Raw genomic sequence first — 225,148 nt, 5'->3', positions numbered from 1 at the left:
CACTCCATGGGATCATCGAGCGCGAGAATGCCGCGTCACCAGGGCTAACGTCGCTCGTGATGATCAGCGACGAGGTCGGGGCCCGGCACGGTGCCCACGAGGACCGAGCCGGAACCAGCGTGTCGTGGCGCCGCGGCGTCGACGTGCTCGACGACTACGCCGGTGGTGGCGTCCTGTCCGAGGAACTGGCCGACGATCTCGTCAACGACCTCGTCGGGCTCGTCGGCGGCGCGCGGCCCCGTCGCTCGCGCCGGGGACCGCACACCGGGTCGCGGCCCGGCCCCCAGCCCAGCCGCCCGGCGGTCACGCCGCCCGCGCACCGCCCCCGGCTCACGCTGGTGCGCGGCAGCGCCTGAGCGCTACTCCTTGACGGCCACCAGCACGAGGTAGTGCAGCTCGGCGCCGGCCATCGACAGGCGGTGCCGGAAGGTGCGCCGGACGACGGTGCGCGAGGGGTGCTCGGAGCCCTCGGTCGCGGCGAGCATGGCCTCGACGTCCGTCGCGTCCTGGCCGGCGTCGCCGCCGGCGAGGGTCAGGGCGAGGAACGAGCCGGGCGGGAACGCGTCCCACAGCTGGGCGAGGGCGTCGACCGGGACGTGACCCTCGCCGACGGCGCCCGCGGCGACCAGCGCGGTCAGCCCCTCGTCGCGCACCAGCTGCCTGACCTCGTCGACGTCGAGCCGCTCGCCCACGAGGTAGTGCGCGTAGAGGCCGGGACGGTCGCGGTGCGCGGCGTCGCGGGCCTCCGACACACCGTCCGCGCCGGCCACCACGGTGACGCCGCGGGCGCGGAGCTCCTCGCCGACCACGCCGTTGCCGGCGCCGAGGTCGAAGGCGCGCAGGTCGTCGACCGACGCCCCCGACGCGGCGACGGCCTCGGCGAGCGCGGTCGCGACGGTGGCGGGCGACGCGCACTGCAGCCGGTGCTGGACGACCTCCTCGTAGAGGCCGGGCACCGAGTACACCCGCGCATAGTCGTGCAGGACGAGGCGCTCGTCCGTGCCGTCGGCGTGGTGGAGGACGAACTCCTCCTGGGCCTGGCGGCGTCCCGGGGTCGTGTCGAGCTCGACGGTCCAACCGGCCGCCGGCTCCTTCGCTGTGGCCATGGCGGTCATCATGCCCGGCCGCCGCGGCCCGGACCGGGGCCTCGCCTGTGGCGAACGTCCCGGTCCGCGCGCTGTGGCCCGGATCCCGCTCTGTTCCCTCCGGCGTCACCGGTCGGTCACGCTCGGTGCGTCAGGCACGCGTCGACGTCGTCGCGGCTCGCCCACCCGCCCCGGGTCCGTCCGGTCGACGGTCCGGCAGGGAGGTCGTCATGAGTGCTGTGCCCGCCCACTCTCCCGTCGCCGCGCTGCTGCGCCCGGGGACGCACCCGCGTGCGGTCGCGGTGGACGCCGCCGACCGGGAGCACGCCGTCACGGTCGTCGCGCACCTCCTCCACGCCGAGTGCGAGCAGTGGAGCTGGACGACGCATCACCCCGACACCCACCGCCCCGAGGCGCTGCGCATCGTCGGTGCCCTGACCCGAGAGGGGTGGGCACCCCGCTCGGCCGCGTGAGCGGACGCGAGTGGGCGCGTGCGACTCCCCGATCGGCCGGTAGATTGCTGCTCCGATCGGCTCAACGGAGCCTGGAGGGGTGGGCATGGCCATCGAGGTGGACGGCGTCTCCGTCAAGGAGACGTCCCGGGGTTCGGGGGCCGCGTGGCGGTGGAGCTCGGTGGGACCGAGCCCGATCGACTACGAGATCCAGTGGGTCGAGAACAAGGACACGTTCCTGTACTCGACGCGTGTGCGCCCGGGCGGCTGGAACGTCTCCCAGCTCGACCCGAACACGTGGGTCGGCGACGGGACGATCGAGGGCGCCCGGGAGATGGTCGAGCGGGGCCTGCCGACGCTGCCGCACTGAGGCACGCGTAGGCCGTCAGCAGAAGCGAACGGCACTTTCGCTCCGTCGGACGGAGCGAAAGTGCCGTTCGTTCTCGTCGCGGGGCCTCAGCTGCCGCCGAGCACCCCGGCGTCACCGAGCTTCGCCATGACGGCGTTGGGGCCGTCGAACTGGTCCTTGTCGAGACCCTTGAGGGTGTCGACGAGCTGCTGGTCGGCCCCGTTCGAGGAGGCGTGGTCGGCCAGCTCCTGCGGCCCGCCCGGGTACTGGAACCCGGCGAGCGTCTTCTGCACCTGCGTGACGTCGTAACCCATGCCGGCGGTTAGCCGACCGCCCGTCGCTCGAACCGTCCCTCAACGCCCGAACCGTCCGGTGCGCGACACTCCCGGCCGTGGCGCCCCCGTTCCCGGCCGTGGTGTTCGATCTCGACGGCACCCTCACCGTGCCCGGGACGACGCGCCCGGCCCCCGGGGTGATCGCGCTCGTCGAGGCCCTGCACGCGCGGGACGTGCCGCTCGCCGTCGCGACGTCGGCGTCGGTGGCGCTCGCCCGCCGGGTGCTCGCCGGGCTCGGGGTCCTCGCGTGCTTCACCGAGGTCGCGGGACGCGGGGCCGACGGTGTGTACGCGGGCAAGGACGCCGTGGTCGGCGAGGCGCTGCTCGGGCTCGGGATCACGGCGGCCGAGCCGGGCACGCCGATGCTGGGCGACAGCCCCGCCGACCTCGACGCCGCCGTCGCGCACGACCTGGTGCCCGTCGGCGTGGCCTGGGGCGGGTCGCGGGCCGACACGCTGCACGCCGCCGGGGCGCGCGCCGTGCTCGGGCACCCGGACGAGCTGTGGTCGTTGCGGGCATCCTGAGACCGTGCCCCGCTGGGTCCTGCACCTCGACCTCGACTCGTTCTTCGCGTCGGCCGAGCAGCTGACCCGTCCGACGCTGCGCGGGCGCCCGGTGCTCGTCGGCGGTCTGGGCCCGCGCGGGATCGTGGCCGGCGCGAGCGGCGAGGCCAAGGAGTGCGGGGCGCGCTCGGCGATGCCGATGGGCCAGGCCCGGCGGCTGTGCCCGCACGCCGTGGCGCTGCCCCCGCGCACCGCGCTCTACCGGGTGCTCTCCGAGCGCTTCTTCGGTGTCGTGCGGGCCTGGGCGCCGGTGCTCGAGCAGATCGCCTACGACGAGACCTTCGCCGAGCCCGAGGCCCTCGCCGACGCGGGTGCCGACGACGTGCGCGCGTTCGCCGAACGGCTGCGCGCCGAGGTCCGCGCCGTCACCGGGCTCGCGGTCTCGGTGGGCGCCGGGTCGGGCAAGCAGGTCGCGAAGATCGGGTCGGGCCTCGCCAAGCCGGACGGGGTGCACGTGGTGGCCCAGGGTGGCGAGCGGGCGCTGCTGGACCCGCTGCCGGTCCGCGCGCTCTGGGGCATCGGCCCGGTCGCGGAGACGACGCTGCACCGCTCCGGCGTCGACACGGTGGCCAAGCTCGCCGCGCTCGACCTCGCCGACGTCACCTCGCTGCTCGGGACGGCCGTCGGGACGGGCCTGCACCGCCTCGCGCGCGGCATCGACGACCGGCCGCTGGTCGAGCGCGGCGAGGCCAAGCAGGTGAGCGCGGAGACGACGTTCGACGCCGATCTCTCCGACCTCGGCGCCGTGCGCACCGCGGTCGCCGAGCTGGCCGAGGGCGCCCACCGCCGCCTGCTCGCCTCGCACCGCGCGGCGCGCACCGTCAGCGTCAAGATCCGGAGCTCGTCGTTCGGGACGACGAGCCGCGCCGAGACCCACGCAGTCGCAACGACCGACCTGGGCACGCTCACCGACACCGCCCAGCGCCTCGCGGTCGCCGCCCTGCCCGACGCCGGCGTGCGCCTCGTCGGCGTCTCGTTCTCCGGGCTCACCACGGCCGTGCAGGAGGCGCTGTTCCCGGAGACCCCGACGACACCCGCCCCCGTGCCGGAGGTGGCGCCCCTGCCGGAGCCCGAGCCGGAGCCCCGTCGCGAGTGGCGCACCGGCGACGACGTCACCCATCCCGAGCACGGGCACGGATGGGTGCAGGGCGCAGGCCACGGCCGCGTCACCCTGCGCTTCGAGACCGCGTCCTCGGGCCCGGGGCGGGCGATCACCTACGCCGCCGACGACCCGGCCCTGACCCGCGCGGATCCGGCGGCGAGCCTGGGCTGACGCTCACGCCTCCCGCGCCACCGCGGCCGCCACCAGCTGCCGCGCGATCGCCGAGCCCGCCCGGAGGGCCGCCGGCTCCGCCGCCACCGCGTGCGTCACCAGCGTGCCCTCGTGCACGACGAGCAGCTGCAGGGCCAGGCCGTCGGGGTCGGCGACCCCCGCCCGCCCGAGCTCGCGGACGAACAGCTCCCGCAGCCAGCGCTTCTCGTCGTCGATCACGGGGCGCCCGGGGTGGTCGGGCCGGTCGAGCTCGGCGAAGGCGTTGACGAACGCGCACCCCCGGCTCGCGTCGTCGACCCAGCCCTCGAGCACGGCGAACGGGGCCAGCGCCCGCCGCACGGGATCGGTCTCCGCCTCGACCGCCGCCACGACGCGCGCGCGCCACCGCTCGTCCCGGGCCCGCAGGTACGTGGCCACCAGCTCGTCCTTCGAGCCGAAGCGGTCGTAGAGGGTGCGCTTGGTGACGCCCGACTCGGCCGCGATCGTGTCGACGCCGATCGCGTGGATGCCGTGGCGGTAGAAGAGCGCCGAGGCCACCTCGAGGATGCGCCGCGCCCCGGGTGTCAGGCGCGGCCCCTCGCCCGTCGTCGTCATGCTCCGCCTCCTGCCGTTGTGTTCACCGAGCTGTGAACCTACTCTGCGTCGGAGTGGTTCACAGACCTGTGTAGGAGGATCGGTGGAGGACACCATGCTGGCCGCGGTGCTGACGGGCTTCGGCGGACCCGAGGTGCTGGAGCTGCGCACGGTCCCGGTGCCCCAGCCGGGCGCGGGGGAGGTGCTCGTGCGGGTGACGGCGGCGGCGCTCAACAACACCGACCTCTGGACCCGGCGCGGCGCCTACGGGCTCCCCGGCGACCCGGACGCCCTCGCGGGCTGGCGCGGCCCGGTGGACTTCCCGCGCATCCAGGGCGGCGACATCGCCGGCGAGATCGCGGCCGTGGGCGACGGCGTCGACCCCGGACGGGTCGGCCGGCGCGTCGTCGTCGACCCCGCGTTCTACGACGGCCCCGGCCCGGAGGCCGGCCCGATCGGCCTGCTCGGCAGCGAGGCCGACGGCGGGTTCGCGGGCTACGTCCTCGCGGCGGACGGGCGTGCCCACGACGTGACGGACTCGCCGCTGTCGGACGAGCAGCTCGCAGCGCTGCCGGTCGCCTACGGGACGGCGGCGGGGATGCTCGCGCGCGGCCGGATCGTCACGGGCGAGACGGTGTTCGTCACCGGGTCCTCGGGCGGGGTCGGCCTCGCGGCGGTCCAGCTCGCGTCGGCACGGGGCGCGCGCGTCGTGGCGCTCACCGCGGCCGGGAAGGAGGACGCCGTGCGCGAGGCGGGTGCCGCGGCCGTCGTGGTCCGCGGGCCGGACCCGCACGCCGTCGCCGAGGCCGTGCACGACGCCGCGGGCGGGGCGCTGGACGCCGTCGTCGACGTCGTCGGCGGTCCCCTGCTGCCGGCCCTGCTCGAGTACGTCCGCGACGGCGGGCGGTGGGTGGTGGCGGGCGCGCTGGGCGGTGCGTCAGTGAACCTGGACCTGCGCAGGCTCTACCTGCACAACGTGTCGCTCGTCGGCTCGTCGATGCACACGCCGACGCACTTCGCCGCGCTCGTCGACGACGCCGTCGCCGGGCGCGTCCGGCCCCGGATCGCGGCGTCGTACCCGCTGGCGTCGATCCACGCCGCGCAGGAGGAGTTCCGCCGCGGCGAGTACGTGGGGAAGATCGTCGTCACGCCGTGATCAACGGGGACTTCGTGCGCGTAGAAGCAGCGAACAGCGCGTTCGGTGCTCAGTGAGGTGCCAGCGCGAAGGCCGCCCGCAACTCGTCGACGAAGTCGCCGGGGACCTCGAGCGAGGCGAAGTGCCCGCCGGTGGGCAGCACGTTCCAGTGCCGGAGGTCGACGTAGCGGGCCTCCACCCAGGGGCGCGGATTCTTCACCATCTCGGCCGGGAACATCGAGACCGCGCTGGGCACAGTGACGGGCCTCGAGGTGTCGATGCCGCCGAAGCTCTCCCAGTACAGGCGCGCCGACGAGGCCCCGGACGCGGTGAGCCAGTAGATCGAGGCGTTGTCGAGCACGCGGTCGCGGGGTACGCCGCCGAAGCCGTCGCCGTCGGTCCAGGCCACGAACTTCTCGGCGATCCAGGCGAGCTGGCCCGCCGGCGAGTCGACGAGGCCGTAGCCGAGGGTCTGCGGCCGCGTGCGCTGCTGGCCCGAGTAGCCCGAGCCGACGCGGCGGAACTCGGCGGACTCGGCCAGCCAGCGCTGCTCGGTCTCCGAGAGGGTCGCGTCGTCGAACCCGTCCGGACGCGGGGCGAGCGGCATCGTCGTGTGCATCATGGCGACGCGGTCGGGGTGGCGGACGGCCAGCGCGGTGGTGACCATCGCGCCCCAGTCGCCGCCCTGGGCGAGGAAGCGCTCGTAGCCGAGGCGGGTCATGAGCTCGGCCCAGGCGTCGGCGATGCGGTCGACGCCCCAGCCGGGGCCGGTCGGCTTGTCGCTGAACCCGAAGCCGGGCAGCGACGGCGCGATCAGGTGGAAGGCGGGCAGCGAGTCGTCGCCGGGGTCGGTCAGGGCGTCGAGGACGTCCAGGACCTCGACCACCGAGCCGGGCCACCCGTGTGTGACGAGCAGTGGCTGTGCGTCACTTCTAGGTGACCGTACGTGGAGGAAATGGATTCCGAGACCATCGATCGCGGTGCGGAACTGACCCCGCCGGTTCAGCTCGTCCTCGACGCGACGCCACTCGTGCTCCTCGAGCCAGGCGCGGCACAGCTCGGCGACCGCGTCGAGGCCCAGCCCCTGGCCCGCGTCGGTCGCGGGCTCGGGCAGGCGCACGCGGCGGAGGCGTTCCTGCAGGTCAGTGAGCTGCTCGGGCGGCACGTCGAGCACGAACGGCACGATCTCGACGGAGGGATCCCCGGCGGGCACGGGTGCGTGGGTGGCCACGGGTCGGCACCGTAACCACACGACGCCCCCCTCGCTGGACGGCCGCGTAGGGCACCTCCGAACGCGTGGTGCGACGACACGCCGAAGGCTGGAGTTCGTGACCCGAACGAGCCAACTTCGCCCCGAGGTGTCACACCGGGCCTCATGGTGGCGATGCACGAGGTGGAGGTGATCAGCGTGATGAACGATCGGTCGGCGGCCCTGCTCGCCGCAGCAGTGGATCTGGACGAGTGTGACGGCTACGTGGTGCTGGTGTTCGATCCCGAGACGGGGGAGCTCGACGCCCACGGACCCTACGAAGGGGTCGAGGCCACCCTGCGCGCCGAGGAGATGCGGCGCGAGTTCGACAACGACGGCCTGCGCGACGTCGTCATCCGTCTCTCGCGCCTCCACCGGCCGCGCTGAGGGCCGTCCCGGTGCCGTGTCCCCCCACCGACACCGGGATGGTCCTCAGATCGAGGGGTACTCCTGCCGCCGGCGACGGAGAACGGCGATCATCGCCGTGATCGGCCACGACCGGCGGGAGGACGCATGGTGCAGGGACCCACGGTCCGGGAGGCCTCGCTGGAGGTGCTCCGGGCGCACGGGATGACCACGATCTTCGGCAACCCCGGGTCCACCGAGCTCCCCATGCTCTCCGAGCTCCCCGACGACTTCCGGTACGTCCTCGGGCTGCAGGAGGCGGCGGTCGTCGGCATGGCCGACGGCTACGCCCAGGCGCGCGGGCGTCCGACCCTGGTCAACCTGCACACCGCGCCCGGCGTCGGCAACGCGATGGGCGCCCTGGTCAACGCCTCCGCCAACGGGGCGCCGCTGGTGGTCACGGCCGGACAGCAGGTGCGGCCGATGATGAACCTCGAGGCCCTGCTGACGAACCCGGACGCGACGATGCTGCCGCGGCCCACGGTCAAGCTCTCCCTCGAGCCGGCCCGCCCGGCCGACGTCCCCGCCGTGCTCGCCCGCGCGATCCACGTCGCGACCAGCCCGCCGTGGGGCCCGGTGTTCGTGTCGATCCCGATGGACGACTGGGACGCCGTGCTCGACCCGGCCACCGAGGCGGCCGACCTCGTCGCCGGCCGCCGGGTCCACCAGCGCGCGGCCCCGGACCCGGCGGGGCTCGACGTCCTCGTCGAGGCCCTCGACGCCGCCCGCGCCCCGGCGCTCGTGGTCGGCGGCGACGTCGACGCCACCGGCGGCTTCCACGACGCCGTGGCGCTCGCCGAGCGGGTCGGCGCCGCGGTGTTCGCGCCGCCCGTCGAGGGGCGCGTCGGCTTCCCCACCGACCACCCCCAGTTCCGGGGCCCGCTGCCGATGGCGATCGCGCCCGTGGCCGAGGCCCTCGAGCCCTTCGACGTCGTGCTCGTCGTCGGCGCGCCGGTGTTCCGCTACTACCCCTACGTGGCCGGCACGTTCCTGCCCGAGGGCACTCGCCTGCTGCACGTCACCGCCGACCACGACCAGGCCGCGCGGGCCCCGATGGGCGACGCGGTCGTCGCCGATCCCGCCCTCACGGTGCGCGCGCTGCTCGAGCGCGTGGGGCCGGGCCCGGCCGATCGGGCGGCGCCGCCGACCCGCCGGGCGCTCGAGGCGCCGCGCCCCGGCGGCGAGGGCCGGGTCTCGGCCGAGGAGCTCTTCACCGCCCTCGCCGAGGAGTGGCCGGACGGCGGTGTCCTGGTCAACGAGGCCCCCTCGCACCGGGCGACCCAGCAGGCGCGGCTGCCGATCACGCAGCCGGGCAGCTCGTACTTCACCACCTCGGGCGGGCTCGGCTTCGGTCTGCCGGCCGCGGTGGGCGTGGCGATCGCCGACCCCTCGCGTCCCGTGGTGGCCGTGCTCGGCGACGGCTCGCTGCAGTACGCGATCCAGTCGCTCGCCACCGCGGCGGCCCAGCAGGTGCCCGTGACGATCATCGTCCTGGACAACCGCGAGTACGCGATCCTCAAGTGGTTCGCCCAGCGCGAGCAGACCCCGAAGGTGCCGGGGCTCGACCTGCCCGCGATCGACCACCTCGCCCTGGCGCAGGGCTACGGGGTGCCGGCCGAGACGGTCGGGACGGTCGAGGAGTTCCGCGCCGCGGTGCGCCGGGGTGTCGCCGGTCCGGGGCCGCGCCTCGTCCACGTCCCGGTGCCGCCCGCGGCGGGCTGAGCCCGTCCGCTTGACCTCGACCGTCGTCGAGGTCGCACGGTGACGAGTCATGAGCATCACCGAGCACCGAGATCGACACGAGGTCCGTCGTACCCCGGGCGTAGCGTCGCGCGGGCGCCCTCCGAACGGTCCGGGGCGCGGGGGAGGACCACGCGTGAGCACGGAGACCACGACGCGGCCGTCGGCCGACGAGCAGACACCGGACGCCGCGCCCGCGGTCGAGGTGCGCGATCTCGTCAAGCGCTACGGCCGCAGCACCACGCCCGCGGTCCATGGGCTGAGCTTCGCGGTGCGCCGGGGGGAGGTGTTCGGGCTGCTCGGCCCGAACGGCGCCGGCAAGACCACGACGGTCGGCGTCCTGACGACGCGGGTCACCAAGACCTCGGGTCTCGCCACCGTCGCCGGCATCGACGTCGCGGCCAACCCCGTCGGGGCGCGCGCCGTGCTCGGCGTCGTGCCGCAGCGCCCGAACCTCGACCGCTCGCTCGACGCCCGGGGCAACCTCGTCTGGCACGCCGCCTACCACGGTGTCCCGCGGGCGCAGCGCGGTCGGCTGGCCGACGAGCTGCTCGAACGGATGGGGCTCGCGGAGAAGGCGAAGACCAACCCGGACGAGCTCTCCGGCGGCCAGGCCCAGCGCCTGATCATCGCGCGCGGTCTGATGCACGACCCGCAGGTGCTCTTCCTCGACGAGCCGTCGACGGGGCTCGACCCGCAGGCCCGCCTCTTCGTGCACGACCGCGTCACCGAGCTCGCGGCGTCCGGCGTCACGGTGGTGCTCACGACGCACGACATGGACGAGGCGGCCAAGCTCGCCGACCGCGTCGGCATCGTCGACCACGGCAAGCTGCTCGCGCTGGACACGCCGTCTGCGCTCGTGGCGGCCCTGCCCGGCGAGGCCACCATCGATCTCACGATCACCGGTGCCGACGTGGACGTGCTGATGGGGCGGCTGGGTGAGCTGCGCGGTGTGTCGAGCGTCGAGGACCTGTCCGGCGAGGCCGCGTCCGCCACGCACCTGCGGGTGGGGTGCGACGGCGAGGCCGGGGCCGCGCTCCCGTCGGTGCTCGCCGCGGTGGCCGACGCCGGCGCCGTGGTCTCGCAGGTGGAGCTCGGCGAGCCGACGCTCGAGGACGTCTTCATCGACCTGACGGGGAGGGGGCTGCGGTGAGCGCCCCGGTGAAGGTCGGGCCCGGGCAGGGCCGCGCGTTCCTCGGTGTCCTGGGCCGCGACCTCGCGGTCACGGGCAAGGAGTTCGGCAGCTTCATCAGCCAGGTGCTGATGCAGCCGTTCTTCCTGCTGTTCGTGTTCGGCGTGGTGCTGGGCCAGCTCGGCTACGTCACGCCGGGCTACGCGCAGCTGCTGCTGCCCGGGCTGCTGGCCCTCAACGCGTTCTTCGTGGCCGTGCAGGCCACGGCGATCCCGCTGGTGATCGACTTCTCGTACACCAAGGAGATCGAGGACCGCCTGCTCGCGCCGCTGTCCACGCGCCTCGTCGCGGTCGAGAAGATCGTGTTCGGGGCCTCGCGCGGCCTGTTCGGCTCGCTCGTGATGATCCCCGTCGGCTACATCGTGCTCGACGAGGTCAACTGGGTGCTCTCGGGCCTGCCGTTCGCGGCGGTGCTGCTGGTGCTCGGCTCGCTGGCCGGTGGGGCCGCGGGGCTGGTCCTGGGTACGCTGGTGTCGCCCAGGAAGATCAACGTGGTGTTCGCCCTGGTGATCACGCCGCTGCTGTTCACCGGGTCGACGCAGTTCCCGTTCCTGCAGCTGGAGAACCTGCGCTGGTTCCAGGTGATCTGCGCGCTCAACCCGATCACCTACGTCTCCGAGGGCCTGCGCGGCGCGCTGACGCCCGCGGTGCCGCACCTGCCGGGCTGGCTCTGCCTGCTGGCGCTCGTGGCCTCGTGCCTGCTCTTCGGGGCGGTCGGCATCCAGGGGTTCGTGCGCCGCGCGCTCGACTGATGGCGGGCGGGCTCGACGCCCTGCGGGGTCGGCTCGCGGCGGCGATGACCGCCCGGGGGTTCGCGGCGCAGGCGGCGGCTCTCGAGCGGCCCGTGGTGGGGACCGAGGGCCCGGACAGTGCGCTCCCGGTGCTCGCCCACCTCGACGACGCCGTGGCGCGGGCCGGCGAGGAGGTCGACGCCGACCTCGCCGGGCTCCTCGGTCCGCTCGCGGCGGCGGCGCGGTGGCAGCAGACCGCGGCGTACGTCGCGAGCCCGCCCGACGCGTCGTTCCTCGATCTCTACGCGCACGCCACGCTGGCGGCCGCCGAGGACGTCGCGCTGGGCCTGGTCCTGCTGGGCCCGGGCGTGCGGTACCCGCCGCACCACCACCCGGCCGAGGAGTTCTACCTGCCCGCGGGCGTGATCCGGTGGGTGCACGCGGCCGCCGCCGAGCCCGCGCCCGAGCCCGCCGGCGTCCTGGTCCACCACGAGTCCTGGCAGCCCCACGGGATGTGGACCGGCGACCGCCCCGTCCTGCTCGCCTACGTCTGGATCGGTGAGGTGGGGACGTCCGCGGCGTTCTGCTGAGGTCGTCGATTGTGGGGCCCCGCGCTCCGGGTAGGCCCGGGTCCATGCGACACCAGGAGTTCCTCGCCGGCGTCGCCACCCGAGGTGGCTTCGCCGAGACCGACGACGCGCGCCGGGCCGCCGACGCCGTGCTGGCCACACTGGCCGAGCACCTGCCCGGGGACGACCGCACCGCGCTCGTGGAGGCGTTGCCCAACCTGCTCGAGATCGAGTCCGGCGTCGACCGGGTGAACGGTGGCGGGGGCACGCCGACGGAGGCCGGCCTCGTCGACGAGGTCGCGCGCCGCAGCGGGTGGGCCCCCGAGCGCGCCCGCTACGCGTTGACCGCGGTGATCGGCCAGCTGGGCGCCGAGGACGCCGACCTGGGCGAGCGGATCGGCCGCGTCGTGCCCGCGGACCTGCGCGGCACCGGACCGACGCTCCCGCCCGACGCCGCGTCCGAGGCCGCCCAGGGCCGCCCCCAGCCGGTGGACGCCGACGAGCTCGCCCGGGAGCTGCAGCGCCTGCCCGAGTGGTCGGGCGACGTGAGCGGCATCGAACGGACCGTCGAGCTGCCGCCCGAGCGCCTCGACCTCGTCCTCGAACGCCTGCGGCGCGTCGAGAGCGAGCTCGGCGCCCGGCTGCGGATCCTCGACCGCACGCCCACCTCGGTGACCGTGCGCGCCCGCACCGAGAGCATGCAGGTGGTCGCCGAGATCGACCTCGACCTCGCCGCCCGTTTCGACGAGATCGTCGGCGCGATCGGCGCGGGGGGCTGATGCTTCGCACGTGAGTGATGTGGGTCGCCGTGGCGACCCAAATCACTCACATGGGCCGGAGGCCCCTCAGACCACCGAGAACCCTGGCGGGAGCGAGCCGCGACCGGTGAGGGCGTGCAGGAGCATCGGGCCGTGGCCGAGGCGCACGCCGGTGCGGGCGAGCACCGTGATCACCTGGGTCGTCGTGTGGGCACTGAACGCCACGTCGAGCCCGGTCGCGGTCGCGATGTCGTACCCGTGGACGACGAGCTCGATCGTGCGCGTCGGCACGTAGGACGCGACGCGCAGGCCACCGGCGATCGTCGTGATGAGCGCGTCCGGGTCGGCGGCGCGGGTCGCCGCGACGGCACGTTCGGCGAGCGTCGCGAACGCCGCGGCCGGGTCGTCGCCCAGCGCCACGCCCGCGTCGCGCCCGCGCTGCGCGACGGCAGCCTGGTCGATCCCCTCGCCGGTCATCGACGGCATCAGGGCGTAGTAGCCCTCGGGCGAGTCGATGTCCTCGGTGTCGGCGGGCCGCTCCAGGTAGGTCAGCACGGTGACGAACGCGCGGCTGGTGTGCCCCACCAGCGAGCGCAGGTCCCACTCACCCAGCGCCGGCGCGTCCCAAGCGTCCGGCGGCACCCGCCCGACCAGCTCGGTGACCACCTGCGCCGCCTCGGCGTACCCCTCCAGCATGTGAGCGATTTTCACGGCTATCGCCGTGGAAATCACTCACGGGTGCTCAGGCGATCAGCTTGCCGGCGATCTCCGCGAGGCGGGTTCCCTGGATCCGCGCGGCCTGGAGGGCGGCGTCGTCGGGGGCGGCCGACTTCCGCGACACCCAGGACGCGCCGTACGGGTTGCCCGACGACATCAGCGACGCGTCGGCGGCATAGCCGAGCGGCATGACCAGCGCGCCCCAGTGGTAGAGCACGTTGTTCATCGACAGGATCGTCGCCTCGAGCCCGCCGTGGCCCGTCGAGGCGCTGGTGAACGACGTGCCGACCAGACCGGCGAGCTTCCCCTGCGCCCACAGCCCGCCCGTGGTGTCGAGGAACGCCTTGAGCTGCTCGGCGCTGTTGCCGAAGCGGGTCGGGCTGCCCATCGCGAGGCCGTCGGCCCACTCCAGGTCGTCCAGCGAGGCGACGGTGTCGTAGGGGTTGTCCTCGACCCAGGCCTTCCACCGCCGGTTCGCCTCGATGGCCTCGGCCGGGGCGCGCTCCGCGACGGGCCGGACGCGGGTCTCGGCGCCGGCGTCCCGGGCGCCCTGCGCGAGCGACTCGGCGAGCGCGGCGACGTTGCCGGTCGCGGAGTAGAAGACGACGACGATGCGCGGCGCCCTGGTGGTCGAGGCGGTCACGGAGCCTCCCGGGTCGGTGGTCGGACCCCGATCATCACCCGGACGTCCGCACCCGGTGGGCCGGGGGTCACCCGCTCGGCTCCCACGAGCGTCGGAGACAGAGCAGGATGGGCCGGGTGACGACGCGGGAGGCCGGCCAGATCCGGACCGGTGCGCCGACGCGCGGCCGGGACGGCGCCGGGCCCCGCGGGCTCGTCGCGCTCTACCGCCGCCTGTCCGGGCTCGTCGCCGCCCCGTCCGCCGACGCCCAGGCCGTCGCCGCGGTGATGGCGGGCGAGCTCGGGGTGCTCGCCGCCGTCGTCGGCCCGCAGCGCGAGGTGCTCGCCGCGGCCGCGCCCGGCATGGGCGTCGCGGAGGCCTCGGCCCTCGTGCGCGCCGACGCCCGCACGGCGGCGTGGCCGCGCACCCTCGAGGTGGCCGCCGCGGCCGGGCGGGCCCTGCGCGTGCCCGGACCCTGGCTGCGCGGCCAGGTCGTCGCCCCGGTGCTGCTCGGTCGCGAGGTGCCGGCGTTCGTGTTCGCCGAGGAGGACACCGCCAGCCGCGACCGCCCCGAGGCGCTGGCCGGCGACGACGTCCTGCTGCTGGTCGCCGAGCACGCCGCCACGGTCGTCGGGGTGCTCCACGGACGCGACCGCGTGCTGGCCACCGCGGCCGGCCAGGTGCGGGGCGACCTGGTGTCCGGGCTGCTGCTCGACCGCGCCCGCGACGCCGACCAGGCCGCCCAGTGGGCCGAGCACGTCGGCTACGACCACGGCGTCGCCCACCGCGTCGTCGTCGTGTCCCCGGACGACGAGGACGCCTACGGCGCCGGGCCCGCGAGCCTGCTGGGCGAGGCCGAGGAGCACCTGCTCGCCGCCGCCCCCGCCGCGCTGACGGTCGTGCGCGACACCGAGACCGTCGCCGTCGTCCCCGAGACCGCCGACCCCGTGACCGTCGGCGCCACGTGCGCCCGCCGGCTGGCCCGCGGTCGCGTGCCCGACCCCGACGCCCGCTGGCCGGTGACCGTCGCCGTCGGGGGACCCGTCTCCGAGCCCGCCGACATCGCCGCCTCCTACGACCAGGCGCGCCGGACCCTGCTGGCCTCCCGCCGGCTCGGTCGCGCGGGGCGGGTGCTGCGCTTCGACGAGCTCGGGGTGCACCGGCTCCTGCTGCAGATCCCGGACCCCGACGCCGCGCGCGCCTTCGCCCGCGAGGTACTGGGGCGGCTCGCGACCGACCGGTCGGAGCGCACCGTCGAACTGCTGCGCACGCTGGCCCGCTACTTCCGCGAGGACGGCAGCCCGCAGCGGGTGGCGCGGGCGCTGAACGTCCACCCCAACACCGTCGGTTACCGGCTGCGGCGCGCCGAGGAGCTCAGCGGCCTGGACCTCGACTCCTACCGCGACCGCCTCGCCGCCCAGGTGGCACTGGAGATCCTGGGGGAGATGGAGGCGTGAGCGAGTCCTTCGCCACCGAGTCCTTCACCGCAGCGCTCGCCCGCCGCGTCCTGCTCTGCGACGGCGCGATGGGCACGCTCGCCCGGGCCAGCGGCGTGCGGGTGGAGGGGCCCGGCGCCGAGCTGTGCGTCGTGGCCCCCGAGCTGGTCACGGCGCTGCACGAGCGCTACCTCGCCGCCGGCGCGGACGTCCTCCAGACCCACACCTTCGGCGCCTCGCGGCCGCGCCTGGAACGCCACGGGCTCGCCCGGCGCACCCGTGAGGTCAACCTCGCCGGCGCGCGCCTGGCCGCCGCCGCGCGCGACGGTGCCGGCCGCCCCGCCTGGGTGGCCGGCTCGGTCTCGCCGGTGACCCAGCCGGGCCGGGGCAGCGCCGTCGACGCGCCGGCGGCCGCCGCGGCGATCCGCGAGCAGGTCGAGGCGCTCGTCGAGGGCGGGGTCGACCTCGTCGTGCTCGAGACCTTCAGCCGCGCCGACGAACTGCTCGCCGCGGTGCGCGCCGTCCGCGAGGTGACCGACCTGCCCGTCGTCGCGGAGGCGACGTTCGTCGACGAGGACGGCAGCCCGCTGACCACCGCCGGCGAGTCACCCGCCGACGTCGTCGCCCGCCTCGCCGACGCGGGCACGGTGGCGATCGGCAGCAACTGCACGCTCGGTCCGCAGGGCCTGCTCGACGTGGTGCGACGGATGGGGCCGACGGACGGGCTCGCGCTCGCCGCGCAGCCCAACGCGGGCCTGCCGCACGTCGTCGCCGACCGCAGCGTGCGCTTCGCGGGCGACGCGGAGCACTTCGCGCGCTACGTGCTGCGCTACGTCGAGGCCGGCGCCCGCTTCGTCGGCGGGTGCTGCGGCACGACCCCGGAGCACACCGCGGCGGCCGCGACGGCGCTGACGACGCACGACGCGTGGGCGCCGTCGTCCGCGCCCGTCGCGGACCCGGCCCCCGGGAGCGGGCCGATCCGCATCGTCGAGGGCCGCCGCGCGGCTCCCGAGCCCGAGCCCGACGACCCCGGTCCCGGCAGCGGGCCCGACGCCCGCGGGGCCGTCGACCGCTGGCTGCGACACCGCGGGGCGGGCGAGTTCCTCGTCGCCGCGGAGGTCGCCGGGGCGGGCGGGCCCGCCGAGCACCTCGCCCGGGCCCGGCGCGCGGTGGCCGGCGGCGCCTCGGTGCTGTGGGTCAGCAGGCCCCGCGCCCGGCGCGCGACCACCAGCAGCGCCGCGCTCGCCGTGCACCTCCACGACCGCGTCGACGTCGACACCGCCCTGACGGTGACGAGCTGGCAGACGGGCCTGCTCGCCCTGCAGGCCGACCTGCTCGGGCTGCACGCCCTGGGTCTGCGCACGCTGGTCTGCGAGACGGGCAACCCGCCGGTGCACGCCGAGCAGGCGGTCCGCGACGGGGTGTGGGAGGTCGACGGGGCCGAGCTGCTGCGCACGGCGGCCGGCCTCAACCGCGGCGTCGACATCGACGGGGTGCAGCTGGGCACGGCGACGGCGTTCCGTCTCGGCGCGCGCTTCACGCCGGGCTCGGACGACCTCGAGCACGAGGCCGCGCGGGCGATGGCCAAGGTCGAGGCGGGGGCGGAGTTCCTCGTCTCGCGGCCGGTGTTCGACCTCGACGGGCTCCGGCGGATCGTCGACGCGCTCGCGGAGGCGGGCTGCCGTGTGCCGGTGCTCGCGTCGGTGGGGGCCCTGACCGGCTACACGCAGGCCGAGCACTTGCGCCACGAGGTGCCCGACGTCGTCGTCCCGGACGCCGTCATGGACACGATGCGCCGCGCCGGCGACGGCCCGGAGGCGGCGCGGACGGGGCTGTCGCTGGCTGCGGACCTCGTGGGTGCGGCCGCCAACGTGGTCGAGGGGGTCGTCGTCCGCTGGTCCGGGCCGGCCTGGCCCGGGCTGGATCCGGCGACGGCGGTGGCGCGGCTGCACGCCGCCGCCGGCGCCTAGCCGTCAGACCGCGACTCGTCAGACCGCGACGGGGGCCCGCCGCACGGCCGGCGTCGGCTGCGGGGTGCCGCGCAGGTGGGCGATGGTCGCGCGCAGGTAGGCGACCTCGCGCGTCAGCGAGGCGACGGTCTCGCCGTCGTAGTCGTACGACATCTCGCGTGGCATGACCACGACTCCGCAGCAGGGGCACGTCGTCGGGGCGTTCATCCTCGTCACCTCGGTGCTCACGTTCCGGTGGGTCACGGGTCCTGTCGGCCCGGCACCCTCCAGTCTTCGCGTCCGCCGACGGCCGGGCACTGTGTCCGCCCACAGAGATCACGGCGGTGGCGTTGTGTCCCGGCACAGCGTGCGCCGGACGCTGCGCCGGATGCCGCGTCAGGCTCCCTCGACCAGTCGAGCGCGCCACGCGTCGAGGTCCGCGTCGGAGACGCCGGCCGCCCGGAACGGCGCGCGGGGGTCGTCGTCGAGCTGGTCCAGCACGGGCTCGAGGTGCGCGAGGTCGACGCCGACGCGCTCCGGGTCGGCACCCGGTGCGGCCGAGCCCTGGAGGACCAGGCGGTCGCGCAGGGCGACCCGGTGGTCGTTGGTGGCGGCGAAGTCCGCGGCCACGACGTCGCGCGGGACGCCGGCGGCGCGCAGCAGCAGTGCCACCGCGACGCCGGTGCGGTCCTTGCCCGCCGCGCAGTGCACGAGCAGCGGACCCGGCCCGTGCGCGGCCACGCGGACCAGCGCGGGCAGCCATGCCTCGCCGATGCCCAGAAGGAGCATGTACAGCTCGTCGAGACCGCGGCGCTGGCGGCTCTCCGGCGGCGCGTCTCGCATGAGCACCTCGGGGGCGAGGGCCTGGATCAGCGGCAGCGGCGTCAGCTCGCTGCGGAGGGCGACCAGCGGGTGCGGCCGCCCGTCGAGCTCCTCGGGGTTGCGCAGATCGATCACGCTGCCGGGCGGCCAGGCGAGCCCGCCGGGGCCGTGCGTCGTGGCGTCGTCGGCGAGCGGGGCGTCGGAGCGCCACAGCACCCCGGGCCGCGTGCGCAGGCCGTCGACGGTCGGCATCCCGCCGACGTCGCGGAGGTTGGCGAGGTGGCGGACGTCCGGGAGGTCTCCGGTGTCGGGGACGTTCAGGTCCGTGCGCGTCGCGGGCACCGGTGTTCTCCTTCGTCGGGACCTCCATGGTCCCGCGCCCGACCGCCGTGCCCGGCCCGTGGTGCGCGACCTCACCTCCCGGGTGCCAGGGTGATCCCGTGGAGGGTGACGACACGCTCGTGCTGCGGGCGCCCCGCCCGTCCGACGAACCGGTGGCCCGCGAGGCCCAGGCCGCCCTCGCCGCGGACGGGTTCGACTTCGGTCTGCGCCCGGACACCGAGCCCTGGCTGGCCTACCTGGACCGGCTCCAGCGCGAGCACCGCGGCGCGGACCTGCCGCCGGGCCGGGTGGCGTCGACGTACCTCTACGGCGAGGTCGACGGACGGGTCGTCGGCCGCACGTCGATCCGGCACACGCTCACCGACACGCTGCGCGCCGAGGGCGGGCACATCGGGTACGCGGTGCTGCCCGCCGAACGCCGCCGCGGGTACGCGACGGCGATCCTGCGCCGCAGCCTCGAGGTCGCCCGCGACCTCGGGATCGGCCGGGTCCTCGTCACCTGTCGCGAGGACAACGCCGGCTCGCTGGCCGTGATCGCGCGCTGCGGCGGCTGGCCCGATCCCGAGTGGCCGGTCAACCCCCACGGCCCGGGCGGCGTGCCCCTGCGGCGGTTCTGGATCGACTGAGCGGCGGGAGCTCTCCACTTCGATCTCTCGGGAGTGTCGTGAGAGTGGGACGGCCTGGGGAGTGACCCGGCAACTCTGACGGCACTGTCGAGAGATCGATCTGGCGAGCTCGGAGACGGTCGGAGCAGCGGCGCCGTGCCGCTGTGCGAGCAACGCCCTCTACGCGCGGCTCGGGTTCGTCCGGGTGGTCGACGTCGTGGACGCGGCCCTCGTCCCGGTGGCGCGGAAGAACGTGTAGCTGAAGGTCCCGCCGGGCCCGGTGGTGCGCAGGAGGTCGCGCACGCCGGCGTCGAAACGCTCGGGCGTGATCAGTCCGGCGGCCAGGGCCGGTTCGCGCACCCCGGCGACCATCGGGGTGAAGGTCCGGCGCACGAGGCTGTCGGCCAGGTCGGGACGCCCGGCGTGGGCGTGGGCGGTGCGGGGCACCACGGTGACGTCGTCGAACCCGGCCGCCGCGAGCAGCGGGTGGAGGCGCCGGCCGATCCCGGCGTCGCCCCCGGCCTGGCGCTGGAGCACCTCCTGACATGCGATGACGGCGCGGGCGTCGTCCGAGTCGGGGTGGAACGAGGTGGCGCCGTGGTCGCCCTCGACCACGGTGATCGTCCCGCCGGGCCGCAGCACGTGGCGCAGCGCGGCGAGGGCCTCCTCCGGGCGGGGAAGGTGCTCGAGCAGGAAGAACACGACGACGTGGTCGACGGTCCCGGGCGGCACCGGCGGGTCGTGGACGTCGCCGGCGCGCACGTCGACCCGCCCCGCGAGGCCGGCCGCCTCGACGCGGGCGCGGGCGGCGGCCACCTGCGTCTCGGTGAGGTCGATCGAGGTGAAGCGGGCGCCGGGGCTGCGCGCGGCGAGCACGACCGTCTGCGCGCCGACCCCGCAGCCGGGCTCGAGGACGTGGGCACCGTCGGGGAACGTGACGCCGTCGTGCAGGAGGTCGGCGAGGGTGGCGGCCTGGTCGCGCAGCCGCGTCGCCTCGGACTCGTGGTAGCCGTGGACGTAGGACCCGATCATGGTCATCTCCCGGAGCACGGTGGACAGGACGTCGTCGCCGGTGTCCGCGAGGACCTCGGCGAGGCGGTCGCGCACCGTCCGGCGCCGGCGCAGGTCGGCGTCCACCCCCGCGAGGTGGGCGCGCAGCGTCGCCGCCGGGTCGGGGTCGGTGCCGTCGAGCAGCGCGGCGACCCGGTCGAGCCGCAGGCCCAGCGCGCGCAGGGTGATCGCGCGGTGCAGGCGCACGACGTCGTCGGCGTCGTACAGGCGGTGGCCCGCCGGGGTGCGCGACGGCGAGACGACGCCCCGCTCGTCCCAGTGGCGCAGCACCCGCACCGACAGCCCGGTGGCCTCGGCGAGCTCGCCGACCGTCCGCCCGCGCGTCATGGGAGGAACGCTAGGACCTCACACCGTGAGAGGAGCAAACGTCCACTCAAGGTTGACGATCAACGGTTCGTCAACCTACAGTGGACGCATGCCGCCGACCAACGTCCGCCTCGACGACCTCATCAACGCCATCACCTCGGTCCACTCCGACGCCCTCGAGCAGCTCCAGGACGCGGTGCTCGCCGCCGAGCACCTCGACGAGGTCGCCGACCACCTCATCGGCCACTTCGTCGACCGCGCCCGGCGTTCCGGGGCGTCGTGGACCGACATCGGCAAGCGCATGGGCGTCACGAAGCAGGCCGCCCAGAAGCGGTTCGTGCCGAAGGGGTCCGGCGAGATCGACCCCGAGGAGGGCTTCAGCCGCTTCACCCCGCGCGCCCGCAACGTCGTGGTGAAGGCCCAGGAGGAGGCCCGGTCGGCGGAGAACGCCGAGATCACGCCGGCGCACCTCGCGCTCGGGCTGCTCCACGAGCCCGAGTCGCTGGCGGTGGTGACGATGACGGCGCTCGGCGTCGCCCCGGCGACGGTCCGGCGCACGCTGCTCGGCACCCTGCCGGCCCGGTCCGACGAGATCGGCGCGCTCATCCCCTTCGACGGCGCGGCCAAGAAGGTGCTGGAACTGACGTTCCGCCAGGCGCTGCGGCTCGGGCACAACTACGTCGGCACCGAGCACATCCTGCTCGCGCTGCTCGAGCACGAGGACGGGGCGGGCACGCTCACCGGCCTCGGCCTGGACCGCGAGGCCGTCGAGGGCCACGTCGTGCGGATGCTGTCGAGCCTGTCGGGTGCATCGGAGGACCCCGGGACGCCTCAAACCCCGTAGATCCGCGTCGGCGTCACGAGGACCGCCGCCCGCCGCTCGCGCGCCATCGTCGCGTCGTACTCGATCCAATCGTCGTGCGTCCCGCCGGCGGCCGTGAAGACCTCGCGCAGCAGGGCGGGGACATCGTCGACCCCGGTGAGGGCGTCGTCCGGCCCGGCGATCTCGGTGGCGCCCTCGACGGTCGTCCAGCGCCACCCGGCGCGCACCGTCACCGTCATCCGCGGTCGGGCGCGGAGGTTGGCGAGCTTCACCGATCCGCCCGCGGCCACGAGCGCCACGATCGGCGTCCCGTGCACCGGGTGGTCCATCACGCCGGCGTTGACGACGGACGACTGGATCGAGCCGTCGGCCCGCGCGGTCGACACCACGACCAGGAAGTGCTCACCGGCGGCTCGCTCGCGGAAGTCGTCGAGGTCCATGGCGTGAGCCTGGCACGCGGTCAGTCGAGAGCGAAGCCGAACGGCAGTTCCAGCCGGTGGGCGCGCAGGAAGTCGGCGTCGGCGAGCAGGTCGCGGGTGGGGGCGTCCGCGACGACGACCCCGCCGTCGATCACCACCGAGCGCGGGCAGAGCTGCAGCGCGTACGGCAGGTCGTGGGTGACCATGAGCATCGTCCGGTCGAGACCCAGCAGGACCTCCGCGAGCTCGCGGCGCGCGACGGGGTCGAGGTGGGTCGAGGGCTCGTCCAGCACGAGGATCTCGGGATCGCACGCGAGGACCGTGGCCAGGGCGGCACGCCGGCGCTGCCCGCCCGAGAGGTGCATCGGTGAGCGGTCGGCGAGCTCGGCCACGCCGACGGCCTCGAGCGCCTCCTTGACCCGCAGCGCCAGCTCCGGCTCGGTGACCCCGAAGTTCGCAGGCCCGAACGCCACGTCGTCGGCGACGGTCGGCATGAACAGCTGGTCGTCGGGGTCCTGGAAGACGATGCCGACGCGCCGGCGGATCTCCTGCACGTGCTCGCGGGTGACCTCCATCCCCCCGACGCGCACGGTGCCCGCGCCCGCCCGGTGCACGCCGTTGAGGTGCAGCACCAACGTCGTCTTGCCCGCCCCGTTCGGCCCGAGGAGGGCGACCCGCTCGCCGCGCTCGATGCGCAGGTCCACGCCGAACAGGGCCTGGTGGCCGTCGGGGTACGCGAACGCCAGCCCCGAGACCTCGAGGGAAGGGACCGTCACCAGGCCCAGTATCCGGACATCGCGAGCAGCGCCGCGGCGACGGCCGGCACCAGGGCCACCGACCAGGTCGCCGTCGACGCGGACGCCGTGGTGAACGCCGGCATCGTCCCGGTGTAGCCGCGGGAGAGCATCGCGAGGTGCACGCGCTCGCCGCGCTCGTAGGAGCGCAGGAACAGCGCCCCGACCGACCGCACCGTCGCCCCGAGCTGCCAGACGAAGCGCGGGTCGTGGCCGCGGGAGACGCGGGCGAGGCGCATCCGCCGGGCCTCGGCGGCGATGACCTCGAGGTAGCGCAGCATCAGCGTCGCGATCACGCACACCATCGACGGCACGCGCAGCCGCGAGAGCCCGGAGACGAGGTCGCGCAGCGGGGTGGTGGCGGCGAGCGTGACCGAGACGAGCACGCCGAGCGTGCCCTTGACCAGGATGTTCCAGCCGGCGAGCAGGCCGTCGACGGCCAGCGACATCCCCATCCACTCGACCCGCGGGCCCGTCGCGAAGAACGGCAGCAGCACGGCGAGCACCACGAACGGCGCCTCGATGAGCGCCCGCGCCGCGAGCCACCCGGGCGGGATGCGGGCGACCGTCCACACCCCGACGAGCAGCAGGAACTGCAGCCCGAACACCGCGAACGCCTCGCGCGGCGTGGCCACCACCGCCAGGACGAAGACGAAGGCCACCACGATCTTCACGTGGGCGGGCAGACGGTGGACCACCGAGTCGCCGGCCCGGTAGAGCGGGTGGGCGTGACCGGCACCCACCGCTACTCGACCCGGCTGGGCGTCTCGTCCTTCGACGACCGCCGTCGCAGGACCCAGAACAGGCCCCCGGCCACGATGAGGGTGACGAGCACGCCGATCACGCCCGCGATCCCGGTCGTGCCCTCGGAGCCACCGACCGTGTAGTCGGCGAGCGGGCTGCCGGCCGTGGCGTGCTCGCCGGCGTTCTGCGCGATGCACGTGCCGCCGACGGGCTCGCCGGCCTCGTCGAGCTCACAGCCGGTCTGCGTCACGGCGTCGAGGCCGTCGGGGCTGCTGCTCGCGGCGTAGGAGACGACGCCGGCCAGCAGCAGGGCGACGACGAGGAAGCCGGCGTAGAACGCCACGGGGAGCTTCTTCACGACCGCACTCCCTGGTTCTTGATCGTCAGCGACGGCACGGCACCCCGCGTCAGGTTGACGAGGTCCGGGCGCACGGCCGCGACGGCGCCGACGGTGAGCGCGGTGATGATCCCCTCGCCGATGCCGATGAGGGCGTGGAACCCGGTCATCAGCCCGAACACCGTGCCGAGCGCCAGGCCCTGCCCTCCGATCGCGTACTCGAGCACGAAGCCCAGCGACGCGACGACCGTGTTGACCCAGGCGGCGACGAACGCGACGACCACGAGGCCGCCCCGGCTGCGGGTGGCGACGCGGCGCAGTGCCACGGCGACGCCGTAGCCGACGAAGGTGCCGATCAGCGCCATGTTCGTGATGTTCATGCCGAGCGCGGAGAGACCGCCGTCGGCGAAGAGCAGCGCCTGGAGCAGCAGCACGATCGACACGCAGATCGCCCCGACGTAGGGGCCCACGAGGATCGCGCACAGCGCGCCGCCGAGCAGGTGACCGCTGACGCCCGGGAGGATCGGGAAGTTCAGCATCTGGACCGCGAACACGAACGCGGCGACCAGGCCGGCCATCGGCGCGGTGCGGTCGTCCAGGTCACCGCGGGCCCGGGCGACGCAGACGGCCAGGCCGAGCACGGCCACCAGCCCGAAGATCACCGAGGTCGGTGCGTTCACGATCCCGTCGCTCATGTGCATGGCGACGAGGTCGGTGTGCGGTTCCACGACTCACCCCCGCGTCCGGCGTGGCGCCACCCGGACGGGCGACGCCGGTCAGTGTGTCGCAGGAGGGTCGTTGTCGCACTACTCCTGCGACAACCGTGTACTGGCCGAACGGAGGGTGTGCGAGGACCGTCGTTCTGTTCGCCCGGTTCGGGCATGCTGGCCGGGCGCCGAGAGAGGGAGGGTCCCCATGGCACAGCAGCGGACCACGTGCGCGGTCGTCGGCGGCGGGCCCGCCGGGATCGTCCTGGGACTGGTGCTCGCGCGGGCCGGGGTCGAGGTCACCGTGCTGGAGAAGCACGGCGACTTCCTGCGGGACTTCCGCGGTGACACCGTCCACGTCTCGACGATGACGCTGATCGACGAGCTGGGCCTCTGGGACCGCTTCGCCGAGCTGCCGTGGAAGCCGATCGAGCAGGCGCGGGTCGTCCTCGACGCGGGCCCGGCGACGGTCGCCGACCTGTCCCGGCTCCCGGTCCGGCACCCGTTCATCGCGATGGTCCCGCAGTGGCACCTGCTCGACATGCTCGCCGCGGCCGCCGAGGAGGAGCCGACGTTCACCCTGCTGCGCCACGCCGAGGTGACGGACCTGCGCCGGCGCGGCGGCCGGGTCACCGGGGTGCGGTGGCGCGACCGCACCGGGGACACCGGGGACACCGAGCACGACCTGGCCGCCGACCTCGTCGTCGCCTGCGACGGGCGCAGCTCCCGCGTGCGCGACCTGACGGGCCTCCCGCTGCGTGACCACCCCGTCCCGATGGACGTGTGGTGGTTCCGGCTGCCGCGCGGGGAGGGCGCCGACCCGGCGGGCGGTCTGGGGCGCGTCACGGAGGGCCGCTTCGTGATCATGCTCGACCGCGGCGACTACTACCAGGTCGCCTACCTCATCCCGCGCGGCGCGGACGCCGAGCACCGGCGGCAGCCGATCCAGACCCTGCGCGACGACCTGCGGGAGCTGCACCCCTGGCTCGGCGACCGCGTCGACGGCGTGGCGTCCTGGGACGACGTGAAGCTGCTGCGCGTCACCCTCGACCGGCTGCGGCGCTGGTCGGCGCCCGGCGTGCTCTGCCTCGGCGACGCCGCGCACGCGATGTCCCCGGTCGGCGGCGTGGGAATCAACCTCGCCGTGCAGGACGCCGTGGCCGCCGCGCGGCTGCTCGCGCCGGTGCTCGCGGCCGCACCCGCCGACCCGGCCGCGGTCGACCGCGCCGCGGCCCGCGTGCAGCGCCGGCGCTGGTGGCCGACCTGGGCGACCCAGACCGGCCAGCGCATCGCCCACCGCGGCGTCATCGCCGCGGTGCTCGGCGAGAGCGAGCAGGCGCCCGGCCGCGAGCGGTTGCCGCTGCCGCTGCGCCTGCTGCAGCGCGTGCCGGCGCTCCAGGCGATCCCGGCGTACCTGGTCGGGGTCGGCGTGCTGCCCGAGCACGCGCCGTCCTGGGCGCGCCGGGACGCTCAGCCGGCGAGCGCGAAGAACTCCAGCGCGTTGCCGTCGGGGTCGACGAACGACAGCGCCCAGCCGTAGTCGGCCTCGACGACGCCGCTGTGCACGACCCCGATCTGGTCGAGGTGGGCCTGCCACGCGGAGACGGCGGCGCGGTCGGCGCAGGAGAACCCGACGTGGTCGAGGCCGGGCGCGACGACGTCGAACGTGTCGCCGGAGCGGGCGCCGTCGTGCGCGGTGAGCCCGAACAGCTGCCCGCCGGCGAGCGCGAAGACCTTCCGCTCGAACGGGCCGTCGGACAGCGTCATCGCCGGCTCCACGCCGAAGAGGCGCTCGTACCAGGGCTGGCTCGTGGCCAGGTCGGTCACCGAGAGCGCGACGTGGGAGATGGAGGGGAGTTCGGGCACGGCGCCAAACCTAGTCCGCGCGGACCGGGAAGTGGATCGGCCCGCGCAGCACCGTCGCGACGCGGGGCTCGATCTTCCCGGCGGGCCGTAGGCGCGGCATCCGCTCGGCGAGCATCTCCAGCGCGACCTCGCCCTCCATGCGGGCCAGGGCGGCGCCGAGGCAGTAGTGCGCGCCGCCGGAGAACGCCAGGTGCGTGGTGGTCTGCTCGCGGCGGGGGTCGAAGCGGTCGGGGTCGGGGTGCGCGGCCGGGTCGCGGCCCGCACTGGCGAGCAGGACGAGCACGCCGGAGTCACGACGCAGCCTCCGGCTGCCGATCTCCACGTCCTCGTGCGCGAACCGCGCGGTGAGCTGGACGGGCGGGTCGAAGCGCAGCGTCTCCTCGACGGCACCGGCCGCGAGCCCGGGGTCGGCGGCCAGGTCGTCCCAGGTGCCCGTGGCCTGGAGCGCGCGCACGGCGTTGCCGACGAGGTTCGTCGTCGTCTCGAAGCCGGCGACGAGCAGCAGCTGGGCGAGCGAGACGAGCTCGTCGAGGGTCAGCGTGTCCTCGTCGAGGGCCGCGACGAGCTGGGAGATCACGTCGTCGCCGGGGTCGGCGCGGCGGCGCTCGACGAGGTCGGCGAACAGCGCCCGCAGGTCGGCCGTGGCCCGGGACAGCGCGTGCGCGTGGCGCACGGAGCGGACTCCGTCGAGCGCCGCGCCCAGCGCCCGGCCCCAGCGGGCGAAGCGCGGGGTGTCGACGTCGGGGATCGCGAGCAGCTCGGCGATGACGCTGATCGGCAGCGGCGCGGCGAGGTCGGTGGTGAGGTCGAACGTCCCCCGGGCTGACCGTTCAGTGGCGTCGTCGAGCAGGCGGCCGGTGACGGCCCGCGCCGTCTCGCGGTACTGCGCGAGGCGCTTCGGGGCGAACGTCGGCTGGGCGAGGCGACGCAGCCGCGTGTGGTCGGGGGCGTCGAGGGCGAGCAGCGAGAGGTCGATCGGCTCGATCAGCGCGGTGCCCGGGTCGGTCGGGTCGGCGTTGCTCGCCGAGCCGGCGTCGTCGGTGGGGTCGAACGGCATCCGCCCGTCCGCGAGCCGCACCCCGAAGCGGCGGTCGCGCAGGACGGCCGTGCAGGCCTCGTGCGTGGCGACGGCGTTGATGCCGGTGCGGCTGCGGGCCACGCCGCCCGTCTCCGCCGCCGCGGCGCGCAGCCGGGCGTAGGTCGGGTACGGGTCGAGGCGCCAGGGCTTGTGCATGAGCCGGGCGACGGGGTCGCCGCGCAGCGCCAGGGCGAGGCCGCCGGCGCGCATCACGGCGATGCGCGTGCCCAGGCGGAGGTCGGCGCGCCACCGCGGCATCGCCCGCCGTGTCACAGGTGGGGGTGCCTGATCCGTCGTCACTGTGTCGTCGCCTCCTCGGACGGGCGGCGGGTACCCGCCGTACCGTGGCGCACCGGTCCCGACCACCGGTGCGGAGCGTCACGTCCGGTCCGCTGGACCGGGCAGGACCCGGCGCGGAGGGTGAGAACGGACGGCCCCACGATGCCACCGGGCCGCCGACGGGACCGACACGACAGGAGGCGGGACGTGACGAGCACCAGCGCGGCTCGACGCCCGTCCACCGAGGGCGCCACCGATCCGGTCCGCCTGCTCCGGTCCTGGGCGCCCGGCGAGGGCTCGTGGTTCTCGGGTCCGCGCGGCGCGATGCTCACCCGCGGCGTCCGCGCCCGCCCGCCGTCGGCCGACCCGGACGCCGTCCTGGCCTGCCTGCGCGAGGTCGGCACACGATCGGGATCGCCCGCGGTCGCGGTCGGCGCGCTGCCCTACGACGCCACCGCGAGCGCCCACCTCGTCGTCCCCGAGCACGTCGAGCGCGCGGGCGCGCTCGGCGCCGTGCTGACCGCCGAGCAGGCCCACGCCCCGGTCACGGGCGTCGCCCGGCCGGTGCCCGAGCCCGCGCGCTACGAGGCGATGGTCGCCGAGGCCCTGGCGCGCATGGAGGCCGGTCCGCTGGAGAAGGTCGTGCTGGCCCGGACGCTCGAGGTCCTCGCCGACCGGCCCGTCGACACCGTCCCCATGCTGCGCGCCCTGGCCCGTCGCGACCCGCGCCTCTACCTGTTCGCCGTCGACCTGCCCCCCGCGCGGACGGGCACCCCGCGCACGCTGCTCGGCGCGAGCCCCGAGCTGCTGCTCGCCCGCGACGGACACCACGTGAGGGTCAATCCGCTGGCCGGCTCCGCCGCCCGGTCGACCGATCCCGCCGAGGACCGCCGCCGCGGCGAGGCCCTGCTCGCCTCGGCGAAGGACCGCCACGAGCACGCACTGGTCGTCGACGACATCGTCGAGCGCCTGCGCCCCCTCGTCGACGACCTCGAGGTGCCCGACGGCCCGTCGCTGGTCGCCACCGCGACGCTGTGGCACCTGTCGACGACGGTGCGGGCGCGCGTGGCCGACACCGAGGTCTCCGCCCTGCACCTCGCGCAGGCCCTGCACCCGACCCCGGCGGTGTGCGGCGTCCCGCGCGCCGACGCCGCGGGCGCCATCGACGAGATCGAGCCGTTCGACCGCGGCTTCTACACCGGCACGGTCGGCTGGACCGACGCTCGCGGCGACGGCGAGTGGGTCATGGCGCTGCGCTGCGGCGAGGTGGAGGGCGACCGGGTCCGGCTCTGGGCGGGCGCGGGCATCGTGCCCGCCTCGTCCCCGCCCGACGAGCTCGCCGAGACCACCGTGAAGCTGCGGACCCTGCTCGACGCGCTGGGCCTCGACGAGGGCTGAGTGGGGGCGGGGCTGAGCGGGGTGAAGACCTGGGACGAGCTCCGCGACGGCCGCGAGCTCCTGCGCGACGACGACCTGCTTGTGCTCGACAAGCCCGCGGGCTGGTCGGTGATGGGCGAGCGCCACGACACCGACGTCGTCCGCCTGGCGCGCGACGCGGGCGAGACGCTGTGGCCCGCGCACCGGATCGACAAGGTCACCTCGGGGCTGGTGCTCTTCGCCCGCCGGCTGGAGGCGCACGGCGACCTGACCCGCCAGTTCAACGACCGCACCGTCGCGAAGACCTACCTCGCCGTCGCCACCGGCACCGGTCTGCCCGAGCGCGGGACCATCGATCTGCCGCTGTCGGTGGGCCGCAAGAACCGCGTGCGCATCGCGGCGCCGCGCGAGGCGATCACCCGCGACGGCGACGCCTGGACCGTCCCCGACGACGCCGTCCTGCCCGGCGACCACTACCCGTCGGCGACGGCCTTCGAGCGTCTGTGGGTCGGCGACGAGCGGACCCTGCTCGCGGTCACGCCGACGACGGGGCGCCGCCACCAGATCCGCGTGCACCTCGCCTGGATCGGCCACGCCCTCGTCGGCGACCCGCTGTTCGCGAAGAACCCGCCGACCCGCACCGGCCTGCACGCCTGGCGCCTGGCCTTCACCGGCCCGGACGGCACGCGCCACGAGCTCGAGGCGTCCCCGGGCGAGGACTTCCGCGAGCTCGCGCCGGCGTACGACTTCTCGTAGGGACGCTTCGATCTCCGAAGCACCTCGACGAGGCGGCCGTCGGTCAGGTCGGCGCCTCGGTCAGGCCAGCGCCTCGGCCATGTTCTCGATCGTCGCCCGCATCTCGTCGGGCGTGACCTCGCGGATCCGGTCGAGCAACGCCGGGTCGGTGACGTCCGCCCAGTCGTGGAAGTGGGTCACGGCGGTGCGATCGTCGCCCTCGGACGCGAGCTCCCAACCCCAGACGTGGCCCGACGGCCGCTCTCCGGGCTTCGCCGGCATCCAGGCCAGGGCACGGTCGGGCTCGTAGCGGACCACGTGGTTCTCGACCCGGTAGTGACCGCGCGTCGGGTTCTCCATCTCCATGACGAACACGTCGCCCTCCTCGGTGATCGCGAGGTGGGTGTGGGAGGCCCGCACCGTCCCGCTCCCGTCGATGTCGGGGTGACGGTCGGGGTCGGCGAGCAGGGCGAAGACCCGCTCGACGGGGGCGTCCACGGTCGCGGTGACCGAGATCTGGGTGTCGCTCACGCCGTCGATCGTGTCAGGTCCCCCCGCGGGGTACTCGGGGCGCATGGGCACCCCGGAGAGCACCCCGGAGATCACACTCCACCGCGGCGACATCACCGCGGCCGAGGTGGACGCCGTCGTCAACGCGGCGAACTCCGGCTTGATGGGGGGCGGGGGCGTCGACGGGGCCATCCACCGGGCCGGCGGCCCGGCGATCCTCGAGGCGTGCCGCGAGCTGCGGCGCACCACGCTGCCCGACGGCCTGCCGACCGGTCGGGCGGTCGCGACCACCGCGGGGGACCTGCCGGCGCGGTGGGTGATCCACACCGTCGGCCCGGTCTACGCGAAGTCCCAGGACCGCTCGCACCTGCTCGCCTCGGCCTACCGCGAGTCGCTGCGGGTGGCCGACGAGATCGGCGCCGCGACCGTCGCGTTCCCTGCGGTATCCGCGGGCGTCTACGGGTGGCCGCTCGACGACGCCGCCCGGATCGCCCTGACGGCCGTGCGGGAGGCGAAGACTGCCGTGCGCGAGGCGCGGTTCGTCCTCTTCAGCGACGAGGTCTACGCGGCGTTCGCCCGAGCAGCCCAATCGAATGGGTGAATCGTCCCGGTGTGTCCGCAGCGTCTGCGCGGACGACGTGCCAGACCCACAGCGGTTGCGCCACGAACCGGTGTAGGTGACGTGCGACGGACCACCTGAACAGTCCGTGACCCCGCCGTCACCGAGTCGTTGTGCCCCACAGATCGCCGGTGACAACCGCGGTCCTCCCGTCCGGGCAGCGGACGGGGGTGTGCGGCGAGCGAGGGGCAGGACGCATGTCGGGTAGGCATCGCAGGGGGGCGCAGCGCGGGGTGCCGACCGGACGGGTCGCGGTCTCGGTGGCCGCCGTCGGTCTGGGCGTGCTGCAGCTGGGTGGGATCGCCTCGGCCGCACCGACTGCGGGGGGCGGCGGGATCGACGGGACGTCGTGCACCGACGCCCGCATCAAGGCCTGCGTCGACCTCTCCGAGAACCGCGCCTGGCTGCTCGACGGCCGGGGCGACGTCGTCCACGGGCCCGTGGTCAACAGCCACGGCTCCGAGGGACACGAGACCCCGACCGGCGATTTCGTGATCCAGCGCAAGGAGCGCCACCACGTCAGTCAGGAGTACGAGGGCGCGCCGATGCCGTACGCCGTGTTCTTCGACAACAGCGGCCGGGCGTTCCACGGGGGCAGCACCGAGCGTCAGTCGGCCGGGTGCGTGCGCCTCGGCATGGAGGACGCGAAGCAGTTCTTCGAGCACCTGAACCCGAACGACCGGGTCCAGATCGTCGAGTGAGGCCGTCCGGGCGCCCTCGATCCTGATCGGTGCGGCCGGGCGCGACGGGACGAGGGGCACCCGAGGGGGGTGCCCCTCGTCCCGCCGTGTGTCAGGCCCGGTGTGTCAGGCCCGGCGGCGCAGCACGAGTGCCGCGGCGCCACCGACCACGACGATCGCGATCACGACGAAGACCCACGCGGGCACCCCGCCGCTCCCGGTGTCGGGGCCCGCGGAGGCCGCCGGCGAGGGAGGCGCGGAGCCGTCGGAATGACCCGAGTGGTCGGCCGGCGCCGCCTGGGCGGGAGCGCCGGTCGTCGCGGCGGCTGCGGGCGCGGACGGAGTCGTGAGGTCGAACGTCACCGAGCCGCTCACCGGGTGGCCGTCGCTGGAGACGATCCGGTAGCCGATCTCGTACTGCCCGGCCTGCGGCAGCGCGCCGACGGGCACCGACACGACCTTGTCCCGCACGGTGGCCGCGCCCTGCTCGTGGCGGGCGCCGTCGGGGCCGACGACGGTCAGGGCCGCGCCCTCGGGCTGCGGGGTCTCGTCGAAGGTCACCGAGACCTGGGTGGGCGCGGTCGGGACGGTCGAGCCGTCGGCCGGGTCGCTTCCGGTGATCACGTCGTGTGCACTGGCCGTGCCCGCGGTGAGCAGGAGGACGGTCAGGGCGAGGAGGCCGGTCACCAGGACGGCGAGCGGACCTCGACGGTGGGTGCGGGCGGACGGGGTCCGCGGTGTGGGCATGAGGGGGTCCTTCCGGGTCGGGGTGGCGTCGCGGCGCGGACCGGGCGGAACCCGGTCCGGTGCGGCGACGGCGGACCCCGACGCGGGTGGTGCCCCACGGCCGCGCGGCGGACCCGGGCGGCGCGCGCCGGTCGGGCGGCCACGGGCGTCGCCGCGGCCGGAGCGGGCGGCGGCCCGTCGAGCAGGCGGGCCCAGACGGCGACGCGTCGCAGGTGACGGCGGGCGGCGCGGGCGAGGGCGCGGTCGGCGTGGACGATCCCGCCGGCGACCAGCACCGCGACGGCCAGGTGCGCGACGACCATGCCGGGCCCGGCGCCGGACCCGGCCGCGTGGTGGTCGTGGCCCGCGGCGTCGCCCGGCAGCGCCAGGTGGAGGGCGAGCTGCCCGCCGGCGAGGACGGCGGCGAGGCGGGCCACGGAGTGCGGGCGGGCGCCCAGCAGGGCGGTGCCCAGCGCGACGGCGCCGACGACGGCGATCGCGGGCGGGCCCGCGAGGACGGGTCCGCCGGCCTCCCCGTGCGCGGCGACCCCGAGGACGGCCGCGACGAGACCGAGCAGCACGGCGCGCGCCGGGGTCGCTCGGTCGGGGGTCACGGCACCCCACGGTAGCCCGCGGCGCACGGTGCGCAGCCCCGGACGCCCTGTGCGCGGACGTCGTGCCCACAGCCACGACATCCGCTCACATGGCGCGGAGGAAGGCGGCGATCTCGGCGACGGCCTGCAGCGAGGTCCGGGGCGTCAGGGTCGCGGTCGCGACGTAGCCGTGCGCGGCGCCCAGGTAGCGGGTGTGGCGCACCGGCACCCCGGCCGCGTCGAGGGCCTCGACGTAGCGCTCGCCGTGGTCGCGCAGGGGGTCGTGCTCGGCGGTCTGCACCAGCGCGGGCGGGAGGCCGGCGAGCTCGGCACGCAGCGGCGACGCGTACGGGTGCGTGCCGTCGGCGCCCGCGAGGTAGAGCTGGTGGAAGCCGCGGATGTCGGCGGCGGAGAGGATCGGGGCGACGGGGATCGCCCGCTCGGAGGGCAGCACGTCGACCATCTCGGTGCCCGGGTAGACGAGGACCTGCGCGGCGATCGCCGGCGCGTCGCGGCCGTCGAGATGGCCGTCGAGACGCCGGTCGCGGGCCATCAGGCACACGACCGTCGCGAGGTTGCCGCCCGCGCTGTCGCCCATGACCGCGACGCGCGTGGGGTCGAGGCCCCAGGCGCGGGCGTCGGCGACGAGCGCGGCCACGGCGTCGTAGCAGTCCTGCGCGGGCACCGGGAACGTGTGCTCCGGCGCGAGGCGGTAGTCGACGGAGACCACCACGACCGAGCCCTCGCGGGCCACGTGCGCGCAGAACCACTCGGACTGGTCGAGGTCGCCCTGCACGAAACCGCCGCCGTGGAAGTTGACCACTACGGGCGCGGGGGACGCGCTGCCCGCGGGCCGGTAGACGCGCACCGGCAGCCCCTCGGGCACGGCCGCAGTGGGCAGGTGGGCGTCGATGATCGTCACGTCGCGGGCCGCCGGACCGATGACCACCCGGCCGAGCGGGCCGTGCTGCAGGCGCAGCACGGCCTCCCGGGCGGCGGGGACGGCGGCGGGGGCGAGGTGGGCCACCGAACCGCCGAGGTGGCGGCGCAGGGCGCCGAGGAGACGGAGGCCGAGAGGGAGGCGCACGCCGGGGAGCCTTGCCCACCGGGCGAGCGCCCGTCACGTCAGGCCGCAGGTGTCACACCTGGGCGGTCACCTGGACGTCGATGTTGCCCTGCGTCGCCTTCGAGTACGGGCACAGCTCGTGGGCGCGGGCGGCGAGGCGGTCGGCGGTCTCCTGGTCGGCGCCGGGCAGGTTGACGGTGAGCCACACCTGGAGCCCGAAGCTCGTGGCGTCCGGGCCGATCCCGACCTGAGCGTCGACGCTGGAGGAGTCGACGTCGACCTTCTCCTGGCCGGCGGCCAGCTTCAGGGCCTGGTGGAAGCAGGCCGCGTAGCCCGCGGCGAAGAGCTGCTCGGGGTTGGTCGCCCCGCCCGGCCCGCCCATCTCCTTGGGCATCGCCATGTCCTGGTCGATGATGCCGTCCGACGAGCGGACGTGGCCGTTGCGGGCGTCGCCGGACGACGTGGCCTCGGCGGTGTACTTGATGTCCATACGACCCGGCGTACCCGCCATGGCGTCGCCACGTGAGTGAGATGGGTCGCCCTGACGACGCGGATCGCTCACGTGGCCGTCGGCCATCGCGGCGGACGCTTCTCCAGGAACGCCCCGATGCCCTCGCGGCCCTCCGGGGAGAGCCCGCGCTCGCCGATGCTCGCGGCCTCGGCGTCGAGGTGGGCGTCGGTGAGCACGCCGCCGGCCCGGCGCACCAGCCGCTTCGTCGCGGCGAGCGCCTCGGACGGGCCGGCCGCGATCCCCCCGGCGATGCCGTCGGCCGCGAGGCGCAGGTCCTCGTCGGCGACGACGCGCGACGCCAGGCCGCAGGCCAGCGCCTCGGCGGCGCCCATCGGCGCGTTGGTGAGGAACATGTCCATCGCCCGCGCCCGCCCGACCGCCGCGGGCAGCAGCGCGGTCATGCCGCCGTCGGGGGTCAGCCCGATCGCCGTGTACGCCGGCCGCAGCCGGGCGCCCGCGCCGAGCACGATGAGGTCACCGGAGAGCGCCAGCGACAGCCCGATGCCCGCCGCCCAGCCGTTGACGGCGACGACCACGGGCGCGGCGAGGTCGAGCAGGGCCCGCTGACCGGCGTGGACGGCGTCGGCCAGCTCGGAGAGGCTGCGGTCGGGCTCCGCGGCGAAGCCGGAGATGTCGCCGCCGACGCAGAAGTTCGCGCCCTCGGCGACGATCTCGACGCAGCGGGCGTCCCGGGCCGGGCCCGACAGGGCCGCGAGGAACTTCCGGCCGAACGCGTGGTCGACGGCGTTGTGACGCTCGGGGCTCGCCAGCACCAGCCGGCACACGCCGTCGGACTGCTCGACCCGGATCCGTTCGGGGTCACTCACGGGCACTCCCCTCGTTGCGCACGGGCCCGGCGATGCTGCCACGCTCGACCCCACCAGCACCGGCCGAGATGATCGAGGGACGACAGACGTGCCCGACCTGCACATCCCCGCCTCCGCGGGCAGTCACCAGGCTGCGTTCCTCGCCGTGCCCCCGGTCGGCGACGGCCCGTTCCCCGGCGTCGTCGTCCTGCAGGACGCGTTCGGCCTGCGAGGAACGCTGCGCGAGCACACCGAGCGCCTCGCCGCCGCGGGCTACCTCTCGGTGGCGCCCGCCCTCTACACCGCCCGCGGCGGAGGACCCCGCTGCATCGCGGCGACGATGAGGTCGATGACCACGAACACCGGTCCGGTGTTCGACGACATCGAGGCGGCGCGCCGCTGGCTCGCCGGCCGCGAGGACTGCACGGGCCGCGTCGGCGTCATCGGGTTCTGCCAGGGCGGCGGCTTCGCGCTCATCTCGGCGGCGCGCCACGACTTCGCCGCGGCCGCCCCGAACTACGGCCGGGTGCCCGATGACGCCGAGCGCGAGCTCGAGGGCATCTGCCCCGTCGTCGCGAGCTTCGGCGGCAAGGACCCGTCCCTGAAGGGCCACCCCGAGCGTCTCGAGTCGGCGCTCACCGCCCTCGGCGTCGAGCACGACGTGCGCACCTACCCCGACGCCAACCACAGCTTCCTCGAGCCGATGCCGCCGCCGCTGGCGGTCTTCGGGCTGGGCCTGCACCGCCCGTCGGCCGAGGACGCCTGGGGCCGCATCCTGCGGTTCTTCGACACGCACCTGCGCCGGGAGACCGCATGACCGAGGACCTCGAGAGCTACCTCATCGACATGGACGGGGTGCTCGTCCACGAGGAGAACGCCCTGCCGGGTGCCGACGACTTCATCCGCCGCCTCGGCGAGGCCGGCAAGCAGTTCCTCGTGCTGACCAACAACTCGATCTACACCCCGCGCGACCTGCAGGCGCGCCTGCACGCGAGCGGCATCGACATCCCCGCGTCGTCGCTGTGGACGAGCGCGCTCGCGACCGCGCAGTTCCTGAACGACCAGCGTCCGGGTGGCAGCGCGTTCGTCGTCGGCGAGGCCGGGCTGACCACGGCCCTGCACGACATCGGCTACATCCTCACCGACCGCGATCCCGACTACGTCGTCATCGGCGAGACCCGGACCTACTCGTTCGAGGCCATCACCCGCGCGATCCGGCTGATCCAGGGCGGGGCCCGCTACATCGTCACCAACCCCGACGCGACGGGCCCGTCGCCCGAGGGCACGCTGCCCGCCGCCGGCTCCGTGGCCGCGCTGATCACCCACGCGACCCGCAAGGACCCGTACTTCGTCGGCAAGCCCAACCCGCTGATGATCCGCGCGGGACTCAACACCATCGGTGCGCACTCCGAGACCACCGCGATGATCGGCGACCGGATGGACACGGACATGGTGGCCGGGATGGAGGCCGGGCTGCACACGATCCTGGTGCTGTCCGGGGTCACCGACCCGGCCGAGATGGACCGCTATCCCTACCGCCCGAACCAGGTGGTGCAGAGCGTCGCCCACCTGGAGGTGGGCGTGCGGGGCTGACCGGGTACTTCGCGGACATGCCGGAGGACTACGAGGACCTGCCGTCCACGCTGCAGCGCTCGCCCGAGAGTGCGCGCAAGACCTACGCCGAGGCCAAGGAATCCGCCGAGGGAACCTATGGCGCCGGCGAGCGCGCGAGTCGCACAGCGTACGCGGCGCTCAAGCACACCCACGAGAAGGTCGGCGACCACTGGGAGCCCAAGGAGGAGAAGGGCCCCTCGGACTCGCGTGCCGAGAGCGGCGGGGCGAACCCCAGCGGCGAGCCCGGCGGCGGCGTCGACGCCAACGCCAGCAAGGAGCACCTCTACGAGCGCGCCCAGCAGCTCGGCGTCGAGGGCCGCTCGACGATGGACAAGGACGAGCTGGTCGACGCCATCCAGAAGGCGAACGACAGGGAGACGCGCAAGGCCCGGGGTGACTGAACCGGCCGTTCCCGCCGCCGACCCTGCCGACCCCCCGCCCACCACCCGCCCGTCGCTGGGCTGGCTCGAACTCGGCGTCGCGACCCTGTCCTACCTGGTCGTCCAGCTGGCCCTGGCCGTCGTGGCCGGCCTGCTCTCCGAGGGCGTCCCGCCCGCCCCGGTGCTCGTGGCGATCGCGGGCGTCTCGGCGCTCGCGGCGGTCGCGATCGCGCTCTCGCTGCGGGTGCGCTCGCTCGCCGCCGTCGGGCTGGTCCGCGTCCCCGTGCGCACGGTGCTCGCCGGCGTCGGACTCGGCGTGGTCGTGTGGCTGGTCTCGCGCGCCCTGATCCTCGCCTACGTCGCGATCACCGGGGACACGTCGGACCCGCAGGCCGCGCTCACCCTCTTCAGCGGCCCGGTGGCCGCGACCCTGGTCGTCCTCATCGGGGGGCTCGTCGTCCCGCTCGGTGAGGAGCTGCTCTTCCGGGGCGTGGGCTACGGCGTCCTGCGCCGCCTCGGGCAGGTCGTCGCCGTCGTGCTCTCGGCCGGGGTGTTCGCGCTGGCCCACGGCCTCAACGTCGTGTTCGCCGCCGCGCTGCTGCTCGGCGTCGTCAACGCCGTGCTCTACGAGCGCACCGGCTCGATCTGGCCGCCGGTCGCCGCTCACGCGACGTTCAACCTCATCTCGTTCGCGCTGGTGCTGGCGGTCGGCGGCCAGACCTAGACCGGACTCAGTTCGTCTGCTCGGTCGGCCGGACGAGCACCTCGTTGACGGCGGCCCGCGCCGGGCGCGTGATCATCCACACGACGGCGTCGGCGATGTCGTCCGCGTGCAGCAGACCCAGCTCGGAGGCCTGCGAGGCGTCCGGCTTGTTCTCGTCGCCGGTGTTGGTGAGCTCGGTGTCGACCAGCCCGGGCTCGACCAGCCCGACCCGGACGTGCTGGTCGGCGAGCTCCTGGCGCAGCGCCTCGGAGAACGCCCCGACGGCGTGCTTGGTGGCCGCGTAGACGTTGCTGCCGGGCCCGGTCACCGAACGCCCGGCGACCGAGCTGACCGTCACGACGTCGGCGATCCCGCGCGAGCCCCTGGACGCGGCCTGCGCCAGGTGCCCGAGGGCGGCGTGGGTCGTCGAGAGGACGCCGTGCAGGTTGACGTCGACCATCTTCTGCCACTCGGCGAGGTCGGCGTCGCGGGCGAGGTCCATCGAGCCGTAGCCGGCGTTGTTCACCAGCACGTCGACGCCCCCGTGCTCGGCAGCGGCCTCGTCCACGGCGGCGCGCACCGCGTCGGCGTCGGCGACGTCGACCTCGTGCACGCTCGCGCTGCTCCCGAGCTCGCCCGCGAGGTCCTCGAGCTTGTCCCGCCGCCGGGCGAACAGCGCCACGGCGGCGCCCTCGGCCGCCAGCGCGCGGGCGGTGGCGTTGCCGATGCCGCTCGAGGCACCGGTCACGATCGCGGTGGTCCCGTCCAGTCGTCCTGTCATGCGACCGGGCGTACCCGGTGGCGTGCCGGCTAACGGGTCTGTCCGGTCGGCCGGACGAGCATCTCGTTGACCGCGGCGCGGCGCGGGCGCGTGACCATGTACACCACGGCGTCCGCGATGTCCTCGGCCTCCATGAGGCCCAGCTCCATCGAGGACTCCGCGTCCTGGGCGGCGCCGTTGTCCTCGGTGAGCTCGCTGCGCACCAGCCCCGGCTCGACGAGCCCGACGCGCACGTGGCGCCCGGCGAGCTCCTGGCGCAGGGCCTCGGAGAAGGCGCCGACGGCGTGCTTCGTCGCGGCGTAGACGTTGGCCGCCGGGAAGGCGACCTTCCGCCCGGCGACCGACGAGATCGTGACCACGTCGGCGATACCCCGCGCGCCCTCGGCGGCCTTCACGAGGTGCGGGAGCGCGGCGTGCGTCGTGCCCAGCACGCCGCCCACGTTGACGTCGACCATGCGCCGCCACTCGGCGAGATCGGCCTCGGCGGCGGGCGTCATCGACCCGTAGCCCGCGTTGTTCACCAGCACGTCGACGCCGCCCAGGTCCCGCACGACCTCCTCGACGGTGTTCGCGACGGCCTCGTCGTCGGTGACGTCCACCTCGTAGGCCACGGCCCGGTCGCCGAGCTCGCCGGCCAGCGATTCGAGCCGGTCGCGGCGCCGTGCGAGCAGTGCCACCCGCGCTCCCGCCGAGGCCAGCGCCCTCGCGGTCGCCTCGCCGATCCCGCTGGACGCGCCCGTCACCACGGCCGTCGTGCCCTCGAGCGGTGTGCTCACGCGGTCCTCCCCACATCGATGCCGGTCACCGAGGAGGCGTACCCGGGGCCCCGAGGTGGAACCCGACCCCGTGAGCACTCCCACCGACACCGCCATCGAGATCCACGACCCCGCGACCGGGGAGTTCGTGGGCAGCGTCCGCCCCGCGGGCCCCGACGAGGTCGACGCCGCCGTGGGCCGGGCGCGCACCGCCCGCGACGCCTGGGCCCGCACGGCGCCCGGCGACCGCGCCGGCCTGGTGCGCGACGCCGCCGGGGCGCTGCGGGGCGTCGCCGAGGAGTTCGCGCGCCTCAACGAGACCGAGACCGGGCGGCCCTACGACGACGCCCTGGGCGGGGTGCTGGCCGCGGCCGGGACGCTCGAGCAGTGCGCCGAGCTGGGCCCGTTGCACCGCGGGCGCTCGCTGCAGGGCTCGTGGGACGCGACCGACCTCATGGTCCCCGAGCCCCGCGGGGTCGCCGCGGTGATCACACCGTGGAACGACCCGGTGGCCGTGGCCGGCGGCCTGATCGGCGCGGCGCTCGTCACCGGCAACACCGTCGTGCACAAGCCCAGCGAGCGCTGCCCGCACCTCGGGCGGCGCTTCGCCGAGCTCGTCGCGTCCTTCCTGCCCGAGGGCGTCCTCGAGATCGTCGACGGGGCGGGCCCGACGGGCGCCGCGCTGTCCGGGCACCCGTCGATCGACCTCGTCGCCCACGTCGGCTCGATCAACGCCGGGCGCGCCATCCGCCAGGCCGCCGCAGGCACCGGCGCGCACGTCCTGCTGGAGAACGGCGGCAACGACCCGTTCGTGGTCGACGCCGACGTCGACCCGCGCTGGGCCGCCGAGCAGGCGGCGCTGGGCTCCTACGCCAACGGCGGCCAGGTGTGCGTCTCCGTCGAGCGCATCTACTGCGCCGCGGCGATTGCCGAGCCGTTCCTCGACGCGCTGGCCGAGGAGGCCGCGCGTTGGGTCTACCGGCCCTCGGCGGCGGGCGAGAAGGCCCTCGGCCCCGTGGTGGACCGCCGGCACCGCGAGCACGTCCACTCCCACGTCGCCGCCGCGATCGAGGACGGTGCGCGGGTGCACGCGGGCGGGTTCGTGCCCGAGGGCGAGGGCGCCTTCTACCCGGCGACCGTGCTCTCGGGGCTCACGCCGGCGATGACGATCCTGCGCGAGGAGACCTTCGGGCCGGTGGCGCCGGTCCGGGTGGTCGAGGACTTCGCCCACGGGCTCGCCGAGGCGATCGACGACCCGCACGGACTCGCCGCGACCGTGCTCACCGGCAGCATCGCCCACGCCCAGCAGGCCTGGCGCGAGCTCCCCGTCGGCACCGTGAAGATCAATTCGGTGTTCGGCGGCGCGCCGGGCGGGGCGGCCGAGCCGCGCGGGGTGTCGGGGTCGGGTTTCGGCTACGGGCCGGAGCTCCTCGACGAGATGACCACCACCAAGGTGGTCCACTGGTCGCCACTTCCGTGAGCTGTTGACCCTGAGTACGTGTTGATCGACCTGTGACCCCCGGACGAATGCTCTCATTAGCCCGACGTGACCAATGACGACGACGCCGTCACGGCCGCCGCACCGACGACCGCACTCGTCCGGCCGGGTCGTCCGCGCCCGGCGCCGCGGTGGCCGCTGGTGCTGAGCCGGTCGGTGCCGGGCGTCGCGGCCACCGTCACGGGCGTGCTCGGGGTCGGCGTCGCGACCGGGGCGACGCCGATGCTCTCGACGGTCGCGGGGCCCCAGGCCTCGCTCGCGGTCCCGCCCCCGCCCGTCGTGCCGGTACTCGGCCCGCCGCCGTCGGTCGGGGCGACGACGACCGACACCAGCGAGACGACGACGCGCACGACCACGCGCTCACCACGCCGGACCGTCGACGACGAGACCACCACCGCCCGCCGGACGACCCGCCCGATCCCGGTCGTGCCCGTGGTCCCGGAGCCCGAGCCCGTGGCCCCGGCGCCGGTCGACCCGCCGGCCGGCGGGGGTGGCGGCCAGAACGGTGGCGGCCAGGGCGGTGGCGGTGGCGGCGCTCAGCAGCCGCGCCTCACCACGGGCGCCGGCTGACGGGTCCCGCGACGAACCTCGGTGGCGAAACCCGCGCTCAGCGCGGGTTCCGCCACCGGAATCGAGGTCGCTCGCCTCAGCGCACGAGGGCGACGAGGTCGCCCGGGAGCTGCTCGAGGGTCCGGTCGACCTGGTCCTCGGGCAGCCACTCGCGCAGCAGGTGCAGCACCTGCTCCACCTGGTGCTCGACCTTCTCGGCGTCCACGGACGTCACGCGCCCGGAGACCGCGTCGACGAAGGCCTCCTTCGTGACGGAGCGGGCCTGGTCGTCCTTCGGGCGCTGGGCACGCAGCTCCGCGGAGAGCTCCGGGGGCAGGCTGACCGTGAGGTCCTGCGCGAGGCCGGAGCTCACCGCCTTGCCCAGCTCGTTCAGCGTGGCGCGGACCAGCACCTCGGCCTCGGACTGCGTCTCCAGCCCGATCCGGCGCTGGACCTGCCCGGTGAACGCCGCGAGCGTCGCGCTGGAGCGCGCCGGGTTCGGGTCGTCGGGGTTCTCGTCGGACTGCACCGGCGGGGTGGTCATGTCTTCTCGTGCCTCCAGCTCGTGACTGCTTCTTCTCCGGACACGGGCACCCACTCAGGAGGCAGGCGCAAACCCCTCGTCGCCCGCGCGTCGCACTCCGTCGGTCCAGCGGTCGCGGCGCTGGGCCTCGGTCTGCTCCCACCACTCCGGGCCCCGCTCGCCGAGCGCGGTCTTCGCCGCGTGCACCCGCGCCCGCGCGGACGCCTCCGCGTCGGCGTCGTCCGCGCGCTTCGCGGTGCCCACGTCCCGGCGCGCCGCCATGAGCCAGCGGCGCAGGACCGAGGCGTCGCCCTCGGGGATCAGCGGGTCGGTCGCCCGCCAGCGCCGTCCGTCGATCACGACGTAGTGGCCGTCCTCGGTGTGCTCGACCATCACGCCACCCCGACGCGACGCAGGCGCCGGGACGCCGCGAGCACCTCGTCGGGGCCGATCGCCAGGCACTCCTGGTCGAACGGGCACACGAGCTGGCGGCACGGGCTGCAGGACACGGGACGCGTGAGCACCTCGGCGCGGGTGGAGCGCGGCCGGTACTGGTCGACGGTCTCGGTGCCGGCGAACAGCTCGACCACCGGGGCGCCGACGGCGTCGGCGAGGTGCACGCCGCCGGAGTTGTTGGCCACGACGACCTCGGCGTCGGCGAGCACCGCCGCCAGGTCGCCGAGCTCCAGGCCCGTGACCGGGAGCCCCACGTCGCCGGCGACCGCCGCGACGAGCTCCGCCTCGCGCTCGGTGCCCGTCACCGCGACCGTCAGCCCGTCGTCGGCGAGTCCCCGGACGACGGCGGCGAACCGCTCGGCGGGCCAGCGTCGCGACGGGCAGCTCGCGCCGGGCGCGACGACGGCGTAGCGGGCGAGGTCGAGCGCGGCGGGGACGTGGGCGTCGAGGGGGACTCGGGCGTGCAGCGTGTGCCCCTGCGGCGGCACGCCCACGGCGGCGAGCAGGCCGAGCATGCGGTCGACCTGGTGCACCTCGTCGGGCGGCGCCGGCACCCAGTGGGTCAGCAGGGCGCCGCCGAACTCCTTCGACGTGCCCACCCGGACGCCGACGCCGGCGCGGCGCGCGAGCTCGGCGGCCGGCCACGGCGACTGCGAGAACGACGTGAGCACGATCGCGGCGTCGTGGTCGCGGGCGGTGAGCTCGGCGACGAGATCGGCGTCGGGGTCGGCGCCCGGGACGAGGTCGAGCTGCTGCCAGGACACGGAGGCGGTGACGACGTCGTCGACCTCGGGGAGCAGGGCGGCGGCCGCCGCGCCGCCGGGGGAGGCGAGGAGGTCGAGCGACGCGTGCGGCGCCGCGGCGCGCAGCGCCCGGAACACGGGCCCGGTCATGAGCACGTCGCCGACGTTGTCGGGACGCACGACGAGGATGCGGCGCATCGCGGACCAGTCGGGGTCGCCGTACCCGGGGCGGTGCGCGGCGGGGTGCCGGAGGTCGGCGGGGAGGTCGGGCACGGCGACGAGTACCCGAAGGTGCTGGCAGGCTCACCCCGTGAGCTGGTCACCCTGGTTCCACACCCGGCCCGTCGCCCGCGACGTCTGGCTGGTCGCCGAGCCGGGGCACGTCAACTCGTGGCTCGTCGCCGGGCGCGACCGCGCGGTGCTCGTCGACTCCGGGCTCGGGATCGCCCCGATCCGCCCGGTGGTCGAGGCGCTCACCGACCGGCCCGTCGACGTCGTGCACACCCACGCCCACCTCGACCACGTCGGCGGCGACGCCGCGTTCTCCCGCGTCGCGATCCACCCGGCCGGGGTCGCCGAGCTGACGGCGGGCGCGAGCGCGGCCGAGCGGCGCCGCTACCTCGCCCACACCCGCCGGATGCTCGCCGCCGCCGACGCCTACCGGGCGCTCGACCGCGACTTCTTCCACCTGCTCTCCGCCGACTCCGATCCGCGCCCGCTGCCGCCCGGCGTCGACGAGACCACCTGGGTGCCCGGGCCGGCGCCCACGCCCGACCTCCTCGCGGAGGGGGACGTCGTCGACCTCGGCGGCCGGGAGCTGCGCGTGCTCCACACGCCGGGCCACAGCCCGGACTCGGTCTGCTTCCTCGACGAGCGCGCCGGCCTGCTCCTCGCCGGCGACACGGTCAACACCGGCCCGACCTACGCGCAGGCCCCGGAGGCCGACCTCCCCGCCTTCGCCGCGTCCACCGCCCGGCTGGCGGAGCTCGACGTCCACCTCGTCCTGATGGCGCACTTCGGCCGCGCGGTCGCCGAGGGCGCCTACCTGCGCGAGGTGGCCGACGCCTTCGCGCGCCTGCTCGCCGGCGGTGTCGACGGGGCGGTCCTGCGCCCGGCGCGCGACTGCGACGCCGACCCCGTCCGCGAGGCCGTGTTCGACGCCTGCTCGATCTACGTGCCCGCCGATGACTGAGCCCGATGACCCCACCGATGGGGTGCGCGTGGGCGTCTGGTGAGCGAACGGGCGGGATCGGGTACCGACGGCGGGTGGCAGACCTCCGCGTCGCGCTCGTCCACGGGCGCGCCGATCCCGCGCACGACGGCGTCGCCGACTACACCGTCCACCTCGCGCGGGCCCTCGACCGCCAGGGCGTGGATGTCGTCGACGTGCCCGTGGACCCGGGGGCCCGCGGGCTGCTGCGCGCGGCGCGGTCGCTGCGCGCGAGCGGGGCGGACGTGGCGCACGTGCAGTTCGCGCCCTCGGCGTTCGGGTTCTCCGGCGCCCCGGGGCTGCTCGGCGACCTCGCGGGGATGCCGCTGGTGACGACGCTGCACGAGTACGGCTGGTGGTCGTGGGCGCCCCGGGTGCCGGACGGCGTGTGGTCGTTCCTCGAGCGCCGCCGCCTCGCCGACCGGGAGACCGGGCGCCTCGTCCCGCGCAGCGCGGCGGTGCTCACGACCAACGGCGAGCACGCCGCGACGTTGCGGGACCGTCTCGGCGTCGAGGCCGGCCGCGCCCCGCTGCTGCCGAACGTCGAGGTGGACCCGGACGCTCCCGACCGGGCCACCACCCGGCGCGCCCTCGGCGTGCCCGCGGACGCCGAGCTCGTCGTCTTCTTCGGCTTCGTGCACCCGGTGAAGGGCCTGCGCTACCTCGTTGACGCCGTCGCGCGCCTGGCCGCCGAGCGTCCGCGGCTGCACCTGCTGGTGCTCGGCGGGTTCACCTCGCTCGCCCTGCCCGAGGACGAGGCCGCGGCGTTCCGCGACGAGCTGACCGCGCACATCGCGGGGGCCGGCGCGATCGACCGCGTGACGATCACCGGGCACCGCCCCGCCGGCGAGGTCTCGGCCGCGCTGCAGGCCGCGGACGTCGCGGCGTTCCCGTTCACCGCGGGGGCGACGCTCAAGAGCGGCGCGCTGCTGGCCGCGCTGGACCACGGGCTCCCGACGCTGGTCACCCGCCGCCCCGACGCCCCCGCGGACCCCGACCTCGCCGACGGCGAGACCGTGGTGATCGCCCCGCAGGTGCGCGACGCCGACGTCCTGCACGACGGGCTGCGCCGCCTGTTCGGCGACGACGACCTGCGCGCGCGGGTCGCGGCCGGCGGGCACCGCCTCGTCCGCGGCCGCGACTGGGACCGGCTCGCGGCGTCGCACGTGGCCACCTACCGGGCGGTGCTCCCGTAGTGCGCCGCGTCCTCGTGGTCGACCTGCTCGGCGGGCTCGGCGACCTGATCATGGTGCTGCCGAGCGTGCACGCGCTGGCCGAGGCGCACCCGGACGCCGAGCTCACCGTCCTGACCCACGCCCCCGGGGCCCCGCTGCTGGCGCGCGACCCGGCCGTGGCCGCCGTCCGCACCGCCGAGAAGCACGACGAGCGCGCCGCGGTCGAGGCGGCGCTCGCCGACCTCGCGCCCGACCTCACCGTCACGACCACCCGTTTCGACGGCATCGGTGACCTCGTCGACGCGGACGCCACCGCCCGCGGGACCCGGGCGGTGAGCAACCTCTGGCGGCGCCCGCCCCCCGACGAGCTGGTGGGTGAGCGCTACCAGCGCATCCTCGCCGCCGAGGGCGTCATCGCCGACACGGTCCGCCCGCCCCGCGTCGTCCTCGACCCCGCCGAGCTCGCCGCCGGACGGCACACGCTCGTGCAAGCCCTGCGTCCACGCTGGCACTCAACGTCAGGAAATCCGCATCCTCGCGGTGAAGGAACCGCGCCCACCGTCCTCGTCCCCGACGCCGGCATGGCGGTCAAGCGCTGGCCCGCCCGCCGCTGGGCGGAGCTGACGGCCTCCCTCCCCGGCCCGGTCCTCTCGATCGGCGCCGTCGACGGCGCCGGGCAGCTCCCCCCGACCGACCTCCGCGGCCTCGCCGCGCAGTTCGCCGCCGTCGCGGAGGCCGGCGGGGTCGTCGTCGGCCCCGACACCGGCCCGGTGCGCCTGGCTGCAGCGGTCGGCGCCCGCACGGTCGCGCTCTTCGGCCCGACGGCCGCGGCGCGCTACGGCCTGGAGGAGGGCACGAACCTCCAGGGCCTCCCGGAGTGCCCGCACCGCATGCCGACGGCCATCACCGAGCAGGTCTGCTGGTGGGAGGCTGCCTGCCCGCTCGCGCCCGAGCCCGCCTGTCTGCTCGATCTCACCGTCGACCGTGTGCGCGGGGCCGTGGTCGCCGGCGGGTAGAACGGGGAGATGCGCTACCTCGATCTCCCCACGGCGAAGAAGTGGTCGGCCATCGGGCTGGGCACCTGGCAGTTCGGTTCCCGCGAGTGGGGGTACGGGCAGGACTACGCCGCCGGCCCCGACAGCGAGGCGGCGAAGATCGTGGCCCGCGCCCTCGAGCTCGGCGTCACCGTGTTCGACACCGCCGAGGTCTACGGCCTCGGGCGCAGCGAGCGCATCCTCGGCGACGCCCTGGACCGCGCCGACGCCGACCCGCAGACCACGGTCGTCGCGTCGAAGATCTTCCCGGTGCTCCCCGTCGACCAGGTCGTCGTCCAGCGCGGCACCTCCAGCGCCGCCCGGCTGCGCCGCAAGCTCGACCTCTACCAGGTCCACCAGCCGAACCCGGTGGTCGGCGACGGCACGACCATGGCCGGCATGCGGACCCTGCAGGCCGCGGGCGTCGTCGACGAGGTCGGCGTCAGCAACTACTCGCTGGATCGCTGGCAGGGCGCCGAGACCGCGCTGGGCAGCCAGGTGATCTCCAACCAGGTGCAGTACAGCCTCGTCTCCCGCGGGCCGGACAAGGAGCTGCTGCCCTACGCCCGCACCGCCGGGCGGGCGATCCTCGCCTACAGCCCGCTCGCCCAGGGCCTGCTGTCCGGCAAGTTCGACGCGGACCACCGGCCCGCGAACCGCGTGCGCTCGCTCAACCCGGTCTTCCTGCCCGAGAGCCTGCGCCGCGTCACGCCGCTGATCGAGACGCTGCGCGCCGTCGCCGACGCGCACGACGCGACGCCCTCGCAGGTCGCGCTGGCCTGGACCATCCACCACCCGGTGGTCGTCGCCATCCCCGGCGCGTCCAGCGTCGCCCAGCTCGAGAGCAACTGCGCGGCCGCGGAGATCACGCTGACCGACGACGAGTACGTCGCGCTCACCGTCGCCGCCGAGTCGTTCCGGCCGGTCGGGGGCTTCTCAGCGCTCACCGGGATCGCCCGCGCGCAGCTCGGCGTCGGCTGATCCCGGAGCGAACGGGGACTTCGCGCGCGTAGAAGCAGCGAACGTCCAGCTGAGCACGCCGATAGGACGTTCGCTGCGAAACCCCGGACGCTCAGCCCAACCGCGCCAGCATCGTCCGGTTGTGCGTGCCGGTCTTGCGCAGCAGGGACCCGACGTGCTTCTCGACGGTCTTGGCCGAGATGGCCAGGGTGCGGGCGATCTGGCGGTCGGTGAGGCCGCGGGCGACGAGGCGGCGCACCTCGGTCTCGCGGGGCGTGATGCCGGTGGCCGGGCGGGGCGGGGCGGCGAGACGGCCGAGCTGGTCGTCGGCCAGCAGGCTCTCGCCGCGCCCGGCGGCCGTCACGACGGCGACGAGGCGCTCGGCGCCCGCGTCCGGGTCGACGCAGCCCTTGACGCCGGCGGCGACGGCGGCGCGCAGCCGGTCGTCGGGGCAGTGGTCGGCGAGCAGGACGACGGCGGGGGGATCGGGCAGGGCGGCGAGGGCGTCGAGCTGGGCGACGAGATCGTCGCCGAGCAGGTCGTGCTCGACGACCAGCACGTCGGGGCCGAGCAGGCGGCAGGCGCCGGCGAGGTCGTGGGCGGTGCCGGTGGGCGAGACCTCGGAGACCATGCCGAGCCCGGGCGCGCCGAGCTGCAGCAGGCGGACGACGCCCGCCCGGACGACGGGACGCCGCGCGGCGACCACGACGCCGGTGCGCGTGCGGCCGGGGGCGGGTACCGGGCCCGCGGTGCAGGGCACGGTGAGCCGCAGGCGGGCGCCGCGGCCCGGCGCGCTGTCGATCTCGAGCTCGCCGTCGAGCCGACGCGCCCGCGCGGCCATGGCCCGCAGCCCGAGCTGCGCCCCGGCGGCCGCGACGCGCCGGCGTGACTGGGCGCCCGCGTCGAACCCGCGGCCGTCGTCCTCGACGAGGACGGTGAGCGTCCCGGGGCCGTGCAGCAGCCCGACCCGCACGCACGCGGCGTCGGCGTGGACCGCGACGTTGAGCAGGGCCTCCTGCACCATGCGGAAGACCTCGTCGGCCACGTCGTCGGCGACGGTCCCGGCGCCGACGGTCATGAGGTCGGCGCGCGTCGTGCCCCGGGCCTCGACCCACGCGAGCTCCTCGCGCACGGCCTGCTCGAGGGTGCGCCCGGCGAGCACGCCTCCGTCGGCGAGCGCGAGGGCGGCGTAGTCGGCGAACAGCTCGGCGAGGTGCAGGTCGGCGGGGGAGAAGCCGCCGCGCCCGGCGGTGACGACGCAGGCGCCGACGACCCGCGGACCGCGGCGGACGGGGACGGCGAGCACGCCCGGCCCGCCGGGAGCGTCGACCAGCACCGGGTCGCAGGTCGCGACGAGCTCCTCGACGACGCTCCCGGGCACGGCGACACCCTCGGCGTCCGGCCCGGCCAGCACGGTCCAGGTGCCGGTGGCCTCGTCGACCCGCACGACCCAGCCGTCACCCCCGGTGAGGGTGCCCAGGTGGTCGGCGATGCGTCGCAGCAGCGGGTCCGGCGCGGCGGGCGCCGAGGGGGAGGCGGTGACGACGCTGGACAGTGCCGGTACGACCACCGGTGGCCCTCCCTGAGTCCTCGGCGACGGTCCTCACGACACCGCTCCCGATCGTCAGCTCCGACCGGTCACCGCATGCATACAAGATGCATCGATGCAGTGAGAGTAGGGTCACCGCGACTCCGAGGGCAAGGGCGGTGCGGTGACGGGGACCGGCGGGATGTCGGCGAAGGAGCGGGCGTACCGCGACACGAAGGCCCGCATCCTCGACGGGTCGCTCCCGGGTGGTGATCTCATCACCGAGGGTCAGGTCGCCGATGCGCTCGCGATGAGCCGTACCCCGGTGCGGGAGGCGTTCCTGCGTCTGGAGGCCGAGAGGCTGCTGCGGCTGTTCCCGAAGCGCGGCGCGCTGGTGGTGGCGGTGTCCCCCAGCGAGGTCGAGGCGGTGCTCGAGGCCCGGGAGCTCGTCGAGGGCCACGCGCTGACCAAGCTCTGCGGGTCGCCGGCGGCCGACCGCTCCGTGGTGGCCGACGCCCTGCACGAGGTGCTCGACATCCAGCGCGCGGCGCTGGCCGCGGCGGACGAGCCGGCCTTCGCCGAGGCCGACCGGCGCTTCCACATCACGCTGGTCGAGAGCGCCCGCAACATGATCCTGCTCGAGCTCTACGCCTCGCTGCGCGACCGGCAGCTGCGCATGAACCTCGGCTCGCTGGACCGCGGCCCCCACCGGCCGCACGAGATCCTCGCCCAGCACGAGGCGATCGTCGACGCGCTCGGCCGGGGCGTCGCCGACGAGGCCGTGCTGCGTCTGCGCGAGCACCTCGACGCCACGCGCGGCGCGGTGGCCGGTCGTACGGCCGGCGCCGGCGGCGCGAGCGCACTGGGCCGGTAGCGGCCCGCCCGCTCGTCCGGGCGGGCTGGGGGAAATCCCCCAGGGGACCCGGTGGGAATGTCCCCGTGGTCCGGGACGCCTCCGCGCTCCTAGCGTCGCCTCGCCGGGCGGTGCCCGGCCGCCCTCCCCGACCGGCCCGTCCCCGGGCCGGTCCGGTGCAGGGCGCCCACTCACTGCGCGGAGGTGACCCGGATGCCGGGACTGACCCTGGCGGAGGCCCGTCGGATGCTCGACGCCGGCCTGGCGGAGGCGGACAGGATCGGCCAGCCGATGAACGTCGCGATCCTCGACGCCGGCGGCCACCTGCTGGCGTTCGCCCGTCAGGACGGCGCCATCCGGGCCAGCATCGACATCTCCCAGCGCAAGGCGTCGACCGCGCTGCTCATGGAGGCGCCGACGGCCGCGCTCATGCCCCTCGTGCAGCCGGGCGCGGAGCTCTACGGCCTCGAGCAGACCGCCGGCGGGATGGTCGTCTTCGGCGGCGGGATCCCCGTGCAGCGCGACGGCGAGCTGGTGGGCGCCGTCGGCGTCAGCGCCGGGTCCGCCGAGCAGGACGTCCAGGTCGCCGAGGCCGCGGTCGCGGCCGTCAAGGCCTGATCACACCCCGCCACCGACCACCGCCGCCGACGTCGTGGTGCCCACCGCGACCACCTCGGTCAAGGAGAAGACCCCATGACGACGAACCCAGATCTGGCGCCCGAACTGACCGCTGCGGACTACCCGCTCTCGGTCCACCGCCCCGAGCTGCTGCACACGCCCACCGGCAAGACCCTCGACGACCTGACGATGGCCGCGGTCGTCGCCGGGGACATCACGTCCGAGGACCTGCGCATCAGCCCGGAGACCCTGGCCCTGCAGGGCCAGCTCGCCGCGGCCGCCGGCCGCCGCCAGCTCGCCGAGAACTTCCAGCGCGCCTCGGAGATGACCACCATCCCGGACGCCGAGGTCCTGGAGATGTACAACTCGCTGCGGCCCAACGCCTCCACGGCGGCCCAGCTCGAGGAGATCGCCTCGAAGCTCGAGAACACCTACTCCGCCACCACGTGCGCCGCCCTCGTCCGCGAGGCGGCCCAGGTCTACGCAGCCCGCAACCTGCTCGCCGAGGAGGCCTGAGATGACTGCCGTCGCACCCCGCGCCGAGGGAACGGGCGCGTCCCTGACGACGTCCAAGCGCACCGAGGTCCTGGAGGACCGACCCGTCAACCTGGACGGCTTCGTCGAGGAGTGGCCCGAGAAGGGCCTCGTCGCGATGGAGTCGGACTTCGACCCGCAGCCGTCCGTGCGCGTCGAGGACGGCCGGATCGTCGAGCTCGACGGCCGCACCCGCGACCAGTTCGACTTCATGGACACGTTCATCGCCGACCACGCGATCGACGTCGACACCTGCGAGGCCGCCATGGCGACCGAGTCGGTGGAGATCGCGCGGATGCTCGTCGACCCGCGGACCTCGCGCGCCGACGTCGTCGCCGTCGGCCGGGGCCTGACCCCGGCGAAGATCCTCGACGTCGTCAAGCTGATGAACGTCGTCGAGATCATGATGGGCATCCAGAAGACCCGCTCGCGGCGCACGCCCGCCAACCAGGCGCACTCGACGAGCGCCAAGGACAACCCGATCCAGGTGGCGGCCGACGCCGCCGAGGGCGCGGTCCGCGGGTTCGCCGAGCTGGAGACCACCCTCGGCGTCGTGCGCTACGCCCCGCTCGTGGCGATCGGGCTGCAGGTCGGCGGCCAGGTCGGGCGCGGCGGCGTGCTCACCCAGTGCGCGCTCGAGGAGGCGACCGAGCTCGACCTCGGCATGCGCGGCATCACCGCCTACGCCGAGACGATCTCGATCTACGGCACCGAGTCGGTGTTCGTCGACGGCGACGACACCCCGTGGTCGAAGGCGTTCCTGGCCTCGGCGTACGCCAGCCGCGGCATCAAGATGCGCTTCACGTCGGGCACCGGGTCGGAGGTGCAGATGGGCAACGCCGAGGGCCGCTCGATGCTGTACCTGGAGATCCGCTGCATCCTCATGGCCAAGGGCGCCGGGGTGCAGGGCCTGCAGAACGGCTCGATCTCGTGCATCGGCGTGCCCGGCGCGGTGCCGGGCGGCATCCGTGCGGTGGCGGCGGAGAACCTCGTCGCCAGCTGGATGGACCTGGAGTGCGCCTCCGGCAACGACCAGTCGTTCTCCCACTCGGCGATGCGCCGCACCAGCCGGCTGCTGCCGCAGATGCTGCCGGGCACCGACTTCGTGTGCTCCGGGTACTCCGCGGTGCCGAACAAGGACAACATGTTCGCCGGGTCGAACCTCGACACCGACGACTACGACGACTGGAACGTCATCCAGCGCGACATGCAGGTCGACGGCGGCCTGCGCCACGTCCGCGAGGACGTGATCCTGCAGGTCCGCAACAAGGCCGCGCGCGCCATGCAGGCGCTGTTCGCCGAGCTCGACCTCCCGCCGATCACCGACGAGGAGATCGAGGCGGCGACCTACGCCAACTCGAGCGACGACTACCCCGACCGCGACGTGCTCGCCGACCTCGAGGGCGCCCGCAGCGTCATGGAGCGGGGCATCACCGGCATCGACCTGGTCCGGTTCCTCGAGCGCGCGGGGTTCGGCGACGTCGCCGAGAACTACCTGCAGGTCCTGCGCCAGCGCGTCTCGGGCGACCTCCTGCAGACCGCCGCCGTCCTCACCGGCGACTTCACCCCGCTGGCGGCGATCAACGACGCCAACGACTACGCCGGACCCGGCACCGGTTACCGCCTGACCGGCGAGCGGTGGGAAGAGCTCAAGAAGCTCCGCCACGTCACCTCCGCCGAGAACCCCGAGGAGGAGGTCGTATGACCGCCGCGCCCGTCGACTCCGTCCGCACGCTCGCACTCAACGAGGTCGGGCCCGCCGAGCGCGGCACCCGGCCCGAGGAGGTCGTCATCGCGCTGTCCCCGGCCTTCGGGGACCCGTTCACGAAGACGATCGTGGACGTGCCGCACGCCGAGGTGATCCGCCAGCTGCTGGCGGGCATCGAGGAGCGCGGCGGCGTGGCGCGGGTGATCAAGGTCTACAAGACCGCGGACCTCGCGGCGATCGCACACCACGGGGCCAAGCTGTCGGGTTCGGGGATCGCGGTGGGCGTGCTGTCGCGGGGCACCACGGTGCTCCACCAGCGCGACCTGGCGCGGCTGTCGAACCTGGAGCTCTTCCCCCAGGCCCCGTTGCTCGACGCCGAGGTCTTCCGCATGATCGGGGCGAACGCCGCGCAGTACGCGCAGGGTCAGTCGCCCAAGCCGGTGCCGACGCGCAACGACCAGATGGCCCGCCCGCGCTGGCAGGCCAAGGCGGCGCTGCTGCACCTCAAGGAGTTCGAGTGCATCGACCACTCCCGCGAGGCGGTGGAGGTCGAACCGGTCATCACGAAGGTGGACTGAACGCGTGTCCCTCGTCATCGGCGTCGACATCGGCAACTCCACGACCGAGGCGTGCATCGCCGACGTCGAGGACGGGGAGGTCGGGCGACTGGCGTCCTCGCTGACCCGGACGACGGGGGTCAAAGGCACCCCGGACAACACCACCGGTGCCGTCACGGCCGTCCGGCGGGCCCTCGAGGCCACCGGGCGGCCGGCCGGTGAGCTCGCCACCGTCCTGCTCAACGAGGCCACGCCGGTGATCAGCGGCCTGGCGATGGAGACGATCACCGAGACGATCATCACCGAGTCGACGATGATCGGGCACAACCCCGACACGCCGGGCGGGGACGGTCTCGGGGTCGGGATGACGGTGTCCCTCGACGACCTCGCAACCGTCGAGGAGGAGGTCCCGGTCGTCGTCGTGGTCGGGGCCGGCGCGGACTTCGACGACGTCGCGCACCTGCTCAACACGGCCGGCGAGCGCGGCGTCGAGGTCGTCGCGGCCGTGCTGCACGGCGACGACGCGGTGCTCGTCGTCAACCGGCTGACGCGGCGGATCCCGGTGGTCGACGAGGTGTCCGCGGTCGACCGGGTGCCGCTGGGGATGCTCGCGGCGGTCGAGGTGGCCGCACCCGGGCGCACCATCCGCACCCTGTCGGACTCCTACGGGCTCGCCTCGACGTTCGACCTGGACGCCGAGCAGACCCGCCAGGTGTCCCCGGTGGCGCGGGCGCTGTCGGGCAACCGGTCCGCGGTCGTCGTCCGCACCCCGGCCGGCGACGTCACCGACCGGCGCATCCCCGTCGGCACCCTGACCCTCTCCGGCGCCGGGCGCTCGCTCGACGTCGGCGTCGACGAGGGCGCCGACGCGATCATGGAGGCGATCGGACGGGTCGCGCCGCTCGACGACGTGCACGGCGAGGCCGGGACGCACGTCGGCGGCATGCTCGCGAAGGTCCGCGACACGATGACCGACGTGACCGGGCAGCCGGCCTCGGAGATCCGGATCCGCGACGTCCTCGCCGTCGACACCCTCGTGCCGGCCGTGGTGCGCGGCGGGCTCGCGGGTGAGGTCTCGCGGGAGAACGCCGTCGCGCTCGCCGCGATGGTGCGCACCAGCCGCAGCCGCATGCAGGCGGTGGCCGAGGCGCTCTCCGACGAGCTGGGCTGCGAGACGATCATCGGCGGGGTCGAGGGCGAGGTCGCCGTGCGCGGCGCGCTGACCACACCGGGCACCTCGGTGCCGATCGCGATCATCGACATGGGCGGCGGCTCCACCGACGCCGCGCTGCTCGACCGGGACGGTGCCGTGTCGGCGGTGCACGTCGCCGGGGCCGGGGAGCTGGTCACCAAGCTCATCGACTCGGAGCTGGGTCTCGAGGACCGGGACGCCGCGGAGTCGGTGAAGCGCCACCCGCTGGCGAAGGTCGAGAGCTTCTTCCACGTCCGCCACGAGGACGGCACGGTGCAGTTCTTCTCCGAGCCGCTGCCGCCGCACGTCTTCGCGAAGGTCGTCACCGTGACCCCCGAGGGGCTCGCGGCCGTGCCCGTGCGCGGCCCGCTCGAGGAGGTCCGGCGGGTGCGCCGCGAGGCCAAGCGCCGGGTGTTCGTCGTCAACGCGCTGCGGGCGCTCGCGCAGGTCGCCCCGCAGGGCTCGCTGCGTCTGCTCGGCTCAGTGGTGCTGCTGGGCGGGTCGGCGCTGGACTTCGAGATCCCCGGCATGGTGGCCGACGCGCTCGCCCCCTACGGGGTCGTGTGCGGCATCGGCAACGTCCACGGCACCGAGGGCCCGCGCAACGCGGTGGCCGCGGGCCTGGTGGACGCGCACGCCGGGACCGCCGCCGGCCCGGCGCCCGAGAAGCTGCAGCGTCGGGCGGCTGCCTCATGAGCGGGGTGACCAGTCCCCTCTCGGGGGTGTCGGTCCTCGGCGGGCCCGGCTGCCACGGTCGCATCGACCGGGCCGATGACCCCGCGCTCCCGCCCGCGGTGCTGGTCACGGTGCACGACGACGCCCCGCCCGCCGTGGTGCGCGAGGTGTGCGCGGGCGCCGAGGAGCAGGGCATCCCCACGGCGATCCTGGCGCCGGTCGGGAGCGGGGGCGACGCCCTCGCCCGGCACGCGGCGGCGGAGTCGCGGCTCGAGGTCGGCGTGGGCATCGGGCCCGACGGCGCGGTGGTCGTCCGGCACGCCCTGGTCGCGGAGCCCGTGCTCCGGCTGGCCGGCGACGCCCCGGCGGGCCGGGTGCGGCAGGCGGGGGCCGACGCGGCGCGGATCGTCGCGGGGCTGCCGCTGCGGACCGCCGCTCAGGCGGAGGAGCGCTCCGCGTCCTGAATGTCCCGTCCGTCGCCGTCGAGCTCGAGGGCGCCGCGCAGGGCGTCCTGCCCGGTCTCGATGCCCTTGCGCAGCACGTCCGGGTCGGTCTCGAGCGGGTTGATCGTGTCCGCGCCCGACGGCGGGCGGACCTCGAACAGGTAGGGCGGCTCGTCGGTGGGCGACGCCGTCGCGTGGGCGAGGCGGGAGTCGTCGGCGCGGCGGTTCTCCAGCCGGTTCCCCATCACGTGCACGAGCCCCGGCACGTTGACGGCGCCGAGGCGGGAGACCAGCGCCTTCTCCAGGCGGGTCACGTCGACGGCGGTCTGGTCGGCCCGGCGGGTGCGCAGGACGAGCACGTGCGTGGCGCCCTGGGCGAGCGCGGTGCGGAACGGGATCGGCTCGGCGACGGCGGCGTCGACGTACCGGCGTCCCCGGATCTCGACGGGCAGCCCCGCGAGCAGCGGCACCGCGGCGCTCGCGCGCAGGGCGAGCTGCAGGGAGGTCTTGTCGACGATCGTGTCGGCGAGGTCGACGGCCTCGCCGGTCTCGACGTCGGTCGCCACCGGGTGCAGCGGGACCTCGGCGTCGAGCACGGCCTGCCAGTCGACCGGGATGACCTTCTCGCCGACGGTGTGCACGAGGTACTCGACGTCGACGACGGGCTTGCCGCGCAGGCCGCGTCCGGGGTTGGTGACCCGCTCCATCAGCCCCGGGCGGTACCAGCCGGCGCAGCAGACGGCGGCCTGCGCGCCCACGAGCCAGCTGCCGGCCAGCGCGCCCGCGGAGGCGCCGTAGACGGCGTCGAAGCAGGTCGCGAGGCCGAGCTCCTCGAGCGCGAGCACCATCCCGCTCGAGTAGGTCGCCCGGCTGCCGCCGCCCTCGACGGCGAGCGCGACGTGGTGGCCGTCGGTCCTGTTGTTCGGGCAGGAACCCTCGGCGCGCCGGGCGGCCAGGACGTCGAGGACCGGATGGGGACGCACGTCGGCATTCTGCCCGCTCCACCGGCGGCTCCACCGAACGGGCTACGTGAGCGAAGTTCCCGGCTATAGCCGGGAACTTCGCTCACGTGCGGCGGGCCAGGGTCACACGGTCGATCTCGGTGCCGGTGTCCGTGGTCGCGCGGACGGTCAGGGTCGTCTCCCCGCCGCCGGCCGGCGCCGGGACGACGTCGACGGTGACGTAGGCGTAGTCCAGGTAGCGCGCCTGCGACCAGTCGACCTCGTCGGGCTGCTCGGCGTCCTCCCCGAGCGCCAGGTAGCCGGCCACGGTGACGCCGCTGTCGGGCCCCGGGTTGCCGCGGTAGCGGTCGGTCACGCCGTCGACCCAGCTGTAGCGGGGGCGCCCGCCGGAGCCGACGCACACGTAGGTCGTGCCGTCGGTCTCCGGGCGCACGGTGGCGCCGTCGGGGGCCTGCACGACCGAGCGCCCGCGCCGGATCGGGTTCGTGCGCTCGTACTGGTGGTTGTGGCCCTGCAGGACGAGGTCGACCGAGAACTCGTCGAACAGCGGCGCCACGGCGGCGCGCACCCCGGCGTCGGAGGCGTGCGCCTTCGACGTCGCGAACGCGCAGTGGTGGAAGAACGCGACGATCCAGTCGACTCCCGCGTCGGCGCGCAGCGCGGTCAGCGTCTGCCGCAGCCATGCCGTCTGCGCGCCGCCCGAGTAGCCCGCGTTGGTGGGGATCTCGGTCGAGAGGTCGTTGGCGTCCAGGCTGATCACGCCGACGGTGCCGTGCCGGAACGTGTAGACCGACGGGCACGCGGACGGCCCGGTGCGGGGCAGGTCGAGGCGCGCCGCGTGCCCGCCGTAGCCGTGGCTCGCGCCCCCGGCCCGGTTGTCGTCGTAGAGCGCCTCCATGTCGTGGTTGCCGGTGGCGAACATCCACGGGGTGGACGCGGCGCTGCGCTCGATGAGCCCGAAGTACGTCGTCCACACCGTCGGGTCGAAGCTGTCGAAACCGCTGCCGCCTGCGCGGCGCTCCGGGAGCCCTTCACCCGAGGGGTCGGCGTAGCAGATGTCGCCCGCGAGCAGGTGGAACGCCGGGCCCTGCCGCGCGATGCGGTCGACCATCGACGTCGACGGCGTCGTCGTCCGCCGGGTGTCGTCCGACGCGTAGTCGTTGGTGAACCCCTCCTCCCCGCTCGGCGGCACGGTGTCGACGCCCTGGTCGGCGAACGCGGTGAAGCTCCACGGCTCCGTCGCGCCCGGCCCGGGCGCGGTGACGAAGTCGGCCTCCGGGGTCGTCGTGCCGTCGGGGAGGCGGAACCGGTAGCGGTAGCGCTCGCCCGGCGCGAGGCCGTCGGCCAGGGCGTGCACGAAGAACTGCTCGCTCCCGCGGATCGCGCCGCCGCCCTGCGGCACCTGTGAGACCAGCCGGCGCACGTCCACCGGCAGCGTCGTGCCGAACGAACCGTCGCGCCCCAGGTCGACCACGACGGGGCCGGGCGGCGGCGCGGTCAGCTCGCCCGCGAACGCCATCTGGCGCTGCGGGTCGGCGCCGTAGGCCAGGTGCCGGCCGACCACGGCGACCGGCGCCTGCGCCGCGGTGGCGCACGCGGTGAGCGTCCAGGGCGCCGCGGCGAGGCCGGTCGCCGCGAGGACGCCGGTCCCGCCGCGCAGCGCGCTGCGACGGCTCACCGGATGGCGGCGCAGGAAGGAGGTCAGCCAGTCGTGCTGCTCCGCGACGGTCATGCGGTCGGCCAGCACGGTGGGGACACCGACGTCCGGTGCCTGGCCGCGGGGAGTCCGGGTCACGACAGGCAGAGTCGCCCCCGCCGGCGCGCAGGACCACACGGGGTGGTGGACGCGGAGCGGACGACTGCTGACGCTCCACGAGGAATCGGGCGAGTCGGCGCCGCCCGGCGGCATCCGGACGTGATCGGCGAGACTGCCGGTGTGAGCCTCGCGACCGCCGTCCTGCGCCGGGCCATGCGCCTGCCCGCGCCCCGCACCTCCCGGGTCACGGTGGACCGCGACGTCGCGGTCCCGATGACCGACGGCGCCGTCCTGCGCCACGACCACCACCGCCCGGCCGGTGTCTCCCGCGGACCCGTGGTGCTCGTGCGCAGCCCCTACGGCCGGGCCGGGTGGATCGGCGTCGTCTTCGGGCGCCTCGTCGCCGAGCGCGGCCTGCAGGTGGTGGCGCAGTCGGTGCGCGGCACCGCGGACTCCGACGGCGTGCTCTCGCCGTTCGACGAGTCCTCCGACGGCGGCGAGACGGTCCGCTGGGTGCTCGACCAGCCGTGGTGCGACGGGCGGCTGGCCACCCTCGGCCCGAGCTACCTCGGGCTCACCCAGTGGGCCCTCGCGCCCGCCGCCGGGCGGTCCCTGCGCGCGATGGGCACCCTGGTCACCGCGTCGTCGTTCCGGGACCAGACCTACGCCGGCGGGTCGTTCTCCCTGGACAACGCGCTGTCCTGGAGCGCGATGATGCGGTCGATGGCGGCCGGGCCGTTCGCACGGTCCACCCGGCTGCTGCGCGGGCGGAAGACCCTCGTCGACGCCCTCGACGTGCTGCCGCTGCGCGAGGCCGACCGGCGCGCCACCGGCGACCAGGTCGACTTCTTCCAGGACTGGCTGCGGGAGTCCGACCCCGGCTCGGCGTACTGGGCCCGCCGCGGCTACACCGCCGGCGTCGCCGAGGTGGCCCGCGCCGACGTCGACGTCACGATGACCGGCGGCTTCCAGGACATCTTCCTGCCCTGGCAGCTCGCCGACCACGCCGCGCTGCGCGCCGCGGGCGCCCGCCCGCGCCTGGTCCTCGGTCCCTGGGTGCACACCTCCGGACCCGGCATCGCCGCCGGCCTGCGCGAGTCCCTGGCCGCGTTCGAGCGGGTCTTCGACGGCACGCACGGCAGCGGCGGGGTCGTCGCGGCCACCACCGCGGACGCCCCGGTGTCGGTGACGCTCTCCGGCGACGGGGGCGTCCGGCGTCTCGCCGACTGGCCGCCGCCCGACGCGGTGCACCGGACCTGGTTCCTGCGCGCCGACCACTCGCTGTCGGTGCAGCCGCCGCCCGACCGCACCGCGGGCGCCGTGCACTGGCCCGGCACCCGCATCGACTACGACCCGGCCGACCCCACGCCCGCCGTCGGCGGCCCGATCCTCACCGGGCGGTCGGGACCCCGCGACCAGACCGCACTCGAGGCCCGCACCGACGTCGCCGTGTTCAGCTCCGACCCGCTCGCCGAGGACGTCGTCGCCCTCGGGCCGGTGTCGGCGACGGTGTTCCTGCGCGCCGAGGTCGAGCACCTCGACGTGTTCGTCCGGGTGTGCGACGTCGACCCCCGCGGCCGCTCGGTGAACATCACCGACGGCCTCGTCCGCCTCGCCCCCGGCGACCCGGCGACCGCCGCCGACGGCAGCCGTGAGGTGGCCGTGGAGCTGTGGGACACCGGCCACCGCTTCGCCGCCGGGCACCGCCTGCGCGTGCAGATCTCGGGCGGAGCCCACCCCCGGTTCTCCCGCCACCCCGGGACGGGGGACCCGCTCGGCGAGGCCACGACGCTCGTGCGCCAGCCCCGTGAGGTGCTGCACGACGCGGCCCACCCGACGGCCGTGACGCTGGCGGTCGAGCCCCGGCACTAGTCGGCCGGCGGCACCGTCCCTGCTCCGAGGGGTGAGACGCGACCGGTGCTGCCGACCGCGTCACACCGCCCGTCGGTCCCCGGCTGCTGCTGGTCGACGCCACCGCTCCCGGGCGTGCGGGCCCCGGTCCCGCTGCCGATCCTGAGGGCATGGCCGTCCTGCCCTCCGAGCGGGCCGGCGCGGTGGCCGTCGACCCCGGGGGAGGGGTCACGGAGATCGCCCCGGCCCGGACGGAACCGCCCCCCTCCTCCACGACCGAGCTCCCCACCACCCGTCCGCCGCGCCCCGTCCACGGCGTGCGCGCCACCGACGGGGTTCCCCTGCACGTGGAGATCCACGGCCACCACGGCCCGGTCGTGGTGCTCAGCCACGGCTTCACCGTCGACTCCGACGAGTGGTCGCCCCAGCTCGAGGCCCTGACCCATCGCGCGCGGGTCGTGACCTGGGACCAGCGCGGCCACGGCCGCTCCGGGTGGGGCGACCCGGCGAACGCGACCATCGACCAGCTGGGTCGCGACCTCGCCACCGTCGTGGATGCCGTCGCCCCGTGCGGGCGGGTGGTGCTCGGCGGGCACTCGATGGGCGGCATGAGCGTGCTCGCGCTGGCCCGCCAGCACCCGGAGTGGTTCGGCACCCGCGTCGCCGGGGTCTTCCTCGTCGCGACCTCCGCCGGCGACCTCATCTCCGACGGGCCGCTCGGCGCCCTGCACGCGGTCGCGCGCCGCGCCGGGGTGCTGCCCGCGGTGCTCGAGGGGGCCCGGCTGGCCGCGCCGGTCGCCGACCAGCTGCCGTGGCGCGACTCCGCCCTCGGCCGCTGGCTGGTGCGCCGCATGGCGTTCACCGCCGACGCCTCCGACGACGACGTGCGCCGGCTGCAGGCGGCCACCGAGAGCCTGCCGCTGACGGTGACCTCGGCGTTCTCCTCGTCGCTGCTCTCCCACGACGAGACCGGCTCGCTGCCCGTGCTGGCGTCGGTGCCGACGACGGTGGTGACCGCTGCCGACGACCGTCTCACCCCGGCGACCCACGGCCGGCGCATCGCCGAGGCCCTCGGTCCCCGGGCCCGCCTGGTGCTGGTCGACGGCGCGGGGCACGCTGTGAACTGGACGCACCACGACGTGGTCGACGCCGCACTGCTCGATCTGGTGGACCGGCTGCGTCACGCCTGAACGCCCGATGTGTGACCTCGGGGCGTACGGGGCACTGACACCTCACGAAGGCATTCACCGGTTCAGACAGACAGCCGGGTCAGCTCACGTGCAACGAGCGCCCCGTCTGACTGGTCTCCCGATCGGCCTGCCGGGGCCCCATCAGGGGTGACACCGCATGGCTGGACGGACGACTGACTACGACGAGTACGTTCCGCTGCTCGCCGAGTACGCGGACCTGTCCGAGGACGACCCGCGCCGCGAACGCGTGCGCGAGAGGTTGGTCCACGGGTTCCTGCCGGTGGCGCGCAACATCGCCCGGCGGTTCGCCCGGCGCGGCGAGCCCACCGACGACCTCGAGCAGGTGGCCTCGCTGGGCCTCCTGCACGCCATCGAGCGCTTCGACCCGGGCCGCGAGCGGGACTTCCTCTCCTACGCCGTCCCGACGATCATGGGCGAGGTCCGGCGGCACTTCCGCGACTCGGCCTGGTCGGTGCGCACGCCGCGCAGCGTCAAGGACCGCTACGTGGCCGTGGGTTCGGCGACCGCATCGATGTCGCAGCGTCTCGGACGGGCCCCGACGGCCGCCGAGCTCGCCGAGCACCTCAACATGACCCGGGACGAGGTCGCCGAGGCGATCTCCGCGCACGGCTCCTACCAGCCGGCGTCGCTGGACGAGTCCCTCGGCTCCGGTGACGACTCGGCCCTCGTCGACATCCTCGGGGTCGTCGACGGCGAGCTCGACCGGGTCGAGATCCGCTCGCTGGTCGGGTCCCTCGTCCGCGACCTGCCCGAGCGCGAGCGCACGATGCTCGCGCTGCGCTTCGTGCACGAGAAGACGCAGGCCGAGATCGCCGCGGTGCTGTGCATCTCGCAGATGCACGTCTCCCGACTGCTCTCCCGCACCCTCGCCGCCCTGCGCGACCAGATCGAGCGCGAGACCACCGCGGAGCAGCTGGTCGCCGTCTGATCCGGTGGTGCTCTCCCGGTCCACACCGCTCGCCCGGACCCGCACCGCCCTCGCGGGGTGACCCGGGCGCGCCGGCAACCGGATCGCCGTGGCGGCCGAGGCGCACGGCGCCCGGTTCCCCGACCACCTGGTGCGCGGGGTCGACGAGCTCGCCGCCGCGGTGCGCGCCCTGGCCGCGGACCCCGCCGCACCCGACCCGCACGCCGACGACCCGGACGGCCCCCGCCCGGCCCACGAGATCGCCGACGAGCTCGCGGCGACCCGCGCCGGCGGGCTCGACGACCGCGACGCCCAGCTCGCCGCCCAGCGGCACCTGCTCGCCGTCGACGTGGCGGCGCTGCTCGACCCGTCCCGGGTCCGGTCGGCGGCGTGATCGAGCGCGCCGTTTGACGCCCCGGGCGGCCGGACACCTCCGTCCCATGGCCACCACGCCCCTGCCCGCCCGCGAGCTCTCCGCGTGGCACGACCCGGAGCACGCCGAGGAGCCCGACACCTTCCCGGCCCTGCGCGGCGACCGCCGGGTCGACGTCGCGGTCGTGGGCGCCGGGATCACGGGCCTGACGACGGCGGTCCTGCTCGCGCGGGAGGGGCTGCAGGTCGCGGTGCTGGAGGCCCGCCGGATCGGTGCGGTCGCGTCCGGCAACACCACCGCCAAGATCTCGCTCCTGCAGGGCACGCGCGCCGCGACGCTCGACCACCGGCACTCCCAGGAGACCGTCGACGCCTACCTGGCGGCGCACCGGGCTGGGTTCGACTGGCTGCTCGACCGCGCGCGGCGCGCGGACTGCGATCTCGAGCGGCGCGCCTCCGTGACCTTCGCGACCGACGGGCGCTCGTCCGCCGCCGCGGAGACGATCCGGCGCGAGGCCGCGGTGCTGCGCCGCGCCGGGTTCCCCGCGCAGCTCGGCACCGAGGTCGGTCTGCCCTTCGAGGTCTCGGAGGCCGTGACGCTCGCGGACCAGGCGCAGTTCGACCCCATGCCCTACCTCGCCGACCTCGCCCAGGAGCTGCACGAGAGCGGCCACCTCGTGTACGAGCACACGCGGGTGCGCAGCGTCTCGCTCCTCGGCGCCCCGCGGCTGCGCACCGAGCACGGCGAGGTCCGGGCCGAGCGCGTCGTCCTCGCCACCGGCGTCCCGATCCTCGACCGCGGCCTCTACTTCGCCCGCGTCGAGCCCAGTCGGTCCTACGCCCAGGCCGTGCGCGTCGACGGCCCGCTGCCCCCGGCGATGTACCTGTCGGCCGACCAGCCGGGGGTGTCGCTGCGCACCGCGGTGATCGAGGGGGAGGAGCGGTTGCTCACCGGCGGCTTCGGCCACCGGGTGGGCGCCAGCACGCCGACGTCGTCGCACGAGCAGGACCTTGCCGACTGGACGACGCAGCGGTTCCCGGTCCGAGAGATCACCCACCGCTGGTCCGCCCAGGACTACCTGCCCGAGGACGGCCTGCCGTTCGTGGGGCCGATGCCGTGGCAGTCACGGGTCCTGGTCGCGACGGGGTTCGCGAAGTGGGGCATGACCGGCGGCACCGCGGCCGGCCTGGCGCTGCGCGACCACGTCGTGGGCCGCGCCAACCCGTGGTCCGGGGCGCTGCGGGCCGACCGCGCGCCGGTCGCCTCCGCCCTGCCCGCGCTGGCGAAGGCGAACGGGCAGGTCGGGCGCTACCTGGCCACCGGGTGGGCCCGCCCGCACCTGCCTTCGGAGACCCCGCTCGCCGAGGGGGAGGGCCGGATCGAGACGACGCCCCGCGGCAAGGTCGCCCGCTGCCGCGTCGAGGGGGTCGAGCACGAGCTCGGCGCCGTGTGCCCCCACCTCGGCGGCATCGTGGCGTGGAACGACGCCGCGCAGAGCTGGGACTGCCCGCTGCACGGCTCCCGCTTCGCCCCCGACGGCAGCATCCTCGAGGGCCCCGTCACCGCCCCCATGGCCGACGCGCCCGGCCTCGCCCGCGTCGTGACGCCCCGCTCTCCCTGACCGCACCGCGTGCAAGCCCTGCGTCCACGCTTGCACCCAGTGCGTGGAAATCCGCGTCGATCATGAACCTCGGTCGGGGCGTGGCGGCCGGCGCAGGCGCTGCTCGCGGGGCAGGTGCGTCTCGGGGGCCTGGCGGCGCCGGACCGGCGGGCGGACGTCGTCGACGGGCACGTCGGCCGGTTCCTCGGGCGCCACGGGCTCACCGCCGACGTCGGCGGGCAGCTCCTCGGCGGCCGCGCCCCCGGCCCACCGGTGTCGTGTCAGCCAGCGACGCACGTCCGCACCTCCCGGTCGGTGTCCACTGTGGCCGTGGATCGCGTCGGACGCTACGGAGAAACGGGTGCGGGGGGAGTGGGGCCAGGTCCCCGTTCGCCTGGGGCATTCCCGACCGTCGGCGGGGTACGGCACCGTGTGCCCCATGGCCCCGGGTGCTGAGACCACCGACGAGACGGACGAGGAGCTGCCCACCTCGCTCGAGGACGCCGCCGACCTGCTCTACGGGGTGGGGCGCGAGGAGTTCATCGGGGTGCGCGACGCGCTGGTCAAGCAGGTCCGCGCCGCGGGCGACCGCGAGCTGGCGACCGAGATCGGCGGGCTGCGCAAGCCCTCGGTGGCGGCGTGGGTGGCCAACCGGCTGGCGCGCGAGTACCCCGACGAGGTCGAGGGCCTCGAGGAGCTGGGCGGATCGCTGCGCGACGCCCAGGAGAAGCTCGAGGGCGACGCGTTGCGCCAGCTCTCCCGCCAGCGCCACGAGCTGATCAACGCGCTGGTCGAGCGCGGCCGGCGCATCGCACGCGAGGAGGCCGTGCGTCTCGGGGACCCGGCCGTGCGCGAGCTCGAGAAGACCATCGGGGCCGCGCTCGCCGACCCCGCCGCCGCGCGGGCCCTGGCGGGCGGGCAGCTCGCCGGCGGGATGGAGGCCGGGCCGGGCCTCGGCGACGGCGGGATCAGCGCCGCGCTCGGCGGCCCCGCCTCGGGCGCCCGCTCCGCCCGCACGGCGCGGCCGTCGCGGCCCTCGCAGCGCCGCCCCGATCGCCGGCCCCCGCGCGCGCCCCGCACCGGGGACACCACCACGCCCGAGCCCGAGGAGCAGGTCGACCGGGAGGGGGAGGACCAGGAGCGCGCCGAGCAGGAGCAGCGCGAGCGGGAGGAGCGCGAACGCCGGGAGCGCGAGGAGCGCGAGCGCGCGGAGCAGGCCGCCCGCGAGTCCCGCGAGCGCGCCGACGAGGCCGCCGAGCTCGCCCGTCGCGCCGCCGAGGACGCCGACACGGCGACGGGCGAGGCCGAGGACGCCGACGCCGTCGTGAGCGACCTGCGCGCCCGTCTCGAGGCCGCCGAGGAGACCCGCCGCACGGCCTGGGACGCCGCCGACGCCGCCGCCCGCGAGCGTGACGCCCGTCGCCGGGAGGCCGACCGCGCCCGGGAGGACGCGGAGACCGCCGAACGTCACGCTCGCACGCTCGGGGTACGGATCTGACTCCGGGAGCCCCGACGCGGCAGGCTGTCACCATGAGCAGACCACTGCCACCGCCCGCGGACGGCGAGATCGAGAGGCCTCCGCTGATCTTCTCGATCGGCCACGAAGAGCTGATCGTCCGCCGGCGCTACGAGGTGGCGTCGATCGTCAACGACATCCTCATCGCGCTGTGGTTCCTCATCGGCAGCATCCTGTTCTTCTCGGAGGCCACCACCTACGCGGGCACCTGGTTCTTCGTCGTGGGCAGCATCGAGCTGCTGCTCCGCCCGGGGATCCGCCTGGCCCGTCGGGTGCATCTCCAGCGCATCCCCGGCTCCGAGGGCGTCCCGACCGGGAGCAGCCCCGACTTCTGAACGTTTCGCCGCCGCGCCGGCGGGGTGACTCGGTGGAGATGACCACGGAGCACACGGCCGGCGAGGCCGTCGAGGACGTTGCCGAGGAGGCGGTGGACCGCACCCTGCACGGCGGCGGCGACGCCCCGAGCCGCCTCGTGGAGCTCCTCGGGCGCGCGGGCCTGATCGCGTACGGCGCGGTCCACCTGCTCGTCGCCGGGCTGGGCCTGCGTCTCGCGTTCGGCGCCCGTGCTGCCGAGGTCGACCAGCAGGCCGCGGTCGCCGCCGTGGCCTCGGTGGGCACAGCCGGGACGGTGCTGCTGGTCGTGTTCGTCGCCGGGCTGGTGGCGTTCGCCGTCTGGCAGATCGCCGCGACCGTCGCCGGGTTCCGCTGGGTGTCGGGCGGCGAGCGCTTCCGCAAGCGGGTCGGCGCGGCGTCGAAGGCGATCGCGGTGCTCGCCGTCGCGCTCGCGGCCGCCCGCAGCGTGCTGGGTGACCAGCAGAGCGGCCGCGCGGGACCGCAGAAGCTCGTGACGTGGCTCCTGGCGCTGCCGGCCGGCAACCTGCTGGTGGCCGCGGTCGCGATCACGGTCATGGTGATCGCGGGCACAATGATCTACACCGGCGTCGCCCGGACCTTCATGGGCGACCTCGTCGACGACATGCCGGCCGGGGCGCGGCGTGCCGCGGTGGTGCTCGGCGCGGTCGGCAACGTCGCCCGGGCCGCCGCGTTCGCTGCCGTCGGCGTGCTCTTCGCCGTCGCGGCGCTGCGCGGCGACCCCGCGCGGGTCGGCGGGCTGGACGCCGCCCTGCGCGAGCTCGTCAGCCGGTGGCAGGGCGTGAGCCCGCTCGTGCTGATCTCGCTGGGGCTCGCGGCGTTCGGCCTCTACTGCGTCCTCGACGCCCGCTACCGGAGGGCGTACTAGGCGCGGGCGGCGAGCCGGTCGAGACGCCGGGGCGTCGGCCACTTGACGTGGCTGACCCAGCCGAACTTCTCGAAGATCCAGATCAGGCGCGCCGAGATGTCGATCTGGCCGCGACCGACGCCGTGGCGCGCCGAGGTGGGGTCGGCGTGGTGCAGGTTGTGCCAGGACTCGCCCATGCTCGGGATCGAGAGCAGCCAGACGTTCGTCGAGCGGTCGCGGGCCCGCCAGGGGCGCTCGCCGACGAGGTGGCAGATCGAGTTCGTGGACCACGCCACGTGGTGGGTGAGGCCGATGCGCACGAGGCTCGCCCAGAAGAACGCGGTGAGCGCGCCCCACCACGACCACGTGATGAGCCCGCCGAGCAGCGGCGGCGCGAGCAGGCTGATCACCGTGAGCGGCGTAAACCAGCGGTTGACCGCGCGCATGTCCGGGTCGGCGAGGAGGTCCGGGGTGAAGCGCTGCTGGTTGGTCAGCGAGCGGTCGAAGATCCAGCCCATGTGCGCGTGCCAGAAGCCGCGCACGAGCGCCACCGGCGAGGTGCCGAACGCCCAGGGCGAGTGCGGGTCGCCCTCCTTGTCGGCGAACAGGTGGTGGCGGCGGTGGTCGGCGACCCAGTGCCGGATCGGCCCCTGCACCGCCATGCTCCCGGCCACGCCGAGGGCGATCCGCAGGGCGCGCTTGGCGCGGAACGCGCCGTGGGTGAAGTACCGGTGGAACCCGACCGTGACACCGAGCATGGTCAGCACGTAGAAGAGGGCGGTCAGCCCGACGTCCACCCACGTCAGCCCCCAGCCCCAGGCCAACGGAACGGCGGCGATCAGGGCGATGAACGGCACGAAGGCGAACAGGTAGACCATCACGTGCGGCGCGATGTGGCGCAGGTGGTCGGACAGGTCCCCCTGGGGGGACGCGGGAGTCGGTGTGGCGGGCGGGTCGGCGGCAGGCGAGGCCGGACCGGACGTCATGCGGAGGTGCTCCCGGGGGGTGCGGCGGGTCGTGGGCGACGGGCTCGTCGACCAGGTGGTGGATGCCGGATTTCTACCCTGACACGGGCCCGGCGGTCCCCGCGCTGCGGGAGCGCGGGGACGCGCGACCGCTGGACGGGATTCGCCCGGTGGCCACTCGACGCTCACCCGGACGCACCGGTCCGGTGCACCCGATCGCTCAGCTCGCGGGCACGCCTCCGTACCCGGTGATCGCGAGCTCGAGACGACCGTCACGCACCCTGGTGCGGAACGTCGGCTGCGGGGCGGTGGCCGGGCCGTGCACCACGGAGCCGGTGTCGAGCCGGAAGACGCTGCCGTGCCAGGGGCACACGACGCACTCGGGGCCGTCGCCGTTCGTGATCCGGCCTTCGTGCAGCGGCGCCGAGGCGTGGGCGCAGCGGTCGGCGAGGGCGTGGATCCGCTCGCCGCGACGCACGACCAGCACGCCGACGTCCCCGACGATCCGCCGCGTCGGCTCGCCCTCGGGCAGCTCGTCGACCGTGCCGACGTCGGTCCAGTCGCCCGGCGCGATGTGGGGGTAGCCCTCCGCGTGGTTGGCGCCCATCGCCTGGTGATAGGCCATGTGCCCGCCGAGGGTGGCGCCGGCCGTGCCGACGGCCAGCGCGGCCCAGCCGAGCATCGCGCCCCGGAACCCGCGTCCGCGGGCCCGCGCGGCCAGGGAGGCGGCGTAGCCCGTGAGCATCACGATGTTGGCGGCGGCGTGCACTACACCGACGCGCTGCTGCTCCTCGTGCCCGTCGGCGTAGTCCGCCCAGCCGGCCGCCGCGGTCGGCACCGCGGAGACCAGCCCGAGCGCGATGAGGACGGTCGCCGGTCGGCGGGTGCGGGGCGCGACGTCGAGCACGCCCGCCGAGACGAAGCTACCGAGCGAGAGCTGCGCAAGCACCGGGTGCAGCGGGTGCCCCATCCACACCCCGTGCAGGGCGTCCTTGACGTCCTGGCGGCGCAGGAGCTTGTGGACGAGGTCGCGCGCCGGGGCGGCGACCTTGTCGAGTGCCTGGGCGTTCGCGAGACGGTCGATGTCGTCGAACGGGCGCATGGGGGTCCTCCCGGGCGGTGGTGGTGCCCGGGTTTCACCGATCTCCACGGTCGGGCAAACCCGTGGGCTCCAGGAACACGGGCGACGAACGGAGCGAGGCCGTGACCGGAAAGCCTCGGCGCACCCGCGAGGACTACGAGCGCGGGCTGCCCGACTACCACGACCCGACGGCCGGCTTCGGCGGTGCGGCGCCGACCTACAGCGCGCTGACGCTGCGGGCGGTGCTCGCGGTCTTCGGGTTGCTGACCTCCCTCGCCGGCGTCGTGATCTTCCTCGTCGTGCTCTGGCTCCCCTGGGCGGCGACCGCGTTCGGGGTCGTCGCGGCGGTCTGCGTCGTCGACCTCGCGTGGGTCCTCCACCGCAAGAGGCGCGGCGAACCGGGTTAGTCCTGCCCGGCGAGCACGTCGTCGGAGAGCTCCGGCTCCGCGAGCACGTCCGGATGGAGCGCGACCTGGCCGGTCACGCGCCGCGTTCAGCCGTGCGGGGGGCGTCCGCACCCACGCTCGGCAGCGGGGTGACCACCCCGGACGGACGGCGCCGCGCCGACGGCGAGCCCAGCGCCCGGGAGATCCCGCGGGCGGTGGCCCGGACGGCCGGGACGATGGTGCGCGGGTCGCTGCCCGCGCTCGGCACGACCACCGACATCGCCGCGACGACCCGGTCGTCCTCCCCGCGCACCGGAGCCGCGACCGAGAGCGAGAGCAGGTCGACCATCCCGTCGCAGACGGCCACGCCCTCGCGCCGCACGCCGGCCAGGGTGCGGCGCAGCGCGTGCGGGTCGGTGACCGTGCGCGGGGTCAGGGCGCTCAGGGGGCCGGCGAGGACCTCCTCCTGCACCGAGGCGTGGGCGAACGCGAGCAGCACCTGGCCGACCCCGGTGGCGTGCAGGGGCATGCGCCCGCCGACGCGGCTGAACACGCGCACGGCCTCCGGGTGCGCGAGGCGCTCGACGTAGACCACCTCGTGGCCGTCGCGCACCGCGAGCTGCACGTTCTGCCGCGTCGCCTCGTAGAGGTCCTCGAGGTAGGGCATGGCGCGTTCCCGCAGGCCCAGGCTGCGTGGCGCGAGCGCCCCGACCTCCCAGAGCCGCAGGCCGATCCGGTAGCGGCCGTCCTCGCCGCGCTCGAGGGCGCCCCAGGCGGCGAGCTCGCCGACCAGCCGGTGCGCCGTGGACAGCGGGAGACCGGCCGCGCGGGCGATGCCCGAGAGGGACAGGGCCTCCGCCCCGGGGCCGAACGCGGACAGGATCCCGAGCACGCGTCCGGTGACCGACGGTCCGCTCTGACCGTCGCGCTGTGGGCTCACCCTGCGCTCCTTCCGGTGGCCGGAAGCTCGATTCTGGCACGGCGCCGGCGCCAGGCACCCTGACGACGTGAGCGCAACGCAGGAGCCCGCGACGCAGCGGGCGGTGTCCGCCGAGATCGCCGAGGCCGCGGCGGCGCAGACGCGGCCCGACGGCCATCCCGACCGGGCCTACGGCCCGTACCGCAGCACCGCCCTGCGGTCCCCGCAGCGACCCCTCGTCGTGACACCGCCGAGCCTCACCGAGCTGGCCGCGCCGGTGTTCGGCGCGGCCGACGTGGCCCCGATCGATGCCGACCTGACCCGGCACCACGCCGGCGAGCCACTCGGCGAGCGGATCATCGTCACGGGCCGGGTCCTCGACGGCGACGGGCGCCCGGTGCGCAACCAGCTCGTCGAGGTCTGGCAGGCCAACGCCTCCGGGCGCTACCGCCACGAGGGCGACCAGCACCCCGCGCCGCTCGACCCGAACTTCACCGGCGGCGGCCGGGCCCTCACCGACGACGAGGGCCGCTACCGGTTCGTGACGATCAAGCCGGGCGCCTACCCGTGGCGCAACCACACCAACGCCTGGCGTCCCGCGCACATCCACTTCTCGCTGTTCGGCACGGCGTTCACCCAGCGCCTCGTCACGCAGATGTACTTCCCCGGGGACCCGCTGTTCGGGCTCGACCCGATCTTCCAGTCCGTCACCGACGAGAAGGCGCAGCAGCGCCTCATCGCCGCCTACGACCACGACGTGACCCAGCCGGAGTGGGCGCTGGGCTACCGCTGGGACATCGTGCTCGACGGCGCGCACGCCACCCCGCCCGATGTGGACGGAGCCTGATGCTCGACCTCACGCCCTCCCAGACCGTCGGGCCGTTCTTCGCGTTCGGCCTGCCCTTCGAGGGCGGCGGCGACGTCGTCCCCATGGGCACGCCCGGCGCGATCACGCTGCACGGCACGGTGCGCGACGGCGCCGGCGTGGCGGTGCCCGACGCGCTGCTGGAGTTCTGGCAGACCGGTCCCGACGGTCGCGTGCCGGTGCGCCCGGGTGCGCTGCACCGCGACGGCCGCTCGTTCACCGGCTTCGCCCGCGTCGCCACTGACCGCGCCGGGGACTACCGGCTGCGCACCCTGCGACCGGCGGCACGCTCCGGCGCCCGCGACGCCCCCCACATGGCCGTGACGGTGTTCGCGCGCGGCCTGCTGCACCACCTGTTCACCCGCGTCTACTTCCCGAACCACGTCGAGGCGAACCTCGCCGACCCGCTGCTCGCACAGCTCGACGAGGAGCGCCGGGCCACGCTGATGGCCGTGCCCGACGGCGGCGTCACCGGCCCCGGGTACCGCTTCGACATCCGGATGCAGGGCACCGGGGAGACCGTGTTCCTCGACCTCTCCGCCCACGGGCTCGCCCAGCCGCCGACCGCGACCACCGAGACCCCGGCGTGAGCGCCCCGGACCGCACGCAGGTCGCGATCGTCGGCGGCGGGCCGGCCGGCCTGATGCTGGCGCACCTGCTGCGGCTGCGCGGTGTCGACTCGGTGGTGCTCGAGGCCCGCCCGCGCGAGCGCGTCGAGACCCGCCAGCGCGCGGGCATCCTCGAGCACGGCACGGTCGAGGCCCTGCGCGAGGTCGGCGCGACCGCCCGCATGGACGAGCTCGGCATACCGCACGACGGCTTCGAGCTGCGCTTCTCCGGGCGCAGCGTGCGCGTCGACATGCAGGAGCTCACCGGCGAGCGCGTGATGATCTGGGCGCAGACCGAGGTCACCCGCGACCTCATCGCGCTGCGCCTGGAGCAGGGCGAGCCGCTGCTCTTCGACGCCGAGGTGCTCTCCGTCGAGGACGTCGAGACCGACAGTCCGACCGTGCGCTATCGCCACGAGGGCGCCGAGCACGTGCTGCGCGCCGACGTCGTCGTGGGCGCCGACGGCTCCCACGGGCCGGCGCGCCGGGCGATCCCCGAGCACCTCGTGCGGCGCTTCGAGCGCATCTACCCGTACTCGTGGCTGGGGATCCTCGCCGACGTGGCGCCCTCGTCGCACGAGCTGATCTACGCCCGCGGGCGCACCGGGTTCGCGCTGGCCTCGATGCGCTCGCCGAGTGTCACCCGCGCCTACATCCAGGTGCCCAACGGCACCGACGCCGCCGACTGGGCCGACGAGGCCATCTGGGACGAGCTCGCGGCCCGGTTCGCCCTCGACGCCGGTTCGTTCACGCTCGAGCGGGGGCCGATCACCGACAAGTCGGTGACCCCGATGCGCAGCGTGGTCACCGAGCCGATGCGCCACGGGCGGCTGTTCCTCGCCGGCGACGCCGCGCACATCGTCCCGCCCACCGGCGCGAAGGGCCTCAACCTGGCGGTCGCCGACGTGCGCGTGCTGGCCGACGCGCTCTCCGAGTGGTTCGCCACCAAGGACGAGGCGCTGATCGACGCCTACTCCGACACCGTGCTGCGCCGTGTCTGGAGGGCCGCGCACTTCTCCTGGACGATGACCACGATGCTGCACGTCGACCCCGACGGCGACCCGTTCGACGAGCAGCTCGCCCTGGCCCACCTGCGCCACATCGCGACGTCGGAGTCCGCCCGCCGCGCGCTGGCGGAGAACTACCGGGGCCTCGCCCTGGGTGCGGTGTAGCCGGCGCCTAGGCTGCGCCCCGACGAGCGGCCTCGACGAGCGCAGACCCCGGGGGAGAACACCGCATGGGCGACCGGCTGATCTTCCAGCTCGGCACCAACAACTGGCAGCGCGACGGGGAGTTCGCCCCCGGCTCGGGGATCCTGCACGAGGCCCACCACACCGCGTACAACGATCTGCCCGGCGTCCGCTGCTACTCGGTGTTCCCGTCCCGGGTGCAGCGCTGGCGCACCGACGACGTGCGGGTGTTCCCGCTCGAGCACGACATCCCGATCTGCGAGTCGATCTCCCCGGTCTCGAGCTACCGGTGGCACGCGATGGACCCCGAGGAGGTCGACGCGTACCGGGCCCGGTTGACGGCCTTCGTCACCGAGTGGATCGACGAGATCGAGGCCAGCACCGGCGACGAGTTCGGCCTGGCGATCGCCCACCACGCGTTCATGAACGCGGTGGTCATGCGCGACGTGATCCGGGCGCGGACGGAGGCGGGACGCCCGCGGATGCCGCTGCTGGACTTCGCCCACGGCACCGAGCTCAAGATGTACGTCCACGAGCAGCGCGGCGACAACCCCGCGGAGTTCCCGTGGCGGTTCCTCCCGTTCATGCAGCAGGAGAAGATCTTCGACTGGTCCGCGGGCCCGGAGCACGGCGTCGACGTCGTCGCCTCGATCTCCTCGGAGCAGATCGAGGCGTTCTCGGCGGTCTTCCCGGAGTTCCCGCGCGAGCGGATGGTGCTCTCCCACAACGGCTACAACCAGCACGCCTTCTTCCCCGCCCCGGAGCTCTACGCCGACCGCGAGCGGGTGCTCGCCGGCTTCACGACGCAGCCGCCGGCCGGGTCCGAGCGGGCGCCGGAGGCGGTCGCGCCCGAGGGCGGGTTCGACGCCGTCGTCGCGTTCGTCGGCAAGTTCGCCGACTGGAAGCGCCTGGACGCCCTGCTGCGCGCGGCGGCCTCCTACGAGCGCGGCGAGCGGCGCGTGCTGACCCTCGTCGCGGGCTCGGGGCCGGTCGAGGAGCAGGTGAAGATGCACGACCTCGCGGCCTCGCTCGGCCTGGAGCGGACCTACTTCCTCGGGCCGCGCCAGCAGGAGGAGCTCGCGACGGTCTTCGCCTGCGCCGACGTCGGCGTCTTCCCCTCTTACCGCGAACCGTTCGGGCTCGTGTTCCTCGAGTGCATGGCCTGCGAGACCCCGGTGATCGGCGCCGACTCCGGCGGGCCGCGGGACTTCGTCACCGACGAGGTCGGCACGCTCGTGCCCGAGACCGACGACCGCCGGGAGCTCGCCGACTCCCTCGCCGCCGCCGTCACCCGGGCGCTCGAGGAGGGCTGGAAGCAGGGCAAGGGCCCGGACGCGGCGCGCCACGCCCGCGAGCGCTTCAGCGTCGTCAAGCAGGTGTCGGACCTGCTGGGTGAGGTGGACCGGCTGACCGGGGACAGGACCGGCGACTAGATCCGGGTGACCCGGTCGACCAGGCCCGAGGTGGCGACCATCGTCGTGAACCGCGCGACGCCCGGCACGCGGGCGAGCGTGCGCCGCAGCAGGACGTCGAGGGCCTCGACGTCGGCGACGTCGACGCGCAGCAGGTAGTCGACGTCGCCGGTGACGTGGTGGCAGCTCACGAGCCCGGCGAGGTCGACGATGTGGCGCTCGAAGCGGCCGACGGTGTTGGCGGTGTGGTCGACGAGGGTCGCGGTCAGGTGCACGACCAGCCCCCGGTCGACGGCGTCGGGGTCGAGGACCGCGCGGTAGCCGCGGACCACCTTCTCGTTCTCGAGGCGCCGCAGCCGCCGCTGGGCCGACGACGCCGAGATCGACACCGCCTCCGCGAGGTCGGCGAGGCTCTCCCGTCCGTGGTCGGCGAGGTGATCGAGGATGCGGCGGTCGACCCGGTCCAGGGCGGGCTGGGCGGATCGTGCACGGTGCGGCGCGGTCATGACGCCATCATGCGCCTGAGAGCCGTCGAGCCTGGAAGATCGCCCGGCATCGCCCGGGGCCGCGCGCGCATCGTGGAGGCATGACGAGGCGAACCGCGCTGGGCGCGATGGTGCTGGCCGGCGCGGGGTGGGGAGCGGTCTTCGTGGCGCCGGAGCTGGCGCCTCTCGCGCCCGCCCTGCTGCTGGCGATGGGGAGGTTCGTGGCGTTCGGGGCGGTGTCGCTGCCCCAGCTGCGCCGCGTGCTACGCACGGACGTCCCGTGGGTGCGGGTGACCGCGCACGCGATCACGGGCTCGCTGCTCTACTACGGCCTCGTCGCCCTGTCCGTGCGCCTCGCGGGCCCGACCATCGCCGTCGCGACCATCGGCCTCGTCCCGGTGGTCATGGCGCTGATCTCCGCGCGGCACCGGGGGCGCGCGGGCCTGATGGCCCTGCTTCCGGCGCTCGCCCTCGTCGGCGTCGGGCAGGTGCTCGTGCACACCTCGCCCACGCCCGGCCCCGGCGGCTGGTCCGCGGTGATCGGGACGGTGCTCGCGCTCGTCGCGGTGGCGTCCTGGAGCTGGTACGGCCTCGACTCGCACCGCCTGCTCGCCGACCGCCCCGACCTCGGCCCGGTGCTCGCCGGCGCCCAGGGCCTCGCGGCCGGGGTGCTGGCCCTGCCGCTGGCGATCTGGCTGCTCGCGACCGGCGGTGTGCCTGCCGAGCCGGTGCGCGCCCTGCTCGTCGTGCTCTTCCTCGGCCTCGTGTCGTCGTGGTTGGCGGTGCGGCTGTGGCACGCCGCGGCCGCGCGGCTCTCGCCCGTGCTGGTCAGCCAGCTGATGGCCCTCGAGACCGCGTGGGGCTTCGTGTTCGCCGCGCTGCTCGCGGGCGCGGTGCCCGGTCCGCTGGCCCTGCTCGGCGAGGTGGCCCTCGTCGCCGGCGTCGCCCTGGCCGTGGTCACCGACGGGCACCGCGAGCGGCGGGCCCTCGCTGCTCACGAGACCCCGGGCTCGTCGGCGAGCAGCGCCCGCGCCGCCCGCAGCGCCGCGTCGCGCACGCGGGACGAGCGGGGGTCCTCGGCCGAGGTGTGCGCGACGGCCTCGAGCAGCGCGCACACCTCGAACCCGGCGTAGTCGCCGGCGAGCCCGGCGTAGCGACCGATCGCGACCCGCCGCCGCAGGACGGCGGCGGCACGGTCGATGGTCTCGGCGTCGAGCCGCGCGCGGGCGCGGCGGTGATCGGCGTGGGTGGACACGACGGCTCCCCGGGGGCAGGCAGGAACGGGTGACTGCCGCGGGGGAAGCGCGACACCCACATCCTGCCCGCGACCCCCGACAACGGCCGGAGCGCGCCGGGTCCGTGGGAGCGAGGGCGTCCCTCAGTGCATGGGACGCAGCGAGGGCGTCCCTCGCTGCTCGGCCCCGGGCCCCGCGAGCCCTCAGCCCACCGGCCAGCGCACGACCAGCCGGGTCCCGCCGTCGGGCGAGGTCGTCGCGCGGGTGGTGCCGCCCCGCCCGGCGACGAGGCGCGCGACGAGCGCCAGGCCGAGCCCGCTGCCCTCGCCCGCCTCGGGGGCCAGGCGGGTGAAGCGGTCGAACACCCGGTCGCGGTCCGCGGGCGCGATGCCGGGCCCGTCGTCGTCGACCAGCAGGCGGACCCACCGCCCGGCCGGCACCACCGACACGTGCACCACGGTCGCGGCGTGGCGCCGGGCGTTGGCGAGCACGTTGTCGAGCACGATCGCGACCTCGGCCGGCGTCGCGGCGACCGTCACGGGCATCGGGGCCCACAGGGTCATCGCGACCAGGGGCTCCTCGGGCAGGCGCGCGAGCGCCTCGCCGACCGCGTCGACGAGGTCCACCGGCCGCGCCGGCATCCGCTCGCCCGAGTCCGCGCGCGCCAGTGCCAGCAGGTCGCCGACCAGGTCCGAGAGCCGCGCGGCCTCCCGCGCCACCGACCGCCACGTCTCGTCCACCGAGGCCTGGTCCGAGGCCTGCTCCGGGTGCGCCACGGCGACGTCGGCCTGGGCGCGCAGGGCGGCGATGGGGGAGCGCAGCTCGTGCGCGGCCTCGCTGGTGAAGCGCTCGAGGCGCCCGACCGCGTCGTCCCGGCGGGCCAGCAGCGCGTTGATCTCGACGGCGAGGGCGGCGAGCTCGTCGCGCGACGGCGGGACCGGCAGGCGCTCCCCGGGCGCCACCGCCGCGGCCGCCACGCGCATCCGGTCGACCGGGCGCAGCGCCACCCGCGTCGCGACCCACGCCGCGACGCCCACCCCGACCGCGCCGAGCAGGGCGGCCACGGCGAGCCAGCGGGCGGCGTCGGCGAACAGGCTCGCGGCGCCGACCAGGTCCCGCGACGCCAGGACCAGGCGCGGCGACCCGTCCGGCGCCGGCACCGCCACGGCGACCCAGCGCTGCGGCCCGAGCAGGCCGTCGACGACGGTCGCGGGCTGCCCGGCGGCGAGCCGGGAGAGCGCGTCCGCATCCACCGGGCGCGGTCCGCGGCCGTCGACCGGCGACCCCGCCGCGTCCACCACCCGCACGCCCGGCGGCACCGTCGTCCCGCCGGCGACCGCTCCCGTCGCGGCGGCGGCGCGCTCAGTGAGCGTCTGGTCGCCGCTCTCCACCAGCGCCGAGAACAGCAGCCCGCCGGCCACCCGGCCCACCGCGAGCAGCGCGACGACGGCGACGATCCCGACCACCAGGGTGATCCGCGTCCGCAGCGAGCGGCGCGCCCACCAGGACGTCACCCGGCGTCCAGCCGGTAGCCCCGCCCGCGCTCGGTGCGCACGAGCTCCCCGGCGCCGACCGCGGCGAGCTTGCGCCGCAGGTAGCCGACGTAGACCTCGACGACGTTGCGGCTGGCCGACCCGCCCCCGCCCCACACCGCGGCGAGCAGGTCGTCGCGCGTCATCACGGAGTCGGGGTGCACCGCCAGCGCGTGCAGCACCGCGAACTCGCGGGCCGAGAGCTCGACGTCGCGGCCCTCCCACGTCACCGACCGGGACGCGGGGTCGAGGCTCAGCGCGCCGTGCACCACCCGCGTGGTCGCGGGTCCCGAGCGGCGCAGCATCGCGCGCAGCTGAGCGACGAGCACGACGAACGAGAACGGCTTGACCAGGTAGCCGTCGGCCCCGAGGTCGAGCCCGTCGGCCTGGTCGACCTCGCCGTCCTTCGCCGAGAGCAGCAGCACCGGGGTGGCGACGCCCTCGGCCCGCAGCGCCTCGAGCACCCGGTAGCCCGAGAGCCCGGGCAGCATGATGTCGAGGACCACGGCGTCGTAGGCGCCGGTCGACGCCTCCTGGAGGCCCGCGTGGCCGTCGGCGACCGACCGGACCTCCATGCCCTCGGCGGCCAGCCCGCGGGCGAGGGCGTCGCGCACCCCCTGCTCGTCGTCGACCACCAGCACCCGGGGCACGGCACCGACGGTAGGCCTCCTCCCCGTCGCCGACGCTGAGAGGAGTCTCAGCACCCGGCGGACACGATGGGGTCATGGGTCGCAGGCGCTGGGTCGGGGCAGGGTTGGGTGCGGTGCTCGTGGGCGCCGTCGGTGTGGGTCTCGTGGTCGCCCCGGCGGGCGCGTCGGCGGCGCCGGTGCTGCCGCCGGTGAGCCCCGAGGACCTCGTGTCCTCGGTGATGACCGCCGACCAGCAGCCGTTCGCCGGCGAGGTCGAGGTCGACAACGCCCTCGGGCTGCCCGCCGTCCCCGGTGTCCCGCAGCTCGCGAACGGCACGTCCTCGGTGCGCGTCTGGTCCGGCGGCGAGGGCCGCGGACGCGTCGCGCTCCCGTCGTCCGACGGCGAGCGGACGCTGGTCTCGGACGGGACGACGCGCTGGTCGTACGACTCGCGCGACCGCACCGCGACCCGCGCGCCCGCCGGAGAGGGCCCCGGGCAGGAGCGTCCCGACAACCAGGACCCGACCACCGCCGCCACGCAGGCCATCGCGACGCTGCGGCAGTCGAGCACCGTCGCCGTCGACGGCACCGCCGAGGTCGCCGGGCGGGCCGCCTACCAGCTGGTGCTGACCCCGCTGCCCACCGAGCGCACGCTGCTGCGCGAGGTGCGCGTGGCCGTCGACGCCGAGACCCGCCAGCCGCTGCAGCTCACGGTGCTCGCGCAGGGCTCGGGCGAGCCGGCCCTGCAGGTCGGCTTCTCCGAGATCGCGTACGGGCCGCAGGACCCGTCGCTGTTCACCTTCACCCCGCCGCCCGGCACGACCGTCCAGGACGCGCCGGCCGGCGAGGGCCGCCCGGACCGCCCCGAGGGCGACCGGCAGGGCCAGCGGGTCGGTGACGGCTGGGACACCGTGATCGTGGGCCGGGCGCCGCAGGGTCAGCCGGGCCAGCAGCCCGACGGCCAGCAGCCTGAGGGTCGCCCCGAGGGTGCGCCGGACCTGTCCACGCTCGGCACGCCGGTGAGCGGCCCGTGGGGCAGCGGGCGCGTGATCACCACCGCCGTCGCCACCGTGATCGTCACCGACGACGGTCGGATCGCGGCCGGTGCGGTGCCGCAGCAGGTGCTCACCGAGGCCCTGGCCCGGTGACGGCGGGGACGAGCGCGCCGACGGACCAGCAGCCGGCGACCGCCTCCTTCTCGGACGCGGTCGCTGCGCGGGTCCGTGGGTTGCGCAAGACCTTCGGCGACACGGTCGCGATCGACGACGTCGACCTCGACGTCCCGGCCGGCGCCGTGCTCGGGATGCTCGGCCCGAACGGCTCGGGCAAGACCACCCTCATCCGGATGCTGCTCGGGCTGACCCGCCCGACCGCCGGGACGGTGGAGCTCCTCGGGCGCAGCGGCAACGACCTGGCCTCGGCGCTCCCGGACGTCGGGGCGCTCGTCGAGGGGCCGGGCTTCCACCCGTTCCTCTCCGGTCGCGACAACCTGCTGCGCGCCGCCGCCGCCGAGCCGCGCCTGGACGGCGACCTGCGCGAGCCGGTGGACGCGGCCCTGGAGCGCGTCGGGCTCGCCGACGCCGCGCGCCGGCGCTACCGGGGCTACTCGCTGGGCATGAAGCAGCGCCTCGGGCTCGCCGCGGCGCTGCTCGTCCCGCGCCGCCTGGTGGTGCTCGACGAGCCGACCAACGGGCTCGACCCGGCGGGCACCCGCGACGTCCGGCGGGTCGTCGCCGAGCTGCGCGAGTCGGGGGCGACGGTGCTGCTCTCGTCCCACCTGCTCGCCGAGGTCGAGGCGGTGTGCAGCCACGTCGCGGTGCTCCAGACCGGGACGCTGCTGGTGGCGGGCGAGCTGCAGACGCTGCTCGACGCGGACACCGGCGGCCTGGTGGTCAGCACCCCCGACGTCGACGACGCGATCCTCGCCCTGCGCGAGGCCGGCGCACCCTCGTACCGCGCCGAGGGCGGGGTCGCGGTGCCGCCCGGGCCGCTCGAGGCGCCGGAGGTCGTGGCCGCGCTGGTCGCGGCGGGCGTCGCGGTGTGGGAGGTCCACCGGCGCCGGGCCCACCTCGAGGAGCTCTTCGCCCGCCTGACCGAGGAGGACGCGTGACGACCCTCGAGACGCGCACCCCCACCCGGACCACGGCCCCGCTCGGGCGGCTCGCGGCCGCCGAGGTCCGCTGGGTCCTGCGCCGCCCGCGCACCCTCGTGCTGCTCGGGCTCCTGGCCCTCGTCCCCGTCGCGATCGGCGTCGGCATCGCCCTGACCGGCGGGCCCGGTGACGGCGACCGCGACGGCCCCGGGCTGGTCGCCGCGGTGGCCGGCAACGGCCTGGTCCTGCCGATCGCCGCGATGGGGCTCGCCCTGACCCTGCTGCTGCCCCTCACCGTCGCCACGGCATCCGCCGATGCCCTGGCCGGCGAGGCGTCGCACGGCACGCTGCGCGGGCTGCTCCTGGCGCCGGTCGGGCGCACCCGGCTCGTCGTGATGAAGGCGGTCGGCGTCGTGACCGTCGCCGTGCTGGCCGTCCTGCTGGTCGCCGTCGTCGGTGTGCTCACCGGGCTCGTCGTCGTCGGTGGCCCGAGCGGCACCATGATCACGCTGTCCGGCACGACGCTCGGGCTCGGCGAGGCCCTCGGGCGCGTGCTGCTCGTGGCCGCATGGACCGTCGTCCAGCTCCTCGCCGTGGCCGCCGTGGCCCTCGCGGTCTCGGCCTTCACCGAGCACCCGCTCGTGGTCCTGGCGTCCGTGCTCGGCGGGCTCATCGTCTTCGGCGTCCTCGCCGCGATCCCCTCGCTGGAGTGGCTCCAGCCCCTGCTGCTGACCTCCGGCTGGAGCGCCGGCACCGACGCCCTGCGCGACCCGCTGCCGCTCGACGGCCTCGTCTCCAGCACCGGGCGCGCGCTGGTCTACCTCGTCCTCGGTGTCGGGATCACCGTGTGGCGCATGCAGCGTCGCGACGGGTAGCGGGGCTCAGAGGAACGCGTCGCGGTGGTCGCGGGGCCAGGTCGCGCAACGACGCCGTCCACGCCGGCCTGGACCCCGCGGAGTTCCCGATGATCGTGGCTCTGCGGCCCCTCCTGACCGGCGGCGGGGGCGACGCGCGCGCCTCGTGGAAGCTGCGGGTGATCGTCGACGGCCTCCTGGCCCAGGGGTAGCCGCGCGCCGCCGCGCGCGGGTGCCCATCATGGGCGCCATGACGCTGCTGGCTGCGCTCCTCGAGGGAGGCCTCGACGACCCCGAGGCGATCCGCATCGGGGACACGTCGATGTCCGGCCCGGAGCTGCTCGGAGCGGCCTCGGTGGTCGCCGACCAGATCGTCGACAGGTCCGCCGAGGGCCCGGTCGCGGTGCTCGCCGAGCCGACGGCGCACGCGATCGTCGCCATGGTGGGCGGCCTGCTGGCCGGCACCCCGGTCGTCCCGGTGCCCCCGGACGTCGGATCCGGTGAGCGCGCGCACCTGCTGGCCGACTCCGGGGCGTCGCTCTGGATCGGGGAGCGGCCTACCGACGTCACCCTGCCGGTGCGCAAGGTCGACCTGAGCCGCCGCAGCGGCGACGTCGCCCGCGAGGCCCCGCTCGACGGCCCGGCCCTGGTGCTCTACACGTCGGGGACCACCGGCGCGCCCAAGGGCGTGCTGCTCTCGCGGACGGCGATGGCGGCGGGGCTCGACGGTCTCGCCGACGCGTGGGAGTGGACCGCCGACGACACCCTCGCCCACGGCCTGCCCCTGTTCCACGTCCACGGGCTGGTCCTCGGCGTCTTCGGCGCGCTGCGGCTCGGGTCGCGGCTGGTGCACGTCGGACGGCCCCGCCCCGACCTCTACGCCTCCGCCGTGCGCGACCACGGCGCGACCCTGCTGTTCGGGGTGCCGACGATCTGGTCGCGGATCGCGGCCGACCCGGCCGCCGCCGAGGTGCTGCGCTCCGCGCGGCTGCTCGTCTCCGGCAGCGCGCCCCTGCCCGTCCCGGTGTTCGAGAAACTGCGCGAGCTCACCGGCCAGGCGCCCGTCGAGCGCTACGGCATGAGCGAAACGATGATCACCCTGTCCGTCCGGGCCGACGGCGAGCGCCGCCCCGGGTGGGTGGGCGTCCCCGTGGCGGGCGTCGAGACCCGGCTCGTGTCCACCGACGAGGAGGCCGACGGCGAGCTGCTCCCGCACGACGGCGAGTCCATCGGTGAGCTGCAGGTCCGCGGGCCCGGCCTCTTCACCGGCTACCTCGGGCGGCCGGAGGCCACGGCCGAGACGTGGACGAAGGACCGCTGGTTCCGCACCGGCGACGCCGCGGTGATCGACGCCGGTGGCTACCACCGGATCGTCGGTCGCCGGTCGGTCGACCTCATCAAGACCGGTGGTTACCGGGTCGGTGCCGGCGAGATCGAGACCGCCCTGCTCGAGCACGACGGCATCCGCGAGGCCGCGGTGGTCGGCGAGCCCGACGACGACCTCGGTCAGCGGATCGTCGCCCACGTCGTGCTCGCCGGCGACCCGGTGGACCCCGAGGAGGTCATCGCCTTCGTCGCCGAGCGCCTGTCGGCCCACAAGCGCCCGCGCGAGGTCCGCGTCGTCGATGCCCTGCCCCGCAACGCCATGGGCAAGGTGCAGAAGGCGCGCCTCTGAGCAGGGGCGACCATGTCTGAGTAGCGGGCTACTCATGACCTCTTCTTCGGCTTGACGGAAGCTCGTCCGAGCGCGGCCCGGCCGCCTCCCGCTTCCGCGTCGAAGGGACCGACCCATGAGCAGCGAGGCCGGCGTCGCCGCGACGGATCCCGAGCCGGAGGTGTCGGAGGCGGCCTACTGGTGCCCCGAGCACCTCCAGGCCTGCCCGACCACTGGCAGCCCGGCGACTGGTGGGACCCCCAGGGCGATCCCTGGCAGTACCACCCGCGTGACAACCCGCACGGCTGGGACCCGGTCGAGAACCCCTGCGGCTACCACCCGCAGGAGAACCCGGACGGCGACGCCGACCCCAACGGCCGCTACACCCCGAGGACGCCGAGGGCGAGGAGCCGCCGCAGCCGACCGACCCCGACGACGGCACCACCGAGCCGCCGGGCAGGCCCCTGAACGAGATCGACCGCGAGCTGCAGGACCAGCTGGCCGAGCTCGCCCGCGCGCGGGGCAGCGGCGAGGACCCTGCCGCCATCGAGGCCCGTATCCGGGAGCTCGAGGCCGAGCGTCCGGACGCCCCGGCCGGCCCGGACACCCCGGACCGTCAGCAGGCCGCCGAGGAGACCCCGGACGCCGCGGCGGCTGCGCCGGACGTCGAGTTCGCCGGCACCCGGGAGGCGCCGCCCGAGGACGACACCGATGAGCAGGACACGAGCGCCGAGACCGAGTCGTCGTCCGAGGACCAGGAGCCCGAGCCGGAGCCGGAGCCCGCGGCCGAGACCGAGTCCTCGGCGTCGTCGTCGTCCGACGAGGAGAGCAGCGGCGACAGCGACGGCGGGGACGGCGGCGACTCCCTGCTCCCCTGACCCCGCGACCTCCGCCGCAATGCTTCGGTTTTCGAAGCGTCTCGGCGGGAGGTCATGGCTCGACCCGAGCGGACCTCCGCCCCCGACGGCCCGAAGGCGCTCGCCCGACCTCGCCAGTTCGATCTCCCGGCAGTGCCGTCAGTGTTCTCGGATCGCCGTCCCGGCCGCCAACGCTGCTGACACTCTCGAGAGATCGGACTGGAGAGGCACTCGTCGGGCGTCGCTCACCGAGGGCGCCGGACCCGCAGGACGGCGTCGTAGAGGAACCGCGGGCGCCCGTCGGGCTGGACCGCGTCGCGACCGCGGCGCTCGGCCACCTCGACCGTCCAGCCGTCGAGGGCGTCGCCGAGCTCGGTGACCAGCTCCTCGGCGGTGGCGAACATGTCGTGCGGGTGGTCGTGTGCCGCCTCGGGAGGCATGCCCTCCGGGTCGTGGCCGACGAGCAGCAGCGTGCCGCCCGGGCCCACGGCACGGGCGATCGCGCGGTAGAGGCGGGGCCGCACCGCGCCGGGGAGCTGCATGAAGTGCGCGGTGACGAGGTCGTGGGAGCCCGGCAGCTCCTCGCTGAAGAGGTCGACCGGCATCGTCGTCACCCGGTCGGCGACGCCCTCGGCCTCGGCACGGGCGGCGACCCGACCGAGGGCGACCTCCGAGACGTCGACGGCGGTGACCCGCCAGCCCTGCTGCGCCAGCCAGATCGCGTCACCGCCCTCGCCGCTGCCGACGTCGAGCGCCGTGCCGGGTGCGAGGTCGGCGACCTCCTGGACGAGGACGGCGTTCGGGGCGCCGCTCCAGATCTGCTCGCTGCCGCTGTAGCGCTCGTCCCAGAACGCGGCGGTGTACTGCTCGTGGGTGGTCATGCGACGGCTCCCTCGCGGTGGCGGGCGACGGCCCGGGCGGTGTCCTCGACGACGAGATCGGCGTTGATGCGGGCGCCGGCGAGCGTGCCGGCCGCCGCGGCGGCGACGACCTGGGCGGACAGGTCGCTGACGTTGCCCGCGACCCAGACGCCGGGCACGACGGTCTGCCCCGTGACGTCCTCGGCGGCGGCGTAGCGCCCGCCCCAGGGGTGGTCGGCGAAGGGGACGCCCAGGTCCTCCAGCACCGCACTGCGCGCGACGAAGCGCGGCGCGAGGGCCAGCGCGGTGCGGGGCAGCACGCGTCCGCTCGCGAGGCGCACGCCGGAGAGACGGTCGTCGGTGATCTCCAGGCCCGTCACCTCCTCGTCGACGACGGGGATACCGAGGGCGGCGAGCTCCTCGGCCTCCTCGGCGGTGGGCTGCGGGGCGTGGTGGCGCAGGTAGACGAGGTCGGCGGTCAGCTGCCGGAAGAGCTTGACCTGGTGCAGGCTCCCCGGCCCGGTGCCGAGCACGGCCAGCGGCTGGTCGCGCACCTCCCAGCCGTGGCAGTACGGGCAGTGGAGCACGTCGCGGCCCCAGAGCTCGTGCACGCCGGGCAGGTCGGGCAGCTCGTCGACCAGGCCGGTCGCGACGAGCAGGCGCCGCGCGTGCAGCGTCTCCCCGTCGGCGGTGTCGACGGCGAACAGGTCGCCGACGCGCCGGGCGGCGACGGCGGTGCCGGGGCGCACGCGGCCACCGTAGGACTCCACCTCCGCGCGGCCGAGACGCACGAGCTCGGCGGGCGGCAGGCCGTCGCGGGTGAGGAAGGCGTGCACCCCGGCGGCCGGGGCGTTGCGGGGCTCGCCGGCGTCGAGCACGAGCACCGAGCGGCGGGAGCGGGCGAGGGTCAGCGCGCCGGACAGCCCGGCCGCGCCACCCCCGAGGACGAGGGCGTCGAGTGGTTCGTCGTTCATGCTCACGAGCCTGCTCCGCGCCGCCCCGCGCGACGAGGATTCTTGCCAGAATGGCAAACATGACGACCGACGACGTGCTCGACGGGCTGGGCGCACGGCTGGCGGCCCGGCGACGGCGGGAGGGCCTGGGGCTCGCCGAGCTGGGCGAGCGCACCGGGATCTCGGTGAGCACCCTCTCCCGGCTCGAGACCGGCGGCCGGCGGGCCACGCTCGAGCTGCTGCTGCCGCTGGCGACCGTCTACGGCACCGGGCTCGACGAGCTCGTCGGGCTGCGCGAGGCCGCGCCGGCCCGCGACGCGCCGGTCTCGCGCAGCGAGGACACCGTCATGTACCGCCTGTCCCGCAGCCCCGGCCAGCCCGCGGCGTACAAGTTCGTCTTCTCGCCCGCCCGCAACACCCCGCCCGACGAGCTCCCCGTCCACCAGGGCTGGGAGTGGGTCTACGTCCTCGCCGGCCGGCTCCGCGTGATCAACGGCGACGACGACCTCGTGCTGCGCCCGGGCGAGGCCACCGAGGTCGACACCCGCCGCCCGCACTGGCTCGGCACCACCGGCGAAGGGCCGGTCGAGGTCCTCGCGCTCTTCGGGCGCCAGGGCGAGCGCGTGCACATGCGCGCGTGACCCCGTGTTCTGACACGGTCAAGCACTCACGAGGGCGCAGCCCCGAGGGTGGTCTGTCGCACGGTGGAGAACCGGTCGGGGCTGACGGTTCTACGATCCCGGGTCATGACCTCAGGTGGGACAGAGCTGGACGAGGCGCCCGAGGAACTGACGCTGGCGGCCGAGTTCGACGACCCGACGCGCGCGCAGTGGCAGGAGCTCGTGGCCGGCGTGCTGGCGAAGTCGGGCCGCGAGGTGTCGCCCGAGGAGGCCGAGGCCGCGCTGGCCACGGTGACCGACGACGGCATCACGATCGCCGGGCTCTACGCCGCCGAGGACGCCCCGGGCGTCGACACCGGCGTCCCCGGGCTCTCGCCGTTCGTGCGCGGCGCCCGCCCCGAGGGCCAGGTCGCGGACGGGTGGCTCGTGCGCCAGCGGCACGCGTTCCCCCCCGACGCCGAGGTCGCCGAGGCCCACGACGTCCTCATGGCCGAGCTGGAGAACGGCGTCTCGTCGCTCTGGCTCGTGCTCGGCGACGCCGGCGGCCCGCCGGTCGCGGCGCTCGACGGGCTGCTCGAGGGCGTGTTCGTCGACCTCGCCCCGATCGCCCTCGAGGCCGGCCGCGACACCCCGGACGCCGCCGCCGCGCTGCTGCGCTTCGCCGAGCAGGCCGGGGCCGGCGCGATCCCCGGCTCGCTCGGCTACGACCCGCTGCTGGACCGCACGCAGGGCGGGCCCGCGCTCGAGCAGCAGTACCGCGACGCCCTCGTCGAGCACGCGAGGACGGCCGCCGCGAGCCACCCGCAGCTGCGCACCGTCGTCGCGGACGGCCTGCCCTACCACCGCGCCGGTGGTAGCGACGCCCAGGAGCTCGGGGCCGCGCTGGCGGCGGGGGTCGCCGCCCTGCGCACGCTCACCGAGGCGGGCCTGAGCACCGACGAGGCCTTCGCCCGCCTGGAGTTCCGCTTCGCCGCCACCGCCGACCAGTTCGCGACGCTCGCCAAGCTCCGGGCCGCGCGCCGCTGCTGGGACCGCATCGGCGAGGTCAGCGGCGCGGCGGAGCACGCCCGCGCCATGCACCAGCACGCCGTCACGAGCCCCGCGATGATCACCCGCCGCGACCCCTGGGTGAACATGCTGCGCAGCACCGTCGCCGCCGTCGGAGCGGGACTCGGCGGCGCCGCGGCCGTCACGGTGCTGCCCTTCGACAGCGAGCTGGGACGTCCCGACGAGGCCGCCCGCCGCCTCGCGCGCAACACCCAGGCGCTGCTGCTCGAGGAGTCGCACCTCGCGCACGTGATCGACCCGGCCGGCGGCTCCTGGTACGTCGAGTCGCTCACCGACGCGCTCGCGCACGCGGCGTGGGAGGAGTTCACGCGCATCGAGCGCGACGGCGGGATCGAGGCCGTGCTCGACGACAGGAGCCTCGCCGCCCGCCTCGACGCGACCTGGCAGCAGCGTGCGGCGCGCATCGCCCGCCGGAAGGACCCGATCACCGGCGTCAGCGAGTTCCCGAATCTCCACGAGGAGCTCCCGCGCCGTGCGCCGCGCCCCGACACCGACCACGAGGGCGGCCTGCCCCGGCGTCGCTATGCCGAGGTCTTCGAGACGCTCCGGGACCGCGCCGACGCCGCCGAGGAGCGCCCCACGGTCTTCCTCGCGACCATCGGGAAGCTCGCCGAGTACACCGCGCGCGTGTCGTTCACCCAGAACCTGATGGGCGCCGGCGGCATCGTCACCGTCGACGGGCCGGGCGGCACGGACACCGCGGGGATCGCGAACGCCTTCCGCGAGGCAGGCACCCCGGTCGCGGTGATCGCGTCGTCGGACAAGAACTACGACCAGTACGCCGCCGACGTCGCGGCCGCCCTGCGCGAGGCGGGTGCCACGCGCATCCTGCTGGCGGGGAAGAAGGACGTCGACGGTGTGGACGGCACGCTCCACGCCGGCTGCGACGCGGCCGCCGTCCTGCGTGACACGCTCGACGAGCTGGAGGGTCAGCGATGAGCATCCCGAACTTCGGCGACGTCGAGCTCGGCACGCCCGAGGCCGCCTCCGGCGACTGGGAGGCCGCGCTCGAGGCGTCGACCGGCAAGGGCTCCGAGGACCTGGTGTGGGAGACCCCCGAGGGCATCGGGGTCAAGCCGCTCTACACCGACGCCGACCTCGAGGGCCTCGACTTCCTGCGCACCTACCCGGGTATCACGCCCTACCTGCGCGGGCCGTACCCGACGATGTACGTGACGCAGCCCTGGACGGTGCGCCAGTACGCCGGGTTCTCGACGGCCGCGGAGTCCAACGCGTTCTACCGGCGCAACCTCGCGGCCGGGCAGAAGGGCCTGTCGGTCGCGTTCGACCTGCCGACGCACCGCGGCTACGACTCCGACAACCCCCGCGTCTCCGGTGACGTCGGCATGGCCGGGGTGTCGATCGACTCGATCCTCGACATGCGCCAGCTCTTCGACGGCATCCCGCTGGACCGCATGTCGGTGTCGATGACCATGAACGGGGCCGTGCTCCCGGTGATGGCGCTCTACGTCGCCGCGGCCGAGGAGCAGGGGGTGTCGACGGACCAGCTCGCCGGGACCATCCAGAACGACATCCTCAAGGAGTTCATGGTCCGCAACACCTACATCTACCCGCCGAAGCCGTCGATGCAGATCATCTCGGACATCTTCAGCTTCACCTCGGAGAAGATGCCGAAGTTCAACTCGATCTCCATCTCCGGCTACCACATCCAGGAGGCCGGAGCTTCGGCCGACCTGGAGCTGGCCTACACGCTGGCCGACGGGGTGGAGTACCTGCGGGCCGGTCGTGATTCCGGGCTGACGGTGGACGAGTTCGCGCCGAGGCTGTCCTTCTTCTGGGGCATCGGCATGAACTACTTCATGGAGATCGCCAAGCTCCGGGCCGCGCGGCTGCTCTGGGCGAAGCTCGTGGCGTCGTTCGGCGCGACGAACCCCAAGTCGCTCTCCCTGCGCACGCACAGCCAGACCAGCGGCTGGTCGCTCACCGCCCAGGACGTCTACAACAACGTCGTCCGCACCTGCGTCGAGGCGATGGCGGCGACGCAGGGGCACACCCAGTCGCTGCACACGAACGCGCTCGACGAGGCGCTCGCGCTGCCCACCGACTTCTCCGCGCGCATCGCCCGCAACACCCAGCTGCTGCTGCAGCAGGAGTCCGGGACGACGCGCACCGTCGACCCGTGGGGCGGCTCGGCCTACGTCGAGCGGCTGACCCAGGAGCTCGCGCAGCGGGCGTGGGCCCACATCCAGGAGGTTGAGTCCACCGGCGGCATGGCGCAGGCGATCGACGAGGGCCTGCCGAAGATGCGCATCGAGGAGGCCGCGGCCCGCACCCAGGCGCGCATCGACTCCGGGCGCCAGCCGCTGATCGGCGTGAACAAGTACCCGCTGACCTCGGGCGAGGACGTCGACGTCCTCAAGGTCGACAACGCCGACGTGCTGCGCCAGCAGGTCGAGCGGCTCAAGCAGCTGCGCGAGGACCGCGACGACGACGCCGTGCGCTCGGCGCTCGAGCAGCTGACCAACGCCGCCCGGGCCGCCTCCGAGGGCACCCGGGACAGCGGACTGGAGGGCAACCTCCTCAAGCTCGCCATCGACGCCGCCCGGGCCAAGGCGAGCGTCGGGGAGATCTCCGACGCGCTCGAGGAGGTCTACGGCCGGCACCGCTCGGACGTCCGGACGATCTCCGGGGTCTACCGTGACGAGGTGGGCGAGAACTCCGCCGTCGAGGGGGCCCGGCAGGCCGCGCAGGCGTTCGAGGAGGCCGAGGGCCGCCGGCCCCGCATCCTCGTCGCGAAGATGGGCCAGGACGGGCACGACCGCGGGCAGAAGGTCATCGCCACCGCGTTCGCCGACCTCGGCTTCGACGTCGACGTGGGCCCGCTGTTCCAGACGCCGGGCGAGGTCGCGCGCCAGGCCGTCGAGTCCGACGTGCACGTCGTCGGCGTCTCGTCGCTCGCCGCCGGGCACCTCTCGCTGGTGCCCGCGCTCCGCGACGAGCTCGCCGAGGCCGGCGCCGGGGAGATCCTGATCGTCGCCGGCGGTGTCATCCCGCCGGGCGACCACCAGGAGCTGCTCGACAAGGGCGCCGCGGCGATCTTCGGCCCGGGCACGGTGATCGCCGAGGCGGCGACGCAGCTGCTGGAGACCCTGTCGCAGCGGCTGGGGCACAGCACGTCCTGATGGACCTGGACAAGTACGTCGAGGGCGTCCGGTCCGGCTCGCGGCTCTGGATCGGCCGAGCGATCACGCTCGTCGAGTCGACGCGCCCCGACCACCGCGAGGCCGCGCAGGAGCTGCTCGTCGAGCTGCTGCCGCACGCCAGCGGGGCGCGGAGGATCGGCATCTCGGGGGTGCCCGGCGTCGGGAAGTCGACGTTCATCGGCGCGCTCGGGTCGTCGCTCACCGCCGCGGGGTCGAAGGTGGCGGTGTTGGCCGTCGATCCGTCCTCGACCCGCTCCGGCGGCTCGATCCTCGGCGACAAGACGCGGATGAACGAGCTGGCCACCGACGACGACGCGTTCATCCGCCCGTCGCCCACCGCCGGGACGCTCGGCGGGGTCGCGAAGGCGACGCGCGAGACGATGGTCGTGATGGAGGCGGCGGGCTACGACGTCGTCATCGTCGAGACGGTCGGCGTCGGGCAGTCCGAGACGACCGTCGCGCAGATGGTCGACTCGTTCCTCTTCCTCACCCTCGCCCGCACCGGCGACTCCCTGCAGGGCATCAAGCGCGGCATCCTCGAGATCGCCGACGTGATCGCGGTGAACAAGGCCGACGGTCCCCACGCCCGCGAGGCGAAGCGTGCGGCCCGGGAGCTCGAGCAGGCGCTGGCGATGCTCCGCGGTGGCCAGGAATCCGGAGATGGCAGCGAGACCTGGGAGGTCCCGGTCCTGACCTGCAGCGCCGCCGAGCGCACGGGTCTCGACGACGTCTGGTCCGCGCTGGTGCGCCACCAGGAGCACCTCGAAGGCGAGGGCGGCCTCGCCGAGAAGCGCGCCCGCCAGCAGGTCGACTGGACATGGCAGATGGTCCGCGACCGCGTGCTCGGGCGCCTGAAGGACCATCCCGAGGTCAAGGACATGCGCAGCGAGCTCGAGCGCGAGGTCCAGGTCGGCGAGCTGACCCCGGCGCTGGCCGCCGACCGCATCCTCGACGCGTTCCTCGGCACGCGCGGCTGACCCCGTCACCGTCCGGGGCACATGCTTCGAAACCGAAGCGTCCCCGGCGAGGTGGTCGACCCCGAGCGGGTAGAACGTGCTCATGAGCGAGGAGCCCACCGGCGGTCAGAACCCCCTCTGGGGCCTCATCTCCGGATTGCGCGGGATGGCGGACAACGTCGTGCGGGCCGCGGGCGCGGCGAACCCGCTGGGCGATCTGCCCGCCCTGCCCGACATCGCCACCCACCCGGGCGCGATGTCCGCCGCGCAGCTCGGGGCGATCCGTACGGCGCTGCAGGCCCAGCGTGACGCCGTCGCCGCCATGCAGAGCCAGCTCGTCGCCTTCGACCAGCAGCTCCAGGTGCTCCAGCGCCTGCTCGTGCCCATGGCGGAGTGGAGCGAGACCTGGGCGCGGCTCGAGGCCCGGGTGGTCCCCGGGGCGTCGTCGGACGACCGGTGAGCGACGGGCCGGCGCTCCCGGACCCGGCGGCGCCGGGCCTGCACGACGTCATGCCGGCCCTGCTCGCCGGGCTCGGCGCCGGCCCCGCCGTGCCCGGGCTGGCGCTGCCCGAGGCGCGCGCGGTGGGGCTGCTGCTCATCGACGGGCTCGGGCACGCCCAGCTGCGCGAGCACGCGCGCGACGCCCCGTTCCTCGCGGCGATGGCGGAGCACGGCCCGCTGCCGGTCGGCTTCCCGTCCAGCACCCCGATCAGCCTGACGACCCTCGGCACCGGGCTCCCGCCGGGCGCCCACGGCACCCTCGGCGTCCGGTTCCGGGTCGACGACCTCCTGCTCGACCCGCTGACCTGGACCGCCGACGGACAGGACGTGCGCGAGCAGCTCGTGCCCGAGGTCGTGCAGCCGCACCCCACGGTGTTCGAGCGGGCCGCCGCGCAGGACGTCGGGGCCACCGTCGTCTCGTACCGGGCCTTCCGCGGGTCCGGGCTGACCCGCTCGGCCCTGCGCGGCGCGGACTACCGGGGCGTCGGGGCGCTCGGCGACCTCGCCGCCGAGATGATCGAGGCCCTGGGCCGTCCCGGGCGCCAACTCGTGTACGGGTACCACGCGGACCTCGACCAGCTCGGGCACCTCCACGGCCCGGGGTCGCTCGCCTGGCGGTTCCAGCTGCGCCAGCTCGACCACCTCGTCGAGCAGCTCGTCGCGGAGCTCCCCGCCGACGCGGCGCTCGCCGTGACCGCGGACCACGGGATGGTCACCGTCGACCGCAAGCACGACGCCGACACCGACCCGGGCCTGCTCGCCGGCGTCGCCCTCGTCGGCGGCGACCCCCGCGCCCGCCTCGTCTACGCCCGCCCCGGCGCCGCCGACGACGTCCTCGCGGCGTGGCGCGGGGTACTCGGCGACGACGCGTGGATCCGCTCCGGCGCCGAGGCGATCGAGCAGGACTGGTTCGGGCCGCTCGACGACGCGCTGCGGGCCCGGGTGCCGGACGCCGTGGTCGCCCTGCGGGGCACGGCCGCGGTCGTGCGCACGGAGGAGGAGCCCCTGCTCTCGCGCCTGCCGGGCCAGCACGGATCGCTGACCGCCGAGGAGCGGTACGTGCCGCTCCTAATTGCTGATGGCCGGTGACGCGCCGACGAAGCGGTCGTCGGTGAGCTGGTCGACGAGGAACGCCGCGACGTCGGTGCGTGCCATCGGCGCCCCGACGTCGCCGCCGAGGAATCCGGCGCGCAGCGTGCCGTTGGTCGGGATGTCGATGGGCGCCGTGATCCGGGCGAGTGTCCAGTCCAGCTCGGAGGTGGTGACGACCTCGCTGATCCCCTGGATCTCGCGCAGCGCGCCGGGGATGAGCAGGCCGATCCCGACGGGCACGAGCCGGTCGATCAGGCCCGGGCGGTCGCGGGGGTCGGGGACGCTGACGGTCGCGAGGGCGACGAGGCGACGGACATCGCTCTCGTGCATCGCGGCCACGATCGTCCGCATCGCCTCGGTGAGCGGACCGCTGCGCAGGAACGGGTCGATGGCCGGGCCGAGGGCGCTGATCACCGCGTCGGCGCCGTCGACGGCCTTGCGGATCGCGGGGGCGTCGTCCAGCTCGGCGACGATCACCTCGAGGTGGTCGTCCTCCACCGTGAGCTTCCCGGGCGAGCGCACCAGCGCGCGGACGTGGTGACCGGCCTCGAGCAGCTGCTCCACGACGAGGTGGCCGATCTTGCCGGTCGCGCCGAACACCGTGACGTCCATTCCGGCGGGTACCCGCGCTCCGGCTCTGCGGGCCGTGGGCGCGCTCACACGATCAGCCGGACGTGCCGACCCCGCGCGACAGCGTCGGCCACAGCGCGTCCGGGCCCCCGGCCGCGAGCGTGCGGCCCAGGCGGGTGGCCCACACCCGCTCACCACCCCACTCGTCGCGCCACGACCACAGCCGCCGGGTGAGGACGCCGAGGGCGAACTCGCGGGTCACGCCCATGGCGCCGGTCGCCTGGTGGGCCGCGGCGGCCACGAGCCCGGCGGCCTCCGACGCGACGGCGGACGCGGCGGCCGCGTCCGGCGCGGCGGGCTCCCCGTGCTCGCCGGCGCCCATCGCGGCCGCGCGGGCGGCCATCGCCGCCATCTCGGCCTGCTCGGCGAGGCGGACGAGGTGGTCGGCGACCGCCGGGAACCGCGACACCGGGCGCCCGAACTGCACGCGCTCGCCGGTGTAGGCGACGGTCAGGTCGCGGACGCGGTGCGCCGCGCCGGCGATCAGGGCCGCGCGGGCCAGCGCCCCGCGCCGGGCGAGCGCCTCGCGGGCGTCGGGCGGGGCCGGCGCGAGGGTCTCGGGGACGACGCCGTCGAGGTGCACGGCGTCGCGGGGCTCGCCGGCGAGGTTGGGGCCGGGCGTGATCGACGCCGCGGCCGGGTCGACGACGGCGACGACGAGGGAGCCGGCGGGGTCGTCGGCGAGCAGGACGATCCGGTGGGCCCGCCGCGCCCACGCCACCCGCTCCAGGCGTCCCACGAGCGCCCCGTGCCGCAGGGCGACGGGGCCGGCGCCCGTGGTCAGCGGCCCGTCGGGCAGCGCGAGGGCCGCGTGCGCCAGCAGGCGGCCGGCGAGCAGGCCCGTCTCGGCGAGCGGCACGGGGGCGGCGGCCGCGCCGACCTCCTCGAGGATCGCGCATGCCTCGGCCACCGATCCGCCGGCGCCGCCCGCGTCCTCGGGCACCCCGACGGTGGTGAAGCCGCCGGCGTGCAGGGGGTCCCACACCCCGGGAGCCCAGCCGTCGCGCTCGGCGTCCTCGAGCACGGCGGGGGTGCACCGGTCGGCGAGCACGTCGGCGACGGCCTCGCGCACGGCCGTGACGTCGCTGAGCGCCGTCATCGCGTGAGCGCCTTGGCCGCGATCCCGCGCAGCACCTCGGTGGTGCCGCCGCGCAGCGTCCACGTCGGGGCGTTGAGCACGCACTCGGCCAGCAGCCGCTCGAACATCGTCGGACCCTCCGGATCGATCTCCCCGCCCGCGGCGTCGCGCAGGGTCTCGACCACCTGCTGCTCGAACGTGGTGCCGACGTCCTTGACCAGCGCGGCCTCGACCGCCGGCGCCTCGCCCTGCTCCAGCGACCGCGCGACGGCGAGCGAGAGCTGGCGGATCGTCCACATCTGCGCGCCGACCCGCCCGATCGCGGCGGCTCTCGTGTCGTCGACGTCGTCGCCGTGGACCTCGAGGAACGCCCGGTACAGACCGAGCACCGAGAGGTAGCGGTCGGGCCCGGAGCGCTCGTGGGCGAGCTCGGCGGTCACCTGCGCCCAGCCCTTCCCGACCTCGCCGAGGACACGCTCGTCGGGGACGAACACGCCGTCGAGCACCACCTCGTTGACGTGCTCCTCGCCGTCGATGAGCGGGATCGGCGAGACGCGGACGCCGTCTGTGCCGAGGTCGACGATCAGCTGTGAGAGGCCCGCGTGGCGGTCACCGGCCTCCGCCTCCGGGGTCGTGCGGCAGAGCACCACCGCGAAGTGGTTGAGGTGCGCGTTGGTGGTCCAGACCTTGGTGCCCGTGACCCGCCAGCCCCCGTCGACGCGCGTCGCCGTCGTGCGCACCGACGCGAGGTCCGAGCCGGCGTCGGGCTCGCTCATGCCGAGGGAGAACCAGCACTCGCCGGCCGCGATGCGGGGCAGGAACCAGCGGCGCTGCTCCTCGGTGCCGAAGCGCAGCAGGGCGGGCGCGGTCTGGCGCTCGGCGATCCAGTGCGCGGCGATCGGCGCGCCCGCGGCCAGGAGCTCCTCGACCACCACGAAGCGCCGCACGGTGCTCGCGCCGGCGCCGCCGTAGGAGACCGGGATGGACATGCCGACCCACCCCTGCGCCGCGAGCGCACGCGTGAACCCCGGGTCGTGGCGGCCGCCGAGCCCCAGGCCGGGGCGGAAGTCGGCGGGCAGGATCCCGGCGAGGAAGCTGCGCACCTCCTCGCGCAGCGCCTCCTCCTCCGGCGACAGCGCGGACGGAGCGAAGATCATCGGTGGGCCTCCCGGGGTGGCGCGCGGTCGCGCTGCCACCGTGCCCCACCGGAGGGGCGGCGGCCAGCCGCGGGCGGTCAGGCCCGGGCGCCGGGGTCGCCGTCGGGGATGACGACGCTCGTCGCCGTGCGGGCCGGGGCGCCGCGGGTGGACACGGTGTCGACCACCCGGAAGTCCGCCCGCCACTCGCGGGGCGTGACGACGTTGCGCACGTAGCCCCGCCGGCGGTCGACGAAGCGGATGTGGGGGTTCTCGGCGAGCAGCGCGGCGTCGCCCGCCCCGCGCGCGCTGCCGCTCCCGCCGGAGCTGATCGAGGTGGTGACGAGCTCGGTGGCCACGACGCGCGACGACGGGTCGGCGAAGTCCGCGCGCACGTCGCAGGCGTGGGCGGCGTGGACGTCGCCGGTGAGGATCACGGGGTTGGGCGTGCGGGCCGCGACGAGGTGGTCGCGCAGGGCGTCGCGCTCGGCGGCGCAGTCGTCCCAGGAGTCCTCGTCGAGCCCGGTCGCCGGCCCGGCGGTGAGGTCGCGCGGGGAGAAGAAGACCTGCTGGCCCAACGCGTTCCAGCGCGCGGTCGGGCCGGCGAGGGCTGTGGTCAGCCACGCGCGCTGCTCGGCGCCGAGCATCGTGCGGGCCCGGTCGCGGGGGCGCTTCGGGTCCTGGTCACTGCGGTATCGGCGGGTGTCGAGCAGGTGCAGGTCGAGGAGGTCGCCGAAGGTCAGCCGCCGGTGCATCCGCATGTCCGGGCCCTGCGGGCGCTGGGCCCGGCGCAGCGGCATGTGCTCCCAGAACGCCCGGTAGGCGTCGGCGCGCCGGGCCCGGAACACCGCCGGGTCGTCGTCGGGCTCGTCGTCGACCTGCGAGACGTCGCCGGCCCAGTTGTTCTCCACGTCGTGGTCGTCGATCGTCACGGCCCACGGGGCGGCGGCGTGGGCGGCCTGCAGGTCGGGGTCGGTGCGGTACTGCCCGTGGCGCAGGCGGTAGTCGGCGAGGGAGACGGCCTCGCGGGCCGGGAGGTGGGCGCGGCCGGGGACGCCGGCCGCGGCGCTCTCGTAGATGTAGTCACCGAGCCAGGCGACGAGGTCGAGGTCGTCGCGCGCGATCGCCGCGTGGGCGTTGTAGTAGCCGTCGGGGCGGCTCTGGCAGCTCGCGATCGCGAACGCGAAGCGGTCGACCCGTGCGCCGGGCGCGGGAGCGGTCCGGGCCCGCCCGGCCGGGCTGATCTCGGTGCCCACCCGGAACCGGTAGAAGTGCTCGGCCGCCGGGCGCAGGCCGGCGACCTCGACGTGCACGGCGTGGGCGTCCTCCGCGCGCGCCACCGCGCTGCCCCGCGCGAGCGGCGCCCGGAAGCCCGCGTCCGCCGCGACCTCCCACTCCACGAGCACCGGCCGCGACGGCATGCCGCCGAGGCCGTCGGGGGCGAGCGGGTCGGGGGCGAGGCGCGTCCAGAGCACGACCCCGTCGGGCGTCGGATCCCCGGACGCCACACCGAGCGTGAAGGGGGACGCCGTGGCCGCCGGTGCCGTGGCGTCGGCGACCCAGGGCGCACGGAGCGCGACCGCCGCACCGGTGAGCGCGACCGCGCCGCCGAGCAGCGTCCGGCGCGACACCCCCATGCCGCGTCCCCCTGCAGCTCGACCGTCCGGACGGACCGGGGGAGCGCCGATGGACCAGGCCCGTCCCCTGCCCACACCAACGGATGACCACCACCGAGCGGTTCGGACGTTCGGTCACCGGACTTTCGCGCTGCGTGACCGTCTCGCACAGCTCCCGCACAGGAAGCACCCAGCCGGGGCCGACGGTCGGCTGACAGGCTGCGTGTCATGAACGCCGCCACCCGTGCCGACCTGCGCCGACCCGACGGCACGCCGGTCCGGGCGCTCGTCGTCGACGACGAGCCGACGCTGGCGGAGCTGCTGTCCATGGCCCTGCGCTACGAGGGCTGGGACGTCCGCAGCGCCGGCGACGGGCTGGGCGCCGTGCGGCAGGGACGGGAGTTCCGTCCCGACGTCGTCGTCCTCGACGTGATGCTCCCCGACATCGACGGCTTCGAGGTGCTGCGCCGCCTGCGGGCCGACAGCCCCGACGTCCCGGTGCTCTTCCTGACCGCCCGCGACGCGGTGGAGGACCGGGTCGCCGGCATCACCGCCGGCGGGGACGACTACGTGACCAAGCCGTTCAGCCTCGAGGAGGTCGTCGCCCGCCTGCGCGGCCTGCTGCGGCGCGCGGCGGTCGCGACCGCCGTCCGCGGCGACGCGACGCTGGCCGTTGGCGACCTGACCCTCGACGAGGACAGCCACGAGGTCGCCCGCAGCGGCGAGCCGGTCGAGCTCACCGCCACCGAGTTCGAGCTCCTGCGCTTCCTGATGCGCAACCCCCGCCGCGTGCTCTCGAAGGCCCAGATCCTCGACCGGGTCTGGAACTACGACTTCGGCGGCCAGTCGAACATCGTCGAGCTCTACATCTCCTACCTGCGCAAGAAGATCGACGCCGGCCGCGCGCCGATGATCCACACCGTGCGCGGGGCGGGGTACCTGCTGAAGCCGGCCGCGGAGTGACCGGGCCGGTGCTGCGGCGCGTGGCCTCGCTGCAGAGTCGGCTCGTCGTGACCACGGTCCTGCTGCTGACCGTGGTCTTCCTCGTCGTCGGGGTCGGGGCGGCGCTCTCGCTGCGCGGGTACCTCTACCGGCAGCTCGACGCGCAGGTCACGGAGATCGCCCGCTTCCGCAGCGACCCGCCGCCGGGCGACCCCGACCGCCGGCCGCCACCGCCCGATGCGGGCGGCGGCTTCATCGGCGGGGGCCCCGACCGTCCCGCCAACACCCTCGAGGTCACCGTGGACGACGGCCGTGTCGTCCGCGCGGCGCTGCTCGGGCGCCCCGGCACGAGCCGTCCGGTCGATCCCACGCAGGTGGCGCCCGCGATCGCGACGACCCCGGGCCGGCCGCCGCGCACCGTCGATCTCGAGGAGCTCGGCCGCTTCCGGCTTGCCGCCGCCGCGGGCGAGGACGGCACCGTCACCGTCGTCGGCCTGTCCACCGACGCGCTGGAGGACACCGTCGGCGAGCTGGTGGTCCGCGAGGCGATCATCTTCGGGATCGGCGTCGTGGTCGCCGGCGTGGCCGCGGCCGTCGCCACCCGCCTGACCCTGCGCCCGCTGCACCGCGTCTCGGCCACCGCGCGCCGGGTCTCGGAGCTGCCGCTGTCCTCGGGCGAGGTCGAGCTCGCCGACCGGGTGCCCGACGTCGACGCCGACCCGCGCTCCGAGGTCGGCCAGGTCGGCGCCGCGCTCAACCGCATGCTCGGGCACGTGGGCGCCGCCCTCGCCGCCCGGCAGGAGAGCGAGACCCGGCTGCGGCGCTTCGTCGCCGACGCCAGCCACGAGCTGCGCACCCCGCTCGCCGCGATCCGCGGGTACAACGAGCTCGCCGCGCGCCACGCCGACGAGCTGCCGGCCGAGGTCGCGGGCCTGCTCGAGCGGATGGGGTCGCAGACCGTGCGGATGACCGCGCTGGTCGAGGACCTGCTGCTGCTCGCCCGCCTCGACGCCGGCCGGCCCTTGGCGCGCGAGCGCGTCGACCTCGCCCGGGTCGTCGTCGACGCCGTCACCGACGCCCACGCCGCGGCCCGCGAGCACCGCTGGGCGCTGGATCTCGGCGATGGGCACGAGGACGAGGACGCCGTCCTGCCCGAAGTCGTCGGCGATCCCGAGCGGCTGCACCAGGTCGTCGCCAACCTGCTCGCCAACGCCCGCACCCACACCCCGCCGGGCACGCACGTCACCGTCGGCCTGCACCCCGCGACCGGCGACGACGGACGCGCGGTGGTGCGGCTCTCGGTCGCCGACGACGGCCCCGGAATCCCGGTGGACCTGCTGCCCCACGTCGCCGAGCGCTTCGCCCGCGGCGACTCGGGCCGGGCGCGCACCACCGGCAGCACGGGCCTCGGGCTGTCGATCGTCTCCGCGGTGGTGGCCGAGCACGGCGGCACGCTGCGGATCACCAGCCGTCCGGGCGAGACGCGGTTCGTCGTCGACCTGCCCGTGGCCGGCGGGACGCCGGACGGTGCTCCCGCCGACCCCGGCGCCCGCCTATCCTCCCGGCCATGACCGAGCCGGCGTCCGACGACCAGACGCCCGACGAGCAGGGCGCGAACGCACCCTCGCGTCCCCCGGCCGTGCCCGCCGAGCCGCCGCCGATACGCGCGTCCGACGCCGAGCGGGAGCAGGTCGCGGAGGTCGTGCGGACCGCGGTCGCCGACGGGCGGCTGACGATGGTCGAGGGCGACGAGCGCCTGCGCGACGCCTACGCCGCGATCTTCCGGCGGGACCTCACGCCGATCACCGCCGACCTCCGGCCCGTCGACCGTCCCGCTGATCCAGTGCCCGGCACCGACACCTCGATGCGGCGGCCGCTCGGGCGGCTCGACCGACCCTCGTCGACGACCTCGGTGGCCGTGCTCTCGGGCGCGCAGAAGCGCGGCGAGTGGACCCCGGGGCTCACCCACCGGGTGTTCGCGTTCTGGGGCGGCGCCGAGCTGTCCTTCCGCGACGCGCGCCTCGACGACGCCGGGCTCGCCATCGGCGCCATTGCGATCATGGGTGGCATCACCCTCGACCTGCGCGGCGTCCCGGCCGGCGTCGAGGTGACGATCCAGGCCGTCGCGATCATGGGTGGCATCGACGTCACCGTCGACCCCGACACCACGGTGATCGAGGACGGCGTCGGTTTCATGGGCGGGTTCGAGGACGGCTCGGGCGTGCCGCGACGCCCGGACGGCCCTCGCGTGCGCGTGTCCGGCCTGGCCCTGATGGGCGGGGTGTCGGTGACCCGCAAGCCGCCGTCCCTCGAGGGCGGCGGCGACCGGTCCGCGCTCGAGCGCTGAGCCGCTACTCCGGCACTGCCGTGCCAGCCCTGCGTCCACGCTTGCGTTGAACGCCAGGATCGCCACATCCTCGCCGGCGCGACACGCCGTGGGCTGTCGCGATCCTCAGCGCTGGAACCGCTGGGCGACCTGGTCGGCGACGTCGGCCACGGCGCGCGCCGCGGTCCCGGTGGCGTCGCTCGCCGCCTGGCCCGCCTTCTCGGCGAGCTCCCCGGCCTTCTCCTCCACCTTCTCGGCGGCCAGGCCCGCCTTCTCCGACAGGGACCCGGCCTCGAACGTCGCGTCCGGGCCCGGGGTCACGATCGTCTCCTCGCCGGAGTCGAACCGGACGCGGTAGGGCGGGCCGTCCTCGCCGAGCACCCCGACCACGGTGCCGACCCTGTCGGGGACGTCGGTGTGGTTGGAGTGCATGCGGATGCGGTCGCCCACGGACGCGCTCACGGGGTCCTCCTCGTGCTCGGAGCCTGCTCAGAGCCTGCTCGGATGATGTCTCCCGGCCAGGTACCCCGTGACGCGCGAAGGGCACCTCCAGCCGCATAGAGCGGCCGAAGGTGCCCTTCGCGCAGTACCTACGAGCGTCAGCCGGCCGTCACCGGCGAGACGGCGACCGGGTCGTCGGACACCGCGAACGTCAGCTCGCCGTCGGCCACGTCGACCGTGACCGTCTGCCCGCCGTGCAGCTCCTCGGAGAGCAGCATCGCCGAGAGCCGGTTGCCGACCTGGCGCTGGATGGTCCGGCGCAGCGGCCGGGCCCCGAACTCGGGCTGGAAGCCCAGCTCGGCCAGGCGGTCGACGGCGGCCTCGGTGACCGCGATGCCGATGTCCATGGCGGACAGGCGCTCGCGGGTCTCGTCGAGCAGCAGGTCGGTGATCCGGCGCAGCTGCGCGGCGTCGAGGCGCTTGAAGACGATGACCTCGTCGATCCGGTTGAGGAACTCCGGCCGGAACGACTCACGCAGCCGCGGCATGAGCCGCTCCTGCAGCGACTGGTCCGCACTCTGGTTCGACGGGGCGAACCCGAGCGCCTGCGTGTTCGTGGTGATCAGCTCCGAGCCCACGTTGCTGGTCATGATCAGCACCGTGTTCCGGAAGTCGACCGTGCGGCCCTGCGAGTCGGTCAGCCGCCCGTCGTCCAGCACCTGCAGCAGCGTGTTGAAGACGTCGGGGTGGGCCTTCTCCATCTCGTCGAGCAGCACCACCGAGTACGGCCGACGGCGGACCTCCTCGGTGAGCTGGCCGGCCTCGCCGTACCCGACGTAGCCGGGGGGCGACCCGACGAGCCGCGAGACGGTGTGCCGCTCGGAGAACTCGCTCATGTCGACGCGGACCATGCGGTCCTCGTCGCCGAACATCTGCGCGGCCAGGGCCTTGGCCAGCTCGGTCTTGCCGACGCCGGTCGGGCCGAGGAACAGGAAGCTGCCGATCGGACGGTCCGGGTCACCCAGACCCGCCCGCGAGCGGCGCACGGCCTCGGCGATCGCCGCGACGGCGTCGTCCTGGCCGACCACACGCTCGTGCAGCTGCTCCTCGAGGGCGAGCAGGCGGTCCCGCTCGGTCTCGGTGAGCTGGCTGACCGGGATGCCGGTCGAGCGCGAGACGACCTCGGCGATGTCCTCGACGGTCACCTCGAGAACACCGGTCTGACCGGAACGACGGTCGGAACGGGCCTCCTCGAGCTGCGACTGGGCCTGCGCGATCTCGTCACGCAGGGCGCCGGCCCGCTCGTAGTCCTCGTCCGCGACGGCCTGGTCCTTGTCGCGCTGCAGCGACTCGAGCTTGCGCTCGAGCTCACGGGAGTCGGTGTGCGGCCCCTTGGCCCGCAGCCGCTTCCGCGCGCCGGACTGGTCGACGAGGTCGATGGCCTTGTCGGGCAGGAACCGGTCGGTGACGTAGCGCTCGGACAGCTCGGCGGCCGCCGTGAGTGCCTCGTCGGTGAACCGCACCTGGTGGTGCGCCTCGTACCGGTCGCGCAGCCCGTGCAGGATCGCGATCGTGTCCTCGATCGAGGGCTCGGGGACGAGCACCGGCTGGAAGCGGCGCTCCAGCGCCGCGTCCTTCTCGATGGACTGGCGGTACTCGTCGAGCGTCGTGGCGCCGACGATGTGCAGCTCGCCGCGGGCCAGGGCCGGCTTGAGGATGTTGCCGGCGTCCATGCCGCCCTCGGATGAGCCACCCGCGCCGACGACGCCGTGGATCTCGTCGATGAAGACGATCAGCTCGTCGGAGTGCTCGCGGATCTCGGTGACCACCTTGGTCATCCGCTCCTCGAAGTCACCGCGGTAGCGCGTGCCGGCGACCATGCCCGAGAGGTCGAGCTGGACGATCCGCTTGCCCTCGAGCTGCTCGGGGACGTCACCCGCGACGATGCGCTGTGCGATGCCCTCGACCACCGCGGTCTTGCCGACGCCGGCCTCGCCGATGAGCACGGGGTTGTTCTTGGTGCGACGCGACAGCACCTCGAGGGTCTGGTCGACCTCGTCCTCGCGGCCCACCACCGGGTCCAGCTCGCCGGCCCGCGCCTTCGCGGTCAGGTCGACGCCGAACTGGTCGAGGGTCGGGGTGCTGGAGTCGGCGTTGTCGCCGCCACCGGTGCCACCCTGGCCGCTGCTCGGACGCTGACCACCGGACGCGGCGGAGCGCTGCAGCGACTGCGGCGTGACGCCCTGGGCGCCGAGCGCGCGGCCCACGGGGCTGTCGTTGTTCGCGGCCAGCGCGAGCACGATGTGCTCGGGGCCGATGTAGCTGGAGCCGAGCGCGCGGGAGATCTGGTGCGCGTCGAGCAGGGTGCGCTTGGCCGTCGGCGTCAGCGACGGCGGCTCGGTGCGTGCCTCGCCGCGCGGCAGCTGCTCGTCGGCGATGCGCGCGAGGGCCTCGGGGTCGGCGCCTGCTCCGGACAGCAGCTGGCGCAGCGGCGGCACCTGGGTGACGACGAGCAGGAGGTGCCAGGCGTCGAGATCGGTGTTGCCCCGCTCGGCGGCCTGCTGCGCGGCCGCGCCGACGAGCTGGCGGGCCGGCTCGGTCATGAGCTGGGTGATGTCGATGCGCTGGACGCCTCGGGGGGACGACCCGCCCAGGAAGGAGGCGAGGAAGTCGTCGAACGGGCCGGACCCGGCGCCACCGGGCCCGAAGGCGCTGGTCATGAAGCTCCTCAGTGGGGGTCCACGCCGGCTGGGGCGCCGGCACTGTCCCTGTCAGCGATCGCGGGGATCGATTCATTCCTGAGTCGGGTCGACTCATGTCACACCCTGGAGGGTGAGCGGACCCGGCTCAAGCTCGGGGCTACCCGCGTCACGACATCGACACGCGTGGGACGGGCACCCTGGTTCCATGAGCCGCTCGACCACTGCAGGGACCGTGACCGCCCGCGAGGTCCACCTCGTCCGCCGCCCCTCCGGGTTCCCCGAACCCGACGACTTCGCGTTCGTCGACCGCGAGCTCTCCGAGCCCGGCGAGGGCGAGGTCCTCGTCGCCAACCACGACTTCTCCGTCGACCCCTACATGCGCGGTCGGATGAACGACGTCCCCTCGTACGTGGCGCCGTTCCGGCTGAACGAGGCCATGGACGGGCGCTCGGTCGGCGAGGTCGTCGCGAGCCGCAGCGACGACGTCGCCGTCGGCGACCTCGTGACGGCCAACCTCGCGTGGCGCACGCACGGCGTGGTGCCGGCGAAGCAGGTGCAGAAGGTCTCGGCGCCCGACGGCGTGAGCCCGTCGGCGTTCCTCGGCGTGCTCGGCGCGCCCGGCCTCACCGCCTGGGTCGGCCTCCTGGACAAGGCCGCGTTCCGCGAGGGCGACGCGGTGTTCGTCTCGGGCGCCGCCGGCGCGGTCGGGAGCCTCGTCGGGCAGCTCGCCAAGCTCAAGGGCGCCTCGCGCGTCGTGGGCAGCGCCGGCAGCGCCGACAAGGTGGCCTGGCTGACCGGCGAGCTGGGCTACGACGCGGCGTTCAACTACAAGGACGGCTCGGTCACCGACCAGCTCCGCGAGGCCATGCCCGACGGCGTCGACGTCTACTTCGACAACGTCGGCGCCGACCACCTCGAGGCCGCCATCGCGTGCGCCAACGACTTCGCCCGCGTCGCCGCCTGCGGGGCGATCGCGCACTACAACGACACGGACGAGAACCCGACCCCCGGGCCGGCCAACCTCTTCCAGATCGTCAAGAAGCGCCTGTCGATCCAGGGCTTCATCGTCACCGACTCGATCGACCGCATGCGCCCGTTCCTCGAGGAGGTCACCCCGTGGGTGGCCGAGGGCCGCGTCACGTTCCGCGAGACCACCGTCGAGGGCATCGACCGGGCCGTCGAGGCCTTCCGCGGCATGCTCCGCGGCGAGAACACCGGGAAGATGATCGTCAAGGTGTGAGGGGCCGGAGGCCCACGTGAGTGATGTGGGTCGTCGGAACGACCCACATCACTCACGTGCGCGTCAGCGCCTCCCCGTCGGCGCGCCACACGGTGACGACGGCGGGGCGGGCGATGCTCGTCCCGCCGTCGGGCCAGTGCGACGTCGGGTTCGCGAGGCTGCCGTCGTCGGACTCGCCGGGATGCTGCACCGACACCATCGCGAGCCGCTCCTCGAGCACCGGCCCGCAGGTCTCGGCGCCGCGCGGCACGGTGAGGAACTGCTGGACGCGCCCGCGCTGCGGGCCCTCCAGCGGCACCGCGAACAGCCCGTCGTTGGACCCCAGCGCGTTGCCGTCGGTGGCGATCCACAGGTTGCCTGCGGTGTCGAACGCGATGTTGTCGGGGCACGAGATCGGGCTGACCTGCTCCTTCGGGAACCCGCCGAAGTAGGTGTCCGCCGCCGCCGGGTCGCCGCACACCAGGAGCAGCGACCAGGAGAAGGTCCGCGCGCCGGCGTCGTCGCCGGTCTCGACGAGCTCGAGGACCTGGCCGTTCGTGTTCTCGTTCCGCGGGTTCACGGCGTCGGCGCCGGGCTTGCCGGGCGTGCCGCGCTCGTCGTTGTTGGTCAGCGCGGCATAGACGCGCCCGGTCGTCGGGTGCGGCTGGACGTCCTCGGGCCGGTCCATCGGCGTGGGGCCGACGGCATCGGCGGCCAGGCGGGTGTGCACGAGCACCTGCGCCGCGGTCATACCCGGGACGAACGAGCGCCCGGTGCCGTCGGCGAGCGACTCCACCAGCGGCAGCCACTCGCCGCCGCCGTCGGGGCCCGGCGCCGGCGCGTCCACGCCGAATCGTGCGACGTAGAGGGTGCCCTCGTCGAGCAGGCGGGCGTTCGACTCCCGGTCGGCCGCGGTGGCGCCCGGGCGGTGGGTGCGGGACGAGACGAACTTGTAGAGGTACTCGAACCGCTCGTCGTCACCCATGTACACCGCGACGGTGCCGGTCGGCCCCACCCGCACGTTGCCGCCCTCGTGCTTGAAGCGGCCGAGCGCAGTGTGCTTGCGCGGGGTCGACGCCGGGTCGAACGGGTCGACCTCGACGATCCAGCCGAAGCGGTTCGGCTCGGTGGGCTCGCGGGTCAGGTCGAAGCGGGGGTCGACGCGCTCCCACTTGCGGTCGGTGGCGCCGCCGTCCATGCCGTAGCGGACGAGCGCCGGGTCCCCGACGACCTCGCCGTTCGCGAAGTACTGGTCGATGTTCTCCTCGCCGGTGAGCACCGTGCGCCACGGCGTGACCCCGCCGGCGCAGTTGTTGAGCGTGCCGAGCACCGTGCGGCCCTCGGGGTCGGCGCTCGTGCGCACGAGGGCGTCGCCGGCCGCCGGGCCGGTCAGGGTCATCGGGGTGGTCGCGGTGATCCGCCGGTTGGCGGCGCCCATCACCGGGGTGAGCCGGCCCGACGCGGGATCGCGCTCCACCGTCACCACCGACATGCCGTGGGCCGCCATGCCGATGGCGATCTGCTCCGGGGTGGGCGCCTCCGGGTCGTAGCCCGGGATCATGAACGGCTCGGTCGAGTACTCGTGGTTGGCGACGAGCAGGGCCCGCCCCGGGCTGCCGGGCACGTCGAGCAGCGCGAGGAAGTCGTTGTTGAACCCGAACTGCCGGGCCTGCGCCGCCGCGGTCTGCGCGTCCGGGTCGAACGCGGGCGCGCCGGGCAGCACCGGGTCGCCCCAGCGGATGACCACCTGCTGCGCGAACCCCTCCGGCACCACGACCGCGTCCAGCGTGTTCGGCGCGACCGCGGCGAAGCCGAACGGGGACGGGAGCGGGGCCGGTGCGCCGCCCGCGGCGGGAGCCGGCGAGGCGGAGCTGCCGACGCCGCACGCGGCCAGCGTCCCGGTCACCCCCGCGACCAGGCCCGCCTGCAGGATCCGACGGCGGCTCAGTGCCGCGCCCGCGACCTCGCGGAACGGCGTGTGGTCCGTCGGGTTGGGCGCCGGGCGCGCGCAGGCGTCACCGCACCGGTACCGGCAGGCGAGGGCCGGCCTGCCGTGCGGGCGGCGGTGCACGTGGAGGGGGAGCAGGCCCACGGAATCTCCCGTGTGTCCGGATGTGGTGGTCGCGACGACGCTAGGTCCGCGGTGCGTCCGCGCGGAACCGGGAGGGTGAACGGCGGCCGAACAGGTCCGCGACCGGCGCCCCGTTTCGAGCCGGAACGTCGTCGGGCAGCCCCGGTCCCATGCGGGCATTGACATGGCAGGGTCAGGGCGACGTGCGGGTCGAGACGGTCCCGGACCCCACGATCCAGGCACCGACGGACGCGATCATCAAGGTCACGAGCACCGCCATCTGCGGCTCGGACCTGCACCTCTACGAGGTCCTCGGACCGTTCCTCGACCCCGGCGACATCCTCGGCCACGAGCCGATGGGCGTCGTCGAGGAGGTCGGGTCCGAGACCGGCGACCTGAAGGTCGGCGACCGCGTCGTCGTCCCGTTCAACATCTCCTGCGGGCACTGCTGGATGTGTGAGCGCCAGTGGTTCGCCGCCTGCGAGACCACCCAGAACCGCGACCAGGGCATGGGCGCGTCGCTCTTCGGCTACACGAAGCTCTACGGGCAGGTCCCGGGCGGCCAGGCCGAGTACCTGCGGGTGCCGCAGGCGCAGTTCGGGCCGATCAAGGTCCCGGACGGCCCGGCCGACGAGCGCTTCCTCTACCTCTCCGACGTGCTGCCCACCGCGTGGCAGGCCGTCGAGTACGCGCGCATCCCCGAGGGCGGGAGCGTCGCCGTGTTCGGCCTCGGCCCGATCGGGCAGATGTCGGCGCGGATCGCCCGCCACCGGGGCGCCCGGGTCATCGCCGTCGACAGCGTCCCCGAGCGCAACGCGATGGCACGCCGGCACGGCATCGAGGTGGTCGACTCGAGCGTCGTCGACGACGTCACCACCGCGATCCGTGACCTCACCGACGGCCGGGGCACCGACTCCGCGATCGACGCGGTGGGCATGGAGGCCCACGGCGGCTCGGCGATCCCGCAGCTCGCGCAGAAGATGGTCAACAAGCTCCCGGACGCCATCTCCGCGCCGCTGATGCAGGTCGCGGGCGTGGACCGCACCGCCGCGCTCGTCGGGTGCGTCGACGCCGTGCGTCGGGCCGGCGTCGTGTCGCTCTCGGGCGTCTACGGCGGCACGGCCGACCCGATCAACATGCTCAAGATCTTCGACAAGGGCATCAGCCTGCAGATGGGCCAGGCCCACGTGAAGCGCTGGACCCCCGAGATCCTGCCGCTGCTGACCGACGACGACCCGCTCGGCGTCCACGACCTCGAGACCCACCGGCTGCCGCTCGAGTCGGCGGCCCACGGGTACGAGATCTTCCAGAAGAAGCAGGACGAGTGCATCAAGGTCGTCCTGTCGCCGTGACCGACTCCGAGGAGCCGTCCCTGTACTTCATCGGGACGGCCACCACGCTGCTGCGGTGCGGGGGGTTCACGATCCTCACGGACCCGAACTTCCTGCACCGCGGCCAGCGGGCGTACCTGGGCAAGGGGCTCACGTCGAAGCGCCTGACCGAGCCCGCGTGCACCCCCGCTGAGCTGCCCGCGCTCGACGGCATCGTCCTGTCGCACCTGCACGGCGACCACTGGGATCGCGTGGCCCGACGGTCGCTCGACCGGTCGCTGCCGGTCGTGACGACGCCCGCCGCGTCCCGCACGCTGCAGTCGCGGCAGGGCTTCCGGCGGGCGCTCGGGCTGCGGACGTGGGAGTCGCACACGCTCGTCCGGCCCGACGGGGCGACGCTCGAGGTGACGGCGCTGCCCGGCCAGCACGCGCCGGGCCCGCTGCAGCGGGTGCTCCCGCCGGTGATGGGGAGCCTGCTGGAGTTCCGGTCGCCGGCGGGCGAGACCTTGCGCCGCGTCTACCTCTCGGGCGACACGCTGCCGTTCGACGGCATCCGGCAGATCCGCGAGCACATCGGTGAGGTCGACCGCGCCGTCCTGCACCTCGGCGGGACGACGCTGCCCGGCGGCATCGTCGTGACGATGGACGGCCGGATGGGCGCCGACGTGCTGGAGACGGTGGCGCCTCGGCGAGCGACCCCGATCCACGTCGACGACTACGACCGCTTCCGCTCGCCGCTCTCGGCGTTCACCGCCGAGGTCGAGAGGCGTGGCTGGGGCGACCGCGTCGACTACGTGGCGCGCGGCGGGACGATCTCGCTCTGAGTCATGCGCGCCGCGATCTCGGCGGGCATGCCGGGGCCGGGACGCGCGTGCACCTCGCCGACGTCGTGCAGGACGCCGCACGACTCGCAGACCAGGCGCGGGGCGACGTCGCCGCCGCACCCGGTGTGCGTGTAGTGGACGGGCGGCCCGTCGGGGGCGAGCCAGCGGTCACCCCAGGCGGTGAGGGCGACGACGACGGTCGCGAGCTCCCGGCCCTGCTCGGTGAGCAGGTACTCGGGGCCGTCGGTCTCCATGATCCCCGCCTCGACGAACCCGTCGAGACGGCTGGCGAGGACGTTCGTCGCGATGCCCAGCGAGCGGAAGTCGCCGAAGCGTCGCGCGCCGGCGTACAGCGCCTTGCGCACGATCAGCAGGCTCCAGCGCTCGCCGACGAGCTCCAGCGCCCGCGCGGCCGAGCACACCTCGCGGTCGTAGGTCTTCCCGAGCACGGCCGGAGCCTACGGAGCCCTGCTTGCATGACACAAGTTGCAGCGAACGGGTATCTCGCTGCTTCTAGGCGCCGAAACTCCCCGCTCGCGACGACCTCGCAGTCGGAGATCCCGGCGCGAACGGGGAGTTCGTGCTCATAGAAGCAGCGAACAGCGCGTTCGTTGCGAAAGGCCTGGCTAGGCCTCGCGCAACGTCAGCAGCAGGTGGTCCTTGCCCTTCGGGCTCACGAGCCTCGCGTCCCAGCCCCCGTCGGCCTCGGCGGTGTGGAGGTAGACCTTCGAGGGCGCGCGCACCGGCGCCTTGAACACCACGTCCGCCGTGAACGCCGGGCTGTGGCGGCCGGCGAGCGCGGCGAGGACGCGGGCCTTGGTCCACATCCCGTGGGCGATGGTGCCGGGCATCCCGAACGCCTTGGCCGCGAGGCCGTTGACGTGGATCGGGTTCACATCGCCCGACACCGCGGCGTAGCGGCGCCCGATGTCACCGGGGATCCGCCAGACCGCGTGCGGGAGCCGGCCCACCTGCGGGTCGGGCTCCGGCGGCGCGGAGGGCTCGCCGTCGGGCGCCGGCGCCCCGCGCACGAAGTACGTGCTGCGCGAGCCCCAGATCTCGACGTCGTCGGCGTCGGTCACGGCGGTGACGAGGTCGACCTGCGCGCCCTTGGGGTGCGCGGCGAGGTGGTCGGCGTGCACGGCGACGCGCAGGGGCTCGCCGACCTCCGGCGGACGATGCTGGGTGATCACGTTGCGCAGGTGCACCATGCCCGGGGCGGGCAGGGGGAACTCGCGGTCGGTCATCAGCCGCATCTGCAGCGGGAACGCCAGCATGTGCGGGTAGGTCGGCGGCACGACGCCGCCGACGGAGAACCCGCAGACGTGGTCGTAGTCGGCGACCAGCGAGGCGTCGATGCGCACGCCGGGCAGGTCCAGGCGGCGGTCGGGCAGCGAGGAGCCGCCCGAGCGCGCCGTCAGCAGCGCCCGCCCGTAGAGCACCCCCAGGGTCGGGGGCCCGTCGAGCGTCTCGATCGTCATCAGGCCCCCAGGTAGTTCTGGCCGTCGACGCGCAGCACCTGGCCGTTGACGGCGTACGAGGCGCCCTGGGCGAACCACGCGATCGTCTCGGCGACGTCCACCGGCAGCCCGCCCTGGGTCATCGACGACAGGCGCCGCCCGGCCTCGCGGGTGCCGACGGGCATGGCCTTGGTCATCGCGGTCTCGATGAAGCCCGGCGCGACCGCGTTGATGGTCGCGTCCTTCTCGGCCAGCAGCGGGGCGGTCGCGTCGACCATCCCGATGACGCCGGCCTTGGAGGCGCCGTAGCTGGTCTGACCGCGGTTGCCGGCGATCCCCGCCATCGACGAGACCGTGACGATGCGCCCGCCGCGGTGGAACACCTCGGAGCCGAGCAGCGCGTCGTTGATCGCGAGCTGGGCGTTGAGGTTGACGTCGATGACCGAGTTCCAGCGGTCGCGGTCCTGGTTGGCCAGCAGCTTGTCGCGGGTGATGCCCGCGTTGTGCACGACGATGTCCAGCCCGCCGTGGCGCTGCGCGTGGTCGAGCAGCGTGGCGGGTGCGTGGTCGGCGGTGATGTCGAGCTGCAGCGCGGTCCCGCCGATGTCGTTGGCCGTGCGCGCCAGGGCGTCGCCGGCCGACGGCACGTCGACGCAGATGACGGTGGCGCCGTCGCGGCGCAGCGTCGCGGCGACGGTGGCGCCGATGCCGCGGGCCGCCCCGGTGACCACCGCGGTCCGGCCGGCGAGCGGCTTGTCCCAGTCGACACCCTGGCTCGAACCGGAGAAGCCCGGCACCGTGCCGACGTCGAGACGCTGGCCGTGCACGAACGCCGAGCGCGACGAGAGGAAGAAGCGCAGCGTCGACTCGAGGTCCGCACCGACAGCGTCATCAGCGACGTGCACGAGGTTCACCGTCGCGCCGTAACGGGCCTCCTTGGCGGCCGAGCGCACGAGGCCCTCGAGGGCGCGGCGCGCGGCGCGGACCGCGGGCGACGTGGCCTCGGCGGGCACGTCACCGATCACGAGGATGCGGCCCGAGGGACCGATCCGGCGCATGACCGGGGTGAGGAAGGCCTGGACCTCGGCGAGGTCGGCGGGCCCGGACAGGCCGGTCGCGTCGACGATGCCGGCCGCGACCTTCGACGACGACGAGCCGCCGCCGACCGCAGCGTTCGGGTCGTCGTGGACCTCGATGCCCAGGTCGGTCAGCAGCGAGCGCACGACCTTCGCGACGCGGCCGTCGGCCGTCGCGGTGCCCAGCAGCGCCGGGCCCGACAGCAGCGGCTGGCCGGGCTCGTAGCGGCGCAGCTGCGGCACCGGCGGGAGCCCGACGGTGCCGGCGATCGACCTGCCGAAGCCGGAGTTGACGAAGTCGGAGTACCAGTCGTTGCTCATCGTGCTCAGGCCTCCAGGATCGCGACGACACCCTGACCACCGGCCGCGCAGATCGAGATCAGGCCGCGCCCGCCTGAGCCGTCTCGTTGGCCTTTCTCGTGCAGCAGCTTGGCCAGGGTGGGGACGATGCGGGCGCCGGTGGCCGCGAACGGGTGCCCGGTCGCCAGCGACGAGCCGACGACGTTGAGCTTGGACCGGTCGAACGAGCCGAGGGGCTCGTCGAGCCCGAGGCGCTCCTTGCAGAAGATCGGGTCCTCCCACGCGGCGAAGGTGGCGAGGATCGTCGAGGCGAACGCCTCGTGGAACTCGTAGAAGTCGAAGTCCTGCAGCGTGAGGCCGTTGCGCTCGAGCATCCGCGGCACCGCGTAGGCCGGGGCCATGAGCAGGCCCTCGTCGCCGTGCACGTAGTCGACCGCGGACGTCTCGGCGTCGACGAAGTGCGCGAGCACGGGCAGGTTGCGCGCGGCGGCCCACTCGTCGCTGGCCAGCAGCACCGTGGCGGCGCCGTCGGTGAGCGGCGTGGAGTTGGCGGCGGTCATCGTGGCCTCGGTGTCGGGGTAGCCCGCGGGCCGGAACACCGGCTTGAGCTTGGCCAGGCCCTCGAGCGTGGAGTCCGCGCGCAGGTTGTTGTCGCGCGTGAGCCCCAGGAACGGGGTCATGAGGTCGTCGAAGAACCCACGCTCGTAGGCGGCCGCGAGGTTGTGGTGGCTCGCGACGGTGATCTCGTCCTGCGCGGTGCGGCTGATGCCCCAGGCCGCGGCGGTCTGGGCGGCGTGCTCACCCATGGACATGCCGGTGCGCGGCTCGGAGTTGGCGGGGATCTCCGGGACGATCTGGCCGGGGCGCAGCCCGGCGAGGGCCTTGAGCACGCCCGCGGTGGACTTGGCGCGGTTCGCCTCGAGCAGCACCCGGCGCAGGTCGTCGTTGACCTCGATCGGGGCGTCGCTGGTGGTGTCGACGCCCGAGGCGATGCCGCTCTCGATCTGGCCGAGGGCGATCTTGTTGGCGACCTGCAGCGTCGTCTGCAGGCTCGTGCCGCACGCCTGCTGGAGGTCGTAGGTCGGTGTGGCGGCCGAGAGCCGGCTGCCGAGCACGGCCTCGCGGGTGAGGTTGAAGTCGCGGCTGTGCTTGAGGACAGCACCGGAGGCGACCTCGCCCAGACGCTCGCCGGCGAGCCCGAACCGCGCCACGAGGCCGTCGAGGGCCGAGGTGAGCATGTCCTGGTTCGACGCGCGTGCGTAGGCGCCGTTGGACCGGGCGAAGGGGATGCGGTTGGCACCGACGATCGCCGCGCGGCGGGGGAGCGGCGGTCGGGACGATGCGGCCGAGGACGATGTGGAGGCCACGATCTCTCCTGATCTCGCAGGGGTGCGGTGGTTTCCGCGGGGGGTCACGGCTGCGTGACGTGCGCCGTGCCGCCGGAGTTACCCGAAAGTATCAGGTACCGTCGGTAACGTGAGCCGACGTTCCACGCATCACTCCGACGCGGGTCGCGGTGGTGAGCGCGAGGACGACACCGGCCGCGACACCCGGCCGCGCCGTGATCGGCGTTCCAGCCGCTGGGACGAGCACCGCCGCGCCCGGCGTCACGAGCTCACCGCCGCCACGATCATGGCCATCCGCGCGCACGGCGCCGAGGTGGGCATGAGCCAGGTGGCCGCGCAGGCCCGCACCAGCAAGACCGTCGTCTACCGGCACTTCGCCGACAAGAACGACCTCTACCTGGCCGTCTGCGACCGCGTGGCGGCCACGCTGGTCGGGCAGCTCCAGACGGCCATGCGCGAGGCGTCGGACGACCCCCGCCGCACGCTGGTCTCCGGCATCGACGCCTACCTGGGGCTCATCGCCGCCGACCCCGAGGTCTACCGCTACGTCATGCGCCCCCCGAAGCTCGACCGGCCGGAGAGCGAAGACCCCGTCAGCGACCTCTGCACGGTCATCGGCGACCACATCGCAGAGATCATCTCGACCGAGCTGCGCCGTCAGAACCGCGATCCCTCGCCCGCCCAGACGTGGGGCCACGCCCTCGTGGGCATGGTCCGCGCCGCGGGCGACCAATGGCTGGCCACCCGTCCCGACCTCGAGCGCGAGGAACTGGCCGGGCAGCTGGCGGACCTCGCCTGGTCGGGTCTCTCGCGCACTGTGACGCCCGCTGCGGCGTCGTCCGCGTCCTGACGGGGCACACCCGAGATCACGAACCCGTTCCCCCGGAGGGACCCCGTGAGTAGCCCGTCCAGTCGTCTCTCTCCCGACGACGTCACCCCGGCCACCGTCGCCTCCGTGCAGCGCACCCTCGACGGGCGCTGGCACACCGTGCGCGACGAGATCCGCGACCGGCCCGACTTCGCCGAGCTGCGCGTGGACCCCGGGCTCGACGTCGAGAGCTACCGCGCGGAGATCTGGGAGATGCTCCGGCGCCTGGCCGACGACGGCCACGCGGTGCACGGCTTCCCCACCGCCGTCGGCGGGCGCGGGGACATCGGCGCCTCGGTCGTCTCCTTCGAGATGCTCGCCTTCGCCGACCTGTCTCTGCAGGTCAAGAGCGGGGTGCAGTGGGGCCTGTTCGGGGGCGCGATCCAGGCGCTCGGCAACGCCGAGCAGCACGCGCGCTTCCTGCCCGGTGTCATGGACCTCTCGCTCCCGGGCTGCTTCGCGATGACCGAGACCGGCCACGGCTCGGACGTCCAGTCGGTGCACACCACGGCGACCTACGACGCCGCCACCGGCGAGTTCGTCGTCGACACCCCGACCGAGTCGGCGCGCAAGGACTACATCGGCAACGCCGCCCGCGACGGGCGGATGGCGGCGGTGTTCGTGCAGCTCTACACGGGCAGGCCAGGAGAGGAGGCACAGCGGCACGGCGTTCACGCCGTCCTCGTCCCCCTGCGCGACGACGACGGCGCGGTGCTCCCCGGCGTCGAGATCACCGACGACGGGCACAAGGAGGGGCTCAACGGCGTCGACAACGGCCGGCTGGCGTTCCGCGGCGTGCGCGTGCCGCGCGAGAACCTCCTCGACCGCTACGGCGCCGTCGCCGAGGACGGCACGTACTCGAGCTCGATCGAGAGCGAGAACCGCCGCTTCTTCACCATGCTCGGCGCGCTCGTCCGCGGCCGCGTGAGCGTCTCGGGCAGCGCGGTGGGCGCCGCGTCGCTGGCCCAGACCATCGCCGTGCGCTACGGCGAGGCGCGCCGGCAGTTCGCGGCGCCGGGCAGTGAGGAGGAGATCACCGTCCTCGACTACCTGGCCCACCAGCGCAAGCTGCTGCCGGGCCTGGCGCGCACCTACGCGCTGCGGTTCGCGCAGAACGAGCTCGTCGAGATGCTCCACGACATCCAGACCACCCGGGAGGCGGGCGGGGACGTCGACGAGAAGCGTCAGCGCGAGCTCGAGTCGCGCGCCGCGGGCACGAAGGCGCTCACGACCTGGCACGCCACGGCCACCATCCAGGCCTGTCGCGAGGCGTGCGGCGGGCAGGGCTACCTGTCGGAGAACCGGCTGGGTGCACTGCGCGCCGACACCGATGTCTTCACGACGTTCGAGGGCGACAACACCGTCCTGCTCCAGCTCGTCGCCAAGGGCCTCATCTCGGGCTACGCCGATGACTTCGGCAACCTCGACACCCTGGGCACGGTGCGCTTCGTCGCCGACCAGGTGCTCGACACCGTCGCCGAGCGCACCTCGCTGCGCCAGCTCGCCGAGCGGCTGCGCGCCGTGGCGCCGGGCCGCGACGAGGACGACGTGCTCGACCGGTCCTGGCAGGTCAAGCTGCTCGACGACCGCGAGGAGCACACGCTCGACGGCCTCGTGCGCCGCCTGCGTCCCGCGCGCGACAAGAGCCTCTCCGCCGAGCGCCAGTTCGCGATCTTCAACAACGCGCAGGACCACCTCCTGCGCGCGGCGCGCAGCCACCTCGACGGCCTGGTGCTCGACGCCTTCGTGCGCGGCGTCGAGGCCGCCGTCGACCCGTCCGCACGGGCCCTGCTGGGCAAGGTGTGCGACCTCTACGCGCTGTCGGTCATCGAGGAGGACAAGGGCTGGTTCCTCGAGCACGGGCGCATCTCGGCCGCGCGGGCCAAGACCGTGACCGCCGAGGTCAACCGCCTGTGCCAGGAACTGCGGCCCCACGCCCGCGCGCTGGTCGACGCCTTCGGCATCCCGGAGACCTGGATCGGCGCGCCCATCGCGACCGGCGCCGAGCAGCGCCGCCAGGACGAGGCCCGCGCCCACGCGGCGTCCTTGCACTGACTCTCCCGCGTCAGCCTGGGGGCCATGCTGACGTCCGACGTCAGGAAAGCCCCCATCTCGGTGGCTCTCCGCGCCGTGGGGTCCAGGGATAACGGGTACCGGTGGCACGATGACCGCCCGGCCGTCGGCCGGAGCTTCGAGGCGCGAGAGGACTTTCGACGTGACCACTCCGGGCGACGGCTACGGCCAGCAGGGGCAACAGGGCTGGCAGCAGTCCTACGGAGACGAGAGCGGCAACCCGCCGGGCTGGGGCCAGCCGGCCACGCCCCCCAAGCCGCGTAACGGCATGGGGACCGCGGCGCTGGTGTTCGGCATCCTGGCGCTGCTGTCGATCGTCATCGTCTGGGTGCCGTTCCTGGGCATCGTCACGATCATCCTGGCGCTGCTGGCCGTCATCCTCGGCTCCGTCGGGCGGGGCCGGGTCAAGTCGCTGCAGGCCACGAACGGTGGCGCGGCCACGACCGGCCTGGTGCTCGGCGTGATCATGCTGATCCTCGGCGTCATCACCCAGATCCTGGTGATCTTCTTCGCCGTCGCGTTCCTCAACTTCGGCGGCGCCAACTCGCTGCAGCAGCTGCAGGACTGCGTCAACAACGCCAACAACCAGCCGAACCCGGCCGCGGTCCAGCAGGCCTACGAGCAGTGCGGCCAGCAGTTCGGCCAGCAGCTCCCGGGCGGCCAGCCGGAGGGCGAGGGCGGCTGATCCCGCCCCGCGACGACGACGGCCCCCGCACCCTGATGGGTGCGGGGGCCGTCGTGTGTCAGGTGTCCGGACCGGGCGATGAGCCGCCTCGCGGCGCGCGGCACAGCAGGGCTTCAGCCGAACGATCGTCCCTGGAGGCCTTCTTAAATGAGACCCGGGGGCACATGGCGCCCGGCCCGGACATCTCATTCAACCGCACGAGGGCGCCGCGTGTTCCCGGGTGGGGGCGGAAATCGTCTCGGCCCGGTCGACCCGGCGCGATCGAGATGGGGGCCTTCCTGACGTCTGACGTCAGGGTGGTCCCCAGGCTCGCAGGTCAGCGGGGGAGGACGGCGAGGGCGTCGGTGACGGCGCGCAGGGGGTCGGCGGAGGGGCTGTTGACGACGGTGAGGCCCTCGTCACGCCCGCGCCGGACCATGGTCGTCGAGCCCCCGCCGTCGAGGGACGCGGCGACGGGCGCGCCGAGGTCGGTGAGCAGGCGCCCGAGCTCGGCGAGGGTGGTCCCGATGCTCGCGTCCTGGCGCCCGTCGACCGTGACGAGCCACAGCCGCCGCCCGTCCGTCGACAGGCCGACCGCGGTCCGAGGCGCGCGCTCGGTCGCCTGCAGGCCCGCCAGGGGACGCCCGGCGCGCGCGATCGGGATGGCCCCGACGGCGACGCGCAGCGGCGGGGAGTCGACGGCGTCGAAGCGGTGGTCGACGGCGACCCGGGTGCCGACGGGCAGGGCGCGCAGCGACGCCGCGCCCCGCTCGCGCCCGACGAGGGCGAGCGTCCCGGCGGGCAGCCTGCCCCCGCCGGGCGGTCCCACCGCGGTGACCCGCCCGCCGGCCACCCGGATCTCGAGCGTGTCGGTGCTGCACCCGGCGCGCGGGTCGGTGTCGGAGCCGCAGGTCGCCGCCTCGCGGGACGCGTCGCCCCACGCCGGGTCGAACACCCCGACGCCGTCCACCGGCACGGCGTAGCCGTCGAGGCCCGCCAGCGGCACGGTGCGGCGTCCCGCGACGAGCCGGCCCCGGAACTGGACGCGGGCCAGGTGCGCACGCCCGGCACGGTCGATGCCGACCACCGTGTCGGCGTCCTCCCCGGGCGGCGTCGGTGGGGCGGGACGCCGGCCCACGGGCACCCCGGAGCTCCGCGGCGCCCCGGCGACGATCTCCGCGCCGACCGGGGCGCCGCTGCCGCCCTCGTCGAAGAAGCCGCCGTTGACCGCCGCGACCGCCCCCGCGCGCCCGGCGAGCTCGGGCACCGTCGCCACGGCCGCCACCGTCGGCGGGGTGAGCAGGTCGACGCGGACGGCGGGCGAGGTCAGGTCCACCTCGACGACGTCGCCCCGGATCGGGCCGCCCCGCGGGTCGGGCAGGGTCGTCGTGAACTCGCGGTACGAGGTACCCGGGAGGTCCGGCGCGCCGCGCGGGGCGAGGAGCTGGTCGAGCACCCGCCCGTCCGGGGGCGTGGGCGGCGGCGCCGGCGCGGCGGCCCCGAGGGCGAGCGCCCCGGCCAGGGCGAGGGCGAGCGCGGACCGACGAGGGCCCACGCGCACCTCCGGGTCCGTCGGTCGACCCGGAGGACCCTGGTGGGACGGACGATCATGCCGGGGCCGACACCCCGACCCGTCTCGTTCTCCGCCCGTCCGGGTGAGACGGCAGGAATTCGGACAACGACGTCGTTACCGCTCGCGGGTCGGTATCGTCACACCGGGGAACCGACCGACCACCGCGTCCGTTGGCGAACGCGACACCCCGAGCACGACGACGGCGATGGCGAGGAGCAGGCGTGACGGTCCCGTTCTGGGCATGGGCAGCCACGATCGGCGGGATCATCGTGCTCGTCGGCATCGACATCTGGCACGCGCGATCCCCGCACGAGGTGAGCTTCCGCGAGGCCACGCTCTGGTCGGTCATCTACGTCGCGGTCGCCGTCGCCTTCGGCGTGATCCTGCTGTTCACCATGGGCACGCAGTCGGGCACCGAGTACTTCGCCGGCTATCTGGTCGAGAAGAGCCTCTCGGTCGACAACCTGTTCATCTTCGCGGTGATCCTCGGGCAGTTCGCCGTGCCCAAGCGTCACCAGCAGAAGGTGCTGCTCTGGGGCGTCATCGGCGCGCTGGTGATGCGAGCGATCTTCATCGCCATCGGCGCCGCGGTGATCTCCGCCTTCGCGTTCGTCTTCGTCATCTTCGGCCTGTTCCTGATGTACACGGCGTGGACGCTGATCAGGCAGCACGGTCAGGAACCGAAGGACATGCACGACAACCGTGCGGTCAAGGTGGTCCGCCGGTTCGTCACCGTGCACGAGGACCAGGGCGACCACGAGGGCCAGTCCGACGACGGCCGGCTCACCTCGCGGGTCAACGGCAAGTGGGGCGTCACGCCGCTGTTCATCGTCGTCGCGGTGATCCTCTCGGTGGACCTCGTGTTCGCCCTCGACTCGATCCCCGCGATCTTCGGCATCACCCAGAACTCGTACATCGTCTTCACGGCGAACGCGTTCGCGCTGCTGGGCCTGCGGGCGCTGTACTTCCTGCTGGTCGGCCTGCTCGACCGCCTCGTGCACCTGAGCTACGGGCTGGCCTTCATCCTGGCCTTCATCGGCGTCAAGCTGATCCTGCTGTACCTGCACGAGGACGTGAACCCGGCGATCCCGGAGATCCCGACCTGGCTGTCGCTGGTGGTCATCGTCGCCACGCTGGCCGTCGTCACGGTCACCAGCCTGATGTCGACGCGGAACGCGACGAGGGAGACGTCCGACGACGGCGGGGACGACGACACCCCGGCCGTCACCGAGGGCGGGACGTCGGCGGGCTCTGCGGGCTCTGCGGGCCAGGACGGCCAGGAGACCGCGACGACGACGGACGCCGAGCAGACGGGCTCGCGCTCGCAGTCCTAGGGTCTGCGGCGTGGTGGCCGACCGGGACCGGGACGAGGCGGGACGCGCGAAGAACTCGCGGCCCCGCGACGCCAGCGGCCGCCCGCTGCCCCGCGGCGCGACGGGCGTGCCCCGGCCCGACGAGGAGGAGGACCTCCCGCCGGACGAGGTGTTCGCCCGCGCGCAGGACCTCCTCGACCGGGACCGGCCGTTCGACGCCCACGACGTGCTCGAGGGCGCGTGGAAGGCCGCACCGCCCGACGAGCGGATGCTCTGGAAGGGCCTGGCCCAGCTCGCCGTGGGCCTGACCCACGAGCAGCGCGGCAACCCGCGCGGGGCGTCGTCGCTGCTCCGACGCGGGGCGGAGACCGTCGCGGAGGCCCCGGCGGCGGCCGCCCGCCACGGCGTCGACCCCACCGCCCTCGCGGGGTGGGCCGCCGCCCGTGAGGTCTCCGGCCCCCTCGCCCCCGGGCTCGTGCTGCGGCAGCGCTGACCGTTTCGGGCCGCCCGCCGATCGGGGACCCGAAGGGTGAGCACGCAGAAGCCACCCTCGAGGAGGACACCCGGAATGGCCGGCGCACTGGACGGACTGCGGGTCGCGATCATCGCGACGAACGGCGTGGAGCAGGCGGAGCTCGAGCAGCCGCGCGCTGCGGTCGACGAGGCGGGCGCGCGCAGCACGCTGGTCTCGCTCTCCACCGACGCGATCCAGGCGATGAACTCGGACATCAACAAGGGCGACACGTTCACCCCGGACGCGGCGATCTCCGACGTCTCGGCCGACGACTTCGATGCGCTCGTCCTGCCCGGCGGGACGATCAACGCCGACCAGCTGCGGCAGAGCGGCGACGTCGTGTCGTTCGTGCAGGCGATCTTCGCGGCCGGTAAGCCGGTCGGCGCCATCTGCCACGCGCCGTGGACGCTGGTCGAGGCCGACCTCGTGCGCGGCCGGACGCTGACGTCGTACCCGAGCCTGCGCACCGACATCCGCAACGCCGGCGGCGAGGCCGTCGACGAGGAGGTCGTGGTCGACCGCGGCCTCGTGACCAGCCGCACCCCCAACGATCTCGACGCCTTCTGCGCGAAGATCGTCGAGGAGTTCGGCGAGGGCGCGCACAGCGTCCGCCACGCGGGGGCCACCGCCCAGGCATGATGCCCGTGTGACCGACCGCCCCGGGCTCTTCGACCCCGTGCTCGCGCGCGGGGCCGCCCGGGCGGCGGTCGCGGACGACGCCTGGGTCGCGGCCCTGCTCGAGGTCGAGGCCGCACTCGCGGCCGCCGCGGCCGACGTCGGCGCGCTCGACCCCGAGGACGCCGACGCCATCGCCGAGGCGTGCCGCCGCCCCGTCGACGCCACCGTCCTCGGCGAGCAGGCCGCCGCATCCGGGAACCCCGTCGTGCCGCTCGTCGCCCATCTGCGAAGGGCGTTGAGCGGTGGAGCGGCCTCCGGGGTCCACCGCGGCGCCACCAGCCAGGACGTCATGGACACCGCGGCGATGCTGGTCGCGCGCGCGGCGGTCGGCGTGATCACGGCCGACCTGCGCGCCGCCGCCGGCGCGGCCGCCGACCTCGCCGCGGCACACCGTGACCGCCCCGCCGCCGGGCGCACGCTGCTCCAGCAGGCGGCCCCCATCACCGTCGGGCTCCGGGCCGCGGGGTGGTGCTCGGGGCTGGACGCCGCCGCCGACGCGCTCGCCGCGTGGCGGCCTGCCGTCCAGCTCGGCGGCGCCGTCGGCACCCTCGCGGCGTTCGACGGCCACGGACGGGCCGTGCGCGCCACGCTGGCCCGACGGCTCGACCTCGTCGACCCCCCGCTTGCGTGGCACACCGAGCGCGGGCGGATCGCCGAGCTCGCGGGCCTGCTCGGGCGCGCAGGCGCGGCGGTCGGTTCCGTGGCCACCGACCTGGTGCTGCTGGCCCAGACCGAGGTCGGCGAGGTGCGCGAGGACGTCCCCGGTCGCGGCGGGTCCTCGACGCTGCCGCACAAGCGCAACCCCGTCGCCGCCGTGTCCGCGCGGGCCGCCGCCGTCGCCGCGCCGGGCCTCGTCGCCTCGGTGCTCACCGCCGCGTCGCTGCACGAGCACGAGCGCGCCGCCGGGCCCTGGCACGCCGAGTGGCGCCCGCTCACCGAGCTGCTGCGCACCGTCGGCTCCGGGGCGGCGTGGCTCGCCGACGCGACCACGCACCTCGCCGTCGACCCGGACCGCGTCGCCGCCTCCCTGGACGTCACCGGCGGGCTCCTGCTCGCCGAGCAGGCCACCACCGGGCTGCGCGAGCGGCTCGGGCACGTCGCCGCCAAGGACCTCGTCACCACCGCGGCGAGCACCGCCCAGGACGAGCACCGGCCCTTCGCCGACGTGCTGGCCGAGGCCCTCGCCGGTCTCCCGGACACCCAGAAGCCCGCCGATCCCGCCGCCGAGGCGCGCGCGCTGCTCGACCCGGCCCGCGCCGTGGGCGAGGCCGCCGCGCTCGTCGACGACCTGCTCCGATCACGGGAGACGCAGCATCCGGACGAGCACGCCGATAGGGGAGCTCGACCCAGGAACACCGAGGAGAACCCGTGAGCCCGCACCCCTCCACCGAGCACTGGGACCCCGCCGGCGAGGAGGTGCGCCGCGCGGTGCTCGGCGACGCCCACGTCGATCGGGCCGTCGCGAACACCGACGACGTCACCGCCGACTTCCAGGACTTCATCACCCGCTACGCCTGGGGCGGCATCTGGACGCGGCCCGGGCTCGCCCGCCGGGAGCGCAGCATCGTCACGCTCTCGGTGCTCGCGGCCCTGCACCACGACGGCGAGCTCGCGATGCACGTGCGGGCGGCGCGTCGCAACGGCCTGACGCGCGAGGAGATCCAGGAGGTCCTCCTGCAGGTCGGCGTCTACGCCGGCGTCCCCGCGGCCAACCGGGCGTTCGGGGTCGCGCAGCAGGTGCTGGCTGAGGAGGAGCCGGACGGCTGAGGTGCGCCGCGCCCGGACCCGGTGACCGCTACTACCGTGGACGGCGCAGTACCGTCACGGGCGCCTGCGGCGAGGGCGGGCGACGGCGACGACGAGCGGGGGCCGATGGAGCGCGCGGGAGCGGGTCCGGCGACGTGTCCGGCGACGGGGCCGGCGCGGCGGGGGCCCCGACGCGGCCGTGTGGCGCTCGCGGGCGCGGTCTCCGGGCTCGCCCTGCTGCTGAGCGCCTGCTCGTCCAGCCTCCCCAGCGGCACCCCGCCGATCCCCACGTTCCCGGGCCCCGGCGCGGCGCCCGCGACGAGTGCACCGCCGCCCCGCAACAGCATCCTGCCGACCGACTGCGACCAGGTGCTGCCGTCCGAGCAGGTGCCGAACTATCTCGGCCTGCCGCTCGGCACCGTGCGCGTCACCGACCTGCGCGACGTCCCCGCGCCCTCGGTCGGGCGCCTCGAGCGGGTGACGTGCAACTACACCTCGCTCGGCGGCCCGGGCGCACCGCCGTCGGACACCCTCATCCTCAAGGTGCTGACCAGCGGGTACACCACCCCGCAGGCCGCGACCGCGCAGTCGCAGGTCAACCGTGACGCGCAGGCCAGCTCCGGCGTGCCGGCCCAGCCGGTGCCCTTCGGCGCCGCCGAGGCGGTGTTCTACCCCGACCCCGAGGGCCCGGTGCTGGTCGTCGTCTACGGCCGGGTGACGGCCAGCTTCACGCTGACGCCCGACCGCCCGGTCCCCGAGGAGCAGGCCCAGCCGGTGCTCGTCGACCTCGCGCTGCGCGCCCTGCCCGTCCTCGTGCCGCAGGCCGGGTCCTAGGCAGTATCACTCTCTCTCCCGGCAACGATCTCGTCCGCCACCCAGCGGGCGACGCCCGCCGGGTAGGGCGCGGACAGCCCGAGCACCACGTGCGAGAAGCCGGCCTCGACCGCCTCGCCGACCGCTGTGCGCGTGCTGCCGGGGTCGTCGTAGGACACGGGCAGGTGGATCGAGCGGGTGATCGACGCCGGGTTCCGGCCGATCTCGGCGCAGTAGCGGTCGAGCAGCGCGCTGCGGGCCGTGACGTCCTCGAGGTCGCCGCCGGGGATGTTCCAGATGTCGGCGTGCTCGGCGACCACGCGCAGCGTCGGACCCGAGCGCCCGCCGATGAGGATCGGCGGGTGCGGGCGCTGGACGGGCTTCGGGTTGCCGAACGCCCCGATCAGCTGCACGTGGTCGCCCGCGACGTCGAACGGCTCGCTCTCGGTCCACAGCCGCCGGATCACCGTGCAGGCCTCCGCCAGGGCACCGACCGAGTCGCCGAAGTCGGCGTACGGCAGGCCGTGGGCGTCGTACTCACGACGCGCCAGCGGATGGCTCGGGCGCGAGCCCGCCCCGATGCCGAAGTCGAGCCGCCCGCCGGAGACGACGTCGACGGTCGTCGCGATCTTGGCGAGCATCGCCGGCGGCCGGATGCGGTTGCTGGTGACGAGCAGCCCGAGCCGCAGCCGTCGCGTCTGCGCGGCGAGCGCCGCGAGCAGCGTCCACCCCTCGAAGATCGGACCGTCCGAGTCACCGCCGATCGGCATGAGGTGGTCGAACAGCCACGCGTGCTCGATCTCCGGGACGGCGTCGGCCTCCTGCCAGACCCGGACGAGGTCGGCGTACTCGACGTTCATCGGGGCGGTCAGGATCCCGAAGCTGGTGGGGGACATGTCGACGCCTCCGGCGTTTCCTCATGGGGGCTCCACCTGGCACGATGGTCAAGCGGAACTTTGTTCCGCCGACGATACGGAACTTTGTTCCGCTTTTCCAGGAGGGTGTCGCGATGGCGTCCGAGCAGGTCCCCCGCCGGCGGGCCGACGCCCGGCGGAACGAGGAGGCCCTGCTCGACGCCGCCGCCGCGGCCTTCGTCGCCTCCGGTGTCGAGGCCCCTGTGCGCGACATCGCCGCCCGGGCGGGGGTCGGGGTGGGCACGGTCTACCGCCACTTCCCGACGCGGGCGGACCTCGTGGTCGCCGTCTACCGCCACCAGGTCGAGGCCCTCGCGGAGGCCGGGGCGGCCGCGCTCGCGGGGCCGTCCGCGCCGTACGACGCCCTGGTCCGCTGGATCGACGGGTTCGTCGACTTCCTCGTCACCAAGCACGGCCTGGCCGGCGCGCTGCGCGACGGCGACGGGTTCGAGGGTCTGCACGACCACTTCCTGGACCGGCTCGTGCCCGCCTGCGCCGCGCTGCTCGCGGCGGCCGCCGAGGCCGGCGAGGTCCGCGCCGACATCGGGGCCCTCGAGCTGATGCGCGGCGTCGGGAACCTCTGCATCGGGGCCGACGACCCCCGCTACGACGCGCGGCGGCTCGTCGCCCTCCTCGTCGCCGGTCTGCGCACGTCCTGAGTCACACCGCGTCGACCGTGCCGCGGATCGAGGCGAGGAAGGTGTCGAGGCGGACGCGCAGCCCGGCGACGCGCTCGTCCACGGGGTGGCTGAGCTCGGGCGCGACGCTCGGGGTCGCCTTCTCGAGGCGCGTCGTCGCGGAGCAGGCGAGGTCGTCGCAGATGTAGGTGCCGACGGTGTTGCCGTCGCGCCCGGAGGCGCCCGCGCGCGGCGCGGTGAAGAGCGTGACGTCGCCGCCCGAGCGGGTGGTGCGGCACAGCGCGCACATCGCCGTGCGCCGGGGCCCGCCGCCCGCGGCCGGCCGCAGGAGTACGCCGGTGACGGCGCCCTCGTGGAGGCTCACGAGGTACGCCCGCTGCGGCATGCGCGGGTCGCGCCAGCCGACGAACTCGACCTCCTCGAGGTCGGTGCCGACGACGTCGTCGGCGAGCGTCATCCGCTTCGCGTCGCCCTTCGAGCAGTTGATCATCGAGCGGCGCACGGCGTCGGCGGTCAGGACGGTCACGGGCGGGCTCCCGGGGTGGACGTGCGGCGTACCCGGCGCACGGTACGAGGGCGTCACGCCGCGGGGCTCGACGAGGCATGCCTATAGTCGACCGAACCTCACGGTCTGACGGCGGAGGCCACGTGACGACGAGGGCGGACGCGGCGCCGTCCGCCACCCGGGTCACGGTCAACGGGTCGCCGGTGCACGTCGACGTCGTGCTGCGCGAGCGTGCGGCCGTGCGCTGAGTCGCGCTGGGCCGGTCGTCGGAGCAGCCTCACACGAACGCCCCACATCCGTCATCAGTTCGTCAAGGACCGCTGACAGCGTCGGTGTGTGTGACCGGCTTCGACGAACCAGAGCGGCGACCCCGGACGCTGAGCGCCGTGACCGTGATGCTCACGGCCGCGGCGGGCGCGATCGACGTCGTGACCTACTTCGCCTTCAACCAGGTCTTCGCCTCGACGATGACCGGCAACCTCGTGATGCTCGGCCTGGGCCTCGGGCAGGGCGACGTCGCCCAGATCCTCGACAACATCTGCGCGATCGGCGGTTACTGCTCCGGCCTGGTCGCCGGCACCGTCTTCTGCGGGCTGGCGATGCGCCGCTGGCCGTGGCGCAACGCCGTCGGCGCGACGCTGACGTTCGAGCTGGCGCTGCTCCTGCTGCTCGGCGGGTTCTGGTACGGGGTCGACGAGGACGGTCCGCTGGTCCAGTGGAAGGTCGTCGTGCTGGTCGTCGGCTCCGGGCTGGCGATGGGCGTCCAGGCGGCGGCCGTGCGCTACGTCGGCCCGGCCGGGACCCCGACGAGCTTCATGTCCGGGACGATCACCAACTGGGTCTCGAGCCTCGTCGAGCTGCACAAGCCCTTCACGTGGAACTGGAACTCCCCGCTGCGCCTGCTCGCCGTGATCGCCGCCGCGGGCGGCAACGCCGTGGTCCAGCGCTTCGCCCCGGACTGGTCGTTCGTCGCTCCGGTGGCGCTCGTCCTGGTCGCGATCGTGCTCATGGCCGTCGTCACCCGGGCCAACAGCGGCGGGCTCACCGCCGGCGAGCCGCAGTTCGCCCCGGACCCGCGCGAGGAGGTCCCGGACGCCGACGCCCACGAGGAGGCCGACGAGGACGCGGGCGTGGCGGCCGGCCCCGTCCACGGCCGCGTCCTCGGGCTCGACGGCGACGCCCGCCCGGCGGTGCTGACGCTGGTCTCCGACGGCGGCGAGCAGGTCGGGCGCGTGCACACCGAGGTCGACGGCACCTACCAGCTCGATCCGCCGGGGGCCGGGGACTTCATGCTGGTCTGCACCCCGCACCGCATGGGCGGGCGGGCCGCCCGGCCGCGCGCCGTGCTGATCTCGGTCGACGGCCGCCCGGTCGTCCACGACCTCGTGCTCGGCGTGGCCCCGGGCGAGAGCGACCACGAGCCGGTGCCGACCTGACGGTGCCCGGCGCTCCCTCACCGGGTCTCAGGACGTGCGCACCGCTTCGATGTCGATCTCGATGCGCAGGGTGCGGCCGACGGCGAAGATGCCGGCGATCACCGACTGGTTCCAGCGGATGTCGAAGTCGTCGCGCGAGAGCTGGGTGGTCGCGCTGAAGCCCGCGCGCTCGCCGCCCCAGAGGTCCGGCCCGGATCCGTGGTAGACGACGTCGAGGGCGACGGTGTTGCGCACGCCCTTGAGCACCAGGTCGCCGGTCATCGTCCAGTGGTCGGGGCTCTGGGCGGTGATCGCGGTCGAGGAGAACTCGATGCGCGGGAACGCGAGGACGTCGAGGAAGTCGCCGGCGCGCAGGTGCTGGTCGCGGGTGTCGTCATCGGTGTCGACGCTCGCCGGGTCGATGGCGGCGTGCACCCGCGTCCCCGCGAGGTCGGCGCCCATCTCGATCGCCCCGGAGAAGCTCCGCAGGCGCCCGTGGACCTTGGTGATGCCCAGATGGAACGCCGACGCGGCGATGCGCGAGTGGACGGGGTCGATCTCCCAGCGCCCCGGGGCGGGCAGGCTCAGCGCGCCCGAGCGCGTCAGGACCACGCGGCCCAGGTCGCCCGGCCCGGACAGCGGGCGTGCCGCCGGGGAGTGCCCGACCGCCGAGGTGATCACGGTGGCGGGCCGCTCGGGCAGGCCCTCGACCTCGAACGTGCCGTCCCCGCGCACCGAGGTACCGCCGACCTGGGTGCCGGCCGCGTCGATCACCGTGACGACGGCGAACGGCACGGGCCAGCCGTCGCTCGTCACGGCGAGACCGCGGATCCGCCCGTCGCCCCGGGGTGCGCCGGGGGCCGTCGGGGCCGTGTCGATGGTCCAGCTCCGCTCCGCTCCGTGTCCGAGGCGCTCCCCGGCGCTCACCGCAGCTCGCCGCCCGACCGGCTGTTCGTGCGCGGCGTCTCGGCGCCGTCGTCGGTGTCGAGGTGGTGGACGTGGCGCCCGCCACCGTCGCCGTTGCCCGCGGCCGCCCCGTCGTCACCGAGCGGCGCGTCCGGGCGCGACGGCGTCCCCTCGACGGCCGGGGGCACGAGGCTGAGCACTACGTCGGACGGGTGGCCCGGTCCGATCTCGATCTCCGAGGCCACGGGGGCGTAGCCGCTCGCGGTGATGGTGTAGACGCCGTGGGCGACGTCGTCGAAGCGGAACGAGCCGTCCTCGCCGGTGACGCGCGAGCCGACGACGTGGCCGTCCTCGCTGACCAGCGTGGCCAGGGCCTCGGCGACGGGGCGCCCCGCGCCCGCCGAACGGACGGTGCCGGAGAGCTGGGTGCGGGTGGCCAGCGCGACGTCGTGGGTCACGTGGCCCTCGCCGGGGACGCGGACGGTCTCGGCGACCGGCGCGAGGCGCGGCGCCGCGGCGGTCAGCGTGTAGGTGCCCTCGGTGAGGTCGGAGAAGCGGTAGCCGCCGTCGGTGCCCGAGCGGGTCACGGCGACGACGGTGCCGCGCACGTCGGTGAGCGTGAGCACGACGTCGTCCCAGCCGCGCACGCCGGTGCCGTTGCCGTTGGTCCCCGCCCCGTGCCGCACGCCGACGGTGCCGCCGAGCGAGGCCCCGCCGCCGGTCAGTCCGACGTCGTGGCGCAGCGGACGGTCGGCGACGGCGACCAGTGACGCGTGCGGCTGGTGGGTCGACGACGCGCAGATGACCAGGTAGGTCCCGCCGGTCGGCGGCACGAGCTGGAAGTGCCCGCCCTCGTCCGCGGCGGCGCGGTCGAGCTGGTCACCGGAGAGGTCGCACAGCGTCAGCGCGGCACCGGGCACCGGGCCACCGTCGCTCCGCGTCACCCGACCGAAGATCATGATCGGTTCCTGTCCGTCCACCGACGTCCACCTCTCTCGACACGGTTCGGCCGCGTCCCATCGTCCACCGGCCGCACCGCGCCCGCCGGGAGCGAGCACGACCGTGGGGTCCATTTGCTTGGATAGTACAAGCATCATCTCGGCGCGGCCCGGCGGTGATCAGTGGCGTGCCCCGCCGGGGCGGGCCACGCTGGAGGGCATGCCCGAGCTCCCGTCCGACTTCCCCGCCCTGCCGCGGCCCGCGCTCGACCTCGCCCCGGACCGGGACGCGGTGGCCGACTTCTTCGACTACGCGGACCTGCTCACCGACGACGAGACCGCGACGCTGCGGCGCTTGCGCTCCTACCTCGGCGAGGACGTCGCCCCGCTGGTCGAGAACGCCTGGGAGCGCGCCGAGTTCCCGGTGCAGCTGGTCAAGGGCTTCGCGGAGCTCGACCTCGCGGGCCTGCCCTACGGGCTCGGCGAGGGTCGGACCGAGCCCGCCCGCCGCCTGTTCCTCGGCTTCCTGCACGCCGAGATCGCGCGGGTCGACCCGTCGGTGAACAGCTTCTTCGGCATCCACACGGGCCTCGCGATGGGCTCGGTGTACGCCGGCGGCACGGAGGAGCAGCGGCAGCGCTGGCTGCCCTCGATGGCGCGGATGGAGACGATCGGCGCGTTCGGGCTCACCGAGCCGGACGGGGGCTCCGACGTGGCGGGCGGCATGCGGACCACCGCCCGCCGCGACGGCGACGAGTGGGTGCTCGACGGCGACAAGCGATGGATCGGCAACGCGACGTTCGCCGACATCGTCGTCGTCTGGGCGCGCGACCTCGAGACGAACGAGGTGCGCGGGTTCGTCGTCCCCCGCGACACCGAGGGCATGACGATCGCCAAGATCGAGGGCAAGACGGCGCTGCGCATCGTCCAGAACGCCGACATCGCCCTGCGCGGGGTCCGGGTGCCCGACGACCACCGGCTCTCCGGCGGCACGGGCACGTTCGACGATGCCGGCGGGGTCCTGCGGCTCACCCGCGGCAACGCCTCCTGGGGCGCGGTCGGTACGCAGATGGGGGCCTACGAGCTCGCCCTGTCCTACGCGTTGCAGCGCCAGCAGTTCGGCCGCCCGATCGCCGGGTTCCAGCTCATGCAGGAGCTGCTCGTCCAGATGCTGGGCAACGTCACCGCCTCGCTCGGGATGGCGGTGCGCAACGCCCAGCTCCTCGACGCCGGCCGGGGCTCCGACGCGCATTCCGCGCTGGCCAAGGAGTTCTGCGCGAGCCGGATGCGCGAGACCGTCGCGTGGGCTCGCCAGCTCGTCGGCGGCAACGGGGTGATCCTGGGCAACGGCGTCGGGCGCTACTTCGCCGACGCCGAGGCGCTGTACTCGTTCGAGGGCACCCGCGAGATGAACACGTTGATCGTCGGCAAGGCGGTCACCGGCCACAGCGCGTTCGTGCGCTGACCGTCCGGACCGGGTACCTCGCCGCCGTGCCACTCCTCCCCGTGTCACCCCCGTCCGTGTCACCTCCCCGTGGGCGCCGCCGGTGACCGCCCACTCGTCCATCGCGGTCGCCCTCGCCTGCTGCTCCGCGCTGGCCTACGCGCTCTCCGCGGCCCTGCAGCGGCGCGAGACCGCCCGCACCGTCGACGGCTCCACCCGCACCGGCACCGGCGTGCCGTTCTTCGGGGCGCTGCTGCGCCGTCCCTGGTGGTGGGGCGGGGTGACCGCGATGGTGCTCGGGGCGCTCATCCACGTCGTCGCCCTCGGCTTCGGCTCGATCACCCTCGTCCAGCCGATCGGCGTGACGTCGCTGATCCTGGCGCTGCCCCTCGACGCGTGGCTCGAGCGTCGCCGCATCCACCGCGGCGAGTGGATCGGCGCCGTGGTGCTCGTCATCGGGCTGGCGGGGCTCTTCGGGCTCGCCGAGCACCAGCCGTCGGACACCCGCCCGGACGCCGGGATCGTGCTCACGACCCTGCTCGTCGTCCCCCTCGTCGCGCTGCTGGTGGCGGGGGCGAGCGGGCGCGCGCCTGCCGTGCCGCGGGCCGTCATGCGCGCCGCGGTCTCCGGCCTGTGCGCCGGGGCGACGTCGGGCCTCGTCCGCCTGACGTTCCGGCTGGTGCAGGACGGCCGGTCGCCGTGGCTCATCGGGGCCGTGCTCGCCGCGGTCGTGGTGCTGCCCGTGGCGTCGGTCCTGCTGCTGCAGACCGCCTACCGCGACGGGGGGCTCGACGCCGGGCTGTCCACGCAGATCACCGCCGACCAGGTCACGGCGATGGCGATCGGCATCGTCGTGCTCGGCGAGCGCTTCGCGCTCGGCCTGTCGGGCGGGTTCCTCGCCGTGCTGAGCGCGGTGGTGGCCGTCGCGGGGCTCGTCACGCTCATCCGCTCCGGGCCCACCCCGGAGCAGCGCGCGCCCGCGGCTACGGCAGCACCAGCACCACACCGGTGACCAGCGCCAACAGGGCCACCGCGCCCCCGAGCAGCGGGACGGCCCGGTCGGCGGCCAGCGGCGAGGGCAGCGGGGTGCGGCTCAGCAGCCGCGTTCGGTGCCGCCCGTAGACGGCGATCACCACCGCGAGCAGGGCCGCGGCCCCGGCCAGCACGAGCGCCTGTCCCGGCTCGTCGTGGGTGAGCTCCCGGGCCGCGAGCAGCACCGCGTTGGCGCCCACGCCGAGCGACGTCCGGCTCCACGACAGCCCGGTGCGCTCGGCCTGCAGCCCCCCGTCCGACGGGGAGGTCACGCCGCGCCCCGCAGGGCGATCAGCACGAGGCCGAACAGGGCGAGGACGACGAGCCCGCCGGCGAGCACCCACGGCATGCGTTGCGTCGGCAGCGGCCGGCCCCGCCGGATCGCGAACTCCACCCCGCGCCAGCGCAGCACCCCGCCCGCGGCGGTGATGACGGCCAGCGCCGCGAGCAGGCCGCCGACGACGAGCCGCGTCCCGGGGACGGCGAACTCGGGCAGGAGCTGGACGACGGCCACGCCCGCGGCCAGCAGCGAGAGCGACGTCCGCAGCCACGCGAGGAAGGTGCGCTCGTTGGCGAGGGTGAACCGGTAGTCGGGCTCGTGCTCCTCGGTGTCCACGTCGGGGGCCTGACCCACGGACCCTCCCTCCGGTGCACGAGCGACGACGTGCGCATCGTGCCGGGTCGGGCGCCCGGGCGCGGGATCAGGCGGGTGCGAGGAGCACGACCAGTGCCCCGAGGGAGCCGTTGGTGGTGGAGCCGCTCGAGGGCGCCGTGCTCTGGGCGAGCCAGAACAGCACCCCGGCCAGGACGAGCAGGACGGCCAACAGGACGGCGACGAGGACACCGATGGATGGGCGGCGGGACGAGCGAGCGCCGTTGCTCATGGATGACGACCTCCGGATTCGCACCACGACGGTGCCTACGCGGATATCCGGTGCGCGCCCGCCCACCCGTGTTCGGGTCAGACAGCGTGCAGCGTCACGCGGGCCCAGGAGTTGTTGACGTAGCCCTTCGGGTTCCAGACCTCGGCCGGGTCGGCGGGCTGGACCCCGGCCGCCGAGTCCCAGGCGCGGGCGACGACGCGGGTGGTCCCGGGCGGCAGGTCGAGCTCGGCGTGCCACAGCCGCCAGCTCCACCGCGAGGCCTGCGGGTCGAGGTCCGCCTCGCGCCAGGTCCGGCCGTCGTCGGTGGAGACGTCGACGCGCACCACGGTGCGGTCGCCGCCGGCGAGGGCGTAGCCCGTGACCCGCGTGGGGCCGGGCGGGACCTCGGCACGGTCGGCGGGGGCGAGGACGTCGGCGTTCACCGCGATCGGGCCGAGCGGGACGCCGCGGCCGCGCGCGGGGGAGGCGTCGGCGGGCAGCAGCCGGTACGCGACGGCCTGGTAGTGCCCGTCGCAGGGCCGGTCGGCGACGGTGACGCGCTCGAGCCACTTCACGCTGCGCGCCCCGATCCAGCCGGGGACGACGACACGCACCGGGGCCCCGTGCGCGACGGGCAGCGGCTCGCCGTTCATCGACCACGCGAGGAGCACCTCGTGCGCCAGGGCCTTCTCCAGCGGCACCGAGACCGCGTAGGGCTCGGGGGCACCCGGCTCCTCGGTGACGTCGGCGCCCGTGAGCTCGACGTCCGTGGCGCCCGGCTCGACCCCGACCTCGCGCAGGACGTCGGCGAGGCGCACACCGGACCAGCGCGCCGTGCCGGTGGCCCCCGGGCCCCACGGCGTCTCGCCCGGCAGGTCGGCCACCTCGGCGAGCCCCGCGCGCCGGTTGCCGGCGCACTGGAGCGTCACGACCTCCGAGTGCTCGCGGAACCGCTCACGGAGCGCACCGAGCGAGAACGTCGCCGGCCGTTCGACCATCCCGTCGACCCGCAGCGTCCACGTCCCGGGATCGGGTGACGGCATCTCGGGGGCGTGGTTGCGGTGGTAGAAGGCCTCGAGGGGTGTGACGTCGCGATCGGCGAGGGCCGTGCGCGGTGGCTCGGCGTTGTACGGCTGCGCCGAGTGGACGGTGAGTTCGACCGGTGGGTGGGGCACGGTTCTCCGACGTCGGCGACACGGGGTGAGGGCTGTTCGGGCCCGGTTGATCCGTTGGGGTGGACCTCGTCGGCGGGCTCGTGACCGGTGCTCGTACGGTGTCCGGTCATGATCGACGACAAGGTCCTCCGCGAGGACGTGTCCCCAGCTCAGCGGGGGTGTGAAACCCCGAGTGGGTGTGGTCGGAGTGGCCGTCGGGCGTCGTCGGCGGAGTCGTAGGGTGCCGCGCATGACGCAGACGCCGATCTACGAGGAAGTCCGCCGGGCCCTCGGCCGGTCCGATCGTGGAGCCGAGCGGCGCGCGTTCCGTGAGGACCTCTCCGGAGGCGGCGAGGCCCGGCCGTCCCGGCCGGTCATGCTCCGCGGCACCGGCGGTCGTCACCGGCGCTCCGGCGACTGACGGACGCTGCCGGTGCGGGGGTGCCGAGGGCCCGGCCCACGGACGGCCCGGGCCGTGGGGCACCCTGGTGACCCGGTCACGTCCGGGCGCGTGACCGGTCGCCGAGGTCAGCGAGGGCAGGGATGAGCGAGCACTCCGGACCCCCGGACGGCTCCGGTCGCGGGCGCCACTCCGCCCCCGGGCCGGACGGGGACGAGGCCGCGCAGGCCGCGTCGGGCTCCGACGGCGTCGATCCCGCCGCGCCGCAGGGACCCGGCGCGCCGCCGGCAGGACCCGGGCGGCCCGGACCCGGTGGCCCGACCGGCCAACCCCGGCCGCCGGCGCAGCCCGGCCCGCAGGGAGGCCGCCACGGCGCGCCCGCCGGCCCACCCCGGCAGGGGCCGCCGCAGGGCATGCCGCCCCAGGGCCTGCCCCCGCAGGGCCCGCCCCCGCCGGGAATGCCGCCGCAGGGATTCCCCCCGCAGGGCCCGCCGCCCGGCCAGTACGGGCCGCCGCCCGGAGCATCGGGACGTCCGGGCCACGGTGGTCACGCCGGCCCCGCGGCCCCGTACGGCGGCGCGCCCGACGACCGCCCGTGGCGCACGCCGGGCGACGACCAGCGCACCTCCGTCACGTCCGGGCCGAGCGACGAGCCCACGAGCCACCGCCCGGAGGGCGCGGCGGCGGCGTCCGGGAACCCGCTGTCGGCGATCAAGGTCTCCGGGCAGGCCTTCGCCGCGGTCCTGACCGCGGCGGCCGGCTCCTTCATGGGCGGCGCGGCGGGCACCGTGGCCGGCGCCGGGATCGCCGCGGTCATCACCACCGTCGGGGACGCGGCCTACCAGCGGTCCGTCGAGCGGACCCGCGACCACGTCCGCAGCCGGATGAAGGCGCGGCGCGGACCGGGTCGCCCCGACACGGCCGGAGCAGGCGCCGGGGTCGAGGAGCGCCGCACGGTCGCCGTCGGGGCCCCGGCCCGGGGCGCCGGCCCGGACGAGCAGCCCACCGTCGTGATCGGCGGCGGCGGGCGCGTCGGGGCGGCCCCCGCCACGATGGCGATGGGCGGTGGACCGGGCGGCGGACCCGACGACGACCGGACCCGTGCGGTCGGCGACGACGCGACCCAGGCCGTCGACCCCCGCACCCGTGCGATCGGTGACGACGCCGCGCAGGCCGTCGGTCCCGGCACCCGCGTGATGGGCGGGCCCGACGACGACCCGACCGTCCTGCACGGTGCCCCCGGCGGACCGGACGACCCCGGCGACGACGGCGACCCGCCGCGCTCGACGCCCTGGAAGCGCTACGGGGTGCTCGCGGCGACGGCGTTGCTGATCTTCCTCATCGCGATGCTCGCCATCACCGGGATCGAGCGGGTCAAGGGCTCGCCCATCTCGGGGGGTGAGTCGGGGACGAGCTTCGGGCAGGTGTTCGGCACCGCCGAGCCGACGACGTCGACCTCCGCGCCGGAGACCACCACCAGCGGCGACGCGCCGGAGGGCACGACGACGTCCGGCGAGGAGACCCCGACCAGCACCACGGGGAGCACCTCCGAGTCGCGGACGACGACCTCGGAGCGCCCGCAGCTGGTGCCGAGCGGTCTGCTCCCGGGTAACTGACCGGCGTGCGCACCGACTTCGACCCCGACGCCCTGGGCGCCGGCCGCTTCTACCAGTTCCTGACCCAGGTGATCGTGCCGCGGCCGATCGCCTGGGTGGTGACGCGGTCGGCCGACGGCGTCGACAACCTCGCCCCGCACTCGTTCTTCACGGTGGCGAGCACCGACCCGCCGATCGTGCAGTTCACGTCGGTGGGGGAGAAGGACTCGCTGCGCAACGCCGAGGCCACGGGCGAGTTCACGGTGTGCCTGACGCCCGAGAAACTGATCGAGGAGATCAACGCGACGGCGACCGACTTCCCGGCCGACGAGAGCGAGATCGACGCGACGGGGCTGACCCGCGAGCCGTCGTCGCGCATCGCGACCCCACGGATCGCCGAGTCACCCGTGGCGCTGGAGTGCCGGCTGGAGCGCACCGTCCCGCTGGGCAACTGCACGATCGTGCTCGGCCGCGTCGTGCACGCCGTCGTCGACTCGGACGCGCTCGTCGACGGACGTCCCGACGCCCGGCGGCTCGCGCCGATCGCCCGTCTCGGCGGCAGCGAGTGGTCCACCCTCGGCGAGGTGCGCAAGACCCCGCGGATCCGCTACGAGGAGTGGCCGGGTCACTTCTCGGGGGCTGCCTCGGAGGGCCTGCCGAGCAGCTGAGGGCCGGTCTCCGGGTCGGCCAGCGCGAGCATCCGCCCGCGGGGGTCGGCGACGAGCCGGCGGGTGGCGTGGTCGAGCAGCCCCATGACGCCGGTGAGCGTCGCGCACACCTGCTCGCCGCGACGGAGCTCGGTGTCCATCCGGAACGTCTTGCCCTCGCCGAAGCGCACGTCGAGCGCCACCTCGACCTCGTCGCCGACGCGCAGCTCGGCCAGGAACCGGACGGTGGACTCGAGGATCACCGGACCGAGGCCGGCGGCCGTCAGGTCCGGCACGTCGAGCCCCGCGACGCGGAGGAACTCCGTGCGCCCGTGCTCGCCGTACTGGTGGTAGACGGCGTGGTTGACGTGCCCGTTCGCGTCGGTCTCGTAGCCGCGCACCGTCACCGTCGTCGTGAACACCCTCGCGTCCTCGCCTCCGCCGCCTCCGTGATCCGGGCGATCGTGGCAGGCTGCCCCGGCGGGACGGCCAGGGCGTCGGACGCGGAGCGAGGAGGCAGCGTGCGGATCGGGATGGGCCTGAACTACAGCGGCGGTTTCGAGGAGACGGTCGCGGAGCTGGCCGAGCACGAGGCGGCCGGGCTCGACATCGTCTTCGTGCCGGAGGCCTACAGCTTCGACGCGGTCAGCCAGCTCGGGTACATCGCCGCGCGCACGAGCACCGTCGAGATCGCCTCGGGCATCCTGCAGATCTACACGCGCACCCCGTCGCTGACGGCCATGACCGCCGCGGGGCTCGACTACGTCTCGAACGGCCGGTTCACCCTCGGCATCGGGGCCTCCGGGCCGCAGGTCATCGAGGGCTTCCACGGCCTGCGCTACGACGCGCCGCTGGGCCGCACGCGCGAGATCGTCGACATCTGCCGGCAGGTGTGGCGCCGCGAGAAGGTCCAGCACTCCGGCAAGCACTACTCGATCCCGCTGCCCGCCGACCAGGGCACGGGCCTCGGCAAGCCGCTGAAGATCATCAACCACCCGGTGCGCGACCGGATCCCGATCGTCCTCGCCGCCATCGGGCCGAAGAACGTCGCGCTGACCGCCGAGGTCGCCGAGGGCTGGCTGCCGATCTTCTTCGTCCCCGAGCGGGCGCACGAGATCTGGGGCGAGTCCCTCGAGGCCGGGAAGGCGAAGCGCGACCCCGCGCTCGGCGACCTCCAGGTCTACCTGCAGGCGTCGCTGTGCATCACCGAGGACGAGGCCACCGCGCAGGCGATGCTCGACGGCATGCGCCCGTTCGTCGCGCTCTACGTCGGCGGCATGGGCGCGAAGGGCAAGAACTTCTACAACGACGTCGCCCGCCGCTACGGCTACGAGCAGGAGGCGGACACGATCCAGGACCTCTACCTCGACGGCAAGAAGGACGACGCCGCGGCGGCGGTGCCCGAGGAGCTCGTGCGCGCGATGTCGCTGATCGGTCCGCGCTCCTACGTCGCCGAGCGGCTGCAGGCCTTCGCCGCCGCCGGCGTCACCACGATCAACGTCACGCCGCTCGCCGGCACACCCGCCGAGCGGGTGTCGCTGGTGGGGCAGGCCAAGGAACTCGCCGCCGACCTGTAGGGCCGAACCTCGAGGAGCTCCCCAATGCGCGTGTTCGCCGATGTCGAGGAACTGCGCGGCGCGGTGGGCGAGGACCTGGGCACCAGCCCCTGGGTCACCGTCGACCAGAAGCGCGTCGACACCTTCGCCGACGCCACCGACGACCACCAGTGGATCCACGTCGACCCGGAGGCCGCCGCCGAGGGGCCGTTCGGGAAGACCGTGGCGCACGGGTTCCTCACCGTCGCCCTCATGCCCAAGTTCGGGTGGGACACCTTCAAGGTCGAGGGTGTCTCGATGACCGTGAACTACGGGCTGAACAAGGTTCGGTTCCCGTCGCCGGTGCCCGTGGGCTCCCGTGTGCGAGGTCACTGCCGTCTGGTGGACGTCACCGACGTCCCGAACGGTGTGCAGGCCACCATCGGGGGGACCGTCGAGATCGAGGGATGGCCCAAGCCGGCGTGCGTCGCCGAGGTCATCCTGCGCTACGCGTACTAGGAGGTCGGCCGTGGCCGATGCGGTGATCTGTGAGCCCCTGCGGACCCCGGTGGGGGGCTTCGGCGGGGCGCTACGGGACGTGGCGGCCCAGGAGCTGGCGGCGACGGTGATCCGTGAGCTGGTGGCACGGACGGGGATCACGGCCGACCAGGTCGAGGACGTCGCGTTCGGGCACTGCTACCCGACGATGGACGCCCCGGCGATCGGGCGGGTGGCGGCGCTGGACGCCGGGCTCGACGTGACGGTGCCGGGCATCCAGGTCGACCGGCGCTGCGGGTCGGGGCTGCAAGCGGTGCTGTACGCGGCGATGGCGGTGCAGACCGGGGGCGCGTCGCTGGTGCTCGCCGGCGGTGCGGAGTCGATGTCGGGCGCGACGTACTACAGCCAGGCGCCGCGCTGGGGCACCAAGGCGGGCGGCTTCCAGATGAAGGACGCGCTGGCCGAGGGTCGCGTGCACGCCGGCGGCAAGGACCACCCGGTGTGGGGCGGGATGATCGAGACCGCCGAGAACGTGCGGAAGCGGTACTCGATCGGCCGCGAGGAGCAGGACCGCCTCGCGGTGCGCTCCCACGAGAAGGCGACCGCGGCGGTCAAGGACGGGCGCTTCGCCGACGAGCTGGTGCCGGTGACGGTGCCGGGGCGCAAGTCGGACACGGTCGTCGAGGCGGACGAGCACATCCGTCCGGACGCGGCGTTCGATTCGCTGGCCAAGCTGCGGCCGATCATGGGCAAGCAGGACCCGGAGGCGACGGTGACCGCCGGGAACGCCTCGGGGCAGAACGACGGCGCCGCGGTGTGCATCGTGACGACGCCCGAGCGCGCCGAGCAGCTGGGGCTCCGGCCGATGGCGCGGCTGGTGTCGTGGGGTGTGGCGGGCGTGGGCCCGGAGGTCATGGGCATCGGGCCGGTGCCGGCGACCGAGGCGGCGCTCGGCCGGGCCGGGCTTTCCCTCTCCGACCTCGACGTGATCGAGCTGAACGAGGCGTTCGCCGCCCAGGCCCTCGGGGTCGGGCGGGAGTGGGGCATCGACCTGATCACCGACGAGCGCGTGAACCCCAACGGCTCGGGCATCTCGCTGGGCCACCCCGTCGGCGCCACCGGCGTGCGGATCCTGGCGACCATGCTGCGCGAGATGGAGCGCCGCGAGGCCCGCTACGGCCTCGAGACCATGTGCATCGGCGGCGGCCAGGGCCTGGCGGCGGTCTTCGAGCGCGTCGCGTAGATGTCAGCGGCGTGGCGCCGCAGACGTTGAGTGTCCGTAACGCCACGCAGACGATTCCTCAGCGACCTCGCCAGCGGGGCTCGCGCTTCTCGCGCGCCGCGGTCATGCCCTCGACGGCGTCCTCGGTCGCGCCCGCGACGCGGCGCATGGTCTCGCCGAAGCGGATGGCGTCGGTCTCGCCCAGGTACGGCGCCCGGCGGGCCATCTCCTTGATCGCCCGCTGGGCCAGGGGCGCGCCGGCGAGCAGGCGGTCGGCGAGGGCGCGGGCCTCGCTGAGCAGATCGTCGTGCGGGACGACGCGCGAGACGAGCCCCATCTCCCGGGCGCGCTCGGCGTCGACGCGCTCGCCGGTGAGCAGCAGCTCCATCGCCGGCTGCCAGCCGATGCGCTGGGGCAGGCGGATCGCGCCGACGATCGTGGGGATGCCGAGGCGGACCTCGGGGAAGCCGAACGTCGCCCGCTCGCTGGCGATCACGAGGTCGCACCAGGTGACGAGGGTCAGCCCGTAGCCCAGGCAGTGCCCGTTCACCGCGGCGATCACCGGCTTGTAGATCTCCCAGCCGCTCTCGAACGAGTTGACCGTCGGGCGCTCCCAGAACGAGCCGGGGAAGTCGCCGGCCGGGTTGCCCTCGCCGCTCGCGTCCGCCCCGACGCAGAACGCGCGGCCCTCGCCGGTCACGATGCCCACCCAGGCCTCGTCGTCGGCGCGGAAGCGGTCGAACGCCTCGTTGAGCCCGTCGCGCATCGCGCCGTCGATCGCGTTGAGCTTCTCGGGACGGGAGTAGGTGATCGTCGCGACGTGCCCGTCGCGCTCGTAGGTGACGCGCTCGCTGCTCACGGTTCGACACCGTAGGGCGAGGCGCGTTCCGGCGAAGGGCGCCCGTCGCCGCTCTATCCGGCCGAAGGTGCCCTTCGCGCGGAAACCCGCCGGCCCCGGACCGCACCGTGACGTACTCGACCCGGGCCCGGTGCGCGGGAACACGGGCGCCGGGTGCATGCTTGTAGTCAGCAACCGATTGTACGGAGCATGCAATGGATTCGACGCGGCTCCCGGCGCCGCCGGGGGTGGACGACCGCTGGCTGGTCTCGGACCGCCTCGGCCACCAGATGATCCGCCTGATGCGGGCGGTCGAGCGGGCCAAGGCCGGCAAGGCCGTCGGCCCGGACGGTGTCGAGCGGGCGGCCTACGTCCTGCTCGCCCGCCTCGTGCTCGAGGGACCGCGACGGTCCAACGCGCTCGCCGAGTCGGTGCACTCCGACCCCTCCACCGTCAGCCGCCAGGTCGCCGGCCTCGTCCGGGCCGGTCTCGTCGAGCGACGTCCCGACCCCGACGACGGCCGGGCCACCCTGCTCGCCGCCACCGACGAGGGCCTGCGCGTCTTCCAGGCCAACCGCGACCGTCGCAACCGCGAGATCGGGGCGCTCACCGCGCACTGGGACGAGGCCGACCGCGTGCAGCTCGTCGAGCTCCTCGACCGGCTGACCACCGACTTCGAGCACCACCACCTCACCACCACGACGAGCGTGCCCGCCGTCGCTCCCCCGGAGGCCTCATGAGCACCACCGCTGCCCCGGCGGCTCCGCCGGCAGCCGCCACCGCGGCGAGCAGCACCGGCTTCACCCACCGGCAGATCCTCGCCATCCTCTCCGGGCTGATGCTCGGGATGTTCCTGGCCGCGCTCGACCAGAACATCGTCGCGACCTCGATCCGGACGATCGCCGACGATCTGCAGGGCCTCAACATGCAGGCCTGGGCGACGACGGCCTACCTGCTCACGGCCACGATCTCGACGCCGCTCTACGGCAAGCTCTCCGACCTCTACGGGCGCAAGCCGTTCTTCCTCTCGGCGATCGGGATCTTCGTCGTCGGCTCGGTGCTGTGCACCATCGCGACGTCGATGTACGAGCTCGCCGCGTACCGCGCGATCCAGGGACTCGGCGCCGGCGGCCTCATGAGCCTCGCGCTCACGATCATCGGTGACATCGTCCCGCCGCGGGAGCGCGCCCGGTACCAGGGCTTCTTCCTTGCGGTGTTCGGGACGTCGAGCGTGCTCGGCCCCGTCATCGGCGGGTTCCTCGCCGGCCAGACCACGATCTTCGGCATCACCGGCTGGCGCTGGGTCTTCCTCGTCAACGTGCCCATCGGGATCATCGCGTTCCTGGTGGTGTTCCGGGTGCTCAACCTGCCGCACACCCGCCGCGACCACCGCATCGACTTCCCCGGCGCGATCGCCCTCGCGGTCACGCTCGTACCGATCCTCGTCGTCGCGGAGCAGGGCCGGGAGTGGGGCTGGACCTCGACGTCGGCGATCGTCTGCTACGTCGTCGCGGCGGTCGGGCTGGTCTCGTTCCTCCTCGCCGAGCGCGCCTACGGCGACGACGCCGTGCTCCCGCTGCGGCTGTTCCACAACTCGGTGTTCAGCCTGACCTCGATCATCGCGATCATCACCGGCATCGGGCTCTTCGGCGGCATCGCGCTGGTCCCGCAGTACCTCCAGATCGTCACCGGCTCCTCGCCGACGCAGGCGGGCCTGGAGATGCTGCCGCTGGTCGGCGGCCTGATGGTCTCCTCGATCCTGTCGGGCCAGCTCACCTCCCGGACGGGTCGCTACAAGATCTTCCCGGTGATCGGCCTCGGCCTCATGACGGTCGGCCTGGTGCTGTTCCACCTCCGGCTGCACGCGGACACGCCCTACGGCGAGGTCGCCGTCCTCATGGCGATCTTCGGGCTCGGTGTCGGCCTGTGCATGCAGACCCTCGTGCTCGCGGTGCAGAACGCCGTGCCGGCCAAGGACATGGGCGTCGCGACCGCGTCGGCCACCTTCTTCCGGCAGATGGGCGGCACGCTCGGCGTCGCGGTCTTCCTGTCGATCCTGTTCTCCACCGTCGGCGACAACATCCGCACGGCCTTCGCCGCCGCCGTCGGCACCCCGTCGTTCCGGGCCGCGGCCGCCGACCCCGTGGTGGCGGCCGACCCGGCCAACGCCGTCGCGCTGGACCCGGTGACGGGCGCGGCGCAGGTCGTGCAGGACTCCTCGGTCCTGCAGCGCATGGACCCCCGCCTCGCCGAGCCGTTCCTCGTCGGGTTCGCGGACTCGATGGACCTCGTGTTCCTCGTCGCCGCGTGTGTGGTGGCGATCGGCTTCGTGCTCATCTGGTTCATGCGGGAGCTGCCGCTGCGCACGGTCTCGGGCATCCAGGCCCGCGACGCCGAGCAGGCCGCCACCCCCAGCACGACCGCCGCGGCCGTCGGCTGCCCGACCGCCGGGGCAGCGGCCCTGGACACCACGGCCTCCGCGCCGCCCGTGCCCGCGGGGGCGGCCGCCGGGCCGTCCCGGCACGACGTCGAGCCCGGCTGGGGGCCACCGAGCGCGGCCGTCACGCCGAGCCCCGCGCCGCGCCGCTCCTCGGGACCGACCGTCCACGGCCACGTCACCGGCACGACCGGCGACCCGGTCGAGGCGGAGGACGAGGTGACCGTCGCGCTCCACGGCCTGGACGGCGCCCCGGTGGAGCGCGCGGACCTCGACCCGGCCGGTGGCTTCGTCCTGCGGGCACCCGCGTCCGGAACGTACGTGCTCATCGCCAGCTCGCCGCGGCGCCGGCCGTTCGCCGAGCTCGTCACGGTCGACGGCGTCCCCGTACGCCGTGACGTGGCCCTGGCCCGCGCGGCGACCCTGGGCGGTCGGGTCACCGAGCCCGACGGCGCGGGCGTCGCCGGCGCCACCGTGACGGTCACCGACCCCACCGGCGGTGTCGTCGGCGTGCACCGCAGCGACGCCGACGGCCGGTGGGAGGGCGGCGAGGTCGCGGCCGGGATCTACACGGTCACCGTCCTCGCCCCCGGGCGCGCACCGCGGGCCACGCGGGTGGAGGTCGGCGACGGCGGCGGCAGGGCGGACGTGACGGTGCCGGTGGCGCGCTACACGCTCGCCGGGGCCGTGCGGGCCTCGGGCGGGGCGCCCGTGCCCGAGTCGCTGGTCGTCCTCGTCGGACGTGACGGCGGCGTGGTGGCCTCGGCGGTCACCGGCGCCGACGGCCGCTTCCGGCTCGACGACCTCGCGCCCGGCCGGCACATGCTCACCGCGAGCGGCTTCGCGCCGGTGACCGAGGAGGTCGTCGTCGACGGCGCCGCGGGCCCGGTGGACGTCACGCTCACGGTGGCCCCGCCGCGTCCCGCGACCCCCGGTCCCGAGGGCGGGCGCCACGAGGCGCCGGACACGCCGGCACCGCAGGACCGCGACGACCTCACACGGTCGGCCCGGTAGACGCGTCGGCCGCCGGGACCCCTGGTCCCGGCGGCCGCGTGGCGTCTAGTGCGTGCCCTGCTCCTCGGCCCGCTTGCGCGAGGCCTTGATCTCCAGCTCGGCGTCCGAGCGGCCGACCCACGAGGCGCCCTCGACGCTCTTGCCGGGCTCGAGGTCCTTGTAGACCTCGAAGAAGTGCTGGATCTCGAGGCGGTCGTACTCCGAGAGGTGGTGGATGTCGCGCAGGTGCTCCTGGCGGGGGTCGCCCGCCGGCACGCACAGCAGCTTGTCGTCGCCGCCGGCCTCGTCGGTCATCCGGAACATGCCGATCGCGCGCGCGGCCACCAGGCAGCCCGGGAACGTCGGCTCCTGGATGAGCACCAGCGCGTCGAGCGGATCGCCGTCCATGCCGAGGGTGTGCTCGACGTATCCGTAGTCGGCCGGGTACTGAGTGGCCGTGAAGAGCGTCCGGTCCAGCCGCAGCCGGCCGCTCTCGTGGTCCATCTCGTACTTGTTGCGGACCCCCTTGGGGATCTCGATCAGTACGTCGAACTGCACGGTGCCGCTCACCGCTCCCTGTGCTCGTTCTTGTCGTGGCCTGGTCGGCGGCGTGGCCGGAGGCCACGACCCGGCCTCTAGTGTGGGGTACCGACCGGGGTGCACCGTCACCCCGTCGTGGTGACCTCCCCCTCGTCCGGGGTGGGGTGAACTGCAGGTGAGGAGGGGTCCGCGGCGTGAGCGGCGACGGTCACCGCGCGGATCCCGCGACGTCATCCGCCGGTCGCCGGTGGATCCCGGCGCTCCTCGCGCTCGCGGTCGTCCTCGTCCTGCTCGCCGGTCTCGGCGTGGGCACGGCGCTGCAGGCGCCCTCGTTCGCGCGGTCGGTGGGGCTGCCCGTGTCGCTGCTCGGCGGGGAGGCCGCCGAGCCACCGGACCCCTCGACCCCCCGCCTGCGCCTGGCCGCCGCCGGCGCCGAGGCCCCGGTCCCGACCGAGGCCGGGCTCGCGACGGCGCTCGACACCCGCGCCGCCGCGCTCGGCGACCTCACCGGCGCCGTCGTCGACCCCGCGACCGGCACCACCCTGTGGAACCGGCGCTCCTCCGAGCCCCAGGTCCCGGCCTCGGTGACGAAGCTGCTCACGGGCACGGCCGCCCTGCTGCGCCTCGACCCGACGATGCGCTGGACGACCACGGTCGTCGCCGGGCCCACCCCCGACTCCGTCGTGCTCGTCGGCGGCGGCGACCCGACGCTGTCGTCGCTGCCGGCCGGGCAACGGACCGTGTACCCCGACGCGGCGCGTCTCGACGACCTCGTCACCGCGGTGACCGCCGCCCGCGCCGGACAGCCGGCGACCAAGCGGGTCTACGTCGACGTCTCCCGCTACGAGAACGGGGGCGGCAACGGCGTCGCCCCGGGCTGGGACCCCACCGACGTCGCCGGCGGCTTCGTCGCGCCGATCGTGCCGGTGATGCTCGACGGCGGGCGCTCGGACCCGACCCAGCTCGACATCCCGCGTACCTCGACGCCGGCCACCGACGCCGCCCGCGAGCTCGGCCGTCGCCTGGCCGCCGGCGGGACCGCCCCGACCGCGACGGTCGGCACCGCGCCCCCCGGTGCGCCGGTGCTCGGGCAGGTCGTCTCGCCGCCGGCCACCGAGCTCGTGCGCACGGCGCTGCAGAACTCCGACAACGTGCTCGCCGAGGCCCTCGGCCGGGAGGTCGCCCGCACGGTCGGCCTGCCCACGACGTTCGACGGCGCGGCCCGGGCGGTGACGCAGGTGCTCGGCGAGGCGCAGATCGACACGACCGGGGTGACGCTGGCGGACACCAGCGGGCTCTCGGTGAACGACCGCGTGCCGGCGACCGCGCTGTCCGGGGTGCTCGCGCCCGCGGCGGCCCCCGTCGGCACCGACCCGCGCACCGCCGCCCTGCGGCCGCTGCTCGACGGGCTGCCCGTCGCCGGGGGCGGGGGCACGCTCGCCGACCGGTACACGCCCGGGACACCGGCGGCCGACGGCCGCGGCTGGGTCCGCGCCAAGACCGGCACGCTGACCGCCGCGAACGCGCTCGCCGGCGTCGTCGGTACCGCCGACGGGCGGGTGCTCGTCTTCTCCTTCATGAGCAACGGCGTCGACCCGGGCAGCGCCCGGCCGCGCCTCGACGCGCTGGCCGCGGCGCTGCACGACTGCGGCTGCCGCTGAGGGACCCGCTGCCGGGGGAGGGCGCGACGTACGGTGGAGCCGTGACCGCCGAGCTGACCTCCGCGCCCCCGACGGGGCTGCCCGTCGACTGGGACCTCGCCGCCGCCACCGGGGCGCGCCTGGTCTCCGCGGGGCCGTCGGTGACGCCCGAGGAGGCGGCCATCGAGGTCACGCGGCTGCGCGACGGCGCCCGCGTCGGCGAGGGTCACGTGCGGGCGCTCACCGGGCTCGGCGCGGGCCTGCCGGTGCCCGAGGCCGACGTCGTCGACCGGCCCGGTTGGATCCGCTCCGCGGTCGACGGCATCGCCACGCTGCTCGAGGACACCCCCGGGCCACGGGCGCCGGAGGGCCTCGTCGGCGACGCGTTCGGCCGCGTCACGCGCTCGGCGGCCGGGCTGCAGATGGGCACGCTGCTGGCGTTCCTCGGCAGCCGGGTGCTCGGTCAGTACGACCCGTTCGGCGGCCCCGAGAAGGCCGGGCGCCTGCTGCTCGTCGCGCCCAACGTCGTCGCCGCGCGCCGCGCGCTCGACGTGGACGCCGAGGACTTCGCCCTGTGGGTCTGCCTGCACGAGGCCACCCACCGGCTCCAGTTCACGGCCGTCGACTGGCTGCGCGACCACTTCCGCTCCGAGGTCGCGGTGTTCGCGGGCGGCTTCGACCGCACCGCGTCGGGCGCCGTCGACCGCCTGCCCGAGATCGTCAAGGCCGTGCGCCGCGACCCGCCGAAGGACGGTCTCGCCCTCGTCGAGATGTTCCAGGGACCCGAGCAGCGCGAGGTGCTCGACCGGCTGCTCGCCCTCACCACGCTGCTCGAGGGCCACGCCGAGCACGTGATGGACGCGGTCGGCCCCGAGGTCGTCGGGTCGGTGTCCACGATCCGGGCGCGCTTCACCACCCGTCGCCGGGGCGGCAGCCTCGTCGACCGGCTCCTGCGCACGCTGCTGGGCGTCGACGCCAAGATCAAGCAGTACGAGCAGGGCCGGGTGTTCGTCGACCACGTCGTCGACGCCGTCGGGCTCGACGGTCTCAACGCCGTCTGGACCTCGCCGGACACCCTCCCGCGGCGCGCGGAGATCACCGACCCCGCCGCCTGGCTCGCCCGCGTCCACGGCTGACGCCCCGCTCGTGCGCGTCCCGGAGCCGGTCGCCGAGGTCCGCCGGGCGGTGCGCGAGGCCCTGGCCGCCTTGCCTGACGCAGCGAACGGCCCGTTCGCTGCTTCTACGCGCACGAACTCCCCGTTCGCGGCGACCGTCGCCTGCTCGGGCGGGGCGGATTCGCTCGCGCTGGCCGCCGCGGCGGTCCACGTCGCGCCGGGCCCGGTGCTCGGGGTCGTCGTCGACCACGGCCTGCAGGACGGTTCGGACGAGCACGCGGCCCGGACGGCGGCGCAGCTCCGCGACCTGGGGGCGGCGCGCGCCGACGTCGTCGCCGTCGAGGTGGGCACCGCCGGCGGGCCCGAGGCCGCCGCCCGCGCGGCCCGGTACGCGGCGCTGCGCTCGATCTCACAGCAGCACGGGGACGCGCCCGTGCTGCTCGGTCACACGCTCGACGACCAGGCCGAGACGGTGCTCCTGGGACTCGGCCGCGGGTCGGGCGCGCGCTCGCTCGCGGGCATGGCCGTGTGGGACCCGCCGTGGTGCCGCCCGCTGCTGGGCGTGCGGCGCGCGACGACCCGCGCGGCGTGCGCCGCCGCCGGCCTCGTGGTGTGGGACGACCCCTACAACGCCGACCCGCGCTACACCCGCGTCCGGCTGCGCCACGAGGTCCTTCCCCTGCTCGAGGACGTGCTGGCCGGGGGCGTGGCGCCGGCGCTCGCCCGCACCGCCGCCCAGCTCGCCGACGACGACGCCGCGCTCACCGCCCTGGCCCACGGGCGTCGTCACGAGCTGGTCGACGACGACGGCGCCCTCGACGCGGTCGCCCTCGCGGCCGACCCGCCCGCGATCCGGCGCCGGGTGCTGCGGGCGTGGCTGGACGACGCCGGGGTCGCGGAGCTCAGTGACGCGCATCTCCGGGCCGTCGACGCCCTGGTCGGGGGGTGGCGCGGACAGGGCGCACCTCCCCTCCCGGGCGGGTTGGAGGTCGTGCGGGCGCATGGCAGGCTGCGCGTGGCTCCGGCCCGTACGGCGCCTGCCCCACCACCGATCCGCTGAGGAGCTCGACAACGGTGTACGACGGCGACATCGCGTCCGTGCTGGTCACCGAGGAGCAGATTCAGAGCAAGATCGCCGATCTGGCGACCGAGATCGGCGCTGCGTACGGCGAGCACGACCAGGACCTCGTCCTCGTCGGGGTGCTCAAGGGCGCCGTGATGTTCATGACGGACCTCGCGCGCAAGCTCCCGATGCCCACCCAGCTCGAATTCATGGCCGTGAGCTCGTACGGGTCGTCGACGTCGTCGTCGGGCGTCGTCCGCATCCTCAAGGACCTCGACCGCGACATCTCCGGGCGCCACGTCCTGATCGTCGAGGACATCATCGACTCGGGGCTGACGCTGTCCTGGCTGCGCAAGAACCTGGAGTCGCGCGGTCCGGCGTCGCTGCAGGTCGTGACCCTCCTGCGCAAGCCCGAGGCGGCCAAGCTCGACGTGGACGTCGCCTACATCGGCTTCGACATCCCCAACGAGTTCGTCGTCGGCTTCGGTCTCGACTACGCCGAGCGGTACCGCGATCTGCCCTACATCGGCACGCTCGATCCGCACGTCTACGCCTGAACCGTCACTCACCCAGTGCGGACCCGGGCGTCGGGGTCGAGTGACGGCGGGATAACGTCCGCCACATGGCCGGTGGGCGTCGCTCTCTGTGGATCGTCAACGGGCTGATCGTGCTGGTCGTGCTGCTCGCCGCGGGCGGCGCCGTCGTGGCCCTGTCCTCGAGCGGCACGGACGACGCCGGCCTGCGCACCACCCCGGTGGGACGCGGCACGGTCGCCGAGACCGTCACCGCCTCCGGCGCCGTGACGAGTGCCCGGAGCTCCACGCTGAACTTCGCCGCCGGCGGACGCGTGGAGGACGTCCGGGTGGCCGTCGGGGACACGGTGACTGCCGGCGAGGTCGTCGCCACCCTCGACCCGGAGTACGCCGAGGCGAACCTCGAGGCCGCGCGCGCCCAGCGGGACTCCGCCCGCCAGCAGCTGCGCGACGCCCGCGAGGCGCGCGACGACCCGACCACCACCGCCGCGCCGGCCCAACAGCCCGCGGCGCAGCAGCCGGCCGCGGGCGGCACGACGCCGCCGGCGGGGGAACGCCGCCGGCGGGCGCCGGAGCAGGCGCGGCTCAGCCGGTCCCCGCGCCGGGTGGCGCCGGCGGACCAGGAGGCGCCGGGGGACCGGGCGGACCCGGTGGTGCCGGCGGACCCGGAGGCCCGGGCGGAGCGGGCGGCGCAGGAGGTCCGGGCGGGGCACCGGGGCAGCCGGGCCAGCCGGGTCAGCCGGGTGGGCAGCCCCAGCAGCAGAACGCCCCGCTGGTCGGTGTCTACGGCTTCTCCTCGCCACCGAAGGCCGCCGCCCCGACGCCGACCCCCACGCCCACCCCGGGCACCGGCAGCACCGGGTCCGGAGCAGCCGGCGGATCGGGCGCGGGCGCCGCGGGAGGCGCTGCCGGGGGCTCGACCCCCGAGGGCGCCGTGGCCTCGGCGGAGGCGGCGCTCGCGCAGGCCGAGGCGTCGGTCATCCAGGCCGAGCAGTCCGCCGACGACCTCGAGCTGTCGTCCCCGCAGGACGGCACCGTCGTCAGCCTCGACATCGGGCCCGGCCAGATCGTGCCGGCCGGCGCCACGGTCAGCAGCTCGACGTCGTCGGGCAACCCGACCGGCGGCACGCTGCCCGACGGCACCGCCGGCGGGACCGGTGCCGGCGCCTCCGCGGCGGCCGGCGCGGCCTCGGGCGGGGCCGGTGCGCAGTCGGGCGGGGGGACGGCGTCGGTCACGGGGTCGCCCACGGCCCCGGCCGCGATGACGGTCCTCGACCTCGCGACCCTCCAGATCCGCGCGGACGTCCCCGAGCTCGACGTCGGGCGGCTGACGGTCGGGCAGCCGGTGGCGGTCTCGGTGAACGCGCTGCCCGGGCAGTCGTTGCCGGGCACCGTGAGCACGGTCGACCTGCTGCCCGGCGCCGGCACCTCGGTCGAGTACGGGACCGCCGTCACGCTCACCACCCCGCCGCCGAACCTGCGGCCCGGGATGTCCGCGAGCGTCGCCGTCACCGTCGCGCAGTCGCCGAACGTCGCGTTCCTCCCGTCGGTGGCCGTGACGCCGATCGGCGGGGAGAGCGCGACCTCCGGGACCGTGCAGGTCCTCGGGCCCGACGGCGTCCCGCAGGCCCGCACCGTCGGGCTGGGGCTGAGCTCGGACACGCTCACCGAGATCCGCTCCGGCCTCGCGCCCGGCGAGCTCGTCGTCCTGCCCGACCCGAACACCGGCAACGCCTTCGCGCCGGGCGAGCCGCCGCCGCGTCTCGACAACAACGGTGGTGGCGGCTCCGGCGGGGGCGGGTGACGACGGTGTCGGCCATCGAGGGCGTCGGGGAGGTCGAGCACGTCCTCGACGTCCGCGGCCTCTCGAAGGTCTACGGCGAGGGCGAGACCGCGGTGCACGCGCTGCGGGACGTCGACTTCAGCGTGCGCCGCGGGGAGTACGTCGCGGTCGTCGGCCAGTCGGGGTCGGGGAAATCGACGCTGCTCAACATGCTCGGCTGCCTCGACGCACCGACCTCGGGTCGCTACCTGCTCGAGGGCCTGGACGTCGCGAACCTCGACGAGCGCCAGCAGGCCGTGCTGCGCAACCGGCAGATCGGCTTCATCTTCCAGGCGTTCAACCTCATCCCGCGCACCACGGCGCTCGCCAACGTCGAGCTGCCGCTGGTCTACGCCGGTGTCGGGCGGCGGGTGCGCCGCGAGCGTGCGGAGGCGGCGCTCTCGCTCGTCGGGCTCGAGGGACGGTCCGACCACCGTCCCAACCAGCTCTCCGGCGGGCAGCAGCAGCGGGTCGCGGTGGCGCGCGCCCTCGTCACGACCCCGGCGCTGCTGCTGGCCGACGAGCCGACCGGCAACCTCGACACGGCGAGCACCACCGACGTGCTCGGGCTGTTCGACCGCCTGCACGAGGCGGGCCGCACCATCGTGATCATCACCCATGACGACGAGGTCGCGTCCCGGGCCGAGCGCGTCGTCGTCGTCACCGACGGGCGGCTCACCGAGGCGACGCGGCGGTGAGTGTCGTCGAGATCGTCCGCTTCGCGGTGCGCGGCCTGATCGCCAACCGCCTGCGGTCGTTGCTGACGATGCTCGGGATCATCATCGGCATCGCCGCGGTGATCCTGCTGACGGCGCTGGGCAACGGGGCGTCGGTCTACATCCAGAGCCAGATCGCGGGTCTGGGCGCCAACAGCATCACGGTCCTGCCGCGCCAGCCCCCCGAGACCGCGGGCACCGACGGGCGCCCGCTGACCTCGGCCGACGCCCGGGCGCTCGCCGATCCGCAGGGCGCGCCGGACGTCGCGTCGGTATCCCCGGTGGTGACGCTCTCGGCGACCACGACCGCCGGCCGGGCCACGAGCGACGTCACCGTCCTCGGCAGCACCCCGTCCTACTTCTCGGGCGCCAACGTGCAGATGGGCACCGGCCGCTTCTACACCGAGGCCGACGTCGAGGCGGGCCGCAAGGTCGTGCTGCTCGGCCGCACGGTCGCCGACGACCTGTTCGGCGTCGGCTCGGACCCGGTGGGTCGGGACGTGCTGGTGGACGATGTGCCGTTCCTCGTCATCGGCACCCTGGCGCCCGCCGGCCAGGGGCAGGGGCTGTCCAACCCCGACGAGAACGTCCTCGCCCCGCTGACCGCGGTGCAGGGCTCGCTGACGGGCTTCGGCAACCTGAGTCAGATCGTCGTGCAGGCCCGGTCCACCGAGGCGCAGGCCGCCGCCGAGAGCGAGATCAACAGCATCCTGGACCGCCGGCACGGGATCGAGCAGCCCGACAACCGCGACTACCAGGTGCTCAGTGCACGCCAGCTCGCCGACGTCCTCGACGACACCCTCGGCGCGTTCACCCTGCTGCTCGCGGCCATCGCGGCGATCTCGCTGGTGGTCGGCGGGATCGGGATCACGAACATCATGCTGGTGTCGGTGACGGAACGGACCCGGGAGATCGGCATCCGCAAGGCCCTCGGGGCGCCGCCGTCGGCGATCCTCGGGCAGTTCCTCGTCGAGTCGATCATCCTCAGCGTGGTCGGCGGCATCCTCGGCGTCGCGGTCGGCTACGCCGGGACGCTCGTGCCGCTCGGCGACTTCCGGCCGGTGATCCTGCCCGCCGCGGTGGTGGCCGCCGTCGCGGTGTCGGCCGCCATCGGCATCTTCTTCGGCGCCTACCCCGCCCGCCGCGCCGCCCGCCTGCGGCCCATCGACGCCCTGCGCCGGGAGTGACACCCGTGGACCTCCAGGAGGAGCCGTGACCCAGCCGCCCGACCCCGACCAGGCGACGTCGACGGACACCGAGCCGGCGCGGGACGACCGCGACGCGAGCGACGGCCGGGACGCCCGTGACGCCGACGCGCCCACGGCGGTGCACACGCCCGACGCCGCGCCGACCGAGCAGTTCCCCGTCCCGCCGCCCCCGGCGCGCCGGTCGGGGCCTGCGCAGCAGTCCCGGCGGACGCCCCGGGAGGACGACGCGGCGTCGGTGCTCGACCGCCCCGTCGACGACGTCGACCTGGCGACCCGACTGCAGCGGCCCGGACTCGCGCGGTCCACCCGGATCCTGCTCCTGGTGCTCGGCGGGGTCGTGTGCCTGGCGCTCGGGGCCTTCATCGGCCGCGCAACGGCCCCGGACACCGGGCCCGGCTCGGTGCCCGACCTGCTCGGCGTCGTCGAGTCCGTCCAGCCGACGGGCGGCGGCTTCCCGATCGTCACGGTCCGCTCCGGCGACGGCACCCTCACGCCGCTGCGCACGACGGCGGGCACCGGTGTCGCCGTCCCGCGCCCCGACGGCCCGGCCGGCCTGCGCGTCGGCCAGCAGGTGACGGTGCACGCCGAGCGCGGCGCCGACGGCGCGATCACCGCGGTGCGCGTGGACGTCCCCGCGGGGTCCTGAGCGCTCCACGGGGGTGGTGGAGCGAGGGTCACCCCGACTGCGTGGGAGGCAGCGAGGGCGTCCCTCGCTCATCGCCGCCCGCCGACCCGAGGTGGCGCGAGGGTCACCTCGACTGCGGTGGACGCACTCGAGGTGACCCTCGCTCCCGTACCCCCGCGAGCTCCACACCGCTCAGACACCCCCGCGCCCCCGCAGCCCGCTAGCCTCCCCCCGTGGCCGACCAGGGTGCAGCTGCAGAGATCGCCGCCGGATACGCGACCGAGGCCGGTGCGCTCGAACTGGGCGCCGTCGTGATCGACGGCGTCGCGGCGCCGGAGGCGCACGTCCGCATCCCGTTCGCGACGCTGAACCGCCACGGCCTCGTGGCCGGCGCGACGGGCACGGGCAAGACCAAGACGCTGCAGAACCTCGCCGAGCAGTGCTCGGCGGCCGGGGTCCCGGTGCTGCTCGCGGACATCAAGGGCGACCTCTCGGGCCTGGCGCACCAGGGCGAGACGAGCGACCGCGTCACCCAGCGCGCGCACGAGACCGGCGACGACTGGGCGCCGACGGCCTACCCAGTGCAGTTCCTGTCGCTGGGGCGGGGGATCGGCGTGCCGGTCCGCGCGACGATCACCGGGTTCGGGCCGATCCTGCTGTCCAAGGTGCTCGGGCTCAACGAGACCCAGGAGTCGACGCTCGGGCTGATCTTCCACTGGGCCGACGGCCAGGGCCTCGCGCTGCTCGACACCAAGGACCTGCGCTCGGTCATCCAGTACCTGATCTCCGACGAGGGCAAGGCCGAGCTCAAGGGCATCGGCGGGGTCTCGGCGTCGACGGCCGGGGTCATCCTGCGGGCGCTGGTGAACCTCGAGGCCCGGGGCGGCGACGAGTTCTTCGGCGAGCCCGAGTTCGACCCGGAGGACCTGCTCGTCGTCGAGCCCGACGGCACGGGGCGGGTGACGCTGCTCGAGCTCGCCGACCAGCAGGCCGACCCGACGCTGTACTCGACGTTCCTCATGTGGTTGCTCGCCGAGCTGTTCGAGGAGCTCCCCGAGGCCGGCGACGTCGAGAAGCCGAAGCTCGTCTTCTTCTTCGACGAGGCGCACCTGCTCTTCAGTGACGCCTCGAAGGCGTTCCTCGACCGCATCGAGCAGACGGTCAAGCTCATCCGCTCCAAGGGTGTCGGCGTCTTCTTCTGCACCCAGCAGCCCACCGACGTCCCCAACGACGTGCTCTCCCAGCTCGGGGCGCGCGTGCAGCACGCCCTGCGCGCGTTCACCCCCGACGACCAGAAGGCGCTGACGAAGACGGCGCGGACGTACCCGAAGAGCGCGGTCTACGACATCGAGGAGCTGCTGACGACGCTCGGCACCGGCGAGGCGCTCGTCACGGTGCTCTCCGAGCGGGGGGCGCCGACGCCCGTGGCCTGGACGCGGATCCGCGCGCCGCGCTCGCGGATGGCCGCGATCGGGGAGCCCGCGGTCACCGAGGCGGCCCAGGGCTCGCCGCTGTGGCCGAAGTACGGCACGCCCATCGACCGCGAGTCGGCCCACGAGAAGCTCGCGGCTCGCACGGGGGCGACGAATGCGCCGGCCACGCCGCCCGCCGAGCCGGTGCCGCCGCAGCAGGCCCCGCAGGAGGCGCCGCCGCAGGCACCGCCGCCCGCCGAGGACGAGGGGCCGGGCATGGTCGAGAAGGCCATGGCCAACCCGGCGGTGAAGTCCTTCGTCCGCTCCCTCGCCAGCCAGCTCGGTCGTGAGATCACCCGCGGACTGTTCGGGACCGCGCGCCGCCGTCGCTGACGGCCACCGGGTCTTGCGCGCCCGGACCGCCGTCGGGCCCGCGGGGTACATTGAGCAGATCAGGGCCCCACGGACGTCCGTGCGTGGGCGGACCCCGAGCCGAGACGACTGACACCGACCGCAGGGTCCACCCGGGGAGGGTCGAGGGCCGCCTGGAGGCCGCAACCGTATGGACCGCAAGCGCCTTCTCCGCAATCCACTCATCTGGATCGTGGTGTTCTTCCTCGTCTACCTCGGGGTCTCGTCGCTGCTCAGCGACACCCGCGGGTTCACCGAGGCCCCGACGTCGCTCGCCCTGCAGCAGGTCGAGGCCCGCAACGCGTCCGAGATCACGATCGAGGACAAGGAGCAGCGTCTCCGTCTGACGCTGACCAACCCCGTGCAGGTGCCCGGCGTCGACGGCGCCGCGCCCACGACGACCAACCAGATCTACGCGCAGTACCCCGCCGCCGCGACCGACCAGGTGTTCGCCCTGGTCCGCGAGAACCCGGCCGGGTCGGGCTTCGACACCCGGGTCACGCAGGACTCGATCCTGACCCAGATGTTGATCTACCTGATCCCGCTGGGCCTGGTGCTCCTGCTGCTGTTCTGGATGATGAACTCCCAGGGCGGGGGCAACCGCGTCCTGTCGTTCGGCAAGTCCAAGGCCAAGCAGCTCAACAAGGACATGCCGAAGACCACGTTCTCCGACGTCGCCGGGGCGAACGAGGCGGTGGAGGAGCTCTACGAGATCAAGGACTTCCTCCAGAACCCGGCCCGCTACCAGCAGCTCGGCGCGAAGATCCCCAAGGGCGTCCTGCTCTACGGCCCGCCCGGCACGGGCAAGACGCTGCTGGCCCGCGCGGTCGCCGGTGAGGCGGGCGTGCCCTTCTACACGATCTCCGGCTCGGACTTCGTGGAGATGTTCGTCGGTGTCGGCGCCTCCCGCGTGCGCGACCTGTTCGAGCAGGCCAAGCAGAACTCCCCCTGCATCGTCTTCGTCGACGAGATCGACGCCGTCGGCCGCCACCGCGGCGCCGGCATGGGCGGGGGCCACGACGAGCGCGAGCAGACGCTCAACCAGCTGCTCGTCGAGATGGACGGGTTCGACGCCCGCGGCGGCATCATCCTCATCGCCGCCACCAACCGGCCCGACATCCTCGACCCGGCGCTGCTGCGGCCCGGTCGCTTCGACCGCCAGATCCCCGTGGCCGCGCCGGACCTCGCCGGCCGTCGCGCGATCCTCGCGGTGCACTCCGCGGGCAAGCCGCTCGCCCCGGAGGCGGACCTCGACGGTCTCGCCAAGCGCACGGTCGGGTTCTCCGGCGCCGACCTCGCCAACGTCATCAACGAGGCCGCGCTGCTCACCGCCCGCCTGGGCAAGACGCAGATCGACAGCGCCGCGCTCGAGGAGTCGGTCGACCGCGTGATCGGCGGCCCGGCCCGCAAGAGCCGCATCATCTCCGAGCAGGAGAAGAAGGTCGCGGCCTACCACGAGGCGGGCCACGCGCTGGCCGCGTGGGCGATGCCGGACATCGAGCCGGTCTACAAGGTCACGATCCTCCCGCGCGGCCGCACCGGCGGTCACGCGCTCGTCGTCCCCGAGGACGACAAGGAGCTCATGACCCGCTCGGAGATGCTGGCGCGCCTCGTGTTCGCGATGGGCGGACGCTCGGCGGAGGAGCTCGTCTTCCACGAGCCCACCACCGGTGCGTCGTCCGACATCGAGCAGGCCACGAAGATCGCCCGCGCGATGGTCACCGAGTACGGCATGAGCGCCAAGCTCGGCGCGGTCAAGTACGGCCAGGAGCAGGGCGAGCCGTTCCTCGGCCGCTCGGCCGGCCGTCAGCCCGACTACTCGCTCGAGGTCGCCCACGAGATCGACGAGGAGGTGCGCAAGCTCATCGAGGCGGCGCACACCGAGGCGTGGGACATCCTCAACGTCCACCGCGACGCGCTCGACGCGCTGACCGGCGAGCTGATCGAGCACGAGACGCTGCAGCGCCGCGACCTCGAGCGGATCTTCGCGTCGGTCACCAAGCGGCCCCGCATCACCGCGTTCAACGACTTCGGTGAGCGCGTGCCCTCGGACCGGCCGCCGATCAAGACGCGACGCGAGCAGGCCGCCGAGCGCGGCGAGCCGTGGCCCCCGCCCGGCGAGCAGCGCAGCGCCGACACCGAGCCCGCCACCGTCGGCTCCGTCGCCGGCAACGGGCACGCGGCGGTGCCCGCGGTGAACGGCTCCTACGGGGCCCACGCCGCGGGCAACGGCCACGACCGTCCCCACGACCGGGCCCAGGAAGCGGGCCAGTCGCCCACCCCGCCCCAGGGCACGCCCACCCAGGGCATCCCGGACGTCTACCGCAGCGGTGCCGGTGCCGGCGCCGGCTCGAACGGCGGCGGCGGCCGTCGCTCCGCCGAGGACAAGCCGTCGTCGGTGGCGCCGAACTACGGTGCCCCTCCCGGCTGGACGCCCGCGACCGTGCCGCACGGCACGACGTGGAACCCGGGCGGAGCCGGTCGCTCCGGCGGTCCGGGGCAGGGACAGGGCCCGGGCCAGTACGGCGCATCACGCCCGGCGGGCGAATCCGTGCCGAACCCGTACGGTGACCCGGATGGCCGAACCCGCGAGGGCCGGTCGGACGGCTGGCCGGAGGGTCGGCACACCGGTTCGTCGTCCACGGGCTGGGGCCACGACGGGTCCGACGGCACCACCGGCCAGTCCGGCACGGACGGACGGGACACCCCGCGCGGCCAGGGCTGAGCCCACCGTTGGGCCCCACCGCTGGGCCAAGGGCCGGCTGCCCGCCGGCCCGGTCGAGGAAGACCGCGAGGGAGACGTGACGACCAGTCAGGAGCTGGACGGCGAGCCGGAGACCGACCGCGACGGGTCCCGGGTACGCCCGACCGACGACGGCGCGGGCGGGCCGGTCGGGGCCGCGGTGGCCCCGGAGTGGCCGACGTTCGACGCCGAGCGTGCCGAGGCCGCGGTGCGGGAGCTGCTCTTCGCCATCGGCGAGGACCCCGACCGCGACGGCCTGCGGGACACTCCCGCCCGGGTCGCGCGCTCCTACCAGGAGCTGTTCGCCGGGCTGCGCGCCGAGCCCGCGGCGGTGCTCGACCGCACCTTCTCCGAGAACCACGACGAGCTCGTCCTCGTCCGGGACATCCCGATGTTCTCGATGTGCGAGCACCACCTGCTGCCCTTCCACGGTGTCGCGCACGTCGCCTACATCCCCGGCCCCACGGGGTTCGTCACCGGGCTGAGCAAGCTCGCCCGGCTCGTCGACCTCTACGCCCGCCGCCCGCAGGTGCAGGAGCGTCTGACCACGCAGATCGCCGACGCCCTGACCGAGCGTCTCGACACCCGGGGAGCGCTCGTCGTGATCGACGCCGAGCACCAGTGCATGTCGTCGCGCGGCGTCCGCAAGCCCGGGGCACGCACCACCACGTCGGCCGTGCGCGGCAGCTTCAAGACCTCGGCCAGCACCCGGGCGGAGGCCCTCAACCTCATCCGGGGACGCTGAGATGGGGGTGCCCGGCGGTTCCGAGCCGCCGCGCTCGCACCGGTTGCCCGACCCGGGCCGGTGCGTGGTGATGGGCGTGCTCAACGTGACGCCGGACTCGTTCTCGGACGGCGGTCGCTGGCTGGACCGCGACCACGCGGTCGCCCACGGCATCGACCTGCACCAGCGCGGCGCCGACCTCGTCGACGTGGGCGGCGAGTCCACCCGGCCCGGCGCGGAACGGGTCGACGCCGCCACCGAGATCGCGCGGGTGGTGCCCGTGATCCGGGACCTCGTGGCGGCCGGGGTGCGGGTCACCGTCGACACCACGCGCGCGGCCGTCGCCACCGCGGCCGTCGAGGCCGGCGCCAGCATGATCAACGACGTGTCCGGCGGCCTGGCCGACCCGCACATGGCACGCACGGTGGCCGAGGCCGGCGTGCCGTGGGTGATCATGCACTGGCGCGGTCCGAGCGACCGGATGGTCGAGCTCGCCTCCTACGAGGACGTCATCGGCGAGGTCCGCGCCGAGATGGTCGAGCAGGTCGACCGCGCGGTGCTCGCCGGCGTCGACCCCTCGCTGCTGGTCCTCGACCCGGGTCTCGGGTTCGCCAAGACCGCCTCGCACAACTGGCAGATCCTGCGCAAGCTCTCGGTCTTCACCGGGCTCGGCTTCCCGGTGCTCGTCGGGGCCTCGCGCAAGCGCTTCCTCGGCGCCCTGCTCGCCGACGACGACGGCACGCCCCGCCCGCCCGACGGCCGTGAGATCGCGACGGCGGCCGTCTCGGCGCTCGCCGCCGCCAGCGGCGCCTGGGGCGTGCGGGTGCACGAGGTCGGCCCGTCACTGGACGCCGTGGCGGTCGCGGCGGCGTGGTCCTGGGGGACCTCGCCGGCGGAGATCGAGCCGTGAGCGATCGCATCGCCCTGCGCGGCCTCCAGGTGCGGGGGCACCACGGCGTGTTCGAGCACGAGCGCCGGGACGGGCAGGATTTCGTCCTCGACCTGGTGCTCGACGTCGACCTCGCGAAGGCCGGGGCGTCCGACGACCTCGCCGACACCGTCGACTACGGCGCGCTGGCCGAGGGCGCGGCGGCCGTCGTCGCCGGCCCGCCGCGGCGGTTGATCGAGGCGGTGGCGACCGAGGTCGCGCAGCGGGTGCTCGACGACGAGCGGGTCGCGGCCGTCGAGGTGACACTCCACAAGCCACAGGCCCCGATCACCGTGCCGTTCGACGACGTCGCGGTGGTGGTGCGGCGGTCCCGGGAGGGGGAGCGCGGATGAGCCGGGCCGTGCTGTCGCTGGGCTCGAACATCGGCGACCGCGCCGCGAACCTGCGCGGCGCGCTGGCCACCCTGCGCGCCGCGGGCGCTCGGGTGGTCGCGGTGTCGCCGGTCTACGCCACGACGCCGTGGGGCGGGGTGGAGCAGGACGACTTCCTCAACGCCGTCGTCGTCGTCGAGGACCCGAACTCGCGTCCGCGCGACTGGCTCGCCCGGGCCCGGGCCGCCGAGAGCCGCGCCGGCCGCACGCGGGACGTCCGCTGGGGTCCGCGCACGCTCGACGTCGACGTGCTCGACGTGGACGGCACCACCAGCGCCGACCCCGAGCTCACGCTGCCGCACCCGCGTGCCGCGGACCGGGCGTTCGTGCTCGTGCCCTGGCTCGACGTCGACCCCGAGGCCCGGATCGCGGGGCGCGGCCGGGTCGCCGACCTGCTCGCCGCGCTGCCCGCCGCCGAGCGCGACGGGGTGCGCCCCGACCCGACGGCGCTGGTGTCGTGATGAGGACGCGCACGAGCCCGTCGCTGCTGGTGGTCGCCGCGGTCGCCGTCGGTCTGGCCGTCAACCTGGCGGTGCAGGTGGCCTACGGCGACCTGCCGCCGCTGCCCCTGCTCGCCGGGCTCACCCCGCTCGTGCTGGGCATCGCCGAGCTGGTCCTCGCGGCGGTGCTGCGCGCCCGCATCCGGCGCCGGCCCGGCTCGCGCCCGGTCGACGCGCTGGCCACGGCCCGCGCGGTCGCGCTGGCCAAGGCGTCGTCGGTGGCCGGCGCGGTGCTCGGCGGCGCGTGGCTGGGCGTCCTCGCCTACGTGCTCCCGCTGCGCGACCAGGTCGACGCCGCGGGCGCGGACACCGCCAGCGCGGTCGTGGGTGTGGTCGGCAGTGCGGTGCTGCTCGGCGCGGGCCTCTGGCTGGAGTACTGCCTGCGCATCCCCGACGACCAGGGCGACGACCGGGACGACGCGGATCGGCGGCGGCCCTGACCGCGGCGGCGGACCGGTCGCCGGTCGCGACCACGCGCTCGTCCGGCCGGGTGACCAGGGCCGTCCCGGCCCGGGGCTATCCTGCGGCGATGAGCACCCCGGACGGGGAGCTGCGCGGATGCGCCGGCCCCGACCGCCGTCGCGCGGCGCTGCTGGCCACGGCGGCGACGCTCGCGGCGCTGGCCGCCGCGGCGGTGGTGCTCGCCGACGACGCCCGCTGGCTGCGCCTCGGCGTGGTCGCCGCCCTCTGGGCCGCCGTCGTCGCCGGCATCCTCGTCGCCCGCCAATCCCGCGGGGCGGCGGGAGCCGCCGAGGCGGCGCACGCCGCCGCCGCCGACCTCGCCGCGGCCCAGGACGAGGCCGAGGACAAGCTCGCCGCCCTGCGCCGCGACCACGACCTGCAGCTGGCCCGCGAGGCGGCCGCGCGCGAGGAGTCGGAGCGGGCGGCCGAGAAGGCCCGCGAGGACGCGGCGGCCCTGCGCGAGCAGCTCGAGCGGATGCGCGTCGACACCGCTGCCGACGCCGTCACGCTCCGGTCGGTCGGGATGCCGGTCCCGCCCCGGCCCCTGCAGCCCCTGGCGCCCCGGTCCCGCGACACGCGCCTGCGGGTCGTCGGCGACTCCGGGCCCCTCCCGGCCGGGCGGTCCGCCGCCGTCCCGCCACCGGTCCCGCCGCCCGCGCCCCTGCGCCCGGAGGTCCCCGTGGCGCCCGCGCCCCGCTCCGGCGGCGCCGCCAACGGTCGCCGCGCGGTGACGGCGCGGCCCGTGTCGCCACCCCCGCCCCGGGCCGACCCCTCGCCGACCCCGGCCGACCCGTCGCTGCTCGCCACCGGGTCGTTCGTCGACCAGTACGTGCGCTCGGCGGGCTACGAACCCACCGCCGAGCCTCCCGCGGACCCGGGTCCCGGACGACCCGACGAGCGCTCCGGCCGCCGCGCAGGCCCGGACGAGACGTCCCGCCGGTCCACCGACTCCGACTCCGGCGGGCGCACCGTCGCCGAGCTCCTGGCCGCCCACGCCGCCACCGGCCGCACCGGCGGGAGGCGCCGCCGCGAGCCCTGACGCGGCGGTCGGGCGGGCTGCGCCGGGGAGGAGTCGTTACCCTCCGGCAGAGTGATCGCCCCTCCGGTACGGCTCGCGCCGCAGCAGCGCCGCACGCTCGTGTGGCCTGTCGTCGGCCTGATCGTGCTGGGCGTGTGCGGGCTCGTGACGGTCGGACTGGCGAGCACCGAGATCGGTGTCGTCGGCGTCGTCATCGGCGTGGTGCTCGCGCTGGTGCCCGTGGCGCCGGTCGTGGCGGCGTTCCTCTGGATCGACCGGTTCGAGCCCGAGCCCCCGCGGCTGCTGCTCGGGGCGTTCCTCTGGGGTGCCGGGCTCTCGGCGCTCGTCGCGGTCGTCATCAACTCCAGCGCGATCATCGCCGCCGAGCTGCTGCTCGGCCGCGGTCAGGGCGACGTGATCGGCGCGGTGATCTCGGCCCCGCTGGTCGAGGAGTTCGTCAAGGGCGCGTTCGTCGTCGGGCTCCTGCTGGTCCGGCGCCGGGAGTTCGACGGGATCGTCGACGGCGTCGTCTACGCCGGCATCACGGCGGCGGGCTTCGCGTTCACCGAGAACATCATCTACTTCGGGCGCGCCTTCACCGACGCCGAGGGCGCGCCGGCCACCGCCGTGCTCGCGACCTTCGTGCTGCGCGGGGTGCTCTCGCCGTTCGCGCACCCGCTGTTCACGGCCATGATCGGCATCGGGGTGGGCATCGCGTCGCAGGTGCGCTCGCGCGTCGTCGGGACGCTCGCGGTGCTCGGCGGCTACGTGCTCGCCGTCATCCTGCACGCCCTCTGGAACTCGTCGACGCAGCTCGGCGCCGGCTTCTTCGGCGTCTACGTGCTGATCATGCTCCCGCTCTTCGCCGGCATGATCGGGCTCGTCGTGTGGCAGCGACGCCGCGAGCGCGAGGTGCTCGCCCGCCAGATGCCGGGGTTCGCGGCCGCCGGATGGATCGCGCCCAGCGAGGTTCCGCTGCTCTCCAGCCTCACCGGGCGGCGGCGCTGGCGTACGGCGGTGCACCGGCGGGCCGGGGCGCCCGCGGCACGGGCGGTCGAGGACTACCAGCACGCGGTCACCGAGCTCGCGTTCCTGCGCGCCCGGGCCGAGCGGGGAGCCCTGCCGCCGCGGCCCGACTGGCACGCGGAGCTCCTCGACAACGTCGTGCGCGCCCGCCTCGCGGCGGTCAACGCGCCGGGCGTCCAGGGCCTCGCGGGGGCGCCGACACAGGGACACGTCGGCCCGCCCCCGTCCTGGCCCGGCGGGCCACCGGGGCGGCCGCCCGGTGCCTGAGCCCGGGACGCCGGGAGCGAGGGTCACCCCGGCTGCGCCGGGCGCAGCGGGGGACGCCCTCGCTGCCACCGCCCCGCGCGGCGTGAACCCGCTCACCGCGGCGGCCGTCGCCGCCCCCGACGACTACCGTGGGTGCCAGTGATCGTCCGGTACCCGCGCTGGCGGGACGGGAACGAGCCGAACGAGTGAGGTGGCGCGTGAGCACCGACGCCGACGGGGGCGCCGGGCGGTGGGAGCAGGGCTCCCCGGAGCCGTCCACGGTCCCGACGCCTACCCCTCGTGAGGGCTCACGGCTCGCGGTCGGCGTGGTCTCCGCCGGACGGGTCGGCGCGGTGCTGGGCGCCGCGCTCGCGAACGCCGGCCACCAGGTCGTCGCCGCCTCCGCGGTCTCCCGCGCGTCGCGCGCCCGGGCCGAGGAGCTCCTGCCCGGCGCCGAGATCCTCCCGCCCGACGAGGTCGTGCGCCGCGCCGACCTCGCGCTGCTCGCGGTGCCCGACGACGTGCTCCCCGGCCTGGTCCGGGGCCTCGCGGCGTCGAACTGCCTGCGTCCCGGCCAGATCGTCGTCCACACCTGCGGCGCGGCCGGGGTCGGCGTGCTGGCCCCCGCCGCCGAGCACGACGTGCTGCCGATCGCGCTGCACCCGGCGATGACGATCACCGGGCGGGCCGAGGACGTCGCGCGCCTCACCGGCGCCTGCGTCGGTGTCACCGCCCCCGAGGGCCCGGGGGAGGACGCGGAGGCCGCCTGGCTCGTCGGCGAGGCGCTGGTGGTCGAGATGAGCGCCGAGCCGGTGCGCATCCCCGAGGCCGCCCGCCCGCTGTACCACGCGGCGCTGGCGCACGGGGCGAACCACCTGGTCACGCTCGTGCGCGAGGCCGCCGACCTGCTCTCCGGCGCCGGCATCGAGCCCGCCGAGCGGGTCCTCGCCCCGCTGCTGTCCGCAGCCCTGGACAATGCCCTGCGCCACGGCGACCGCGCGCTCACCGGCCCCGTGGTGCGCGGCGACGCCGGCACGATCGCCACCCACGTCCGTCACCTCCAGGAGCGGGCCCCCGACGCCGTGGGGCTCTACCGGGCGCTGGCCCGGCGCACCGCCGAGCGCGCCCGCGCCGGCGGTCTGCTCGACCCGACCGCCGCGCAGGACGTGGTGGACGCCCTCGCCGAGAGGCCCCGCTCGTGACCAAGCCCTCCAGCCTGCGCACGCACGACCTCGTCGGTCGCGCCCGGCCGAAGTACCACGCGGACCGGCTCACGGTGCACCGCGAGCCGGACGCCCTGCGCCGCGTCACCCGCGCGCTGCGCGGCGGTGGCCGTCGCGTCGTGCTCGTCCCGACGATGGGCGCGCTGCACGACGGGCACCGCGAGCTGATGCGCCGCGCCCGCGGCATCCCGGGCGCCACGACCGTCGTGTCGATCTTCGTGAACCCGCTCCAGTTCGGGCCGGGCGAGGACCTCGACCGCTATCCGCGCGACCTCGAGGCCGACCTCGAGGTGTGCCGCGAGGAGGGCGTCGAGCTGGTCTTCGCCCCCGAGGTCGAGGACATGTACCCCGACGGCTTCGGGGTGCGCGTGGACCCCGGGCCGCTCGCCGACGAGCTCGAGGGCGCCGTCCGCCCGGGCCACTTCGCCGGCGTGCTCACGGTCGTCAACAAGCTCTTCGCGATCGTCGGACCCGACGTCGCGTTCTTCGGCGAGAAGGACTGGCAGCAGCTCGCGCTCGTGCGCCGGATGGTGCGTGACCTGAACACCGACGTGCACGTGGTCGGCGTCCCCGTGGTGCGCGAGCCCGACGGCCTCGCCCGGTCCTCGCGCAACGCCTACCTGTCCGAGGACGAGCGCGCCGCTTCGGTGGCGATCTCGGCCGCACTGTCGGCGGGGATGTACGCGGGCGAGCAGGGTGCGGCCGCCGTCGTCGACGCCGCCCGGGCCGTGCTCGAGGCCGAGCCGCGCCTGTCCGTGGAGTACGTCGAGCTGCGCGACCCCGAGCTCGGGCCGACGCCCGACATCGGGGACGCGCGGCTCTTGATCGCCGCCCGCGCGGGGGGCACCCGATTGATCGACAACGCCGCCGTGTCCGTCGTGAGGAGAGTCTGACGTGCAGCGCACGATGCTGAAGTCCAAGATCCACCGTGCGACGGTGACGGACGCGAACCTGCACTACGTGGGCTCGGTGACCGTCGACGAGGACCTCATGCGGGCCGCGGACCTGCTCCCCGGCGAGCAGGTGGCGATCGTCGACGTCACCAACGGCGCCCGTCTGGAGACCTACGTGATCACCGGCCCCGCCGGCTCGGGGGTCATCGGGATCAACGGCGCGGCCGCGCACCTGGTGTCGCCCGGCGACCTCGTCATCCTCATCTCCTACGGGGTGATGGACGACGCGGAGGCCCGCACCTACCAGCCGCGCGTCGTGTTCGTCGACGAGGCGAACCGCGTCCTCGACCGCGGCGCCGACCCGGCCCGGGTGCCCGCCGCCGCGCCGACGACGTCCCTGCTGCGCCCCGGCACCGAGGCCCGCCCGGCCGCGCGCCGCGAGGCCGTCGCCGGGCCCGCGATGACCACCGTCGGCAACAGCTGGGGCGCCGAGCCGGCGCCGCCGCCCCGGCAGCAGGCGAGCCGTCGCGGAGGGCGCGAGCCCGCCGAGACCACCGACGCCCGGCGCCTCGACGCGCTGCTGTCCGCCGACCACTAGGGCCCGGCACCCGGGGGGAGGGCGCGGCCGTCGTGCTGCTCTGCGTGGACGTCGGCAACACCCAGACCGCGCTCGCCCTCTACCCGGACGACGAGACCGGCGCCGCGGTCTGGGACGCCCGCCTGCGCACCGAGCCGCGCGCCACGGGCGACGAGCTCGCGCTGCTGGTGCGCGGCCTGCTCGGCCCCCGGGTCGGTGACGTGTCGGCGGTGGCGGCCCTGTCCACGGTGCCGGCGCTGCTGCGCGAGCTGCGGGGCATGGTCACCCGGCACTTCGCGGGCCTGGACCACCTGCTGGTCGAGCCCGGGGTCCGCACCGGTGTGCCGCTGCTCGTCGACAACCCCAAGGAGGTCGGCGCCGACCGCGTCGTCCAGGCCCTCGCCGCCTACGAGCGCCACGGCGGGCCGTGCGTCGTCGTCACCTTCGGTACGTCGACGACGGTGGACGCGGTGTCGGCGCGCGGCGAGTTCCTCGGCGGCGCGATCGCCGCGGGCGTCGCCGTGTCCGCCGAGGCGCTCGCCGTCCGTGCCGCCGCGCTGCGTCCGGTCGAGCTCGCGGTGCCCCGCTCCGTGCTCGGGCGCAACACCGTCGAGAGCATGCAGGCCGGGCTGGTCCTCGGGGCCGCGGCCATGGTCGACGGCCTCGTGACCCGCGTGGCCCGTGAGATCACCAGCCGCGACCCCGAGGGGCGCGCGCCGGTCGCCGTGCTGGCCTCGGGCGGCCTGGCGCCGCTGGTGGTCGGCGAGTGCGCGACGGTCACCGAGCACGTGCCCGACCTGACCCTGCTCGGCCTGCGCACGGTGCACCGTCGGTGGCGCGAGCGGCGCGACGACCGGGCCGCCCGGCGGGCCACCCGCTCCTGAGCCACCACCTCCGCGGGGAGGGGCACGCCCCCGCGATCGGCGGGGGCCTGCCCGGCGGTGACGGCAGCGGCCGACGCCGGCATCGGCCGTGACGGCAGCACCGACGCCACCAGCCTGCAGTACCGGGTCGCCGACCGGCAGCCTGTGCACCGGAGGCTGACGCCGGACGGGCGTGCTCAGGCTGAGCGGTCGCCGAGCTCGTCGCGGCGCGGGTCGCCGTCGGGCAGCAGGCGGCGCAGGCGCTGGGCGAGCTCGGGGTCCTCGGCGCCGGACTCGGTCCGGACGAGCGCCCACAGGGCGTCGACGTCGCCACGACGCAGGACCGCACCGCGCACGCCGACCTCGATGATGTCGCGCTCCTCGCGCACACCGGGGGCGTCGGAGGTGGGCAGCAGACAGCCACGTCGCAGCACGTCGGGTGGGGGGAGGCGGCGCTCGCGCAGGGCGGCGCGGACGTCGATGAAGTCGGCGTCCACACGGGCCCGCAGCCGGTAGGGCTGGGTGCTGATGATGCTGTATCCGGCCTCCGGCGCGGCAGCTCCGCTGCGCTTCGTGCCGCAGGAACCGAGGGCGGCGCGCAGGCGGTGGACCTCGGAGCGGACGGTCACGGGGTTGCCGGCGTCGCCGTAGAGCGCCTGGGCGAGCTGGTCGGCGGTGAGGCCGTCGGGGTGCAGCGCGAGGAGCACGAGCATCTCGGCGTGGCGCAGGCTGATCCGCACCGGGCGCCCGTCGAGGCGGGCGACGGGACGCTCGGCGCCGAGGAAGGGCAGGGCGAGCGTCGGGCGCGACGTGGTGCGCGGCGCCAGGCGCAGCAGCCAGCCCTCGGCCAGCGGCTCGAGCAGGCCCTCGCCGCGGTCGCCGAGGTCGACGCGGTCGCCGTCCCGGGGGATCGAGATGCGGTCGGGTAGCCAGCCGTCCGGCCGGGCGGTGAGCACCCGGCCGCGCGGCGCGAGCAGGGCGCCGGGCTCGCCGCGCAGCCCGTCGAGGTGGGGCTCGTTGCGTGCCCGCAGCCGCTCGTCGCGCTCGACCAGACGCGCGCGCAGCGTCATCTCGGCCAGCTCGGCGGCGGCGCGCACGAGCGCCAGCGTGCTGGGGTGGAACGTCGTGAGCGGGCCGGTGAGGTCGACGGCCGCGATCACCTCGCCCGTGTCGGGGTCGTGGATCGGGGCCGCGGCGCACGTCCACGCGCGGTAGAGCCGCACCAGGTGCTCGGCCGAGTGAATCTGCACCGCGCGCCCGTCGGCCAGCGCCGTACCCATGGCGTTGGTGCCGATCGAGTCCTCGCTCCAGCGCGTGCCCTCGACCAGGGCCACGTCGTCGGCGCGGCGCAGCACGCCGGTGTTGCCCTCGCGCCACAGGATGTGCCCGCGTGCGTCGGTCACGATCATCATGTGGACGGCCTCGTCGGCCGCGTCGAGCAGGGTGCGCCGCAGGACGGGCAGCGCGGGGGCGAGCACGTGGCTGCCGCGGACCTCGTCGAGCTCGTCGGCGCCGAAGACGTGACGGGGACGCCCGTGGTCCGGGTCGACGTGCGCGTCGAGCGAGCGGCGCCACGACGCCGACACCACGTCGCGGGGCGAGGCGGGGCCCGTGCTGCCGGACAGGACGGCGTCCCGGACCTTCTCGAGCAGCCGGCCGCGCTCGATCGGGTCGCCGGTCGCGGTGCCCGTCGCGGGGCGCCCGCCATCGCCGTCGCGCTCCGGCATCGGCGCCCCCACCAGTGGAACGGGAGGCGGGACCGGTGCCGTCGTGGCACGTCGGCGTCCCACCGGGGACACGGGTGTCCCTCCGAGAAGAGTGCTGCATCGCCGCTGGTGAGGCAACCCTTCATCGAAGCCGCGCACGCGGTGCCGTTCGCACGAGGCGCCCGAATCTGCGGTTGCAACGCCCGTGCAACCCCCGCGTCCCTAGTGTCCGCGATCACGTCACCCAGCATGTGGAGGTACACAGATGGCCACGTACGCGGCCCCGGGCACCGACGGCTCGGTCGTCACTTTCAAGCCCCGTTACGACCACTTCATCGGCGGCGAGTACGTCGCGCCTGCGAAGGGCCAGTACTTCGAGAACCCGACCCCGATCACGGGTCAGACGTTCACGGAGGTCGCGCGCGGCACCGCCGACGACATCGAGAAGGCCCTCGACGCCGCCGAGGCCGCTGCCCCGGCGTGGGGCAGGACCTCCGTCGGCGAGCGCGCGAACGTCCTGAACAAGATGGCGGACCGCATCGAGGCGAACCTCGAGATGATCGCCATCGCCGAGTCCTGGGAGAACGGGAAGGCCTGCCGCGAGACCCTCGTGGCGGACATCCCGCTCGCGATCGACCACCTGCGCTACTTCGCGGGGGCGATCCGGGCGCAGGAGGGCGGCCTCTCCCAGATCGACAACGACACGGTCGCCTACCACTTCCACGAGCCCCTGGGCGTCGTCGGGCAGATCATCCCCTGGAACTTCCCGATCCTCATGGCGATCTGGAAGCTCGCGCCCGCCATCGCGGCCGGCAACGCGGTGGTCCTCAAGCCCGCCGAGCAGACCCCGGCCTCGATCCACGTCCTCATGGACGTCGTCGCCGACCTGCTCCCGGCCGGCGTCATCAACATCGTGAACGGCTTCGGGGTCGAGGCGGGCAAGCCGCTGGCCTCGTCGAGCCGCATCCGCAAGATCGCGTTCACGGGAGAGACCACCACCGGGCGGCTGATCTCCCAGTACGCCTCGGAGAACCTCATCCCGGTCACCCTCGAGCTCGGTGGCAAGAGCCCCAACGTCTTCTTCGACGACGTCGCGGCGCAGCAGGACGCCTTCTACGACAAGGCGCTCGAGGGCTTCACGATGTTCGCCCTGAATCAGGGCGAGGTCTGCACCTGCCCGTCGCGGGCGCTCATCCAGGGCGGCATCTACGACGAGTTCCTCGGCCAGGCCGTCAAGCGGACCGAGCAGGTCAAGCAGGGCAACCCCCTCGACACCGACACGATGATCGGCGCCCAGGCCTCGAACGACCAGTTCGAGAAGATCCTGTCCTACATCGACATCGGTCGCCAGGAGGGCGCGAAGATCCTCACGGGCGGCGAGAAGGCCGACCTCGGCGGGGACCTCTCGGGCGGCTACTACATCCAGCCCACCGTGTTCGAGGGCAACAACAAGATGCGGGTCTTCCAGGAGGAGATCTTCGGGCCGGTCGTCTCGGTCGCGCGGTTCGACGACTACGAGGACGCCATGAGCATCGCGAACGACACCCTCTACGGACTCGGCGCCGGGGTGTGGTCGCGTGACGCCAACACGGCCTACCGTGCAGGGCGGGACATCCAGGCCGGTCGTGTCTGGGTGAACAACTACCACGCCTACCCGGCCCACGCGGCCTTCGGCGGGTACAAGCAGTCGGGCATCGGGCGCGAGAACCACAAGATGATGCTCGATCACTACCAGCAGACGAAGAACATCCTGCAGAGCTACTCGGACAACGCGCAGGGCTTCTTCTGATCCTCGAGGAGGATCCATGACCGAGGCCACGACGGACACCGACGTCACGAAACCCGTCACCGCGGTGCCGGGGTCGGGCACGGCCCGGGTCGTGGTGACGCCCGCGGCGGCGGAACTGCTGCCGAAGCTCACCGAGATCCACGGACCGCTGATGTTCCACCAGTCCGGTGGGTGCTGCGACGGCAGCGCCCCGATGTGCTATCCGGACGGGGACTTCAAGATCGGCGGTTCGGACGTCCACCTCGGCGATCTCACGATCGAGGGGCTGGAGAAGCCGATCGGCTTCTACATGTCCTCGTCGCAGTACGAGTACTGGAAGCACACGCACCTCACCGTCGACGTGGTGAAGGGGCGTGGCAGCGGGTTCTCGGTGGAGGCGCCGGAAGGCGTGCGCTTCATCATCCGCTCGCGGCTGTTCACCGACGACGAGATGCGCGAGCTGGGCGACCTGTAGGGCGGTCTCAGAGCAGAGCACGATCGAGGGGCGCCCTGACTGCGTGGCACGCAGCCGGGGCGCCCCTCGCACGTTCACGACCCCCCTCCGACAAGGAGTTCAAGGATGAGCACCCCGTCCCCGACGCTGCGCGAGCTGACCGGCATGCCCGCGACGCCCGCGAGCCTGCGCGACTCCGCGCTGGTGATGATCGACCTCCAGAACACCTACACCCGCGGCGTCATGGCCCTCGAGAACGTCGAGCCGGCCATCGACGAGGCCGCCGCCCTGCTGGACCGCGCGCGCAGCGCCGGCATCCCGATCGTGCACGTGCAGCACGACGCCGGTCAGGGCACGCCCTACGACGTCCACGACGAGATCGGCGCGATCGTCGACCGCGTGGCCGCCCGCGACGGCGAGCACCGCATCGTCAAGAACTTCCCCAACTCCTTCGTCGGCACCGACCTCGACGAGTACCTGCGCGGGGCGGGCGTGACGAATCTGGTCCTCGCCGGGTTCATGACGCACATGTGCGTGAACTCGACGGCCCGCGGCGCCTTCAGCGCCGGTTTCGCCCCGTCCGTCGTCGCCGGGGCCACCGCGACCCGCGCACTGCCCGGACCCGACGGCACGGTTTCCGCCGCGAGCCTCCAGGCGGCGAGCCTGGCCGCGATCAGCGACATGTTCGGTGTCGTCGTTCCGGACAACAAGGGGATCCCCGACTGACGTTCAATTGTGGCCGTCCCGCGAAAAATCGCGCCGGGCGACGCGCGTCACTCGACAACTCCCGGCTCCGGAAATAGGGTCCGGCCACATTCATGGTCGGTTCTTGACGGAGGTCGCGTGATGGCGCAGAAAGTCGTGGTTTCCCTCGTCGACGACCTGGACTCGTCGGAGGCGGACGAGACCGTCGAGTTCGGGCTCGACGGTGCCACGTACGAGATCGACCTGTCGGACGCCAACGCGGCCGCCCTGCGCGACCGGCTCGCCGACTACGTGGCCCACGCCCGGCGCAGCGGCGGCCGGCGGCGGTCGTCGACCCCCGCGGCGTCGTCGTCGTCCGGCTCGCGCCGTGCGAGCGGGTCGGGCGGGCGTGCCGCCGTCGACCGTGAGCAGAACCAGGCCATCCGCGAGTGGGCCCGCAAGCAGGGCATGACGGTCTCCGAGCGTGGCCGTATCCCGAGCGAGGTCAGCGAGGCGTACCACAAGGCGCACTAGCGATCCGAGGCGTACGCAGCCAGGGCTGCGCGATCGACCGTCAGCGTGCGGCCGCCGGGGTGGACGACGAGCAGGCCCCGGGCGGCCAGGCTGCGCAGCGCCGTGTTGAGCGTCTGGCGGGCCACCCCGAGGCGCTGGGCGAGCAGCACCTGCGGCCCGCCCAGGTCGATCCGGTCGTCCCGGTGCTCGAGCTCGAGCAGCAGGGTCGCGACGCGGTGGGTGACCGGGTGGAACACGCGCTCGACGACGGCCCGGTTCTGCAGCCGCACGATCCGCACGAGGTCCCCGAGCAGGGCGAAGAGCGTGTCGGGGCTGGTGCGCAGCGCGCGGAGCGCGACCGGGGAGGGCAGGACGAGCACGGTCGCGTCGCGCAGCGCCACGGCGTCCTCGGTCCGCGGGCTCGGCCGGAGCACCTCGAAGTACCCGAAGGCCTGCCCCGCGGCGGCGACCCCCACGTCGACGACGTCGCCGTCCGACGAGCAGGTCCGCGAGACCACGGCGCCGCGCAGCAGCACGAACATCGACTCGCAGGTCTCGCCCGTGCGGAACACCGTGTCCCCGGCGGCGTAGTGGCGCACCCACGCGGCACCGGCCAGCGCGTCGAGGGCCGCAGGGCTGAGGCCGTGGAGCTGCGGGCAGGCGAGGAGCGCGCCCCGGACGTCCTCGCGCCGGCCACCGACGGGCACGGCCGCCGCGGTCGTCGTCATGCCACCTCCCGGAAGGGGTCGGCCGTGGATCACTCCTCCGGCCCAGAGGTGCTGTCACGCCGGTGACAGCGTGTGGATCATCGGCTCCCTACGTTTCCCGGTCGACGCCTCCGTCGGATCCCCGACAGTTTCCGGCGTCGGGACCCGGGGGAGACGGCGTGCGCACAGGTGGGCCTCGGCGGGCGGCGGCGATCGGGGCCGTGCTCGCGGCAGTGCTGCTGGGTGCGGCGTGCGGCTCGCCCGCGGGGGGTCCGCCGCCCCCGTCGGCGTCTCCCGTGGCCGGCGTCGCGTCCGTCGAGGGCCCGTTCGGCGGCCCGTCCGCCCCGGACACGGTGGCCGGCGGGGCGTCGGTGTTCACCCCGGTGGCGGCGTCGGTGCTCCGGGCCCCGGTCCCGGTGCCCGCGACGGACGGCCGGGTGCACCTGGCCTACGAGCTCCAGGTGGACAACATCCTGGGCTCGCCTGCCACGATCGACGCGATCGAGGTCGTCGGCGACGGCCGATCGCTGCTGCGGTTGGAGGGCGACGCCCTCGCCGCCTGGATCAAGCCGTTCGGCGGGCAGCTGGGCTCGCGGGACCTGCAAGGGGGCCAGGGCGGGCTGATCTGGCTGGACGTGACCCTCGCGCCGACCGACCCCGTGCCCGCCCGCCTCGAGCACCGCCTCACGACGGCGTTCGCCGAGCCGTCTCCGCCGCTCACCCCGCCGACCCTGACCGCGACGGTGGCGCCGACGGCGGTCGACCGGACGCCGCCGGCGCGCATCTCGCCGCCGCTGCGCGGACCCGGGTGGCTCGACGGCGACAGCTGCTGCCGCCTGGGCGCGCACCGGGGCGCGGTCAGCCCGATCGACGGGCAGCTGTTCGCGCCCGAACGCTTCGCCATCGACTACGTCCGGCTCGACGCGTCCGGCCGGATGATGAGCGGGCCGCCGACGGACATCGCCGGCTACGCCTACGTGGGCGCCGACATCCTGGCCGTCGCCGACGGGCCGGTCGTCGGGCTCGTGGGCGACCTCCCGCAGCAGTCGCCCGGAGCGAACCCGAGCGGCCTGACGCTGCAGCAGTACGGGGGCAACCACGTCGTGCAGGACATCGGCGGCGGGCGGTACGCCTTCTACGCGCACCTGCAGACCGGCAACCCGCTGAACCTCGCCGTGGGGCAGCAGCTGCGCCGCGGCCAGGTGCTCGGCAAGCTGGGCAACTCCGGCAACACCGATGCACCCCACCTGCACTTCCACGTGATGGACCGCCCCGACCCGCTCGCGTCGAACGGCCTGCCGTTCGAGTTCGACACCTTCATCCTCGAGGGCCGGGTGGTGTCCGAGGAGTCGTTGCAGCAGGGCACCGCCGGTCCGGTGCCGTTCGGGATCGACCGGGCGGGGGCCGGCCCGCGCGCGGGTGTGTCGCCGCTCGGCCTCGACGTGATGGGCTACGCGCCGTGACCGCGGTGACCTGACCCGGGTGGGTGGTTCGCCCGTGGCGAACGCCTCGCGGGGATGAGGCGAACGTCTCCGGTGGTTGGAGAGGTCATGGTTCCCCGGGCTCCAGCGGCCCGGGGTGCAGGATCGATGTCGGCGCGCGTGACCGTCGTCACGGGCGGGGAACCGTCACCGCCCCGTGACGTCTCGCGCGACGACTAGGATGGGGCTGCGGTGTTCTGCCAGCTTGGGCATCGTGGGCGTCCCGATCCGTCATCGGGCACCAGCCAAGGGGCCACCGGGCCGCTCCTTCGTGGACACTCGGTGGAGGACCGCCGGCGCAGCAGTCAGGAGTGACGAATGTTCGAGAGGTTCACCGACCGCGCGAGGCGGGTGGTCGTCCTGGCCCAAGAAGAGGCCCGGATGCTCAACCACAACTACATCGGCACCGAGCACATCCTGCTCGGGCTGATCCACGAGGGCGAAGGCGTCGCCGCCAAGGCCCTCGAGTCGCTGGGCATCGCCCTGGAGGGCGTGCGCCAGCAGGTCGAGGAGATCATCGGTCAGGGCCAGCAGGCCCCGTCCGGCCACATCCCCTTCACCCCCCGCGCCAAGAAGGTGCTGGAGCTGTCGCTGCGCGAGGCGCTGCAGCTCGGGCACAACTACATCGGCACCGAGCACATCCTGCTCGGGCTCATCCGCGAGGGCGAGGGCGTCGCCGCACAGGTGCTCGTCAAGCTCGGCGCGGACCTCAACCGTGTGCGCCAGCAGGTGCTGCAGCTGCTCTCGGGCTACCAGGGCAAGGAGCCCGCGGAGTCCGGCAGCCAGCGTGGCGAGGGGACGCCGTCCTCCTCGCTGGTGCTCGACCAGTTCGGTCGCAACCTCACCCAGTCGGCCCGCGAGGGCAAGCTGGACCCGGTCATCGGCCGGGAGAAGGAGATCGAGCGGGTCATGCAGGTCCTCTCCCGGAGGACCAAGAACAACCCGGTCCTCATCGGCGAGCCCGGCGTCGGCAAGACCGCCGTCGTCGAGGGTCTCGGCCAGGCCATCGTCAAGGGCGAGGTCCCCGAGACGCTGAAGGACAAGCAGCTCTACACCCTCGACCTCGGGTCGCTGGTGGCCGGCTCGCGCTACCGCGGTGACTTCGAGGAGCGCCTCAAGAAGGTGCTCAAGGAGATCCGCACCCGCGGCGACATCATCCTGTTCATCGACGAGCTCCACACGCTCGTGGGTGCGGGTGCCGCCGAGGGCGCGATCGACGCCGCGTCGATCCTCAAGCCGATGCTGGCCCGTGGCGAGCTGCAGACCATCGGGGCCACCACCCTCGACGAGTACCGCAAGCACGTCGAGAAGGACGCCGCCCTCGAGCGCCGCTTCCAGCCCATCCAGGTGGGTGAGCCCTCGGTGGCGCACTCCATCGAGATCCTCAAGGGCCTGCGCGACCGCTACGAGGCGCACCACCGCGTCTCGATCACGGACCCGGCGCTGGTCGCGGCGGCCACCCTGGCCGACCGCTACATCAACGACCGCTTCCTGCCGGACAAGGCCATCGACCTCATCGACGAGGCCGGCGCCCGCATGCGCATCCGTCGCATGACCGCGCCGCCGGACCTGCGTGAGTTCGACGAGAAGATCGCCGACGTCCGTCGCGAGAAGGAGTCCGCGATCGACGCGCAGGACTTCGAGAAGGCGGCGCGGCTGCGCGACGAGGAGAAGAACCTCATCGGGCAGAAGACCGAGCGCGAGAAGCAGTGGAAGTCGGGTGACCTCGACGTCGTCGCGGAGGTCGACGACGAGCAGATCGCCGAGGTGCTGGCCAACTGGACCGGCATCCCCGTCTTCAAGCTCACCGAGGAGGAGACGACCCGTCTGCTCCGGATGGAGGACGAGCTCCACAAGCGGATCATCGGCCAGGAGGACGCCGTCAAGGCGGTCTCGCAGTCGATGCGCCGTACGCGGGCCGGCCTCAAGGACCCGAAGCGCCCCTCGGGCTCGTTCATCTTCGCCGGCCCCTCGGGTGTCGGTAAGACCGAGCTCACCAAGGCGCTCGCGGAGTTCCTGTTCGGTGACGACGACGCCCTCGTCCAGATCGACATGGGTGAGTTCCACGACCGCTACACCGCCTCGCGGCTCTTCGGTGCCCCTCCCGGGTACGTCGGCTACGAGGAGGGCGGCCAGCTCACCGAGAAGGTGCGCCGCAAGCCGTTCTCGGTGGTGCTCTTCGACGAGATCGAGAAGGCCCACTCCGAGGTCTACAACACGCTCCTGCAGGTGCTCGAGGACGGTCGCCTGACCGACGGTCAGGGCCGCATCGTCGACTTCAAGAACACGGTCATCGTGTTCACGTCGAACCTCGGCACGCAGGACATCTCGAAGGCCGTCGGTCTCGGGTTCCAGTCCGGTTCGGACGCGGGCTCGAACTACGAGCGCATGAAGAACAAGGTCACGGACGAGCTGAAGAAGCACTTCCGTCCCGAGTTCCTCAACCGCATCGACGACATCATCGTGTTCCACCAGCTGACCGAGCAGGAGATCGTTCAGATGGTGGACCTGATGATCGGGCGCACCGAGAAGCAGCTCCAGAACAAGGACATGTCCCTGGAGCTCACCGACAACGCGAAGAAGCTGCTCGCCCAGCGCGGCTTCGACCCGGTGCTCGGGGCCCGGCCGCTGCGCCGCACGATCCAGCGCGAGATCGAGGACCAGCTCTCGGAGAAGATTCTCTTCGGCGAGATCGAGGGCGGTCAGATCGTGCTGGTCGACGTCGAGGGCTGGGAGCCCGAGACCGACGACAACGGGGTCACCAAGCAGGCCCCGGAGACGGCCACCTTCACCTTCCGCGGTGAGGCCAAGCCGACCCCGGTGCCCGACACCCCCGAGGTCGCCGCGGCGGAGTAAGCCCTCCGCCCGCTGCACGCCCGGAGCCCCGGTCCCCCTCGTGGGGGCCGGGGCTCCGGCGTGTGTGCGGGGTGCTCTGAAATGTCAGCGGCGTGGCGCCGCAGACATTGAGTGTCCGTAACGCCACGCACTCGATCGCGACTTGTTCAGGCGGCGGGCGCGCCGTACCGCACGCGTGGTGGCGGGAGGAGCGCCGCCGTGGCGAGCGCGTCGAGGATGTCGGCGTACAGGCCGTCGGGATCGTCACGTCGTTGCGCGGGCCGGGTGCTCAGGACGTGGAGCCCCGCGGCTCGGAGGCGACGGTGATAGGCGAGCGTCGCTCGCACCTGGTCGGGGGTGGCGAAGTGGTACTCGACGGAGTCGAGCAACCAGACGAACCCGAGCTCGCGAACGAGCCCGTCCGCGATCGCGAGGAACCGGCCGTGCTCGTCGTAGATCGGGACGTTCCACTCGATCGTCGGGAGGTCCTCACGCGCCATCCAGAAGTCGCGGCCCTCGTACTCCGCCGCGGACCAGACCCCGTCCTCGAGGGCGGGGAGAACCCTCCGTGGTGCGGCGGTGCCCTTTCTCGAGCCCTGGTCGAGTTCGTGGCGTAGGGCGGCGGGGAGGACCATCCTGCGCTGCACGACTTCGGTGAGGAGAGCGGCGATCGCCGTCAGGTCCTTCATCCGACGAACGCGGTCGGTGAGGCAGCGAACGAGCGGCGCCACGGCGAGGCCGTCGCGGACGACGGGCTGTGGAAGACGCCGGGTGCGTTCGATGAGGATTCGCGGTGTGCTCAGCACCCGGCGGGTCTCGGCGATCAGCACGTGCACGGTGGTCGGTTCGTCCCCGCGCCGCACGCCGTGGTGTCGCGCTCCGCCCAGCCCGGTGATCATGGCTCCCTCGCCCGCGTAGATCAGCGCCGCGATCTCGAGCCGGCGGTAGGTCGGTTCACCGTTGGACAGCAGGAACGTCGCCGGCGCGAGGAGCGTCCACGGCCCGTCCTCCTGCGTGCGCCGGTAGGCCGTGCGCTCGGGGACGCCGAGCGCTGTCAGCTCGTCGATCGAGATGACGCCCTCCCAGCTCGCGGCACGGAGCCGATCTCGTTCGCGGGCCCACTGTCCTCGTCGCACGGATCGAGGATCGCCGTCCGGGCTCGGCTCCGTGAGGCGTTTCGGCCGGGTTGTGGACAAGTCCGGGGATGTCACGGGATGCGCTCATCCCTGTGGACAACTCCGAGCCGTCTGCGTGGCGTTACGGACACTCAGTGTCTGCGACGGTCCGCCGCTGACGTACTCCGGCCGCCCTCCGCCCGAAGTAGGGCGTGCCCCACCTGGTCGGGGGGTCGTCTCCCTCCTGCCCGATCCCGTCCGCCGCGAGGCTGGTGCCATCGCCGCAGGGAGAGGGCCGGAGACGATGCGCACGCTACGGGGACACCAGGAGGCCGCCGCCGGGACGGCCGTCCTGATGCTCGCGATCGTCCTGACCGCGCCCCTGCACTACGGCTTCGGGCTGGCGCTGACCTGGCTGCTGCCGGCCGCGGAGTTCGGTGTCGTCAGCGTGCTGCTGACCGTGCTCCTGCTGGCCACCACGGTCCTCGCCGCCGGGTTCCCCTGGGCGCTGGCGCGCACCGTCGCCCGCGCCGAGGACGGCGACCCCGGGGCGGCCGCGGAGGTCGACGCCGCGTTCCGCTCCGCGCTGGTCGGCAACGTCGGCCTCGGCACGGCGCTCGCCCTCGGGTTCGCGGTCGTCCAGCTGACCACCGGCGCGATCCTCCCCGGGGTGGGCCCCGGCCTGACGGTGGTGGCCGCCGGGACGATCGTCCTCGTCGCGCTCGGCCAGGTGCTCCTCGGCGGGCTCCAGGGCGCGCGGCGTTTCGCGGCCGTCAGCGGGGCCCGGATCGTCGAGGTCCTGGTCAAGGTCGGCGTCGGGGTCGGCGCGGTGGCGCTGATCGGGACCGGCGCCGTCGGGGTCGGCTGGGGCCTGCTTCTCGGCGCGGCGGTCGCCGCGCTCTGGGCCTGGTGGACGATGCGCGACCGCCTGCCGCGGCTGCGTGGCGCGCTCGCCGGGTGGCGCTCCTTCGCCGCCGCCGCGCCGATGGCCGTCGGCACCACCGGCTTCGGTCTCATCGCCACGCTCGACGTCCTGCTGCTCGGACCGCTCGGACACGCGCACGGCGTCACGTTCGCCGCCATCGGCACCTACCAGGCCGCCGCGCTCCTGGCCAAGGCTCCGTTCCTGGTCGGCAGCACCCTGTCCGACGCCGTCTTCCCGTTCATCGCCCGGGCCCGGGACGCCGCGGAGGCCCATGGCTGGGTCGTCGCCGCGATGCGTTGGGTGCCCCTGGCCCTCGTCCCCGTCCTGCTCGTCCTCGTCGTCACCCCCGACGCGCTGGTCGGCCGCATCTTCCCCGTCGAGCACGCCGCGGCCGGCGCTCTGGCCCGCCTCATCGCCGTCGGCACCCTCGGCCTGGTGCTCGGCGACATGCTGCTCAAGGCGCTGTTCGCCCGCGGCCTCGCCGGTGCCGCCGCCGCCCGCATCCCCGCCGCCGCGATCGCCGAGGTCGCCACGATGGCCCTGCTCGTGCCGGGGTACGGCGCGGCGGGGGCGGCCGCCGGGTTCGCGGTCGGCGCCTGGGTCGGTGTCGGCGCGCTCGGCACCGTCTACCTGCGCCACCACCGGCCGGGCACGCTGCCCGCGCGCGCCGCGGCCGGCTGGCTCGTCGCGGCCACCGCCATGACCGGCGTGCTCGCCCTCGCCGCCGTCGCCGGGCCGGGCCTCGACCTGCCGCTGATCGCCCTGGCCCTCGTGGTCCACGCGGTGCTGGCCGTGCGCCTCGGGGCGGTGCCCGCCGCCGACGTCGACCGGGCCCGCGCGTGGATCGCCCGCGCGACCGGTGCGTCAGCCCGCGTAGAGCCCGGCGAGGGTCCGGGCCACGTCGGCCATCTGCTCGCGAAGGGCGACCGGGGCGAGCACCTCGACCTCGGCGCCGAGACCCAGCAGCTCGGAGCGGGCGTGGGCGAGCGACTCGATCGGGATGACCGCGCGCACCCAGCCGTCGTCGTCGGTCGGCCAGCTGCCCTCGGCGAGCGCCCGGGCGGTGTGCGGGCGCAGGAGGGCCGGAGCCAGCTCCATCGCCCGCGGGGACAGGCGCACGGTCGCCTCGGCCTGGTAGAGGGCGTCGGTGAGCTCCTGGGTGCGCCGGTGCCAGTACTTCCAGAGGTCGAAGTCCTCGGGCCGGTCGAAGCGCACGTCGAGCGTCTCGAGCGCCAGGATGCGGGCGACGCGGTAGGTGCGCGGCGTCGCTCCGGGGTCGCTCCCGTGGGGGAGGGCCACCAGGTACCAGGTGCCGGCCTTGAGGACGACACCGAGCGGCTCGAGCTCGCGCTCCACCTCCGGCTCGCGCCCGCCGGTGGCCCAGCGCCGGTAGCGCACGCGCACCACCCGTTGGTTCCACACCGCGTCCGCGACGCCGGTGAGCGTGGGGACGTGGTCGGCCTCGCGGAACCAGCCGGGGGCGTCGAGGTGGAAGCGCTCGGCGATCCGGCCCGCGCGGTCGGAGAGCTCCCCGGGCAGGGCCGCCTGCACCTTGAGCTGCGCCGCCGCGAGCACCCGCCCGAGACCGAGCTCGGCGGCGGCCTCGGGCATCCCCGAGAGCGCGAGCGCGTCGGCCTCCTCGGCGGTCATGCCGGTCAGGTGGGTGCGGTAACCCTCGAGGAGCGAGTAGCCGCCGTCCGGGCCGCGGTCGGCGTAGACGGGCACCCCGGACGCCGAGAGGGCGTCCATGTCGCGGTAGATCGTGCGGATCGAGACCTCGAGCTCGTCCGCGAGCTCGCGCGCGGTCACCCGTCCTCGGTTCTGCAACAGGAGGAGTACGGAGAGCAGCCGGCTGGCGCGCACGGGGTCAGTCCTACCCCATCCCTGACATGTCCTGTCAGGCACGTCCCCCGTCCGGCGCCACGGGTTCAGCCGACTGCCGGTCCTGCGGCTCGGGCTGCAGCTCGTCCGGGATGCCGTCGGCGTCGTCGTCGCGCAGCAGCGGGTCGCCGATCCCGGCCCGCGCCCCCTCGAGCTGCGCGGCGACGGCGATCCCCAGGAGCAGGGCGACGCCCGTGACCGTCGCCCACAGCAGCAGCGCCATGATCCCGGCGAGCGGGCCGTAGGTGTCGCTGAAGTCCCCGGACACGGCGACGTAGAGCGCCACGCAACCCGACGCCGCCAGCCACAGGATGACGGTCAGGCCGGCGCCGAGCGCGAGCCAGGAGAGCCCCGGCTGGTGCCGCCGCGGCGAGTGCCGGAAGAGCACGGTGACGGCGACGACGAGGGCCGCGAGCCCGACGGGCCAGCGCAGGACGTCGAAGATCGTCTCCGCGACGTCGCCCCAGCGGTACACCTGCTCCACGGCGTCGCCGAGCGGCCCGCCCGCGATGATCAGCACGAGCCCCAGCCCCAGCGACGACCCCGCCGTGAGCGTGAGGACGGCGGCGCGGGTGTACTTGCGCAGGAACGGCCGGTCGCGCTCGGTGCCGTAGATGCGGTTGGTGCCGCGCTCGAGCTGGGCTATCGCGCTCGTCATGGCGAGGAACGCGGTGATCAACCCGAACGCGACGGCGAACTCGCCGACGTTCTCCGAGCGCGTGTCGTCGCCGCCCGTCTCCTCGGGGAGCTCGGCGGGCCCGCGGGCGACGACGTCGGCGAGCAGCTGGTCGCCCGCCCCGGGGGACACCGCCACGACGGTCTGCGCGACGACCTGCGCGACCGACTCGGCGCCCACGGCCGTCGCCAGGCCGCTGCCCGCGATGACGAGCGGGACGATCGCCAGCGCGAGCTGGAGCGCGAAGCCCCGCGCGTGGCTGAACCCGTCGCCGAAGCGGAACCGGACCAGCGCGTCCCGCAGCAGCGCGACCAGCCCGATCCGGCGCGCGGTGTGCCAGGCGTCGTCGGCCGACAGCGTGTCCCCGTCCATGTCCGTCGTGACGGGCACCGCGCGCACCGAGCTCACGCGCCCATCTTCCCCCGCAACCTGACGGGAGGTGTCAGGCACGGTGCGGAAAGCTGACCACCATGGTGGAGACGATGACGCGGGAGCAGGTCATGGCGCACCGGATCGCCGCGCAGGGCCTGCACCGCGACCGCGCCGACGCGATCGCGGCCCTGGCCTCGCTCGGCATCCAGGACTCGGGCCCCACCGCACGGCTCGTCCTCGCCGCGCGCACCGAGGGCGACGTCGACACCGCCACCTTCGATCCGGCAGCCCACGGCCTCACCGACGGCTGGACCCACCGCGGCGCCCCGCACCACCACCCGACGCCGCAGCGCAACGCGATCGCGGCGGCGGCGCGGCCGTTCGACGACGCCGACGCGGGCGCCCGCCTCAACTGGAGCGGACCGGAGCAGCGGCGGGTCGGCATCCCGGCGCGGGAGGCGATCGACCGGGCGGCCGACGCGCTCGCCGAGGTCGTCACCGAGCCGATGACCAAGGGCGCGGCGAGCACCGCCGTCACCGAGCTGCTGCCCGACGCGCTGCTCCGCGACTGCCGGCCCTGCGCGTGCGTCCACGTCAACGAGCAGCTCATGCGGCTCTCGGCGTTGCCGGTCGGCGTCGGCCTGGACGCGACGGGCAAGACGCTGCTGCTCACCCCGCCGCCGCCCGACTGGTCCCGCCCGGTCGAGGGCGACCCGGCCCGCGCGGCGCGCCTGGTGCTCGACTACCTGCGGGTGCTCGGCCCGGCGGGGCCCCGCGAGGTCGCCGACTTCGTCGGGACGTCCCCGACCGCCTTCGCCCCCGGGTGGGAGGCCGCCCTGCCGGAGCTGGTCGAGGTCCGGGTGGAGGGCCGGCCGGCGTGGCTGCCGGCCGCGGACCTCGACGCCGCGCTCGGCGCCCCGGAGCCCGACCTCGTGCGCTTCCTGCCGCCGCTGGACCCGATGCTCCAGGCCCGCGACCGCGAGGTCCTCGCGCCCGACCCGACGGTGCGCAAGGACCTCTACCGCGTCATCGGGAACCCGGGTGCGCTGCTCGCCGACGGCGAGATCGTGGGGACCTGGCGACCGCGCGCGTCGGGCAAGCGCCTGACGATCGAGGTCGCTCCCGTCGCGGAGCTCGAACCGGACGTCCGCGCGCGCCTCGACGACGAGGCCGAGCGCGTCGCCGCCGCCCGCGGTCTCACACTCGCCGGCCTCACGGGGGTCTAGGAGGCAGCGAACCTCTATCGGTGTGCTCCCCTCGACTCGCTGCTCCTGACGACGTCCCCGTTGATCACGCCGCGAGGGCCGCGTCGATCGCCTCGAGCGTCGCCCGCGCCCCGGAGGCCAGGGAGACCCCGCGACCGTGGCGGATCCCCGGCTCGCGCACGTTGATCCGGATCAGCGCCCCGGAGGCCGCCGACGCCAGCTCGGCGTGCCGGCGGACGGTCGGCACCGCCGTCCCGGCGCCGAGCTCGACGACGACCAGGCCCTGCGCATCCTGGGCCCGCAGCCACTCGCGGTGGGCGGCCATGCGCTCGGCGTGGTGGCCGGGCACCCAGAAGCCGTCGCCGAACATCAGGATGTTGGGCCGCGCCACCGCACCGCACCGCGGGCACGCCGGCAGGGGAGGCCGGGCGCGCATCGTGGCCTCGTCGATCGCGACGTCGACGTCGACGGCCGACCAGGTCCCGTCGTGGCACGGCCGGGTGCACTGCAGCATCCCGATCGCGCCGTGGCACTCGACGACCGTCTCGTCGTCGAACCCCGCGGCCTGGAAGGCGCCGTCGACGTTGGAGGTGAACACCCGGGTCGGCCACCGGTCGGCCCACCGGCGCAGGACCGCGTACCCCGCATGGGGCACGGTGCCCCGGTAGAGCGCGAGGCGGTGGCCGTAGAAGCCCCAGGCGAGCTCGGGGTCGGCGTGGAAGTGCTCGGGATCGGCGATCTCCTCGAAGCGCAGCCCGAGCCGGCGGTAGGGCGGATAGGCGCGCCAGAACCCCTCGGGTCCGCGGAAGTCGGGCAGCCCCGAGTCGACGCCCATCCCGGCCCCGGCGCAGACCAGCAGCGCCGAGGCGCGAGCGAGTCGCTCCGCGGCCTCGGCGACGTCCTCCGGGTCCGGGGACTCCGGAGAGGTCAGGCGCCCGATCCGTCGACGTGCAGCACGACCTCGAACTCCATGAGGTCGGCGCCCGACGAGACCGGCTTGGCGCGCTCGCCCGCGTGGGCAGCGGCCGCGGCACCACCGTCACGCCAGTGGGCGAACGCCTCCTCGGACTCCCAGCGGGTGTAGACGAAGTAGCGGTCGTCCCCGGCGGTGGGACGCAGCAGCTCGTAGCCGAGGAAGCCCGGCGTGTCCTTGATCGAGTCGCCACGGGCGGCGAACCGGCGCTCCAGCTCGGCCTCGTTGCCCTCGGGGACCTTGATGGCATTGATCTTCACGACGGCCATGACCCGAGCCTACTGCTCTCCCGGAAGGCAGAAACGGCCGTCGGCGAGCTGTTCCACGAGCCCGTCGACGAGCAGCGAGTCGAGGCACCGGGCGCGCTGGGCAGGGTCGGTGGGCCAGGCCGCGTCGAGCGCCGCCGCCGGCACCGGCCCCGGCGCCTCCCGCAGCACGTCGAGCAGCCGCCCGCGGACCTGGCGGTCGGTGCCGGCCCAGCGCTGCGCCTTGCGCGCCGGACCGTCGCCGGCGGGACGTCCGAGGTGCTGCCAGGCGCAAGCGCCGGACACCGGGCAGTCGGCGCAGCGGGGGGTGCGCGCCACGCAGACCGTGGCGCCGAGCTCCATGAGCGCCGCGGACATGGTCGCCGCGTCGGCGGTGTCGCCCGGCAGCAGGGCCTCGGTGTCCGTGAGGTCGCGGGACGCGGCGGCCCCGGCGTCCGCACGCCCGAGCACCGCGCGCGCCACGACCCGGCGGACGTTGGTGTCGACCACCGGGACGCGTTGGCCGTGGGCGAACGCCGCCACCGCGCGGGCCGTGTAGGTGCCGATGCCGGGCAGCGACTCGAGCGTCTCGACGTCGGCGGGGACGACGTCACCGTGGTCGGCGGCGATCGCCTGCGCGGCCGCGTGCAGGCGCAGCGCCCGGCGCGGATAGCCGAGCTTGCCCCACGCCCGCAGCACCTCGGAGGCGGGCGCGGCGGCCATCGCCGACGGCCGCGGCCAGCGCTCGAGCCACGCGCGCCACGGCTCCTCGACCCGCGCCACCGGGGTCTGCTGCAGCATGATCTCCGAGACGAGCACGCCCCACGCCGTCGTCCCGGGGCGGCGCCAGGGGAGGTCCCGGGCGTGCGCGCGGAACCACGGGACGAGGACGTCGGCGAGGGTCGTGGTGGTGGGGCCCATCGACCGCCGATCCTGCCCCGGCCACCCGCTGACGCCACCGTCGGGTGAAACGGGCGGGCCACCGCGTGGTGGTCGGTCGCGGAGAGCTGAGTGGAACTTACTTTCCGTGACGTGTGGGAGCCGCTCGGACCGCTCGCGCCGTCGGTCTACTGGCGGCGCCGGATCGCCGCGCTCGCGGTGGTCCTCGCCGTGCTCGGCGGATTCGTCTGGGCCGTGGCGGGTCTGAGCGGCGGCGAGCCCGACCGCGCCACGGTCGAGGCCCGCGCCCGGGCGGCCGCGATGGCGGGCGCGCCGACGCCGGCGCCCGCTGCTCCCGCCGCGCCCGCAGAGACCGGGACCCCGGGACCCATCGAGGCCGCGCTGCCGGCGGTCGTCCCGCCCGGCGGGGCGCCGGGGCTGGTGGCGCCGCCCTCACCCGACGGCGCCCTGTTCGCGCCCCCGGGCGGCGACGGCTTCCGCGGGTTCCTCCCGCCCGGGGTGCCGACGGGCTCGACGGGTCCGCTGCTCTCGACGCCGACGAGCACCCCTGCTCCCGTGGTGCCGCCGAGCACGACGTCGCCGGTGACCTCGGCGCCGACCACCGAGGCCGCCCCGGCCGAGCCCCCGCAGGAGCGGGCGGCGGCGCCCGGCCCGTGCGCGGACGGGGACCTGCGGGTCACGGCGCGCACCGACGCTCCGCGCTACGCCGCCGGGACCAAGCCGGTGCTGAGCCTCGTCGTCACCAACACCGGCGCCGCGCCCTGCGTGCGCGATCTCGACGCCGCCAGGCAGGCCGTCGCCGTCGTCGTCCGCCCCGGCGAGGGGTTGTGGGGGAGCAACGACTGCTCGCCCGGCGACACCGACGACGTCCGGACGCTCGCGCCGGGCGAGGAGGCGGTGTTCTCGGTGCGCTGGTCGGGCAAGACCTCGGCGCCCGGATGCGCGGGCACGCGCACTGTCGTGCCGCCCGGCGACTACCAGCTGCTCGCCCGCCTCGACGGCATCGTCAGCGAGCCGGCGCCGTTCACGCTCGCCGGCTGACCCCCTACGTCGTACGCGCGACCGGCCGGGGTCAGACCGTCTGCGCCGTGGTCAGCCCGACGCGCAGCAACGCGCCCTGGAGGTCGTCGACCTCCACCGCCCCGAGCCCCTTCGGCGTGCGCACGTCGCCCGGCGGCACGAGCGCCCGACTGATGCCCAGCCGGCCGGCCTCGGCCAGGCGTCGTTCGAGCGCGACCACCCGACGGACCTCGCCGCCGAGCCCGACCTCGCCGACCGCGATCAGCCCGGGCCGGACGGCCTCGTTGCGGAACGCCGACGCGATGGCGATGGCGATGGCCAGGTCCGAGGCGGGCTCGCGCAGCCGCAGGCCGCCGACCGTGGCGACGAACACGTCCTTGTCGTGAAGGCGCAGGTGGCACCGCTCCTGCAGCACCGCGAGGATTTTGGCGACGCGCCCGCTGTCGAGGTCGGACACGACGCGGCGCGGCGCGCTCTCCGAGCTGCGCGTGGCCACGAGGGCCTGCACCTCGGCCATGAGCGGGCGCTTGCCCTCCATCGCCACCGTGACCGCCTGACCCGCCACGGTCTGCACGCGCCCGCCCGTGAACAGGCCCGACGGGTCGCTGACCTCGGCGATGCCGCCGTCGTTCATCTCGAAGCAACCGACCTCGTCGGTGGCCCCGAAGCGGTTCTTCATCCCGCGCACCAGCCGCAGCGGGGAGTGCCGCTCGCCCTCGAACGAGAGCACGACGTCGACGAGGTGCTCGAGCGTGCGGGGCCCGGCGACCGCGCCGTCCTTGGTGACGTGACCGATGAGCACGACCGGCAGGTCCCGCTGCTTCGCGAGGGCGACGAGCGCCGACGTGACCGCACGGACCTGCGACACGCCGCCGGGCGTGCCGTCCACGGTGGCGGTGCCCACGGTCTGCACGGAGTCGACGACGAGCAGCTCCGGGTCCACCGCCTCGACGTGTGCCGCGACCTCCTCCAGATCGGCCGTCGCGGACAGGAACAGGTGCGGCGCGAGGGCACCGGTGCGCTCGGCGCGCAGGCGGACCTGGCCCGCCGACTCCTCCCCGGTGACGTACAGCACGGTGGCCCCCAGTCGGGCGCGTCGCGCCGCGACCTCGAGCAGGAGCGTGGACTTGCCCACACCCGGCTCGCCCGCGAGCAGCACGACGACCCCGGGCACGAAGCCGCCGCCGAGCACCCGATCGAGCTCGCCCACGCCCGTCGGGCGCGCCGTCGCCGTCTCGAGATCGACCTCGCTGATCAGCCGCACGGGGCTGGACGGGCGCGCCGCGGGGGAGGGCGGGACGCCGGTGCGGCCGCCGCCCGTCGCGAGGGCGGGGAGGTTCGGGGCCTCCTCGACCGTGCCCCACCCGCCGCACTCCGCGCAGCGCCCCACCCACTTCGCGGACGCGTGCCCGCAGGCGGTGCACTCGAAGCGGGGGGCGCGGGTCCGTGGGGGCACGGTCCGCACCGTAGGCCGGACCCCCGACAGCGCGGGGCCCGACGGGCGGATCAGCCCTCGGCGTCGCCCTCGCCCACGACGAGGACGGGCACGGACACGGTGCCGGCCTTCTCGAAGGTGAAGGTGACCTCGTACGTCGGCCCGGGGCGGAGCTGCTGCGTGACACCGGTCAGCGTGATGCGCGCGCTGCCGCCCACCCGGACGAAGGGGTCGGGCGGGCCGAGCGGGCCGGGGTCGTTGCCGATGATCCGCAGGGAGTTGTTGGGCGGGATCGTCGTCGGGCCCTCCGGCCGGGCGCTCACGGCGTACGGCGAGGTGACCGACACGAGCCGGTCCTCCGTCGGGGTCTGGTTGATGATCGTCAGACGCAGGGGGATCTCCGCGCCCGCGGGCACGGTGTTGGTCGGACCGGCGTCGAGGGAGACGTCCCGCAGGAGGATGCCGCCGACCTGTCCGGCTGCGCCGTCGGCCTGGGAGACGATGGTGTCGGTCTGCGTCACGGAGCCGGCGCTGCAGCCCCCGAGCGCGAGGCCCGCGGTCAGCAGCGTCGCGACGACGATCGCCGGTCGGGGCGCGCGCGGGCGGCGGCTCATGATCTCCGAGTGTCCTCTCGGGAAGTGGGGCACACTGGTCTTCGGGCAGCGACACCCTAGTACCAGGTCGGCGTCTCGGCCTCGCGGGAGCGCGGGGTGCCGGGGCCAGCACGCCCCGATGCCTCTTGTCAAGTCCCTGACCTGCGAAGACGGCGCAATCCCCTGCGATGCCCGCCCGCCGGGCGTGTTAATCTGGGTGTAGCGAAAGGGGCTCGGGACACATGGTTTTCAAGGTCGGCGAGACCGTCGTCTACCCGCACCACGGTGCCGCTCTCATCGAGGCCATCGAGACCAGGACGATCAAGGGCGAAGAGAAGAAGTATCTCGTCCTCAAGGTTGCTCAGGGCGACCTGACCGTCCGGGTTCCCGCGGACAATGCCGAGATCGTCGGCGTCCGCGACGTGGTTGGCCAGGAGGGGCTGGATCGGGTGTTCGAGGTGCTGCGTGCGCCGCACACCGAGGAGCCGACCAACTGGTCGCGCCGGTACAAGGCGAACCTCGAGAAGCTCGCGTCGGGCGACGTGAACAAGGTGGCCGAGGTCGTGCGCGACCTCTGGCGCCGCGAGAAGGACCGCGGCCTGTCCGCGGGTGAGAAGCGGATGCTGGCCAAGGCCCGGCAGATACTGGTCAGTGAGCTGGCCCTGGCCGAGGGCACGGACGAGGTGGCGGCCGAGTCGCTGCTCGACCAGGTGCTGGCGTCCTGATCCGGTCCTGAACCGACGTGATGGCCGCGGTGACGCGGTGAGCGTCGCCGCGATCGTGCCGGCGGCGGGTCGAGGCGAACGACTGGGCCTCGGCCTGCCGAAGGCGTTGGCGGTCGTCGGCGGGCTCAGCCTGGTCGCGCGGGCGGTCGACGGACTCGTCGAGGGTGGTGTGGACGCCGTCGTCGTCGTGGCCCCTCCGGGCGGCGAGGACGCGATGCGTCGCGCCCTCGGCGACCGTGACGTCACGGTCGTGCCGGGTGCCGACGACCGCGTCGGCTCGGTCTCGGCCGCCCTCGACGCGCTGCCGGCCGACGCCGACGTGGTGCTCGTGCACGACGCCGCGCGGTGCCTCTGCCCGCCGGAGGTCGTGCGCGCGGTCGTCGACGCCGTGCGTGCGGGACATCGCGCCGTGATCCCGGCAACACCCGTGGCCGACACGCTCAAGCGCACCGGCCCGGCGGGGCAGGTCCTCGCGACCGTCGACCGCTCCGACCTGGCCGCCGTCCAGACCCCGCAGGGCTTCGAGCCGGCGACGCTGCGCGCGGCGCACGACCGTGCCCGCGCCCGGCGCGACACCGGCGAGCCGGTCGCGGCCACCGACGACGCCGGGCTCGCCGAAGACCTCGGTGTGACCGTCGTGACGGTCCCCGGCGACCCGCGCGCCTTCAAGGTGACCACCCCGCTCGACCTCGCGATGGCTGAGGCGCTCGTCACGGCGGGCCCGGCGTGACGATGCGGGTCGGCATCGGCACCGACGTCCACCCGGTCCGCGCCGGCGTGCCGTGCTGGGTGGCGGGCCTGTTCTGGGAGGGCGTCGACGGCTGCGCCGGGCACTCCGACGGCGACGTCGCCGCCCATGCGCTGTGCGACGCCGTCCTCTCCGCGTGCGGCCTGGGCGACCTGGGCGCGGTGTTCGGCACCGGGCGCCCGGAGTGGTCCGGGGCGTCCGGGGCCCGGCTGCTCGGCCAGGTGCGCGCGCTCGCCGCGACAGAGGGCTGGGCGCTGGGCAACGCCGCGGTCCAGGTGATCGGCAACGCCCCGAAGATCGGCACCCGACGCGCCGAGGCGCAGGCCGCGCTGTCGGAGGCGCTCGGGGGCCCGGTGGCCGTGTCGGGCACGACCTCCGACGGGCTCGGGCTGACCGGCCGCGGCGAGGGTCTCGCGGCCGTGGCGACGGCTCTGCTCGTCCCGGCCTGAGCTCACGCGCCGAGTTCCTCCGAACGGCACCCACGCCTCGCCCGCGGTTCCTACGATCCGCGAGGGGAGGTGGGCCGGTGTTCACGACCAACTGGCAGGGGAAGAGCCACCAGGAGATCTACGACCAGGTGAACGGCGGTCCCGCCAGCGGCGTCCCCGGCGACGGGTTCGTCGACAGCGGTCAGTCGTGGCACCGGCTGGTCGGGCGGATGCAGCGCGTCGCCGACACCGTCGACGCCGCGGGCTCCAGCCTGCGCGCGCACTGGCAGGGGCAGGCCGCCGAGTCCGCGGACCGGTCGATCCACCCCCTCACGCCCTGGGTCGACCAGGCCCGCGCCCTCGGCCGCGCCGTCGGCAGCGTCTCCCACGAGCAGGCCGCCAACCTGCAGGACGTCCGCCTCGCCATCCAGGCGCCGACGCCCGCGCCGGCTCCCGCCGCTCTCGGGTGGGGCGACGTCTTCGGGTCGGCGGGCCCGCTCGGCAGCGATTACCAGAACGCGCTCGCGGCGCAGGCGGAGGGCGAGCGGGCCGCCCAGCAGACCATGGAGCGCTACCAGCACTTCAGCGCCGACCGGATGACCACGCTGCCCCAGTTCGCCGGCCCCGTCGGCCCGCAGGTCACGCCGGCCGACCTGCCGGTGGGCGGTGGCGCCGGGCCCGAGGGCGGCGGGGCGGGCGGCACCGGTGGTGGAGGCGGGGGGTCCGGGCTCGGCGGCTCCGGGGCCGGCGGTTCCGGGGTCGGCGGTTCCGGGGTCGGCGGAGGGGCCGGTGCGGCGCCCGGGGGCGCCGGCGGCGGGCTTCCGCCGGGCGGCGGCGGTCCTGGCGGGGGAGGTGCCGGCGGTGTCGGCGGTGGCGCTCCAGGCGGTGCTGCCGGGGGAGGTGGCGGCCCAGCGGGCACGGGCGCCGCGGCCCCGGTCGTGCCGTCGCCGACGCCGGCGGCCGGGACGCCGGCCCCGAACGGGATCCCCGCGCCACCGGGTGGCGCGGCGGGGGTACCGGGCGCGGGTGGCGTGCCCGCCGGGAGTGCGCCGAGCACCGGAGGCGGGCCCGGCGCTGGCGTCCCGCCCGTCGGCGCCGTACCGGGCGGCACGGGTGGTGGCGGTGCGGGCCGGATCCCGCCGGGCGCGTCGACCGGCGCGGGTCGGCCCGGTGTCCCGGGGGGCTCGGGCCTACCGGGCAGCACAGGTCTACCGGGTAGCTCGGGGACCCCGGGCGGCTCGACCTCGGGAGGAGTCGTGCCGGGCGCGCGGGTCGGTGGGGGTGTCGGCGGTGGCGTCGGGAGCGGGGCCGGCGGTGTCGGTGGCGGTGGTGTCGGGAGCGGTGGTGCCGGCGCCGGCCCGGGTGCCGCCGCGGGCACGGGACGAGGCGGCGTCGGTGGTGGCGCCCTCAGCGGTGTCGGTGGAGGAAGCGCCGGCGAGGTCGGCGCGCGCACCGGGGTCGGCGGTGGTGGCGCCGTCGCGGAGACGGCTGCGGTCCGCGCGGCCGGGGCTGCTGCCGAGGGTCGCGGCGGCGCGGTCCCGATGATCCCGCCGGGCGGCATGGTCGGTGGCCAGGGTGGCGGCGGAGATCGGCGCCGGCCCGACTACCTCCACGAGGACGACCCCGACGCGATCGCGGGCACCCTGCCGGCGACGACGCCCCCGGTGCTCGGCGAGTGACGACCGTGACGCGCGCCGGCGTGCAGCTCGACACCGGCCAGTACCTCGCGCTGTGGCGGCATCTCGGCCTCGGCGAGCACCCGCTCCTGCTCTCCGTCCTCGACCACGGCCGCACCTACGCCGAGCGCGACGCCCTCGACGCCGCGGCCCGCGACCGGCTCGCGGCCCAGGGTCTGCTCGAGGACCCGTCCCTCGTCGACATGCTGTCCGTGCTGGCCGCCCCCGCCCGCGAGGTCGACGTGCGGGTGCTGGCCGAGGGCGCACCACCGCTCGACGTCGTCGCCGCGACGCGGGGCGCGCTCGGCGTCGTGGCGTGGCTGGTCCCCGGCGGTCTGCGCCTCGATCCCGCCGACCCGGGCGACCCCGCCTGCGCCCTGCTCGCCCGCCTCCCCGACCGGCCCGCCGCCCCCGGCGTCCCGATGTCCCTGCCCGCCGACGCCCTGCTCGGCGACGGGGTCACCCTCGACGAGCGCGCGCGCCGCCTGCGCCGCGCCGGCGTCTCCGCGCACCACGTCGAGCGACTGCGCGCGATCGGGGCCGCGCCGCCCGAGCGCTCGTCGGCCTTCGGGGTCGCGGTCCGCGACGAGGCCGGGGTCCGGCGGCGCGGGCCCCGCGTGGTCACCGTGCTCGACACGGCGAGTGGCCGCCTCGCGATGGGTCCCGACGCCTCGGGCTCCCGCATCGTGGTGCGCCCCACCGACCGCCCCCGCCTGCGCGCCGAGCTCGCCGCCCTGCTCGAGGGTCACGAGCGCGACGTCGCCGCGAGCGCCCGTCGCCGGTAGGACCGCGTCGCGCGATGCTCCGGTTTCCGAAGCGTCCCGCGCGGGTGGTGGCGGCTCGACGGTCGGTCCGCCGCGGAGGCAGGCTCGCCAGGCGGCGGAAGCTTCGATTTCCGAAGCGTCCTGCTCAGGGGTCAGACGACCGGACGCTCAGCGCAGCACCGCCCGCACGGCCGCTGGGGCGTCCGAGGGCCGGAGCAGCGGCACCGAGCGTCCGCCACCCGCGGCGGCGATGCGGGCGCACGACGTCCGCGCCTCCTCGTCGTCCACCGTCACCAGCGTGTGCACCCGGGCGGCGCCGGAGGCCGCGGCGATGTGAGCCGGGTCCTCGCCCTCGTTCCAGGCGCCGTCGGTGAGCACGAGGACGTCGGCGTGCGGCACCCGCGCGGCCGTTGCCTGCGCGAGGGCGGTGCGCAGGCCGAGCGCGAGGTCGGTGGTGGAGCCACCGCGCAGGTCGAGCAGCGAGTCGAGCACCGCGGAGGTCGGCGCGGGGGAGTGCAGGTGGCGCAGCACCACCGCGCGCGACCAGAACGCGATCACCGCGAGCTCGTCGTCGGTGCGCAGCCCGGCCGCGAGGGCGCCGGCCGTCGTCACGGCCGTGGTCAGCGGCTTGCCGGCCACCGAGCCCGACGCGTCGACCAGCAGCACGATCGCGCGTCCCGGCGAGCGCCAGCCGCGCCAGCGGAGGTCCTCGGCGCGGATCGGCCGGTGCTCCAGGGACTGCTCGAGGGTGGCGTCGAGGTCCAGGTCGAGCCCGTCGCCGGTGACGGTCGCGAGCCGGGTCGAGCCCCGTCGCTCCGTCTCGCCCGCCCGGGCCGGGGGCACGAGCAGGCGGACGGCGAGGCGCCGCGCCTTCGCCCGCAGCAACGGGTCGGTGGCGCGGGCGAGGTCGGCGAGCAGGTCGATCGTCCCGTCGGCGTCCTCGCCGAAGGCCCCGGCGGTGGCGGCCTCGTCGAGCACCCCCACCGTCGGGCTGACGCTCTCGAGGTCGTCGTGGCGACGCTGCAGGTCGGCGCGGGTCTCGGTGCGGCGGGCCTGGTCGCGCAGCAGGTCGGCGACCTCCCGGGGGTCCGACACCACCTTCGGCGGCGCCCCGGGCGAGCGGCCCGCCTGCGGGGGCGGCGCGCCTCCGGGGCTCAGGCTTTTCCCTCGCCACCACCCTCGGCGCCGACACGCTCGTCGACGGGCGCGCTCGCCGCCCACAGGTCGGCGACGACCTCCTCGACGGTGCGCGTCGAGCCCTCCAGCAGCTGCACGCGCCCGGAGAGGGCGGCCAGCGCGGCGTCGGTGCCGGTGGTCTCCGCGTTCGGGGCCAACCGACCGGCGAGCCCCACGTCGCGCAGCTCGGCCAGCGAGGCCGCGACCGCCACGAGGTCCAGCGCGCCGCGCACCGAGGAGCCCAGGCGCAGGTCGGGGTGCTCGCGGGTCGCCCGCGTGGCCCGCACCGCGCGCGCCACGAATCCCTCGTCGACGACGCCGTGGTCGCGGCGCACGATCGCGGTCTCCTCGTCGGCGTCCTGGTGCGCGAACCCGACGCGGCACGACCGGTCGTAGAGCGCGGGCGTGATGCGCCCGGTGCCGACGGCGTCCGAGGGGTTCATCGCCGCGACGAGACGGAACGACGGCGCCGCGTCGACGATCCCGAGCCGCGGGACGTGCAGGCGCCGCTCGGAGAGCACGCCGAGCAGGACGTTGAGGGTCTCCTCGGGGACGCGGTTGAGCTCCTCGACGTAGAGCAACGCGCCCGAGGTGAGCGCCCGCACCAGCGGCCCGGGCACGAAATTCTCAGGGGTGTAGTCCTCGGTGAGGACGCGCGACGGGTCGTGGTGGCCGACGAGACGGGCCGGCGAGAGCTCGGCGTTCCCCTCGACCAGCTCGAGCCCGACGCCTGCGCCCTCCGCGAGCGCGCGCAGCAGCGTCGTCTTGCCGGTGCCGGGCGGGCCCTCGAGCAGCACGCTGCGCCCGGCGGCGAGCGCCGCGGCGATCACCTCGGACTCGCGCACGCGCCCGATGACCCGCGCGCGAGAGGCGTCGATCATGGCGCGGACCGGCAGGCGGCCCGCGCTGGGCAGACGGGGGGCGGCCCCGGTGTCCACGAGGGAGACCGGGGCCGCGGAACCGTTCGTCACAGGGAGTCGATACCTCAGTCGAAGATCAGGACGCCGCGGATGTTCTTGCCGGCGTGCATGTCCTCGTAGCCCTGGGCCACCTCGTCGAGCTTGTACTGCTTGGTGACGAGCTCGTCGAGCTTGACCTTCCCCTTGTTGTAGAGGTCGAGCATCTTGGGGATGTCGGCCTTGGGGTTGGACGAGCCGAACAGGGAACCCTTGATCTTCTTCTCGAAGAGGGTCAGCTCGCCGATCGGGATCGGCACGCCCACCTCGGTGATGTCGCCGAGGCCGGTGACGACGACCGTGCCCTGCTTGCGGATCGAGGCGAAGGCGTTGCCGACGTGCTCGGGCTTGGTGATGCCGATCGTGACGATCGAGACGTCGGCGCCCTGGCCGTTCGTGTAGCCCTTGGCCAGCTCGGTGGCCTCCTCGATCGACTCGACGGCCTCGGTGGCGCCGAGCTCGAGGGCCTTCTCGCGCTTGAACGCGACGGGGTCGACGGCGATGACGTTGGCCGCGCCCGCGTGGGCCGCGCCCTGGACGGCGTTCGCGCCGATGCCGCCGATGCCCTGGATGATCACGGTGTCGCCGGGGGCGACCTCGGCGGTGTTCACGGCGGTGCCCCAGCCGGTGCCCACCGAGCAGCCGAGCAGGCAGGCGACCTCGAGCTTGGTGTCCTGCGGGACCTTGATCGCCGAGTCGACCGCGACGGTCGAGTACTCGGAGAAGGTCGAGATGCCGCACATCTGGCCGACGTTGGTGCCGTCCTCGAGGTGCAGACGGGTCGACGGGTCGTCCCAGCGGGTGCCGGCGAGCAGGCCCGCGCCGAGGTCGCAGAGGTTCGAGTGGCCGGTGGCGCACCAGCGGCACTGCCCACAGGCGGGGAGGAACGAGAAGACGACCTTGTCGCCCACCTCGAAGCCCTTGGTGTTCGGGCCGACCGACTCGACGATGCCGCCGCCCTCGTGGCCCCCGGCGAACGGGTAGGTGCCGACCGGGATGTCACCGGTGGCGATGTGGTCGTCCGAGTGGCAGAGGCCCGAGGCCACCATCTTCACCCGGATCTCGTCCTGACGCGGGTCGTCGACCTCGACCGTCGCCGTCTCGTACTTGCCCGGGGCCTGGCGGACGAGGGACGTCCGGCACGTGATGGACAACGCTGACCACTCCTTGCGTAGCGAAACCGTCGAATGATGCAGACGACTCTATGTCTCGCCTCACAGGTTGGGAAGAGGGTTACCGAACGATCGGTCGGTTGCGTTCCGGGTGCGTCCGTGGGAGCGGATCCGCCGTTCCGTAGGATCCGGACGGTGAGCCTGCACCTGTACGACACCGCACGACGCGAGCTGCGGGAGTTCCACCCGCTGCGCGCCGGCACGGCGTCGATGTACGTGTGTGGGGCGACCGTGCAGGGCGTGCCCCACGTGGGCCACGTGCGCTCGGGTCTGGACTTCGACGTGCTCCGCCGCTGGCTCGCCCACAGCGGGTACGACGTGCTGCTCGTCCGCAACGTCACCGACATCGACGACAAGATCCTGAACAAGGCCGAGGCCGCGGGCCGGCCCTGGTGGGAGTGGGCGGCGACGCACGAGCGCGCCTTCGCCGCGGCCTACGACGCGCTGGGCTGCCTGCCGCCGTCGGTGGAGCCGCGCGCCACGGGCCACATCACCGAGATGGTCGAGCTGATCGAGCGCCTCGTCGAGAGCGGCCACGCCTACGCCGTCGACGGCGACGTCTACTTCGCGGTGGGCACCTGGCCGTCGTACGGGGAGCTGTCCGGCCAGCGCGTCGAGGAGATGGAGCAGGGCGAGGGGGCCGACCCGCGCGGCAAGCGCGACGCCCGGGACTTCACGCTCTGGAAGGCCGCGAAGCCCGGCGAGCCGTCGTGGCCGACGCCGTGGGGTCGCGGGCGCCCGGGCTGGCACCTGGAGTGCTCGGCGATGGCCACGCACTACCTGGGCCCGCGCTTCGACATCCACGGCGGCGGCCTCGACCTGGTGTTCCCGCACCACGAGAACGAGCTCGCCCAGTCGCGGGCCGCAGGCGACGGGTTCGCCGAGTACTGGCTGCACAACGCCTGGGTGACGATGTCGGGCGCCAAGATGTCGAAGTCGCTCGGCAACACGCTGACGATCCCCGCGGTGCTCGAGCGCGTGCGGCCGGTCGAGCTGCGCTACTACCTCGTGGGGCCGCACTACCGCTCGACGCTGGAGTACTCGGAGCACGCGCTGGCCGAGGCCGCCGCCGCGTACCGGCGCATCGAGACGTTCGTGCACCGCGTGCACGACCGCGTCGGCGCCGTCGAGGTCGGGCGCATCTCCGACGCGTTCGCGGCCGCGATGGACGACGACGTCGCCACCCCGGCGGCACTGGCCGAGGTGCACGAGACCGTGCGCGCCGGCAACGCCGCCCTCGACGCCGGCGACCGCGCCGCCGCGATGGCCGCCGCGAGCGCGGTGCGGGCGATGACCGGCATCCTCGGCCTCGACCCCGTCACCTGGGGCGACGCCGCCGCCGGTGGCGGTGCCGACGACGCGGCGCACCAGGCGCTCGGCTCGCTCGTCGACTCGCTGCTCGAGCAGCGCACCCGGGCCCGCGCCGAGCGGGACTTCGCGCGGGCCGACGCCCTGCGCGACGAGCTCACCGCGGCCGGCGTCGCCGTCGAGGACACCTCCGACGGCCCCATCTGGTCACTCAAGGACGGTGCCTGAACCCCATGGCCGGCAACTCCCGCCGCCCCGGCGCCCGCCGCAACCCGGGCTCGAAGAAGGGCCCGACGAAGGGCTCCGGCGGCAAGGGCCGCAAGAGCCTCGAGGGCCGGGGCCCGACCCCGCCCGCCGAGAAGCGCCCGAACCACAAGTCGTACCGCGGCGAGGGTGGGTCGAGCTCGGCGTCCGCGCCCCGTCGACCCGCCACCGAGGAGCGCTCCGCGCCGCGCCGTCCCCCGACGCGGCGTGACGACCCGGACGGCCCCCAGACCGTGCTCGGGCGCAACCCGGTGGTCGAGAGCCTGCGCGCGCACAGCCCCGCCATCGCGCTCTACATCGCCCAGAACATCGACGTCGACGACCGCGTCCGCGAGTCGATCCGCAGCGCCTCGGAGCGCGGGATCTCGGTGCTCGAGGTGCCGCGCGGCGACATCGACCGGATGGCCGACGGCGCGGTGCACCAGGGGCTCGCGCTCTCGGTGCCGGCGTTCGACTACCTCCACCCCGACGACCTCCTCGAGGAGGCGCGCCAGCGCGCCCACCTGCAGAAGGTCGAGCCGCTGCTCGTCGCCCTCGACGGGGTCACCGACCCCCGCAACCTCGGCGCCGTCCTGCGCTCGGTGGCGGCGTTCGGCGCGCACGGCGTGCTGCTGCCCCTGCGCCGGTCGGTCGGCGTGACACCGGTGGCCTGGCGGACCTCGGCCGGCGCGGCCGCGCGCGTGCCCGTCGGCCGGGCGACGAACCTCAGCCGCACCCTGTCGGCGTGGCTCGACGAGGGCCTCGTCGCGGTCGGGCTCGACGGCGACGCGGACGCCGACATCGACCACCTCGACGACGCCGCGGGCCCCGACGCCGCCCGCGGACCCCTCGTGCTCGTCGTCGGCTCCGAGGGCAAGGGGCTGTCCCGCCTCGTGCGCGAGACCTGCACCGCCTCGGTGTCGATCCCCATGGCCGGCGAGTTCGAGTCGCTCAACGCCTCCGTCGCCGCGGGCGTCGCCCTCGCCGAGATCGCCCGGCGGCGCCGCGGCTGACGTCGTTGGAGCGAACGCGCTGTTCGCTGCTTCTAGGCGCACGAACTCCCCGTTCGCTCGCCGCATCGTCCTGGCGAAGGGCGCCCCTCGCCGCTCTATCCGAGCGAAGGTGCCCTTCGGCCGGAATCGTCGGGCACCTCGGCCACCTCGCGAGCCCCGTCATCTCGCGCCGGCGCGTGCTCCCGCGGCACGGCCAGGTCGGTGTCGACCTCGCGACCCCGGAGCGCGCGGGACTCGACGACCTCCCAGCGCTCCGCCTCGTCCCCCGCACGCGACAGCGCCGCGCCCGACGCCACGACCCCGCCGTCGAGCTCCTTCGCGACCTCGGTCAGCCGCGCGGCCTCGTTCACCGGGTCGCCGATCACCGTGTACTCGTAGCGGCGGGTGTCGCCGATGTTGCCGGCGACGGCCTCACCGGCCGAGACGCCGATGCCCGCGGAGATGTCGTCGAGCTCGTCGGCGATGCGCCGCGCCATCTCCCGCCCGGCACGCAGGGCGCAGCCGGCGGCGTCGTCCAGCGCGGTCGGCGCGCCGAAGATCGCGAGCGCGGCGTCGCCCTCGAACTTGTTGATCCAGCCGTCGTGCTGCTCGACCACGTCGATCACGACGGCGAAGAACGCGTTCAGGGTCTCGACGACCTCGTGCGGGGGCCGGGTCGCGGCGAGCCGGGTGGAGCCGACGAGATCGACGAACAGCACCGCGACCTCGCGCACCTCGCCCCCGAGCTCGACGTCGTTCTCCATCGCCGTGCGGGCGACGTCCTCGCCGACGTGACGGCCGAACAGGTCCCGCACGCGCTCCCGCTCGCGCAGCCCGCCGACCATGGTGTTGAAGCCGGCCTGGAGCAGGCCCAGCTCGGTGGTGTCGAACACCGGGACCTCGGCGTCGAAGTCGCCGTCCTCGACCTGGCGCTGGGCGCGCCGCACGGCGAGCACCGGCGCCGCCGTCGACATGGCGGTGAGCACCGTGACCAGGAAGCCCACGACGAGCGCGACGCCGCCGAGCACGAGGACGACGAGGGCGAGCCGGTCGGTGGTGTAGCCGCCGAACGCCACCGAGGCCACGGCGGCGAGCAGGACGCCGACCAGCGGTACCGCGGTCCCGAGCACCCACGAGCCCACCGCACGCAGGGCCACCCCGGGCAGGACGCGTCCCGACGGCGGGCGGTCGTTGAGCACGCGCGCCACGTCGCGGCGCAGGACGCGCTCGACGAGCCGGTAGGTCACCGCGACCGTCGCCACCCCGCCGAGCGCGACGGTGATGCCGACCGACATGCCCAGCCGGGGGCTCGCGAAGACGTTGATGAGCACGAAGACGACGACGGCCGCCGCCCATAGGACGGTCTGGACGGTGGCGAGCCGCAGCGGCCCGCGCAGCACGACGCGGCGCAGCCGCTTGCGCTGCCGCCGCACGGCGCGGTCGTCGGCGCCCGGGCCGGGAGGCCGCGGGACCCGCATCCGGAAGTGACCCCAGGCCACACCGACGAGCACGGCGCCGAGCAGATAGGCCCCGAACGCGATGAGGTTGCGCATCAGCGCGCCGGGGTCGTCCTCGACGAGCTCGCCGAGGGGCAGCACCCAGGCGGCGACGACGAGCACGACCCCCGCGCCCACGACGTTGGGGATGACGACGACGAGGGCGAGCGCGAGGCGCGTGACCATCCGGAGCCCGCGCTCCTCGGTCGCAGCAGCTCGCGACGCTCCGGACATGGGCGGACCCTAGCGGCGGGCCGCGGACCTGCGACGTCACACCGCCGGGACGCTCACTCCCCCGTGGGCGGAACGGCGCGACGGCGCCGCACGACGACCCACGCGGCGACGTAGGCGAGCGCCGCGGCGACGACCACCGCCGCGAGGGCCGGATGCATGTCCTTCGAGAGGCTCGGCGCGCGGTCCGGGCCGATCGCCCACAGCACGAGCGGCGTCGCGAAGGCGACGGCGACACCCGCCGCCCACCACCGCAGGGCGCGGAGCGCGACGTTGCGCCAGGTGCTGACGACGACGATCACGACCGGGACGACGGCGAGCATCGCGAACTGGCCCACGACCATGACGGCCACCGCCCCGGCGGCGATGGCGGCGGATCGCGGCATGCGCTCGGTCGTCGATGACGGGCTGGAGACGGTGACGGACATGGGAGGCTCCCCGAAGTGTGACAACTGCTCACGTTTGCGAGCACTGCTCTCAGAATGGCAGCTGGCGAGTCGAGAAGCAAGAGCAGTGCTCTCGAAAACGGGTCACCGCACCAGGAGCTGCACCAACGCCGCCACGCCCACCACGACGATCACCCCGCGCAGCACCACCGGCGGCAGCCGCCGCCCGACGAGCGAGCCGATCACGCCGCCGACGATCGACCCGCCGGCCACGCACGCCACGACCGGCCACGACACCGGCGCCACCAGCGCGAACACGATCCCCGAGACGAGGTTCGCGAGCGTCGCGAGCACGTTCTTCACCGCGTTGTGCCGCTGCAGGTCGTCGTCGATGAGCAGGCCGAGCGTCGCGAGCAGCAGGACACCCTGCGCGGCGCCGAAGTACCCGCCGTAGACGCCGGTGCCGTAGGTCGCCGCCGAGACGGCCGGGCCGACGCGGGTGCGGGGCGCGCCGTCGGGACGTCGCGCGGCCATCCGGCGCGAGACCCAGGGCTGGATCACCACGAGCACCACCGCCAGGGCGACGAGGATCGGCACCACCGCGTCGAACGCGTCCGGCGGCAGCCAGAGCAGCAGCACCGCGCCGGTGAGCCCGCCGAGCACCGACGCGACACCGAGCCGGGCGACCCGCCCGCGCAGGCCGCGGAGCTCCCGCCGGTAGCCGATCGCGCCGGTCAGGGAGCCGGGGACGAGGCCGAGGCCGTTGGAGACGTTCGCGGTCAGCGGCGGGTAGCCGAGGGCGAGCAGGACGGGGAAGGTCACCAGCGTCCCGGAGCCGACGATCGTGTTGACCGTCCCGGCCCACACGCCCGCGACGACGATGATCGCGGCATGCCCGAAGTCCAGGCCGGGGGTCACCCGTCCATGATGGTCGCGCGCGTCGCCCGCCGCCGAGCCCGCAGCGCCCCGAGGGCGCGCTCATCGGAACGGGAACGGTTATCGATGGCAAGAAGAAGGGTCGGGTTCACCCGACCCGGTCACATACGGTGTGCACCCGGCGCCGCACAGTGGCCTTCGGTCGCGCGGAGTGGCCCTAGATCGAAACAGTCGATACGTTCGGGCGGTGGGAGAGGCACTCGAGGGACGCCGGTCGCGGCGCACCGCCACGCTCGCCTCGCTGGCGGCTGAGCTGGGCGTTTCCCGGACCACGGTCTCGAACGCCTACAACCGGCCTGACCAGCTCTCCCCGGCCCTGCGCCGCCGCGTGCTCGACACGGCGCGCCGCCTCGGCTACCCGGGCCCGGATCCCGTCGCCCGGTCGCTGCGCACCCGCAAGGCCGGCGCGGTCGGCCTGCTGCTCACCGAGGCGCTGTCCTACGCCTTCCGCGATCCCGTGGCGGTGCAGTTCCTCGAGGGACTCGCCCTGGCCTGCGAGGACAACGGCTCCGGCCTGCTGCTCGTCCCGGTGAGCCCGGAGGCCGACGACCCCGGGGCCGTCGCGCGGGCCGGCGTCGACGGCTTCGTCGTCTACTCGATGCCCGACGACGACGACAACTTCGCCGCGGTGCTCGAGCGCCCCGTGCCCGTCGTGGTGTGCGACCAGCCGACCGCCGTCTCGGACGTCGACCGCGTCGGCATCGACGACCACGCCGCGATGGTCGACATGGCCCGGCACCTCGCCGGGCTCGGCCACCGCAAGGTCGGCGTGCTGTGCATGCGCCTGTCGACCGAGCGCAACGACGGCTTCGCCAGCGTCGGGCGCCAGGAGAACGCCCGCTACGAGGTCCAACGCCGTCGCCTCTCCGGGCTGCGCGAGGGGTTCGCCGAGGCCGGCGTGGACTGGACGAACGTGCCGGTGGTCGAGCGCTTCGACCACAGCGAGTCGGCGGGCGCCTCGGGCGCCGAGCAGCTGCTCGCGCGCCACGACGTCACGGCGATCGCGTGCACGTCGGACCTCCTCGCCCTCGGTGCGCTGCGCCACGTCCGCGAGTCCGGCCGCCACGTGCCCGACGAGGTCTCCGTCACCGGCTTCGACGGCGTCCCCGCGGCCGAGCGCGCCGAGCTCACCACCATCCGCCAGCCGACCCTCGACAAGGGCCGCGCGGCCGGCGAGCTCCTGCTCGACCGCGGCGACCGTCAGCGCTCCCGCACCCTGCTGCTGCCCACCGAGCTGCTCGCCCGCGCCACGTCCGGGCCCCCGCCCGAGCGCTAGGAGCTCACGCCCAGCGCCTCGAGGAAGCGCGCCGCCCAGCGCTCGACGTCGTGCTCGAGCACCTGCGCGTGCAGCAGGCCCATCCGCCGCCGGGCCTCCTCCGGGTCCTCCGAGGCCGCGGCGACGATCGCGTCGCCCACCGCGTGGATGTCGTGCGGGTTGACCAGGTACGAGCCGTCGCCCAGCTCGTCGGCCGCGCCGGTGAACTCCGAGAGCACCAGCGCCCCGCCGCCGTCGGACCGCGACGCGACGTACTCCTTGGCCACGAGGTTCATGCCGTCGCGGTAGGGCGTCACGAGCATGACGTCGGCGCAGCGGTAGAACGAGACGAGCTCCTCGCGCGGGACCCCCTGGTGCACGTAGTGGATCACCGGCCGGCCGATCGACGCGTACTCGCCGTTGATGCGGCCCACGCTCAGCTCGATCTTGTCGCGCATCTCGGCGTAGTGCTCGACGCGCTCGCGGCTGGGCGTCGCCACCTGGACCAGCACCGTCTCGGCGGGGTCGAGCTTCCCGTCGCGCAGGGCCTCCGCGAACGCCTCCAGGCGGACGTCGATGCCCTTGGTGTAGTCGAGACGGTCGACGCCCAGCAGCACGGTGCGCGGGTCGCCGAGCTCGTGGCGCAGGGCCTCGGCGCGCTCGGCCGTCTCCGGGTCGCGAGCCATCTCGTCGAGCTGGGGCGCGTCCACCGAGATCGGGTAGGCGGCGACGCTGACGGAGCGGCCGTCCGGCGCGGTGAGGTGGTCCCCGCCGCCCCCGGGGTCGGCCTCGGCGTCGGTGAGCCGGGTGGCGACGCGACGGAAGTTCCCGGCGCCGCCCGCGGTCTGGAAGCCGACGACGTCGGCACCCAGCAGCCCCTCCACCACCGCGTCCCGCCACGGCAGCTGGGCGAAGAGCTCGGGGGGAGGGAACGGGATGTGGAGGAAGAACCCGATGTGCAGGTCCGGTCGGCGTTCGCGCAGCAGGTGGGGGACCAGCTGGAGCTGGTAGTCCTGCACCCAGACCGTCGCCCCCTGCGCCGCCGACCGCGCCGCGGCGTCCGCGAAGCGCTCGTTGACCCGCCGGTAGGCCTCCCACCAGGTCCGTTCGAAGCGAGGCGTCGCGACGACGTCGTGGTAGAGCGGCCAGAGCGTCGCGTTGGCGAAGCCCTCGTAGTACTCGGCGACCTCGTCGGCGCTGATCCGCACCGGCCGGATCGCCAGGCCGTCGTCGTCGAACGGCTCCGCCTCGACGTCCGGCCGCCCGGGCCAGCCGACCCAGGCGCCCTTCCGTGCGCGCAGGGTCGGCTCGAGGGCGGTCACGAGCCCGCCCGGGCTGCGCTGCCAGCCGCCGTCCTCGTCGATGCCGAGGGGAAGGCGGTTGGCGACGACCACCAGGTCAGAAGACCCGTGGGCGTCCTCGGCGTGCGTCACGTTCTCTGTCCTCCGCGGTCTCTCCGGGCAGCACACGGCGGAGCAGCCGTTGCAGCGGCCAGCCGATCTGCTCCCCCACCGAGACCCCGGCCGCGAGAGCGAGACCGAAGGTCAGGGCGAGCAGGATCGTCACCGCGCCCACGGCCACACCGCCGTACGCGAGCTGCGAGAACCCGCGGTACATCGTGAGGCCGGGCAGGAGCGGCGTGATCCCGGCGATCACCAGCACCAACGGGGGTGTACCCAATGAGCGGGGCAGGACCATCGCGACGAGCCCGAGTGCGGCCGCCGCGAGCGCCGCGGCCACGACCTCACCGGCGCCGAGGATCCCGAGCAGGCCGTAGCCGGCCCACGCGACCGCGCCCGCGAGCGCCGCGAGCGGCAGCGAGCGCCACGGCGCGTAGGCCGAGAGGGCGAACAGCATCCCGGCCGCCGCGGCGGCGAGCAGCGAGATCGGGTGCAGCGACGGCGCCGGGCTCTGCGGCACCACGGCCGCGTAGGCGCCCGCGTCGGTGCCGAGGACCGTGGCGACGAGCTTGATGCTCACGACGACGCCGACCAGCAGCCCCGCCGACGCGAGCACGACCTCGACCGCACGCCCCGCCGCCGTGAGCGGGAAGCCGGAGATCGCGTCCTGCACCAGGCCGACCAGCGACAGGCCCGAGAGCAGCACGACGATGCCGGCGGCGATGACGAACGCGGGGGAGTCCTCGAGCGTCCCGGTCCACGCCAGCGTCGTCGCGCTGAGCGTGACGACGGCCGCGCCCACCATCTGCTGGAAGAACATCGGGACCCCGTGCTTGCGCAGCCAGCGCGCCGTGGTCCAGATGACCCCGGTGGCCAGCGCGGCGAGCACCGCGACGAGAAGGCCGCCGCCGATGAGCAAGGCGACCGCGCCGGCGAACAGCGACCGCGCGAGCCCGGCGACGAACCGCGGGTAGGGGTGCGGCCCGTCGACGGCGGTGCCGAGTCGGGTGAACGCCTCCTCGACGCTCAGCGGCTCCTCGCGGTCGACGATCTCGGAGATGATCGCGTCGACGTCGGCGAGACGCGTGTAGTCCTGCGTCCGGTAGCGGACGTTGCGCATCGTCGTCACCGGGCCGGCCTCGTTGCCCCGGTGGCAGCACATGGTGATCGTCGAGAACGCGATGTCGACGTCGCACGTCGGCAGGCCGTACGTCCTCGCGATGGCCAGCATCGTGTCGTGCGCGACGGCCGCGCCCGCCCCGGTGGCGAGCTGCACCTCGCCGATGCGCAGCGCGAGGTCGAGCACGCGCAGTACGAGCGTGTCGTCGGCGACCTGCGGCCCCGGCACGGCCGGGAGCAGCGTGTCGCGCATCGTCGGCGCGTCGATCGCGCGACGAAGATCGGGTGTGACCGGGAACTGTCGGCGGAGCGAGCCTCGTGCTCGCTGGGCCACCCCCACGGGCTGACCGTCCTCTCCCTGCTCGCCGGCGTGCTCACGCTGATGACGGGGCACTCCGGGAAACTTCATCCAGCACCTGCCCAGACGTGTGGGAGCCGATCGACGTTGCCCCGGTGGCGCGTGTGACGCCCCACCCCGGACAGGGGACGGGGCCGCCCCGGCTCGGCCGCCACCCCCGCGCGACGACACTAGCCACCGCGGTGCCGGGCGGGGGCTGCCCGCCCGCAGCCGCCTCGTACCATGGCGCCCGTGCCGGCGTAGCTCAATCGGCAGAGCACTCGCCTTGTAAGCGAAAGGTCCGGGGTTCGATTCCCCGCGCCGGCTCCATCTTCACTGGTCGCGCTGGTTGCCAGATGTTCTCCGCAGTGATCAACCCACGTCTTACTCACCGAATTCCTCCTCGTCGTGCCAGGCGTCGAGGGCAGCGGCAGCGCCGGGGTTGGCGATCCGTCGGCCCAGATAGTGGTTCTGGGTCATCGAGACGTGGGCGTGCCCGAGCTGGTCGGCAATCGCGCGGGGCGTCTGGCCGGCGGTGTCGAGGATCGTGGCGCAAGTTCGGCGGAACACGTGCGACGTGACCCAGGCGAAGCCGTCGCTTCCTCGTGCCTCGCGGAACGCCCGGCGGGTGTTGGACGGGTCGCGCCACCCGCCGAGGGTGTCCGGGAACACCGGTCCGTCGACATCGCCCGCTCGATGGCGCCTCCCCAGCATCGAGCGCAGAAACCCAGGCAGGATCAGGAGCCGCTCGCCTGTCTCGGTCTTGGTGCTCTTGCGAACCAGGCCGACACCCGTGACGCGGATCAGGGTGTGCCCGACGTCGACGGTTCCGGCGTCGAGGTCAACCTCCGACCAGTCCACGGCCAGCGCCTCACCGATGCGGACTCCGGTCCCGATCATGAACAGGCACAGGTCCGGGAGGTCCTTCTCGACCGCCGTCTCGTCAGCCTTGAGCTGCGCGATCCAGGCACGGCACTCGTCGAAGGTGAACGCCCGCGTCGCCTTACGCCGACTCGTGTTGATGCGGCTGACATCTCGCACAGGGTTCGAGGGGATCGCCCCGTGCCGCACGGCGACCCCGAGCACGCCCGAGAGCACAGTCCTCGTGAGCTTCGCGGCGGCTGGACCTCGCTGAGTCCGAACGGCCTGGATGAACGCGTCGAGGACGGGAACGGTGGCCTCCCGGAGCCTCAGCTCACCGACGCCGGGAAGGATGATCCGGTCGAGCTGGCGGCGATAGTGCTCGGCTGTGCTCGGCGAACGGTCGCCTTCTTCCGCCGCGGCCTCGATCTTCGTCAACCACTCAGGAACGATCTCGCGAATGCGGGTGTCCCCGGTGACGCCGGTGCCGGTCCGCGCCCGGTCCTTCAGCGCCGCCTTGAGGTTGTCCCTGGCCTTGGTCTTGCTGGCGCCGCGTCGCTCGACCTGGCGGGCCTGGCCGTCCAGGTCGCGGAACAGCGCGCGTGCGACGTAGTTGCCAGGCTCGCCGCGGACGGTGATCTGGCCGTAGCTCCCGATCGGGATTGCGGGTCGTGGCATAGCGGATTAGCCCCGCTCGGTGTCGTCGAGGCCGTCGAACCACGCCCGGACCTCGGCGGGGTCGTAGCGCAGGTACCGGCCCACGCGTCGGCCGCGAGGGCCGTACTTGGTGTAGCGCCACTGGTAGATCGTCCGAAGCGGCACACAGAGGAAGGTCGCGACGTCCTGGGCGCCCCAGAGGCGTTCGGGGCGGCCGGACCGTGGCTCGGCGATCAGTCGCTCACCAATTGGCCTGACGACGTCGTAGGTGGTCATGGCTCAGTCCTTCGGAAGGTGGTGGCCGAGGTGGCCGAGGTGGACATGGGCGTGGTCGAGGTGGTCGGCGAGGTCGTCGACCAGGGCGCGCGCATCAATGAGGTGGCCGTGGGCCTGACCGAGCGCTCCTGCCGGGTCGGCGCCGCGGTCGTCGTAGTGCTCGGCGGGGTCGACCCGGCGGAGCCCTCTGCTCAGGAAGTCGAGGAGCTGGGGGGCCCGGTGGACGAGCTCGGCAAGCGAGCCGACGACCGCGTACGCGTCGGGGCCGGTGACGGGTCCGAGCGACGCGTGGTTGGCCGCCCGGACGGCCTCGGAGGCTCGCTCGACGTGCTGGGCGAGGCTGGTGTCCATCAGGTGGCTCCAGAGCTGGAATGAGTGAGGGCGTCGCCGATACCGCCGGCGATGGCGGCCAGGACGTGGCCAGCGCCGGTGACGACGCCGGGAGCGACGACGGCGAGCAGGGCGACGGTGACGACGCCGAGCACCACGGCGGCCCCGACAGCCCGGATCTGGGCAGCGATCACCGTGAGTAGGGCGGTGATGATGACGGCGGCGATCACGGCTTGCTCCAATCGGTGTCGAGGCGGTCCAGGCGCACAGCCGCGACGTGGTGGAGCTCGCGGCGCGCGGAGCTGGGAACGGCCGAGAGCTGGCGCTGGCGGTGGGCTTCGAGGGCGCGATCGGTGGCGGCGGTGAAGGCCTCCACGACCGGTGCCTCGCGGAGGGCGCGGCGGCGAGCGAGCAGGACCCAGCCGGCGGCAGTGAGTGCGCCGGCGACGAGGACGATGGCGACGGCCCAGCCGACGATGCGGTTGGCTTCCGCCGCGGTGGCGGCGACGCCGCGAAGTCCGGCGTCCAGGGCGCGGTAGCCCCCGGCGGCGAGCAGGACGACGCCGACCAGGCCGACGAGCGCCCCGAGCATCGAGCCGCCGCGTCCGGCGTCACCGGTGGTGCGGATGATGTTGATCAGGCCGATCTGTCTCATGCCGCCTGCCTTCCCGAGGTGGAGCCGCCGGAGCGCTTGTTACGGGTGGCGAGCGGGGGGACCTCGACCTGCTCGGGGGCCGGGTACTCGGCGGCCAGGTAGGACAGCTCGGCGTCGGAGACCCAGTCGGCGCGCACCTTGATGGACTGGCGCTTGCCGCCGTCCTCGTCGATGACGAAGCCCATGCCGGGGCAGGCTTCGGGGATGGCGTCGCAGCGGGCGCCGCGGTCGTAGGCGGAGTCGGAGAGCACCATGCGGGTCTCGACGTCGGAGTCGAGCCGCAGCGCGACGCGGTAGCCGAACATGTCGCGGAACGAGAGGACTTCCTTGCGGGGGTCCTGCACGCAGCCGATGACCACGACGCCGGGGGCGCGGCCCTGGGAGAGCATCCGGCGCACCGCGGCGTTGGCCCGGTCCTTGAGGTCGCGGTTGGCGATGTAGGTGGTCAGCGCGAGGAGCTCATCGACGAGGATGACGTAGAGCGGGTAGTCGCCGAACATCCGCGCGAGCAGCTTGCGGACGTTGCCGCCGAGCGCTTCGGCTCGTTGGCGCATGAGGTCTGAGGCGAATTCCAGGGCGGCCACGAGGTGTTCGTCGTCGCCGTAGGCGAGCATGTAGAACAGCTCGGAGACCATGCGGTACTCCATGCCGCCCTTAGGGTCGATCCCGACCAGGCGCACCTTCCCGTCCCGGATCGCGGGCGCCAGCGCGCGGATGATCGCCGCGACGAGCCCGGACTTGCCGGCGCCGGTCAGCCCAGCGATGAGGACGTGGGTGCCCACGAGGCGCAGCCACCAGGGTTCGCCGTCCTCACGGCGCCCGACCCGCAGCCAGCGGAGGTCCTCAGTGGCCAGGGGCTCGTCGTCGGCTTCCTCGGCGAGGACGTCGCGGTAGACCACGCGCAGCAGGACCCAGCCTTCGCGCGAGGGGTGGGCGAGGACGCGGACCTCGAGGGCACACCACTCGCAGGCCAGGGCGTCGGCCTGGCGAGCGATGATGCCGGGGGTGACGCCGGCGCAGAGCTGGACGTGGAGCTGGTCGACATGCTCGCCCAGGGACACCCACAGCAGGCGGGGGACGATGACGCGGTGGGAGGCGTCGGTGGCCTTGACCCCGGTCGCGGCGCACACGTCGTCCCAGGACCACCGGTAGCGGGTCCGGCGGGCAAAGCGCCGAAGCCGCGAGGACACTCGCGACTCCCAGGAGGCGGGAGAGGACCGCGACCACAGCCGTGCGACGAGCGCCCCGACCAGTGCCACGACGAGCAGCCCCCACGGCCCGAGCGCGAGCCATGCCAGCGCGGCAACGGTCAGGGCGCCGCCGAGGGCGGGGACGTAGAGGCAGCCCCAGACGGTCATGACGGTCAGCCAGCCGGCCCACCAGCCGGCGGTGAGGCTCCAGCGGATGAGCCGGGAACGCTCGTGGAGGCGCTCCATGCGCATGACATCAGCGCGGGTGCGGATGGTCTGGCCGCGCCACAGCCGCGCGGTGCTGATCTCTCTCATCGGGCACGCCCCCCGAGCCCGCCGCGGGTGATGCGGTCCTTGGGGGTGTGGTTGGCGAACTTGCCGCCCTTGCCGTTACAGGCCCCGCACTTGCCGTAGGAGCGCTCCCAGCCGCGGGAGGTCCAGGTGCGCTGGGCGCAGGAGCCGGAGCCCTGGCAGGCGGTGCAGAAGTGGTAGCCGCCGGTCGTGAGGCCGCTGGCGCGCATCGGTCGAGCCATGATCAGAAACCCCTTCCGGAGTGGGAGGAACGGTGAGACCGGCGGGTCTGGCGACGGCGGCGGACCTGTGCTGAGGGCGAGCCGGCGACCTGGACCTCGGTCACCTCCCAGGTCGAGGAGCCGCAGGCCGGACAGACCTCGATCGACAGGGCAATCACGAGCCGGCCGTTGCGTTCGACGGGTGCGGGGGTCCACTGCGCGAGGCAGTCCCCGTCGCGGCAGGTCAGGACCAGCACGTCGAGCGCGGCCGAGGTGTCGACGTGCATGGAGGCCGTGGCGAGTGAGAAGCCGGGCGTCCCGGGGCAGGGCAGTTGGGTCATCACGCGGCCCTCCGCTCGGAGCAGGCCGGGCACAGTTCGCCGTCCACCGCGGGCATCGGGAACAGCAGCGCGCAGGCCGGACACGACGCCGCGTCGCCGAACGAGGCGGAGGCGCCGGCCAGCCGCAGCCGGCGCATCAACCGGCGCTCACCGGGGATGGTGGCGGCCCATACGCCGTGGTCCTTGCCGGAGTCGAGCGCCCAGGCGAGGCACTCGCGCTGCACCGGGCAGAACCGGCAGACCTGGCGGGCGGCGGCCACCTGCTGCTGCACGGACGGGGTGTCGTCGAGGTCCTGGCCGTCGTTGGGTGGGAAGAACAGCTCTGGATCGTGATTGCGGCAGGTGCCGCGGCTCTGCCAGCGCATCACGCGGCCTCGCCCTCGGCGGTGCGCCGGCCCTGGCGCTGCGGGCCGGCCACGGGACGGATGGCTTCGGCGGAGAAGCTGACCTCGACGCCCTTGCCGCCGTTCCTTGCGGGCTTGACCCGGACCCAGAGCCCGTCCAGCTCGACCGGCGAGTAGGGCGCGAGCTCCGGGGCCTCGTGGGACACGACCCGGATCCCATGCAGCTCGTGGCGCCCGTCGCGGCCGGTCGGGAGCATGACGTCGTAGATGCGCACCGGGGCCCCGGTGGCCTCGTCGATCAGCGGCTGGCCCGAGGACCGGCGGCCGGTCGGGGTGTCCTCCCAGCGCTCCATGGTGGCGCCGTGGCCGGTGGCGATGACGTCGAGCCGGCTCGTGTCGATCGGTGCGGAGATGTCGTAGGGCATTTCGTTCGTCTCCTGGTGTCGGCGGCGTGGCCGCTTGTGCGGTGCCTCACCAGGAGACGGCGAGTGCGGGGGACACCAGCACCACCAAGAAGGGACGTGACAGGACGTCCTGAGCCGCCTAGAGTGTCCCCATGGGCGGAGAGAACGTCCCGAGGAGTCCCCCCATGGCGACCAACCAGCGTCTCCGCGGTTCGATCGTTTCCGCTGGTCTGCGGCCTGCTGAGCTGGCCGAACGGATCGGTGTGGACGCGAAGACGGTGGAGCGCTGGATCACGAAGGGACGTCTCCCGCACCGGACGCATCGACTTGCTGTTGCGTCCGCGCTCGGCGTGGACGAGGCCTACATCTGGCCCGAGGTCGTCGATTCGCCAGCCACTCAGTCAGCCAGCGTCGCCGAGCTCCTGGCGCTTCACCCGACCCGCGCCGCCATGCCTAGCGACACCTGGACTCAGTTGATGACTGGTGCTGGTGAAGCGATCGATGTGCTCGTGTACGCCGGTTCGTTCCTGTTCGAGCAGTACGACTTCGCAGCGACGATCGCTCAAAAGGCGGCTCAGGGCGTTCGAGTTCGGATTCTGCTCGGCGACGAGACGGCGCCCGCGGTGGCACTTCGCGCGGAGGAGGAGGGCACCACTGGGGGCCTGCAGGGGCGCATCCAGCTCCACCGCCGCTATCTCCGTCAGGTGCACGGCGTGCGGGGGATCGAGGTCCGAACGCACGGGACGACCCTCTACAACAGCCTGTACCGCTTCGACCAAGACATGCTGGTCAACGGTCACGCGTACGGCGCCCCGGCCAACGAGTCGCCGATCCTCCACCTGCGGCGCGTGCCCGGCGGCCGCATGTGGGACCACTACATGCGTTCGTTCGAGGAGGTGTGGAGACGGGCGATCCCGGAGGCGGATGGTCTCTTCAACCGCCCAGACAGTTCGGCACCCCCATTCGCCCCGGAGCTCGCGGCAGCACCTCAACAGCGTGCGGAACCGTCCTGAGGTTCACCGACGCCGCGGTGCCCTGCGGGTGGGGAGAGCGGCGGAGCTGTCGCACCTCTAGGGTCCCCTCATGGCGAGTGAGACCCCCGAGTTCCAGCGTGAGCGCCGCTTGACTACCACCTATTCCGGATGGACTAGTGGAGCAGACTCGGAGGCCGGCGAATTCGTTCGTGAAGCATTAATAGTTCTCGATACTAACGTGTTGCTAGCGCTTTACGAGGCAAGCCCGGACGCCCGTGACCAGATACTTGGAGTACTTCGAGCGGCTGTCGAGCGAATCTGGGTGCCGCACAACGCTGCAGTTGAGTTCAGTAGAAATAGAGAAAGAGTGGTGTTAGACCGGGTACGCCACTTCGACAGGGTGAAGTCGACGCTCAAGAAGGCGCCAGAGTCCGCCGTGGCCATACTCGAGAAGGCTCTTTCCGACCTAGTCGCTCTTCGCGATAAGAGTCGTACTACTAGAGAGTGGAACCGCGAGGCGGTCAAGCTCGACAAGGAGAGCCTCGTCTCAAGGCTTGATGGCGTGATGGACGCCGCGATGTCAGAGGTCGAGAAGCTGGAGGCCGAGCATGATGTAACGCCAAGAAGTATTCGAGACGAGGACAAGGTCCTCGTGCAGCTTGACGAACTGCTCGCAGGTCGACTGGGACGACCTCCGAGTTCAGAGGAACTCGAGAAGCGAGTTAGGCACGTAATCGACTTCCGCTACCCGAACATGATCCCGCCTGGATACCTGGACGCGGGAAAGGAGCGAGAGCTTGAGGCTGCGGGGGACTTTCTCGTCTGGCGAGAGTTGCTGGACGAGCTGAATAGCCGCAGCATTCGAATCACGCGTGTCCTGGTCGTAACGAGCGACCTCAAAGAGGACTGGTGGCTTCTCGACAAGAATAGGAATCCCGTTCGCGCCCGCCCGGAGCTTGTACAAGAGATGCAGGAGGAGGCCGGCGCCAAGCTCATGCTTCGCTCTCTCTCGGCGTTTCTCTCCGACGCGCGTACATATCTCTCCGTTGATGTATCCGACAGCACAGTTCAGCAAGTACAAGACGCCGAAGAAGAAGCAGCCGCCGCGGTGGAAGGTGAAGGGCAGTCCGTCAGTCTGCTCGAGCTCCCGCCGGGCGAACTCGAGGCTCTCGTCTACGAGCTCTTCATTGCCATGGGCTACGAGACTGCGTGGCCCGATATCATAGATCGTCGGGGCCGGAGATTCGACTTCGTCGCCACAGACGCCACCACTCTCATGCCCTTGCGCTTCGGAGTCGAATGCAAGAAGTCTCGGCATCCAGTCCGCGCAGAGCTCGTCCATAATGTGGTGGGAATGCTATTGGCCGACACGGACGTTGATGGAGTGGCTCTTGTTAGTACAAGCAGCTTCACGACCATGGCGCGTGAAGCTGCCAGAGGGCAGCAGATCAGATTGATTGACGGTCGGGAACTGGTCGATTTGATCCGAGAGCATCTCGGGATCGAAGCGAGTGCGGTACCCCCTGATGAGGCGTCACTCTTCTAGATGACATCGCTCGGCGGGCGCGGATTGTCCATCCGACCTTTCATATGCCATCGTGATGACGCAAGAGAGCTCGTCAAAGAGGGAGCCAAGTGACCGATCCGGACTGGCGGGCAGAGCTCGACGACCTTCTCGAACTCGACGAGGGCGCTACTCGCCAAGCGCGCGCCCGCCGAGGTCGCAGGTTCGAGGGCGTGCTCCGGGGACTGCTTGAAGACGAACGACTCGCTCCTCGAACGAGCTATCGGCCTCGAGGGGAGGAGATCGACGGCTCCTTCGTGCTCAACGGTCGTACGATGCTCGTGGAAGCGAAGTGGACGGGAGAACCGGTTCCAGCCTCTACTTTGTACCAATTTCGTGGGAAGCTCGACGGCAAGCTAGTCGGGACTATCGGGGTCTTCATAAGCATGGGCGGCTACTCGCAGGATGCAGCGGACGCGCTGATCGCGGGGAAGACTCTCAATATTCTTCTCGTGATTCGCGAGGAAATCGAAGCGGTCCACCGTGGCGATCTCTACTTCGCCGATATGATAGAAGCAAAGCTCAGAGGTGCGACAGAACAGGGCACCCCGTTCTTTCCTGTTCTCGCCCGCCCTATGCGAGCCCCGGCGGTGGAGCCGCTACGGCTTATCGTGGTTGAAGGCGACTCGGACATGTATCTACTTTCTTCACTGCTGCGCGGGGCGCGCGAGAAGTTCAACGACGTACAATTCCTCATTGCATTCGGTCGACAGAACCTCCCAAAGGTTGCCGAAGCATTTAGCGCGAATTCCAACTACGACATCACCGATGTTCTGATTGTTGCTGACAGCAACGGTAATGAGGTACAAGCTCGCGACGAGATTCTCGCAGCGAGCGACGGCAGCCTCGGTCGCGACTCAATCGTCATAATGCATCCCAATCTAGAAACGCTTCTCGGTCTCGATCGCCGCTGGATGCTAGATATGTTGACCGAAGAAGGGGGGATTGACAACCTGGATGACGACAGGCTGTGGCGTCGCGCTGAGAACACGCCCGATCTCCAGAGGTTGCTACGAAAACTTGGTGCGACCCGAGGGTCCGGAGGAAGATACTGACCGTCTCGCTCGGCGGAGCTCGGGGCAGCGCCGAGTCTTACATCGCGGAGGAGACCAACCCGATGGCCCGTATCGACTACTACGACGACCCTGAAGCGCCTCAGGCAAATAGCTTGGTGCCGTCGGTCACCGCCGCGGTGCGGAACGATGAGGGCCAGCTCCTCCTCATACACAAGATCGATAATGATCGGTGGGCACTTCCCGGAGGTGCAATGAATCTGGGGGAGTCGATCGCCGAAGCCGCGGTGCGTGAGGTCGAGGAGGAGACTGGCGTTCGCGTCGAAGTCACAGGTCTCGTTGGGATCTACACCGACCCCAACCATGTCATGGCTTACGACGACGGAGAGGTTCGGCAAGAGTTCTCCGTGTGCTTTCACGCGCGCGTGATCACTGGAGCGCCGCGTCAGGACAACGTCGAGACGAAGGCGGCGAAGTGGGTGGACGTCACCGACGTCCCTGCGCTCGACATCCATCCCTCGATGCGCCGGCGCATCGACGCGGCACTCAGGGCGAATAGCGGACCCGAGATCAGCTAAGCAGCCGCGAGGCGGCTGTTGGTGCGATCGATGGCGGCCTCGATCGACGGCTGCGATCGAGACATGGCACGCCCGACGATTGAGTCTCTACCGTAGCGGTCGAGAATCTCGGAGAGGCGCTCGGCGTACTCGAGCCCCTCGCCCCGTGGTCCGGTCGTCATGTCCGCCGTCCACAGGGCGTCTGGCACCGGTCCTTCCTCGCGCGGCCACTCCGCAAGATCGGCCTCAAGACCACGCTCGGCGGCTTCGAACGTCGCGGCCGAGTGGTGGGCGACGAGACCGCACAGCCGCGGTGACTGGCCCTTGGCGGCGAGAAATCGAGCACCGTCGATCGGGTGGAAGCCGGTCTGCACCAGGTCGGGCGCGTATCCGAGGTCGTGCCACCACGCCGCGACGACGAGCAGCTCCCTGTCCTCGGCAGGGACGGCACCCGCCAGCTCCTCGGCGCGGGCCGCGACCTTCACGGTGTGCCGATAGCGGTTGCCAAGCGGTGCGAGTAGTTCACGGGCCAGAGCAGCGGCCAAGTCGCGACCAGTGGTCAGCCGCCCTGCGCCCTTCTCAAGGCCGTGCTCGCTTCGATCGCCCGCGCCGGTCGCCACGCTGCCCACGGTAGTCGCCTGCTCAGGCCTCACTCCGCGGTCGCTGGCCAGCATCCGTAGGCCTAGCGCAGGCCCAGGGACAACGCGTCCGATGACGAGGAAGGCGCCGCTGACGGCGTTCTGTAGCGGGCGACGTGGCGGCGGCAGCGCCGACGGGCCAGGAGACCGGCGATGGGCAGCCGGTGAACCACGGGCTGTAGATGGCGCGAACCTCCCGGCGGGACCGCTCCGTTAGGTTGATCAGGTATGCGACGAAGGGGATTCGATCTATGGCTACGGTGGCCCCGTTCTCTGAGTTCTTGGCACGCGTCCAGCAGATTAGGTCGACCGGCACGTCTACCGCAGAGCTTTCTTACTATCCGGCGGTCGAGGCCCTCCTAGCGAGCGTTGGCAGCCTCGGCGGCAGCGGCATCGTCGCTATACAGCATCCGCATGCCGAACAAGGGCAGTCGGCGGACCTCGGTCTTTTCGGGCGACACCAATTGGTCACCGGCGCGATCATCGACGGAAACGCCTGGAGTCGACAGCTGCCCGAGCATGGCGTCGTCGAGGTGAAATCTCCAGCAGAGCCAATCGACCAAACGACCTCTTCCGACCAGGTCGCACGATACACGCGCCACTACGGCAAGACCATTGTTACGAATCTGCGTAGCTGGCGGACCGTTTCGCTGGACGAGGATGGCCGCAGTCTCAAGGTCGACGAAGGTATTGACCTCGTTCCCTCAGAAGCTGCATTTTGGAAGGTGGTCGAGGACAATCCTGGGCAGCAGTCGCCCCAGAAACTCCTTGACTACTTGCGTGTGGCGATCCAGCAGGGCGCCCCGATCCCAAACGCCCGTGCTCTCGCGAAGATTCTTGCTACTCATGCGCGTCGGGCGCTGCATAAAGTGGAGGAGGGTCATCCTGCTGCGCTCGATCCTCTTCGGAAACAACTTGAGAGCAGTCTTGGAGTAACGTTCGACGACGAAGACGCCGTGCACTTCTTCCGGTCCGGCTTAATCCAAACGCTGTTCTACGGCCTATTTGCGACCTGGGTGCTCACCGCGAGAGAGGGCTCTGCCGCAACGTTCAACTGGCGTACAGTCTCGTATGACTTGAAGTTGCCGCCGATCATTAAGACGTTGTTCGAACAGTACGCCCTACCTAGCAACGTTCATGACTTGAGAATCACGCCTGATCTTGATCTAGCTGCTGATGCTCTTGGGCGAGTTGTTAGAGACGTGTTCTTCGCGCAGTTCGAGCGAGGGAGTGCGGTCGAATACTTCTACGAGCCGTTTTTGGACGCGTACGACCCCGAGCTGCGGGCCGATCTCGGAGTCTGGTACACGCCACGCCCGGTGGTCGATTACATCGTTGAGGAAGTGGACCGTCGTCTCCGCGAAGACTTCGGACTCGAGCGCGGCCTCGCCGATGAAGCCGTAGTGGTCCTCGATCCGGCCACTGGCACGGGGGCGTTCTTGTCTGCTTGCGTTCGCCGGATTGCAAAGACTTTACTCGGGTGCGACGTAGAAGACGGGTCTGAACCTGATTACGACGCGGTCGACGGCTTGGCCGCCGCAGAGGTTCGAGAAGCAGTCACTTCCCGCCTCTTTGGTTTCGAATTGCTGCCGGCTCCTTTCGTAATCGCGCACCTCCGGCTTAGCCTCCAGCTTCAGCAGCTCGGAGTTCCTCTGGCGAGTGGGTCTCGTTCGGGAGTATTTCTTACCAATTCTCTGACAGGCTGGAGTTCCACCGACGATAACGAAGCGACCCTGTTCGCAGCGCTCGAACAAGAGCGGGAGGCGGCAGCAGCTGTCAAGCAGGACAAGCAGGTGCTCGTCGTACTCGGCAACCCTCCGTACAATGCGTTTGCGGGGATTGCCTCGTCGTCTGAGGAATCGGAACTTATCGCCCCCTACAAGCAGGGCATCACGGGTCGAAATTCGCTCGACGACTTGTACGTGAGATTCATCAGGGTCGCTGAGCGCAGAATAGCCGAGATGACAGGACGAGGTGTCGTCGCCTACATTAGCAATCGATCTTTTCTCAAGCGGCCCTCCTTCCATGTCATGCGCCGGCATCTTCTCCGATCGTTCGATTCAATCGACGTAGTGGACCTGAACGGGGATCGCGACGAGACTGGAAAGCGCACCCCTCAGGGCCGGCCCGACCCCAGCATCTTTACTTCCGGTAGTGCGGACGGCATCGCAGAGGGAACGGCCATAACTGTCATGGTCCGGAAGTCCGATGGCGAGATGAAGGAGACGTTGGCGTCGGCGACCTACCGCGCCTTGTGGGGGCGAACGAAAGCGCAGGACCTCTTGCGTCTCCACGATGGCGAGCTACCCGAGGACCCTGAGAGTGACCTCGACAAAACGACCGTCGTGCCAAGCAGGGATAACTTCTTCGCACTCCAACCCGTACAAGCCGGGGAATCCTACTATTCGTGGACGTCCTTGCCTGATTTGGCTGAGCGACCTCCGGAGTACGGCTTGCACGAGGCAAGAGGCGGAGGCCTTATCGACGTGAGCTATGACGCGTTGTCGGATCGTATGAGGGACTTCCTTGATCCGGATAAAGAGGTCAGTGAGCTATCCGACTCCTGCGCACCTCTGATGGTTCCACGGAGCGGGTATAAACCTGACCGCGTCAGGCAGAAGCTGACCGGACAGAAGCCGGGTGGCACGGCGGCTAGCCGGCGTCCATTTGACTCTAGCAAAATTCGACGTTTCATGACTCGACCTTACGACCTCCGGTACGCGTATATCGAGCGCGATCATCGCCTTTGGGTTGCATCCCAACCGAGACTGGTAGAGGCGAGCGACGAAAACGCATGGTTCTTGTATGCGCTGCGTACTGTGGAGTCTGATCGGAACGGATTCCCGCTATTCGCAAGTAAGCACGTGGGGGACCAGCACACGCTGTACTACACCGCCTTCCTTTTGCCGACGCGCCTTCCTGCCGAGAGGGTGGACGAGGAACCCGCTCTCGCTCTCGATCTTGGCGCCGGCGCCGACGGCGGAGGCGTCCCGGCGCGGCCGAATCTATCGCCTCGCAGCAGAGAGTACCTTCGGAACCTCGGGCTCAACCCGGATGATCAAAACGACGCGGACCTTCTATTCCTGCATGTTCTGGCTTTCACGGGTGCGCCGATGTATAGGGAGCAACATAAAGACGCGCTTACTCAGGCCTATCCTAGAGTTCTACTTCCGGCTTCACTTGACGCGCTTAGGAGATCGGCAGCTCTCGGGGCGAAGATGAAGGGGCTCTTTGACGAAGACCAGCCGGTGCCTTCGGGTCCGCTCCTCGGTCGGTTGGGCAACATCCGACGGTCGGACGGCCAGGCGGTCGATCCGAACGCTGGTGACCTGGCAGTCGACGTCACCTGGGGTGCGATGCAACAAGGTGCAGTCATGCCGCGAGCTGGAAAGATCGATGTCGAGGATTGGTCGGACGCCGATTCGGTCGCGGCTACTGACGAGGCTGTTGAAATGAGCTCTGAGGACGTCAAGGGCCTCGTCGGGCCAGAGATGGTCTCAATCCACCTAAATGAGCACGTGCAGGTTTGCCGTGTGCCGATGAAGGTGTGGCAAGCTCACATTGGAGGAAAGCAGGTGATCAAGAAGTGGCTGTCCTACAGGACTAAGTCCGTGTGGGGACGTGATCTCGAGATCGCGGAGGCCCGGCACATCACCAGAATGACACGTTGCCTTACTGCATTGCTCTTGCTCGGCCCCCAGCTTGACGAGAGTTACGCAGCAGTTTTGGCGTCAGGGCCTGCCGGAACAGCTGGGATGTCAACTCCTAGCGCTTCGCCCTAATGGCACGTTGCGATGGTCGTTCGCGGGCAAGCGTGGTCGCTCTGCTTCGTCGATCCACGGGAGCGCCCGAGCCGCGAGCCAGTTGCGGGCAGCGTGCATACCGCCATCCTCGGCAACGGCCAGTAATTCGGGCGCGAGGCGGGCGTGCTCGACGTACTCCCACGCGTCCACCGACAGACCGAGGCGAGCTTCGGCCTCGAGGTCCTCAGCGGCCACGTCCTCGTCGGTAGCCACGGCGCCGAGGCCGGCGAGCTTCCGCAAGTCGCGCAAGCCCGTAGACCAGGTGAGCTGACGGCGGCCCTCACTGGCCTGCTCCCACGCCCACCACCGCGCCACGGCTGTTTCGTCGTAGGTATCGACCGCGTCGGCCAGGAGCTGCATAGGGGTCCTCCCGCCGGCGCGGCGGCCCTCCTTGCGGTGCGACCCGGTGACCTCGTGGGCGATCTTGGTGAAGTAGTCGGCGAGGTCTCCGTCGCCGAGCTGCACCCGGCGAAGGTCCCACCCGTGTTCCTCGGAGGCGTCGAAGCCCTTCCGCTCCAACGTCGCCCGCCAGCGGGCGAACATGCGGGCGCCGACCGAACCGCCGACGAGATCGGCGGAGACCTGCGCGCCGAAGCACAGCAGGGCGTGGATGTGGACGTGCCATCCGTTGTCTCCATCGGTGACCTCCACGACCCGCGCCCAGCCCAGGAGCCCGCCGAACAGCTCCTGATCGGCCTGCCACGCCCCACCGGACGTAACCCGGGCCCAGGCGTCGGACAGCACGTCCCAGCAGCCGCGCGCCTGGCGCAAGGTGTTCTCCTCGATCGCCTCCGCCTCGGCCTCGCGCTCATCGAAGTCCCACTGATTCGCGTTGGCAGCCTCGTAGCCCGATCGGTTCTCCTGAAGGCCGTGCCGCGCAGTCGGGCCCGCTCCTCCGTGCTCAGTCCGAGCCGGTCCCCGCGGGCATGCGCATCGGCAGCGTCAGCAGGAAGGCGGAGCCACCGGCCTCGTCGACCGCCCGCATCACCTTGGACAGCTCGTCGGCGCGGCGGGTGGCGATCTTCGCGGCGCATTGCGGGCAGGCCCACACGGAGCCGCAGGACGCCAGACCGGAGTAGCCGGCCGATCGGGACCCATCGGCGTTCGTCGTGACCGCGAGCGTGATCCCGCCTTCGGGATCGAGGGATGTGCCGCAGTTCCGGACCCGCCGCAGAGTGGTGATGCCCCGAAGCTGCGACCGACGGGCCCACCGGCCTTCACGGCGATGCTGGGCCATCGCGACTCGCTCTGCAGGCGTGAGCCTTCCGTTCGGTCCCCGACGCGTCCGGGTCTTGTGAAGACCTGTTCGCCCATTACCGAGGTCCGGCCACTACGCGAAATTCGCGGCTGTCGGTGCGACCAAGCGACCTAGTCAGTCGCGGCTACAGATCGTCGTCTTCATCGTCGATGCCTTGATCGTACTCGATCAGTTCCTTGAACGCCGATTCACTTCCGTCTCCCCGGTCGGTCATGCTTCTACTTGGCCAACTGCGCAGGCAGCGGCCCCGCCACATGAATGGCGTGGGACCAAGATCAGCAATCTCGTATGACAAGGTGTCGTCAGACTCAACTCGAAAGCCCGCCCTCGCGTCCATCTGGGCCGCAAAAGAGAGCGCTTGGTCTCCGGACGCGGCGGCTTGGACTGCCGCGTGCTTTGAACGAGCGCTGGCCACCAAGAAGATGCACGGTGCCCCTACTACAACTTCCTGCACGTAGACCCAATTTCGTTTCCAAGTACCGAGACTTAGAAGTTCGCTGATCGAGTCCTCGACGGCAACGATGTTGTTGATGCGAGTACTATTTACATTCGCGGCGCGAAGTGCGAAGTCGCCCTCCCCGCCAAAACTCACCTCCAACTTGCCAGCTCCGGTGGCCGTGGCTGTGACGTCGGCCGATAGGCTGGCTGAAGTCTCCTTCACGCTGGTGCGTGCCGACTGAATCTTTAGCGACGGGCCTTCTTCCCGAGGCGAGCTTCGTTCGATCCTGATGCCAAGGTCTTCTAGTCGGGTCTTGAACAGGAAGCCTCGCTTATCGAAAACGCCAACGTCGCCGAGATCAACTTTGGCTCCTGGAGGCCAGATTGGCAACCTCCCTACGGCGCCTAGAACGTTGCGTGGGCAACCTCAAGAGCTTCGGACATGTCGTGCATCCCTTCGCCGTAGAATCATCTGCAAGTTCGGATTGCCGTAGTAGGAATAAAGCAGGCCGATGGGAGAGCTGTACTGCTCCATCAGCCGCGTTCTGGCAGTATGGAGAGCGCTTGCCGCGTCGGCACCCTCAAGCAGGTTATCGTAGAACTCCCGGGCCACGACAGGCGCAGTATCGTCGGGCACGTTGAGACTCGTGGCGATCACTGCTCGATTCCCATTCTCGAGAAGAATCTGTTTCAAGGACTGAAGCACGAAGGGGGTGAACGCTCCCCTGCAGGCGTTGAAGAAGACGAGGGGCCGGTCGAGGGCGCGACCTCCAGTCCCAATCCTGGCGAACAGCAGATCGTTGTTGAGGTCGCTGAGAGTTACACGATGCTCGTCACCGAAGTCCAACACGCTACTCGTCATGACTACTGCTGCGGCCGAAAGCTCTCGGAGATTCTCGGGCGCAGCGTGATGACACGAGATGTGCACTATCTGATCGGCCGGACCGTCCCGGTGGCGGGTCGGATTAGCAAGCTGTTCGGCGAGATCGAGGGTCTCTCCGGCGGCTGGGAGGGGTCCCAACACGCTGAATGGCCCACCGTGCTTGAAGTAGAGCTCCTCCAGCTTCGTGCCCCCTAAAGTCGGATTGCGAAAGAAGCGGATGGTCAGCGGCTCGCCACCAAGCAAATCAGAAGAGAGTGCTTGCGGTTCACCTACCTGTTCGATGTGGTGAGTGACTGTTGCCGAAAGGCCGAGGACTGTGACCCGTGCTTCGTCAACTGAAACGTCTTGGTCAACCGGGCCCAAGAATTCCCAGGGAATCCAATGATCCGAGAAATGACGGATGTCCACGGCGAGTGGCTGCTTAAGGAGCCACGCGGCGCGCATGATACTTTCGATCTCTTTGGTGAACGAGTAGACCTTATCGGTTTGGTCCGTGGTGCAAGCATTTAGGAAAATGAGCGCTTCCTGCCGGCCAGTCATCAAGAATTTCTGGCATTGGTCGTTGTCCACCTGGAGCGACGAAGGTCTAACGTCCTCGAGGCGGTCGCAGAAACGAGCCCTGGCGGCTTGCCATGTGTCTGGCTCCATCTTGTAGTTGAATCGAGAGAATCCTTCTACGCCCGTTATCGTTAAATGGTCGGAGTGTTGCTCAATCGTCACCGTATTGGACAACGTGCCAGCCGTTTCTCAGGGGGCATAGGGGGGCAACTTCAGCGGCACGGCCTGGACAAATTTCGTCGAGCTGTACACGGTAGCCCAGAGATTGTCTGTTCGACTCTCGGCACTCGCGCTTGTGACAGTGAACTCGGCGACTTCGCGCCCGCCTTCGGTGTCGATCTCCATCGTTACGTTTGTCGGTGCCACGAACAGGTCTCGGGTCGGGTCAACACGTATATCAAAAACAACAAACGAGCGGTCTCGACCTCCAATCAAGCGGAAAGCAGTGTCCTCTGTCTGTACCGCGATCTGCCAAGGCTCGGAACCAGTTTGCACGTGAAGGCGCACCTCCCACGTTTTCGAGTTCAGGGTAGCGACCTCAGTCTCAATTCTCCCCATCACGTTGGTTGGAGCCAGGTCCTCTGCTGTCCCCGAAATGGCCAACCGCCGGCTTCCGCGTTTGCTCGATTCATTGTCAGGTGAGGAGGATTGTGGGCGTATTGGAATTGGCGGCCTGGAGCGCTGAAGCTCGCGCGACAGTCTCGCGAGGCTGTTTGCGCGATCTCTTGGCGACCTTGTGTCGCGGCCGTAGGCGCTCAATAGTTGCGACGAATTACGGCGAATAAGAACTGCTTGGAGGCGTGTGATCGCCGCGCGCACTCGCACGCTCTGTCCGAGACAGCCAACAGCGTACAGTGCCTGGATCGCAAGGATTGTCCAGCTGAAGCTGTCCAGGGTTAAGTATGGGTATTCCTGGAAGACGGACCACGCAATCGATAGGGTCGAAATTCCAACTAGAGCTGCGCTTATCTCGAAAGACCGTCGCTGGAGCGATAGGGCGGCAAGCCGCTTCTCTTCTCCCTTGTTCAACAGCAGTCTAGTGTCGGGCCATAGAGCGGAAACCGAGAAGCCGTAGTCGTCGAGTATCCTAGATTCAACCTTCCCGGGCAAAGTCCATGCTACTGACTTCTCCTTCCTGTAGCTAGAGTCGACCACCGCTTCTTCGGAGTTGTCGTCTAAAGCTTCGGGCCCCGGATGTGGAGGTCGAGGTCGCCTCGGTGGAACGAATGCGATCGCGAACACCCCGAGAACCCGCCGAAGCAAAACCTGCAGGGGTGTCGAGACTTGAAAGATCGAGACTAGAGCAAAAGCAACGGAGATGGCCAGGAGTGCGTTGAGGATATAAGGGCCCCGGAGATACGGGAGGTAGGTGAATACGTAACCTATACATCCCGCGGTTACTAGCCATATGAGAAGCGTATTGAACCGCAGCCCGATGAGCCAGGTGGGCAGCAGGTCGCTGTCGAGGAGTTGTTCTCGTCGAGGCAAGGTGCTCCTTCGTGCAGCGGCGTGTCCAGTCGCCGACTCTATCGATGGCCAGGCCGCGTTCGTTTCAGCTCGCCTCAAGCTCACATCAGTACTCGTCGTGTCCCGACAGCCAACTCGCACCCGCGCGCTGCGAAGGTCGGGGCCCACCTGCCGAGCTCGCCGAGCTCGGAGAGGGGTAGGTGAACGCCGATGCGAGCCGTCACAGGTCCCGAGCGGTGTCCTTGAAGTGCTATCGAGTGCGAGACGCGGAGTACTTGCAACCACGACGAGAGCGTTCGGGTGCTCGTGGCGACGGGGGATTCGGTTTTGACGCCGTCTCGCCACCATGTGAGGCCCAACTCGGTCACCTCGACAGGGGCACGATAGAGGAAGCCGACGAGGCCGTGCTGAGCGGCGCGTTCCTCGTCGGTGAGGAGACCGCCTCGTGCTCTACTTCGGTGGTAGCTGGCGAGGGCGGAGGCGCGCTTGCGTTCGAGGCGGACGGTGCCGTCTGCGGGGGCGGGGTCGCCGCCGCAGTCCCAGCAGCTCTGCTGGCCCCTCTCGGCGTTCTTGCGTTGCACAGTACGAGTGTGACCGCACCCCGGGTAGGTGTGGGTGACGAGTCGGGTGGGGGCACCGACGCACTCGGGGCACGCGGCGATGTCGCCGTTCTTCCACTTGGGCATGGCTGTGCGGGTGGCGACCCTGTCTTGCCACTCGTGGCCCGCAGCGCACCGCCACCACACGACGCGCGGCGAGCTGGCCGGGATCGTGTCGGGCGTGCGATACCCCGGTTCCGAGGCGTTACGTTCGAGGTGCCATTGGGCGGCGACGGCAGGGAATTTGGCCGCGAGGGTGCGACTCTGATCGAGCTTGCGTGGCATGGGTCGGGACCTCCTTAAGCCGCCTGTAGGTGGTCGGTAGGTCGTGGTGGTGGATCAGCGCCGGCTCGCTTGTGGTGTAGCCGGGTGCCGTGGTCAGTGAGGTCAATGGCCAGGCCGCGGTCGTCGAACCACGAGACGATGCCCGGCATCCCGCCGACGCGGCCGGCGGCTTTGAGGGTGTCGAGCTCGTATGCAACGACGCGTCCGTAGTCGGCGGCGCTGAGGTAGGCGATGGTCTCGGTGCCTTGCTCTTCGGCGTCGGCGAGCTCTTGTTCAGTGACCTCGTCCTCGAGCAGTGGGCCGGGGACGCCGAGCTCGCGGGCCTTCTCGGCGAACCAGCCGCGCATCAGCGGCGGCCACTGGCACTGGCGAAACCGCATCTCGGTCGCGGTACGCGACCACTCGCTGATTAGCCTGGCGTCGGCCTCGGCAGCGTCGTAATCCCCCTCAGCGGCGGCGACGGCGCAGGTCTCCATGACCTCGAAGGGGGTGCGGTGGCG

General features: G+C 74.0%; 229 protein-coding genes, 1 tRNA gene and 1 pseudogene (1 of these 231 running past the window's edge). 134 read left to right on the top strand and 97 right to left on the bottom strand.

Annotated elements, in window-relative coordinates:
* Positions 1–59: 59 nt before the first annotated feature.
* Entirely contained in the window at positions 60–356 is a 297-nt protein-coding gene (locus OG774_RS17045; protein ID WP_328302547.1) for a hypothetical protein, read from the top strand.
* Positions 357–359: 3 nt separating this feature from the next.
* On the opposite strand, the gene OG774_RS17040 is transcribed toward OG774_RS17045, so the two are convergent.
* Positions 360–1,106 carry a hypothetical protein gene (locus OG774_RS17040; RefSeq protein ID WP_328302545.1) on the bottom strand — a complete coding sequence of 249 codons (747 nt, stop codon included), beginning with the start codon at positions 1,104–1,106 and terminating at the stop codon, positions 360–362.
* Between the two features lie 209 nt (positions 1,107–1,315).
* Here OG774_RS17040 and OG774_RS17035 point away from each other — a divergent pair, with 209 nt between their 5' ends.
* Both OG774_RS17035 and OG774_RS17030 read left to right on the top strand, forming a co-directional pair.
* Complete coding sequence (locus OG774_RS17035; RefSeq protein WP_274195872.1) at positions 1,316–1,558, top strand: hypothetical protein; 243 nt, start codon at positions 1,316–1,318, stop codon at positions 1,556–1,558.
* 85 nt (positions 1,559–1,643) lie between these two features.
* Positions 1,644–1,907: a hypothetical protein gene (locus OG774_RS17030; RefSeq protein ID WP_328302542.1), complete on the top strand. Its 264-nt coding sequence runs from the start codon at positions 1,644–1,646 to the stop codon at positions 1,905–1,907.
* Between the two features lie 86 nt (positions 1,908–1,993).
* Here the strand turns inward: OG774_RS17030 and OG774_RS17025 are convergent, their stop codons facing one another.
* Positions 1,994–2,200 carry a DUF2795 domain-containing protein gene (locus OG774_RS17025; protein WP_274192283.1) on the bottom strand — a complete coding sequence of 69 codons (207 nt, stop codon included), beginning with the start codon at positions 2,198–2,200 and terminating at the stop codon, positions 1,994–1,996.
* Between the two features lie 77 nt (positions 2,201–2,277).
* Here OG774_RS17025 and OG774_RS17020 point away from each other — a divergent pair, with 77 nt between their 5' ends.
* Together OG774_RS17020 and OG774_RS17015 are read left to right on the top strand one after the other, a co-directional pair.
* Complete coding sequence (locus OG774_RS17020; RefSeq protein WP_328302538.1) at positions 2,278–2,745, top strand: HAD family hydrolase; 468 nt, start codon at positions 2,278–2,280, stop codon at positions 2,743–2,745.
* A 4-nt stretch (positions 2,746–2,749) separates the two neighbouring features.
* On the top strand, positions 2,750–4,057 hold the full coding sequence (locus OG774_RS17015; RefSeq protein ID WP_328302536.1) for a DNA polymerase IV: 1,308 nt from the start codon (positions 2,750–2,752) through the stop codon (positions 4,055–4,057).
* Between the two features lie 3 nt (positions 4,058–4,060).
* Here the strand turns inward: OG774_RS17015 and OG774_RS17010 are convergent, their stop codons facing one another.
* The gene (locus tag OG774_RS17010; RefSeq protein ID WP_328302534.1) at positions 4,061–4,651 is read right to left on the bottom strand and encodes a TetR/AcrR family transcriptional regulator; all 591 of its coding nucleotides are present in this window, start codon (positions 4,649–4,651) and stop codon (positions 4,061–4,063) included.
* 82 nt (positions 4,652–4,733) lie between these two features.
* On the opposite strand from OG774_RS17010, the gene OG774_RS17005 reads away from it, so the two are divergent.
* Positions 4,734–5,786 carry a zinc-binding dehydrogenase gene (locus tag OG774_RS17005; protein WP_328302532.1) on the top strand — a complete coding sequence of 351 codons (1,053 nt, stop codon included), beginning with the start codon at positions 4,734–4,736 and terminating at the stop codon, positions 5,784–5,786.
* Positions 5,787–5,835: 49 nt separating this feature from the next.
* Here OG774_RS17005 and OG774_RS17000 read toward each other — a convergent pair whose 3' ends face one another.
* Positions 5,836–6,996 (bottom strand): epoxide hydrolase family protein, encoded by a 1,161-nt coding sequence (locus OG774_RS17000; RefSeq protein WP_328302530.1) that lies wholly within the window; start codon positions 6,994–6,996, stop codon positions 5,836–5,838.
* A gap of 153 nt (positions 6,997–7,149) precedes the next feature.
* Here OG774_RS17000 and OG774_RS16995 point away from each other — a divergent pair, with 153 nt between their 5' ends.
* The 6 genes from OG774_RS16995 (at position 7,150) to OG774_RS16970 (ending at position 12,430) form a co-directional block, all read left to right on the top strand.
* Positions 7,150–7,401 (top strand): hypothetical protein, encoded by a 252-nt coding sequence (locus OG774_RS16995; protein WP_328310996.1) that lies wholly within the window; start codon positions 7,150–7,152, stop codon positions 7,399–7,401.
* A gap of 126 nt (positions 7,402–7,527) precedes the next feature.
* A complete protein-coding gene (mdlC, locus tag OG774_RS16990) occupies positions 7,528–9,141 on the top strand; it encodes a benzoylformate decarboxylase (RefSeq protein ID WP_328302528.1) in 1,614 nt (537 codons plus the stop codon).
* A gap of 154 nt (positions 9,142–9,295) precedes the next feature.
* Positions 9,296–10,312: an ABC transporter ATP-binding protein gene (locus tag OG774_RS16985; RefSeq protein WP_328302525.1), complete on the top strand. Its 1,017-nt coding sequence runs from the start codon at positions 9,296–9,298 to the stop codon at positions 10,310–10,312.
* The gene (locus OG774_RS16980; RefSeq protein WP_274195881.1) at positions 10,309–11,103 is read left to right on the top strand and encodes an ABC transporter permease; all 795 of its coding nucleotides are present in this window, start codon (positions 10,309–10,311) and stop codon (positions 11,101–11,103) included. The genes OG774_RS16985 and OG774_RS16980 overlap by 4 nt, the downstream gene beginning before the upstream one ends.
* Positions 11,103–11,672, top strand: a complete 570-nt coding sequence (locus OG774_RS16975) for a dimethylsulfonioproprionate lyase family protein (RefSeq protein ID WP_328302521.1) — start codon at positions 11,103–11,105, stop codon at positions 11,670–11,672. The genes OG774_RS16980 and OG774_RS16975 overlap by 1 nt, the downstream gene beginning before the upstream one ends.
* Before the next feature lie 44 nt (positions 11,673–11,716).
* On the top strand, positions 11,717–12,430 hold the full coding sequence (locus OG774_RS16970; RefSeq protein WP_328302519.1) for a DUF2267 domain-containing protein: 714 nt from the start codon (positions 11,717–11,719) through the stop codon (positions 12,428–12,430).
* Positions 12,431–12,496: 66 nt separating this feature from the next.
* Here OG774_RS16970 and OG774_RS16965 read toward each other — a convergent pair whose 3' ends face one another.
* Entirely contained in the window at positions 12,497–13,105 is a 609-nt protein-coding gene (locus tag OG774_RS16965) for a maleylpyruvate isomerase family mycothiol-dependent enzyme (protein WP_328302517.1), read from the bottom strand.
* 46 nt (positions 13,106–13,151) lie between these two features.
* Positions 13,152–13,769, bottom strand: a complete 618-nt coding sequence (gene wrbA, locus OG774_RS16960; RefSeq protein WP_328302515.1) for an NAD(P)H:quinone oxidoreductase — start codon at positions 13,767–13,769, stop codon at positions 13,152–13,154.
* 116 nt (positions 13,770–13,885) lie between these two features.
* Here wrbA and OG774_RS16955 point away from each other — a divergent pair, with 116 nt between their 5' ends.
* Both OG774_RS16955 and OG774_RS16950 read left to right on the top strand, forming a co-directional pair.
* Positions 13,886–15,205 (top strand): PucR family transcriptional regulator, encoded by a 1,320-nt coding sequence (locus OG774_RS16955; protein WP_328302513.1) that lies wholly within the window; start codon positions 13,886–13,888, stop codon positions 15,203–15,205.
* Positions 15,202–17,154, top strand: coding sequence for a homocysteine S-methyltransferase family protein (locus tag OG774_RS16950; RefSeq protein ID WP_328302511.1), 1,953 nt, complete (start codon positions 15,202–15,204; stop codon positions 17,152–17,154). Before OG774_RS16955 ends, OG774_RS16950 begins: the two co-directional genes overlap by 4 nt.
* Before the next feature lie 18 nt (positions 17,155–17,172).
* On the opposite strand, the gene OG774_RS16945 is transcribed toward OG774_RS16950, so the two are convergent.
* Together OG774_RS16945 and OG774_RS16940 are read right to left on the bottom strand one after the other, a co-directional pair.
* The gene (locus OG774_RS16945; RefSeq protein ID WP_274195888.1) at positions 17,173–17,319 is read right to left on the bottom strand and encodes a hypothetical protein; all 147 of its coding nucleotides are present in this window, start codon (positions 17,317–17,319) and stop codon (positions 17,173–17,175) included.
* Between the two features lie 210 nt (positions 17,320–17,529).
* On the bottom strand, positions 17,530–18,297 hold the full coding sequence (locus OG774_RS16940; protein WP_328302508.1) for a tyrosine-protein phosphatase: 768 nt from the start codon (positions 18,295–18,297) through the stop codon (positions 17,530–17,532).
* Between the two features lie 98 nt (positions 18,298–18,395).
* Here OG774_RS16940 and OG774_RS16935 point away from each other — a divergent pair, with 98 nt between their 5' ends.
* A complete protein-coding gene (locus tag OG774_RS16935; protein WP_328302506.1) occupies positions 18,396–18,923 on the top strand; it encodes a GNAT family N-acetyltransferase in 528 nt (175 codons plus the stop codon).
* Positions 18,924–19,082: 159 nt separating this feature from the next.
* Here the strand turns inward: OG774_RS16935 and OG774_RS16930 are convergent, their stop codons facing one another.
* Positions 19,083–20,300 carry a methyltransferase domain-containing protein gene (locus OG774_RS16930; RefSeq protein WP_328302504.1) on the bottom strand — a complete coding sequence of 406 codons (1,218 nt, stop codon included), beginning with the start codon at positions 20,298–20,300 and terminating at the stop codon, positions 19,083–19,085.
* An 88-nt stretch (positions 20,301–20,388) separates the two neighbouring features.
* Here OG774_RS16930 and OG774_RS16925 point away from each other — a divergent pair, with 88 nt between their 5' ends.
* Positions 20,389–21,123: a Clp protease N-terminal domain-containing protein gene (locus tag OG774_RS16925; protein ID WP_328302502.1), complete on the top strand. Its 735-nt coding sequence runs from the start codon at positions 20,389–20,391 to the stop codon at positions 21,121–21,123.
* On the opposite strand, the gene OG774_RS16920 is transcribed toward OG774_RS16925, so the two are convergent.
* The 5 genes from OG774_RS16920 to OG774_RS16900 are packed head-to-tail and all read right to left on the bottom strand — an operon-like array spanning position 21,111 to position 24,097.
* A complete protein-coding gene (locus OG774_RS16920; RefSeq protein WP_328302500.1) occupies positions 21,111–21,542 on the bottom strand; it encodes a TIGR03618 family F420-dependent PPOX class oxidoreductase in 432 nt (143 codons plus the stop codon). The genes OG774_RS16925 and OG774_RS16920 overlap by 13 nt on opposite strands.
* A gap of 20 nt (positions 21,543–21,562) precedes the next feature.
* Positions 21,563–22,297, bottom strand: coding sequence for an energy-coupling factor ABC transporter ATP-binding protein (locus OG774_RS16915; protein ID WP_442873883.1), 735 nt, complete (start codon positions 22,295–22,297; stop codon positions 21,563–21,565).
* A complete protein-coding gene (gene cbiQ / locus OG774_RS16910) occupies positions 22,294–23,058 on the bottom strand; it encodes a cobalt ECF transporter T component CbiQ (RefSeq protein ID WP_274195894.1) in 765 nt (254 codons plus the stop codon). Before cbiQ ends, OG774_RS16915 begins: the two co-directional genes overlap by 4 nt.
* 2 nt (positions 23,059–23,060) lie before the next feature.
* Positions 23,061–23,417, bottom strand: a complete 357-nt coding sequence (locus OG774_RS16905) for a PDGLE domain-containing protein (RefSeq protein ID WP_328302494.1) — start codon at positions 23,415–23,417, stop codon at positions 23,061–23,063.
* Positions 23,414–24,097, bottom strand: coding sequence for an energy-coupling factor ABC transporter permease (locus OG774_RS16900; protein ID WP_328310995.1), 684 nt, complete (start codon positions 24,095–24,097; stop codon positions 23,414–23,416). The genes OG774_RS16905 and OG774_RS16900 overlap by 4 nt, the downstream gene beginning before the upstream one ends.
* 214 nt (positions 24,098–24,311) lie before the next feature.
* Here OG774_RS16900 and OG774_RS16895 point away from each other — a divergent pair, with 214 nt between their 5' ends.
* A complete protein-coding gene (locus OG774_RS16895; RefSeq protein WP_328302492.1) occupies positions 24,312–25,643 on the top strand; it encodes an FAD-dependent oxidoreductase in 1,332 nt (443 codons plus the stop codon).
* Here OG774_RS16895 and OG774_RS16890 read toward each other — a convergent pair.
* A complete protein-coding gene (locus OG774_RS16890; protein ID WP_328302490.1) occupies positions 25,574–25,969 on the bottom strand; it encodes a VOC family protein in 396 nt (131 codons plus the stop codon). The two genes, OG774_RS16895 and OG774_RS16890, sit on opposite strands and share 70 nt — an antisense overlap.
* 10 nt (positions 25,970–25,979) lie before the next feature.
* Positions 25,980–27,305 carry a cytochrome P450 gene (locus tag OG774_RS16885; protein ID WP_328302488.1) on the bottom strand — a complete coding sequence of 442 codons (1,326 nt, stop codon included), beginning with the start codon at positions 27,303–27,305 and terminating at the stop codon, positions 25,980–25,982.
* Between the two features lie 228 nt (positions 27,306–27,533).
* Between OG774_RS16885 and OG774_RS16880 the strand changes: the two genes are divergently transcribed.
* Together OG774_RS16880 and OG774_RS16875 are read left to right on the top strand one after the other, a co-directional pair.
* A complete protein-coding gene (locus OG774_RS16880) occupies positions 27,534–28,724 on the top strand; it encodes an isochorismate synthase (RefSeq protein WP_328302486.1) in 1,191 nt (396 codons plus the stop codon).
* Complete coding sequence (locus OG774_RS16875) at positions 28,725–29,459, top strand: RluA family pseudouridine synthase (protein WP_328302484.1); 735 nt, start codon at positions 28,725–28,727, stop codon at positions 29,457–29,459.
* A 60-nt stretch (positions 29,460–29,519) separates the two neighbouring features.
* On the opposite strand, the gene OG774_RS16870 is transcribed toward OG774_RS16875, so the two are convergent.
* Positions 29,520–29,969, bottom strand: a complete 450-nt coding sequence (locus tag OG774_RS16870) for an SRPBCC family protein (RefSeq protein ID WP_328302482.1) — start codon at positions 29,967–29,969, stop codon at positions 29,520–29,522.
* A gap of 43 nt (positions 29,970–30,012) precedes the next feature.
* On the opposite strand from OG774_RS16870, the gene OG774_RS16865 reads away from it, so the two are divergent.
* Positions 30,013–30,549 carry an O-acetyl-ADP-ribose deacetylase gene (locus tag OG774_RS16865; RefSeq protein WP_328310994.1) on the top strand — a complete coding sequence of 179 codons (537 nt, stop codon included), beginning with the start codon at positions 30,013–30,015 and terminating at the stop codon, positions 30,547–30,549.
* 251 nt (positions 30,550–30,800) lie between these two features.
* The gene (locus OG774_RS16860; protein WP_328302480.1) at positions 30,801–31,268 is read left to right on the top strand and encodes a L,D-transpeptidase; all 468 of its coding nucleotides are present in this window, start codon (positions 30,801–30,803) and stop codon (positions 31,266–31,268) included.
* 105 nt (positions 31,269–31,373) lie between these two features.
* Here OG774_RS16860 and OG774_RS16855 read toward each other — a convergent pair whose 3' ends face one another.
* From OG774_RS16855 to OG774_RS16835, 5 genes are all read right to left on the bottom strand, one after another.
* Positions 31,374–31,934 carry a copper resistance CopC family protein gene (locus OG774_RS16855; protein ID WP_328302478.1) on the bottom strand — a complete coding sequence of 187 codons (561 nt, stop codon included), beginning with the start codon at positions 31,932–31,934 and terminating at the stop codon, positions 31,374–31,376.
* Positions 31,931–32,587 (bottom strand): hypothetical protein, encoded by a 657-nt coding sequence (locus OG774_RS16850; RefSeq protein ID WP_328302475.1) that lies wholly within the window; start codon positions 32,585–32,587, stop codon positions 31,931–31,933. Before OG774_RS16850 ends, OG774_RS16855 begins: the two co-directional genes overlap by 4 nt.
* A gap of 85 nt (positions 32,588–32,672) precedes the next feature.
* Positions 32,673–33,653 (bottom strand): alpha/beta hydrolase, encoded by a 981-nt coding sequence (locus tag OG774_RS16845; protein ID WP_328302473.1) that lies wholly within the window; start codon positions 33,651–33,653, stop codon positions 32,673–32,675.
* A 52-nt stretch (positions 33,654–33,705) separates the two neighbouring features.
* Positions 33,706–34,122, bottom strand: coding sequence for an organic hydroperoxide resistance protein (locus tag OG774_RS16840; protein WP_328302471.1), 417 nt, complete (start codon positions 34,120–34,122; stop codon positions 33,706–33,708).
* Positions 34,123–34,190: 68 nt separating this feature from the next.
* Complete coding sequence (locus tag OG774_RS16835) at positions 34,191–34,970, bottom strand: enoyl-CoA hydratase/isomerase family protein (RefSeq protein WP_328302469.1); 780 nt, start codon at positions 34,968–34,970, stop codon at positions 34,191–34,193.
* Positions 34,971–35,058: 88 nt separating this feature from the next.
* Here OG774_RS16835 and OG774_RS16830 point away from each other — a divergent pair, with 88 nt between their 5' ends.
* Genes OG774_RS16830 through OG774_RS16815 form a run of 4 tightly spaced genes read left to right on the top strand, consistent with a single transcriptional unit; the run spans position 35,059 to position 37,667 of the window.
* A complete protein-coding gene (locus OG774_RS16830) occupies positions 35,059–35,766 on the top strand; it encodes a dienelactone hydrolase family protein (protein WP_328302467.1) in 708 nt (235 codons plus the stop codon).
* A complete protein-coding gene (locus OG774_RS16825) occupies positions 35,763–36,542 on the top strand; it encodes an HAD-IIA family hydrolase (protein WP_328302465.1) in 780 nt (259 codons plus the stop codon). Before OG774_RS16830 ends, OG774_RS16825 begins: the two co-directional genes overlap by 4 nt.
* Before the next feature lie 17 nt (positions 36,543–36,559).
* The gene (locus tag OG774_RS16820) at positions 36,560–36,964 is read left to right on the top strand and encodes a ChaB family protein (RefSeq protein ID WP_328302463.1); all 405 of its coding nucleotides are present in this window, start codon (positions 36,560–36,562) and stop codon (positions 36,962–36,964) included.
* Positions 36,957–37,667: a CPBP family intramembrane glutamic endopeptidase gene (locus OG774_RS16815; RefSeq protein ID WP_328302461.1), complete on the top strand. Its 711-nt coding sequence runs from the start codon at positions 36,957–36,959 to the stop codon at positions 37,665–37,667. The genes OG774_RS16820 and OG774_RS16815 overlap by 8 nt, the downstream gene beginning before the upstream one ends.
* 7 nt (positions 37,668–37,674) lie before the next feature.
* Here the strand turns inward: OG774_RS16815 and OG774_RS16810 are convergent, their stop codons facing one another.
* Both OG774_RS16810 and OG774_RS16805 read right to left on the bottom strand, forming a co-directional pair.
* Positions 37,675–38,427, bottom strand: a complete 753-nt coding sequence (locus OG774_RS16810) for an SDR family oxidoreductase (RefSeq protein ID WP_328302459.1) — start codon at positions 38,425–38,427, stop codon at positions 37,675–37,677.
* A gap of 29 nt (positions 38,428–38,456) precedes the next feature.
* Positions 38,457–39,203: an SDR family oxidoreductase gene (locus tag OG774_RS16805; protein ID WP_328302457.1), complete on the bottom strand. Its 747-nt coding sequence runs from the start codon at positions 39,201–39,203 to the stop codon at positions 38,457–38,459.
* 70 nt (positions 39,204–39,273) lie between these two features.
* Between OG774_RS16805 and OG774_RS16800 the strand changes: the two genes are divergently transcribed.
* Both OG774_RS16800 and OG774_RS16795 read left to right on the top strand, forming a co-directional pair.
* The gene (locus OG774_RS16800; protein ID WP_328302455.1) at positions 39,274–40,662 is read left to right on the top strand and encodes an aldehyde dehydrogenase family protein; all 1,389 of its coding nucleotides are present in this window, start codon (positions 39,274–39,276) and stop codon (positions 40,660–40,662) included.
* A gap of 66 nt (positions 40,663–40,728) precedes the next feature.
* Positions 40,729–41,250, top strand: coding sequence for a hypothetical protein (locus OG774_RS16795; protein ID WP_328302453.1), 522 nt, complete (start codon positions 40,729–40,731; stop codon positions 41,248–41,250).
* A gap of 76 nt (positions 41,251–41,326) precedes the next feature.
* On the opposite strand, the gene OG774_RS16790 is transcribed toward OG774_RS16795, so the two are convergent.
* From OG774_RS16790 to OG774_RS16780, 3 genes are read right to left on the bottom strand one after another with little or no spacing between them, the layout of a single operon-like run.
* On the bottom strand, positions 41,327–41,773 hold the full coding sequence (locus tag OG774_RS16790; protein ID WP_328302451.1) for a DUF2267 domain-containing protein: 447 nt from the start codon (positions 41,771–41,773) through the stop codon (positions 41,327–41,329).
* Positions 41,774–41,827: 54 nt separating this feature from the next.
* Positions 41,828–42,145 carry a hypothetical protein gene (locus OG774_RS16785; RefSeq protein WP_328302449.1) on the bottom strand — a complete coding sequence of 106 codons (318 nt, stop codon included), beginning with the start codon at positions 42,143–42,145 and terminating at the stop codon, positions 41,828–41,830.
* Positions 42,145–43,224: a glycosyltransferase family 9 protein gene (locus tag OG774_RS16780; RefSeq protein ID WP_328302447.1), complete on the bottom strand. Its 1,080-nt coding sequence runs from the start codon at positions 43,222–43,224 to the stop codon at positions 42,145–42,147. The genes OG774_RS16785 and OG774_RS16780 overlap by 1 nt, the downstream gene beginning before the upstream one ends.
* Before the next feature lie 37 nt (positions 43,225–43,261).
* Between OG774_RS16780 and OG774_RS16775 the strand changes: the two genes are divergently transcribed.
* The 4 genes from OG774_RS16775 (at position 43,262) to OG774_RS16760 (ending at position 47,351) form a co-directional block, all read left to right on the top strand.
* Positions 43,262–44,143, top strand: coding sequence for an MBL fold metallo-hydrolase (locus OG774_RS16775; protein WP_328302445.1), 882 nt, complete (start codon positions 43,262–43,264; stop codon positions 44,141–44,143).
* A gap of 74 nt (positions 44,144–44,217) precedes the next feature.
* On the top strand, positions 44,218–45,357 hold the full coding sequence (locus tag OG774_RS16770; protein WP_328302443.1) for a glycosyltransferase family 4 protein: 1,140 nt from the start codon (positions 44,218–44,220) through the stop codon (positions 45,355–45,357).
* Positions 45,357–46,352: a glycosyltransferase family 9 protein gene (locus OG774_RS16765; RefSeq protein WP_328302441.1), complete on the top strand. Its 996-nt coding sequence runs from the start codon at positions 45,357–45,359 to the stop codon at positions 46,350–46,352. Before OG774_RS16770 ends, OG774_RS16765 begins: the two co-directional genes overlap by 1 nt.
* Positions 46,353–46,361: 9 nt before the next feature.
* A complete protein-coding gene (locus OG774_RS16760) occupies positions 46,362–47,351 on the top strand; it encodes an aldo/keto reductase (RefSeq protein ID WP_328302439.1) in 990 nt (329 codons plus the stop codon).
* Between the two features lie 91 nt (positions 47,352–47,442).
* Here OG774_RS16760 and OG774_RS16755 read toward each other — a convergent pair whose 3' ends face one another.
* Positions 47,443–48,900, bottom strand: a complete 1,458-nt coding sequence (locus tag OG774_RS16755) for a LuxR C-terminal-related transcriptional regulator (RefSeq protein WP_328302437.1) — start codon at positions 48,898–48,900, stop codon at positions 47,443–47,445.
* Between the two features lie 142 nt (positions 48,901–49,042).
* Here OG774_RS16755 and OG774_RS16750 point away from each other — a divergent pair, with 142 nt between their 5' ends.
* From OG774_RS16750 to OG774_RS16720, 7 genes are all read left to right on the top strand, one after another.
* The gene (locus tag OG774_RS16750; RefSeq protein WP_328302435.1) at positions 49,043–49,732 is read left to right on the top strand and encodes a GntR family transcriptional regulator; all 690 of its coding nucleotides are present in this window, start codon (positions 49,043–49,045) and stop codon (positions 49,730–49,732) included.
* Between the two features lie 192 nt (positions 49,733–49,924).
* Positions 49,925–50,329 (top strand): GlcG/HbpS family heme-binding protein, encoded by a 405-nt coding sequence (locus OG774_RS16745; RefSeq protein WP_274195925.1) that lies wholly within the window; start codon positions 49,925–49,927, stop codon positions 50,327–50,329.
* Between the two features lie 75 nt (positions 50,330–50,404).
* Positions 50,405–50,845, top strand: coding sequence for a diol dehydratase small subunit (locus OG774_RS16740; protein ID WP_328302433.1), 441 nt, complete (start codon positions 50,405–50,407; stop codon positions 50,843–50,845).
* A 1-nt stretch (position 50,846) separates the two neighbouring features.
* Positions 50,847–52,568, top strand: coding sequence for a propanediol/glycerol family dehydratase large subunit (locus tag OG774_RS16735; protein WP_328302431.1), 1,722 nt, complete (start codon positions 50,847–50,849; stop codon positions 52,566–52,568).
* Positions 52,565–53,149: a propanediol/glycerol family dehydratase medium subunit gene (locus OG774_RS16730; RefSeq protein ID WP_328302429.1), complete on the top strand. Its 585-nt coding sequence runs from the start codon at positions 52,565–52,567 to the stop codon at positions 53,147–53,149. Before OG774_RS16735 ends, OG774_RS16730 begins: the two co-directional genes overlap by 4 nt.
* Before the next feature lie 4 nt (positions 53,150–53,153).
* Positions 53,154–55,016, top strand: a complete 1,863-nt coding sequence (locus OG774_RS16725; RefSeq protein ID WP_328302427.1) for a diol dehydratase reactivase subunit alpha — start codon at positions 53,154–53,156, stop codon at positions 55,014–55,016.
* Between the two features lie 5 nt (positions 55,017–55,021).
* On the top strand, positions 55,022–55,459 hold the full coding sequence (locus OG774_RS16720; protein WP_328302425.1) for a glycerol dehydratase reactivase beta/small subunit family protein: 438 nt from the start codon (positions 55,022–55,024) through the stop codon (positions 55,457–55,459).
* On the opposite strand, the gene OG774_RS16715 is transcribed toward OG774_RS16720, so the two are convergent.
* Positions 55,432–56,421, bottom strand: a complete 990-nt coding sequence (locus tag OG774_RS16715) for a patatin-like phospholipase family protein (RefSeq protein WP_328302423.1) — start codon at positions 56,419–56,421, stop codon at positions 55,432–55,434. The genes OG774_RS16720 and OG774_RS16715 overlap by 28 nt on opposite strands.
* Before the next feature lie 82 nt (positions 56,422–56,503).
* Positions 56,504–58,195 (bottom strand): metallophosphoesterase, encoded by a 1,692-nt coding sequence (locus OG774_RS16710; RefSeq protein ID WP_328302421.1) that lies wholly within the window; start codon positions 58,193–58,195, stop codon positions 56,504–56,506.
* A 141-nt stretch (positions 58,196–58,336) separates the two neighbouring features.
* Here OG774_RS16710 and OG774_RS16705 point away from each other — a divergent pair, with 141 nt between their 5' ends.
* From OG774_RS16705 to OG774_RS16685, 5 genes are all read left to right on the top strand, one after another.
* Positions 58,337–60,028 carry a CocE/NonD family hydrolase gene (locus OG774_RS16705; RefSeq protein WP_328302419.1) on the top strand — a complete coding sequence of 564 codons (1,692 nt, stop codon included), beginning with the start codon at positions 58,337–58,339 and terminating at the stop codon, positions 60,026–60,028.
* 149 nt (positions 60,029–60,177) lie between these two features.
* On the top strand, positions 60,178–61,197 hold the full coding sequence (locus OG774_RS16700) for an alpha/beta fold hydrolase (RefSeq protein ID WP_328302417.1): 1,020 nt from the start codon (positions 60,178–60,180) through the stop codon (positions 61,195–61,197).
* 157 nt (positions 61,198–61,354) lie between these two features.
* A complete protein-coding gene (locus tag OG774_RS16695) occupies positions 61,355–62,146 on the top strand; it encodes a SigB/SigF/SigG family RNA polymerase sigma factor (RefSeq protein WP_328302415.1) in 792 nt (263 codons plus the stop codon).
* Between the two features lie 88 nt (positions 62,147–62,234).
* Complete coding sequence (locus OG774_RS16690) at positions 62,235–62,519, top strand: hypothetical protein (RefSeq protein ID WP_328302413.1); 285 nt, start codon at positions 62,235–62,237, stop codon at positions 62,517–62,519.
* Positions 62,520–62,565: 46 nt separating this feature from the next.
* Entirely contained in the window at positions 62,566–64,119 is a 1,554-nt protein-coding gene (locus OG774_RS16685) for an FAD-dependent oxidoreductase (RefSeq protein ID WP_328302411.1), read from the top strand.
* Positions 64,120–64,179: 60 nt separating this feature from the next.
* Here OG774_RS16685 and OG774_RS16680 read toward each other — a convergent pair whose 3' ends face one another.
* Positions 64,180–64,395 (bottom strand): hypothetical protein, encoded by a 216-nt coding sequence (locus tag OG774_RS16680; protein ID WP_328302409.1) that lies wholly within the window; start codon positions 64,393–64,395, stop codon positions 64,180–64,182.
* Between the two features lie 142 nt (positions 64,396–64,537).
* Here OG774_RS16680 and OG774_RS16675 point away from each other — a divergent pair, with 142 nt between their 5' ends.
* Genes OG774_RS16675 through OG774_RS16665 form a run of 3 tightly spaced genes read left to right on the top strand, consistent with a single transcriptional unit; the run spans position 64,538 to position 66,854 of the window.
* Positions 64,538–65,596, top strand: coding sequence for a hypothetical protein (locus tag OG774_RS16675; RefSeq protein WP_328302407.1), 1,059 nt, complete (start codon positions 64,538–64,540; stop codon positions 65,594–65,596).
* A 32-nt stretch (positions 65,597–65,628) separates the two neighbouring features.
* Complete coding sequence (locus tag OG774_RS16670) at positions 65,629–65,949, top strand: YrhK family protein (protein WP_274195940.1); 321 nt, start codon at positions 65,629–65,631, stop codon at positions 65,947–65,949.
* Positions 65,950–65,987: 38 nt separating this feature from the next.
* Positions 65,988–66,854, top strand: a complete 867-nt coding sequence (locus OG774_RS16665) for a DUF1206 domain-containing protein (protein WP_328302404.1) — start codon at positions 65,988–65,990, stop codon at positions 66,852–66,854.
* Here the strand turns inward: OG774_RS16665 and OG774_RS16660 are convergent.
* Both OG774_RS16660 and OG774_RS16655 read right to left on the bottom strand, forming a co-directional pair.
* Positions 66,851–67,819, bottom strand: a complete 969-nt coding sequence (locus tag OG774_RS16660; RefSeq protein WP_328302402.1) for an acyl-CoA desaturase — start codon at positions 67,817–67,819, stop codon at positions 66,851–66,853. The genes OG774_RS16665 and OG774_RS16660 overlap by 4 nt on opposite strands.
* Before the next feature lie 199 nt (positions 67,820–68,018).
* Positions 68,019–68,900 (bottom strand): Rieske 2Fe-2S domain-containing protein, encoded by an 882-nt coding sequence (locus OG774_RS16655; protein WP_328302401.1) that lies wholly within the window; start codon positions 68,898–68,900, stop codon positions 68,019–68,021.
* Between the two features lie 101 nt (positions 68,901–69,001).
* Between OG774_RS16655 and OG774_RS16650 the strand changes: the two genes are divergently transcribed.
* Positions 69,002–69,286, top strand: a complete 285-nt coding sequence (locus tag OG774_RS16650; protein WP_328302399.1) for a DUF6343 family protein — start codon at positions 69,002–69,004, stop codon at positions 69,284–69,286.
* A gap of 73 nt (positions 69,287–69,359) precedes the next feature.
* Here OG774_RS16650 and OG774_RS16645 read toward each other — a convergent pair whose 3' ends face one another.
* Complete coding sequence (locus OG774_RS16645; protein ID WP_328302397.1) at positions 69,360–70,205, bottom strand: IclR family transcriptional regulator; 846 nt, start codon at positions 70,203–70,205, stop codon at positions 69,360–69,362.
* Between the two features lie 115 nt (positions 70,206–70,320).
* On the opposite strand from OG774_RS16645, the gene pcaH reads away from it, so the two are divergent.
* From pcaH to OG774_RS16625, 4 genes are all read left to right on the top strand, one after another.
* Complete coding sequence (gene pcaH / locus OG774_RS16640; protein ID WP_328310992.1) at positions 70,321–71,031, top strand: protocatechuate 3,4-dioxygenase subunit beta; 711 nt, start codon at positions 70,321–70,323, stop codon at positions 71,029–71,031.
* Positions 71,031–71,639: a protocatechuate 3,4-dioxygenase subunit alpha gene (gene pcaG, locus OG774_RS16635; protein WP_328302395.1), complete on the top strand. Its 609-nt coding sequence runs from the start codon at positions 71,031–71,033 to the stop codon at positions 71,637–71,639. Before pcaH ends, pcaG begins: the two co-directional genes overlap by 1 nt.
* Positions 71,636–72,829, top strand: coding sequence for a 4-hydroxybenzoate 3-monooxygenase (locus tag OG774_RS16630; protein ID WP_328302393.1), 1,194 nt, complete (start codon positions 71,636–71,638; stop codon positions 72,827–72,829). Before pcaG ends, OG774_RS16630 begins: the two co-directional genes overlap by 4 nt.
* A gap of 65 nt (positions 72,830–72,894) precedes the next feature.
* The gene (locus tag OG774_RS16625) at positions 72,895–74,280 is read left to right on the top strand and encodes a glycosyltransferase (protein WP_328302391.1); all 1,386 of its coding nucleotides are present in this window, start codon (positions 72,895–72,897) and stop codon (positions 74,278–74,280) included.
* On the opposite strand, the gene OG774_RS16620 is transcribed toward OG774_RS16625, so the two are convergent.
* Positions 74,277–74,765: an Lrp/AsnC family transcriptional regulator gene (locus tag OG774_RS16620; RefSeq protein ID WP_274190035.1), complete on the bottom strand. Its 489-nt coding sequence runs from the start codon at positions 74,763–74,765 to the stop codon at positions 74,277–74,279. The genes OG774_RS16625 and OG774_RS16620 overlap by 4 nt on opposite strands.
* Before the next feature lie 80 nt (positions 74,766–74,845).
* Between OG774_RS16620 and OG774_RS16615 the strand changes: the two genes are divergently transcribed.
* The gene (locus OG774_RS16615; RefSeq protein WP_328302387.1) at positions 74,846–75,877 is read left to right on the top strand and encodes a DMT family transporter; all 1,032 of its coding nucleotides are present in this window, start codon (positions 74,846–74,848) and stop codon (positions 75,875–75,877) included.
* Positions 75,878–76,182: 305 nt separating this feature from the next.
* Here OG774_RS16615 and OG774_RS16610 read toward each other — a convergent pair whose 3' ends face one another.
* Together OG774_RS16610 and OG774_RS16605 are read right to left on the bottom strand one after the other, a co-directional pair.
* Positions 76,183–77,493 carry a sensor histidine kinase gene (locus OG774_RS16610; RefSeq protein ID WP_328302385.1) on the bottom strand — a complete coding sequence of 437 codons (1,311 nt, stop codon included), beginning with the start codon at positions 77,491–77,493 and terminating at the stop codon, positions 76,183–76,185.
* The gene (locus OG774_RS16605) at positions 77,490–78,152 is read right to left on the bottom strand and encodes a response regulator transcription factor (RefSeq protein WP_328310990.1); all 663 of its coding nucleotides are present in this window, start codon (positions 78,150–78,152) and stop codon (positions 77,490–77,492) included. The genes OG774_RS16610 and OG774_RS16605 overlap by 4 nt, the downstream gene beginning before the upstream one ends.
* A gap of 83 nt (positions 78,153–78,235) precedes the next feature.
* Here OG774_RS16605 and OG774_RS16600 point away from each other — a divergent pair, with 83 nt between their 5' ends.
* The 5 genes from OG774_RS16600 (at position 78,236) to OG774_RS16580 (ending at position 83,208) form a co-directional block, all read left to right on the top strand.
* On the top strand, positions 78,236–79,288 hold the full coding sequence (locus tag OG774_RS16600) for a LolA family protein (protein WP_328302383.1): 1,053 nt from the start codon (positions 78,236–78,238) through the stop codon (positions 79,286–79,288).
* A complete protein-coding gene (locus OG774_RS16595) occupies positions 79,285–80,250 on the top strand; it encodes an ABC transporter ATP-binding protein (protein WP_328302381.1) in 966 nt (321 codons plus the stop codon). The genes OG774_RS16600 and OG774_RS16595 overlap by 4 nt, the downstream gene beginning before the upstream one ends.
* Positions 80,247–81,107: an ABC transporter permease subunit gene (locus OG774_RS16590; protein ID WP_328302379.1), complete on the top strand. Its 861-nt coding sequence runs from the start codon at positions 80,247–80,249 to the stop codon at positions 81,105–81,107. Before OG774_RS16595 ends, OG774_RS16590 begins: the two co-directional genes overlap by 4 nt.
* Before the next feature lie 229 nt (positions 81,108–81,336).
* Positions 81,337–82,761: an acyl-CoA synthetase gene (locus tag OG774_RS16585; RefSeq protein WP_328302377.1), complete on the top strand. Its 1,425-nt coding sequence runs from the start codon at positions 81,337–81,339 to the stop codon at positions 82,759–82,761.
* A gap of 180 nt (positions 82,762–82,941) precedes the next feature.
* Positions 82,942–83,208: a hypothetical protein gene (locus OG774_RS16580; protein ID WP_328302375.1), complete on the top strand. Its 267-nt coding sequence runs from the start codon at positions 82,942–82,944 to the stop codon at positions 83,206–83,208.
* Positions 83,209–83,842: 634 nt separating this feature from the next.
* Here OG774_RS16580 and OG774_RS16575 read toward each other — a convergent pair.
* Both OG774_RS16575 and OG774_RS16570 read right to left on the bottom strand, forming a co-directional pair.
* Positions 83,843–84,478 (bottom strand): SAM-dependent methyltransferase, encoded by a 636-nt coding sequence (locus OG774_RS16575; RefSeq protein WP_328302373.1) that lies wholly within the window; start codon positions 84,476–84,478, stop codon positions 83,843–83,845.
* The gene (locus OG774_RS16570; RefSeq protein ID WP_328302371.1) at positions 84,475–85,431 is read right to left on the bottom strand and encodes an NAD(P)/FAD-dependent oxidoreductase; all 957 of its coding nucleotides are present in this window, start codon (positions 85,429–85,431) and stop codon (positions 84,475–84,477) included. Before OG774_RS16570 ends, OG774_RS16575 begins: the two co-directional genes overlap by 4 nt.
* Before the next feature lie 59 nt (positions 85,432–85,490).
* Between OG774_RS16570 and OG774_RS16565 the strand changes: the two genes are divergently transcribed.
* From OG774_RS16565 to OG774_RS16540, 6 genes are all read left to right on the top strand, one after another.
* The gene (locus tag OG774_RS16565; RefSeq protein WP_328302369.1) at positions 85,491–86,051 is read left to right on the top strand and encodes a helix-turn-helix transcriptional regulator; all 561 of its coding nucleotides are present in this window, start codon (positions 85,491–85,493) and stop codon (positions 86,049–86,051) included.
* 105 nt (positions 86,052–86,156) lie between these two features.
* Complete coding sequence (locus tag OG774_RS16560) at positions 86,157–88,037, top strand: methylmalonyl-CoA mutase family protein (RefSeq protein WP_328302367.1); 1,881 nt, start codon at positions 86,157–86,159, stop codon at positions 88,035–88,037.
* Positions 88,034–90,241 carry a methylmalonyl-CoA mutase gene (gene scpA / locus OG774_RS16555; RefSeq protein WP_328302365.1) on the top strand — a complete coding sequence of 736 codons (2,208 nt, stop codon included), beginning with the start codon at positions 88,034–88,036 and terminating at the stop codon, positions 90,239–90,241. Before OG774_RS16560 ends, scpA begins: the two co-directional genes overlap by 4 nt.
* Positions 90,241–91,239: a methylmalonyl Co-A mutase-associated GTPase MeaB gene (gene meaB, locus OG774_RS16550; RefSeq protein WP_328302363.1), complete on the top strand. Its 999-nt coding sequence runs from the start codon at positions 90,241–90,243 to the stop codon at positions 91,237–91,239. Before scpA ends, meaB begins: the two co-directional genes overlap by 1 nt.
* Before the next feature lie 82 nt (positions 91,240–91,321).
* Entirely contained in the window at positions 91,322–91,678 is a 357-nt protein-coding gene (locus tag OG774_RS16545; protein ID WP_328302361.1) for a hypothetical protein, read from the top strand.
* Positions 91,675–92,808: an alkaline phosphatase family protein gene (locus OG774_RS16540; protein ID WP_328302360.1), complete on the top strand. Its 1,134-nt coding sequence runs from the start codon at positions 91,675–91,677 to the stop codon at positions 92,806–92,808. The genes OG774_RS16545 and OG774_RS16540 overlap by 4 nt, the downstream gene beginning before the upstream one ends.
* Here the strand turns inward: OG774_RS16540 and OG774_RS16535 are convergent.
* From OG774_RS16535 to OG774_RS16520, 4 genes are all read right to left on the bottom strand, one after another.
* The gene (locus OG774_RS16535; protein WP_328302358.1) at positions 92,788–93,411 is read right to left on the bottom strand and encodes an NAD(P)-dependent oxidoreductase; all 624 of its coding nucleotides are present in this window, start codon (positions 93,409–93,411) and stop codon (positions 92,788–92,790) included. The two genes, OG774_RS16540 and OG774_RS16535, sit on opposite strands and share 21 nt — an antisense overlap.
* A 64-nt stretch (positions 93,412–93,475) precedes the next feature.
* The gene (locus tag OG774_RS16530) at positions 93,476–94,540 is read right to left on the bottom strand and encodes an acyl-CoA dehydrogenase family protein (protein WP_328302356.1); all 1,065 of its coding nucleotides are present in this window, start codon (positions 94,538–94,540) and stop codon (positions 93,476–93,478) included.
* On the bottom strand, positions 94,537–95,676 hold the full coding sequence (locus OG774_RS16525) for an acyl-CoA dehydrogenase family protein (protein ID WP_328302354.1): 1,140 nt from the start codon (positions 95,674–95,676) through the stop codon (positions 94,537–94,539). Before OG774_RS16525 ends, OG774_RS16530 begins: the two co-directional genes overlap by 4 nt.
* Positions 95,677–95,753: 77 nt before the next feature.
* The gene (locus OG774_RS16520) at positions 95,754–97,292 is read right to left on the bottom strand and encodes an alkaline phosphatase D family protein (protein ID WP_328302352.1); all 1,539 of its coding nucleotides are present in this window, start codon (positions 97,290–97,292) and stop codon (positions 95,754–95,756) included.
* 207 nt (positions 97,293–97,499) lie between these two features.
* Between OG774_RS16520 and OG774_RS16515 the strand changes: the two genes are divergently transcribed.
* Genes OG774_RS16515 through OG774_RS16505 form a run of 3 tightly spaced genes read left to right on the top strand, consistent with a single transcriptional unit; the run spans position 97,500 to position 100,560 of the window.
* Positions 97,500–98,234 carry a response regulator transcription factor gene (locus OG774_RS16515; protein WP_328302350.1) on the top strand — a complete coding sequence of 245 codons (735 nt, stop codon included), beginning with the start codon at positions 97,500–97,502 and terminating at the stop codon, positions 98,232–98,234.
* Positions 98,235–98,281: 47 nt separating this feature from the next.
* On the top strand, positions 98,282–99,784 hold the full coding sequence (locus OG774_RS16510; RefSeq protein WP_328302348.1) for a sensor histidine kinase: 1,503 nt from the start codon (positions 98,282–98,284) through the stop codon (positions 99,782–99,784).
* Positions 99,781–100,560: a DUF1707 SHOCT-like domain-containing protein gene (locus OG774_RS16505; protein WP_328302346.1), complete on the top strand. Its 780-nt coding sequence runs from the start codon at positions 99,781–99,783 to the stop codon at positions 100,558–100,560. Before OG774_RS16510 ends, OG774_RS16505 begins: the two co-directional genes overlap by 4 nt.
* A gap of 105 nt (positions 100,561–100,665) precedes the next feature.
* On the opposite strand, the gene OG774_RS16500 is transcribed toward OG774_RS16505, so the two are convergent.
* On the bottom strand, positions 100,666–101,001 hold the full coding sequence (locus OG774_RS16500) for a DUF1918 domain-containing protein (RefSeq protein WP_328302344.1): 336 nt from the start codon (positions 100,999–101,001) through the stop codon (positions 100,666–100,668).
* 137 nt (positions 101,002–101,138) lie between these two features.
* Positions 101,139–103,700 carry an ATP-dependent Clp protease ATP-binding subunit gene (locus tag OG774_RS16495; protein ID WP_328302342.1) on the bottom strand — a complete coding sequence of 854 codons (2,562 nt, stop codon included), beginning with the start codon at positions 103,698–103,700 and terminating at the stop codon, positions 101,139–101,141.
* A 187-nt stretch (positions 103,701–103,887) separates the two neighbouring features.
* On the opposite strand from OG774_RS16495, the gene OG774_RS16490 reads away from it, so the two are divergent.
* Positions 103,888–104,922: an NADP-dependent oxidoreductase gene (locus tag OG774_RS16490; protein WP_328302340.1), complete on the top strand. Its 1,035-nt coding sequence runs from the start codon at positions 103,888–103,890 to the stop codon at positions 104,920–104,922.
* A gap of 52 nt (positions 104,923–104,974) precedes the next feature.
* Here the strand turns inward: OG774_RS16490 and OG774_RS16485 are convergent, their stop codons facing one another.
* Entirely contained in the window at positions 104,975–106,993 is a 2,019-nt protein-coding gene (locus OG774_RS16485; protein ID WP_328302338.1) for a PhoX family protein, read from the bottom strand.
* A gap of 149 nt (positions 106,994–107,142) precedes the next feature.
* Between OG774_RS16485 and OG774_RS16480 the strand changes: the two genes are divergently transcribed.
* On the top strand, positions 107,143–108,324 hold the full coding sequence (locus OG774_RS16480; RefSeq protein ID WP_328302336.1) for a zinc-dependent alcohol dehydrogenase: 1,182 nt from the start codon (positions 107,143–107,145) through the stop codon (positions 108,322–108,324).
* Positions 108,321–109,127, top strand: a complete 807-nt coding sequence (locus OG774_RS16475; protein WP_274195977.1) for an MBL fold metallo-hydrolase — start codon at positions 108,321–108,323, stop codon at positions 109,125–109,127. The genes OG774_RS16480 and OG774_RS16475 overlap by 4 nt, the downstream gene beginning before the upstream one ends.
* Here the strand turns inward: OG774_RS16475 and OG774_RS16470 are convergent.
* From OG774_RS16470 to OG774_RS16455, 4 genes are all read right to left on the bottom strand, one after another.
* Entirely contained in the window at positions 109,094–109,576 is a 483-nt protein-coding gene (locus OG774_RS16470) for a winged helix-turn-helix transcriptional regulator (protein ID WP_328302333.1), read from the bottom strand. The genes OG774_RS16475 and OG774_RS16470 overlap by 34 nt on opposite strands.
* Before the next feature lie 177 nt (positions 109,577–109,753).
* Entirely contained in the window at positions 109,754–110,608 is an 855-nt protein-coding gene (locus OG774_RS16465; RefSeq protein WP_328302331.1) for a MaoC family dehydratase, read from the bottom strand.
* Positions 110,608–111,984, bottom strand: coding sequence for a 3-oxoacyl-ACP reductase (locus OG774_RS16460; RefSeq protein WP_328302329.1), 1,377 nt, complete (start codon positions 111,982–111,984; stop codon positions 110,608–110,610). The genes OG774_RS16465 and OG774_RS16460 overlap by 1 nt, the downstream gene beginning before the upstream one ends.
* A 5-nt stretch (positions 111,985–111,989) precedes the next feature.
* Positions 111,990–113,330 (bottom strand): acetyl-CoA C-acetyltransferase, encoded by a 1,341-nt coding sequence (locus OG774_RS16455; RefSeq protein ID WP_328302327.1) that lies wholly within the window; start codon positions 113,328–113,330, stop codon positions 111,990–111,992.
* Between the two features lie 109 nt (positions 113,331–113,439).
* On the opposite strand from OG774_RS16455, the gene OG774_RS16450 reads away from it, so the two are divergent.
* The 3 genes from OG774_RS16450 to OG774_RS16440 all read left to right on the top strand — a co-directional run bounded on the left by OG774_RS16450 (position 113,440) and on the right by OG774_RS16440 (position 116,935).
* Positions 113,440–114,159, top strand: a complete 720-nt coding sequence (locus tag OG774_RS16450) for a TetR/AcrR family transcriptional regulator (protein WP_328302325.1) — start codon at positions 113,440–113,442, stop codon at positions 114,157–114,159.
* 105 nt (positions 114,160–114,264) lie between these two features.
* Positions 114,265–116,232 carry an acyl-CoA dehydrogenase family protein gene (locus OG774_RS16445; protein ID WP_328302323.1) on the top strand — a complete coding sequence of 656 codons (1,968 nt, stop codon included), beginning with the start codon at positions 114,265–114,267 and terminating at the stop codon, positions 116,230–116,232.
* A gap of 160 nt (positions 116,233–116,392) precedes the next feature.
* Positions 116,393–116,935 (top strand): DUF4190 domain-containing protein, encoded by a 543-nt coding sequence (locus OG774_RS16440; RefSeq protein WP_328302321.1) that lies wholly within the window; start codon positions 116,393–116,395, stop codon positions 116,933–116,935.
* 316 nt (positions 116,936–117,251) lie between these two features.
* Here the strand turns inward: OG774_RS16440 and OG774_RS16435 are convergent, their stop codons facing one another.
* Positions 117,252–118,469, bottom strand: a complete 1,218-nt coding sequence (locus tag OG774_RS16435) for a phosphodiester glycosidase family protein (protein ID WP_328302319.1) — start codon at positions 118,467–118,469, stop codon at positions 117,252–117,254.
* Between the two features lie 239 nt (positions 118,470–118,708).
* Between OG774_RS16435 and OG774_RS16430 the strand changes: the two genes are divergently transcribed.
* The 6 genes from OG774_RS16430 to OG774_RS16405 all read left to right on the top strand — a co-directional run bounded on the left by OG774_RS16430 (position 118,709) and on the right by OG774_RS16405 (position 123,572).
* On the top strand, positions 118,709–119,821 hold the full coding sequence (locus OG774_RS16430; protein WP_328302317.1) for a TerC family protein: 1,113 nt from the start codon (positions 118,709–118,711) through the stop codon (positions 119,819–119,821).
* Between the two features lie 10 nt (positions 119,822–119,831).
* Entirely contained in the window at positions 119,832–120,293 is a 462-nt protein-coding gene (locus OG774_RS16425) for a DUF309 domain-containing protein (RefSeq protein ID WP_328302315.1), read from the top strand.
* 75 nt (positions 120,294–120,368) lie between these two features.
* A complete protein-coding gene (locus OG774_RS16420; protein WP_328302313.1) occupies positions 120,369–120,953 on the top strand; it encodes a type 1 glutamine amidotransferase domain-containing protein in 585 nt (194 codons plus the stop codon).
* A 7-nt stretch (positions 120,954–120,960) separates the two neighbouring features.
* A complete protein-coding gene (locus tag OG774_RS16415; protein ID WP_328302311.1) occupies positions 120,961–122,364 on the top strand; it encodes a lyase family protein in 1,404 nt (467 codons plus the stop codon).
* Entirely contained in the window at positions 122,361–122,759 is a 399-nt protein-coding gene (gene pcaC / locus OG774_RS16410) for a 4-carboxymuconolactone decarboxylase (protein WP_328302309.1), read from the top strand. Before OG774_RS16415 ends, pcaC begins: the two co-directional genes overlap by 4 nt.
* A 180-nt stretch (positions 122,760–122,939) precedes the next feature.
* On the top strand, positions 122,940–123,572 hold the full coding sequence (locus OG774_RS16405; RefSeq protein ID WP_328302307.1) for a hypothetical protein: 633 nt from the start codon (positions 122,940–122,942) through the stop codon (positions 123,570–123,572).
* Here the strand turns inward: OG774_RS16405 and OG774_RS16400 are convergent.
* Positions 123,569–124,447, bottom strand: a complete 879-nt coding sequence (locus tag OG774_RS16400; RefSeq protein WP_328302305.1) for an LLM class flavin-dependent oxidoreductase — start codon at positions 124,445–124,447, stop codon at positions 123,569–123,571. The two genes, OG774_RS16405 and OG774_RS16400, sit on opposite strands and share 4 nt — an antisense overlap.
* Positions 124,448–124,560: 113 nt before the next feature.
* Here OG774_RS16400 and OG774_RS16395 point away from each other — a divergent pair, with 113 nt between their 5' ends.
* Positions 124,561–125,124, top strand: a complete 564-nt coding sequence (locus OG774_RS16395) for a TetR/AcrR family transcriptional regulator (RefSeq protein ID WP_328302303.1) — start codon at positions 124,561–124,563, stop codon at positions 125,122–125,124.
* 1 nt (position 125,125) lies between these two features.
* On the opposite strand, the gene OG774_RS16390 is transcribed toward OG774_RS16395, so the two are convergent.
* Entirely contained in the window at positions 125,126–125,629 is a 504-nt protein-coding gene (locus OG774_RS16390; protein WP_328302301.1) for an FBP domain-containing protein, read from the bottom strand.
* Positions 125,630–126,003: 374 nt separating this feature from the next.
* Between OG774_RS16390 and OG774_RS16385 the strand changes: the two genes are divergently transcribed.
* Positions 126,004–127,044 carry a YoaK family protein gene (locus tag OG774_RS16385; RefSeq protein WP_328310988.1) on the top strand — a complete coding sequence of 347 codons (1,041 nt, stop codon included), beginning with the start codon at positions 126,004–126,006 and terminating at the stop codon, positions 127,042–127,044.
* 27 nt (positions 127,045–127,071) lie between these two features.
* On the opposite strand, the gene OG774_RS16380 is transcribed toward OG774_RS16385, so the two are convergent.
* On the bottom strand, positions 127,072–127,950 hold the full coding sequence (locus OG774_RS16380) for a YceI family protein (RefSeq protein ID WP_328302299.1): 879 nt from the start codon (positions 127,948–127,950) through the stop codon (positions 127,072–127,074).
* Positions 127,947–128,909: an MSCRAMM family protein gene (locus tag OG774_RS16375; RefSeq protein WP_328302297.1), complete on the bottom strand. Its 963-nt coding sequence runs from the start codon at positions 128,907–128,909 to the stop codon at positions 127,947–127,949. The genes OG774_RS16380 and OG774_RS16375 overlap by 4 nt, the downstream gene beginning before the upstream one ends.
* A 178-nt stretch (positions 128,910–129,087) precedes the next feature.
* On the opposite strand from OG774_RS16375, the gene OG774_RS16370 reads away from it, so the two are divergent.
* On the top strand, positions 129,088–130,332 hold the full coding sequence (locus OG774_RS16370; RefSeq protein WP_328302295.1) for an acyl-CoA dehydrogenase family protein: 1,245 nt from the start codon (positions 129,088–129,090) through the stop codon (positions 130,330–130,332).
* Between the two features lie 82 nt (positions 130,333–130,414).
* On the top strand, positions 130,415–131,323 hold the full coding sequence (locus OG774_RS16365) for a DMT family transporter (RefSeq protein WP_328302293.1): 909 nt from the start codon (positions 130,415–130,417) through the stop codon (positions 131,321–131,323).
* On the opposite strand, the gene OG774_RS16360 is transcribed toward OG774_RS16365, so the two are convergent.
* The 4 genes from OG774_RS16360 to OG774_RS16345 form a co-directional block, all read right to left on the bottom strand.
* Positions 131,295–131,615 (bottom strand): DUF202 domain-containing protein, encoded by a 321-nt coding sequence (locus tag OG774_RS16360; protein WP_328302291.1) that lies wholly within the window; start codon positions 131,613–131,615, stop codon positions 131,295–131,297. The genes OG774_RS16365 and OG774_RS16360 overlap by 29 nt on opposite strands.
* Entirely contained in the window at positions 131,612–131,977 is a 366-nt protein-coding gene (locus OG774_RS16355; protein WP_328302289.1) for a YidH family protein, read from the bottom strand. Before OG774_RS16355 ends, OG774_RS16360 begins: the two co-directional genes overlap by 4 nt.
* 67 nt (positions 131,978–132,044) lie before the next feature.
* Positions 132,045–132,227 (bottom strand): hypothetical protein, encoded by a 183-nt coding sequence (locus OG774_RS16350; protein WP_328302287.1) that lies wholly within the window; start codon positions 132,225–132,227, stop codon positions 132,045–132,047.
* A 77-nt stretch (positions 132,228–132,304) separates the two neighbouring features.
* A complete protein-coding gene (locus tag OG774_RS16345) occupies positions 132,305–133,381 on the bottom strand; it encodes a sulfite oxidase (protein WP_328302285.1) in 1,077 nt (358 codons plus the stop codon).
* Positions 133,382–133,610: 229 nt separating this feature from the next.
* Here OG774_RS16345 and OG774_RS16340 point away from each other — a divergent pair, with 229 nt between their 5' ends.
* The 3 genes from OG774_RS16340 to OG774_RS16330 all read left to right on the top strand — a co-directional run bounded on the left by OG774_RS16340 (position 133,611) and on the right by OG774_RS16330 (position 136,023).
* Positions 133,611–133,781, top strand: a complete 171-nt coding sequence (locus tag OG774_RS16340; protein ID WP_274196001.1) for a hypothetical protein — start codon at positions 133,611–133,613, stop codon at positions 133,779–133,781.
* A gap of 122 nt (positions 133,782–133,903) precedes the next feature.
* Positions 133,904–135,376, top strand: a complete 1,473-nt coding sequence (locus OG774_RS16335; RefSeq protein WP_328302282.1) for a hypothetical protein — start codon at positions 133,904–133,906, stop codon at positions 135,374–135,376.
* Between the two features lie 5 nt (positions 135,377–135,381).
* Positions 135,382–136,023, top strand: coding sequence for a flavin reductase family protein (locus OG774_RS16330; RefSeq protein ID WP_328302280.1), 642 nt, complete (start codon positions 135,382–135,384; stop codon positions 136,021–136,023).
* Here the strand turns inward: OG774_RS16330 and OG774_RS16325 are convergent.
* Entirely contained in the window at positions 135,981–136,424 is a 444-nt protein-coding gene (locus OG774_RS16325; RefSeq protein ID WP_328302278.1) for an acyl-CoA thioesterase, read from the bottom strand. The two genes, OG774_RS16330 and OG774_RS16325, sit on opposite strands and share 43 nt — an antisense overlap.
* Before the next feature lie 99 nt (positions 136,425–136,523).
* Here OG774_RS16325 and OG774_RS16320 point away from each other — a divergent pair, with 99 nt between their 5' ends.
* The 3 genes from OG774_RS16320 to OG774_RS16310 are packed head-to-tail and all read left to right on the top strand — an operon-like array spanning position 136,524 to position 139,278.
* Complete coding sequence (locus OG774_RS16320; RefSeq protein WP_328302276.1) at positions 136,524–137,579, top strand: LLM class F420-dependent oxidoreductase; 1,056 nt, start codon at positions 136,524–136,526, stop codon at positions 137,577–137,579.
* Positions 137,580–137,603: 24 nt separating this feature from the next.
* Complete coding sequence (locus OG774_RS16315; RefSeq protein WP_328302274.1) at positions 137,604–138,056, top strand: MaoC family dehydratase; 453 nt, start codon at positions 137,604–137,606, stop codon at positions 138,054–138,056.
* A gap of 10 nt (positions 138,057–138,066) precedes the next feature.
* A complete protein-coding gene (locus OG774_RS16310) occupies positions 138,067–139,278 on the top strand; it encodes an acetyl-CoA C-acetyltransferase (RefSeq protein WP_328302272.1) in 1,212 nt (403 codons plus the stop codon).
* 58 nt (positions 139,279–139,336) lie between these two features.
* On the opposite strand, the gene OG774_RS16305 is transcribed toward OG774_RS16310, so the two are convergent.
* Positions 139,337–140,116 (bottom strand): enoyl-CoA hydratase/isomerase family protein, encoded by a 780-nt coding sequence (locus tag OG774_RS16305; RefSeq protein WP_328302270.1) that lies wholly within the window; start codon positions 140,114–140,116, stop codon positions 139,337–139,339.
* Positions 140,117–140,310: 194 nt separating this feature from the next.
* Between OG774_RS16305 and OG774_RS16300 the strand changes: the two genes are divergently transcribed.
* Both OG774_RS16300 and OG774_RS16295 read left to right on the top strand, forming a co-directional pair.
* On the top strand, positions 140,311–140,835 hold the full coding sequence (locus tag OG774_RS16300) for a MarR family winged helix-turn-helix transcriptional regulator (RefSeq protein WP_328302268.1): 525 nt from the start codon (positions 140,311–140,313) through the stop codon (positions 140,833–140,835).
* A complete protein-coding gene (locus OG774_RS16295) occupies positions 140,832–143,546 on the top strand; it encodes an MFS transporter (RefSeq protein ID WP_328302266.1) in 2,715 nt (904 codons plus the stop codon). Before OG774_RS16300 ends, OG774_RS16295 begins: the two co-directional genes overlap by 4 nt.
* A 45-nt stretch (positions 143,547–143,591) precedes the next feature.
* Here the strand turns inward: OG774_RS16295 and OG774_RS16290 are convergent, their stop codons facing one another.
* On the bottom strand, positions 143,592–144,083 hold the full coding sequence (locus OG774_RS16290; RefSeq protein WP_328310986.1) for an inorganic diphosphatase: 492 nt from the start codon (positions 144,081–144,083) through the stop codon (positions 143,592–143,594).
* A 176-nt stretch (positions 144,084–144,259) separates the two neighbouring features.
* On the opposite strand from OG774_RS16290, the gene dacB reads away from it, so the two are divergent.
* From dacB to OG774_RS16185, 21 genes are all read left to right on the top strand, one after another.
* Positions 144,260–145,726, top strand: a complete 1,467-nt coding sequence (dacB, locus tag OG774_RS16285; protein WP_328302264.1) for a D-alanyl-D-alanine carboxypeptidase/D-alanyl-D-alanine endopeptidase — start codon at positions 144,260–144,262, stop codon at positions 145,724–145,726.
* A 41-nt stretch (positions 145,727–145,767) separates the two neighbouring features.
* Positions 145,768–146,841, top strand: coding sequence for a zinc-dependent metalloprotease (locus OG774_RS16280; RefSeq protein ID WP_328302262.1), 1,074 nt, complete (start codon positions 145,768–145,770; stop codon positions 146,839–146,841).
* 10 nt (positions 146,842–146,851) lie between these two features.
* A complete protein-coding gene (gene tilS, locus OG774_RS16275; RefSeq protein WP_328302260.1) occupies positions 146,852–147,880 on the top strand; it encodes a tRNA lysidine(34) synthetase TilS in 1,029 nt (342 codons plus the stop codon).
* 14 nt (positions 147,881–147,894) lie between these two features.
* Positions 147,895–148,440, top strand: a complete 546-nt coding sequence (gene hpt, locus OG774_RS16270) for a hypoxanthine phosphoribosyltransferase (RefSeq protein WP_274189970.1) — start codon at positions 147,895–147,897, stop codon at positions 148,438–148,440.
* Between the two features lie 910 nt (positions 148,441–149,350).
* Positions 149,351–150,220, top strand: a complete 870-nt coding sequence (locus tag OG774_RS16265; RefSeq protein WP_328302256.1) for an efflux RND transporter periplasmic adaptor subunit — start codon at positions 149,351–149,353, stop codon at positions 150,218–150,220.
* Positions 150,221–150,225: 5 nt separating this feature from the next.
* On the top strand, positions 150,226–150,936 hold the full coding sequence (locus OG774_RS16260; protein ID WP_328302254.1) for an ABC transporter ATP-binding protein: 711 nt from the start codon (positions 150,226–150,228) through the stop codon (positions 150,934–150,936).
* A complete protein-coding gene (locus OG774_RS16255; RefSeq protein ID WP_328302252.1) occupies positions 150,933–152,141 on the top strand; it encodes an ABC transporter permease in 1,209 nt (402 codons plus the stop codon). The genes OG774_RS16260 and OG774_RS16255 overlap by 4 nt, the downstream gene beginning before the upstream one ends.
* Before the next feature lie 25 nt (positions 152,142–152,166).
* Complete coding sequence (locus OG774_RS16250; protein ID WP_328302250.1) at positions 152,167–152,808, top strand: hypothetical protein; 642 nt, start codon at positions 152,167–152,169, stop codon at positions 152,806–152,808.
* Between the two features lie 212 nt (positions 152,809–153,020).
* Positions 153,021–154,592, top strand: a complete 1,572-nt coding sequence (locus tag OG774_RS16245; protein ID WP_328302248.1) for a helicase HerA-like domain-containing protein — start codon at positions 153,021–153,023, stop codon at positions 154,590–154,592.
* Between the two features lie 169 nt (positions 154,593–154,761).
* Entirely contained in the window at positions 154,762–157,335 is a 2,574-nt protein-coding gene (ftsH, locus tag OG774_RS16240; RefSeq protein ID WP_328302246.1) for an ATP-dependent zinc metalloprotease FtsH, read from the top strand.
* A 178-nt stretch (positions 157,336–157,513) separates the two neighbouring features.
* Positions 157,514–158,098 (top strand): GTP cyclohydrolase I FolE, encoded by a 585-nt coding sequence (folE, locus tag OG774_RS16235; protein WP_328310985.1) that lies wholly within the window; start codon positions 157,514–157,516, stop codon positions 158,096–158,098.
* A gap of 1 nt (position 158,099) precedes the next feature.
* Positions 158,100–158,987: a dihydropteroate synthase gene (gene folP / locus OG774_RS16230; RefSeq protein ID WP_328302244.1), complete on the top strand. Its 888-nt coding sequence runs from the start codon at positions 158,100–158,102 to the stop codon at positions 158,985–158,987.
* The gene (gene folB, locus OG774_RS16225; protein WP_328302242.1) at positions 158,984–159,358 is read left to right on the top strand and encodes a dihydroneopterin aldolase; all 375 of its coding nucleotides are present in this window, start codon (positions 158,984–158,986) and stop codon (positions 159,356–159,358) included. Before folP ends, folB begins: the two co-directional genes overlap by 4 nt.
* Complete coding sequence (folK, locus tag OG774_RS16220) at positions 159,355–159,858, top strand: 2-amino-4-hydroxy-6-hydroxymethyldihydropteridine diphosphokinase (RefSeq protein WP_328302240.1); 504 nt, start codon at positions 159,355–159,357, stop codon at positions 159,856–159,858. The genes folB and folK overlap by 4 nt, the downstream gene beginning before the upstream one ends.
* Positions 159,858–160,337: a DUF3180 domain-containing protein gene (locus OG774_RS16215; protein WP_328302238.1), complete on the top strand. Its 480-nt coding sequence runs from the start codon at positions 159,858–159,860 to the stop codon at positions 160,335–160,337. The genes folK and OG774_RS16215 overlap by 1 nt, the downstream gene beginning before the upstream one ends.
* A gap of 89 nt (positions 160,338–160,426) precedes the next feature.
* Complete coding sequence (locus OG774_RS16210) at positions 160,427–161,398, top strand: DUF6779 domain-containing protein (RefSeq protein WP_328302237.1); 972 nt, start codon at positions 160,427–160,429, stop codon at positions 161,396–161,398.
* A 51-nt stretch (positions 161,399–161,449) separates the two neighbouring features.
* Positions 161,450–162,670: a PrsW family intramembrane metalloprotease gene (locus OG774_RS16205; RefSeq protein ID WP_328302236.1), complete on the top strand. Its 1,221-nt coding sequence runs from the start codon at positions 161,450–161,452 to the stop codon at positions 162,668–162,670.
* Positions 162,671–162,867: 197 nt separating this feature from the next.
* Positions 162,868–163,851, top strand: coding sequence for a Rossmann-like and DUF2520 domain-containing protein (locus OG774_RS16200; RefSeq protein WP_328302235.1), 984 nt, complete (start codon positions 162,868–162,870; stop codon positions 163,849–163,851).
* Between the two features lie 14 nt (positions 163,852–163,865).
* Positions 163,866–164,765, top strand: coding sequence for a pantoate--beta-alanine ligase (gene panC / locus OG774_RS16195; protein WP_328310984.1), 900 nt, complete (start codon positions 163,866–163,868; stop codon positions 164,763–164,765).
* 1 nt (position 164,766) lies between these two features.
* Positions 164,767–165,363: an aspartate 1-decarboxylase gene (gene panD / locus OG774_RS29840; RefSeq protein WP_442873882.1), complete on the top strand. Its 597-nt coding sequence runs from the start codon at positions 164,767–164,769 to the stop codon at positions 165,361–165,363.
* A 32-nt stretch (positions 165,364–165,395) separates the two neighbouring features.
* The gene (locus tag OG774_RS16185; RefSeq protein ID WP_328302234.1) at positions 165,396–166,226 is read left to right on the top strand and encodes a type III pantothenate kinase; all 831 of its coding nucleotides are present in this window, start codon (positions 165,396–165,398) and stop codon (positions 166,224–166,226) included.
* A 176-nt stretch (positions 166,227–166,402) separates the two neighbouring features.
* Here the strand turns inward: OG774_RS16185 and OG774_RS16180 are convergent, their stop codons facing one another.
* Positions 166,403–167,944 (bottom strand): helix-turn-helix domain-containing protein, encoded by a 1,542-nt coding sequence (locus OG774_RS16180; RefSeq protein WP_328302233.1) that lies wholly within the window; start codon positions 167,942–167,944, stop codon positions 166,403–166,405.
* 232 nt (positions 167,945–168,176) lie between these two features.
* Between OG774_RS16180 and exaC the strand changes: the two genes are divergently transcribed.
* The 4 genes from exaC (at position 168,177) to OG774_RS16160 (ending at position 171,351) form a co-directional block, all read left to right on the top strand.
* Positions 168,177–169,700: an acetaldehyde dehydrogenase ExaC gene (exaC, locus tag OG774_RS16175; protein WP_328302232.1), complete on the top strand. Its 1,524-nt coding sequence runs from the start codon at positions 168,177–168,179 to the stop codon at positions 169,698–169,700.
* Positions 169,701–169,716: 16 nt separating this feature from the next.
* Complete coding sequence (locus OG774_RS16170; protein ID WP_328302230.1) at positions 169,717–170,154, top strand: DUF779 domain-containing protein; 438 nt, start codon at positions 169,717–169,719, stop codon at positions 170,152–170,154.
* Between the two features lie 105 nt (positions 170,155–170,259).
* Positions 170,260–170,859 (top strand): cysteine hydrolase family protein, encoded by a 600-nt coding sequence (locus tag OG774_RS16165; protein WP_328302229.1) that lies wholly within the window; start codon positions 170,260–170,262, stop codon positions 170,857–170,859.
* Between the two features lie 120 nt (positions 170,860–170,979).
* The gene (locus OG774_RS16160; RefSeq protein ID WP_328310983.1) at positions 170,980–171,351 is read left to right on the top strand and encodes a histone-like nucleoid-structuring protein Lsr2; all 372 of its coding nucleotides are present in this window, start codon (positions 170,980–170,982) and stop codon (positions 171,349–171,351) included.
* Here OG774_RS16160 and OG774_RS16155 read toward each other — a convergent pair.
* The gene (locus OG774_RS16155; protein ID WP_328302227.1) at positions 171,348–172,058 is read right to left on the bottom strand and encodes a Crp/Fnr family transcriptional regulator; all 711 of its coding nucleotides are present in this window, start codon (positions 172,056–172,058) and stop codon (positions 171,348–171,350) included. The two genes, OG774_RS16160 and OG774_RS16155, sit on opposite strands and share 4 nt — an antisense overlap.
* 158 nt (positions 172,059–172,216) lie before the next feature.
* On the opposite strand from OG774_RS16155, the gene OG774_RS16150 reads away from it, so the two are divergent.
* Both OG774_RS16150 and OG774_RS16145 read left to right on the top strand, forming a co-directional pair.
* The gene (locus OG774_RS16150; protein WP_328302225.1) at positions 172,217–173,500 is read left to right on the top strand and encodes a M23 family metallopeptidase; all 1,284 of its coding nucleotides are present in this window, start codon (positions 172,217–172,219) and stop codon (positions 173,498–173,500) included.
* A 336-nt stretch (positions 173,501–173,836) separates the two neighbouring features.
* The gene (locus tag OG774_RS16145; protein WP_328302222.1) at positions 173,837–176,374 is read left to right on the top strand and encodes an ATP-dependent Clp protease ATP-binding subunit; all 2,538 of its coding nucleotides are present in this window, start codon (positions 173,837–173,839) and stop codon (positions 176,372–176,374) included.
* Between the two features lie 146 nt (positions 176,375–176,520).
* Here the strand turns inward: OG774_RS16145 and OG774_RS16140 are convergent, their stop codons facing one another.
* On the bottom strand, positions 176,521–177,489 hold the full coding sequence (locus OG774_RS16140) for a hypothetical protein (protein WP_328302220.1): 969 nt from the start codon (positions 177,487–177,489) through the stop codon (positions 176,521–176,523).
* On the opposite strand from OG774_RS16140, the pseudogene OG774_RS29835 reads away from it, so the two are divergent.
* A pseudogene (locus tag OG774_RS29835) lies at positions 177,425–178,705 on the top strand (oligosaccharide flippase family protein); the annotation flags it as partial. The gene OG774_RS16140 and the pseudogene OG774_RS29835 sit on opposite strands and share 65 nt — an antisense overlap.
* 552 nt (positions 178,706–179,257) lie before the next feature.
* On the opposite strand, the gene OG774_RS16130 reads toward OG774_RS29835, so the two are convergent.
* Entirely contained in the window at positions 179,258–180,256 is a 999-nt protein-coding gene (locus tag OG774_RS16130; protein ID WP_328302216.1) for a helix-turn-helix transcriptional regulator, read from the bottom strand.
* A 34-nt stretch (positions 180,257–180,290) separates the two neighbouring features.
* Positions 180,291–181,358, bottom strand: coding sequence for a YihY/virulence factor BrkB family protein (locus OG774_RS16125; protein ID WP_328302212.1), 1,068 nt, complete (start codon positions 181,356–181,358; stop codon positions 180,291–180,293).
* Between the two features lie 74 nt (positions 181,359–181,432).
* Here OG774_RS16125 and OG774_RS16120 point away from each other — a divergent pair, with 74 nt between their 5' ends.
* A complete protein-coding gene (locus OG774_RS16120) occupies positions 181,433–182,548 on the top strand; it encodes a winged helix DNA-binding domain-containing protein (protein WP_328302210.1) in 1,116 nt (371 codons plus the stop codon).
* 64 nt (positions 182,549–182,612) lie between these two features.
* On the opposite strand, the gene OG774_RS16115 is transcribed toward OG774_RS16120, so the two are convergent.
* The 3 genes from OG774_RS16115 to OG774_RS16105 form a co-directional block, all read right to left on the bottom strand.
* A complete protein-coding gene (locus OG774_RS16115; RefSeq protein WP_328302209.1) occupies positions 182,613–183,362 on the bottom strand; it encodes an SIR2 family NAD-dependent protein deacylase in 750 nt (249 codons plus the stop codon).
* A 92-nt stretch (positions 183,363–183,454) separates the two neighbouring features.
* A complete protein-coding gene (locus OG774_RS16110; protein ID WP_328302207.1) occupies positions 183,455–183,769 on the bottom strand; it encodes an antibiotic biosynthesis monooxygenase family protein in 315 nt (104 codons plus the stop codon).
* 9 nt (positions 183,770–183,778) lie between these two features.
* Positions 183,779–184,666 carry an A/G-specific adenine glycosylase gene (locus tag OG774_RS16105; RefSeq protein WP_328302205.1) on the bottom strand — a complete coding sequence of 296 codons (888 nt, stop codon included), beginning with the start codon at positions 184,664–184,666 and terminating at the stop codon, positions 183,779–183,781.
* A 111-nt stretch (positions 184,667–184,777) separates the two neighbouring features.
* On the opposite strand from OG774_RS16105, the gene OG774_RS16100 reads away from it, so the two are divergent.
* On the top strand, positions 184,778–185,686 hold the full coding sequence (locus OG774_RS16100; RefSeq protein WP_328302203.1) for a DUF4232 domain-containing protein: 909 nt from the start codon (positions 184,778–184,780) through the stop codon (positions 185,684–185,686).
* Between the two features lie 31 nt (positions 185,687–185,717).
* Here the strand turns inward: OG774_RS16100 and radA are convergent, their stop codons facing one another.
* Together radA and OG774_RS16090 are read right to left on the bottom strand one after the other, a co-directional pair.
* Positions 185,718–187,121 carry a DNA repair protein RadA gene (gene radA / locus OG774_RS16095; protein WP_328302201.1) on the bottom strand — a complete coding sequence of 468 codons (1,404 nt, stop codon included), beginning with the start codon at positions 187,119–187,121 and terminating at the stop codon, positions 185,718–185,720.
* Positions 187,122–187,171: 50 nt separating this feature from the next.
* On the bottom strand, positions 187,172–187,714 hold the full coding sequence (locus tag OG774_RS16090) for a copper chaperone PCu(A)C (RefSeq protein ID WP_328302199.1): 543 nt from the start codon (positions 187,712–187,714) through the stop codon (positions 187,172–187,174).
* A gap of 221 nt (positions 187,715–187,935) precedes the next feature.
* On the opposite strand from OG774_RS16090, the gene OG774_RS16085 reads away from it, so the two are divergent.
* The 5 genes from OG774_RS16085 to OG774_RS16065 all read left to right on the top strand — a co-directional run bounded on the left by OG774_RS16085 (position 187,936) and on the right by OG774_RS16065 (position 192,055).
* Positions 187,936–188,418 (top strand): CarD family transcriptional regulator, encoded by a 483-nt coding sequence (locus OG774_RS16085; RefSeq protein ID WP_116707106.1) that lies wholly within the window; start codon positions 187,936–187,938, stop codon positions 188,416–188,418.
* A gap of 37 nt (positions 188,419–188,455) precedes the next feature.
* Positions 188,456–189,148: a 2-C-methyl-D-erythritol 4-phosphate cytidylyltransferase gene (gene ispD, locus OG774_RS16080; protein ID WP_328302190.1), complete on the top strand. Its 693-nt coding sequence runs from the start codon at positions 188,456–188,458 to the stop codon at positions 189,146–189,148.
* 2 nt (positions 189,149–189,150) lie between these two features.
* Complete coding sequence (ispF, locus tag OG774_RS16075) at positions 189,151–189,615, top strand: 2-C-methyl-D-erythritol 2,4-cyclodiphosphate synthase (protein WP_328310981.1); 465 nt, start codon at positions 189,151–189,153, stop codon at positions 189,613–189,615.
* Positions 189,616–189,692: 77 nt separating this feature from the next.
* Positions 189,693–191,273, top strand: coding sequence for a hypothetical protein (locus OG774_RS16070; protein ID WP_328302188.1), 1,581 nt, complete (start codon positions 189,693–189,695; stop codon positions 191,271–191,273).
* The gene (locus OG774_RS16065; protein ID WP_328302186.1) at positions 191,270–192,055 is read left to right on the top strand and encodes an ESX secretion-associated protein EspG; all 786 of its coding nucleotides are present in this window, start codon (positions 191,270–191,272) and stop codon (positions 192,053–192,055) included. The genes OG774_RS16070 and OG774_RS16065 overlap by 4 nt, the downstream gene beginning before the upstream one ends.
* Before the next feature lie 147 nt (positions 192,056–192,202).
* Here the strand turns inward: OG774_RS16065 and OG774_RS16060 are convergent, their stop codons facing one another.
* From OG774_RS16060 to OG774_RS16050, 3 genes are read right to left on the bottom strand one after another with little or no spacing between them, the layout of a single operon-like run.
* The gene (locus OG774_RS16060) at positions 192,203–193,129 is read right to left on the bottom strand and encodes a vWA domain-containing protein (protein ID WP_328302184.1); all 927 of its coding nucleotides are present in this window, start codon (positions 193,127–193,129) and stop codon (positions 192,203–192,205) included.
* A gap of 59 nt (positions 193,130–193,188) precedes the next feature.
* Positions 193,189–194,181: an AAA family ATPase gene (locus OG774_RS16055; protein ID WP_328302182.1), complete on the bottom strand. Its 993-nt coding sequence runs from the start codon at positions 194,179–194,181 to the stop codon at positions 193,189–193,191.
* A gap of 14 nt (positions 194,182–194,195) precedes the next feature.
* Positions 194,196–195,320, bottom strand: coding sequence for an NDMA-dependent alcohol dehydrogenase (locus OG774_RS16050; RefSeq protein WP_328302180.1), 1,125 nt, complete (start codon positions 195,318–195,320; stop codon positions 194,196–194,198).
* Positions 195,321–195,473: 153 nt separating this feature from the next.
* On the opposite strand from OG774_RS16050, the gene cysS reads away from it, so the two are divergent.
* Positions 195,474–196,874 (top strand): cysteine--tRNA ligase, encoded by a 1,401-nt coding sequence (gene cysS / locus OG774_RS16045; protein WP_328302178.1) that lies wholly within the window; start codon positions 195,474–195,476, stop codon positions 196,872–196,874.
* Positions 196,875–196,879: 5 nt separating this feature from the next.
* Positions 196,880–197,902: a 23S rRNA (guanosine(2251)-2'-O)-methyltransferase RlmB gene (gene rlmB / locus OG774_RS16040; RefSeq protein WP_328302176.1), complete on the top strand. Its 1,023-nt coding sequence runs from the start codon at positions 196,880–196,882 to the stop codon at positions 197,900–197,902.
* A 95-nt stretch (positions 197,903–197,997) separates the two neighbouring features.
* Here rlmB and OG774_RS16035 read toward each other — a convergent pair whose 3' ends face one another.
* From OG774_RS16035 to OG774_RS16025, 3 genes are all read right to left on the bottom strand, one after another.
* Positions 197,998–199,611 (bottom strand): adenylate/guanylate cyclase domain-containing protein, encoded by a 1,614-nt coding sequence (locus OG774_RS16035; protein WP_328302174.1) that lies wholly within the window; start codon positions 199,609–199,611, stop codon positions 197,998–198,000.
* A gap of 53 nt (positions 199,612–199,664) precedes the next feature.
* Positions 199,665–200,036: a hypothetical protein gene (locus OG774_RS16030; RefSeq protein ID WP_328302172.1), complete on the bottom strand. Its 372-nt coding sequence runs from the start codon at positions 200,034–200,036 to the stop codon at positions 199,665–199,667.
* A gap of 102 nt (positions 200,037–200,138) precedes the next feature.
* Positions 200,139–200,900, bottom strand: a complete 762-nt coding sequence (locus OG774_RS16025; RefSeq protein WP_328310979.1) for a sulfite exporter TauE/SafE family protein — start codon at positions 200,898–200,900, stop codon at positions 200,139–200,141.
* Positions 200,901–201,117: 217 nt separating this feature from the next.
* On the opposite strand from OG774_RS16025, the gene OG774_RS16020 reads away from it, so the two are divergent.
* Positions 201,118–202,206, top strand: coding sequence for a LacI family DNA-binding transcriptional regulator (locus OG774_RS16020; RefSeq protein ID WP_328302170.1), 1,089 nt, complete (start codon positions 201,118–201,120; stop codon positions 202,204–202,206).
* Here the strand turns inward: OG774_RS16020 and OG774_RS16015 are convergent.
* Together OG774_RS16015 and OG774_RS16010 are read right to left on the bottom strand one after the other, a co-directional pair.
* Positions 202,203–203,618, bottom strand: coding sequence for an alpha,alpha-trehalose-phosphate synthase (UDP-forming) (locus tag OG774_RS16015; protein WP_328302168.1), 1,416 nt, complete (start codon positions 203,616–203,618; stop codon positions 202,203–202,205). The genes OG774_RS16020 and OG774_RS16015 overlap by 4 nt on opposite strands.
* Positions 203,584–204,957 carry a threonine/serine ThrE exporter family protein gene (locus OG774_RS16010; protein WP_328302166.1) on the bottom strand — a complete coding sequence of 458 codons (1,374 nt, stop codon included), beginning with the start codon at positions 204,955–204,957 and terminating at the stop codon, positions 203,584–203,586. The genes OG774_RS16015 and OG774_RS16010 overlap by 35 nt, the downstream gene beginning before the upstream one ends.
* Positions 204,958–205,295: 338 nt before the next feature.
* On the opposite strand from OG774_RS16010, the gene OG774_RS16005 reads away from it, so the two are divergent.
* Positions 205,296–205,371: transfer RNA gene (locus tag OG774_RS16005), tRNA-Thr, on the top strand.
* Between the two features lie 54 nt (positions 205,372–205,425).
* Here OG774_RS16005 and OG774_RS16000 read toward each other — a convergent pair.
* Genes OG774_RS16000 through OG774_RS15955 form a run of 10 tightly spaced genes read right to left on the bottom strand, consistent with a single transcriptional unit; the run spans position 205,426 to position 210,632 of the window.
* Positions 205,426–206,580: a site-specific integrase gene (locus OG774_RS16000; RefSeq protein WP_328302164.1), complete on the bottom strand. Its 1,155-nt coding sequence runs from the start codon at positions 206,578–206,580 to the stop codon at positions 205,426–205,428.
* Between the two features lie 6 nt (positions 206,581–206,586).
* Entirely contained in the window at positions 206,587–206,835 is a 249-nt protein-coding gene (locus OG774_RS15995) for a helix-turn-helix transcriptional regulator (protein ID WP_328302162.1), read from the bottom strand.
* Between the two features lie 3 nt (positions 206,836–206,838).
* Positions 206,839–207,186 carry a hypothetical protein gene (locus OG774_RS15990; RefSeq protein ID WP_328302160.1) on the bottom strand — a complete coding sequence of 116 codons (348 nt, stop codon included), beginning with the start codon at positions 207,184–207,186 and terminating at the stop codon, positions 206,839–206,841.
* Positions 207,186–207,395, bottom strand: a complete 210-nt coding sequence (locus OG774_RS15985; protein ID WP_328302158.1) for a hypothetical protein — start codon at positions 207,393–207,395, stop codon at positions 207,186–207,188. Before OG774_RS15985 ends, OG774_RS15990 begins: the two co-directional genes overlap by 1 nt.
* Positions 207,392–207,820, bottom strand: coding sequence for a hypothetical protein (locus tag OG774_RS15980; RefSeq protein ID WP_328302156.1), 429 nt, complete (start codon positions 207,818–207,820; stop codon positions 207,392–207,394). Before OG774_RS15980 ends, OG774_RS15985 begins: the two co-directional genes overlap by 4 nt.
* Positions 207,817–209,325, bottom strand: coding sequence for an FtsK/SpoIIIE domain-containing protein (locus OG774_RS15975; RefSeq protein ID WP_328302154.1), 1,509 nt, complete (start codon positions 209,323–209,325; stop codon positions 207,817–207,819). The genes OG774_RS15980 and OG774_RS15975 overlap by 4 nt, the downstream gene beginning before the upstream one ends.
* The gene (locus OG774_RS15970) at positions 209,322–209,543 is read right to left on the bottom strand and encodes a hypothetical protein (RefSeq protein WP_328302152.1); all 222 of its coding nucleotides are present in this window, start codon (positions 209,541–209,543) and stop codon (positions 209,322–209,324) included. The genes OG774_RS15975 and OG774_RS15970 overlap by 4 nt, the downstream gene beginning before the upstream one ends.
* A 2-nt stretch (positions 209,544–209,545) precedes the next feature.
* Positions 209,546–209,809, bottom strand: a complete 264-nt coding sequence (locus OG774_RS15965) for a hypothetical protein (protein WP_328302150.1) — start codon at positions 209,807–209,809, stop codon at positions 209,546–209,548.
* A gap of 53 nt (positions 209,810–209,862) precedes the next feature.
* The gene (locus OG774_RS15960; RefSeq protein ID WP_328310977.1) at positions 209,863–210,228 is read right to left on the bottom strand and encodes a WhiB family transcriptional regulator; all 366 of its coding nucleotides are present in this window, start codon (positions 210,226–210,228) and stop codon (positions 209,863–209,865) included.
* Positions 210,228–210,632, bottom strand: a complete 405-nt coding sequence (locus OG774_RS15955) for a hypothetical protein (RefSeq protein WP_328302148.1) — start codon at positions 210,630–210,632, stop codon at positions 210,228–210,230. Before OG774_RS15955 ends, OG774_RS15960 begins: the two co-directional genes overlap by 1 nt.
* Before the next feature lie 164 nt (positions 210,633–210,796).
* Here OG774_RS15955 and OG774_RS15950 point away from each other — a divergent pair, with 164 nt between their 5' ends.
* The 4 genes from OG774_RS15950 to OG774_RS15935 all read left to right on the top strand — a co-directional run bounded on the left by OG774_RS15950 (position 210,797) and on the right by OG774_RS15935 (position 214,740).
* Positions 210,797–211,624, top strand: a complete 828-nt coding sequence (locus OG774_RS15950) for a helix-turn-helix domain-containing protein (protein WP_328302146.1) — start codon at positions 210,797–210,799, stop codon at positions 211,622–211,624.
* Positions 211,625–211,694: 70 nt separating this feature from the next.
* Entirely contained in the window at positions 211,695–213,131 is a 1,437-nt protein-coding gene (locus tag OG774_RS15945) for a PIN-like domain-containing protein (protein ID WP_328302144.1), read from the top strand.
* An 89-nt stretch (positions 213,132–213,220) separates the two neighbouring features.
* Complete coding sequence (locus OG774_RS15940; RefSeq protein WP_328302142.1) at positions 213,221–214,204, top strand: restriction endonuclease; 984 nt, start codon at positions 213,221–213,223, stop codon at positions 214,202–214,204.
* Positions 214,205–214,266: 62 nt separating this feature from the next.
* The gene (locus tag OG774_RS15935; protein WP_328302140.1) at positions 214,267–214,740 is read left to right on the top strand and encodes an NUDIX domain-containing protein; all 474 of its coding nucleotides are present in this window, start codon (positions 214,267–214,269) and stop codon (positions 214,738–214,740) included.
* On the opposite strand, the gene OG774_RS15930 is transcribed toward OG774_RS15935, so the two are convergent.
* Entirely contained in the window at positions 214,737–215,339 is a 603-nt protein-coding gene (locus OG774_RS15930; RefSeq protein WP_328302138.1) for an HD domain-containing protein, read from the bottom strand. The genes OG774_RS15935 and OG774_RS15930 overlap by 4 nt on opposite strands.
* A 269-nt stretch (positions 215,340–215,608) precedes the next feature.
* Here OG774_RS15930 and OG774_RS15925 point away from each other — a divergent pair, with 269 nt between their 5' ends.
* Entirely contained in the window at positions 215,609–219,139 is a 3,531-nt protein-coding gene (locus tag OG774_RS15925) for a type ISP restriction/modification enzyme (RefSeq protein ID WP_328302136.1), read from the top strand.
* Here OG774_RS15925 and OG774_RS15920 read toward each other — a convergent pair.
* From OG774_RS15920 to OG774_RS15900, 6 genes are all read right to left on the bottom strand, one after another.
* Positions 219,116–219,931 carry a hypothetical protein gene (locus OG774_RS15920; RefSeq protein ID WP_328302134.1) on the bottom strand — a complete coding sequence of 272 codons (816 nt, stop codon included), beginning with the start codon at positions 219,929–219,931 and terminating at the stop codon, positions 219,116–219,118. The two genes, OG774_RS15925 and OG774_RS15920, sit on opposite strands and share 24 nt — an antisense overlap.
* 130 nt (positions 219,932–220,061) lie before the next feature.
* A complete protein-coding gene (locus tag OG774_RS15915; protein ID WP_328302132.1) occupies positions 220,062–220,397 on the bottom strand; it encodes a hypothetical protein in 336 nt (111 codons plus the stop codon).
* A 145-nt stretch (positions 220,398–220,542) separates the two neighbouring features.
* Positions 220,543–221,079, bottom strand: coding sequence for a hypothetical protein (locus OG774_RS15910; protein WP_328302130.1), 537 nt, complete (start codon positions 221,077–221,079; stop codon positions 220,543–220,545).
* Positions 221,080–221,283: 204 nt separating this feature from the next.
* Positions 221,284–222,309 carry a CHAT domain-containing protein gene (locus OG774_RS15905; RefSeq protein WP_328302128.1) on the bottom strand — a complete coding sequence of 342 codons (1,026 nt, stop codon included), beginning with the start codon at positions 222,307–222,309 and terminating at the stop codon, positions 221,284–221,286.
* Positions 222,310–223,865: 1,556 nt separating this feature from the next.
* Positions 223,866–224,648, bottom strand: coding sequence for a zinc-ribbon domain-containing protein (locus OG774_RS29830; RefSeq protein WP_442873881.1), 783 nt, complete (start codon positions 224,646–224,648; stop codon positions 223,866–223,868).
* 14 nt (positions 224,649–224,662) lie between these two features.
* Positions 224,663–225,148 carry the 3' portion of a hypothetical protein gene (locus OG774_RS15900; RefSeq protein WP_328302126.1) on the bottom strand. The gene runs 936 nt beyond the window's last position, so 486 of the gene's 1,422 nt are visible here — the last part of the coding sequence; its start codon lies beyond the right edge, outside the window; the stop codon is at positions 224,663–224,665.

The organism is Actinomycetospora sp. NBC_00405 (assembly GCF_036044095.1).
GTDB lineage: Bacteria > Actinomycetota > Actinomycetes > Mycobacteriales > Pseudonocardiaceae > Actinomycetospora > Actinomycetospora callitridis.
This window is presented reverse-complemented; position numbering and strand designations above follow the sequence as displayed.

What these genes read in the sequence shown, in the direction of transcription:
- OG774_RS17040 (WP_328302545.1), bottom strand. Translation starts at nt 1,106, where the DNA reads ATGGCCACAGCGAAGGAGCCGGCGGCCGGTTGGACCGTCGAGCTCGAC.
- OG774_RS16885 (WP_328302488.1), bottom strand. Translation starts at nt 27,305, where the DNA reads ATGCCGCGGTGGCGCGCCGACCTCCGCCTGGGCACGCGCATCGCCGTG.
- OG774_RS16735 (WP_328302431.1), top strand. Translation starts at nt 50,847, where the DNA reads ATGACTGCCGTCGCACCCCGCGCCGAGGGAACGGGCGCGTCCCTGACG.
- OG774_RS16350 (WP_328302287.1), bottom strand. Translation starts at nt 132,227, where the DNA reads ATGAGCAACGGCGCTCGCTCGTCCCGCCGCCCATCCATCGGTGTCCTC.
- OG774_RS15925 (WP_328302136.1), top strand. Translation starts at nt 215,609, where the DNA reads ATGGCTACGGTGGCCCCGTTCTCTGAGTTCTTGGCACGCGTCCAGCAG.
- OG774_RS16965 (WP_328302517.1), bottom strand. Translation starts at nt 13,105, where the DNA reads ATGCTGGAGGGGTACGCCGAGGCGGCGCAGGTGGTCACCGAGCTGGTC.
- OG774_RS16515 (WP_328302350.1), top strand. Translation starts at nt 97,500, where the DNA reads ATGAACGCCGCCACCCGTGCCGACCTGCGCCGACCCGACGGCACGCCG.
- ispF (WP_328310981.1), top strand. Translation starts at nt 189,151, where the DNA reads ATGCGGGTCGGCATCGGCACCGACGTCCACCCGGTCCGCGCCGGCGTG.
- OG774_RS16460 (WP_328302329.1), bottom strand. Translation starts at nt 111,984, where the DNA reads ATGAGCAACGACTGGTACTCCGACTTCGTCAACTCCGGCTTCGGCAGG.
- OG774_RS16600 (WP_328302383.1), top strand. Translation starts at nt 78,236, where the DNA reads ATGGGTCGCAGGCGCTGGGTCGGGGCAGGGTTGGGTGCGGTGCTCGTG.
- OG774_RS16930 (WP_328302504.1), bottom strand. Translation starts at nt 20,300, where the DNA reads ATGACGCGCGGGCGGACGGTCGGCGAGCTCGCCGAGGCCACCGGGCTG.
- OG774_RS16825 (WP_328302465.1), top strand. Translation starts at nt 35,763, where the DNA reads ATGACCGAGGACCTCGAGAGCTACCTCATCGACATGGACGGGGTGCTC.
- OG774_RS16840 (WP_328302471.1), bottom strand. Translation starts at nt 34,122, where the DNA reads ATGGACATCAAGTACACCGCCGAGGCCACGTCGTCCGGCGACGCCCGC.
- OG774_RS16110 (WP_328302207.1), bottom strand. Translation starts at nt 183,769, where the DNA reads ATGGCCGTCGTGAAGATCAATGCCATCAAGGTCCCCGAGGGCAACGAG.
- OG774_RS16035 (WP_328302174.1), bottom strand. Translation starts at nt 199,611, where the DNA reads ATGTCCGGAGCGTCGCGAGCTGCTGCGACCGAGGAGCGCGGGCTCCGG.
- OG774_RS16810 (WP_328302459.1), bottom strand. Translation starts at nt 38,427, where the DNA reads ATGACAGGACGACTGGACGGGACCACCGCGATCGTGACCGGTGCCTCG.
- OG774_RS17035 (WP_274195872.1), top strand. Translation starts at nt 1,316, where the DNA reads ATGAGTGCTGTGCCCGCCCACTCTCCCGTCGCCGCGCTGCTGCGCCCG.
- OG774_RS16995 (WP_328310996.1), top strand. Translation starts at nt 7,150, where the DNA reads ATGCACGAGGTGGAGGTGATCAGCGTGATGAACGATCGGTCGGCGGCC.
- OG774_RS16030 (WP_328302172.1), bottom strand. Translation starts at nt 200,036, where the DNA reads ATGTCCGTCACCGTCTCCAGCCCGTCATCGACGACCGAGCGCATGCCG.
- OG774_RS16385 (WP_328310988.1), top strand. Translation starts at nt 126,004, where the DNA reads ATGCTCACGGCCGCGGCGGGCGCGATCGACGTCGTGACCTACTTCGCC.
- OG774_RS16620 (WP_274190035.1), bottom strand. Translation starts at nt 74,765, where the DNA reads ATGACCGCGCCGCACCGTGCACGATCCGCCCAGCCCGCCCTGGACCGG.
- OG774_RS16420 (WP_328302313.1), top strand. Translation starts at nt 120,369, where the DNA reads ATGGCCGGCGCACTGGACGGACTGCGGGTCGCGATCATCGCGACGAAC.
- OG774_RS16730 (WP_328302429.1), top strand. Translation starts at nt 52,565, where the DNA reads ATGACCGCCGCGCCCGTCGACTCCGTCCGCACGCTCGCACTCAACGAG.
- OG774_RS16155 (WP_328302227.1), bottom strand. Translation starts at nt 172,058, where the DNA reads ATGACGACGACCGCGGCGGCCGTGCCCGTCGGTGGCCGGCGCGAGGAC.
- scpA (WP_328302365.1), top strand. Translation starts at nt 88,034, where the DNA reads ATGAGCATCCCGAACTTCGGCGACGTCGAGCTCGGCACGCCCGAGGCC.
- pcaG (WP_328302395.1), top strand. Translation starts at nt 71,031, where the DNA reads ATGCTCGACCTCACGCCCTCCCAGACCGTCGGGCCGTTCTTCGCGTTC.
- OG774_RS16210 (WP_328302237.1), top strand. Translation starts at nt 160,427, where the DNA reads ATGAGCACCCCGGACGGGGAGCTGCGCGGATGCGCCGGCCCCGACCGC.
- OG774_RS16000 (WP_328302164.1), bottom strand. Translation starts at nt 206,580, where the DNA reads ATGCCACGACCCGCAATCCCGATCGGGAGCTACGGCCAGATCACCGTC.
- OG774_RS16490 (WP_328302340.1), top strand. Translation starts at nt 103,888, where the DNA reads ATGAGCCGCTCGACCACTGCAGGGACCGTGACCGCCCGCGAGGTCCAC.
- OG774_RS16945 (WP_274195888.1), bottom strand. Translation starts at nt 17,319, where the DNA reads ATGCCACGCGAGATGTCGTACGACTACGACGGCGAGACCGTCGCCTCG.
- OG774_RS16565 (WP_328302369.1), top strand. Translation starts at nt 85,491, where the DNA reads ATGACGACCGACGACGTGCTCGACGGGCTGGGCGCACGGCTGGCGGCC.
- OG774_RS17010 (WP_328302534.1), bottom strand. Translation starts at nt 4,651, where the DNA reads ATGACGACGACGGGCGAGGGGCCGCGCCTGACACCCGGGGCGCGGCGC.
- OG774_RS15970 (WP_328302152.1), bottom strand. Translation starts at nt 209,543, where the DNA reads ATGGCTCGACCGATGCGCGCCAGCGGCCTCACGACCGGCGGCTACCAC.
- OG774_RS15990 (WP_328302160.1), bottom strand. Translation starts at nt 207,186, where the DNA reads ATGGACACCAGCCTCGCCCAGCACGTCGAGCGAGCCTCCGAGGCCGTC.
- exaC (WP_328302232.1), top strand. Translation starts at nt 168,177, where the DNA reads ATGGCCACGTACGCGGCCCCGGGCACCGACGGCTCGGTCGTCACTTTC.
- OG774_RS16145 (WP_328302222.1), top strand. Translation starts at nt 173,837, where the DNA reads ATGTTCGAGAGGTTCACCGACCGCGCGAGGCGGGTGGTCGTCCTGGCC.
- OG774_RS16615 (WP_328302387.1), top strand. Translation starts at nt 74,846, where the DNA reads ATGACGAGGCGAACCGCGCTGGGCGCGATGGTGCTGGCCGGCGCGGGG.
- OG774_RS16970 (WP_328302519.1), top strand. Translation starts at nt 11,717, where the DNA reads ATGCGACACCAGGAGTTCCTCGCCGGCGTCGCCACCCGAGGTGGCTTC.
- OG774_RS16675 (WP_328302407.1), top strand. Translation starts at nt 64,538, where the DNA reads ATGGCCCCGGGTGCTGAGACCACCGACGAGACGGACGAGGAGCTGCCC.
- OG774_RS15915 (WP_328302132.1), bottom strand. Translation starts at nt 220,397, where the DNA reads ATGGCCCAGCATCGCCGTGAAGGCCGGTGGGCCCGTCGGTCGCAGCTT.
- OG774_RS16315 (WP_328302274.1), top strand. Translation starts at nt 137,604, where the DNA reads ATGCGCGTGTTCGCCGATGTCGAGGAACTGCGCGGCGCGGTGGGCGAG.
- OG774_RS16530 (WP_328302356.1), bottom strand. Translation starts at nt 94,540, where the DNA reads ATGACGGCGCTCAGCGACGTCACGGCCGTGCGCGAGGCCGTCGCCGAC.
- OG774_RS15955 (WP_328302148.1), bottom strand. Translation starts at nt 210,632, where the DNA reads ATGCCCTACGACATCTCCGCACCGATCGACACGAGCCGGCTCGACGTC.
- OG774_RS16560 (WP_328302367.1), top strand. Translation starts at nt 86,157, where the DNA reads ATGACCTCAGGTGGGACAGAGCTGGACGAGGCGCCCGAGGAACTGACG.
- OG774_RS16300 (WP_328302268.1), top strand. Translation starts at nt 140,311, where the DNA reads ATGGATTCGACGCGGCTCCCGGCGCCGCCGGGGGTGGACGACCGCTGG.
- OG774_RS16700 (WP_328302417.1), top strand. Translation starts at nt 60,178, where the DNA reads ATGGCCGTCCTGCCCTCCGAGCGGGCCGGCGCGGTGGCCGTCGACCCC.
- OG774_RS17030 (WP_328302542.1), top strand. Translation starts at nt 1,644, where the DNA reads ATGGCCATCGAGGTGGACGGCGTCTCCGTCAAGGAGACGTCCCGGGGT.
- OG774_RS16335 (WP_328302282.1), top strand. Translation starts at nt 133,904, where the DNA reads ATGAGCGAGCACTCCGGACCCCCGGACGGCTCCGGTCGCGGGCGCCAC.
- OG774_RS16570 (WP_328302371.1), bottom strand. Translation starts at nt 85,431, where the DNA reads ATGAACGACGAACCACTCGACGCCCTCGTCCTCGGGGGTGGCGCGGCC.
- OG774_RS16695 (WP_328302415.1), top strand. Translation starts at nt 61,355, where the DNA reads ATGGCTGGACGGACGACTGACTACGACGAGTACGTTCCGCTGCTCGCC.
- OG774_RS16660 (WP_328302402.1), bottom strand. Translation starts at nt 67,819, where the DNA reads ATGACGTCCGGTCCGGCCTCGCCTGCCGCCGACCCGCCCGCCACACCG.
- OG774_RS16820 (WP_328302463.1), top strand. Translation starts at nt 36,560, where the DNA reads ATGCCGGAGGACTACGAGGACCTGCCGTCCACGCTGCAGCGCTCGCCC.
- OG774_RS16495 (WP_328302342.1), bottom strand. Translation starts at nt 103,700, where the DNA reads ATGACCAGCGCCTTCGGGCCCGGTGGCGCCGGGTCCGGCCCGTTCGAC.
- OG774_RS16585 (WP_328302377.1), top strand. Translation starts at nt 81,337, where the DNA reads ATGACGCTGCTGGCTGCGCTCCTCGAGGGAGGCCTCGACGACCCCGAG.
- ftsH (WP_328302246.1), top strand. Translation starts at nt 154,762, where the DNA reads ATGGACCGCAAGCGCCTTCTCCGCAATCCACTCATCTGGATCGTGGTG.
- OG774_RS16545 (WP_328302361.1), top strand. Translation starts at nt 91,322, where the DNA reads ATGAGCGAGGAGCCCACCGGCGGTCAGAACCCCCTCTGGGGCCTCATC.
- OG774_RS16465 (WP_328302331.1), bottom strand. Translation starts at nt 110,608, where the DNA reads ATGACGATCGAGACGCTCGACGGGCCCCCGACCCTGGGGGTGCTCTAC.
- OG774_RS16745 (WP_274195925.1), top strand. Translation starts at nt 49,925, where the DNA reads ATGCCGGGACTGACCCTGGCGGAGGCCCGTCGGATGCTCGACGCCGGC.
- OG774_RS16120 (WP_328302210.1), top strand. Translation starts at nt 181,433, where the DNA reads ATGACGCGGGAGCAGGTCATGGCGCACCGGATCGCCGCGCAGGGCCTG.
- OG774_RS16085 (WP_116707106.1), top strand. Translation starts at nt 187,936, where the DNA reads ATGGTTTTCAAGGTCGGCGAGACCGTCGTCTACCCGCACCACGGTGCC.
- OG774_RS16685 (WP_328302411.1), top strand. Translation starts at nt 62,566, where the DNA reads ATGGCCACCACGCCCCTGCCCGCCCGCGAGCTCTCCGCGTGGCACGAC.
- folK (WP_328302240.1), top strand. Translation starts at nt 159,355, where the DNA reads ATGAGCCGGGCCGTGCTGTCGCTGGGCTCGAACATCGGCGACCGCGCC.
- OG774_RS16520 (WP_328302352.1), bottom strand. Translation starts at nt 97,292, where the DNA reads ATGGGGGTGTCGCGCCGGACGCTGCTCGGCGGCGCGGTCGCGCTCACC.
- OG774_RS16090 (WP_328302199.1), bottom strand. Translation starts at nt 187,714, where the DNA reads ATGAGCCGCCGCCCGCGCGCGCCCCGACCGGCGATCGTCGTCGCGACG.
- OG774_RS16160 (WP_328310983.1), top strand. Translation starts at nt 170,980, where the DNA reads ATGGCGCAGAAAGTCGTGGTTTCCCTCGTCGACGACCTGGACTCGTCG.
- OG774_RS17045 (WP_328302547.1), top strand. Translation starts at nt 60, where the DNA reads ATGATCAGCGACGAGGTCGGGGCCCGGCACGGTGCCCACGAGGACCGA.
- OG774_RS15960 (WP_328310977.1), bottom strand. Translation starts at nt 210,228, where the DNA reads ATGCGCTGGCAGAGCCGCGGCACCTGCCGCAATCACGATCCAGAGCTG.
- OG774_RS16105 (WP_328302205.1), bottom strand. Translation starts at nt 184,666, where the DNA reads ATGGGCCCCACCACCACGACCCTCGCCGACGTCCTCGTCCCGTGGTTC.
- OG774_RS15975 (WP_328302154.1), bottom strand. Translation starts at nt 209,325, where the DNA reads ATGAGAGAGATCAGCACCGCGCGGCTGTGGCGCGGCCAGACCATCCGC.
- OG774_RS15980 (WP_328302156.1), bottom strand. Translation starts at nt 207,820, where the DNA reads ATGAGACAGATCGGCCTGATCAACATCATCCGCACCACCGGTGACGCC.
- OG774_RS16395 (WP_328302303.1), top strand. Translation starts at nt 124,561, where the DNA reads ATGGCGTCCGAGCAGGTCCCCCGCCGGCGGGCCGACGCCCGGCGGAAC.
- OG774_RS16975 (WP_328302521.1), top strand. Translation starts at nt 11,103, where the DNA reads ATGGCGGGCGGGCTCGACGCCCTGCGGGGTCGGCTCGCGGCGGCGATG.
- OG774_RS16215 (WP_328302238.1), top strand. Translation starts at nt 159,858, where the DNA reads ATGAGGACGCGCACGAGCCCGTCGCTGCTGGTGGTCGCCGCGGTCGCC.
- OG774_RS15965 (WP_328302150.1), bottom strand. Translation starts at nt 209,809, where the DNA reads ATGCACGTCGACACCTCGGCCGCGCTCGACGTGCTGGTCCTGACCTGC.
- OG774_RS16900 (WP_328310995.1), bottom strand. Translation starts at nt 24,097, where the DNA reads ATGCACATGAGCGACGGGATCGTGAACGCACCGACCTCGGTGATCTTC.
- OG774_RS16665 (WP_328302404.1), top strand. Translation starts at nt 65,988, where the DNA reads ATGACCACGGAGCACACGGCCGGCGAGGCCGTCGAGGACGTTGCCGAG.
- OG774_RS16165 (WP_328302229.1), top strand. Translation starts at nt 170,260, where the DNA reads ATGAGCACCCCGTCCCCGACGCTGCGCGAGCTGACCGGCATGCCCGCG.
- mdlC (WP_328302528.1), top strand. Translation starts at nt 7,528, where the DNA reads ATGGTGCAGGGACCCACGGTCCGGGAGGCCTCGCTGGAGGTGCTCCGG.
- OG774_RS16865 (WP_328310994.1), top strand. Translation starts at nt 30,013, where the DNA reads ATGGGCACCCCGGAGAGCACCCCGGAGATCACACTCCACCGCGGCGAC.
- rlmB (WP_328302176.1), top strand. Translation starts at nt 196,880, where the DNA reads ATGGCCGGCAACTCCCGCCGCCCCGGCGCCCGCCGCAACCCGGGCTCG.
- OG774_RS16575 (WP_328302373.1), bottom strand. Translation starts at nt 84,478, where the DNA reads ATGACCACCCACGAGCAGTACACCGCCGCGTTCTGGGACGAGCGCTAC.
- OG774_RS15995 (WP_328302162.1), bottom strand. Translation starts at nt 206,835, where the DNA reads ATGACCACCTACGACGTCGTCAGGCCAATTGGTGAGCGACTGATCGCC.
- OG774_RS16480 (WP_328302336.1), top strand. Translation starts at nt 107,143, where the DNA reads ATGCGGGCATTGACATGGCAGGGTCAGGGCGACGTGCGGGTCGAGACG.
- OG774_RS15935 (WP_328302140.1), top strand. Translation starts at nt 214,267, where the DNA reads ATGGCCCGTATCGACTACTACGACGACCCTGAAGCGCCTCAGGCAAAT.
- OG774_RS16170 (WP_328302230.1), top strand. Translation starts at nt 169,717, where the DNA reads ATGACCGAGGCCACGACGGACACCGACGTCACGAAACCCGTCACCGCG.
- OG774_RS16925 (WP_328302502.1), top strand. Translation starts at nt 20,389, where the DNA reads ATGCCGCCGACCAACGTCCGCCTCGACGACCTCATCAACGCCATCACC.
- OG774_RS16655 (WP_328302401.1), bottom strand. Translation starts at nt 68,900, where the DNA reads ATGCGCCCGTTCGACGACATCGACCGTCTCGCGAACGCCCAGGCACTC.
- OG774_RS16785 (WP_328302449.1), bottom strand. Translation starts at nt 42,145, where the DNA reads ATGGTCGAGCACACCGAGGACGGCCACTACGTCGTGATCGACGGACGG.
- OG774_RS16760 (WP_328302439.1), top strand. Translation starts at nt 46,362, where the DNA reads ATGCGCTACCTCGATCTCCCCACGGCGAAGAAGTGGTCGGCCATCGGG.
- OG774_RS29830 (WP_442873881.1), bottom strand. Translation starts at nt 224,648, where the DNA reads ATGCCACGCAAGCTCGATCAGAGTCGCACCCTCGCGGCCAAATTCCCT.
- meaB (WP_328302363.1), top strand. Translation starts at nt 90,241, where the DNA reads ATGGACCTGGACAAGTACGTCGAGGGCGTCCGGTCCGGCTCGCGGCTC.
- OG774_RS16370 (WP_328302295.1), top strand. Translation starts at nt 129,088, where the DNA reads ATGCCCGAGCTCCCGTCCGACTTCCCCGCCCTGCCGCGGCCCGCGCTC.
- OG774_RS17025 (WP_274192283.1), bottom strand. Translation starts at nt 2,200, where the DNA reads ATGGGTTACGACGTCACGCAGGTGCAGAAGACGCTCGCCGGGTTCCAG.
- OG774_RS16625 (WP_328302391.1), top strand. Translation starts at nt 72,895, where the DNA reads ATGGGCGACCGGCTGATCTTCCAGCTCGGCACCAACAACTGGCAGCGC.
- OG774_RS16295 (WP_328302266.1), top strand. Translation starts at nt 140,832, where the DNA reads ATGAGCACCACCGCTGCCCCGGCGGCTCCGCCGGCAGCCGCCACCGCG.
- OG774_RS16790 (WP_328302451.1), bottom strand. Translation starts at nt 41,773, where the DNA reads ATGACCACCCCGCCGGTGCAGTCCGACGAGAACCCCGACGACCCGAAC.
- OG774_RS16670 (WP_274195940.1), top strand. Translation starts at nt 65,629, where the DNA reads ATGAGCAGACCACTGCCACCGCCCGCGGACGGCGAGATCGAGAGGCCT.
- OG774_RS16920 (WP_328302500.1), bottom strand. Translation starts at nt 21,542, where the DNA reads ATGGACCTCGACGACTTCCGCGAGCGAGCCGCCGGTGAGCACTTCCTG.
- OG774_RS16115 (WP_328302209.1), bottom strand. Translation starts at nt 183,362, where the DNA reads ATGGGCGTCGACTCGGGGCTGCCCGACTTCCGCGGACCCGAGGGGTTC.
- OG774_RS16400 (WP_328302305.1), bottom strand. Translation starts at nt 124,447, where the DNA reads ATGTCCCCCACCAGCTTCGGGATCCTGACCGCCCCGATGAACGTCGAG.
- OG774_RS16525 (WP_328302354.1), bottom strand. Translation starts at nt 95,676, where the DNA reads ATGATCTTCGCTCCGTCCGCGCTGTCGCCGGAGGAGGAGGCGCTGCGC.
- OG774_RS16740 (WP_328302433.1), top strand. Translation starts at nt 50,405, where the DNA reads ATGACGACGAACCCAGATCTGGCGCCCGAACTGACCGCTGCGGACTAC.
- OG774_RS16340 (WP_274196001.1), top strand. Translation starts at nt 133,611, where the DNA reads ATGACGCAGACGCCGATCTACGAGGAAGTCCGCCGGGCCCTCGGCCGG.
- folP (WP_328302244.1), top strand. Translation starts at nt 158,100, where the DNA reads ATGGGGGTGCCCGGCGGTTCCGAGCCGCCGCGCTCGCACCGGTTGCCC.
- OG774_RS16895 (WP_328302492.1), top strand. Translation starts at nt 24,312, where the DNA reads ATGGCACAGCAGCGGACCACGTGCGCGGTCGTCGGCGGCGGGCCCGCC.
- OG774_RS16505 (WP_328302346.1), top strand. Translation starts at nt 99,781, where the DNA reads ATGACCGAGCCGGCGTCCGACGACCAGACGCCCGACGAGCAGGGCGCG.
- OG774_RS16010 (WP_328302166.1), bottom strand. Translation starts at nt 204,957, where the DNA reads ATGCGCGACACGCTGCTCCCGGCCGTGCCGGGGCCGCAGGTCGCCGAC.
- OG774_RS15950 (WP_328302146.1), top strand. Translation starts at nt 210,797, where the DNA reads ATGGCGACCAACCAGCGTCTCCGCGGTTCGATCGTTTCCGCTGGTCTG.
- OG774_RS15945 (WP_328302144.1), top strand. Translation starts at nt 211,695, where the DNA reads ATGGCGAGTGAGACCCCCGAGTTCCAGCGTGAGCGCCGCTTGACTACC.